Raw genomic sequence first — 224,809 nt, 5'->3', positions numbered from 1 at the left:
TCACCGTCATCTGCATGACCTTCTCGCCGCCCACCGGCACGACGAAGACGCCGGGCTTGTCGACGAACTCGCCGTCGAATCCTTCAGGGTCGGCGATGCCGTGCCAAGGTTCGACGCAGACATAGGCGGCGCCGGGCTTGGTCCAGATGCCCAGCTTGTCGGTGTCGGGGAAGGCGATGCGCAGCTGCGGCGCGCCGTCCGCGCCGTAGGTGACGTGGCGACTCTCGACCGGGTCCCAGACCAGCGCGTCGTTGGCGAACAGATCATCCGCCAGATGCAGCACGCGCCCGTCGAGCGGGCTGTCACGGAGCGGCTTGGCGATCAGGCCGTCGGGTGCGATTTCCCGCAGCCGGGCGGGCTCTTCCTTCTCGAAGACAATCCGGTGCTCGGCGCGTGCCTGGCCATAGGGCAGCGGCCAGGCGAAGGCGGGGTGGAAGCCGAAGCTGGCGGGCATCGCCACCTCGCCGCGATTGAGGACGCGGACCTCCATCACCAGCGTCGCCCCCTCCAGCCGGAACTCCGCCTCCAGCCGGAAGGCGAAGGGATAGGAGGCGCGGGTTTCCTCGCTGTCGCCCAGCGAGAAGACCGCGCGGGTGGCCTCGTGCGTCACCAGCTCGAACATCGAATGACGGGCGAAACCGTGCTTGGCCATCGGATAATGCTGGCCGTTCAGGCGGATGCCGTCGCGGGTCACGCCGATCACCGGGAACAGCAGGGGCGCGCGGCCGGTCCAGAAGGCCGGGTCCGCATTGGTCATCAGCTCGCGGCCCGCTGCGTCCTTCAGCGAGGACAGCTCCGCGCCGAACGGATTGATCGCCGCCGACAGATGGTCGTTGCCGATACGGACCCAGTTTTCCTCATTAGCCACGGAGTTGCGCTCCCTGCTTGGCGGCCGCCGCGACGATCTTGTCGGCGATGGCCTTCAGCTCCTCGTCGGTGAAGCTCTTCTGCGAGGGTTGCAGAAGCACCTCGACCGCGACCGACTTGTGCCCCTCGGGCACGCCTTGTCCGGCGAACACGTCGAAGACGCGCGCGGCGGTGATCGCCGCCTTTTCCGCGCCGCGCACCGCGCGGATCAGCTGGTCGGCCGCCAGATCGGTGGGCACCAGGAAGGCGAAGTCGCGCTTCACGGACTGCAACGCCGGGGGCGTGTAGGCCGGGCGCATGAAGCCGGTCGCGCGCTTGGGCGGGATCGCGTCGAGATAGAGTTCGACCGCCGCCACCGCGCCGTCGAGGTCGAACGCCTTGAGCACCGAGGGGTGGACCATGCCGAACGCCGCCAGCACCGTCTTCGGCCCCAGCCGCAGCGTGCCCGACTGGCCGGGATGCCAAGCCTCGCCCGCCTCGCCCATCACCTGCAAGTTATCCACAGGCGCACCGGCCTGCGCCAGCAGCGCGATCGCCTCGGCCTTGGCATCGTACGCATCGAACGCTTGCGCCTTGCCCGAGCGCCAGTTGCGGGGCGCCTTGTCGCCCGCCAGCACCACGCCCAGCGTCGGCCGCTCGGCCTCTTCCAGATAGCGGCGGCCGATCTCGAACAGCCGCACGCTGGTCGCGCCGCGCTTGATGTTCCGCTCGGTCGCGGCGAGCAGGCCGGGGAGGAGCGAGGGCCGCATGACCTTCAGATCCTCGCTGATCGGGTTGGCGAGCGTGAAGGCGCCGCCACCGAAGGGCGCGGCCTGCGCCTCGCTGATGAAGCTCCACGTCACCGCTTCGTCGAGCCCACGCGCGGCGGCGGCGCGGCGGGCGCGACGCTCCAGCTTCTGCTGCGGCGTGGCGGTGGGACGCGCGACGCCGGGGGCGCGGGGAAGTGCCACCGGGGGAACATGGTCGATCCCCTCGATGCGGATGACTTCCTCGACCAGATCGGCGGGGCCGTCCACGTCGCGACGCCAGCTGGGTGCCGTGACCTGCCAGTGGGCGGTGACGGTGAAGCCCAGCGACTCGAGGATCGCCTTTTGCCGGTCGGCCGCAATGGCGAGGCCGCCCAGCGTCTCGGCGAGATTGGGGTCGTAGGCGATCGTCTTCGCCACGACCGGCGGCTGGCCCGCGCGGGTCACGCCGCTGGCCGTGCCGCCGCAATATTCCAGGACCAGGAAGGTCGCGATGGCGAGGCCGTCGTCAAGGAAGGCCGGGTCCACCCCGCGCTCGAACCGCGTCCGCGCGTCGGAGGTCAGGCCGAGCTTCTGGCCGGTCCGTGCGATCGCCTCGGGCGCGAAATAGGCGCATTCGATGATGACGTCGGTGGTCGTCTCCGACACGCCCGAATGCGCGCCGCCCATGATGCCGCCGATGTCGTGGACACCCACGTCGTCGGCGATGACGGTCATGCCCTCGGACAGGGTATAGGTCTTGCCGTTCAGCGCCTCGACCGTCTCGCCCTCGCGGGCTTTCCGCGCGACCAGACCGCCCGACAGCTTGGCCTTGTCATAGACGTGCAAGGGTCGACCGAGATCGACCGTCATGTAGTTGGTGATGTCGACCAAGGCCGAGATCGGCTTCTGCCCGATCGCGGTCAGGCGCTGGCGCATCCATTCGGGGGCCTCGCCATTGGTCAGGCCCGACACGCCCTGCGCATAGAAGGCCGGGCAGCCTTCGGCATCCTCAATCCGCACATCGGGACCGGCGCCCTCGCCTGCGACCGACGGCACGGTCGGCGCGATCAGCGTGCCCAGCCCGGCGGCGGCCAGGTCGCGCGCGATGCCGTGCACGCCCATGCAATCCTGCCGGTTGGGCGTGATCGACACGTCGATGACCGGATCGTTCAGCCCCGCATAGTCGGGGAAGGACGTGCCGATGACCGCATCCTCGGGCAGTTCGATGATGCCGTCATGGCCCTCGCCGATCTGCAACTCGCGCGCCGAGCACATCATGCCGTTCGACTCGACACCGCGGATCGCCGCGACCTTCAGCGTGACGTCGAGGCCGGGGACATAGGCCCCCGGCGCGCCGAACACGCCGACCAGGCCCGCTCGCGCATTGGGCGCGCCGCACACGACCTGCATCGGGCCGTCACCGGCATCGACCGACAGGACCTGCAACTTGTCCGCCTGCGGATGCCGCTCGGCCGACAGGATGCGCGCGACGCGGAACGAGGACAGCGCCTCGCCCGGATTGTGCACCCCCTCGACCTCCAGGCCGATACGGGTCAGCCCCTCGACGATGGCGTCGAGCGAGGCGTCGGTGTCCAGATGGCTCTTCAGCCAGCCCAGGGTGAACTTCATGCGCCGACTCCTCCCGACAGCGTGGGTACGTCGAGGCTCGCGAACCCGTAATGCTTCAACCAGCGAATATCGCCGTCGAAGAAGGCGCGCAGATCGTCCATCCCGTATTTCAGCATGGCGAGACGGTCGATGCCGCAGCCAAAGGCGAAGCCCTGCCACTCATTGGGGTCCAGCCCGCACGCCTCGATGACCTTGGGATGGACCATGCCGGAGCCGAGCACCTCCATCCAGCCGCCGCCGGACCCTCCGATGACGCGCTTGCCCTTCTCGATGGTGTAGCCGACATCGACCTCCGCCGAAGGTTCGGTGAAGGGGAAATAGCTGGGGCGCAGGCGCAGGACGATGTCGTCGCGCTCGAAGAACGCCTTGAGGAAGGTCTCCAGCGTCCATTTCAGATGTCCGAGCGTAATGCCCTTGTCGATCACCAGCCCCTCGACCTGGTGGAACATCGGCGTGTGCGTCGCATCCGAGTCTGAGCGATAGGTGCGGCCGGGCGCGATGATGCGGATCGGCGGCTTCTGGTCCAGCATGGTGCGGATCTGCACCGGCGAGGTATGGGTGCGCAGCACGCGGCGCACCGTGCGCTCGTCGCCGCCCGCCTCGACTCCGGCCAGATAGAAGGTGTCGTGCATCGCGCGCGCCGGATGCGTCTCCGGGATATTGAGCGCGGTGAAGTTGTGCCAGTCGGTCTCGACCTCCGGCCCCGTCGCGACCGCGAAGCCCAGATCGGCGAAGATCTCCGCCAGTTCGTCCATCACCTGGCTGACCGGGTGGACGGTGCCGAAGCCGCTTCCCTCGACCGGCAGGGTCATGTCCAGCCGCTCCGAGGCGAGGCGCGCGTCGAGCGCGGCCTGCTCCAGCGCCGCCTTGCGGGTGCCGAGCGCCTCGGTCACCGCCTCGCGCAGCGAATGGATCTTGGGCCCTTCGACCTGGCGTTCCTCGGGGCTCATCTTGCCCAGCGTCTTCAACAGCTGGGTGATGCGACCCTGCTTGCCCAGCGCGTCGACGCGGATCGCCTCCAGCGCGTCGAGCGCGGGCGCATCGGCGATGGCGGCGAGCAGGGGCTCACGCATTTGTTCGAGTTCGTTGCTCACTCTTCACTCCGTCGGCCCCATCGGCCGCGCTGACGAGGCATCATCCGCCCCTTTGCGATATCGCGCCCGCCGTAGCGGCTGGGGGCGGCCGGGATCAATCCTTCGTGACGAATCGCGTGCGATCGGATCGTCCACGGCCCAAAAAATCCGATTCGGCCCCAATGGACCGAGGAGCGAAATGATTTTCTAAGCTCTGTCGTGCTAGGCCCCGGTCGCAACGGCCCGACATGTCGATCGCGCCAGCCATGAGATGGGAATGCTCGCGCTCGATATCGCCAGTCTGCAGGTCGTGGGGGCGTTCAGCAATCTGCTGTCCGGGGCGATCCATCTGATTCCCGGCGTGACCGGGTCCGAACGCCGCAAATGGGCGCTGTACTGGGGCAGCGGCAAGCTGCTGATCGGGGCGTCCAACGTGCTGATCCTGGCGATCGGCAACGGCAATACCACGTTCTTCGAGCGGCTTCTCAACATCGTGATGATGATCGGCCTGTGCCTGAGCCTGCACAGCGTCGCGGTGTTCGGCGAACGCGCCGTACCGCGCCTGCTGGTCGCGATACTCGCCGCGCTGATGCTGGGCGCGGTCGCGCTGACGATCGGCGATGCCCAGGAATTCCGCTGGACCTTCGTCACGCTCGGGCTGACGCGCGGCCTGAGCTATCTGGGGATCATGGCGCTGGCGATCGGCATCGCGCGGCGCGAGCGGTTGCGGACCGGATGGATCATGGCCGCCCTGTTCGCCGCGGTCGCACCGATCTTCCTGCTGCGCGCGGGCACGTTGATGGTCACGCTGATCCTGCCGTCCTGGTCGATCGAGGGCCAGTTGGTCGAGGAATGGATGATCGGCGTCGGGCTGATCCTGCTGACGCTTACCCATTTCTCGCTGCTGCTGATGGAATCGGAACGGACCCAGGCCCTGTTGCGCGAGCAGGCGAGCCGCGACAGCCTGACCGGCGCGCGCAACCGGTTCGCATTGGGCCGGATCGAGGCGGGGTTGCAGGGCCCCTGCGCGCTGGCGCTGATCGACATCGATCATTTCAAGGCGCTCAACGACGGACAGGGGCATGCCACGGGCGACGCGGTGCTGCGGCTGCTCGCCGATCTGGCGCAGCGCGAACTGGGCGAGCGGGGCATGGTGATCCGGCTCGGCGGGGACGAGTTCGCCTGTATCCTGCCGGGGGCTTCGCAGGCGGCGGCGCAATCCGTCGCCGCGCGGCTGTCGGCCCGGTTCGACCGGGCGGTGGCGGCGACGGTCGACGGGCCGCTCTACCCCTCGCTCAGCATCGGGGTGGTCGCAGGCATGGTGGACCGCGACCTGGACCGGCTGATGGCCGAAGCGGACCGCGCGATGTATGCCGTCAAGCGCGCCCGCCATCCTGCCCGCCAGACCGAATGCCGGCGGATGGCGGCGGCGGGCTGATCGATCCGCCGCCGCCAAGCATCACACCGCCTTGGCCGAACCCGGCGTGTTGACGCCCATGGATTGCAAATATCGCTTGATGTTGCGCGCCGCCTGGCGAAGCCGCTGCTCGTTCTCGACCATGGCGATACGCACGAAGCCCTCGCCATTCTCGCCATAACCGACGCCCGGCGCGACCGCGACCTTGGCCTCGGTCAGCAACTGCTTGGAAAATTCCAGGCTGCCCAGATGCGCGAGCGCCGGGGGCAGCGGGGCCCAGGCGAACATCGAGGCGCGGGGAGAAGGAATGTCCCACCCCGCGCGGCCGAAGCTCTCGACCATCACGTCGCGGCGCTTGTGATAGAGCTGGCGGTTCTTCTCGACGATATCCTGCGGCCCGTTGAGCGCCGCGCAGGCCGCCGCCTGGATCGGCGTGAAGGCGCCATAGTCGAGATAGGACTTCACCCGCGTCATCGCGGCGATCAGCTTGCGGTTGCCGACCGCGAAACCGATTCGCCAGCCCGCCATCGAATAGGTCTTGGACAGCGAGGTGAACTCGACCGCGACGTCCTTGCCGCCCTTGACCTGAAGGATCGAAGGCGTCGGATTGCCGTCATAGTAAAGCTCGGAATAGGCCAGGTCGCTCAGCACCCACAGCTCGTGCTTCTTCGCGAAGGCCACCAGCCGCTCGTAAAAGGCCAGGTCCACCGTCTCGGCGGTCGGGTTGGACGGGTAGTTCACGACCAGCACCGAGGGGCGCGGCACGGTGAAGTGCATCGCGCGCTCGAGGCTCTCGAAATAGGCTTCGTCGGGCGTGGTCGGCACCGCGCGGATCGTCGCGCCCGCGATGATGAAGCCGAAGGTGTGGATCGGATAGGAGGGATTGGGCGCCAGGATCACGTCGCCCGGCGCGGTGATCGCGGTCGCCAGCGACGCCAGCCCTTCCTTCGAGCCCATGGTGACGACCACCTCGGTCTCGGGATCGAGATCGACGCCGAATCGACGGCCATAATAGTTCGCCTGGGCACGGCGCAGGCCCGGAATCCCCTTGGACTGGGAATAGCCGTGCGCGTCGGGCTTCTTGGCGACTTCGACCAGCTTGTCGAGGACATGGTCGGGCGGCGGCAGGTCGGGATTGCCCATGCCCAGGTCGATGATGTCCTCGCCGCCCGCGCGCGCCGCGGCCCGCATCGCGTTGACTTCGGCGATGACATAGGGCGGCAGGCGCTTGATGCGGTAGAACTCTTCGGACATGGGTCCCTCTGTGTAACGATTTGGGACCCGGACCTTAGCGTCTTTCGTTTCCCGACGCGACCCGACATGATGGCGCAATATCCTGACGCCAATAGGGCGCATGACGAACAAGAGGATGCGATGACGGCCCGCCCCGCGACAGCCCCTACCCTGCCCACATTGGAAGAGTTGCAGCACTGGACCTGGGTGATGGGCCGGGCGCAGCAGATGATGATGGAGGCCGCGCTGTCGCCCCCGCCGCAGGGGGTGCCGGTGGTGCCGGGCTTCAACGACCCCGCGACGATCGACCGGGTGCGCGACTTCTGGTCCGATTCGATGAAGCTGTGGCAGCGATTCGTCGACCCCGCCGCCGAACCCAGCACCGCCCCCAAGCCCGACCGCCGGTTCAAGGCCGAGCAGTGGCAATCGCCGCTCTTCGACTGGATTCGGCAAAGCTATCAGGTCATCTCCGACCATATGCTGCGCGGCGTCGATGCGATCGAGGGCGTGGACCCGAAGCAGAAGGAGCAGATCCGCTTCGCCGCGCAAGGGTTCATCGACGCGATGAGCCCGACCAACTTCCCCGCGACCAATCCGGAGGTGCTCGACAAGATCGTCGAGACGCGTGGCGAGAATCTGCTGAAGGGCCTGCAGAACATGCTCGCCGATCTCGGGCGCGGGCAGCTGACCCATAGCGACGCGCGCGCGTTCGAGGTCGGGCGCAACCTCGCCGCGACGCCGGGCAAGGTGGTGAAGCGGACCCCGCTCTACGAACTGATCCAGTACACGCCCACCACCGACCGGGTGGCGGCGGTGCCGATCCTGATCTTCCCGCCCTGGATCAACCGCTTCTACATCCTCGATCTCGCGCCCGAGAAAAGCCTGATCAAATGGCTGGTCGACCAGGGGTTCAGCGTCTTCATGGTGTCGTGGAAATCGGCCGATGCGACGATGAAGGACGTGATCTGGGACGATTACGTCACCGCGCAGGTCGAGGCGGTCGACACGGTGCGCGACCTGCTGTCGGTCGAGTCGGTCCACACCGTCGGCTATTGCGTGGCGGGGACGACGCTGGCCGCGACGCTCGCCTGGCTCGCCGCCAGGGACGAAGCGGAGAAGGTCGCCAGCGCCACCTTCTTCACCGCGCAGGTGGATTTTTCCAAGGCGGGCGAGTTGCTCCACTTCGTCGATGACGAGCAGTTGAAGCTGATCGGCACGCTGTCGCCCGAGGGGTATCTGGACGGGCGCTATCTGGCGATGACGTTCAACCTGCTGCGCGGGCGTGACCTGATCTGGAACTACGTCACCAACAACTATCTGCTGGGGCGCGATTATGTGCCGTTCGACCTGCTCCACTGGAATGGCGACGTCACCAACCTGCCCGCCAAATGGCATCTCAGCTATCTGACCGACCTGTACCGCGACAATCTGCTGGTGAAGCCCGGCGCGATGGCGGTGGCGGGGGTGCCGCTCGACCTGAGCCGGGTCACGACCCCCGCCTATGTCCAGGCGGGGCGCGAGGACCATATCGCTCCGCCCGAAAGCGTGTGGAAGATCACCGACGCCTTTGCCGGCCCCTTGCGCTTCGTGCTCGCCGGGTCGGGGCATATCGCGGGGGTCGTCAACCCGCCAGCGGCGGGCAAATATCAATATTGGACCAACGACCAGCCCGCCGCGACGCTCGCCGAGTTCGTGGCCGGGGCCCGCGAGACCAAGGGGAGCTGGTGGCCGGACTGGGCCGAATGGCTGCGCGAGCGCGACTCGGCGACGGTCGATGCCACCGGCGCGCGCATACCCGGCCAAGGCCCCCTGCCCGCACTGGACGACGCACCGGGACGCTACGTCCGACAGCGCTAAAATCGATTGCTGCACTGCACAAAGGCTGTTGATAACTTCGGTCGAAACCATTATTGTGCAGCGCAGCAAATCGGGAGAGTGGTGTTGGATAAGAGCAAGCCGACCGTTCCCGCCGCCAAGGCGGCGGCAAAGCCGCGTCGCACGGCCAAGCCGGTCGCGGCCAAGACACTGCCTGGCCTTCCCTCCGACACCGCCATCGACGCCCCCGCCGCCAAGCCGGTGGTCGCCGCCCCCAAGGTCGCGGTTCGGGCACCCAAGGCTCCGACGGTCGCCCAGGCACCCGAGCCTGTTCCGGTGACGCCCGAGCCGACGCCTACGGCGGTCGCCCCCGAGGCTCCGGCCGAAGCGCCCGCGCCCGCCCCGGCGGAGCCCGCGCCCGACGCCGCGCCGACCGCTTCCGTTTCTTCCCCGACCGCCGCGGTTTCGGCGGACTCAAAGCCCAAGGAAATCATCATGGACGCCACGAGCACCATCGAAAACGCGACTGCCAAGACCCAGGCGATGTTCGGCGACGCCCAGGCCCGCACCCAGGCCACCGTGGAGAAGAGCGCCAAGCTGTTCGAGGACATGGTCGCCTTCAACAAGGGCAATCTGGAAGCGGTCGTCGAATCGTCGAAGATCGCCGCCAAGGGCGCCGAGACGCTGGGCCAGGGCGCGGCCGACTATGCCAAGCGCGCGTTCGAGACCGCGACCCAGACGCTGCAGACGCTGTCGTCGGTCAAGTCGCCGACCGAGTTCATGAAGCTCCAGTCGGACTTCGCCCGCTCGTCCTTCGACTCGCTGGTCGCCGAGACCTCGCGCTCGACCGAGCACATGATCAAGCTGGCCGGCGAGATCGCCCAGCCGCTGAGCAACCGCTTCGCGGTCGCCGCCGAGAAGATGAAGACCGTCGCGTAAACGCTGCGGTTTCCTTTGCGGAATGGAAGGGGGCGGTCGCTGCGGTGGCCGCCCTTTTTCGTGCTGTTCGAGGCGGCATGGCCTGGGGCCTTCCCTCCCCCACCCCCTCCCGCCTGCGGGAGGGGAGCGGCAAGATCAGACGATGCGGCCAATCCGCGAACGCCGTCCTTGGCACGCCCCTCCCGCAGGCGGGAGGGGATGGGGGAGGGCAAAGGGGTCTCACCGAGACCAACCCGTCCCCACTGGCGTCCCAAGCCCGCAACGCCTATCTTCCCCCGCATGTCGTTCTTCGGCCGCTTCTCGCCCGTCCGCGCCTACCGCGACCTGCGCCTGTTCCTGTCGCAACGGCATCCCTATGAACTCGTCTTCCTGATGATCGCGGTCGGCATCACCGGCTTCTTCATCTATGCCTTTGCGCGCGACGATTATGTGCCGGTGCCGTATAAGCCCGACATCATCTATGTCGAACAATGGCCCGCCGACCGCACCGATGTGCAGATCAAGGCGCAGCAAAAGATCGACTATGTGAAGAAGAAACAGCGGATCGCCGAGGAAAAGGCCGCCAGGGATCAGCGGCAGGCCGAGTTCAAGAAGGTCGACGACGCGCTGAACAAGTGGGGCATCTGACCGATCATCGCTGGATGGGGGCGGCGCTGGCACTGGCGGATCGCGGTGTCGGACGGACCGCGCCCAATCCCAATGTCGGCTGCGTGCTGGTTCGCGACGGGCGGGCCGTCGGGCGCGGCTGGACCCAGCCGGGCGGCCGCCCCCATGCCGAGGCGATGGCGCTGGCACAGGCGGGCGCGGCCGCACGGGGGGCGACGGCCTATGTCACGCTGGAGCCCTGCGCGCATGTCTCGACTCGCGGCCCCGCCTGCACCGACCTGCTGATCGCCGCCGGGGTCGCGCGGATCGTGGCGGCGATGGGCGATCCCGATCCGCGCACCGACGGCATCGGCTTTGCCCGCGCCCGCGCCGCCGGGATCACCGTCACGACGGGCGTGCGCGAGGCGGAGGCGCGGGGCATGATCGCGGGCTTCCTGACCCGCCGCGCGCAACGCCGCCCCTTCGTCACGCTGAAGCTCGCCACCTCGCTCGACGGCCGGATCGCCCGGCCCGATGGCGAGAGCCGCTGGATCACCGGGCCGCAGGCGCGGGCGCATACCCATTTGGAGCGCAGCCGCCACGAGGCGATCCTGGTCGGGCGCGGCACGCTGGAGGCCGATTCGCCCCGGCTCGACGTCCGCCTGCCCGGCCTGGAGCCGCGCAGCCCGCGCCGCATCCTGTTGTCGCGCACGCCCGCGCCGGGCTGGGAGACCATTGCCTCCCCCCATGGCATCGCCGATCTGGCGAGTGTCGACCGGCTGATGGTCGAGGGGGGTGCGCAGACCGCATCCGCCTTCCTCGCTGCCGATCTGGTCGACCGGCTGGTCCTGTACCGCGCACCGATCCTGATCGGCGAGGGCCGCGCGGCGATCGGCGCCATCGGGCTGGCCCGGCTGGCCGACGCGCATGGCCGCTGGCGCATGGCCGACTCGCGGATGCTTGGCAGCGACCGGTTGGAGGTCTACGAGCGCGACTGATATGTTTACCGGGATCGTCACCGACATCGGCTCCGTCACCGCCGTCGAGGCGCGCGGCGACACGCGAGTCGTCATCGCCACCGCCTATGATACGGCGACCATCGACCTGGGCGCGTCGATCGCCTGTTCGGGCGTCTGCCTGACCGTGGTCGAGAAGGGCCCCGACTGGTTCGCGGTCGACGTCTCGGCCGAGACGATCGGGCGCACCGCCGACCAGTGGACGACCGGCCAGCGCCTCAACCTCGAACGCGCGATGAAGCTGGGCGACGAGCTGGGCGGCCATATCGTCACCGGCCATGTCGATGGCGTCGGCACCGTGGTATCGGTCGTGGAGGAAGGCGGATCGCACCGCGTCTTCGTGACCGTTCCGTCCGACCTCGCCCCCTTCATGGCGACCAAGGGGTCGGTGACGGTCGACGGCGTCTCGCTGACCGTCAACAGCGTCGAGGACGGCTCCGACGGCACGGTCATCGGCCTGAACATCATCCCGCACACCGCCGCCGTCACCACCCTGGGCGGCATCGCCGAGGGCCAGCGCGTCAATATCGAGATCGACGTGCTCGCCCGTTACCTGCAGCGCATGGAGCATTATCGTGGCCGCTGATCCCGACGCCTTGGCCGGTCTGCGGCGTGGGTTCCTCTCCAGCCCGGAAGAGATCATCGACGAGGCGCGCAACGGCCGGATGTTCATCCTGGTCGATGACGAGGACCGCGAGAATGAGGGCGACTTGGTCATTCCCGCGCAGATGGCGACGCCCGAGAAGGTCAACTTCATGGCGCGGCACGGGCGTGGGCTGATCTGCCTGGCGATGACGCGCGAGCGGGTCGACACGCTCGGCCTGCCGCTGATGAGCCCGAAGAACGGGACGCGGCACGAAACCGCCTTCACCATCTCGATCGAGGCGAAGGAAGGCGTCACCACCGGCATCTCCGCCGCCGACCGCGCGCGGACCATCGCGGTGGCGATCGACGCCAGCCAAGGCCCGGAGTCGCTGGTGACGCCGGGCCATGTCTTCCCGCTGGTCGCGCGCGACGGCGGCGTGCTGGTCCGCGCCGGGCATACCGAGGCGGCGGTCGATGTCGCGCGGCTGGCGGGGCTGAACCCCTCGGGCGTGATCTGCGAGATCATGAACGAGGACGGGACGATGGCGCGGATGGACGACCTCGTCTCCTTCGCGCAGCTCCATAACCTGAAGATCGGCACGATCCGCGACCTGATCGCCTATCGCCGCCGCTACGACCATCTGGTCGAATTGCAGTCCGAAGCCACCTTCGAGAGCGAATGGGGCGGCACCTGGACCGCGCGCGCCTATCGCAACAAGGCGACGGGCACCGAACAGGTGGCGCTGGTCAAGGGCAAGCTCGACACCAACCAGCCCGTGCTGGTGCGGATGCATGCGCTGTCGCCCTTTGCCGATGTCTTCGGCGAAGCGGGCGCACGTGGCGCTTTGCTCGCCAAGTCGATGCGGATGATCGCCGAGGAAGGCTCGGGCGTGATCGTCGTCATCAACCGCCCGCGCACCGACGCCTTCACCACCGCCGTCCGGCTGAAGGCGGGCGAGGAGGTGCAGATCGACATGGAGGAACTGCGCGATTACGGCGTCGGCGCGATGATCTTGGCCGAAATGGGCGTGCAGGACATGGTGCTGCTGACCAACACCCATCACACGCTGATCGGGCTCGACGGCTATGGCCTGTCGATCGTCGGCGAACGTCGCATCGCAAATTTTGAGGGAGACGCCTGATGGCGAATGTGTTGATCGTCGAGGCGCGCTTCTACGAGCATCTGAACGACCTGCTCCTGTCGGGCGCGCGCGCCGCGATCGAGGAGGCGGGCCATAGCCATGAGACGATCACCGTCCCCGGCGCGCTGGAGATTCCCGGCGCGGTGGCGATGGCGGCGGACACCGGGCGCTTCGACGCCTTCGTCGCGATCGGCGTGGTGATCCGCGGCGAGACCTATCATTTCGAGATCGTGTCGAACGAGAGCGCGCGCGGCCTGATGGCGCTGACCATGGACGGGCTGCCCATCGGCAACGGCATCATCACCACCGAGAACGAGGCGCAGGCGCTGACCCGCGCCCGCCCGGACGAGAAGAACAAGGGCGGCGAGGCGGCCAAGGCGGCGCTCGCGATGCTGGCGCTGAAGGGTCGGTTCGGGTGACGTCGCCCGTCCTCCAGACCGAGCGGCTGACCCTGCGGCTCCCCTCGGCGGAGGATTTCGAGGCGTGGGCGGCCTTTCATGCCGAGGAGGACACGATGCGCTTCCTGGGCGGCGTGCAGGCGCGCGGCGCGGCGTGGCGGTCCTTGTGCACCATGGTCGGCGCGTGGAGCGTGCGCGGCTTCGCGATGTTCTCGGTGATCGAGCGCGACACCGGCCGCTGGGTCGGGCGGATCGGGCCATGGCAGCCCGAGGGCTGGCCGGGGCGCGAAGTGGCCTGGGGCGTGGCGCGGGAATTCGCCGGGCGCGGCTATGCCCATGAGGCGGCGGTCGCGGCGATCGACTATGCGGTCGACGTGCTGGGCTGGGGCCATGTGATCCACACCATCGACCCGGAGAATATGGGCTCGATCCGGTTGGCGCAGCGATTGGGCGCGGTGAATGAGGGGCCGGTCCGCCTGCCCGCACCGCTGGAGAGTTTCCGGGTGGACGCCTGGGGCCAGAGCGCCGACCAGTGGCGCGCCCGGCGGGGTACAGCCACCGCATGACCGACATGCCGCCCACCCGCTTTCGCGTCGTCGAGCGGGGCCGGCGGCTGGAGGTGATCGACACGCAAGGCGGCAAGCCGGTGCGCAGGACCGGAACGCCACGTCCGGCCACCATAACGGGAAAACCGCGATTCCGGCTGCCGCAGAAGTTGCGCTTCGATGGCGGGGGAAGCTGGGCGACCGATGACTTCTACGACGCAAAGGGGCCACGCACGCTGACCCTGGATTCGGGTGCCATGCAGAAGCTGCGCTATGCCGGGGCCGGGTTGGTGGCGCTGGTGGTCATCTGGGTGGGGCTGGCATTCGCCATTCCCATGGTCTGGGGAGCGCCGCTGCTGCTGTTCAATCCCAAGACCCGCGAGACGGTGCGCGATCAGGTGACCGTTTTTCTCGACGGGCTGGATTCGTCCGAATAGCCCCCACCTCCGTTCGCGCTGAGCGAAGCAGGGATGTCGCGGGGGCGGGAGGATTGCCCCCCGCCCCCGTCCATCACGCCGCCCGTGCGGTCTCTTCGAGCGTGGGGTAATCGATATACCCCTCCGGTCCCTGGCTGTACCAGGTCTTCATGTCGCTCTCGTTCAGCGGCGCATCGATGCGCAGCCGTTCGGGCAGGTCGGGATTGGCCAGGAAGGTACGGCCGAACGCGATCCCGTCCGCCACACCCGAATCGAGCGCGGCTTGCGCCTTTTCCCGGCTGTCGAAATCGCTGTTGAGGATCAGCGGACCGGTAAAGACCTCGCGGATCTGCGGCGACAGCTTGGGCACGTCGGTGCTGCCATAGGTGCCGTCCGGGCCGATCTCGCGCAGTTCGAGGAAGGCGATGCCGAGGTCCGACAGCATTTTCGCCGCAGGCACGAAGACCGAGGCCGGATCGCTGTCGTCCACGCCCTGGCTGTCGCCATTGGGCGACAGGCGGACGCCGACGCGCTCCTTGCCAGCAACCGCGATCACCCGCTCGGTGATCTCGCGGAGCAGGCGGATGCGGTTCTCCGGACTGCCGCCATATTCGTCCTCGCGATGGTTCGCACCGTCGCGCAGGAATTCGTCGATCAGATAGCCGTTGGCGGCATGGATCTGCACCCCGTCGAACCCGGCGGCCAGCGCGTTGCGGGTCGCATGTTCATAATCCTCGAGCAGACGCGGGATCTCGGACAGTTCGAGCGGCCGGGCGGTCTCGAAATCCTGCTTGCCCTCAAAGGTATGCGCCTGCCCCTCGGTCCGCGTCGCGGAGGACGAGACCGGCTGCATCCCCGTCACCGAGCTGTGCACCTGGCGGCCCATATGCCAGAGCTGCGCGACGATCCGGCCGCCCGCCTTGTGCACCGCCTCGGTCACCGGCTTCCAGGCCGCGACCTGCTCGTCGGTCCACAGGCCCGGCGCATAGGGCCAGCCCAGGCCTTCGCGGCTGATGCCGGTGGCTTCGGAGATGATGAGGCCCGCGCTGGCGCGCTGGGCGTAATATTGCGCCATGATCGGCGTCGGCACCGCCTGGCGGGTGGCACGCGCGCGGGTGAGCGGTGCCATCAGGATACGGTTGGGGGCGTGGATCGCCCCGAGATCTATGGGATCGAACAGCGTTGGCATCAAAATGCAATCCTTCTGCGGCCTTTCCGGCCTGACGCAACGCAGATAGGGCGTTAAGGGGGCCCATGCCCGTGTCCGCCCCCGCAAGAAAAAGTGAACAGACTGAAAGCGATCGTCTGTCGGACCGGTCCGGAACCAATGCGCCCGCGCCGCTGGCCTTCGCCGCCGTCATCCTGGCCAATGTCGCGCTCGCCTTCGGCCCGCTGCTGGTGCGGATGGCCGATACCGGGCCGGTCGCCTCCGCCTTCTGGCGCATCACCCTGGCCGCGCCGGTGCTGGCGCTGGTCGCGCTGATCGGCCCTGCCCGCCCCCGTATGCCGGGCAAGGCGCAGGCGGGGCTTTGGGGGCTGCTGCTGATCGGCGGCATCGCCTTTGCGGGCGATCTGGGCGCCTGGCATATCGGCATCCGCCAGACGACGATGGCCAACGCCACGCTGTTCGGCAATTCGGCGACCTTCATCTTCCCGCTCTATGGCTTCCTGGTCGCGCGCGCCTGGCCGTCGCGGAGCCAGGGGATCGCGCTGATCCTGGCGGCCGCGGGGGCGGGATTGCTGATGGGGCGCAGCTATCAGGTCGACCCGCGCCATCTGGTCGGCGACCTGCTGTGCGTGCTCGCGGGGGTGCTCTATGCGGTCTATTTCATCCTGATGTCGCGGGTGCGGGTCGCGATGCCACCGATGCCCGCGCTCGCCTGGTCGACCATGGCCAGCATCGTGCCGCTGTTCGTCTTCGCGGTCCTGCTGGGCGAGCGGGTGTGGCCCGATCATTGGAGCCCGCTGATCCTGCTGGCGCTGGGGAGCCAGATCATCGGCCAGGGGTTGATGATCTATGCGCTGGGGCTGCTGAGCCCGCTGGTCGTCGGCCTGGCGCTGCTGGTGCAGCCGATGGTGGCGACGGCGATCGGCTGGATCGTCTATGGCGAGACGCTGGCGCTGCCCGATCTGGCGGGTGTGGCGATGGTGGCGGCCGCTCTGGTATTGGTGCGGCGTGGATCGGCCAGGGCGGTTGCCCGGCCGGACGATAGGAACGACGGGAAACGCATATGACCGAGGCTGCCATGACCGATGTTCAGGACCTGACTCTCGACGAGGTGCGCGTCGCTCTGGCGGAGGGCATCGCGTCCAATGCCGCGTTCGACGGCTGGGGCGACGAGGCGCGCGACATGGCGGCGGATGTGGCGGGTATCGACCGCGACATCGCGCGACTCGCCTTCAAGGACGGCGCGGTCGCGATGATCGACGCCTGGTTCGCCCGGATCGACCAGGCGATGGTCGAGGCCATCCCCGCCGAACAGGCCGCCGCGATGAAGATCCGCCAGCGCATCACCGCGCTGGTCGAGGCGCGGCTGGCGGCGGTCGCCCCGAATCGCGAGGCGCTGCGCCGCGCGCTGACGATCCTCGCCATGCCGCAAAACGCCGCGAGCGGGGCGCGACTCGGCTGGCGGACGGTGGATGCCATCTGGGCGCAGGCGGGCGACACCGCCACCGACTATAACCATTATACCAAGCGCGCGACGCTGTTCGCGGTCTATGGATCGACCATCGCGGTGTTCCTGAACGACGATAGCGAGGATCATGCCGACACCCGCGCCTTCCTGGCCCGCCGGATCGAGGGGATCATGCGGTTCGAAAAATGGAAGGCGGGCGTCGCCAAGCGGGGCGAGAATATGCCCAGCCTGTCGCGCTTTATCGGGCGGTTGCGCTATCCGGCGGTGTGATGGGTCGGGGGGGGGGGATTCCCTTGGCCTTCGACTTCGCTCAGGCTGAACGGAGGTGGGGGGTGCCAAGCTTCCAAACCTCCGTTCACACTGAGCGAAGTCGAAGTGCACGCCCCGAACCCCGCCCCAAGCCTGCCTCCCAACCCAACACCCATTTCATCAACGGGTAATTGATAATCAATCGCATGGCGGTTATGTATCGTCCATGGCGATGCTCAGCAGTCTCGAAACCCTTCCCCGGCGGCAACCGGCGACCGTGGCCGCGATCGACTGGACCCAGCTGGCGCTGCCCGAGGCGCGCCGCCTGCGCGAACTGGGCTTTGACGAGGGCGTGGGGGTCGAGGTGCTGCACCGCGCCTCGCTGGGCGGTGGTCCCATCGCCTGCCGGATCGGCCGGATGACGGTGGCGCTGCGTCGCCGGGTCGCCGCCTCGATCCGTGTCGCGACCGGCGCCTGAATTTTTGAGGTTCGCCTGATCTGATGAACGCCGCACCGCTGGTCGCGCTCGTCGGCAATCCCAATGCCGGCAAAAGCGCCTTGTTCAACGCGCTCACCGGCGCGCGGCAAAAGGTCGGCAATTATCCCGGCGTCACCGTCGAGCGGCATTCGGGCCGCCTCGTCCTGGACGATGGCCGCCCGATCGAACTGGTCGACCTGCCCGGCGCCTATAGCCTGGACCCCGGCAGCCTGGACGAACAGGTCACGCGCAACGTCGTAATGGGGTCGCAGGCGGGCGAGCGGCGTCCCGATGCGCTGGTCGTGGTGGTCGATGCCGCCAATCTCGACAATCACCTGCGCTTCGCATTGCAGCTGATCGCGCTGGGCCTGCCGGTGGTGGTCGCGCTCAACATGGTCGACCTGGCCGAGCGCGACGGCCTGACGCTGGATGCCGACATACTGGCGCGCGAACTGGGCGTGACGGTGATCCCGACCGTGGCGGTGCGCCGCCGTGGGCTCGATACGCTGAAGGCCGAGATCGACCGGCTGGTAACGCAGAAACGCGCGCACGCCGTCGCCGCCCCCGACCGGATCGACGACATCGTCACGCTGCAACGCCGCGCGCGCCAGATCGCCGCGGCCGCGACCGTCGCGGAAACGCCGGTCCGCCGCTGGACGAACATACTCGACTCGGTCGCGCTGCATCCCATTATCGGACCGATCCTGCTGGTCGGCCTGCTCTTCATCATGTTCCAGGCGGTCTTCGCCTGGTCCGAGACGCCGGTCAGTTGGATCGAGCAGGGCTTTGTCTGGCTGGAGGCGCAGGTCGGCGCCGCCTTGCCGGAAGGCTGGTTCCGCAGCCTCATCACCGACGGCCTGATCGCCGGTGTCGGCGCGGTCATCGTCTTCCTGCCGCTGATCCTGATCCTGTTCCTGTTCATCCTGATGCTCGAGGCGAGCGGCTATATGGTCCGCGCCGCCTTCCTGATGGACCGGCTGATGGCGCAGGTGGGGCTGTCGGGCCGTGCCTTCATCCCGCTGCTGTCTTCCTTCGCCTGTGCGGTGCCGGGCATCATGGCGACGCGGACGATCGATGACGAGAAGGACAGGCTGACCACCATCCTGATCGCGCCGCTGATGACCTGCTCGGCGCGGCTGCCCGTCTATACCATCATCATCGGCGCGTTCATCCCGGACCGGCAGGTCCTGCCCTTTGTCGGGCTACAGGGGCTGGTGCTGCTGGGCCTGTATCTGATGGGCATCGTCGGCGCGTTCGTCGCCGCGCTGCTGCTGCGCCGCACCGTCACGAAGGGTGCGTCCTCGGGCTTCATGATGGAGATGCCCAAATATCAGTGGCCGCATGTCCGCGACGTGTTGCTGGGGCTGTGGAGCCGCGCGCTGATCTTCCTGAAGCGCGCGGGCACCACCATCGCGCTGACCACGGTCATCCTGTGGGCGCTGCTCTCCTTCCCCAAGCCGCCCGAGGGGTCGGGCATCTCGCCGGTCGACTATTCGATCGCGGGCCGCATCGCCAACGGCATCGAGGTGGCGGTCCGCCCGATCGGCTTCAACCGCGACATCGCGCTGGCCCTCGTCCCCGCCATGGCGGCGCGCGAGGTGGCGGTGGCCGCCATCGGCACCGTCTATGCCATCGACGATACCGAGCATGAGGGCGGGCAGAAGGCGATGACCGAGAAGCTGAAGCGCAACTGGTCGCTGCCCACCGCGCTCGCCTTCCTGATGTGGTTCGTCTTCGCGCCGCAGTGCATCTCGACCATCGCGGTGACGCGCAGGGAAACCAATGGCTGGAAGTGGCCCGCCTTCATGGTGGCGTACTTGTTCATCACCGCCTATGTGATGGCAGGCATCACATATTGGCTGGCCGTTTTCGCCGGCCTCTGAACCAAGCACGGGACTGAATACATGGCGGGCAGCGTCAACAAGGTGATTCTCGTCGGCAATCTGGGACGCGATCCCGAGAGCCGCTCCTTCCAGAATGGCGGCAAGGTGGTCGAACTGCGCATCGCCACGTCCGAATCGTGGAAGGACCGCAACAGCGGCGAGCGCAAGGAAAAGACCGAGTGGCACACGGTCAAGATCTTCAACGAGGGCCTCGCCAACGTCGCCGAGCGTTTCCTGCGCAAGGGTTCCAAGGTCTATATCGAAGGCGCGCTGACCACCCGCAAGTGGCAGGACCAGCAGGGGAACGACCGTTACTCGACCGAGGTGACGCTGCAGGGCTTCAACTCGGTGCTGACCATGCTCGACGGCCCCGGCGGCGGTCAGGGCGGCGGCGGCCGTGGCGGCAGCGACTTCGGCGGTGGCGACGATTTCGGCGGCGGCGACTTCGGTGGCGGGTCGAGCGGCTTTGGCGGCGGTTCGTCGGGCGGCGGCTATGGCGGCGGTTCGCGCGGCGGCGCCTCTGGCAATCAGGGCGGCGGGAACGGCGGCAATCGTGGTGGGTTCGGACAGGGCGGCGGCTTTGCCGACGATCTGGATGACGACGTGCCGTTCTGATCGGTCGCGTCCATGAGCCACGGTGCGAGGAATGGACGAACAGGAGTTTAGGACCAGCGCGTTCACGGCCCAGGAGGATGGCGAGACCCGAATGCTCCATCCCCTGGCCTGTACGGAGACGCAACGCACCGAAGTGATCGGGGCCTATGACCTTGCCGGCTATCGCGAAAGCGGTGGGCTGGACGATCTGGCCGCCTTCGCCGCCGAGCTGTGCGATACCCCCGTGGCGCTGGTCAGCCTGGTGGAGGCCGACCACCAGCAGTTTCTGGCGGCGGTCGGCTTCGACCAGCCGCAGACGGGCCGCGACACGTCCTTTTGCGCCCAGGCGATGATGGCAGCCGATCCGGTGACGGTGGTCCCCGACGCGCGCGAGGATGCGCGGTTCGCCGGTTTCTCGCTGGTCGTCGGCGCCCCCCATATCCGTTTCTATGCCGGTGCGCGGCTGCTGTCGCACGAAGGCGTGCCGCTGGGCGCGATCTGCGTCATCTCGCCCGAGCCACGTCCACAGGGCCTGACCGATTTCCAGCGGCGCGGGCTGGAAATACTCGCGACCGCCGTGATGGGCCGGTTGCAGGATCGCCGGGCGCAGCGCGAACATCTCCAGACGGTCGAGGAATCGGACGCGCGTATCGCCGACAGCGAGCGGCGCTTCCGCACCCTGGCCGACACCATGCCGCAAATGGTGTGGTCGACCCTGCCCGACGGCTATCACGATTATTACAATGCCCGCTGGTACGACTTCACCGGCATGCCCGACGGATCGACCGATGGCGCGGCATGGAGCGGCGTGTTCCATCCCGAGGATCAGGACCGGGCGCGGGCGCGGTGGCGGCACAGCCTGGCCACCGGCGAGCCCTATCAGATCGAATATCGGCTCCGGCACCGGGACGGCACCTATCGCTGGGTGCTGGGTCGCGCGCTGCCGATCCGCGACGCCCAGGGGCAGATCACCCGCTGGTTCGGCACCTGCACCGATATTCACGAACAGAAGCTGGCGCTCGAGGAACGCGAGATCGTCAGCCAGGAACTCAGCCACCGGATCAAGAACATCTTCGCGGTGATCTCCGGCCTGATCGGTTTCGCCGCGCGCAGCCATCCGGGCTTTGCGGGCATCGCCAGCGATCTGCGCGACCGGATCACGGCACTGGGCCGCGCGCATGACTTCGTCCGGCCGCACAGCGAACAGTCGCGCCCCCGGTCGCGGCAGGATTCGCTCCACGGCCTGCTGGACGATCTGTTCGAGCCCTATCGCGGCCGGAGCGAGACGCGCATCCGCGTGTCGGGCGACGATGTGCTGGTCGACGACCGGTCGGCGACGCCGCTGGCGCTGCTGTTCCACGAGCTGGCGACCAACGCCGCCAAATATGGCGCGCTGTCGGTGATGACGGGCATGGTCGACCTGGAGGTCCAGCGGCAGGGCGACATGGTGCAGCTCTGCTGGATCGAGCGCGACGGCCCGGTGCTGGAGGCCGCGCCGGTCCATGCGGGCTTCGGGTCGCAGTTGGTCGAGCTGTCGGCGGTGCGCCAGCTGGGTGGCGAGGTCGAACGCGACTGGAACCCGACCGGGCTGGTCGTCACGATCCGGGTGCCGCTGGCCTCCTTTCGCCGTCCGTAGGGGCCGGGGCCCTGCCGTTGACGGCAAAAGGGCTGCCGGACCCTGGTCGCGGCAGCCCCCCCTGATCGTCAGACCGGCCTGGTCAGCCGACCATCCCCAGCGGGATGACCTCCTCGCGCGCCTCGGCCTGTCCCCCGGTCGCCATGGCCGCCGCCGCCAGGATCGCGCGTTCGCTGAACGGCTTGCGGATATAGCCCAGCGCCTCGACACCGGCATCGATCTGCGAAGGGTTGGCGGTGACGAATACCACCTTCACCCCGTAATCGGCAGCGATCCGGCGCGCAATTTCGGGGCCGGTCGCGCCGTCGCGCAGGTTCACGTCGACAAAGGCGAAGGCGCAGCCGGGTGCGGTCTCCATGGCGGTGCGGCTATCTGCCGCTATGCCGGCCACCTGATAACCGGCGTCGGTCAGGATGCGCTCCAGATCAAGAGCCACGAATATCTCGTCTTCCACGATCAGCGCGGTTCGGCTCATGTCAAAATCCCGTCACTTTCCCGCACAACATCCTTGATCCAGATAAAGTTCCGAAATGGATACGATATTGTCGTCAGCGCCGTAACAGAAATACGGCATGCTCGGCGCGGAAGTTCGCCGCCGCCGCACTGGTCGGACGGCCGCCCGAGAGGAACCAGCTGCCCTCCACGGTGATCCGCCGTTCGCGGACGAAGGCGCGGAAATCGTCGATCGTCACATGGTGGATGTTGGGGGTGTCATACCATTGTTCGGGCAACAGCCCCGTCACCGGCATCCGCCCGCCCCACAGCAGCGACAGCCGCACCCGCCAATGCGCGAAATTGGGAAAGGAGACGAAGGCGCGCTTGCCGATCCGCAGCAGGTGGTCGAGCACCTGATCGGGGGCGCGCGCGGTCTGGAGCGTCTGGCTGAGGATCGCATAGTCGAAGCCCTTGTCGGGATAGCCCGCCAGATCGACATCGGCATCGCCCTGCACCACCGCCAGCCCGCGCGCGACGGCGGCGGCGACATTGGCGGGATCGATCTCCAGCCCGCGCCCGTCGACCGCCGCCCGGTCGCGCAGCGCCGCCATCAGCTGGCCGTCGCCGCATCCGACATCCAGCACGCGCGCGCCGCGCGCGACATGGTTCGCGATGATCGCCAGATCGGGGCGCAACGCCGTGTCGGTCATGGCTCGGCCCGCAGGAAGCCGTCGATCACCCGGTTCATCTCGGGCGCTTCGAGCAGGAAGGCGTCATGGCCATAGGGGCTGGACAGCTCGACGAAGCTCGCCGCCGCGCCCGCCGCGTTCAGCGCCTGGACCACGGCACGCGACTCGGCGGTGGGATAGAGCCAGTCGGTGTCGAAGCTGACGATGCAGAAGCGCGTCCTCGTCCCCCGGAAAGCGTTGGCGAGCAGCCCGCCATGCTCCTCGGCCAGATCGAAATAGTCGAGCGCGCGGGTGATGTAGAGATAGGAATTGGCATCGAACCGGTCGACGAACGCCAGCCCCTGGTGCCGCAAATAGCTTTCGACCTGGAAATCGGCGTCGAAGCCGAAGCTCTTGGCCCCGTCCGGCCGGTCGGGCCGCGCCTGGAGCCGCCGCCCGAACTTCTCGGTCAGCCCAGCTTCCGACAGATAGGTGATGTGCGCCGCCATCCGCGCCACCGCCAGGCCCGCCGCGGGGGGATCATTGGCCTCATAATAGGCGCCGCCGCGCCATTTCGGGTCGGCCATGATCGCCTGGCGCCCGACCTCGTGGAACGCGATATTCTGCGCCGAATGCCTGGCGGTCGAGGCGACCATGACGCAGGCGCGGACGCGGTCGGGGCAGGTCGCGGCCCAGCTGATCGCCTGCATCCCGCCCATCGACCCGCCGACCACCGCCTTCAGCTGGCCGACGCCCAGATGGTCGAGCAGCATGGCCTGCGCGCGCACCATGTCGCGGATGGTGAGGACCGGGAAGCGCATCCCCCAGGGCTCGGCGGTGGAAGGGTCGATCGTCGCGGGGCCCGACGACCCCATGCAGCTGCCGATGACGTTGGAACAGATGATGAAGTGCCGCGCCGGGTCGATCGGCTTGCCCTCGCCCACCAGCCGGGTCCACCAGCCGGGCTTGCCGGTGCGGGGATGGGGCGAGGCGACATGCTGGTCGCCGGTCAGCGCATGGCAGATCAGGATCGCGTTCGCCCCCTCGGCATTCAGCGTGCCATAGGTTTCATAGCCGATTTCGACCGGCGACAGCAGCCCGCCGCCGTCGAGCCGCAGCGGCCCCGGCAGCACGACATGGCGCGACAGACCGAAACGCCGGTCGTCGCTGGGGAGAGAAGCGGAAACGGAAGCGGCCATGGAGCCCTCTCCGCTAGGCCGCGATGCTTGGCAACGCAAGGCCATGGCCGCTATGGCGTTCGCCATGACCGAGCTTACCACCCCCGAACCGATCTCCTGGGTCAAGGCGATCGCGCCTTACGTCCCCGGCCGCGCGACGACCGATGACGGTCGCAAGGTCGTCAAACTGTCGTCCAACGAAAATCCGCTGGGCACCAGCGACAAGGCGCGCGCCGCCTTCGCCGCCGCCGCCAACCATCTGGAGCGTTACCCGGACGCGGGCGCGACCGCGCTGCGCCAGGCGATCGGCGAGGTCCATGGGCTCGATCCGGCGCGAATCATCTATGGCACCGGCTCGGACGAGATCCTGCATTTGGCGGCGGGCGCGTTCGCCGGGCCGGGGGACGAGGTCATCCATGTCCGCTACGGCTTTGCGGTCTATGAGATCGCGACCCGGCGGGTGGGCGCGGAGCCGGTGGTGGTCGCCGACCATGACTATGCCACCGATGTCGATGCGATCCTGGCGGCGGTGACCGAAAAGACCAAGGTGGTCTTCGTCGCCAATCCCAACAATCCGACCGGCACCTATGCGGGCGCGGACGAGATCGCGCGGCTCCATGCCGGGCTGCCCCCGCATGTCCTGCTGGTGCTCGACCAGGCCTATGCCGAATATCTGGCCGAGGGCGAGGACGATGGCGGGCTCGCGCTGGCCGAGCGCGCGCCGAACGTGCTGGTCTCGCGCACCTTTTCCAAGATCCACGGCCTGGCCGCCGAGCGGATCGGCTGGGGCTATGCCGCCGCCCCGATCATCGACGCGCTGCACCGCATCCGCGCGCCGTTCAACGTGACGATCGCCGGACAGAATGCCGCGATCGAGGCGATCCGCGACCGCGCCTTCGTCGAGTCGTCGCGCGCGCACAATGCGACGTGGCTGGCCTGGTTCGAGGCGCAGATCGCGGCGCTGGGCAATGCGGGGCTGCGCTGCGTGCCGTCGCACGCCAATTTCTCGCTGGTGCTGTTCGAAGGGCCGCTGACCGCCGAGCGCGCCTATCACGGGCTGATGGACGCCGGGTATATCGTCCGCTGGCTGCCGGGCCAGGGGCTGGGCCAGGCCCTGCGCATCACCATCGGCACCGAGGACGAGGTGAAGGGCGTCGTCGCCGCGCTGCGCCGGATGGTCGAGTCCGAGGCAAAGGGGGCCTGATGCTGCCCTTTGCGCGGATCACCATCATCGGGCTGGGCCTGATCGGCTCCTCGGTCGCGCGCGCGGTGCGCAAGGCGATGCCGACCACGCGGATCACCGCCTATGATGCCGACCCGCAGGTGCGCGAGACGGTGCGCGCGCTCGACCTGGCCGATGACGTCGCCGACACGGCGGGGGCGAGCGTGATCGACGCCGATCTGGTGATCCTGTGCGTGCCGGTCGGCGCGATGGGCGCGGTGGCGGCCGAGTTCGCCGACGACCTGCCCGCCGAGGCGATCGTCTCCGACGTGGGCAGCTGCAAGGCTTCGGTGCTGGCCGCGCTGAGCGAGGCGCTGCCCGGTGCCACCATCATCCCGGCGCACCCGGTCGCGGGCACCGAGCGCAGCGGGCCGGAGGCGGGCTTCGCCACCCTGTTCCAGAAACGCTGGTGCATCGTCACCCCGCCCGAGGGCGCGGACGCGCTGGCGGTCGAGCGGGTGGCCGAATTCTGGCGAAGGCTGGGCGCCGATGTCGAGCAGATGGCGCCCGACCATCACGATCGGGTGCTGGCCGTCACCAGCCATTTGCCGCACCTGATCGCCTATACGATCGTCGGCACCGCCAGCGATCTGGAGGAGGTGACCCAGTCCGAGGTCATCAAATATTCGGCCGGTGGCTTCCGCGACTTCACCCGCATCGCCGCATCGGACCCGACCATGTGGCGCGACGTGTTCCTGACCAATCGCGAAGCGGTGCTAGAAATGCTCCAGCGCTTCTCCGAGGATTTGAGCCAGCTTCAGCGCGCGATCCGCTGGGGCAAGGGCGACGAGCTGTTCGACCTGTTCAGCCGCACCCGCGCCATCCGCCGCTCGATCATCGACCAGGGCCAGGACGATGCGCGCGAGGATTTCGGGCGCAGCCACGAAGGCTGACGATCCTCCCCGGCACGGGGAGGGGGACCATGGCGATAGCCATGGTGGAGGGGGATCGCCACAGGGGACACACCTTGCGGAAGCCCCCCTCCGTCAGGGCTTACGCCCCGCCACCTCCCCGTGCCGGGGAGGATTCCAACGCATTCATCGCCGCATGGACCCGCGCCTCCGCCTCGGCGCGCGGCAGGCCCGGCGGGATCACCTCGCCGAAGCGCAGCGTCACCACCCCCGGCCGCTTCAGCCCCTTGCGCGGCCAGACCAGCCCCGAATCGGTCGCCACCGGCACCACCGGCAGGCCCAGCATCCGGTAAAGCCCCGCGAAACCAGGCTTGAGCGGCGGCATCTCGCCGGGCTTCACCCGCGTGCCTTCGGGAAAGATCATGATCGCGCGGCCCTGCTCCACCGCCACCTTGGCGTCGCGCATCATGCCGCGCATCGCCCTGGCCGAAGCATTGCGGTCGACCACGATCGCGCCGTATTTGCGCACCGCCCAGCCCCAGATGGGGATATTGGCCAGTTCGCGCTTCAGGACCATGGCGGGCGCGCCCAGGATGCGTTGCAGCTCCATCGTCTCGAACATCGCCTGATGCTTGGCCGGATAGAGCGCCGGCGTCGTCGGCCGCGTCCCCTCCACCACCACGCGGATGCCCAGCAGATAGCGGGTGCAGACGCGGTGGAGCCGGGTCCAGCTCGTCGCCCAGTGGATCACCGCGCGCCGCCCGCTCAGCGCGATGACCGGCGACAGCAGCGCCATCACCGCCGACAGCGGATAGAAGATCGCCACGAACACGATATTGCGAAGAAGAATCACGCCCCAATCCCCGTCCAAAGCGCGATCCGTCGCAGGATCAGCTTGTTATATTCATTGACCAGCGTGCCCAGCCGCGGCTCCGACGGCACGCCGTCGCCCAGCACCAGCACCTGTTTGCCCAGCGCCGCGGTCAGCTCCATCCGGGCGCGCGGCAAATGCCAGTCGGAGGTGACGAGCCGCACCGTGCGATAGCCATGGGCGCGCACCCAGTTCGCCGTTTCCTCGGCATTGGAGCGCGTGTCGACCGCCTCGCCCCCCAGATCGATGCAGCAGGCAAAGAGCGCGGGCGAGGTGCGATAGGTGCGCGCCAGGTCGATCGGCCGCACGCCGGGCGCGACCCCGGTGACCAGCATCCGCTTGGCCTGGTGCGCCTGGAGCAGCGCGATGCCGCGATCGATGCGCCCCGGCCCGCCGGTCGGCACCACGATCGCATCGGTGGTGTTGTGCGCCAGCGGGTGCGGCAGGGTCAGCATGAAGGCCGCGAAACCCAGGCACCAGCTCAGCGCCGCCAGTCCGATCAGTCGCACCATCACAGCATCCGCCGCATCTGCGCCAGCACCGCCGCGCGCGCCGCCACCACCGCCAGCAGGACGAAGGCGAAGGGCAGCATGACCAGCATCCCCATATCCCCCGCCCCCAGCCGCAAATTGCCGAGCAATTCGGATTCGAGCGCGCCGACCTGTCGCGCGATCAGCAGGATCGCCCCCGCCGCCGCGATGCCGCCCACGGCCGCGCCGATCCCCGCGTCCAGCGCGATCCGCCGCTGGAACAGCCGTGCGACCTGCCGGTCGGTCGCGCCGAGCATGTGGATGACCTCGATCGTACCGCGATGCGCCTCCAGCCCGGCGCGCGCCGCCAGCATGACGACCGCCGTGGTCGCCCCCAGCATCAGCAGGATGATCGCCCCGGCCAGCCAGGCGGCGGTGTCGAGCAACCGCCCGACCGGCCCCAGCCAGGTCGCATGCGCATCGACCCGCGCCGCCGGGCTGGCCCGCGTCACCGCCGCCCCGACGCGGGTGATCGCGCCCGATTCGTCGCTGGTCAGGTCGACATCGATCAGCGCGGGCACGGGCAGCCCCGCCGCCTCGGCATCGGTGCCCAGCCAGGGTTGCAGCATCCGCGCGAGTTCGGCCTGCGGCACCGGCGTCGCGCGCGCGACATCGGGCAGCCGGCGCAGCACCGCCAGCACGCGCGCGGCGGCGGCATCGCGGCGTCCGGCCTCGCCCTCGACGATCTGCACGGTCAGCCGCCCCGCCATCTGGCGGTCGAGCGACCCCGCCGCGCGCGCCGTCGCCAGCCCCGCCGCGCCCGCCAGCAGGGTCAGGAACAGCATGATCGCGATGACCCAGCTCATGACATGCGCGCCGCCGACATCGTCCAGCGCCCGCGCCTCCGCGCCGCCACGCCCCCGCGCCCGCGTCACAGCCCGCTCCGCACGATCGTCGAGCGGCGCGGCTCGGGCGGTGGGGGGGCGGGCTCGGGCGGAACGGTCGGGTCGACCAGCCGCCCGCGCTCCAGATGCATATGCTGCGCATCCGGCACCCGGTCCATCAGGTGCCAGTCATGCGTCGCCATCACCACCGTCGTCCCCAGCCGGTGGAGCGAGTGGAACAGATGGAGCAGCCGCTCGGCCATGACCGGATCGACATTGCCCGTGGGCTCGTCGGCGACCAGCAATTCGGGGCGCGCGATCACCGCGCGGGCGATCGCCACCCGCTGCTGCTCGCCGCCCGACAGCGTGGCGGGGCGGGCGCCCGCGCGTTCGGACAGCCCGATCCAGGCCAGCATCTCGCGCACCGCGCGCGCGATCTCCGATTCGGCCATGCCCGCGACGCGCAGGGGCAGCGCGATATTGTCGGCGGCGCTGAGATGCGCGATCAGCCGGAAGTCCTGGAACACCACCCCGATCCGCCGCCGAAAGCCGGGCAGCCGGTCGCGCGGCAGGATCACCGCATCCTCGCCGAACAGCCGGATGATGCCCCGGCTGGGCCGCTGCGACAGATACAGGAGGCGCAGCAGCGAGGTCTTGCCCGCGCCGCTCGCGCCGGTCAGGAAATAGAATTGCCCCGGTCGCAACGCGAAGCTGACGTCGCACAGGGTTTCCTCCCCGGCGCCGTAGCGCAAGCCGACATTCTCGAACTGGACGATGTTCGCCATGCCCGCATGGCCTTGGCATGGCCTGCCGCGCGCTTCAAGTTCCACGCTTCAAGCTTGCCACGGCCATGGGCGGCGTGCTTACTGGCCTTTCATGGGGACCTGAACCGGATGGTCCCGTCCACCGACCCTTTCCATCCGTTGAAGTGCCGTTCCGCATGATCCTCGAATGCCCTGAATGCCGCACCCGCTATCTGGTGCCCGACAGCGCGATCGGGCTGGAGGGGCGCACCGTGCGTTGTGCCAATTGCCGGCACAGCTGGTTCCAGTCGCCGCCCGATCCCGACGAGGTCGCCGCACCGGAGCCGGACGTCGCGGTGGAACGCGACAAAGCCGAGGAGCCGGTCGCCGAACCGCCGCCCCCGCCGCCGCCCGTCATCGCCCCGCCACCCGCGCCGCCGATCCTGAAGGCGGACGAGCCCGAATTCGATGCCTTCGCGCACCGCCCGCCCTTTCGCGCGCGGCGCAATCCGGTGCGTCGCTGGACGATCGGCGCGGTCGCCGCGTGCCTGGCGCTGCTGGCGGCGACGGCGGCGATCCTGTGGACCGGCATGCCGGGCATCGGCGGCTGGCTGGGGTTCGGCACCACCGAATCGCCGCTGGAGCTGCGCTCCAACCCGATCGAGCGGCGCGAGCTGGAGAACGGGTCGGAACTGTTCGCCATTTCGGGGCAGATCATCAACCCGTCCTCGGGCGCGCAGCGGGTTCCCGACCTGCGCGCCGAGCTGAAGGATGCGCAGGGTCGCGTCGTCTTTTCCTGGGCGATCGCGCCGCAGCAGCGGACGCTGGGCCCCGGCGCGTCGATGGACTTCAACTCGGCCAAGCTCGACGTGCCGCCCAGTTCCAAGCGGCTGGACCTGAGCTTTGCGGGCGAGGCCAACCCGGCGAACTGATTGCCGACGTGTCGGCGTGGCCTTCGACTTCGCTCCGTTCAGCCTGAGCGAAGAAGGCCACGCGAAGCCCGCAATCGCCGCGCGACGATCGCGAAGCGCGATCCGTGCAGGACGGCGGCGACCAGCATCCCCGCGCCCGACGCCCAGGCAAGCGCCGGGGCGCCCCATCCGGCGTCGACCAGCCACCAGCCGACCCCGCCGGTGACGATGAAATAGGCGATGATGCTGTTGATCCCCGCCGCCACCTGGTCGCCCAGCGAGCGCAGCGCATAGACCAGCACCACCTGCATCCCGTCGAACAGGATGAAGGGCGCCCAGATCACCAGCATCGCCACCGCCACCGCTTTCGCCTCGGGCAAGGCCGGGAACAGCCCGACGACCGCGCCGGGCCAGAGCGACAGCGCCAGGCCGCAGGCCCCCATGGCCAGCGCCGCGAGCCCGACCGCGACCAGCGTGCGCGGGACCGCGGCCCAGGCCGCCCCCTCGCCCACCGCATTGCCCGCGCGCACCCCCGCCGCCGATCCCAGCCCGAGCGCCAGCGCGAAGGTGACATTGTGGAGCGAGAAGACGATCTGGAAGCCATGCGCGGTCGCATCGCCCAGCCGGGTCGACAGCGCGATCAGGATGGCGAACCCCGCCAGCTCCAGCCCCGAGGCGATGGCGGGGACGAAGCCGAATCGCGCCAGTTCCACCGCCCCCGCCAGCGTGGGGGCCCAGGCGGCCCGGTCCAGCCGCCGCACGCCGCGCGCCGCACCGCGCGGCAGCGTCACCGCGCTCGCGACCATCGCGACCGCTCCCAATGCCGAGGCGATCACGGTGGCCAGCGCCGCCCCGACCGCCCCCAGCGCGGGCAGTCCCATCTCACCACCCGCCAACCCCCAGGCGAGCAGCGCGTTGATCGGCAGGATCGACAGATTGACCATCGTGACCCGGCGCGGACGGCTGATCCCCTCCAGAAAGAAGCTGGCGGCGATCAGCACCATCTGGAACGGATAGCCCAGCGCCATCACCGTCACGACGCGCGCGCCGGGCACGACCAGCCCCGGCGCCACGCCGATCCCGCGCAGCAGCGCCGCACCGCCCAGCCCCAGGATCAGCATCGCCGCGACGCCCAGCACGACACCCAGCACCAGCCCGTCGCGCAGCGCCTGGCCGGTCGCGGGCAGATCCCCCGCGCCATCGGCCCGCGACGCACGCACCAGCACGCCCGACAGCCAGGCCAGCCCGGTGACGATCGCGACATAGGTCAGCGACCGGCTGGCCGAGAGCGCCGCCACCTCATGCTCGCCGACCCGGCCGACGACGATCACGTCGGTGACGTGCAGGATCGTCCAGTTCAGGCTGGTCAGCATCACCGGCCAGGCCAGCGCCAGCAGGCGACGCACCTCGTCACGGTCGAGGATCGGGGCGTGGCGGGGGAAAAGCGTCATGGCCCTTCCCCTATTCGCGATGAATGACGCGCGATAGCGCCGCATCCCGCCAAAAAGGCCATTGCGCAGTCCCCGGCGCTTTGCTAGGGGCACCCGCCTACCAGCCCTCCGGCTTGCCGGTGGTGACTATCGAGTGCGGTCGTGGCGGAATTGGTAGACGCGCAACGTTGAGGTCGTTGTGGCCGAAAGGCCGTGGAAGTTCGAGTCTTCTCGACCGCACCAGATTTTCCCAGGCGTCCCGATCGGTCGACGCCCTCCCCCCATCCGAAATTCCCCAGGGTCGATCGCCACCCAGCGATCCCTTTCCTCCCCTCGCCCCTCGCAGAGGGGAGAGGGTTGCGCAGACTTGGCCTTTGCGAAAGCAAAGGCTTAGTCGGAGCTGGGTGAGAGGTGGGCGCTCGCTTGGCGGGCGCGCGAGCCTTTGGGCTCGCTCAAGCTGCGCTAGCCAGCAAGCTGGCAAGCTTCTTCCCCTGTCCAGGGCAGAGGGGAAGAAGAAGCAATACCGAATGTTGGCCAGCCCGAAGGCCCGACGCGGCTCAGCGCCGCGCAACGATCGCCGCGAGCGTGTCGATGGGCAGCGGCGAGACGAAGCGGAAGCCGAAGCGGCCGTCCTTCACCCAGCAGATCGTGCCGAAGATCGGCGTGCCCATCGGCCGCAGGATGATCTGCCCCGCCAGACCCGGCTGGACCGGATGCGCGGCGGCCAGCTTGGCGCCCCCCGCCGACACATCGACCATCTCGGCGGCGAACTTGCGGTCGCCCAACCGGACATCGGCGGCCAGCGTCACCGGAAAGCGCGGCGGGCGCGGGATCGTGCCGTCGGCATTTTCGGTCGAGAATATCTGCTCATAGGGCTGGGGCGAATCGAACTGGACGCCCGCCTTCTTGCCGCGCACCCAGCGGACCGTGCCGCGCGCCGGGGCCAGCCCGCGCACCTCGACACAGATCGAGTCGCCGACCTGCGGCGGATCGACGAACCGCGCCATCAGGCCATGGGCGGAGATGTTATGGACCAGGCACACGCCGGGCACGTCGCCGCACAGCTTGCCCAGGAGGAGGACGGCCGAATGCCGCTTGCCCACCCGCCGTTCGGCGGTCGCGCCCTGCTGCTGCTCGACCTGTTCCATCGTCGTCCTTTCCGCCACCTTCTCCCCCGAGGATGGCATCCCGCCTTACTACCGGAACCGGTATAAAAAATTAAGACCGGCATTTCAGGCCGAACCGCCTCGGCGCGGCGCCTTTGGCCGGAGCGTTCAGCGGCGCGCAAGCCGCCATCGGGCATCGGCGGCTTGTGGTCATGTTCAAAGCCCTGTAATTCGCGATCCGTCCCATGCCTCGCGCGTCGTCTTCCCGGTCCCCCCGGCCCCGCTCGTCCAAGCCCCGCTCTCCCTGGCGGCGCCGGATCGTCGTAACCCTGCAGATCCTGATCGGCCTGGCCGTGCTGGCGGTCGGCGCGCTGGCGATCGCGGTGTTCGTCGCCAAGTCGCAACTGCCCAGCTTCGACGAACTGAAATCCTCGCCCAACGGCCAGATGATCCGCGTCCATGCCGCCGACGGCACGGTGATCGTGTCGCTCGGGCCGAGCTATGGCGAATGGCTGCCCTATGACCGGATTCCCGAGGTCATGCGCGACGCGACGATCGCGGTCGAGGATCGCCGTTTCCGCCAGCATCCCGGCGTCGATCCGATCGGCATCGCCCGCTCGGTCGAGGTCCGGCTGGAAAAGGGTCGCTGGAAACAGGGCGGCTCGACCATCACCCAGCAGATCACGCGCACCATCTTCCTGAACAACCAGAAGAAGTTCGGTCGCAAGTTCCGCGAGGCGATCCTGGCGCTGGCGATGGAGCTGAAATTCTCGAAGGACCAGATCCTCGAGCTGTATCTGAACAAGGTCTATTATGGCGGCGGCGCCTATGGCATCGACGCGGCCAGCCGGAAATTCTTCGGGCATGGCGCGGACCATCTGAGCCTGTCCGAAGCAGCGGTGATCGCCGGGCTGGTCAAGGCGCCCTCCAACTATTCGCCGACCGCCGATGCCGCCGCTGCGGTGGGCCGCGCGGGCGTGGTGATCGACCAGATGAAGCGCAACGGCTTCATCACCGCCGACCAGGCCGCGAATGCCGATCCGCAGACGCTGAAGCTGGCGCCCGAGCCCAGGCAGAATTCGGTGCGCTATTTCACCGACTGGGCACTGCCCCAGCTCGACCTGCTGATCGACGAGCAGACCGCGCCGCTCGACGTGTGGACCACGCTCGACCTCAACATGCAGCGGGCGGCCGACGCGGCGATCCGCGCCAATGCGCCCGAGGGGACTCAGGGCGCGCTGGTCAGCCTGGATCGCGACGGCGCGGTGCGCGCGATGGTGGGGGGCAAGGATTATGTCTCCACCAACTATAACCGCGCGGTGACGGCGGTTCGCCAGCCGGGTTCGGCGTTCAAGCTGTTCGTCTATCTCGCCGCACTGGAGGCGGGTCACAAGCCCGAGGACCAGGTGGTCGACGAACCCGTCACCATCGACGGCTGGTCCCCGCGCAACGATTCGCGCCGCAATTCGGGCAGCGTCAGCCTGCGCACCGCCTTTGCCTATTCGCTCAACACCGTCGCGGCCAAGCTGGGGCAGGAAGTGGGCTTCCAGACGGTCGCCGACATGGCGCGCCGCTTCGGCATCACGACGCCGGTCAACACCCACCCCTCGATGGTGCTCGGCACCTCGGAAGTGCGGGTGATCGACATGACCAGCGCCTTTGCCAGCATCGCGAACAAGGGGGTGAAGGTGACGCCCTATGGCATCACCAAGGTCGTGGCCAATGGCCAGACCATCTATACCCATGAGGTCGACCGCAGCCATGTGCTGGTCGCCCCCTATATCGCCGCCGAGATGACCGACCTGCTCCAGACCACGGTCAACACCGGCACCGGCCGCGCCGCGCAGATCGGGCGGCCGGTCGCGGGCAAGACGGGCACGACGACCAGCCTGAAGGACGGCTGGTTCCTGGGCTTCTCCAGCGGGATCACCACCGGCGTGTGGATGGGCCGCGACAATGCCAAGCCGGTGGCGGGCCTGCATGGCGGTGCCGCGCCCGCCAAGGCCTTTGCCGACTATATGAAGGTCGCGGTCGCCGACCGCCCGATCGAACAGTTCGACACCCAGGTCACGCTGCCCGAATGGCAGCTGGAGCCCGACGAGGAGAGCTATTTCGGCCAGCCCGACAATGGCACGGCCGGGGTCGATGCCGACGGCAACCCGCTGCCCGCCCCCGTTCCGGGCGAGTCGCAGCCGGGCGACGAGACGATGGAGATCCCCACCCGCCGCGATCCCGCCACGCCGCCGCAGCCGCTCCAGCAACCCGTGCCCGGCACGACCACGCCACAGGCGCCCGCACCGGTGGTGCCGCAGCAGCGGCTGGATCAGGCGTGGATCGACCGGGTGACCGGACGCGGCGGCGCAGGCGCGGCGCGCGATCCCCGCGCTTCCGCTCCCCCGCCGCGTCCGTCAGCGCGCGACCGTCAGGACCGTCAGGACGACCGACCGTACCAGTGAAGCCCCGCGCCATGCTGCCGCAGCCAGGCGGTGGCGGGCGCGGGATCGGCCCCCAGCAGCTCGGCGACCAGCGCGTGGAAGGCGGGGGCGTGGTTCATATGGACCCGGTGCGCGACCTCATGCGCCACCGTCGCGCGGCGGACAAAGGCCGGGGCCAGGATCAGCCGCCAGCTATAGCGGATCGCCCCCGACGAGGCGCAGCTGCCCCAGCGCGCTTTCGGATCGGCGACGCTGACCCGCGATACCGCGACGCCCGCGGTCCGCGCGATCTCCGCCGTCTCGCGCGACAGGGTCTCCAGCGCCTGCCGCTTCAGCCAGGTCTCGACCCGGCGGTTCAGCGTCTCGATCGGGCCGGAGGCGGACAGGCGATCATGCTCGCACTGGATCACCCGGCGGCTGCCAGGCTCCCAGACCAATGTCAGCACCGTGTCGCCGAACGGGATCAGCGCGCCGGGGACGAAGGGACGCGGTTCGGGCAGGCGCGCACGCTGGTCCGCGATCCAGTCCTTCTTCTCCTCGGCCCAGGCCAGCGCGGTCTTCAGCGGCGCGCGCTTGGGCACCACCAGCCGTGCGGTGCCGGTGGCGGGATCGACGCTCAGCCGGATGCGCTTGGCAGTCGGGTGACGCACCACCTCGTCGATCACAATTCCCGCTCCACGATATGATTTTCGAAATCGCCCGCATCGTCCTCGCTGATCGTCCAGCCGCGGACCGATTGCCCGGCGCGGTGCACCGCTTCGCGGTCGCCGCAGACCAGATAATGCCATTCGGGCAGCGCCTCGCCCGCCGCGCGCAAGCGATAGGCGCAGGTCGAGGGCAGCCAGTCGATCGAGCGGACATTGCCCATGGTCAGCCGCACGCACTCGCTGACAAAGGCGCGGCGGTGGCGATAGTTGGAGCATTGCCCGCTGCGCCGGTCGAGCAGGCGGCAGGCGACGTTGGTCGGCACCAGCTCGCCCGTCTCCTCGTCCTCCAGCTTGTGGATGCAGCATTTGCCGCACCCGTCGCACAGCGCCTCCCACTGGGCGCGGTCGAGGCTTTCGATCGGCTTTTCCCAGAAACGCTCCATCAGCGCACCCACTGGTCGAGCGTCGCGGCGACCGCCTGCGGCCCCTGGTCCGACGGCAGCAGCGCCAGCGGCTTGCCGTCCGGGTCCATCAGATAGGCCTGGTTGCTATGGTTGACGAGATAGCCGCCGCCCGGCGACGGCGCGCCCTTCTGCGCCCAGACGGCATAGGCCTTGCGCGCCGCATCGACCTGCGCCGGGGTGCCGGTCAGCCCGACGAAGCGCGGGTGGAAGGTCGTGGCGAAGCGGCCGACGATGGCGGGCGTGTCCCGCTCGGGATCGACCGTGACGAAGATCGGCACGATCTTCGCGGCCTTGGCGGGGGCGCTCGCCTCCAGCGCCTTCAGTCCGGCGCCCAGCACCTGCATGTCGGTGGGGCAGACATCGGGGCAGAAGGTGTAGCCGAAATAGACGATGCGATAGCGCCCGGCGAAGTCGCGATCGGTGACGGTCTTGCCGGTGGCATCGACCAGCCGGAACGGGCCGCCGATCCGCGCCCCCGCCAGCGGGGGTTGCGCCTGGGGATCGGACGCGCCGCACCCGGCCAGCGCGACGGCCAGCGGAACCAGCAGGGACAGATATAATCGGGTCATGACGCCGACAGCCTTGCTGTGATAAATCGCCGGTTGCAAGCCATGCTCCATTGCTCAGGATCGATCCCCATGTCCCTTCGCCCCCTGCTCGCCGCCGCGCTTCTGGGCGCCATCGCCACGCCGGTCGCGGCGCAGATGATGCAGTCGGAAAGCTACAAGTTTCTCCAGGCGGTGCGCGAGGCCAAGGGCAATGACGTCACCAACATGCTCGACCGTCCGGGCGCCAGCATCATCAACACCCGCGACGTGACCAGCGGCGAGGGCGCGCTGCACATCGTCATCAAGCGCGGCGACGAGACGTATCTGCGCTTCCTGTTGCAGAAGGGTGCCGATCCGAACCTGCGCGACGGGCGCGGCAACACGCCGCTGCTGCTGGCGGTGGCGGGGGGACAGCCCGAGATGATCCGCATCCTGACGGCGGCCAAGGCCAATCCCAACCTGCCCAATGCGGCGGGCGAGACCCCGCTGATCCGCGCGGTGCAACGCCACGACATGGCGATGGTGCGCGAGCTGATGAATGCGGGCGCCGATCCCGACCAGCCCGACAATATCGCCGGCCTGTCGGCGCGCGACTATGCGACGCAGGACAGCCGCAACGTCGCGATCGCCAAGCTGTTCGCCGAAACCCCCAAAAAGGCGCGCGCGGCGGTGGCCGGGCCGAAACTCTAAGCACTGGACACGAATCCTCCCCTGCAAGGGGAGGAAGATCATGAGTGCCGCCCCCTAGATCAGCCCCAGCTCGACCAGCTTGCCGACCAGCACCGGCGGCATCGTCTCGATCCCCGTCGCGGCCCCGCTCAGGTCGGGCGGGGCATCCCCCGCCTCCAGATAGCGCCAGCCCTGATGCGCGCGGCGCGGCAGCGCCTGGACCAGCACCAGCGCGGGGTCGATATGGATGGCGCAGCGCCCGCCCTCCGCCTCGCCGAACGACAGGATCGGCGAGCGCGCGACCAGCTGGTGCTTCAGGATCCAGAACAGCGAGCCCTGCCCCGCCACCTCCTCGTGCCGCTTGGGCAGATAGCGGGTGGTGAGGAAGACCGGCCCGTCCTGCGCCCGCATCGCCAGTCGTTCGGCCAGGTGATCGATACTGGCCGCCCCGAACGCGACCTTGGTCAGATGAAGCGCCATGTCGGGGGCCCATGTGGGGGCGCGCGGGCGGCATGGCTAGGGCGGAGAGCCCCGAATTGCGCCGCGTCATCCATGGGCGAAGTTGCTGATCGAAAAAGCCTTTCCTGCTTTCGATACTGACTTGCAATAACAGACCGCCACTCCTAGGACGCGCCGCATAACAGGGAGTCCCCGAATGCCGTTCTTGATGACGCTGGTCGCCAATGCCGCCGCCATGGCCGCACCCTTGCCGTCCACCGTGCCGGTGGCGACCGATCCCCAGACCGCGCGCGACGATATCGTGGTCACCGGCCAGCGGACCGAGGGCTCCGACGACTATACGATCGTGGGCCAGACGACCGCGACGCGCATCCCGCTGACGCTGCGCGAGACGCCGCAGTCGGTCAGCATCGTCACCCGCCAGCAGATCCAGGATTTCCAGCTCAACGACGTCAACCAGCTGCTGACGACGGTGCCGGGCATCAACGTCCAGGCGAACGAGACCGACCGCGTCTATTATTCGGCGCGCGGCTTCGACATCCAGACCTTCCAGATCGACGGCATCGGCATTCCCTTCGCCTTCGGAATCCAGACCGGGTCGATCGACACCGCCATTTACGATCATATCGAGGTGGTGCGCGGCGCGCCCGGCCTGTTGTCGCCGACGGGCAATCCCTCGGCCGTCATCAACTTCGTCCGCAAGCGCCCGACCAAGGACCTTCAGGCGACCGCCAGCGCGCAATATGGCTCGTTCAACAGCCTGCGCCTGGATGCGGATGTCAGCACGCCGCTGACCAAGGACGGCCATGTCCGCGCCCGCGTCGTGGGCGTCCTTTCCGATGCCGACAGCTATCTCGACCGCTACAGCCTGCGCCGCTGGACCGGGTATGGCGTGGTCGAGGCCGATCTGGGCCCCGACACGGTGCTGAGCGGCGGCTATGGCCATCAGGATCACCAGAGCCACGGCGCGATGTGGGGCGCGCTGCCGCTGACCTATACCGACGGCACGCGTATCGACATGCCGCGATCGACCAATGTCGCGCCCGAATGGGCGGGCTGGAACGTGATCGACCGGCAGATCTTCGGCGACCTGACCCATCATTTCGGCGACTGGGTCGCGCGGATCAGCGCGGTGCGCCGCGCGACCAGCGAGGCGGACGAGCTGTTCTACGTCTATGACAATCCGGTGCGCGGCGCGCCCAACGGCATCGCCCCCGACCCCACCAAGCCCGGCCAGTTCCTGGGCATCAAGAGCTATCCCGGCGCGTTCCGCGCGCAGACGCGCAACCTGACCATGGAGGCCTATGCCACCGGTCCCTTCTCGCTGTTCGGGCGCGAGCATCAGCTGATGTTCGGCGTCAATCGCAGCGCGCAGGATTACAAGCAGCAATCCTCTTACGACTATTCGCAGATCGGCCTGGCCCTGCCCTTCCCGGATCTGTTCCAAGGGACCTTCCCCAAGGTCAATTTCCCGACGACCTTCTCGACCGACTATGCCTTGAGCCAGAATACCCAGACCCGGCGCGAAACCGCCTATGGCCTGGTCCGCTTCAGCCTGGCCGATCCGTTGAAGCTGATGCTGGGCGGCAACGTCACCCATGCGCGCAGCGTCGGCTTTTCCTACGGCGTCGACACCAATTTGGACAATACGCGCTTCTCGCCGTTTGCGGGCGTCACCTATGACCTGAACCGCGCGCTCAGCCTCTATGCCAGCTATACGACGATCTTCAATCCGCAGGACGCGATCGGCCAGGACGGGCGCATCCTGGCCCCCATCAGCGGCAAGAATATCGAGGCGGGGATCAAGGGCGACTGGTTCGGCGGACGGCTGAACGCCAGTGCCGCGATCTTCCGCGTCCATCAGAACAACACGGCCGAGAGCATCGGCTTCTTCAACGGCCGCACCCTCTATCGCGGGGTGAACGCCCAATCGGAGGGGATCGAGCTGGAGATCGGCGGACGCCTGGCCGAAGGGATGCAGGTGACCGGCGGCTATACGCTGATGCGGATCGAGGATCAGAAGGGCGACCCCGCGCGGCTGTTCGTGCCGCGCAACACCGGGCGGCTGAACATCGTCTATGCCCCGCCCGCCCTGCCCGCGCTGAAGCTGGGTATGTCGGCCCAGTATCAGAGCGTGATCTATACCCAGACCCGTTCGGTGCGGCAGGACGGCTATGCGCTGGTCGACCTGATGGCGAAATACGACATCACGCCGCGCGTCGCGGTGTCGGCGAATCTGCGCAACCTGACCAACGCGAAATATCTGACCGCGCTGACCTTCGACGGCGGCTATTATGGCGCGCCCCGCTCGATCCTGGGGACGATCAGCGTCCGGTATTGAGGTCTTTCTATTCCTCCCCTGCAAGGGGAGGGGGACCGCCGCGAAGCGGTGGTGGAGGGGTGTCACCCGCGGCGAGGTAAGCGAATCCTCGCCGACCGGGACACCCCTCCGTCAGGCCTTCGGCCTGCCACCTCCCCTTGCAGGGGAGGAATATTCCCAAAGGAAAAGGGCGCCGGTGGAACCCACCGACGCCCTTTCCTGATTTCCGGCGCTAGTCCGTCAGTCGCGAATTACGCGGCCTGCGGCAGAGCGGCCTTCGCCTGCGCGACGATCGCCGCAAAGGCTTCGCCCTCGTGCATCGCGATGTCGGCCAGGACCTTCCGGTCCAGTTCGACGCCCGCCAGCTTCAGGCCGTGCATGAACTGCGAATAGGTCAGGCCTTCGGCCCGGACGCCAGCGTTGATGCGCTGGATCCACAGACCACGGAAGGTCCGCTTCTTAACCTTACGGTCGCGATACGCATATTGACCGGCCTTTTCGACGGCCTGGCGTGCGATGCGGATGGTGTTCTTGCGACGGCCATAATAGCCCTTCGCCTGATCCAAAATCCGCTTATGCTTCGCCTTGGTGGTCGTGCCCCGCTTGACGCGTGCCATATCTCTCTATCCTTCCAGAAATCAGTTCAGGCCGTAAGGCGCCCAGGCCTTCACGGTCTTGGTGTCGGCATCGGACAGGACCGAGGTGCCGCGGTTCTGGCGGATATACTTGCCGTTATGGCTGATCAGGCGGTGGCGCTTGCCGGCGACGCCGTGCTTGAGCTTGCCGGTCGCGGTGAGCTTGAAGCGCTTCTTGACGCCGCTCTTGGTCTTGAGCTTGGGCATTTTGGTCCTTTCGCTGTGAGCAAGGCAGAAACGGCCGCGGCAGCCCTGATGGCCGGGCCGTTCGTGACACCTCGCTCGGGAAGCGGGCCGCTTAGACGAACCGGGCGCGGATTGCAACCGAAGAGGGCGGGCCGCCGCAAAGGAACAAGCGCCTCGCTCGGGCGATTGGGGATGCCATGGATCAGGCGCCAGCGGCCGACACCTCCGCCAGCCCGACCGCCGCCCGTGCGGGCTGGCGGCGATGGGCGTTGCGGGTCGCGATCGGGCTGCTGCTCGCCATCGCCGCGATCTGGCTGGTGCTGTTCGTCACCAAGGGGCGGTTCCTGCGCCACCCCTTCGAGTCGATCGCGGGCCGGCTGACCCACCGGACGGTGACGGTGGGCGGCGATTTCCAGCTCTATTTCGCGCCATGGCGGATCAAGTTCGTCGCCGAGCGGATCGCCATCTCCAACCCCGGCTGGGCCAGCCGTCCCTATCTGTTCACCGCCGACCGGATCGATTCGCGGATCGCGCCGCTGTCGCTGTTGTTCGGCAAGCGGCGCTTCACCTGGCTGGCGCTGACCAACGGCGCGGTCGATCTGGAATGGACGCCCGACCACCGTACGAACAGCTGGACCTTCAGCGAGGAGAAGGGCGGCAAGCCGCTGGAGTTCCCGCGAATCGACACGGCCGAGATCAACGGCACGACGCTGCGCTATCGCGATCCCCGGATGCGCGTGACCGCCGACCTGGCGCTGGAGGATTTCCGGTCGCAGGATGCCCGGATCGGCAAGGCGGTCGGGCTGCGCGGCAAGGGCGTGATCCGCGCGACGCCCTTCACCCTGACCGCGCAGTTGCTGTCGCCCGACGCCACCGCCAATCGGGGCAGGAACGAACTGATCGCGCGGATGCGCGCGGCGGGCAATGTGGTCGATGTCGCAGGCACCCTGCCCTCAATCGCCGATATCGAGGATGTGCCGCTGCGCACCCGCGCGCGGGGCAAGGACCTGTCGACGCTGCTCGAGGTCATCGGCGTCGTCATCCCGCGCACCCGCACCTATGACCTGCGCGCGCAGCTGGTGAAGGACGGCGACGTCTATCGCTTCACCCGCATGAAGGGGACGTTCGGCGACAGCGACCTGGCGGGGACGCTGACCGTCACCCATGGCGAGCGGCTGCACCTCGATTCGCAGCTGACCACCGGCAAGCTCGACATCGTCGATGCCGCCCCCTTTATCGGCTATAACCCCGACATCGTCGCGACCAGGGGCGCGCAGGCCGCCGCCGCCGCGACCGGGGCGGGGGCGCAAAGGCTGTTGCCCGATGCCGCGCTGCCGGTGGCGACGATGCAGCGGTTCGACGCCGACCTGAAATGGACGATCCGTACCGTCCGCTCGCGCCGCGTGCCCATCTCCGACGTCGACCTGACGCTGGCGCTGGATCGCGGCAAGCTGACCCTGTCGCCGCTCCGCTTCGCGATGGCGCGCGGCGACGTCGCGTCCGACCTGCTGTTCGACACGCGCCAGCGGCCCAGCCTCGTGCGCTACGACATCCGCCTGTCGCCGACGCCGCTCGGGCGGTTGCTGGCGGGATGGGGCGTGGCGGAGGCGGGGACGACCGGCACGGTCAAGGGCCGCATCCAGCTTCAGGGGCGCGGCGACACCATCCATGATTCGCTGGCCAGCGCGAACGGGCGGATGGCCTTCATCCTGCCCGCCGGCTCGCTATGGACCCGCAACGCGCAGCTGGCCGAGCTGGACCTCGGCACCTTCGTCCAGAAGATGTTCGAGGATCGCCTGAAAGAGCCGGTGCGGATCAATTGCGGGCTGATCGCCTTCACCGTGCGCGGCGGGATCGCGGCGGCGGACCCGATCCTGATCGACACGTCCAAGAACGTCATCGTCGGGCGCGGCGGCTTCAGCTTCCGCAACGAGGCCATCGACATGGCGATCCGCGCCGATGCCAAGAAGTTCAGCCTGTTTTCGGGCCAGTCCCCGGTCGGCCTGACCGGCAGCTTCGCCAGCCCCGGCATCGATCCGATCAGCGGCGACCTGCTGGCGCGCGCCGGGGCCGGGCTGGGCCTGGCGGTGGTGGCGACGCCGCTGGCGGGGGTGCTGGCCTTTGTCGATGTCGGCGATGCCAAGGCGGCGGCCTGCGGCCCGGTCCTGTCGGGCGCCCGTGCCAGCGCGCAGCGGACCACCAAGGGGCAGCCGCGCCAGGATGTCGGCAACGGCACCACCGCCAAGTCGAAGGACGGCCGCCAGAGCGAAGGCGAGGCCAAGAGCCAGCGCAAGAAGTTCCTGGGGATCTTCTAGGCCGTGCCGACCCAGCGCGCTTCCATGACTGGCCTGCGATCAGTGATCGTGATGGTCATGCCCGTGCGGCACGTTGCGCAGCGCCTCCAGCACCTCTTCGGTCCGCGCCGGATCGCCGATCGCCAGCACATGTCCGGCGCTGTCGGCGGTCAGCGGATCGCCGTTCCAGTCGCACATCCGGCCCCCGGCGCCCTCGACCACCGGCACCAGCGCCGCGAAGTCGTGGAGCTTCAGGCCCGATTCGCACACGATGTCGACATGACCGCTGGCGAGCAGACCGTAATTATAACAGTCCCCGCCATAGACCGGCCCCTGGCGCGGGCTGTCGCCGCTGATCGCCGCCACCAACGCCATGAAATGCGGCACGTCGTCATCCTCGAACAGATGCGGGCTGGTCGTCGCGATCGTCGCGCCCTCCAGCGCCGGACAGCGGCGCGTCCGCGCGGGCTGACCGTTGAACAGCGTCGGGCGGCCCATCATGCCCAGCCAGCGTTCCTTCGCAATCGGCTGGTCGATGATGCCCAGCACCGGCCAGCCATTGTCGACCAGCGCGATCAGCGTGCCGAAGATCGGCCGCCCCACGGTGAAGCTGCGCGTGCCGTCGATCGGGTCGAGCACCCATTGCCGCCCGGTGACGCCGTCCTTGACGCCATATTCCTCGCCGTGAATCCCGTCGCCCGAACGTTCCGCCTCCAGGATGCGACGCATCGCCGCCTCCGCCTCGCGATCGGCGAGCGTGACGGGGGAGCGATCCTCCTTGATCTCCAGCCCCATCTCGCGGCGAAAATAGGGTCGGATGGCGGCGCCGGCGGCGTCGGCCAGCTTCAACGCCAGATCGATATCGGCTGTATGAACGGACATGATGCAACCGATAGGATAGCGACGCACGATCAGCAATGGACGGCATCCCGGCGACAGGATAGGCGTTAACCATATTACCGGAAGGATTGGGGTGATGAAGGCAGTCTTGGGCGTTCTTCTTGCAATGGCGGCGTTTCCCGCCGCCGCGGCCTTGCGTCCCGGCGCCACCGCCCCCGATTTCACGACGCGCGGCGCGGTCGCGGGCAAGGTCTTCACGCTCAAGCTGAAGGATCAGCTGCGCCACGGCCCGGTCGTCCTGTATTTCTTCCCCGCCGCCTTCACCAGCGGATGCAGCGCCGAGGCGCGCGCCTTTGCCGAGAAGATCGACGCGTTCCGCGCGGCGGGTGCGCGGGTGATCGGCATGTCGGCCGATCCGGTGGACAAGCTCGCCGCCTTTTCCAAGGCCGAATGCGCGGGCAAGTTCCCGGTCGCCAGCGCGGGTCCCGCGATCGTCAAGGGCTATGACGTGGCGCTCGGCCGCCAGATGGAAGGCCGCGATATCACCTCGCGCACCAGCTATGTGATCGGTCGCGACGGGCGCATCCTGTTCGTCCATGACGACATGAACCCCGCCGAACATGTCGCCACGACGCTGGCGGCGGTCCGCGGTCTGGCGGCCAAGCGCTAAGGCGCCGGACATGACAGGGGGCATGCCAGCAAGGCGCAGGGCGATGACGGCACAGGGGTGCGCCGTCGATCGCCGTCTCGCGATGACGGAAAACGGGTCGGACGCGGAACGGACATGCGACAGGTCGGGAGGGGGCGGATGCCGATGAGCACCGACCTCTATCGACGGATCGGCCGGTTTCTCGACGATCATCGCCTGTCTCCCGATCCGTCGCATTATGCGTTCGTCCACGCCATCCTGACCGATCCGAACGGCGGCCTGGCGCGCGCCGCCGCGTCGCTGATCGATGGTGGCGTGCGGTTGCACCAGGACGATATCGTCCGGCTGGGAGGGGGCACTTCGGCGGCCCGTCCGGAACCGGTCGAGCCGAAGGTCGAGGCCCCGCCCGTGCGCGATCATGCGGTGCCCACGGTCGACAGCCAGTCCGACTCGCTGGCCGCGCAGACCCAGGGCCATGTCGAGACGTTCCTGGCCATCCTCCGCTCGGTCCAGGCCGACGCCACGGCCTTCGGCGCCGACCTGGCCCGCAGCGCCGCGAAGATGAACCGTGCCGAAGCGATCGGGCTGTCGGCGCTGGCCGCGCTGACCGGCGAGATGCTGGAGCGGATCCACGCCAGCGAACGGCGGCTGCAACAGGCCACCGCCGAGGCGGACGCGCTGCGCGAAAAGCTGGCGGAGGCGCGGGCGGCCGCCCGGCGCGATCCGCTGACCGGGCTGGCGAACCGGCTGGCGTTCAACGAGTCGCTCGGCCAGTGTTTCGAGGCGGTCGATCCCTGCCATCTGGCGCTGTGCGATATCGACCGGTTCAAGCGGATCAACGACGAACATGGCCATGCGGTCGGCGACCGGGTGCTGACCGCGATCGGCCAGATCCTGGCCGAGGAAGGGCAGGGCCATCTGGTGTGCCGCCATGGCGGCGAGGAATTCGCCATCCTGATGTCGGGCATTTCCAAGCGGGACGCCGCCGCCCTGGTCGAACGCGCCCGGCAGGCGGTGCGCGAGCGGCGGCTGCGCGTCCGCGAAACCGACCAGTCGATCGGCCAGATCACCATCTCGGCGGGGATCACGACCTTCCGTCCGGACGATACGCAGGAGACGCTGTTCGCGCGCGCCGACGAGCTTTTGTACCGGGCCAAGAATGATGGCCGCGATCTGGCCTATGCGGATTGACGGATTGCGCCATCCCGTGGCGGATTTTCCGTCACGGACTTGGCGCAATTTGCCAGATTTTCTCGGGTCGAATAATTATTCGTTGAATATCAACACGTTATAAAACTGGCACGCTCTCTGCAAAGCTCCCGGCATCGGTCGCCAAAGGGTTGGCGACCCGATCGAAAAGGGAGTTCCACCATGTTCCAGACCATCCAGGCCCGCCAGTTCCTCGTTTCCTGCATCGGCGCGCTGCTGTTCGCCGGACTGGCCATCACCTCGGCGACGCCGATCCTGCCGATCGCCTGAGGCGTGACGCGCGATCGCGTCGGGATCGACGCCGCCGCTCCTGTCATCCTCGTCCCGCGGCCGGACCGTCGCCTGTCGACGCCCGGCCGCCCGCTCTTCCCCGATCAGGCGGGCGCGACCGCCCCGACCGGCCCCACCGGCGCCTCCTCCTCGCGCGAATAGGTGCCGGTCAGCACCCCGGCAGCCAGCACATGCCCCGCCATCGCCTCGATCATCGCGCTGCGTCCGGGACTCTGCCCGCCGATATCGACCGCCGAGTCGAGCGCGAACAGCTGAAAGACATAGCGATGCTCGCCATGACCGCGCGGCGGGTCGGGCGGCAGCCAGCCTTCGCCCAGATAGGAATTGCGCCCGACATCGCCCTGTCCGGGTGAGCCCGGGCCGTCCGCGACGATCGCGCCCTCGGCCAGATCGCCCGCCCGGGGCGGCAGGTTCCAGACGATCGCATGGACCAGCGGCTGCGGCGTCGGTGCGTCGGCATCCTCGACCAGCAGCGCCAGCCGCGCGGTCCCCTCGGGCGGGTCGCCCCATACCAGAGGCGGCGACACGCCCGCGCCATCGGCGGTGAAACGCTCGGGCAGCCGCGCCTGGTCGGCAAAGGCCGGGCTGCTCAGCGCCAGACTGGCGGGCGGGGCCAGTTCGGGGCGGACGACCGCGACCGACTCGACCCCGGCGCGCCACCCGCTCATCGCCTTGCCCAGCCAGGCGGGCAGATGTTCCAGCATGATCCTGTCTCCCTCGGCCTATCGCGCGGACACAGGACGCGCCCGCCAGACGTGCAGCGTGTTGATCGCGCCGCGACATTCGGTCATGCTCGCCGCCTCGAGCAGCCGGAACCGGGTGCCGTCCCAGCCGAAGCTCTGGCGATCGCCGCAATCGCCCAGCCCCCGGCCCTTGCCCCAGCTCGACAGGCGACCCGTGGGCGACCATTGGGTGTTGACCAGCGTCACCGCGCCGCCCGGTTGCGGTTCGTCGGCAAAGGGAAAGGCATAGTCGAAGCGCGCGGGCGCCAGCCGCCCGTCGCGCCAGATCAGCGGCTTGACCAGATAATTATACGCCCCCGCCCCGCACGACAGCAGGACCAGAGTCGCGCGTCCGTCGAGCCGATAGGATTCGGCGCTGACCGGGCTGCCCAGGCTGTTCAGGCAGTCGAGCCGCCGCCGCATGTCGTTGATCGCGGCCGAGGGGATGGCGGGCGCGTCGCCCGGCGGCGGCGTCACCACCCGCACCAGGGGCAGTTCGGGCGGCTTGCCGCGATAGCGCGCCGCCCCCCTCGCAACGAAGGCGGTGGTGGTGCCCGCCCGTCGCTGCCGATCGTCCATATAGCGCAGCGTGGCGGCGACGCCGTTCAGCGAGACGGGCTTGGCATCGGGTGTCAGGATCGCCGCCCGCCGCCCCCGGACCAGCGCCGCGACCAGCCTGTCGGCCGCCGCCCCGCTCACCCGGCCCCGCGCTTCGCGGGCCAGCGGAACGGTGGCGGCGGGGCGGCCATCGACCCGGATCGTGGCGACCCGCGCCTTGCCCGTCATGTCGGCCAGCTCGACCGCGACCATGCCGTCGGCGGCGCGCCGGATCAGCAATCCGGCATCCTGCAACATGCCGTCCTGCGGCGACAGCGACGCCGCCTCGCACCCGCCGCCATTGTCGCAGGCGACGATCCAGTCGCGAAACAGCTTCGGCTTGGCCGGGACCGGCGTGTCCGGCGCGGCGGCGGCCACAGGCACGGCAAGCGCCAGGAAAGCCGTGAAGGCAGCGGTGCGAATCATGGGCGTATCAACCCCTTTGCTGGCGGTGACGTTCCGAAACGGATAGGGCAACGATCAAAGAACAAGGAGAGCAGAGCGATGAAGTCAGTGGGCGTGATCGGTGCCGGTCAGATGGGTGCGGGCATCGCGCAAGTGTCGGCGGCGGCGGGCCATGCGGTCAAGCTGGCCGATGTGTCGGCGGAACGCGCCGAGGCGGGCAAGGCGGGAATCGCCAAAGCGCTCGACCGGCTGGTGACGAAGGAAAAGATCGCCCGCGCCGATGCCGATGCGCTGCTCTCCCGCATCGCGCCGGTCGGCGACCTGTCCGCCATGGCGGATTGCGAACTGGTGATCGAGGCGGCGACCGAGCGCGAGGCCATCAAGCGCGCGATCTTCGAGGAGGTCGGCAAGGTGATGGCCGACACTGCGATCCTGGCGACCAACACCTCCTCCATCCCGATCACCCGGCTGGCGCAGGCCGCGCCCGATGCGGGCCGGTTCGTCGGCGTCCATTTCTTCAATCCCGTGCCCGTCATGGGGCTGATCGAGCTGATCCGCGGCCTCGCCACCTCGGACGAGACGGTCGCGCGGGTCGAGGCCTTCGCCCAGGCGCTGGGCAAGCGCGTCGTCCATGCCAATGACGCGCCGGGCTTCATCGTCAACCGCGTGCTGATGCCGATGATCAACGAGGCGATCTTCGCATTGGGCGAGGGCGTGGCGACGATCCCGGACATCGACGCGGCGTGTCAGCTGGGGCTCAACCACCCGATGGGGCCGCTGACGCTGGCGGATTTCATCGGGCTCGACACCTGCCTGGAGATCACCCGCGTGCTGTTCGAAGGGACGGGCGACCCCAAATTCCGCCCCGCCCCGCTGCTGATCAAATATGTCGAGGCGGGCTGGTATGGCCGCAAGACCAAGCGGGGCTTCTACGACTATTCGGGTGCGGAGCCCGTACCGACGCGCTAATCCCCCGATCCTCCCCATCGGAGATGGGGAGGTGGCAGGCCGCAGGCCTGACGGAGGGGCCTCGCCGCGGGCGAGGATGCCCCTCCACCACGCCCTTCGGGCGCGGTTCCCCTCCCCAAGCAGAGCTTGGGGAGGATCAGAATGCGCCGTGGACGCGCAGCGCGAAGACCTCCACAGGCCCGCGATCACGGTTATAGCCGGGATTGCCGACATATTGCGCATCCAGCGTCACCGCGAGCGCGCGGGTCAGCGCCACATCGTAATAGGCCTCGGCGATCTCCTCGGCGCCCGCATTGGGCAGTCGCCCGTCGCCGACCAGCACGCCCAGACCGCCCGCCGCCAGATAGCGGCGATGCTCGGCCGAAATGCCGTTGGCGACCAGCGCCAGTCCGACCCGGTCCTGCGCCCGGCCCCAGCCCTTGCCGTTTAGCGCCGCGCCGATCTGCGCCGTCCGGTCGATATCGGTGAAGTCATAGGGCTCGATCGACCCGTCGCTGACCCCGACCCGCGCGAACAGGCCCAGCGTGTCGGTCAGCGCCTGGTCCATGTTCATATAGCCGCCGATCCGCGTCAGCCGCCGCCGGGTGAAGGACGGATCGACCGCCTTGCCGGTCGCGGCGGCATAGGCCAGCGCCTCGTCGAAGCGGCTGAAATTGCCCCGGTTGCGGAAGAGGCCGAAGCGCACCGATCCCGGCCGCCCGGCCAGCCGGTAGCGATGCTCGACCTCGGCATCCAGCTGATACTGGCCGAATCCATACTCCAGCCGCTCGCCATTGGGGATGGTCGACAGGTTGAACAGCCCGGTGCGCAACGTCCAGTCGCCGCGATAGAGTTCCGCGGCGATGCCGGTGGTATAGCCCCAGGCATCGGCGGCGTAATCGAAGCTGCCGGTATCGACGACCGACCAGTTGAGGAAATCCCCGCGCGGGTCGTGCGCATAGGGGTTGGTGTCGAACACGTCGCCGACGCCGAACTTGCCGATGGTCAGCACGACCCGGTCGACGCTCCGCGATCCGCCGAGCTGGTTGGCGACCCCCGCCACCGCCTCGCGCGCGCTCCCCAGCCCCAGGGTCTGGCGGAAAAAGGCGCGTTGCAGCCGGAAGTAGGGTTCGGCCTTGCCGACCTTATAAGCCTCCGCGCTGGGAAAGCCCGCGACGCCCAGCGTATTGGACAGGCCGAAGCCCTGGTCGATCTCTGGATTCACCCAGATCTCGCCGCCGCCCCAGGGCCGCGCGCCGAGATAGGCGGTGACGTCGGCGGTTTCCTTCAACTGGTGCGGGGTCAGGCTGTTGGTCCCGGCATAGGGCGAGGCGAAACCGCCCACCCCCTGCGCGACGAGGGTCGCCTGGCCGTGGATGGCGAAATCCTGCGGCGTGCCGGTCGGCGGGGCAAGGTCCTGCGCGGCGGCGGCGCGCGCGAACAGCAACAGGCCGCACAGCGCGGCCCGCGAAACGATACGGGTCATCGGGGTTGTCCTTGAAAGCGGGGCGGTCAGGCCGAGGGGCGGGTCCGGCGGATCGCCTGGGGACGGCTGGACGCCACGGCGCGGAGCAACCGCGCGCGCTCAAGGGGAACGCTGGCCATGACGGTGGCGAGCGACTGGGCGCGGACATGCGCGCGGAACATCATGCGGGTCATGACAGACTTCCTTCGGGTTCGTGTGGTCGAGCCCGGCGGAAGGTCGGCGAGGAACGGCGTTAGCGGGCCGACATCGTCGACCCCGTCAGGCCCGTCAGACGGTCGGCAAGAACGTGGACGCCGAAGCGTCTACTGTCCTCGTCGCCGGACAAGGGACTAGATCGGGGCATTGTGATCCTGTGCAGTGAGTCGGCCACGAGCGCGACCGACCGGGCGCCCATAGCGCGCCCACCTGCAGGATCAACCCCGAAAGCGCCCTACCCGATCAGGAGGCCCGCCAGCGCCGCCGACATCAGGTTGGCGAGGCTCCCCGCGATCAGCGCGCGGATGCCGAGGCGCGCGATGGTCGGGCGCTGGTTCGGCGCCAGGCTGCCCGTCACCGCCATCTGGATCGCGATCGAGGAGAAATTGGCAAAGCCGCACAATGCGAAGGTGACGACCGCGACGGTGCGCGGCGACAGCTGCGCCGCCTGCTTGCCCAGGTCGATATAGGCGACGAACTCGTTGAGCACGATCTTCTCGCCGAACAGGCCGCCCGCGATCCCCGCTTCCTTCCACGGCACGTTGAGCAGCGCCATGATCGGCTGGAAGACATAGCCGAGCAGCGCCTGGAAGCTGAGCCCCGGTATCCCGACCAGATTGCCCAGCCCGCCCAGCAGTCCGTTCGCCAGCGCGACCAAGGCCACGAAGGCCAGCACCATCGCACCGACCGCCACCGCCAGCTTCACGCCGGTCTGCGCGCCTTGCGCGGCGGCCATGATGATGTTGGCGGGCTTTTCCTCGTCATGCGTCGCCTCGGCGAGCGAGATCTTCTCGTCCTCGATCACGTCGCCCAGCGGCAGCTGGCCGGCGGGCGGTTCGGGCCGGTCGGGCATGATGATCTTGGCCATCAGGATGCCGCCGGGCGCCGCCATGAAGCTGGCCGCGAGCAGATATTCGATCGAGATGCCCATCGAGGCATAGGCTGCCAGGATCGTGCCCGCCACGCCCGCCATGCCGCTGGTCATCACGGTGAACAGCTGTGCGGGGGTGAGGCTGGCCAGATAGGGCCGGATGACGAGCGGCGATTCGGACTGGCCGACGAAGACATTGGCGGCCGCGCAGAGCGATTCCACCTTGGACACGCCGATCACCTTCTCGATCGCGCCGCCCAGCCAGCGCACGACCAGCTGCATGATCCCCAGATAATAGAGGATCGAGACGAGCGCTGCGAAGAAGATGATGACCGGCAGTGCCTGGATCGCGAAATTGCGCCCCAGCGGATCGGAGGCGAGCGCGCCGAACAGGAACTTCGTCCCCTCATTGGCATAGCCGAGCAGCCCGGCGACCCCGGCGGACAGCGTCTGCAACACCTTCTTGCCCCAGGGGACATAGAGGACGAGCACCGCGATCCCCGCCTGCAACGCAAAGGCCGCGCCGACCACGCGCAGGCGGATGGCGCGACGATCGGTGGACAGGGCGACCGCGATCGCCAGGATGACAAGGATACCGGCGATACCGATGGCAAAACGATTCATGCGCGCTGCTTAACTATCCGCGTTGACGGGTGGTGACACGACGCGGCCCCCCGGCTGCGCGGGGGTGCATCATAAGCATGGTCCGGGGCGACCGCCATAGTTTTGATAGGAGGAGGTAATTCCTCCCCTATAAGGGGAGGTGGCAGGGCGAAGCCCTGACGGAAGGGGGGTCGGCCTATCGATAGCGGGACACCCCTCCGACGCGCTGCGCGCGCCACCTCCCCTTGCAGGGGAGGAATGTCACCCCGTCAGCCCGGCCGCCGTCGCCAGGCCCAGAAAGGCCAGGAACCCGATCGAATCGGTGGTCATCGTCACGAACACCGACGACGCCACCGCCGGGTCGGCGTCGAACCGGTCGAGCGTCACCGGCACCAGCACGCCCGCCAGCCCCGCGACCAGGATATTGGTCATCATCGCCGCCGCGATCACCATGCCCAGTGCCGGATTGGCGAAGACCAGGCTGACCCCCACCCCGATCACCGCCGCGACCGTCACGCCGTTCATCATCGCCACGCGAATCTCGCGCAGGATCGCGCGGGTCGTGTTGGAGCGGGTCAGCTGGTTGGTCGCCAGCGCGCGCACCGTCACCGCCAGCGTCTGCGTCCCCGCATTGCCGCCGACCCCCGCCACGATCGGCATCAGCGTCGCCAGCGCCACCATGCGCGCGATCGTCCCCTCGAACGCGGCGATCACCGAGGAGGCGACCATCGCGGTGACGAGGTTGGCGATCAGCCAGCGGACGCGGCTCTTGTAGCTGTCGAGGATCGGCTCGTTGATGTCGCCCTCGCCCGCCCCCGACAGGCGCAGCACGTCCTCGCCCGCTTCCTGCTGGATGATGTGGACGATGTCGTCGACGGTGATCATGCCGACCAGCCGCCCGCTGCCATCGACCACGGCGGCCGAGATCAGCGCATATTTCTGGAAGCGCAGCGCGACCTCTTCCTGGTCCATGTCGACCGGGATCAGCGTCTGTTCGCGCTTCATCACGTCGCCGATCGCGATCCCGCCCGGCGCGCGCAGTATCCAGGACAGCTGGCACGTCCCGATCGGGCGATGGCCGGGATCGACGACGAAGATTTCCCAGAAGTCGGTGGTCAGTTCCTCGTCGCCGCGCAGGAACTCGATCGTCTCGGCCACCGTCCAATGCTCGGGCACCGCGATCAGCTCGCGCTGCATCAGGCGGCCGGCGGACTCCTCGGGAAAGGACAGCGCCTCCTCGATCGCGGCGCGGTCGTCGGGGTCGAGCGCACGCAGCACCGCGCGCTGCTCGTCCTCGTCCATGTCCTCGATGATCGCCACCGCGTCGTCGGTGTCGAGCTCGGAGGCGATGTCGGCGACTTCATGCGGTTCGAGCGCCTGGATCAGCTGCTCGCGCACATAGTCGTTCATCTCGGCGAAGACGTCGCCGTTCAGCAGGTCCGCGACCGCGCGCGCCAGGCTGACCCGCTCTTCGTCGTCGACCAGCTCGAACAGGTCGGCGATATCGGCGGGGTGGAGCGGCTCGACCAGCGCCCGCGCGCCCTCGTCGTCGCCCGCCTTCAGCGCGTCGAGCACGGCGGTGACATATTCGGGCTTCAGCCGGTCGTCCTCGTCCAGCTGGGTTTCCGGCAACGGGGTCTCGGTTTCGAGGTCGGGGAGTTCGGTGTCGCTGATCTCGGCCTCCCTCGATGGAACATGAACGCGGCGTCATGCCTCTATCGCGCGGTGCCCGCATTTGCCAGCGGGCACAGGAATGCCTACCTGCGGCACATCAACCAAGGAAGACCCTTATGGCCGAGACTTTTTCCAAGCTGACCCTGACGCTCGAGAGCGGCGATGTCGTCATCACGCTGCGCCCCGACCTGGCGCCCGAGCATGTCGCGCGCATCGGCGGGCTCGCCAATGAAGGTTTCTACGACGGCGTCGTGTTCCACCGCGTGATCCCCGGCTTCATGGCGCAGGGCGGCGACCCCACCGGCACCGGCATGTCGGGTTCGGACAAGCCCAATTTGAAGCAGGAATTCAACGCCGAGCCGCATGTGCGCGGCACCTGCTCGATGGCGCGGACCAACGACCCGAACTCGGCCAATTCGCAGTTCTTCATCTGCTTCGACGATGCGCGCTTCCTCGACCGCCAGTACACCGTCTGGGGCCAGGTCGAGAGCGGCATGGAGCATGTCGACGCGCTCCCCAAGGGCGAGCCGCCCCGCAATCCGGGCAAGATCATCAAGGCGACCGCGGAGTAATTTTCGCGAGCGCTGAGAAAGGGGGGAGTCTCGAAAGAGGCTCCCCCCTTTTTTTGTAGGTCCTGCCACCTGCCAAGGAGCACGCCCCTCCCGCAGGCGGGAGGGGATGGGGGAGGGCATGGGGTCTCACAGAGGAGAACCCTTGCGGCCCTCGCCCCTCCCCAACCCCTCCCCCTGCCGGGAGAGGGGCTATCGTTGCGGGAGGGGGAGCAGCCCCTCTCGATCCCGAAACACCGGCCGCCGCCGCGCCATGTTCGCCGCAACCGCCTCGCGGTGGTTCGCGCCCCGCATCAGCGCCACCTGCTCGGCGCTCTCCATCGCGAGCATCTCCTCCGGCGCGCAGCCCGTCGCCCCGAACAGCCGTTTCGCACTCCGCACCGCATCGGGGCTGCGCTCGGCGATTCGGTGAGCGAGCGCCAACGCCTCGGCCCTGGGATCCTCGACCAGCCGCGTAACGAATCCCGCCGCCTGCGCCTCGGCCGCGTCGAACTCGCGCGCGGTATAGACCCATTCGCGCAGCACATCCTGCCGCACGCCCTGCCACAGCGCAAAGCCGCCCATGTCGGGCACGATCCCCCAATGCACCTCGCGAATCGCGAAGCGCGTCGCGGGATGCGCCAGCCGGATGTCGGCGCCCGCCATGATCTGCGTCCCCCCGCCGAACGCCACGCCGTGCACCGCCGCGATTACCGGCACGGGCAAGGTGCGCCAGCCCCACGCCACCTGCTGCACCCGATTGGCCGGGCCATGGCTCCGCGCCGACAGGTCCAGCCCCGCCAGATCGCCCCCCGCCATCGCCGCCATGTCGAGCCCCGAGCAGAAGCCATCCCCCTCGCCCGACAGCACCACCGCGCGCACATCCGCCCGCGTCGCCAGCGTCTCGATCGCCCCGGCCAGCGCGTCGAACATCGCGCGGTCGATCGCGTTCAGCTTTTCGCCGCGCGCCAGCCGGACATCGGCGACGCCCTCCGCCACCGCGATCGTCACCCGGTCGTTCATCCCACTCTCCTTTTGCGCATCGTTGATGTAGACCATCGGCCCATGGGGTTCGATATTGAACGCTTCACGGCGATGGGCGGCTTTGGCGGCCATGGACGGCATCTGGGGATGCAGTACCGGACGCATGGGGACGACTGGGCGGAGCTGGCTTTGCCCTATGGCGCGCGGCTGATCGGCGATCCGGCCAGCGGGGTCATCGCCTCGGGCCCGATCGTCGCGATGATGGACATGGCGACCAGCCTGTCGGTCTGGCTGAAGCGCGGCGCGTTCGAGGCGCATGTGACGGTCGACCTGCGCGTCGACTATCTGCGCCCCGCCGTGCCGGAGCGGACCGTGATCGGGCGCGGCGAATGCTATCGCATCACCCACAGCATCGCCTTCGTCCGGGGCATCGCGCATGACGGCGATCCCGACGATCCGGTGGCGCATGTCGCGGGGACCTTCATGCGGCTGAACGCGGGGGTGGAGGCATGACCCCGCCGCGTACCGCGATCGGCACGCAGATGGTGCTGCCGCCCTATGCCGAGTGGCTGGGCTGTTCGATCGAATGGGTCGAAGAGGTGCCGGAACTGGTGATGCCGTTCGGCGACCATGTGATGGGCTGGCCGGGGCTGCTTCAGGGCGGCGCGATCGCGGGGCTGCTGGAGGTGGCGGGGATCGCCGCGCTGACCCATCGCCTGTCCCTGGAGGGGGCGGCGCGGATCAAGCCGGTGACGGTGACGACCGATTATCTGCGCACGGGCCGCGACCATCCGACCCGCGCGGTCGGCACCATCCTGCGCCTGGGCCAGCGGATCGCCAATGTCGAGGCGACCGCCTGGCAGGAGGATCGCGACCGGCCGATCGCGACCGCGCGGCTGAACTACCGCATCCTGCGCGACTGAGGCTTGGCCAGCGCCTGCCGGATCGCGGCATCGGCGACCGGCGCCATCGCGGCATAGCCCGCCGCATTGGGATGCACTCCGTCGGTGCCATAAGCGGGGTTCAGCGCGTCGCCGACATGCAGCACCGACCAGTAATCGGCATAGGTCGCGCCGATGCGCGCGGCATAGGCCTTCAGCCAGCCGTTCATCGCGGCGATGCGCGGGGCCGGGTTCACCCCCGGCTTCCACTCGAAATGATCGGCGGGCGGGATCGAGGCCAGGATCACCCGAATGCCATGCGCCTGCGCCAGCTCGACCATCGACATGATGTTGCCCTGCACCTGTGCATCGGTCGTCGGGCCGGTATTGCCCGCAATGTCGTTGGTGCCCGCCATGATCTGCACGACCGAAGGCTTCAGGTCGATCACGTCCTGCCGAAAGCGCAGCAGCATCTGCGAGGTGGTCTGCCCGCTGATCCCGCGCCCGATCCGGCCGGGGGTGAAGAAGCCGGGCGCGCGATCGACCCAGTTCTGGGTGATCGAATCGCCCATGAAGACGATGCGCGGACGGCCCGGCACCGGTGCGGCGAGCGTCGCATTGTCGTCGCGGTAGCGCGCGAGATAGCCGAAGTCGTTGTGCAGCCGCTCCTCCCATTCGCGCGCCCAGCGCTGGCCGTCGGTCTCCTTCACCTGTGCGACGGCGGGCGCGGCCAGGGTCAGCGCGAGCAGCGCGGCCAGGGTGAGGCGGCTCACGGACGCAGGTCCGCGCCGGTGGCGGTGACGTTCCAGCCGCGCAGCGTGACGCTGGGCCTGTCCGCCTTGGCGGTGGGGTAGCGGACTTCGATCACGCGGCTTTCTCCCGGCAACAGGGTGACGTAATTGTCGCTGAAATAGGCGGGCAGGACCTGGGTCCCGTCGGCATTCATCACGGTCAGCTTGGTCTCGATCGCAGGGACCGTGCCGCTGTTGGTCAGGGTGACGTTGGCGAGCGTCTCCTCCCCCTGCCCCTGCAACGCCGTGCTGGCCGTGACCGTCGCCGCGCCCATCGTCGTCAGCGCGCGATAGCCCGCATCGTCCTGCGCCTGCCAATAGCTGTTGGTCGACAGCAACTGTCCGCCCGCATCGCTCGCCTCCAGCCGGACGAGCACCGGCCCGCGCTTCATCGCCGAGGCCAGGTCGAGGGTCAGGACCGGCGTCACCCCCTCGGCATTGGCGGCGAGCTTCGTCTCCTGGTCCGATTCGACCCGGCCATCGAGCCCGACGACCCGCGCGCGCACCTGCACGCCCTTCAGCGCATCGCGGGTGTTGTTGACCAGCACGACGCGGTGGTCGGGCAGGTTCATCTGGACATGGATCGGCTCGGCGGCCTTCTTCACGCCGTAGAAGGCGGCATGGGTGTCATAGTCGGACGAGAATATCTGCCACGCCGAGGACGGCCAGGCGGGTTGCGTCATCCACAGCATCCGGCCCGAATTCTCGGTCCAGAGCCCCGCATTCATCCCCTCGAAGATGGCGCGATAGGATTCATATTCCATCATCTGCGCCTTGCGCTCGAAATCCTCGAGCCCGGTGGCGGGGCCGAAGCGGCGTTCGAGCGCGGCGGTGAAGCTCTTGACCGCGCCGTTCCCGGTCTGGTGCCAGTCGTGATAGGCCCAGACATCGCCGATCGGCCAGCGATCCGCCTCGGCCGGGATGGCGCGCTTCCACGCCTCCAGCGTCGGCAGCGAGGGGGTGCCGACCTCGACCGAAAAGCCCTTGGCGAGCGTGGTGAAATAGTCGGCGGGCGGCCGCCAGTCATAGGGCCCCGACCCTTGCAGGTTCACCGCGTTGGACGAAGGCATATAGAGCCGCGTCCCGTCCTCGGCGCGCAGCAGCGTGTCCAGCCCGGTATTGAGGATGGGCTGCGGCACCCCCTCGTTCCGGCCGAACCAGGCGACGATCGAGGGATGGTTGCGATAGCGGCGCACCACGTCCGTCGCGTTGGCGAGGAACAGCTGCGGGTCTTCGGCCTCCATATTGTAATCCTGGGTCGACTCCCAGAAATCGGACAGGACCATCAGGCCATATTCGTCGGCCAGGTCGAAGAAGCTGTCCTCGGTATTCTGCCCCACCCAGTTGCGGACGATGTTGAGATGCGCGTCGCGGTGGAGGCGGAAGAAGGGCTCCAGATGCGCACGGTCGATACGCTTCATGAAGTCGTCCATGCCGATATTGCCGCCGCGCGCCGCGATCCGCACGCCATTGACCCGCAGGACGAGATAGGGGGCGAGGCGCGGATCGTCCTGCACCTTGGCGACCGCCGCCGACTGGGACGCCCCGGGGGTGAAGCTCATCGCCCAGCCATTGGCGGTCTTGCGGATGCCCGCATGGCTGGTGTCGACCACCCGCTGGCCGCCCCGCACCCGGTTGAGGTCCAGCGTCACCCGCTCCAGATCGCCGTCATCGTCGAACAGCGACAGGTCGTACGTCACCTGCCGCATCCCGAAGCGCAGGCCCTTGCTGTCCGACAGCGCGCCGTCGACCGCCGCGGTCAGCGCCAGATCGTGCAGCGCGGGGTCGCCGTAGCCGTTGGGCCACCACAGGCGCGGATTCTTGACCGACAGTTGCGGGAATTCGGACGGCGACAGGACGGCGCGGACCGTCTGGCCCGGCGCGACCGTCACCGGCTTTTCGACCACCACGTCATCGAACACCGCGCGGACGGTCGCCGTCACCGGCGCCTGGCCGTTATTGGTGACGGGCACCGCGATCTCGACATCGGCGACCGAATTGTCGGGCCTGGGCAAGGTCGTGACGACCTGGGGGTCGCCGATCACCGCCGGGCCGGTCGCGGCCAGCGTCACCCCCTGCCACAGCCCGGTATTGCGGTCGCGGACGCTCGGGATCCAGTCCCAGCCCTCGGTCGCGACGAAGGTCGGGCCGTCCATCATCTGGACGCCGCCATTCTCGCCCACGCCCGCCGTCATCGATTCCTCATGCGCCAGGCCGGGATGCGGCGGCGGCGAGACGCGCACCGCAATGGCGTTGCGCCCGGCGGCCAGCGTCACGGGGAAGCGGCCCCGGATGAACGCGCCCTTCATCGTGCCCGCCATCCGGCCGTTGACCCAGACCTCGGCCGAATAGTTCACGCCGTTGAAGGTCAGCCACATCTGCCGCCCGGCGGCTTGCGGAGGCGTGTCGAACTCGGTGCGATACCAATAATCCTGCCGCGCCAGCGTCTCGGGGATCGCCAGATTGTTCAGCCCCACCGCCGGATCGGGATAGACGCCGCGATCGACCAGCGTGGTCAGGACCGTGCCCGGCACGGTCGCGACATACCATTTGTCGGCATCGAAATTGCCCTGCGACAGGTCCGCGCCGCCGGGGCCGACCTTCGCCGCCTCGATCAGCCGCCAGCCATTGACCGCCCATTGCCCGGTCGCGGTGGAGACGAGGGCCGCCGCCTTGGGCTCGGGCTTCGCCGTGCCGCTGGTCGGGATCGGCGCCCTGGACTGGGGCAGGGTCCAGGCATCCTGCGGTGCGGTCTGGCCCTGCATCTGGCGGGTCTGAAAGGGCCAGCTCGGGCTGCCGGTCTGGAGCGCCAGCTTCGCCGGGTCGGGCGCACGCCGCGCGGCGACGCGGATGGCGAGCGGATCGACCGCCTCGCGCACCATGCGGAAATCGATGATCCGGCCCGCGAAGATCGGCTGATAGCTGCGCGGGGCCAGGGTCGCGACACCCGTAACGGGTTCGAGCGACAGGCCGCGCTGCACCACCTGCCGCCCGTTCACGAACAGCCGGACGACCTTGCCGTCATAGCTGGCGGCGATATGCGTCCATTTGTTGCGGTCGGCATCGCCGCCGCCCTGTACCACCCCCGCCTCGGTGACGAGCGCGGGCTGGCCGTCGACCAGCGCGAGATAGCGGCGGGGCCCCCTGGTCGGATCGCCGAAGCCGCCGATCAGCATCGTCGTGCCCTTGCCCGCGACGCTGCGCGGCTGGACCCAGGCGGACAGCGTCCAGGTGGCGGCGGCCACCGGCGTCGTCTCGATCGCGCGGGCGTAGGAATCGCCCCCCGGCGGCAGGTCCGCATTGATCGGGCCCAATGGCTGGGCGGGGGGAGACGCGGGAGCCGTCTGCGCGGATACGCCCAGGCTCCAGCATAGCGCCGTCATCGATGCCAGAGCCCCTATCGCCCTTGCCGCCGCCACGCTCATGCCTGCTCCCTTTTGAATTGCCGCCGGATAAAGCAAATGAAAAGCCGTAAAGTCAAAGGCTCCGGCGTTGCTCAACCCCCGAAGCGCGCAATCGCCGCATCGATGCCGTTCCAAACCTGTGCAAGCTGTTCCGGGGTGATCGAAAAAGGCGGCATGACATAGATGGTGTTGCCCATCGGCCGGACGAGCAGATCGGCCTCGCGGAAATGCGCGAGCAGCCGGGGGGCCAGGTCGGAGAGATAGTCCTGCCCCGCGCCCAGTTCGAACGCGGCGATGGTGCCCAGTTGGCGGGGGCTGTGGACCGCCGCCCGGTCCGCGATTCCCCCCAGATGCGCGGCCTGCGCCGCCGCCAGCGCATCGATGCGGTCCTGCACCGGCTCGTCGCGCCAGATCGCCAGATTGGCCGCCGCCGCCGCGCAGGCGATGGGGTTGGCGGTATAGCTGGAGGAGTGGAAGAACTGCTTCGACCGATCGCTCTCCGACCAATGCGCCTGGAAGATCGGCTCGGTCGCCAGCGTCACAGCCAGCGGCACCGCACCGCCGGTCAGCCCCTTGGACAGACACAGAATGTCGGGCACCACCCCCGCCTGGTCGCAGGCGAACAGCGTGCCGGTGCGGCCCCATCCGGTCATCACCTCATCGGCGATGAACAGCACGCCATGGGCCGCGCAGATCTCGCGCATCGCGGCCAGCGTTTCGGGGGCATAGAGCAGCATTCCGCCCGCCCCCAGCACCAGCGGCTCGACGATGAACGCCGCCGCGCCCGCCCGGCACTCCGCCTCCAGCGCGTCGAGCGTGGCCTGCACATCGCTGGGAAAGGGAATGGTGCCGACGTCGAAGAGCAGCGGCGCATAGGCGCGGTTGTACACGCCGCGCGCGCCGACCGACATCGCGCCGATCGTGTCGCCGTGATAGCTGTGCTCGAGGACCAGGATGCGGTGGCGCGGCGCGCCCCGGTTGAGCCAGTAACCCAGCGCCATCTTCAGCGCGACCTCGACCGCCGTCGAGCCCGAGTCGGAGAAGAAGACCCGCGTCAGCTCCGGCGGGGTGATCCGCACCAGCTCGGCGGCGACCGTCTCGGCGGGGTCATGGGTCCAGCCCGCGAAGATGATCTGGTCGAGCTTGCCAGCCTGCTCGGCGATGGCGGCGCTGATGCGCGGATGGTTGTGGCCGTGTGTCGTCACCCACCAGCTGGAGATGGCGTCGATCACCTGCCGCCCGTCGACCGTGGTCAGCACCGCGCCGGAAGCGGTGGCGACACGCGGAATCGGCTCGCCCAGCCCATGCTGGGTAAAGGGATGCCAGACGGGCGAGGTCATCGGAAATCCGCGACGTCGAAATTGGCAGCGAAAGCCTCTGCCAGCGTCTCGCGGGTCAGCTCGGCAAGGCGCGGCAGGCGGCCGAGCCGCTTCACCCCGCCGATCGCGGCGATGGTCGCCTCGCTATCCTCGACGCCCTCACCGACAAAGGCGATCCCCAGGATCGGCACGCCGCGCGACCGCAGCGCCTCGATCGACAACAGGCTGTGGTTGATCGTCCCCAGCCCGGTCCGCGCGACCAGCACCACCGGCCGCCCCCAATGCGCGAACAGGTCGGCGAACAGCAGCTGCCGGGTGACGGGCACCAGCACGCCCCCCGCCCCCTCGGCGACCAGCGGTCCGTCGACCTGCGGCAGCGCGAGGCGTGCGCGGTCGATCTCCACCCCGTCAATCTCGGCGGCGCGGTGCGGCGAGCACGGCGTCTTCAGCCGATAGGCGGAGGGCAGGACCGGACGGCCGCTGAGCCGTGCCACCGTCTCGGCATCGCCATGCCCGTCCTCGTCGGTGCCCGCCTGGACGGGTTTCCAATAGCTCGCCCCCAGCGCAGCCGTCAGCGCGGCGGAAAAGACGGTCTTGCCGATCTCGGTATCAGTGCCGGTGACGATGACGGTGCTCATGCCAGAACCTCCTGCAATGCCTGGTCGAGGGCGAGGATGTCCGCCGCCTCGACATTGAGGGTGATCGACAGCCGCAGCCGCGCCGCGCCCACCGGCACGGTCGGCGGGCGGATGCCGCGAATGTCGAAGCCGCGCGCCTGCAATGCCTGCGCCGCGCGCATCGTCCGGCCATTGTCGCCCAGGATCAGCGGCATGATCGGCGTGCCCCGTGCGGAGGCGCCATGCCTTGCCAGATGCTCGCCCGCCAGCGCGATCCGTGCGTGGAGCGCCGCCCGCCGCTCGGGCTCTTCGGCCAGGATGCGCAAGGACTCGCGCACCCCGCGTGCCATCAGCGGCGAGGGCGCGGTGGAGAAGATGAACCCCCGCCCGCGATTGACCAGATAGTCGCGCAGGATGGCGGGTCCGGCGACCAGCGCGCCCTCGCACCCCATCGCCTTGCCACAGGTATGCAGCGTCACCACCCGCTCGCCGGGCGACGAAAGCCCCTGTCCCCGTTCGCCGAAGACGCCGGTGGCATGCGCCTCGTCCACCACCAGCATCGCGTCGTGCCGCTCGGCGACCGCCATCAGGTCGGCCAGCGGGGCGGTGTCGCCGTCCATGCTGTAGAGGCTTTCGACCGCGATCCAGGGCGTGCCCTTGCCGCCCTGCGCGCGCCAGGTCCGAATCGCCTGCTCGAACGCGCCCGCGTCGTTATGCGCCGCCGCCACCGAGGTCGCGCGCGACAGCGTCATCCCCTCATGCATGCTGGCATGGACCAGCGCATCATGGACGATCAGGTCGCCGCGCTGCGGCAGCGTCGCCATGATCGCGACATTGGCGGTATAGCCCGAGGAGAAATAAAGGCTCGCCTCCGCACCGAAAAAGGCGGCGGCTTCGGTTTCCAGCGCCTCATGCTCGGGGTGGTTGCCACGCAGCAGCCGCGAGCCGCCCGAGCCGACGGGCACGCCCTGCTCGATCGCCCGCGCCATCGCGGCGGCGAGGCGGGGGCTGTTTGCGAGACCCAGATAATCGTTGGAAGCGAAGTCCTTGCCCGCCATCGGGGCCAGCACCCGCAATCGGTCCCGCGCGGCCAACCGGGCCAGATCGGCGCGATGAAAGTCCAGCATGGGGGCTCCGTATCGCGCTTGATGCGTGAGCGAAACCCGGAATGGTCGGGGATTCCCTTGGCCTTCGACTTCGCTCAGGCTGAACGGATGTTGGGAGGCTGGCCTTCAATACTCCAGCCGTTCAGCCTGAGCGAAGTCGAAGGCCACGCCCCTCCCGCGTCAAACAGGCTCCGCCAAAGTCACGATCGAAACCCCCGGCGTCATCGGCGCGCGGCCGACCAGATGTCGTTCCAGCCGGAAGATCGCCTCGAACGCCTTGTTGAGCGGCGCAGGGGGGGGCGAGTCGTCGCTGTCGTCGCGGCCCGTCAGCCGCCCGGCGATGCGTGCGGCGGCGGCGAGTGGGAAGAGCAGCGAGTTGAAATAGGTCAGCTTGCGGGGGCGCAGCCCCGCCTTCTCGATCGCCGACACCAGAGTCGCCTTGGAATAGCGGCGATGGTGGTGGTTCACCACGTCATGCGCCGACCACATCCATTGATGCGCGGGCACCGCGATCAGGATCTTGCCGCCCGGCTTCAGGCAGGACTTCATCGCGGCGAGCGCGGCGACATCGTCCTCGATATGCTCGACCACGTCGAGCACCGCGATCAGGTCATAGGCGCCCCGCTCGATCCCCGGCAGTTCGGGCAGGGGGGCGGCGCCCACCGGCTTGCCGAGTCGCTCCGATGCGATCTCACGCGCGGCGGGATCGATCTCGATCGCGTCGACCGTGCCGAAACCGGCCAGCATCGGCAGGTTGTGCCCGGTGCCGCAGCCGATCTCCAGGATGCGCGCCTCGCCCGGCAGCTTGCCATAGCGGGTCAGATAATCGGCCAGGATGTCGCGGCGCGCGCGATACCACCAATGGGTGGAATCATGCGCGGCCATGCGGTCGTAAACGATACGGTCCATGAACTTATCCGAAGACCCATTGGCGGTTGAGCGCGAAGGTCGCGATCGGCGTGATCGTGACCACCGGGATCAGCGCGACCCAGGGTTGTTGATGCAGAAGCCCGGTGGCGATCCACGTGAAGACCGCATTCAGCACAAGTCCAAAGCCTTGTACCACCAGGAATTTCAGATGCTGCCGCCCGCTGGAATCGCGGGTGCCGTGCCCGCGAAAGCTCCACGCGCTGTGCAGGAAGAAGCCGAAGATCACCGCGACCAGAAAGGCGGGCGGCACCGCCAGCACCGCCTTGTCATGCGGCAGGACCCAGGACGTCAGCGGTAGATAGACCGCCGAATAGACGACCGTCGACAGCCCGCCCGCAATGCCGAAGCGGATCAGCTGGCCCAGCATCCCGCTGTCCCGCCACCGCCCGATCCGCTGCTGAAGAGTCGCCACGCCGCCGTCTTGCCCTTTACGTCGCCCGCGATAGAGCGGAGCCCGAAGTCCTGCGCCTTAGGCCGCAGGCGGTTATGAGGGAAGCGTCTTTGGAACGTCTGAAGGGCGAGATCGACCGCAACTGGCGGCAATGGGTCATGGTCGCCTGGGTCGCGATCGCCGCCTGGTACGTCTATGACCGCTGGGGCCAAATCCGCTGGTGGTCGCTGGGCGACACCGACGACAATATGCGGCTGATGCAGGTGCGCGCCTGGATGGCGGGGCAGGGCTGGTACGATCTGCGCCAGTACCGGATGAACCCGCCGGTCGGATTCGACATCCATTGGAGCCGCATCGTCGACCTGCCCATCGCGGGGCTGATCCTGTTCTTTCGCCTGTTTACCACCCCCGCCTGGGCCGAGCGGCTGGCCTGCGGGATCGCGCCGACCATCCCCCTGTCGATCGCGATGCTGGGAATCGCGGCGACGATGCGCCGCTTGATCGCGCCCTATGCCTGGCCGCTGGGGATCGCGCTGCTCTATTGCGCGGGCTCGACCCAGTTGATGTTCATGCCGATGCGCATCGACCATCACGGATGGCAGCTGGCGATGCTGGCGGTCACGGTCGCCGGGCTGTGCGATCCGCAGGCGCGGCGCGGCGGCGCGCTGGTCGGCCTGGCCAGCGCGGTGTCGCTGTCGATCGGGCTGGAGATGCTGCCCTATGCCGCGATGGCGGGGACGATCCTGACGCTGCGCTGGGTCTGGGACCGGGACGAGGCGTCGCGGCTGGCGGTCTATGCGCTGACGCTCGGCGGGGGAAGCGCGGCGGGGTTCGCCGCCTTTGCCTCCAACGCCAATTACGCGATGCGCTGCGACGCGCTGACCCCGGTCTGGCTGTCGGTGACGGTGGTGGCGGGGGCATTGCTGTTCCTGCTGGCGCGGATCAACCCCGAGTCGCGCGCCGCGCGGCTGGGCCTTGCCGTGCTGGCGGGCGCGGTGATCGCGGGCGGCTTCGCCTGGCGCTTTCCGCAATGCCTGACCCGGCCCGAACAGGTCAGCCCCGAGTTGCAGCGCAACTGGCTGAACAATGTCCGCGAGGCCAAGCCGATCTACAAGCATCCGCTGCGTATCGCGCTGCCCATGGTCATCATGCCGATCATCGGGATGATCGGGGCGATCGTCGCGGCGGTGCGGCGGCGCACGATCGGGTGGACCGCGATCGCGCTGTTCACCACCTTCGCCTGCGCCATGCTGTTGTGGCAGGCGCGCGCGGCTCCGGCGGCGCAGATGCTGGCGGTGCCGGGCGTCGCGGCGCTGCTCTGGATCATCCTGCCCTGGATCAACCGCCTGCCCTCGCCGCTGCTGCGCGTGCCGGTGATGGTCGCGGCGATCCTGGTGCCGAGCGGCATCGCCACCGCGCTGATCTTCAACCACCTGCCGGTCGGGCAGGCCAATGCCTATGCCGCGCGGGTCAACCGCGCCACGGGGCAGTGCGTGCGCACCTCGGTGCTGGCGCGGCTCAACGCCTATCCGGCGGCGACGGTCTTCACCTTCGTCGATCTGGGGCCGCGACTGATCGTGACCACCCATCATGACGCGATCGCGGGCCCCTATCACCGCAACGGCGACGCGATCCTGGACGTGCAGCACGCCTTTCAGGGCGGGGAGGCGCAGGCGCGCGCGATCATGAAGCGGCACGGCGCGACGCTGTTGCTGCTATGCCCCGACATGTCCGAGTCGACCAACTACCGCGCGCGGGCGCCGGGGGGCTTTTACGACCGGATGGCGCATGGCTGGGTGCCGGACTGGCTGACCCCGCTGCCGCTGCCCAAGGGATCGCCGCTGCGGCTGTATCGGATCGATTGATCCGCTTGCGGGGCGGTGGCAGGCCGTCGGGCCTGACGGAAGGGGGCGGCCTCATGGGACACGCCCCCTCCACGGTCTTCCTCCCCTGGCCGGGGAGGAATGCCATCACTTCAGGCTGGCGGTGACCCCGTCGATCACGAACTGCACCGCCAGCGCTGCGAGCAGCACGCCCAGCACGCGGGTGATGACCGCCTCGATCTTGGCGCCCAGCAGCCGCATCAGCGGCCCCGCCGCCAGCAAGGCGACCAGCGTCAGGAGCAGGATCGTCACCATCGCGCCCAGCACGACCAGCGACGCCTCCAGCCCCTGATTGCGGCTCATCAGCAGCATGACGGTCGCGATCGACCCGGGACCTGCGATCATCGGCATCGCCATGGGGAAGATCGACACATCCTCCGCCTCGTGCGGATCGTCGGCGACCTTGGCCGCGCGGTCCTCGCGCCGTTGGGTACGCTTCTCGAACACCATCTCCAGCGCGATCAGGAACAGCATGATGCCGCCCGCGATGCGGAAGGCGGGCATCTCGATGCCGAGCCCGTGGAGCAGCGCCTCGCCGAACAGCGCGAAGACGAACAGGATGACCGAGGCGACCATGACCGCGCGGATCGCCATGGCGCGGCGGTGCTGCGGCGTCGCCCCCGCCGACAGGCCCGCATAGATCGGCGCGCAGCCCGGCGGATCGATCACCACGAAGAAGGTGATCAGCGACGAGATGAAGAGTTCGAGCACCGGCTCAGAGCGCCGTCTGGTCGATCGCGACGCCCTCGCGCCGTCCCGCCGACACCAGCGTGTTGCGCAGCAGGACCGCGATCGTCATCGGCCCGACGCCGCCCGGCACCGGGGTGATCGCGCCCGCCCGCGCGGCGGCGGCGTCATATTCGACATCGCCGACCAGGCCCGTCTCGGTCCGGTTGATGCCGACGTCGATGACGCTGGCGCCGGGCTTGATCCATTCGCCCTTGACCAGACCCGGCACGCCCACCGCCGCCACGACGATATCGGCGCGGCCGACCACCTCGGGCAGATTGCGGGTGCGGCTGTGCGCGACCGTCACGGTGCAGCTTTCGCCCAGCAGCAGCTGCGCCATCGGCTTGCCGACGATGTTCGAGCGGCCGACGACCACCGCGTCCATCCCCGACAGGCTGGGGTGGATGCTCTTGAGCAGCATCAGGCAGCCGAGCGGGGTGCAGGGCACGAAGCCCTCGACACCCGTCGCCAGCCGCCCGGCATTGACCGGGTGGAAGCCGTCGACATCCTTGTCGGGGTCGATCGCCTGGATCACCGCCTGCGCGTCGATCTGGCCGGGCAGCGGCAGCTGGACGAGGATGCCGTCGACGGTCGGGTCCTGATTGAGCTGTTCGACCAGCGTCAGCAGGGTCGCCTGGTCGGTATCGGCGGGCAGGCGATGCTCGAAGCTCTCCATCCCCGCCTCGCGCGTCGCCTTGCCCTTGGACCGGACATAGACGCTGGAGGCCGGGTCCTCGCCGACAAGGACGACGGCCAGCCCCGGCGCGCGGCCGGTGGCGTCGCGGAAGGTCGCGACCTGGGTGGCAATACGGGTGCGGAGGCCGGCGGCGAACGCCTTGCCGTCGATGATCGTGGCGCTGGTCATTGGGGTAATTGGGGTCATGGCGCACCGCCATAAAGCGCCTCGGCCAGACGCGCCAGTGCGTCCGGGTCCCCGGCGATGTGAAGGCGCTTCAATCGCGCCGTCTCGCCCGCCACGATCGTCACCGCGCGCTTGGCCACGCCGAAATGCTTGGCGACCAGCGGGACCAGCGCCGCATTGGCCGCGCCGTCGACCGGGGGGGCGGACAGCCGCGCGGCGAAATGCGCGTCGGTGCCGCTGGTCAGCGCATCACGCCCGCCGCGCGGGGTGACGCGCACCGCGATGCGGATACCGTCATCGCAGGGCGACCAGGCGGGCATCAGCCGACGACGACCGCGCCCCCGTACATCTGTTGCGCGATCGCGGCGTTCAGGATCTTGTCGAGGATGATCACCGCGAGCAGCACGACCATCGGCGACAGGTCGAGCGCGCCGAAATCGGGCAGGATGCGCCGGATCGGGCGATAGAGCGGATCGGTCATCTTCTGGAGCGCATACCAGACCGAACGGATGAAATCGTTCGAGGTGTTGATGACGTTGAAGGCGATCAGCCAGGACAGGATCGCCTGAACGATGATCACCCACCAGACGACGTTGAGGAGAATCTGCAAGATCTGAAGGATGAGGACCAACGGAGGGAGCTCCCGATTACAATGGCCCCATATCTAGGGCGGGCGGGGCGTCGGGGCAATCATCGCGCCGTCCGGTCCTGACGCAGGTGGAACGAACCGCCGGTCTGCGCGTCCCGTCGTCATGATTCAGGTGAAGAATCGCCCGGAGGGGCGGCGGCGCTGGGTGAGGATCGCGGTGGGGGTGCTGGTCGCGCTGCCGCTGGTGCTGGTGCTGGTCCTGGCGGTCTTTCCCTGGGGCGTGCTGCGCGGCGCGGTGACGCGCGAGGCGACCGAGCGATTCGGGCGGCCGGTGACGATCGGTTCGGTCCACCGGGTCGACGCGATCGGCTTTCACCCCGTCATCGCGGTCGAGGATCTGCGCATCCCGCAGGCCGACTGGGCGGGCCGCGGCGATTTCGTCCGCCTGTCGCGCGCCGAAATCCGTTTCTCGGTCTGGCCGCTGCTGACAGGCCGTTTCGTGCCTGAGGATATCCGCGTCTCGGGACTGCGGCTGGCGCTGGTCCGCGACAAGCAGGGCCGGACCAACTGGTCGCGCCCCGGCGAGCCCGAGGAGGGGGGCAGCTCCACCGATCTCCAGGGGCTGACCATCACCGACGGCGTGGTCGGATATCGCGACGCCAGGCAGGACCGGACCGCCACGCTGCGCATCGCCGCCGATCCCGACAAGGGCGTGCGGGCCGAGGGCGACGGCACGGTGCGCGGCGCGCCGATCCGCATCGCCTTTACCGGCGCGGCGGTGAAGCCGGGGCGCTGGCCCTTCCAGGCGAAGATCAGCGGCGCCCAATTGTCGATGAAGGCGACCGGCACGATGGCGCGGCCGCTGGATACCGATGCGATGACGCTCGACCTGACGGCCAGGGCCGACGATCTGAAGCGGATCGACGCGGTGATCGAGGCGGGGCTGTTCCAGACCGGCGCCGTCGAACTGGCCGCGCATGTCGAGCATCAACGCCCGCGCTGGACGATCACCGACCTCAAGGGGCGGATCGGGCGGTCCGACCTGAGCGGCCGGCTGACCGTCGACAAGCGGCAGGGGCGCACCATCTTGGACGGCGACGTCACCGCGCGGCAGCTGGATTTCGATGACCTGTCCTCGCCCGAGGGGCTGGCCGAGGCCGCCGCGCTCGAACGGCGGATCGGGCCGCGCCTGGTGCCCAACACCCGGATCGACATCGGCAAGATCGATACGACCGACGGCACCATTGCCTTCCACGTCGGTAGGGTGGTCAGCGCCAAGGGAGCCTCGCCGATCACCGGATTCACCGGGCGGATGGCGATGGACCATCAGCGGCTGACGATCGACCGGATACGCATGACTTTGCGCCAAGGGGTGGTGACCGGCCGCGCGGTGATCGACCAGCGCGGCGGGCGCAAGGTGCCGCAACTGACACTGGACCTGCGGCTGAGCGGGGCGAGCGTCCTGTCGCTGTCGGGCCAGACTGAGATCACCGGACAGGTCGCGGCGCGGGCGAAACTGGCGGGTGCGGGCGAGACGGTACGGGCCGCCATCGGCCGGTCGAACGGGCGGATCGGGCTGGTGGTGGCGAACGGCTCGCTGCCCGATCGCTATGCGGCGGCGCTGGGGTTCGATGCCGGGGCGGCGCTGATGGCGGGATCGTCGGAACGGGCCAATCTGCGCTGCCTGATCGTCGGGGTGGACATGCGGAACGGCACCGGCCGCGCCGATCCGCTGATCGTCGACACCTCGCGCAGCCGGCTGGACGGGACGGGCACCGTCACCTTCCCCGACGAGCGGCTGGCGCTACGGTTGACCGGCGCGCCCAAACAGGGCGGGGTGCTGCGCCTGGCGGGGGCCGCGACGGTAACGGGCACGTTGGAGAAACCCGACCTCGTCATCCCGAAGGAGGTGAAGTCGGTCGGCAATATCTTCAAGTCGATCGGCCGCGCGATCACCGGCGATTCGGGGCCCAAAGCACAGAATGCGGCATGCGGGGCGCTGGCGCGGCAGGTGCTGCGGTAATTTTGCCTCCCCTATCCGCTCCTCCCGCACTCCGTTCGGCCTGAGCGCAGTCGAAGGCCACGCCATCATGCCAGACAAAGGGTTTGCTGGCAGCGGATTCCCTTGGCCTTCGACTTCGCTCAGGCTGAACGGAGCTTGGGATCAGTGCCCCTCGGCCTTGAGCGGCCGGGCCAGCAGCATGCCGATGATGTCCTTCACCGCCGCCCCCTCCAGCAACCGGCACACCGCCGCGCAGACCGGCATGTCGACTCCCGCCTCCATCGCCGCCTGGCGCAGCACGGGGGCGGTGAAGGCGCCTTCCGCCACGGTCCGCCGGTCGGCCAGCAGCTCCGCCGCCGAGCGGCCCTGTCCCAGCCCGACCCCCAGCGAGAAATTGCGCGACGCGGTCGACGAACAGGTCAGCACCAGATCGCCCAGGCCCGACAGCCCGGCCAGCGTCTCGGCACGGCCGCCGCGCGCCAGCCCGAACCGCGTCATCTCGGCAAAGCCGCGCGCGATCAGCGCGGCACGCGCATTCTGGCCCAGCCCCGCCCCCTCCACCACGCCGCAGCCGATGGCGAGGACGTTCTTGATCGCGCCGCCGATCTCCGCCCCCGTCACGTCGTCGGTGGCATAGGGTCGAAAATGCGGCGCGGCGATGCGCGCGGATAGGCGTTCGCGCAGCGCGGGCTCTTCGCAGGCCAGCGTCACCGCGGTCGGCAGCCCCGCCGCCACCTCATGCGCGAAGGTCGGCCCCGACAGCACCGCGATGGGCGCGTCGGGATGGAGCGCGCGGGCGACCTCGCCGACCAGCCGCCGCGTCCCCGCCTCGATCCCCTTGGAGCACAGGACCAGCGGCGTCGCGCCGACCGGCATCGTCGCCAGCACCGCGCCCACCGCCTGGGCGGGCGTGACGACGAGCAGCGCATCCATATCGGCCATGGCCGCCGGATCGCTGACCGCCTCAATGCTCGGCGCCAAGGCGATGTTCGGCAGATAGAGCGGGTTGGCATGGGTGGTGTTGATCGCCTCGGCCACCGCCGGATCACGCGCCCAGATCCGCACCGGCCGGTCGCCATAGGCGGCGACCTGCGCCAGCGCGGTGCCCCAGGCCCCCGCCCCGATCACCCCGATCCTCATGCCTTCACCCCCGCGCCGCGCACCGCCTCGGCCGCCGGATCGAGCGGCCAGCGCGCCCGCGCCGGCGTGTCGAGCGGATCGGTCAGCCCTTCGCGGAACCGCTCGACTCCCGCCCAGGCGATCATCGCGGCATTGTCGGTGCACAGCCAGAGCGGCGGCGCGACGAAGCGCAGGCCATGCTCGGCGGCGAGCGACTCGAGCGCGCCCCGGATCACCCCGTTCGCCGCGACCCCGCCCGCCACGACCAGCGCGGTGACGGGGGGCACCTCGGCCAGCGCGCGGCGGGTGCGGTCGAGCAGGCAATCGACCACCGCCTGCTGGAAGGATGCGGCGATATCCTCCGGCCGGTGATGCCCGACCGCACGCGCGACCGCGCTCTTGAGGCCCGCAAAGGAGAAATGCGGCTCGGCCGCGCCCTTCAGCGGACGGGGCAGCGGCACCGCATAAGGATCGCCCTCGCGCGCCGCCGCCTCGACACGCGGACCGCCGGGATAGCCCAGGCCGAGCAGCTTGGCGGTCTTGTCGAACGCCTCGCCCGCCGCGTCGTCGATCGTCGTCGCCATCCGGCGATAGCGCCCGACGCCCCCGACCAGCAGCAGCTGGCAATGCCCGCCCGACACCAGCAGCAACAGATAGGGATAGGCCAGCTCGCGGTCCGACAGGCGCGGCGACAGGGCGTGGCCCTCCAGATGGTTGACCGCGATCAGCGGCTTGCCCGCCGCATGGGCCAGCGCCTTGCCGGTGACGAGGCCGACCATCACCCCGCCGATCAGCCCGGGTCCGGCGGTCGCGGCGATCGCGTCGACATCGGCCAGGGTCACGCCCGCATCGGCAAAGGCGGCGGCGACCAGCGGCTCCATCGCCTCGACATGCGCGCGCGCGGCGATTTCGGGGACGACGCCGCCGAACGGGGCATGCGCCGCCTCCTGCCCCAGCAGACGATGCGCCAGCACGCGCCCGTCATCGGTGACGAGTGCGGCGGCCGTCTCGTCGCACGAGGATTCCAGTCCCAGGATCAGCATGGCCCACCCCATACCCCCTCGCATCCTTATTGTCGAAGGGGGGCGTATTGCGGCAAAGGCCGGACCATGGTTCGTTTTCGGCTCGGTACGCGCGGTTCGCCGCTGGCCCTCACCCAGGCGCAGATGGTGCGCGCCGCGCTGGCGGAGGCGCAAGGGTGGGACGAGGACGCGGTCGAGATCGTGCCGATCAAGACCACCGGCGATAGGGTGCAGGACCGCGCGCTGGCCGAGATCGGCGGCAAGGCGCTGTGGACCAAGGAACTGGACCGCGCGCTGTTCGATGGCGAGATCGACGCCTCGGTCCATTCGATGAAGGATGTCGAGACGGTCCGCCCCGACTGGCTGCACATCGCCGCGATGCTGCCGCGCGCGGATGTCCGCGACCGGTTGATCGGCGCGGAGACGATTGCGGGCCTGCGCCCCGGCGCGGTCATCGGCACCAGCAGCCCGCGCCGCCGCGCCCAGCTGTTGTCGCACCGGCCCGACCTGACCATCACCCTGCTGCGCGGCAATGTCGATACGCGGCTTGCCAAGGTGGCCAGCGGCGAGATGGACGCCACCCTGCTCGCCGCCGCCGGGCTCGACCGGCTGGGGCGCGATGTCGGCCACGCCGTGCCGACCGACCAGATGCTCCCCGCCCCCTCGCAAGGCGCGGTCGGGATCGAGACGCGCGCCGACGATGCCGCCGCCACCATGTTGATCGGGTCGATCGACCATGCCGAAACCCATGCCTGCGTCATGGCCGAACGCGCGCTGCTCGCCGCGCTTCAGGCCGATTGCCACAGCCCGGTCGCGGCGCTCGCCTCGCTGTCGGGGGAGATGCTGACCCTGCGCGCCGAACTGCTGGCCGAAGACGGCTCGGCGCGGGTGAGCGGCTGGGTCGAGGGCGGGCTGGACGAGGCGCTGGGCGCGCGGCTGGCCACCGATCTGCTCGACCGCGCGCCGCCCGAGGTGCGCCGCTTGTTCGCGGGCGACTGAGGCGATGACGGTCGTCGTGGTCCGGCCGGAGCCCGGCAATGCCGCGACGATCGCCGAACTGCGCGCCCAGGGGCTGGCGGCGCGCGCGCTCCCCTTCTTCGCGGCGCAGGCGGTCGCCTGGACGCCGCCCGCGCCGGACGATGTGGGCGCGCTGCTCTTCACCAGCGCGCAGGCGGTGCGGCTGGCCGGGCCGGGTCTCGCCGCGTTGAGGGACAAGCCCGTCGTCGCGGTCGGGCCCGCCACCGCCGAGGCGGCACGCGCGGCGGGCCTGACGGTGGCGCTGACCGGCGAGCGCGATGCCGCCGCCGTGGTCGCACAGGCGCGCGCGGCGGGGCTGGCCCGGCTGCTCCATCTGGCGGGGCGCGACCGGGTGGAGACGGGGGCGATGGTCCGCACCGTCTATGCCGCCGAGCCGGTGGCGGTCGACCGGGACGCGGTCCGCGCGCTGGCGGGGACGGTCGTGCTGCTCCATTCGGCGCGCGCGGCGGCGCGGCTGGCCATGCTGGTCGACGACGCGGGGCTTTCGCGCGGGGCGGTGGCGATCGTCGCGATCAGCGCGAAGACGGCGGCGGCGGCGGGCGAGGGCTGGGCGGCCAGCCGGATCGCCGCCGCCCCGCGCGACGCCGCGATGGTCGCCGCCGCGCGGGCGTTGACCCGGACCGCCGCCACGGGGATAAGCGGGGCATGAACGAATTCGCGCCTTCCGACCGACCGCCGTCGCGCGGGCCCCGTACGGGCGCGACCATCGCGCTGGTCCTGCTCGCCTTTGCCGCCGGGTTGCTGCTGATGGCCTATGCGATGCGCCACCTGAGCTGGTTCGGCGGCACCACCGCCGCCGCACCGCACGCCACCGCCGCCAAGTCCGGCACCGCGACCGATACCGCCGCCACCGATGCGACGCATGCCGCCGCCGATCCGGTCGCGCTCGCCACCCGCGAGGCCGCGCTGGCCGCGCAACTCGCCACGCTGGAGGCGCGCGCCGCCGCGATCGCGACCGACTCGACGGCGGCGGGCACCCAGGCCGCCCGCGCCGAATCGATCCTGGTCGCCGCCGCCGCACGGCGCGCGATCGATCGGGGGCAGCCGCTGGGCTATCTGGAGGAACAGCTTCGCATCCGCTTCGGGGGCAGCGAGCCGCGCGCCGTGTCCGCGCTCATCATGGCCTCGCACCAGCCGGTGACGCTGGAGACGCTGCGCCAGGGGCTGGACACGCTGGGCCCCGACCTGATCGTCAACACCAGCAATGGCTGGTGGGAAGGGCTGCGGCAGGAGCTGGGTCGGCTGATCGTGATTCGCGAGGCGACGGCGCCCTCGACCAATCCCACCGAGCGGCTGGCGCGCGCGCAGCGGCTACTCGACGGCGGACAGGTCGAGGCCGCGCGGGCCGAGGTGACCCGGCTGCCCGGCGCCGCCACCGCCCAGACCTGGCAGCGCGCCGCGCGGCGCTATGTGCTGGCCCGCCATGCGCTCGACCTGATCGAGAATGCCGCGCTGGTCGCCTCGATCGCCACGCCGTCGCCGATCATCACCAGCCCGGTGACGGTGCCCGGCCCGGCGGCCGCGACGGGCAATCCCCCGCCCGCCGCCGAGGACACCACGCCCCCGCCAACCACCTCCGCGCCGAACACGCCGTCGATCTGAACGGAGCCCGATCGCGGCCGACGCGTTGGTCCGGGTCCACGCTCCGGAGATATGCGATGATCCGCTCCCCCTATTGGATCGCCCTTGGCATCGCCCTGCCGCTGGCGGGGTGCGGCGATGGCGGTGAGGCGGGGAGCCTGCGCAACAGCGCCGCGACCCAGGCCCCCGCGCCGACCGCCAGCCCGGCGGGCACGCTCCGCACCCTGCCCGCCCCGATCAAGACCGCCGCCGAGCCCGACCGGATCCTGGCCTGCTCGGCCGAGCGGGGTCGCGCCGCCGCCGACCGGCTGGTGAAGATCTGCACTTCGGTCAGCCCTGCCACCCATCCGCCGTGCAACGTGGCAAACAGCTGCGCGATGATCGAGGACGAGATCGCCCGCAGCTGCGCGCTGCTCGGCGACGATGCCGTGACCACGCCGGGCTGTTCGGTCGCCCCCAAGAGCGACGCGGCGGCGGCGGCGGTCGTGCGGCGTTACTATGCGGCGATCAATGCGCACGACTATGCCACCGCCTGGACCCAATGGGGCCCCGATGGCCGTCCGGGCCAGCGCTTCGCCGATTTCCAGAAGGGCTTCGCCCGGACCCGCGCGACCAGCGTGACGATCGGGCAGGTACCGCCCAGCGAAGGGGCGGCGGGATCGGTCTATGCGACCATTCCCGTCACCGTCGATGCGCAGCTGACCGATGGGCGGCAACAGCGTTTCGCGGGGCAATATGTGGTGCGACGGGTCAACGACGTGCCGGGCGCGAGCGCGGACCAGCTGCGCTGGCATATCGATTCGGCGACGTTGAAGCCGGTCGCGCCGTAATCCTTGGGTTCGGCCAGAGCATCGTCGAAGGCCCGGGGAATCCGTCAAGGCGAGCGGCGGGCGTGCCCTTCGACTTTGCTCCGTGCGAATGGAGGCTGGGGGTAATTGCCCGCCCCGCCCCTCAAAGAGAGGGGTCGCGTGAATTCAGCGCAACGTCATTGCCCCCCGAGGGCCGGTCGACATTCAGCGATGCCTGCCCTTCCCTCGCCCCTCGCAGAGGGGAGAGGGTTGCGCAGACTTGGCCTTTGCAAAAGCAAAGGCTTAGTCGGAGCTGGGTGAGGGGTGGGCGCTCGCTTGGCGAGCGCGCGAGCCTTTAGGCTCGCTCGACCCCTCACCCAAGCTGCGCTAGCCAGCACGCTGGCAAGCTCCGCTAACCCTCTCCCCTGTCCAGGGGAGAGGGGAAGAAGCAATTCTGAACGGCGATCCGCCCCTAGATCGGATGCCCCTCGGTATCGCGCAGCACTTCGCGGCGACCGACATGGTCCGGCCGGCCGACGATGCCGTCGGTCTCCATCCGCTCGATCAGCCGCGCCGCCGAGTTGTAGCCGATGCGCAACTGCCGCTGGAGCCAGGAGGTCGAGGCCTTCTGGCTTTCGCACACCAGCTGGATCGCGGCGCGATATTGCTGGTCCTCGGCCGAATCCTCGCCCGTGGGTGCGCCGTCTAGCGCGAAGCTCTCCGCCGGTTCCTCGGTGACCGAGGAGATATAGTCGGGCTGGCCCTGCGCGCGCCAATGGTCCGCGACGCGGTGCACCTCGTCGTCCGAGACGAAGGGGCCGTGGACGCGCACGATGCCTTTGCCGCCCGGCATGTAGAGCATGTCGCCGCGCCCCAGCAGCTGCTCGGCGCCCTGCTCGCCCAGGATGGTGCGCGAGTCGATCTTGGAGGTGACGTGGAAGCTGATCCGGGTCGGCAGGTTCGCCTTGATGACGCCGGTGATGACGTCCACCGACGGCCGCTGCGTCGCCATGATCAGGTGGATGCCCGCCGCGCGCGCCTTTTGCGCCAGCCGCTGGATCAGGAATTCGACTTCCTTGCCCGCCGTCATCATTAGGTCGGCCAGCTCGTCGACGATCACCACGATCTGCGGCAGCGGTTCGTATTCGAGCTTTTCCTCCTCATAGACCGGCTGGCCGGTCTCGGGATGATAGCCGGTCTGCACCTTGCGGCCGAGCGGCTGGCCCTTGGCCTTGGCCGCGCGCACCTTGTCGTTGAAGCTGGCGAGGCTCCGCACGCCGACCGAGGACATTTGGCGATAGCGGTCCTCCATCGTCTCGACCGCCCATTTCAGCGCGCGGACCGCCTTGGCCGGATCGGTCACGACCGGCGACAGCAGATGCGGAATGTCGTCATACATCGACAGTTCGAGCATCTTGGGATCGATCATGATCATCCGGCACTGCTCGGGCGTCAGGCGATAGAGCAGCGACAGGATCATGCCGTTGAGGCCGACCGACTTGCCCGAACCCGTCGTACCCGCGACCAGCAGGTGCGGCATGGGGGCAAGGTCGGCGACGACCGAATCGCCCGCGATATTCTTGCCCAGGATGATGGGAAGCTGCGCGGCCTGGTCGGCGAAGCTCTGCGACGCGACCAGTTCGTGCAGCGACACCATCTCGCGCTTGGCATTGGGCAGTTCGATGCCGATGACGTTGCGCCCCGGAATCACCGCGACGCGCGCCGAGATCGCCGACATGTTGCGCGCGATGTCGTCGGCCAGCGCGATGACGCGATTGGCCTTGATGCCGGGCGCGGGCTCCAGTTCGTACATGGTGACGACCGGGCCGGGGCGCACTTCGACGATCGAGCCCTGGACGCGGAAATCGTCGAGGACGTTTTCCAACAGCCGCGCATTGCGCTCCAGCGCCGCCTTGTCGATCGTCCCCGCCGCAGAGGGCGGCGCGGGGGTCAGCAGGTCGAGGCCGGGCAGCTGATAGGGCGCATCGCGATCCGCCGCCGCCTTGGGCCGCGCGGGCGCAGGCGCGACCTGCCGGTCGGCGATGACGGGGGCGGGGCGATCCTCGCGCACCGGCACCGCCTTGCGCGCCAGGGTCAGCGGCTCCTCGTCCTCCTCCTCGTCGTCATAGAGCGCCGCATCCTCATCGTCCCAGGCCACGCCCTCGCCATCCTCGCTCAAGGCGCGACGGCGGCGCAGGCGCGCCAGCCCGCGCTCGGCGATGTCGAGTTCCAGGCTGCGTCCCCAGATCAGCGCGCCGCCGACGCCCAGCGCCAGCCCGATCGCCGCCGATCCCCAGGTGACGACCGCCGCCTGTCCGCTGAACGCCAGCGCCCAGCGCACCAGGTTCGCCACCGACAGGCCGATCACCCCGCCCCATCCGGCGGGCAGCGCCAGCACCGCCGAGTCGGAGACGAAGGATAGCGCGCACGCCATCATCGCGGTGCCGATCACCGCCTGGCGCAGCATCCGCACCCAGCGCCCCGCCGGGCGGTCGCGCCACAGCCGGGTCGCGACGATCGGCCCGACCGGCAGGATCAGCGCGACGGCGGGCCCGAACAGGGTCAGCGCGATATCGGCGATCCACGCGCCGGGCAGCCCCATCCAGTTGGCGGGGGCCGCGCCCGACGCGGTGTTGAGCGCGGGATCGCTGGCGCGGTAGCTGGCCAGCGCCAGCACCAGCATCAGCGTGACGGCGAACAGCGCGATCGCGGCGACCAGCGCGCCGCTGCGCACCGCGCCCGCCTTCACCGTCTCGCGCCATAAAACCGGCTGCGCGCGGCTGGCCATGGGATGTGATCCTTCAGGAATGTCCGAAAATGCGGGAAAATTCATCGCCCCTGACGGTTCCTACGTCAAGGCGCGGGACGGTCTGCACATTGTTTGCCGCCGCATGAAGGTCTAGGAGCATGCGCATGGATAGCGACGTCATCATCCTCGGCGGCGGCCTGGTCGGCGCGACTCTGGGTGTCGGTCTGGCCGCGCATGGCCTGTCTTCGATCATCGTCGATCCGGCCGATCCGGCGGTCGTGCTGGCCCCCGGTTTCGACGGGCGCGCCTCGGCGGTCGCCTCGGCCAGCTGGCGGATGCTCGATGCGATCGGGATCGGCGCGAAGCTGGCGGGCAAGGGTTGCGAGATCCGGCACATCCGGGTCAGCGACGGGCTGGAGCCGGGTGCGCTCGACTTCATCCCCGATGCCGATGACGGCGCGCTGGGCACGATGTTCGAGAACAAGCTGCTGCGCCGCGCGATCCACGAGGCCGCCAACGAAGCCGAACGGGTCGACCTGCGGATGCAGACCCGCGCGATGTCGGTCGAGCGTGGCCCGGCGGGCGTCACCGCGATTCTCAGCGACGGCACCACCGTCCGCGCACCGCTGCTGGTTGCCGCCGAGGGTCGCCAGTCGCCGACGCGCGAGGCGGCGGGGATCAAGGTCGCGCGCTGGTCCTATGACCACAAGGCGATCATCAGCGCCTTCCACCATGAGGTGGCGCACGAGAATATCGCATTCGAGATCTTCTATCCCAGCGGCCCGTTCGCGCTGCTGCCCCTGCCCGATGACGAGATCGGGCATCGCTCGGCGATCGTCTGGTCGGTGCCGGGGCGCGACGGCGACGCGATGCTGAAACTGTCCGACCGCGCCTTCCTGGCCGAGGCGGAGAAGAGCATGGGCGGGTTCCTTGGTAAGCTCAGCCATGCGTCCCCGCGTTCGGCCTATCCGCTGGGCTTCCACCGCGCCGCGACGATGACGGGCGAGCGGCTGGTGCTGGTCGGCGACTCGGCGCACGGCATCCACCCGATTGCGGGGCAGGGCGTGAATCTGGGCTATCGCGACGTCGCCGCGCTGGTCGAGGTGCTGGTCGAGGGCAAGCGGACCGGCATGGACCTGGGGGATGCGGCGCTGCTCCAGCGTTACCAACAGTGGCGCGGGCTCGACACGCTGATGGTCTCGGTGGCGACCGACAGCTTCAACCGCATCTTCGGTGTCCCCGGCAAGACCGCCAGCGCGGTCCGGCGGCTGGGCATCACCGCGATCAACCATATCCCGCCGCTCAAGAACCGCTTCATGGCCGAGGCGCGTGGCGAGACCGGGCAGCTGCCCCGATTGCTGCAAGGCGTGATGGTGTAACCGATCGGGAGCGATTCGATGCGGCACGAGATCATCCCCTGCCTCCGGTACGAGGATGCCCCGCGCGCCATCGAATTTCTTTGCACCGCCTTCGGCTTCGTGCGGCAGGCGGTCTTTGCCGATCCCGACGATCCGACCATCATCCATCATGCCCAACTGGTGTGGCAGGAGCGGATGGTGATGGTGTCGAGCGCGCTGTTCACGCCTCATGCCGTCGCGGCGGGATCGAAGACACCGACCCAGGCGGGCGGGGTGACGATGGGCCTGTATCTGGTCGTCGCCGATGTCGATGCCCATGCCGACCAGGCACGCGCCGCGGGTGCGACGATTATCGCCCAGCCCGAGGACAAGCCCTATGGCGGCCGCGGCTATGCCGTGCGGGACCCGGAAGGCCATGTCTGGAGTTTCGGCAGCTATGATCCCTGGGCCTGATTATCCCACCCGACCCGTCCGCCATCCGATCCGCGACCGCCGCCAGACCGGCGTAGCCCGTGGCATGGCCGCCGCGCTGGCGGTCGTGCTGCTGACCTTGCTCGTCAGCTGGAGCCTGGGCCATTCCCTGTCCGCGACCGACCGGGTGCTGCGCGCGGTGGCGGCTTCGACGGTCGCGGCCCTGTGGCTGGCGGCGGCGATCGGCCATGTCGCGGCGCTCCGCTTCGAATCGCCCGCCGACATTGATGCGGCAGCGGGGGGCAGCGTGGATTCGCCGCGAGTCGCGATTGCCAATGCCGTGCTGCGCAACACCCTCGAACAGGTGGTGCTGGCGATCCCGGCCTATCTGGCGCTCGCCTGGGTGGTGGAGGGATCGGGGGCGATGGTGCCGATGCTGGCGGCGTTGTTCTCGGTCGGGCGAACGCTGTTCTGGGCGAATTACGCGCGGGGTGCGGCGGCACGGGCGTTTGGATTTGCGCTCACCTTTTATTCCAGCGTGGCGGCGCTGGTCATCGTGCTGGTGGCGTTGGTGGGCAGACTCATCTGACCAGCCCCACCCTCCGTTCAGCCTGAGCGAAGTCGAAGGCCACACCCCGCCTTATCCGCAAGCGTCTTCCCGTGCACTTCGACTTCGCTCAGCGCGAACGGGGAGTTGGGGTAGATCGACATTCAGGATTGCTTCTTCCCCTCTCCCCTGGACAGGGGAGAGGGTTAGCGAAGCTTGCCAGCCTGCTGGCTAGCGCAGCTTGGGTGAGGGGTACAGCGAGCCGAAAGGCTCGCGCGCTCGCAGAGCGAGCGCCCACCCCTCACCCAGCTCCGACTAAGCCTTTGCTCTCGCAAAGGCCAAGTCTGCGCAACCCTCTCCCCTCTGCGAGGGGCGAGGGAAGGAAAGGCATCGTTGAATGTCGATCGCCCCCTGGACGGACACGGAATCAGAGTTCCCGCGCTTCCTCGACCAGCATCACCGGCACGCCGTCGCGGATCGGATAGGCCAGCCCCGCCGCCTCCGACACCAATTCGCGCGCGGCCTCGTCATAGCGCAGCGGTGTCCGCGTCACCGGGCAGACCAGCCGTTCGAGCAGCCAGGGGTCCAGGCTCATTGCAGCGTCACCCGATCCTCGCCGTCATGGCGACCGAAAAATTGCATCAGCTGGATGATCAGCTCGGCGCGCTGCTCCAGATCGGGCGCCTCGAGCAGCGCCTGCTTGGCGGCGATGTCGAAGGGGGCGATCTGCGCGATGCCGTTGACCAGGCTTTCGTCATCCAGCCGCCCGACCGCATCCCAATCGACGGCATAGCCCTGAAGCTCGGCGAAGCGGCGCGATTCCTGCTCCAGCGAGGCGCGGCGGCCGAGCGACAACAGGTCCTCGTCCACCACCGGCAGCAGCTCCGCCTCGACTTGGCGGAAGGGCGTCGTCACCGTCAGCTCGCGGACGATGCGGAACAGCGACACCCCCTCCAGCACGAGGTTGTAGCGGCCATCCTCCATCGCCTCGACCTCGGCGATGCGGCCGACACAGCCCATCTGGTAGAGGCTGGGCGTGTCGCCGTCGCCCGAGGGCTGGACCATGCCGATCCGCCGGTCGCGCGCCATCGCGTCGGAGACGAGCGCCCGGTAGCGCGGCTCGAAGATGTGCAGCGGCAGCGGCATCCCCGGAAAGAGGATCGCACCCGCCAGCGGAAAGATCGAGAGCCGCGCCATGGGGCGTTATCCGAACAGGATGGCGGACAGCCGCCGCCGCTGCTGCGACACCCAAGGGTCGGTCATGCCGACCACCTCGAACAGCTTGAGCAGCTGCTGGCGCGCGGCATCCTCGTTCCAGCTGCGGTCGGCGGCGACGATGTGGAGCAGATTGTCCGCCGCGCCGTCACGGTCGCCCGCCGCCATCTGCGCGTTCGCCAGCGCGAACCGCTTCTCGTGATCGTCCGGATCGGCCGCGACCTCGGCCGCCAGACCGGCATAATCCGCCGCCGGCGGGGCCGAACGCGCCAGCGCGACGGCGGCCATCGCGCGGTGGATGGCGGGGTCTTTGGCGAGTTCCTGCGGCAGCGCCTCGGTCGCGGCCTCGGCCTCCTCGACCCGACCCGCGCCGAGCAGCGCGCGGATATGCCCCGACAGCACGGCGGGATGGTCGGGCGCCATGTCGAGCAGCTGCTGGAAGATCGACACCGCGCGCTCGGCGTCACCGGCCTCCAGCACTTCCTCGCCCATCGCGATCAGCGGTTCCAGCTCGGCCGCCGCGTCCGCCGCCTCCGACTGGATCGGCAACTGCTTGAGCAGCTGGTCCAGCGTCGCGCGCAGCGCGCTCTCGGTGCGCGCGCTGGTCAGGTCGGCGACCAGCTGCCCCTGGAACATCGCATAGACGGTCGGGATCGAGCGGATCTGGAATTGGTTGGCGATGAACTGGTTCTTGTCGGTGTCGATCTTGGCCAGCACCACGCCCTTGTCGGCATAGTCGGCGGCGACCTTTTCCAGCGTCGGGCCCAGCGCCTTGCACGGCCCGCACCATTCCGCCCAGAAATCGAGGATGACCAGTTTGGTCATCGACGGCTCTACGACATCGCGGCGGAAGGCGGTGACGGCCTCCTTCTCGGCAGGCGACATTCCCAACGTGGCCAAAAGACGCTCCTTTACGTGTTGCCCACCCTATGTGGGCGAGGGCGGTCGGTAATGAAAGGCCGAAGCCGCAATCAGCCGTTCAGCCGTGCGATCGTCCGGTCGCGCCCGATCAGCGGCAGGAGCGCGGCCATGTCCGGCCCCTGCGCGCGGCCGGTCAGCGCGAGGCGCAGCGGCAGGAACAGCGTCTTGCCCTTGCGCCCCGTGGCGTCCTTCAGCGCGGCGGTCAGCGCGTGCCAGGGGTCGTTCGCCCAGTCGATCCGCGCGGCGACCTCCGCCGCCTGCGCCAGATAGGCGCGGTCGTCCCCAGCGGGCTCCGGCGCATCGACCGGCCCCTCGATCACCTGCCACCAGTCCGCCGCCTCGGCGACGGTGGCGAGGTTCGGGCGCACCGCCTCCCATTCCGCCTCGCCCATGCCGGTGGGCAGCCGATCGGCGACCGCTTCGTAAGGCGTCTGGTGCAGGATACGCGCATTCAGCTGCGCCAGTTCGCCCTCGTCGAACCGCGCGGGCGCGCGGCCGAAGCGCGTGAAATCGAACCCGGCGATCAGCGGGGCCATGTCGGCGACCGGCTCGACCGGATCGCTGGTCCCGATCCGTGCGAGGAGCGCGCGTACCGCCTGCGGCTCGATACCGATTTCGCGAAAGTGATCGACGCCCAGCGAGCCGAGTCGCTTGGACAGCTTGCCCTCGTTGCCGGTCAGCAGCGCGGCATGGGCGAAGCGCGGCAGTTCGGCCCCCAGCGCCTGGAACATCTGGATCTGGAGCGCGGTGTTGGAGACATGGTCCTCGCCGCGGACCACCTGGGTCACGCCCATGTCGATATCGTCGATCACCGAGGGGAGCATGTAGAGCCATGTGCCGTCGGCGCGGCGGATCACCGGATCGCTCATCGTCGCGGGGTCGAAGCGCTGGGCCCCGCGCACCGCATCGTCCCATTCGATCGCCGCGCCGTGATCGAGCTTGAACCGCCAGTGCGGGCGAACGCCCTCGCCTTCCAGCTTCGCCCGATCCGCGTCGGTCAGGGCCAGCGCGGCGCGGTCATAGACCGGGGGCAGGCCGCGTCCGAGCTGAATCTTGCGCTTCAGGTCGAGTTCCTGCGCGCTTTCATAGGCCGGATAGACATGGCCGCTCGCGACCAGCTCGGCGAAGCGCGCCTCGTACAGCGCGAAACGCTGCGACTGGCGGACCTCCGCATCGGGGTTCAGCCCCAGCCACTGCAAATCCGCCCGGATCGCATCGACATAGCGTTCCTCGCTCCGCTCGGCATCGGTGTCGTCGATGCGCAGCAGGAAGCGCCCGCCGGCCTTTTGCGCGTACATCCAGTTGTGCAGCGCGGTGCGGATATTGCCGACATGCAGCCGCCCGGTGGGCGAGGGAGCGAAACGGGTCACGGTCATGCCTCGCGCCATAATCCGGGAATCGCCTTTGCGCTATTGTGACAGCGCGATTAAAGGGGCCGCGAGTAACGGGCTGTCTGCGGGGACGGGTGACACCATGAAATTGATGACCGGCAATTCGAACCTGCCGCTGGCGAAGGCGATCTCCTCCTATCTGGAGGTGCCGCTGACGGAAGCGCTGGTGCGCCGCTTCGCCGATGAGGAAATCTTCGTCGAGATCCAGGAGAATGTGCGCGGCGAGGACGTGTTCGTGATCCAGTCGACCGGCTATCCGGTCAACGACAACCTCATGGAACTCCTCATCATGATCGACGCGCTGAAGCGCGCGTCGGCCAGCCGCATCACGGCGGTGATCCCCTATTTCGGCTATGCCCGCCAGGACCGGAAGCCCGGGCCCCGCACGCCGATCTCGGCCAAGCTGGTGGCGAACCTGATCACCGTGGCGGGCGCCGACCGCGTCCTGTCGGTCGACCTGCACGCGGGGCAGATCCAGGGATTCTTCGATATCCCGACCGACAATCTCTATGCCGCGCCGGTCATGTCGGCGGACATTCTGGCGCGGTTCAAGAACGACAATCTGATGGTCGTGTCGCCCGACGTCGGCGGCGTGGTCCGCGCGCGCCAGCTCGCCAAGCGGCTGAACAACGCGCCGCTCGCCATCGTCGACAAGCGTCGCGAGCGCGCAGGCGAGTCGGAGGTGATGAACATCATCGGCGACGTCGAAGGGCGCTTCTGCATCCTGATCGACGATATCGTCGACTCGGCGGGCACGCTGTGCAACGCGGCGGCCGCTTTGCGCCAGGCGGGGGCGCAGGACGTCGTCGCCTATGTCACCCATGGCGTGCTGTCAGGCGGCGCGGTGGCGCGGGTCGATGGTTCGGAACTGCGCGAGCTGGTCATCACCGACTCGATCGGCAACCACGACTCGATCGGCACCACCGCCAAGATCCGGCACCTGCCCATCGCCCCGCTGCTGGGCGAGGCGATCAAGCGTATTGCGGACGAGACGAGCGTGTCGAGCCTGTTCGATTGAGTCTTTGACGGGCGCAAGTCGTAGGCGTTTCGTGCGCGGCTGGCCCCCACCCCAAACCCCTCCCCCCTACCGGGAGGAGGGGCTTAGAATACGCGCAAGCCGGTCGAACCAGGCACGCCCCTCCCGCAGGCGGGAGGGGATGGGGGAGGGTCGGGTCTAGGCGAGACGATCACGGCACTCGCTCTAGAAAAAGTCAGCGATTGCCCAGCGCGACGATATGATCGAACACCGCCGGGTGGAGCGGCTTGGAAAAGGCGCAGCCATAGTTGAACCGGTCGCGCCAGGCGATCACCGCCTCCAGCGGGGCGAGCCCCGGCAGAGTCAGCCAGACGATCGTGCCCGGCCACAGGGTGAAGCTGGTCTCGGCCCGGAAACCCTCTTGCGACAGGTCGACCACGTCGATCTCGAACCGGGTCTGCCCCTTGTCGCGCAGATGGGCCCGCATCCGCACCGCCTGCCGAAGCGAGCGGCGAAGTTCCTGGCCTTGGACGGGCTCGAAGGGCGGTGTGAAGACCGGTTTTTCCATGACGCTCCCGCTATGGCCAAACAAGGTTACTTTTCCGTCAACGCGGCATCCCGGACGTCCGCCGCACCAGCCGGTCGCCGCACCCCGGCATGCGCGCGGCGCTTCAACTCCGCCTTCAACGCGTCGGGGCGCGGCGCGACCAGGAAACCGAAACTGACCGTGCCCTGCTTGGTTTCCACGACATGGTGCAGCCGGTGCGCCTGGATGATCCGCTTCATATAATCGGACTTGGGCAGATAGCGGGTCGGCAGCCGCTTGTGCACGATCACGTCATGGAACCCGAAATAGATCGCGCCATAGGCCGCGATCCCCGCCCCGATCCAGGTGAAGCCGCTCCACCAGCCCAGCTGCGCGCCGCCCAGGATCATCACGAAGGACGGCACCGCGAAGATCGCCGCGTACAGGTCGTTCAGCTCCCAGTTGCCGGTGCGCGGGCGATGATGGCTTTCGTGCAGGAACCAGCCCGGCCCATGCATGATCCAGCGATGCGCCGCATAGGCGAATCCCTCCATGAAGATCACGGTGCCGAGGAACAGGAGAATGCCGAGAGCCCAGTGCATCGGACCGATATAGAACAGCCGCACGGAATTTGCTCGCATTTCCATACATCGCGCGGATCGAACGACATGACGCACCGCGTTTCGCACTTGCGATGCAATTGCAATAGAACGCTTTCGGGGTGGATTTGTGGCCCGGCCTGTGCTTTAGCGCGAAGCAATTTCCCTAGAACCACCCGAGAGGCGGAAGGCTAGCGCATGAACATCCACGAATATCAGGCCAAGGAATTGCTCGCCAAGTTCGGCGTGCCCGTCCCCGCCGGCTTCGCCGCGATGACCGTCGAGGAGGCCGTCGAGGCGTCGTCCAAGCTCCCAGGACCGCTCTACGTCGTCAAGGCGCAGATCCATGCGGGCGGCCGCGGCAAGGGCAAGTTCAAGGAACTCGGCCCCGACGCCAAGGGCGGTGTCCGCCTGGCCAAAACGCCTGAGGAAGTCCGTGCGCACGCCACCGACATGCTGGGCAACACGCTGGTCACCATCCAGACCGGCGAAGCGGGCAAGCAGGTCAACCGCCTGTACGTGACCGACGGCGTCGACATCGCCAAGGAATTCTACCTCGCGCTGCTCGTCAACCGCGCGACCGGCCGTGTCTCGATGGTCGCCTCGACCGAGGGCGGCATGGACATCGAGACCGTGGCGCATGACACGCCCGAGAAGATCCACTCGATCGACATCGACACCGCGACCGGCTTCATGCCGCATCACGGCCGCGCCGTCGCCGCCGCGCTGGAACTGACCGGCGACCTCGCCAAGCAGGCCGCGAACGTCGCGTCGAAGCTGTACGCCGCGTTCCTGGGCACCGATGCCGAGCAGATCGAGATCAACCCGCTCGCCGTCACCGAGGACGGCAAGCTGATGGTGCTCGACGCCAAGGTCGGCTTCGACGGCAACGCCATGTTCCGTCACAAGGACCTGATGGAACTGCGCGACACCACCGAAGAGGACGCGATGGAGCTGGAGGCGTCGAAGTACGACCTGGCGTACATCAAGCTCGACGGTGACATCGGCTGCATGGTCAACGGCGCCGGCCTCGCCATGGCGACGATGGACATCATCAAGCTGAACGGCATGTTCCCGGCCAACTTCCTCGACGTCGGCGGCGGCGCGAACAAGGAGAAGGTCACCGCGGCGTTCAAGATCATCCTGAGCGATCCCGCCGTGAAGGGCATCCTGGTCAACATCTTCGGCGGCATCATGCGCTGCGACATCATCGCCGACGGCATCGTCGCGGCGGCGAAGGAAGTGAACCTGCAGGTTCCGCTGGTCGTCCGCCTCGAGGGTACGAATGTCGAGAAGGGCAAGGAAATCCTCGCCAATTCGGGTCTCGCCATCGTCCCCGCCAACGATCTGGGCGACGCCGCCAAGAAGATCGTCGCCGAGGTTCAGAAGGTCGCCTAAACCGCACCTTCGGCCCCTGACGGACCGATATAAGGGGGCTCGGGCGGAAACGTCCGGGCCCCTTTCTCGTTGGTCGGGCGTAACTCTTGCGATGCGGTCGCAAGCCCGCCAAAGACGGCGGCATGATGGGCTATCCAGCCGGGAAGGAATCGCGATGAAGATCGTCGTGCCCGTGAAGCGGGTGTTGGATTATAACGTGAAGCCGCGTGTGAAGGCGGACGGGACGGGCGTCGATCTGGCGAACGTGAAGATGTCGATGAACCCGTTCGACGAGATCGCGGTGGAAGAGGCGATCCGGCTGAAGGAGAAGGGGGCGGCGACCGAAGTGGTCGTCGTCTCGATCGGCGAGCCCAAGGCGGCGGACACGCTGCGCACCGCGCTTGCCATGGGGGCGGACCGCGCGATCCTGATCACCGCCGACCAGGCACCCGAGCCGCTGGGCGTCGCCAAGCTGCTGGCGAAGGTGGTCGAGGAGGAACAGCCCGGCCTCGTGATCCTGGGCAAGCAGGCGATCGACGGCGACAACAACCAGACCGGCCAGATGCTGGCCGGGTTGCTCGGCTGGGCACAGGGGACGTTCGCGTCGAAGGTCGAGATCGAGGGACAGAGCGCCAACGTCACTCGCGAGGTCGATGGCGGTCTGGAGACGGTGGCGCTGACCCTGCCCGCGATCGTCACGACCGACCTGCGCCTGAACGAGCCGCGCTATGCGTCGCTCCCCAACATCATGAAGGCCAAGTCCAAGCCGATGGCGACCAAGACCGCCGCCGATTACGGCGTCGACATCGCGCCTCGACTGACGATCACCCATGTCGCCGAACCCGGCAAGCGCCAGGCGGGCGTCAAGGTCGGCTCGGTCGACGAACTGGTCGAGAAACTGAAAGCACTGGGAGTGGCCAAGTGAAGACGCTGGTATGGGTCGAGCATGACGGCGGGGCCGTCAAGGATGCCACGCTGGCAACCGTCACGGCGGCGGCCAAGCTGGGCGAGGTGCACCTGATCGTCGCCGGGCAGGGCGTCGACGGCGTGGCGCAGGCCGCCGCGAAGATCGCGGGCGTCGGCAAGGTCCATGTCGCCGACGATGCGGCCTATGCGAACGCGCTCGCCGAAAACGTCGCGCCGCTGATCGCCGAGCTGATGGGGCATCACGACGCCTTCCTCGCGCCCTCGACCACCACCGGCAAGAACATCGCGCCGCGCGTCGCAGCCCTCATCGACGTGATGCAGATTTCGGACATCCTGTCGGTCGAGGGGCCGGACAGCTTCACCCGGCCCATCTATGCGGGCAACGCCATCGCGACCGTCAAGACGACCGACGCCAAGCTGGTCCTGACCGTCCGCACCACCGCCTTCGAAAAGGCGGCGGCCGAGGGTGGTTCGGGCACTATCGAGGCGGTCGGCTCGACCGGCGATGCGGCCAAGTCCCGCTTCGTCGGCGCGGAGAAGGCCGAGAATGCCCGGCCGGAACTCACCAGCGCCAAGATCATCGTCTCGGGCGGCCGCGCGCTGGGCTCGGAGGAGCAGTTCCACGCGCTGATCGATCCGCTCGCCGACAAGCTGGGTGCCGCCGTCGGGGCATCCCGTGCGGCGGTCGATGCGGGCTATGCCCCCAACGACTATCAGGTCGGCCAGACCGGCAAGATCGTGGCACCCGAAGTCTATGTCGCGGTCGGCATCTCGGGCGCGATCCAGCATCTGGCGGGGATGAAGGACTCCAAGGTCATCGTCGCGATCAACAAGGACGAGGATGCGCCGATCTTCCAAGTGGCGGACATCGGCCTGGTCGGCGATCTGTTCACCGTCGTGCCGGAACTGACCGACAAGGTCTGAGAGTAGTTCGCGCGGAGGCGCGGAGGACGCGGAGAGGGTTTCTTCTCCGCGGAAACCAACATTCCTCCCCGGCAAGGGGAGGTGGCAGGCCGAAGGCCTGACGGAGGGGTGTCAGCGCCAACGAGAGTGCGACACCCCTCCACCCAGCTTCGCTGGTCCCCCTCCCCTTGCAGGGGAGGATTTGGAACTTCCCTTTCGTCTCCACCCGCGCGACACTCGCCGCCATGATCGGCCGTCATCTTCGCATCACCGGGCGCGTGCAGGGCGTCGGATATCGTTACTGGTTTCTGGGTCGTGCCGAAACGCTGGGGCTGAGCGGCTGGGTTCGCAACCGGGGCGACGGCTCGGTCGAAGCGGTGGTCCAGGGTCCCGAGGACAAGGTCGCGGCAATCGTCGCCGAGGCCCGGTCGGGACCGCCCGCCGCGCGGGTCGATCAGGTCGACACCGCCGAGCAACCGGTCGATGCCATGCTCACCCGATTCGAGCAGCGCCCGACATGCTGATCGCGCTCTTCCTCGCCCAGGCCGCCGATCCCGCCGTCACGCGCCGCGTCGACTCGGTCCTCGCCCGCGCGCCGATCGTCGACGGGCATAACGACCTGCCCTGGGAGCTGCGCGACACGAGCGTCACCCCCGAGTCACCCTCGCTCGCGACCGACACCGCCGCGCTGCCCCATCCGCTCCAGACCGATCTGCGCCGGCTGAAGCGCGGCGGGGTCGGCGGGCAATTCTGGTCGGTCTGGATTCCCGCCGACGTCACCGGCCCGCGCGCGGTCGAGATGACGCTGGAACAGATCGACCGCGTCCACCGCCTCGTCGCCGCGCATCCCGACCGGATGGCGATGGCGCGCACCGCCGGGGACGTCCGCCGGATCGCGCAGACGGGCCGCATCGCCTCGCTGATCGGGGTCGAGGGCGGGCACCAGATCGACGGGCGACTGTCAGTGCTGCGCCAGTATAAGGCGCTGGGCGTCGCCTATCTGACGCTGACCCATGGCCATAGCCTGGCCTGGGCCGATTCCTCGACCGATGCGCCGATCGCCAATGGGCTCAGCCCCTTTGGTCGGGCGGTGGTCGCCGAGATGAACCGGATCGGCATGATCGTCGATGTCGCGCATGTCTCGGACGCGACGATGGCGGCGGTGCTCGACATCAGCAAGGCGCCGGTCATCGCCTCGCATTCCGACGCGCGCGCGCTGGCCGATGCGCCGCGCAACATCCCCGACGATCTGCTCCGCCGGATCGGCGCGGGCGGCGGGGTGGTGATGGTGAATTGCTATCCCGCCTTTCTATCCAGCGCCTGGCGGGCCTGGGATGCGGCGCGCACCGCCTATGCCCGGTCGGTCGGCGTGCCCGCCAATGTGTATGGCGCGCGCAGTCCCGCGCCGCTGGTCGCCTGGGACGCCGCGAACCCCGCCCCGCGCGTGACCGCGACGATGGTCGCCGACCATATCGAGCATATCGCCCGGATCGCAGGGCGCGGCGCGGTGGGCTTTGGCGGCGATTATGACGGGATCAACGGCACCGGGCCGGAGGGGATGACCGGCGTCGACGGCTATCCGCTGGTGCTGGCCGAGCTGGTCCGGCGCGGGTGGAGCGATGCCGATCTGGCGGGTCTGACCAGCGGCAATATCCTGCGCGTGATGGCGCAGGTCGAGGCGGTGGCGAAAGGCCTCAGTGCGACAGCACCGGACGATTCGATCGATCCGCTGGCCCGTTGAGCGTGTCTCCGGCGAATCGCATCGCGACCAGCCAGATCGCAAAGCCGCCCAGCGCCAGCCCGCAGCCGACATAGCCGGTCGAGGTCCAGCCCAGCCCGTGCGCGATCGCCAGGCCGCCCGCCCAGGGGCCGATGGCATTGGCGGTGTTGAACGCCGAATGGTTGAGCGCGGCGGCCAGCCCCTGCCCCTCGCCCGCTACGTCCATCAGCCGCGTCTGGAGCACCGTGCCCAGCGCGCCGCCCAGCCCGATGGCAAAGACATTGGGCAGGATCGTCCACAGGCTTCCCGCCGCCAGCGGATAGAGCGCCAGCATCGCCGCCGACCAGAGCAGCAGCCCCCCGGCCGTCGGCATCAAGGCGCGGTCGGCGAAGCGCGGCACGACGATATTGCCGATCGTCATCCCCAGCCCGAAGACCGCCAGCACCAGCGGGATGGTCGCGGTGGACGTGCCCGTCACCTCGGTCAACGTCGCGGCCAGATAGGTATAGACCGCGAACATGCCGCCAAAGCCGATCGCGCCGATGGCGAGCGTCAGCCAGACCTGCCCGCGCCCCAGCGCCGCCAGTTCGCGCCGGATGGTCGCGCCCTCGTCCGGCCGGTCATGCGGCGCAGCGATCCAGACCAGGGTCGCGGTCAGCAGCGCGAGCCCCGCGACCACCCCGAACACCCAGCGCCAGTTGAGCCACTGCCCCAGCATCTGTGCCAGCGGCACGCCGATGACCGTCGCCACCGTCAGCCCCAGCATGATCCGCCCGACCGCGACCGTCCGTCGATCCTCGGGCACCAGCGAGGCGGCGACCAGCGCGGCGATCCCGAAATAGGCGCCGTGCGGCAGGCCGCTGAGGAAGCGGAAGAACAGCATCCAGTGATAATCGGGCGCCAGCGCGGACAGGCCGTTGCCGACCGCGAACATCAGCATCAGCGCGATCAGCAGCGTGCGCCGCGCCAGCCGGGCCGACAGCACCGCCAGCATCGGCGCCCCCACCACCACGCCCAGCGCATAGGCGCTGATGACATGGCCCGCGGTCGGCGCATCGATGCCCAGCCCGCGCGCCAGATCGGGCTCCAGGCTCATCGCAGCGAATTCGGTGGTGCCGATCGCAAAGCCGCCCACCGCCAGCGCGGTATGGACGATGCCGGGGGGAAATGTCCGCGCCATCATGCAGTCCTTTCGCGAACCCATATGTTGCACCGCAGCACAGGGTGCAACCGGGGAGAAGCTTCTTTCTGATTTTGAAGGGGATTTTTCGTTCCCCGGGGTCGCGATCCCGCTTCGCCCGGTACGGCCGCGATTTTGACGTTGAACCGGCCAAATCGGACAGGCAGTCTTCCGGTCGGCAAAGGGAGATTGCCGGGGGTGGACGGAATCATCGCGGGGATCGATGTCGTCACGCGTGAGCTGTTGCTCTTCGCGGGCGCTGGGCTGCTGATCGGGGGATTGGACGATCTGCTGGTCGACTTGCTGTATCTGGTGCGGCGGATCGGGTTCCGGGACGCGGCCCCGCTTTGCTGTGACGATCTGCCGCCGCCGACCGCGCCGGGGCGGATGATCGTCTTCATTCCCGCCTGGGACGAGGCCGAGGTGATCGGCGCGATGCTGACGACCGCACTCGCACGGTTCGACCATGCCGATTACCGGCTTTATGTCGGGCTCTATCCCAACGACCCCGCCACGATCGGCGCGGCGGCGGATGTGGCGGAGCGGGATGCGCGCGTCCGGCTGGTCATCGGTGGTCGCGACGGACCGACGACGAAGGCGGATTGCCTCAATAGCCTGTGGCACGCGCTCGAACGCGACCGCGACGTCGAAGCCTTTGCGGTCAAGGCGATCGTCCTACACGACGCCGAGGATGTCGTGCATCCCGCCGAGCTGTCGGTGTTCAACTCGCTGATCGAGGGCCGCGCGGTGGTGCAGTTGCCGGTGCTGCCGCTGGTGATGCCCGGATCGCGGCTGGTGTCGGGTCACTATGCCGACGAGTTTTCGGAGAGCCATCGCAAACAGCTGGTCGTCCGGACCTGGATCGGGGCGGGGATGCCGCTGGCGGGAACCGGATGCGCGATCGCGCCCGCGATGCTGGCGGAGATCGCCGCGCGGCGCGGCGGCGATCCGTTCGATTCGACCAGCCTGACCGAGGATTATGAACTGGGGCTGCGGATCGCGGAGCTGGGCGGCGAGGGACTGTTCGCGCGGGTGACGGATACAGATGGCGAGATCGTCGCCGTCCGCGCCTTCTTTCCCGCCGACCTGGTCGCCTCGGTCCGGCAAAAGGCACGGTGGATGACGGGCATCGCGCTGGTCGGTTGGGACCGGACCGGCTGGGGTCGACCGATGGCATTGGGCGATCACTGGTGGCGGCTGCGCGACCGGCGCGGACCGCTGGCCATGCTGGTGCTGGCGGCGGCCTATCTGGGGTTGTTCGCCGACGCGCTGGCGATCGTCCTGCACGCGGTCGAGAATGTCGCCCGGCCGCCGATCGATGCCGGACTGCGCTGGCTGTTCCTGGCCAACGGACTGCTGCTCTGGTGGCGACTGGCGGTGCGGATGCGCTTTACCGGGCGGACGTACGGGATCCGTGAGGCGTTCTGGTCGCTACCGCGGTTCATCGTCGGAAACTTCGTGGCGCTCGCCGCCGCGCCGCGTGCGATGATCCGCTATCTGCTGATCCTGCGCGGGCGGCCGGTGATGTGGGACAAGACCCGGCATGTCTTTCCGGACATGGCGACCCCGCCATGAGCGGGCGGCCGCTGCGCTTTCTGGGCGGTACGCTGGCGCTATGGACGCTGGGGCGGGTCGCCTTCCTCCTGCCGTCTGAGCAGGAGCTGGTCTTGGCCAGCCCGATCCCTCCTGCGAAAGCGACATCGCCGGGACAAAGGGCAAAGCCGGTTCGGCAGCCGGTCATCATGGCAGATCGAGAAGCGATCCCGAGGACGCGGCCCCACAGCCCTGCGCTCGCAGAGCCGTCCGCATCATCGACGGCAGCCCCGCATGCTTCGGAGCCGGAAATGACTCCGGAAGGCGAACTTCACCCCTTGCCCTCCTCTCCTATCCCGCCCTCTTCTGTCCTGCCGTCATGGCCCGCCCAACCCGCCCCGCCGGACCGATGGAGCGCCAGCCTGTGGGCGGTCGCGCGTCCGGGCAATGGTGCGCCCTTGCCCGGCGGTCAGCTGGGCGGGTCGCAGGCGGGACTGCGGCTGCTACGACGCCTGGACCACGCGGGACACCTCGCGGCGAGCCTTCGGGTTTCCGCACCGCTGGACGGGATCGGGTCGGAGATGGCGCTGGGGTTCGACTGGCGGCCAGCGCGCGCACTTCCGCTCCGCATCATCGTCGAACAGCGGCTGGCACTCGATTCGGGGAAGAACGGCACCGCAATGCTCGCCGTGACCGGCTTCGGCCCGCGTCCGGTGGCGCCGGGGATGATCGTTACCGCCTATGCGCAAGGCGGCGCGGTCGCGCGGGGAACGGTCGACCCCTTTGCCGACGGCGCGGCCCGGGTGACGACGCCGCTGGCGGTCGGCATCGACCTCGGGCTGGGCCTGTGGGGCGGGGCGCAGCGCGAGGTGCGGCGGCTGGATATCGGTCCCACATTGGGGGTGGGCGTGCCGCTCGCCGGGCGGTGGGTGCGCCTGTCGCTCGACTGGCGACAGAGGATCGCGGGGCGCGCCGCGCCGAACTCGGGCCCGGCCCTGTCGCTGGCGGGCGATTTCTGATCCGCCGATACTGTTCGGCAAGGCCTATCGGGCTATAACGCCGCCGTGGACCTGTATCTTCCGATCGCCAACCTGTCGGTCAACGCGCTCGTCATCGTCGCGCTGGGCGCGGGCGTGGGCCTGTTGTCGGGCATGCTGGGGGTCGGCGGCGGGTTCCTGACCACGCCGTTGCTGATCGTCTATGGCATTCCCCCCACCGTCGCCGCCGCCTCCGCCGCCAGCCAGGTGACGGGGGCCAGCGTCTCGGGCGTGTTCGCGCATTTCCGGCGCGGCGGGGTGGATGTGAAGATGGGCGGGGTGCTGGTCGCGGGCGGCATCATCGGGTCGTTCGCGGGGGCCTGGATCTTCCGCCTGCTCCAGGCGAGCGGACAGATCGATACGGTCATCGCCATCGTCTATGTCCTGATGCTCGGCTGGATCGGATCGGTCATGGCGCGCGAGGCGACGAACGCGATCATCGCGCAGCGGCGGGGCGTGGCCCAGCGCGCAGCGCGGCGACGGCATCACCCGATGGTCGCCGCCCTGCCCTTTCGCACGCGCTTCTATGCCTCGGGGCTCTATATCTCGCCGCTGGCACCGCTGCTGCTGGGCTTCTTCATCGGCATCCTGACCATATTGCTGGGCGTGGGCGGCGGGTTCATCCTTGTCCCTGCGATGATCTATATCCTGGGCATGGCGACCAATGTCGTGCTGGGCACCTCGCTGTTCCAGACGCTGTTCGTCACCGCCGCCGCGACCATGGTTCATGCGACCACGACCAAGGCGGTCGACATCGTGCTGGCCGCGCTGCTCCTGATCGGTTCGGTGACGGGCGCGCAGGTCGGGGCGAAGCTGGCGACCAACGTCAAACCCGAATATCTCCGCCTGGCGCTGGCGGTCATCGTCCTGCTCGTCGGGTTGCGCATCCTGCTGGGGCTGGTCTGGCGGCCCGAAGAAATCTTCACGGTCCAGCTGCTGTGAGGAAGGCCGCGCTCCTGACGCTGCTCGCGCCGCTGCTGATGGGGCAGGCCAAGCCGGTGCTGGTCCCCGACGTGTCGCAGCGCGATATCGAGATCGTGTACAGCTTCACCGGCGCCGAGCTGCTGCTGTTCGGCGCGATCCTCTATCCCGGCGGTCGCCCGCCCAGCGACGACCGGCCGACCGATATCGTCGTGGTGGTGAAGGGCCCGACCCAGTCGATCCTGATCCGCGAGAAGGAGAAGATCGCCGGGCTGTGGGTCAATGCCGGGCGGCTGCGCTATCAGTCGGCGCCGTCTTTCTACGCCATCGCCTCGTCCCGCCCGATCAACCGGATCGTCGACGACCGGACGCGCGCCATCTACGAACTGGGGCTGGACAGCCTGCAGCTTTCCCCCGCCTCCAACGCCCCCGCCAATGTGCAGGCGCGGTTCCAGGCCGGGCTGGTCGACCAGCGCCGCCGTGCGGGGCTATATGTCGAGGCGCCGCGCGCGGTCGAGATCACCGACAATGTCCTCTACCGCGCACGCGTGACCATCCCCGCGCGCGTGCCGGTGGGACGCTTCACCGCAGAGACGTTCCTGATCCGCGACGGCCGCGTGCTGGCCGCGGCGGTGCGCGATATCGACATCCGCAAATCGGGGTTCGAGCGGTTCGTCGCGCGCGCCGCCGACCGCGCCGCCATTCCCTATGGCCTGACCGTGGTCGCGCTCTCGGTCCTGCTCGGCTGGACCGCCGGGTGGATCGCGCGGCGGGTTTGAGGCGGGTCGATACGGCTTCTTAAGTCTTTGATCCCTAACGGTCGGGGCTGATTCCTCCCCCTGACCGGATATGTGCTGGCCGATGCACGCCCCCCTGCCCCGACCGTCCGAAACGCTTTCCCATGACACGCCCGCGATCGGCTGGCTGCTCGGCATCGCAGGCGCTGGCGGGCGCGTCCTGCTCGACCGCGAGGCACTGGCCCTGCTGTCCGGCCATGCCGATCCCGTGCTGGCGCAGGCCGGGCAGGTCGCGACCCCGGTCAAGCTGCGCCATGGCGAGCGCTGGATCGTGGGCAGCATCCGCTCGCTGACGCTCGACCCGGCACAAGACGCCGCCGCCATCGCCGCCGAGATCGAGCTGATGGGCGAGGCGATGCGCAACCCCGAGACCGGCGAGCTCTACGGCTTTCGACGCGGCGTCACCGCCTATCCGATGCCGGGCAGCACCGTCCATGCGGTCTCGGTGACCGAACTGGCGGCGATCCATGGCCAGCGCCATGCCACCACCGTCCGGATCGGCACCGTCCATCCGGGGCGCAGCGTGCCCGCGATGCTGGCGGTGGACGCGCTGCTGGGCCGCCATTTCGCGATGCTGGGATCGACCGGCACCGGCAAGTCGACCGCGACCGCGCTGATCCTGCACCGTATCTGCGCGCTCGCGCCGCTGGGCCATGTCGTGATGATCGATCCGCACGGCGAATATGCCCGCGCCTTTTCCGACCGGGGCGAGATCCACGATGTCGGCAATCTGCGCATGCCCTATTGGCTGATGACCTTCGAGGAACATGCCGAGATGCTGCTCTCCGCCGGTCCGGCCGAACGCCAGGCGGAGGTCGACATCCTGGCCCGCTGCCTGCTTGCCGCGCGGATGCGCAACCGGGCGGCGGCCGAGCTGCCCCGCGTCACCATCGACACGCCCATCCCCTATCTGCTGTCCGACCTGACCGCCGCGATCGCGCAGGAGATGGGCAAGCTGGACCGCGCGGGCGATACCGCGCCCTATCAGCGGCTGAAGGCGCGGATCGAGGAGGTGAAGGGCGATTCCCGCTATGCCTTCATGTTCTCCGGCATGTTGGTCGCGGACACCATGGCGGCCTTTCTGGGGCGCATCCTGCGCATGCCGGGCGGATCGCGGCCGATCTCGATCATCGACCTGTCGGGCGTCCCTTCCGAGGTGACGAGCGTGGTCGTCGCGATGCTGGCGCGGATGATCTTCGACCATGCGATCTGGTCGCGGCCCGAGGATCGCCGCCCCGTGCTGATGGTCTGCGAGGAGGCGCATCGCTATAGCCCCGCGCATGCCGAACGCCATTCGGCGGCGGGGCGCATCCTGTCGCGCATCGCCAAGGAGGGGCGCAAATATGGCGTCTCGCTGGGGCTGGTGACCCAGCGTCCCTCCGATCTGGCCGAGGGCGTGCTGTCGCAATGCGGCACGATCATCGCGATGCGGCTGAACAACGAACGCGATCAGGCGGTGGTCCGCGCGGCGATGCCCGAAGGCGGGCGCGGCCTGCTCGACACCATCTCGGCGCTGCGCAACCGCGAGGCGATCCTGTGCGGCGAGGGCGTCGCCCTGCCGATGCGCGCGAGCCTGGACACGCTGGACGAGGAGCTTTGCCCCGCCTCCGGCGACATGACGATCACCGAGCTATGGGCGCGTCCCGCCCGCGGGGATGCGATGCTGGCCGACACCGTCGCCCGCTGGCGCGGGGCGGGGAAATAACGGCTCAGCGACCCGGCTGAACCGCCAGCAGCGCGCGAACCTCCTGGCGGAAGGCGCGCAGCCTGGCGCCCGACAGCGCAGCCATGCTCGTCAGCTTCAGGCTGTAGGGATTGACGGTCACGCCGTTCTTCCACACCTCCCAATGCAGATGCGGCCCGGTCGACATGCCGGTCGAGCCGACATAGCCGATCACCTGCCCCTGGCGGACGCGCGCGCCCGAGCGGACCGTGAAGCGGCTCATATGGCCATAGCCGCTGGCGATCCCGCCCGCATGGGTCAGCTTCACGAAATTGCCATAGCCGCCCGATCGCCCGGCGAACTGGACGACGCCGTCCATGATCGCATGGATCGGCGCGCCATAAGGGGCGCCGATATCGGTCCCCTTGTGCATCCGCATGAAGCCCAGGATCGGGTGCATCCGCTTGCCGAAGGACGAGGTGATACGCCCCGCGACCGGCACCGCCATCGCGCCGCGCCGTTCGCTTTGGCCGTTGACGTCATACCAGGGGCTGTCCTCGTCCCCCGCCAGCCGCGCGAGCTGCATCTGTCGACCGCCATGGTTCAGCCCGACGAACAGCAGCTTGCCCAGCCGAGTCTCGCCGGTGGCGGCGCGTTCGCGTTCGATGATCAGGTCGAAACTGTCCGAGCGCCGGACATCGCGCCCGACCGACAGCCGCGCCGACAGCGCCTTGATATAGGCCTCGACCGCCTTGGCCGGGGCGCCCGCCGCGCGGACCGAACGGTACAGGCTGGATCCCACCAGTCCCTGGAGGCGCAGCGGGGTGCGGTCGATCGCGATCGGCTGCTTCGTCATCGCCAGCCCTTGCGCGGTGCGGGTCAGCGTGACCGCCAGGTCGAAGCGCGCCCGCAGCGTCATCGATTCCAGCGGCCGCGCGACCGTCCGGCTGGGCCGCCGCCCCAGCGTCAGCATGACGCGGGTGCCCGAGGCGATGTCCGCGCCGTCCGTCGCCTGCGCGACCAGATCGGCCGCCGCCTGCGCCTGGTCGCGCGCCACCCCGGCGCGTTGCAGCACGCGCGCCAGCCGGTCGCCCGACCCGACGGTGGCGGACAGCTCGACCACCGGCCGCTCGGGCGCTTCGGCCAGATTGGCCACCAGTTCGTTCGCGGCCATGTGCCGACCGCTATCGGCCCCCAGCGCCAGCGGCGCGATCGCCTGCGCCCGGGCGTTGCTCCGCGCCTCTCCGGTCCATGCGGCGGGCGAGGGGGACAGGATCGGGCGGTGAAAGCCCGGCGTCATCGCGATCGTCGCGGCGCACAGCCCGGTGCACGTCGCCAGTCCGCGCCACCAGGCACGGCTGCCGATCTGCGCGCCCAGATCGGGCACCCAGTCGATGCCGCGCAACCCCGCGCGCCAGCGCGCCAGCCGTCCGCCGGGAATCGGCGCCAGCGCGGTGCCCGGCAGCCGGACGGCCGTTCCGCCCGAGCCAAAGCCGCCCGAGGCCATCAATGTATCGTCGGTGGTCAGGAACATGGGTGGGCGATGCGTCCGTCTGTCGTCGATCAGCGTCGCCGATCCCCCCGGCGCACGAAAAGGGCCGTGCGAACCCGGGGCCGCAAAGTCAAACGCCCGCGCCGCCCCCCGCCCCGATGCTGCGACCGGGCGTGGCCGGTTCGGGCCGAAACCGGCCCGACATCCGCCATCTTGCTTCATGCCGTTGCAACCGGCCGCGCGAAGCCCGATGTAGGGATCATGACCAGCCGCGTATCGGGCACCGTGACGGCCGTTCTCGGGCCGACCAACACCGGCAAGACGCACCTCGCGATCGAGCGGATGTGCGCGCATAGCAGCGGCATCATCGGCTTTCCCCTCCGCCTGCTCGCGCGCGAGGTCTATGACCGCGTCGTCGCGCTGAAGGGGCCGGAAAAGGTCGCGCTGGTGACGGGCGAGGAAAAGATCGTTCCCCCCGACGCCCGCTGGTTCCTGTGCACCGCCGAATCCATGCCCGACCGCGACGTCGCCTTCGTCGCGCTGGACGAAGCGCAGCTGGGTGCCGACCCCGAGCGCGGTCATGTCTTTACCGATCGGTTGCTGCACGCGCGCGGCCGGGACGAGACGATGATCCTGGGCTCCGAGGCCCTGAAACCCATGATCCGCGCGCTGGTGCCCGAGGCGGAGATCGTCGCGCGACCGCGCTTCTCGACCCTGTCCTATGCGGGCGCCAAGAAGATCAGCCGCCTGCCCAAGCGCTCGGCCATCGTCGCCTTCTCAGCCGAAGAGGTCTATGCCGTCGCCGAGATGCTGCGCCGCCTGCGCGGGGGCGCGGCAGTGGTGATGGGGGCGCTGTCCCCGCGCACCCGCAATGCCCAGGTCCAGATGTTCCAGGCGGGCGAGGTCGATTATCTGGTCGCCACCGACGCCATCGGCATGGGCCTGAACATGGATGTCGCGCATGTCGCCTTTGCCGGGCTGCACAAATTCGATGGCCGCCGCCGCCGTCGCCTGACCGTCGCCGAGATGGCGCAGATTGCAGGCCGCGCCGGGCGGCATCACCGCGACGGCACCTTCGGCGCGCTGGCCGAGGAAGGCCCCGACGCCTTTCTTCCCGAAGAGATGCTGGCGATCGAGGAGCATCGCTTCCCCCGGCTCGACCATCTTTACTGGCGCGACGGCGATCCCGACCTGTCGAGCATCGACGCGCTGATCAGGAGCCTGGAGCGCAAGCCCGAACCCGGCGTGCTGCGCGCCGCGCCGCTCGCCACCGATTTGCAGGTGCTCAAGCGGCTGGCCGACGAGCCCTGGGTCCGCGACCGGGTACGGCGGCCCGCCATGGTCGCGCGGCTGTGGGCGGCGTGCGGGATTCCCGATTTCCGCAAGGTCGGCATCGATCCGCATGCCCGCTTCGTCTCGCGCGTGTTCGGCCATCTGTCCGAGGGGCTGGGCCATGTCCCGCACCAATGGTTCGCCGACGAGATCGCGCGGCTGGACAGCATGGCGGGCGATGTCGAGACGCTGGCGGGCCGCCTCTCCGCGATCCGCAGCTGGGCCTATATCGCGCAGCGCGCCGACTGGCTGGCCGACCCGAAACATTGGGCCGAGCGGACCCGCGAGATCGAGGAGCGGCTGTCCGACGGGCTCCATGCCAGCCTGACCCAGCGTTTCGTCGACAAGCGGACGACCGCGCTGATCCGCCGCATCGGCGCGGATGCGGGCGCGCTGCCCGTCACGATCGGGCCGGAGGGCGAGGTGCTCGTCGAGGATCACCCCATCGGGCGGCTGGAGGGGTTCCGCTTCACCGTCGAGGCGGGGGCGCGCGCCAATGACAAGAGGCTGTTGCTGGCGGCGGCCGAAAAGCGGCTCGGCACCGAGCGGTCGCGCCGGGCCGAGGCGTTGATCGCCGCCGAGCATGACGCGATTGCGATCGTCGAGGAGCGGCTGGTCTGGGAGGGGCACGGCGTCGCGCGGCTGGTGGCGGGCCCTTCGCTGGGGCGGCCGGTGGTGCGGCTGGAGCGCGATCTCGATTGCCTGAGCCAGCCGCTTCGCGAGCGGGTAAAGGCGCGCCTCGACGGCTGGGTGGCACGGGCGCTCGACCGGAACGTGCCCGCGCTCGTCCGGCTCGCCGCCCTGGCGCGCGAGGCCAAGGCGTCGCCCGCCTTGCGCGCCGTCGCCGCCGCGCTGGAGGATGCGGGCGGGATCGTCCCGCGCCAGCCGCTGCGGCTGATGATCGATGCGCTGTCGCCCGAGGAGCGGCGGCGGCTGCGCGGGCTGGGGATCACCATCGGGACGCTCGACATCTTCGATGCGCGGCTGCTCAAGCCCGCCGCGGCGGCGTGGCGGCGCACGCTGATGACGCTTTGGGGACAAAGCCCCGAACTGGCGCGGATCGGTGCGACCACCCTGCGCCGTGACGAGCCGGGGCGCAGCGTCGCCTCGGGCTTCCGCCCGCTGGGCGACCAGGCGGTGCGGATCGATCTGGTCGAACGCATCGCGCGGGCCACCCATGACGCGCGCGACGGGCGCGGGCCGTTCGCGCCCGACCCGGCGCTCGCCACATCGATCGGGCTCGAACCCGCGACGCTCGACCGGCTGATGGGCGATCTGGGTTTCCGCAAGGTCCGCCCCGCCGCCGAGGGCGATGCCCCCCGCTGGATCTGGCGCGGCCGTCCCCCTGCCCGCCCCGCTCCCCGGGTCGCGGCACGCCCCGGCAACGCCTTCGCCGCGCTCGCCGACTGGGGGCGCACGCCGTGACCTTTATTTCCCACCGAAAGGACCGCCTGACCCCATGACCACCCGCGCCCCTGCCCCCGAGTCGATGCGGCTCGACCGTTTCCTCTGGTGGGCGCGGATCGCCAAGTCGCGCGATACGGCGCAGGCGATGGCGTGCGACGGGCATTTCCGGATGGACGGGCGCGCCATCGACCGCGCCCATGCGCCGGTGCGGATCGGCAGCATCCTGACCTTCGCGCATCATGGCCAGGTGCGCGTGCTGCGCGTCGAATCGCTCCCCGTCCGGCGCGGACCGCCCGCCGAGGGGCGCGCCTGTTACTGCGATCTGGTCACTTCCCCGGTTTCAAGCCCTGTTATGGTTTCTGGCGTTGACGGATCGCCATACGCGGCATAGCAGCACGCGTTCGTACCTTGGGAGTTGTCATGACCTACGTCGTCACCGATGCCTGCATTCGCTGCAAGTATATGGACTGTGTCGAGGTGTGTCCCGTCGACTGCTTCTATGAGGGCGAGAACATGCTCGTCATCAACCCGTCCGAGTGCATCGACTGCGGCGTGTGCGAGCCGGAATGCCCGGCCGAGGCGATCCTGCCCGACACCGAGAGCGGTCTGGAACAATGGCTGGAGCTGAACAACACCTTCTCCGCCCAATGGCCCAACGTCACGCGCAAGCTGGATCAGACGCCGCCCGACGCCGATGCGATGAAGGGCGTCGAGAACAAATATGAGCAGTTCTTCAGCCCCGAACCCGGTAAGGGCGACTAAGCGGGGATAACGACCGGGAGTCGACCGATCCGCACCGGCGCCGTCTTGCGACGGGTAGCCATGCGGATATGCTGGTAATTTTGTTGCGACCATGCTATATGGTTCCGCGACGGGCCTAGCTTTTTCTCGCGACGGCCCGCCTTGATGTGTTCGACCCTTCCTTCCCGAGGCCGGCTTGATCAGTGGACCCATTTCCGCTCGTTCGGCGCTCGCGCGAAGGCCTTGATCCGGAAAGGCCCCCAATGGCTGCCAAGGCGCTCCACTTCGACGTCGGTGACTATGTCGTGTATCCCAAACATGGCGTGGGCCGCGTCATCGAGCTGCAAAAGCAGGAAATCGCAGGGATGCAGCTCGAACTCTATGTGCTGCGGTTCGAAAAGGAGCGCATGACGCTCCGCGTTCCCACCAACAAGGCCGAGTCGGTCGGCATGCGCAAGCTGTCCTCGGACAAGACCATGCGCGAGGCGATGGAAACGCTGAAGGGCAAGCCCAAGGTGAAGCGCACCATGTGGTCGCGCCGCGCGCAGGAATATGAAGCCAAGATCAACTCGGGCGACCTGGTGTCGATCGCCGAGGTGGTCCGCGACCTGTTCCGTGCCGACGACCAGCCCGAGCAGAGCTATTCCGAGCGGCAGATCTTCGAGGCCGCCACCAGCCGCCTCGCGCGCGAACTCGCCGCGATGGAAGAGATGGACGAGCCCCGCGCCCAGGAAAAGATCTTGGAAATCCTGCGCGCCGCCGCCGCCATCTATAACAAGGAAAAGCCTGCGGCCTGAGGCCGTTCGCCATTTCCGAACCGAAAAGGGCGGTCCCGATGGGGCCGCCCTTTTCATTTGCGCCCATGCCCCGACCGCGTGTATTGTCCATGCAATACACAGGAGGTCGCCCATGACGAAGTCCCTCGCCCTTCCCTCGCTCCTGGCCATCGTCGCGCTGGCCATCCCCACCGCCGCCTGTTCCTTCGAAAGCGACGCGCGGGGGCAGGACATCCCCGCTCAGGGATCGGGCGGTGCGCGCAGCTATGCCGCGACCGCCTTCACCAGCGTCGAATCGAGCGGCAGCGATCCGGTCGACATCCGGGTCGGCCGCGACTTCTCGGTCCGGGCCGAGGGGCCCAGCGCCGAACTCGACCAGCTGCGCGTCGCGCGCGACGGCGACAAATTGCTGATCGGGCTGAAAAAGGGCGTGCATTGGGGCAAGCGCTCCGGCGTCCGGGTGCTGGTCACCCTGCCCCGCCTGACCGGCGCCGGAGTCGGCGGATCGGGCCGGATGACGATCGACCGGGTCGAGGGCGCGCGCTTCAAGGGCGGTGTCGCGGGCTCGGGCGATCTCGCCATCGCCGCGATGCGGGTGGGCGATGCGGATCTGGGGATCGCCGGATCGGGTTCGATCAGCGCCGCCGGCACCGCCGATGCGCTGAAGATCGGCGTCGCCGGATCGGGCAGCCTCAACGCCGCCGGTCTGCATGCCCGAAAGGCCAAGGTCGGGATCAGCGGATCGGGCGATGTGACCGTCCGGGTCGATGGTCCCGCCCAGGTGGGTCTGACCGGGTCGGGCAGTGCCGATCTGGGCCCGAATTCGGTCTGCACAGTCGGCAAGGCGGGTTCGGGATCGGTACGCTGCGGACGGCAATAAGGACCGCCCGGCGGCGCTTGCCGAGCGGCGCGATCGGAACGAGAATAGGGCGATGCGTCACCTTTTGCCGTCCGCTCTGATCCTGGCCGCCCTGATCCCCGTCACCGGCGCCGGGGCGGCGGATCGGCGGGTCGATCTGAGCAGCTTCGACTCGCTGCGGGTCGAGGGGGCGTTCGTCGTCGCGCTGACCACCGCGCCCTCGCCGCGCGCTATGCTGTCGGGGGATGCGGAGACGCTGCGCCGGGTCGATGCGCATGTCGACGGGCATAGCCTGGTCGTCCGGATGATGCCGGGCGATCCCGCCATGCGACGCCCGGCGAGCCAGCCGGTGACGCTGACCCTCGCCGCGCCGCCGCTATCGGCGATCACCGTCATCGGCGGATCGCGGATCACCGCGCAGGCGCTGCGCGGCCCCGGCCTGAGCGTGTCGATCGCGGGGCCCTCCGATGTCCGGATCGACCGGGTGGAGGGCGAGCAGCTGGCCGCGTCGCTGATGGGATCGGGCAGGCTGGCGATCGGCGGGGGGCGGGTCGGCAAGGCGCGGCTGGCGGGCAACGGCACCGTGACCATCGCCGCCGAGGGGTTGGAGGTCGGCGACCTGGCCGTCACGCTGGAAGGGCCGGGCGAGGTGACGGCGCGGGCCCGCTATAGCGCGACCATCGCCAATAATGGGCTGGGCCGGGTGACGGTCGACGGCACGCCCAAGTGCCGTATCCTCGGCGGCGGCGGCACGACCCGCTGCGGCGCGCGATAGGATCAGCCGGGCACCCTCACCCGCCGCGCCAGAAAGGCATCGATCGCCGCCAGGGCGTTGGCACGGACCGGATCGGCCTCGCGCAATATCTCATGCGCGCATCCCTGGCCGAAACAGACCAAAGTGGCGTTCGGCATCCGCGCCGCCACGCGCCCGGCGGCGCGCGCATCGACCAGCCGATCGGCCTGCGCCACCAGCATCAGCACCGGCGTCTCGATCCGCGCCAACCCCGGATCGTCGCGAAGCGCCGCCGTCGCGCGGAAAGCCTCCGCCACCCAATGCCAGCTGGGCGAGCCGAGACAGAGTTCGGGCCGCATCCGCCGAAACGCCTGCTGGTCGGCGAAGCGCGAAAGGTCATGGGTCAGCCGCTTCTGCCGGGCGGTGGCGGCGGCAGGCGTCTCCAGCCGACGCCAGGCGGGGCGGAAGCGATCGCCCCGCCCCGCCTGCCAGCGTGCGAACCGCGCTCCCGCCCATTGCCCGATCGGCGAGCGCATCGCGATCATCGGCGCGACCAGCACCACCGCATCGGGCGCGATCCGCCCGGCCGCCAGCGCGGCGAGCGTGACGAATCCACCCATGGAATGGCCCAGCACGACATGCGGCCCCTCGCCCTGCGCCACCCAATCGGCATGGAAGGCGGCGAGATCGTCGATCAGCCGGTCGAACCCCTCGACATGCCCGGTGTCCCCTTCGGCCAGCCGCCCCGATCCGCCCTGCCCGCGCCAGTCGAACGCGGTCACATCCCACCCCAGGGCGCGGAAATGGTCGATCGCATCGCCATATTTCTCGATCATGTCGGCGCGCCCGGTCTGGAACAGCAACCGCCCGCGCCGCACGCTGCCCTCTGCGTGCGGACGATCATAGCGGCGATGGACCCAGCCGTCCGGGGCTTCCCAGGTGGACAGCCATTCGGCGGACCAGTGCGGTGATGGCGCCACGGACTTTCCCTTCACGGCGGAGGACGGAGTCCGGTCGCTACCGCCCTTCCCGCCGTTTTTTATGACAGGCGGATCAGAAGAGCGACCATTCCAGGATCGCGGGCTCCCTGGCCTGCACCGTCATGCGCAGGAAGCGCGCCGTGACCGGATGGCGCAGCACGATCGGCGACCCGCTCACCCCCTTCGTCGCCGCGACCTCGCGCCACTGGCGGCCGTCGGGCGATGCCTCGATCCGGATATCCTGCGGCTGGATCACGAAGGCCGGGCGGATCCGGCTTTCGCGGATCGCGCGCATCCGGCCCAGATCGGCGGTCAGCACCGGCGGCTGCCCCGCCTCGGGCCGCCAGGCGGTCGCATAATTGTCGTCCGCCGCCAGCGCCGCCGCCCCCTGCCCCGTCCAGCGCAGCCCGCGCGTCCGCTGCGCGGCGAAGGCGGGGATGACCGGGTCATGGCTGGGCGCGACCTGCGCCAGCGTTCCGTCGGCGCGCACGGTCAGCGGATCGACCGCCACCTGCCGCAACACCCGCTCGCTGCCCATCACGAAGGGCAACGCCTGCCGGTGATAGAGGATATAGGATCGCCCCTTGTCCGTGAAGATCGCGTGATGGCCGGGGCTGATGATCTGCCTGGCCGCATCGGTCTGCAGGATCGGGCTGTCTGCAGCCTCGGTGAACGGCCCCATCGGCGAGCGGCCGACCGCATAGCGGACCTTGTACGTGTCCTTGGTCGTGTTGCCGTCGCTATAGGTCAGCAGATAGCGGCCCTTCTCCTTCACCATGAAGGGGCCCTCGAAATAGTTGGCCGGGGTCACGTCGCGGGGTTCGCCGTCGAAATGCACCATGTCGGGCTTCAGCTTCACGACGAAGCAATGCCCGTTGACCCAGTTCAGCCCCGATCCCCAATAGAGATAGGCCTGGCCGTCATCGTCGACGAACGCCTCGGCGTCGATCATATGATATTGGGGCGCGAAATCCCGCGCGATCAGCGGCTTGCCGCCATTGGCATCGGCCCAGGGCCCTGCCGGCGACGGCGCGGAGCCGACCCACACTTCGCTGCCGACCGAGACATACATGTACCAGCGGCCGTTCGCCGCCTTGACCACCGAGGGCGCCCAGACCTTGGCATCGCCCGAGGTCGGGCTGGTCGCCGCCTGCTTGGTCGGCCAGTTCGGCTGAGAAAAGGTCCAGTCGCGGCCATTGTCCGAGGTCCAGAGCCCCAGCCGGTCGTCGCCCCAGGGATCGACCGTCGCGAAGATATACCAACGCCCCCCATCGCGCACGATGGAGGGGTCGGCGAAATAGCCGGGCAGCAGCGGATTGCCCGCTCCCGGACTGTTCCACGAAAGGTCGCGCCGGGGCGCGGCGGACCCCGCCGTCCCGACGAACGCCACAGGGGCGAGCAGGATGGCGGCGAGCAGCGCCCCGGCGCGGACCTTCATCAGCGCAGGTCCAGCATCACGACCGACTTGGCCGGGATCTGCACGCTCAGCAGGCCCCCCGACAGCGTCGCGCCGCTGAACGGCTGCGGCGCGACCTGGCTGGGCGCGTCGAACGTGTTGTGCGCGTCCATCGTCGCACCCGTCAGGATGCGGCCCGACACCTGCGCGGCGTTCAGGCCGTCCAGCTTGACGGTGACGGTCGCGGGCTGATTGGGATCGACATTGGTCAGGCCGACATGGACCACGCCCGCCTTGTCGCGCACCGCCGAGGCGCTGACCGCCTTCATCACCCACTGGTTCTTGCTGTACCAGCGCGACTGGACATCGACCGGCAGGACGGTGGCGTCCTGATAGTCCTTGTACATGTCGAACACCCAATAGGTCGGCGTCTTCACCATCCGCGCGCCGTCGGTCAGCAGCATCGCCTGGAGCACATTGACCATCTGCGCGATATTGGCGCCGCGCACCCGGTCGGCATGCTTGGCGAAGATGTCGAGGTTCAGGCTCGTCACCATCGCGTCGCGCAGGCTGTTCTGCTGGAACAGGAAGCCGGGATTGGTGCCGGGCTCTACGTCATACCAGGTGCCCCATTCGTCGACGAGCAACGCGACCCGCTTCCGGGGGTCGTATTTGTCCATGATCGCCGCGTGGCGGGTGATCAGCTCGTCCATCTTCAGCGTCTTGGACAGGGTGCGCGCCCAGGCCTCCTCGTCGAAGCCGGTCGCCGCGCCCTTCTTTTCCCAGGAACCGGGGATGGTGTAATAATGGACGCCGATGCCGTCGAAGTGGTTGCCCGCCTCGCGCATCATCACCTCGGTCCAGTTATAGTCGTCGCTGTTGGCGCCGCTGGCGATCTTCATCAGCTTCTCGCCCGCGGGCACCTTCAGGAAGGTGGAATAGCGGCGCGTCACGTCGGCGGCATATTCGGGGCGCATATTGCCGCCACAGCCCCACAGCTCGTTGCCGATGCCGAACATTGCCAGCTTCCATGGGCGGTCGCGGCCGTTCCGGCGGCGCTCCTCGGCATAGGTCGATTTGGACGGGAAGGTCATATATTCGACCCACTCGGCCATTTCGGACGGCGCGGACGAGCCGACATTGCCCGAGACATAGGCCTCGGCGCCGACCAGCTCGGTATAGTTCATGAATTCGTTGGTGCCGAAGCTGTTGTCCTCGGTCACGCCGCCCCAGTTGGTGTTGACCTTGGTCAGGCGCTTGGCCTGCGGACCGACGCCTTCGCGCCAGTGATATTCGTCGGCGAAGCAGCCACCCGGCCAGCGGATCACCGGCACGCGAATCGCCTTCAGCGCGTCGATCACGTCGCGGCGATAGCCATTGATGTTGGGGATCTTGCTGCCCTTGCCCACCCAGATGCCCGGATAGATGCCGGTGCCCAGATGCTCGGCGAACTGGCCGAAGATATGGCGGTCATAGACCGCGCCGGGACGGTCGCCATGCACCGCCACCTGATCGCTCGTCGGTGCCGTCTGCGCGGTTGCCGACGCTCCGTTCAGCGACAGGGTGGCGAGCGCCGCCGCGAACAGAAACTTGGTTGCCCTTTTCATGGATTCTCCTCTGCCTGATGCGGGCATGATGGATTATTGTCCGAGTAAAAAACAGCCCCCTTTCCACCATGGATTGACGCGATCATCCCCTCCTCCGCTAAGATGCCTGCGTAATCGGGTCAGGCGGGGAGCAGACGATGGGGTTTTGGGCGGATCGGGCAAGGCGCGGCGGTCGGGTCGCGGCCATGCTGGGGATGATTTTGTCGGCGTCGTCGGTGGGGGCGCAGTCGCCCGCGCCGGATCGGCCGGTGCCCGTCACGCTGCGCCCCGCCATCGATCGCCCCTCGACCGTGTTCGAGGGCTGGGGCACCGCGCTCGCCTGGTTCGCGCATGTCACCGGCGGCTGGCCCGAGGCGGAGCGGACGCGGCTGGCCGATCTCTTCTATGGGCCGGGCGGCCTGGGCTGGACGATCGCGCGCTACAATATCGGCGGGGGCAATGCCGCCGATACCAAGCCCTATATGAAGGTCGGCCGCGCGGTGTCGGGCTTCTGGCGACAACCCGCCGGTGTGACGGGCAAGGACTGGTGGCGGCCCGAGGACCCCGCCATGTGGGACTGGAACCAGGACGCCAACCAGCGCTGGTGGCTGGACGCGATCCGGGTGCGGGTGAAGCAGCCGATCTTCGAGGCCTTCTCCAACTCGCCGCCCTGGTTCATGACGGTCAGCGGCCGCGTGTCGGGCGCGGAAAAGGGCACCGACGACAATCTGCGCCCCGGCATGGAGGGCGCCTTCGCCACCTATCTGGTCCGCGCGACCCGCGAATTGCAGCAGCGCCACCATATCGCCTTTCGCACCCTGTCGCCGGTCAACGAGCCCAACACCGATTACTGGTTCGCCGCCAACACGCAGGAGGGCGCACACTGGTCGCCCCGGCGACAGGCGATGATGATCGACGCGACCGCCGCCGCGCTGAAGGCGCAGGGCCTGGCGACCGTGGTCGGCGCGCCCGACGAGACCGCCTCGCATCTGTTCGTCGAGGACTGGGCCGCCTATCCGCCCGCGACCCGCGCGGCGATCGGCCAGCTCAACGTCCACAGCTATGGCAGCATCCACCAGACGGCGGTGCGCGACATTGCGCGATCGTCGGGCATCCGGCTGTGGATGAGCGAGAACGACACCCCGCTGTCGCGCGATCCCGAGGACTTTACCGGGATGGCGACGCCCTTGGCCTTTGCCGAGCATGTCGTGGGCGACATCAAGCGGCTGGAACCCGCCGCCTGGGTCTTCTGGCAGGCGGTCGAGGATTTGAGCACCCGCGACGGGCAGAAGGGATCGAACTGGGGTATCGTCAAGGCCGACCTGCAAGGCGCGGCGGATCGCCCGCATGCGATTCACGTCACCGGCAAATATTGGGCGATGGCGCAGTTCAGCCGCTTCATCCGGCCGGGGGATCGACTGGTGCCGGTGGACGACATGGACTCGGTGGCGTCGCTGTCCCCCGACGGACGGCGGCTGGTGCTGGTCCATGTCAATCCGGGGCTATCCCCGCGCCCGCTGACCGTCGCGGTGCCGGGACGGTGGCAGCGGCGCGCGTTCCTGACCGATGCGGGGCATCATGCCGAGGCGGTCGATTCGACGGTGGCGCCGCCGCGGTCGATCGTGACGCTGGTTTTGACGCGGTAGTTCGGGGCGGTCGGGGCGTGGCCTTCGACTTCGCTCAGGCCGAACGCGGTTTGGGGGGCATTTCCACGCCCTCACGCCGTTCAGCCTGAGCGAAGTCGAAGGCCAAGGGAATCACATCCCCGCATCGGGATCGGTCAGCCCGATCATCCGCCGCCCCGCCCGCCTCGCGAAGTTCAGCGTCACCTTCTTGCGGATATGGGCGGGCAACGGCACGCTGTGCGCCTCCCGGACGATCGCGGCGTCATAGCGGTCGGCGACGATGATCCCGGTCCGCTCGGGCAGGAAGGCGGCGCCCTCCAGCGGCGACCAGTCGAAACCGGCGGGCACCGCCCAATAGAAGCGGTCGCAATGCGCCAGATAGTCGGGCCATTTGCCGTCGCCCAGCATGTCGGCGCGCGACACCTTGATCTCGACGATCACCGCCTGCCCGCGCGCGTCGAGCGCCATCAGGTCGGCGCGGCGGCCACCCTCCAGCGGAACCTCGGGGATGGTGATCAGGTCGTGGCGGAGCAGCATCCGCGTCACGCCTCGCGCGACATCGGCGGCGCAGAGCGGCGAGGCGGGATCGTCGACACACGAAGCGGGCGGCATGTCCAACATGCCACCCGCTTAGAACATTTGACGAACAAACGCAAAGCCCCGCCAGAGCGGGACCGGATCAGCGATAGAAGATGTGATTGCCGATCGCGGCGACCTTCTGCACCCGCACGCCCGGACGGTTGCCGGGGGTGTTGAAGTACAGCGCCTTGCCCGCGGTGCTGTCCCACGCCTGGGACAGCGCGACCTGCGCGACCGCGATGGCGGTGCGATAGGCGGCGCGCGACGGGCTGACCGAAGGAATTTCGCCACCGCGCACGAAGCTGAACTGCCCGCGCTGCTTGATGACGTCGCACACGCTGGTCGGGAAACGGCCCGACTTGGTGCGGTTCAGGATGACCTGGGCGACGGCGAGCTGACCGGCGAGCGGTTCGCCGCGACCCTCGAAATAAATCGCACCGGCAAGGCAGCGGAGCTCTTCGCTCGACGCCATCTCGTCCTGGGCGGCCACGGCCTCGGCCAGCGTTTCATATTCGCCGGCGTCATCCGCTTCAGAAACCTGGGAAAGATCGGGAAGCGCGGACATGGTGGCCCGGGCGCTCTGGGGAACCATCGCCAGATCGGCGGCGTTGATCCCGGAAACAGCCATCGCCGTGGCTGGTACGGCACCACCGGCAGCATTGGCGGCGACATTGGTTGCCAGGCTGGGGGTGCTGGTGGCGAGAAGTCCCGCCAGGGAAAGAGCCATGGCCGCAGTAGCCGCGACTCGCTTGAAAACCGTCATTCACTCGAACAGACATGCGGTTGGATCACGGACCCGAGCAGCCCAAAGGGCACTCGTCCGGGCTTCCCCCCGACTGCGTAACCGACCGGATCGCACCCAGCGCGGCACAACGCGACTTTAAGATGGGGGGCTCGTGGCCGATCCGGCCGCGTTCGTCAATGTTGCAGGATCGTTTCAGCGGTGAAGCGTTCCGCCGAAGCGCCATCCAGTTCGATCACCCACAGGTCGGGATCGCGCGACCGGCGGCGGCGCCAATAGCTTAAAATATCGTTTGCAGGCGTCGAATCGATCAGCGCGGTTCGGCCGTTGGAGCCGAGCCCCCGCTCCAGCACGCGCTCGCGGCGCTCGGCGGTGGCGGGGTCGGTATCGACGACGATCACCAATATGCCCCCCGCCTGCGGATCGCCCTTGGCCAGCACCATCCCCATGCCGCCGCTATCGTTCATCCGGCGGAGCAGCGCGGTGACCAGCATCCCGCTCGGCAGGCGACCGTCCATCGCCTCAACCCGCCCGATAGCCGGGCAGCCCCGCCAGCGCGATCTGCGAGCGCATGAAGGTGCCGGTGCCGCGCGCGACCTCTTCGCCATCGGCGTCGATCAACCGCGCATCCGCGACGAACACCCGGCGCCGTCCGCTGACCCAGCGCCCCTCGGCGACGACCGCCCCCGCCCGCATCGGCCGGGTGAGCAGCAGGTTGAACTGCGTCGTCAGCAGGAAGCGATCGGTGACCAGGCTGTTGCAGGCATAAAAGGCCGCATCGTCCAGCATCTTGAAATAGCTGGTGCCATGCGCCGCCCCCGCCGCGTGATAATGGCGTTCGTCGACCCGGAAGCGGATGCGCGCGACACCGGGTTCGGGAATCTCCAGCGTGGAGTCGAACAACCGGTTGATCGGTGCCTCGGCATAGAGCGCCTCCAGCGCCCGGAAATGCGCGGCCTCGCCTTCAGGCCGCGGCGTCACGCGCCTCGTCCTGGGTCAGCAGCGCCCAGATCGCATCGGGCGACCCGGCCCCGCGCAGCTTGGCGACGAAGCCCTTGTCGCGCAGCCGCCGCGAGACCCGCGCCAGCGCCTTGAGATGCGCGGAGCCCGCATCGGCGGGGGAGAACATCGCAAAGACCAGATCGACCGGCATGTCGTCGACCGCCTGGAAATCGACCGGCTGCGCCAGCCGCGCGAACACGCCGACGATCTGGTCCAGCCCGGCGACCTTGCCATGCGGAATGGCGATGCCGCCGCCGAAACCGGTGGAGCCCAGCTTCTCGCGCTCGACCAGCACGTCGGTCAGTATCTTGGCGCTCTGTCCGGCAGGACCGGACGCCGCCGTCGCCAGAACCGGAAACAGGCTTTTCTTGTTCGCGGCCGTAACACCGGCCAGCACGGTTTCGTGGCGCAACAGATCGCTAAAGTCGTTCATCGTTTTTTCCGGTGCGCCCCCGCGCGGCCCGGCTATTAGCGGGCCACGCGGAAGAACGATAGGGGCTTAAAGGTCAGCCACCCCGCTGCGGTTCGACCCAGCCAATGGTTCCGTCGCCACGGCGATACACCATGTTATACGATCCGGTGCCCGAATTCTTGAACAACAGCGCGGCTGTATTGCGCAGGTCGAGCATCATCACGGCATCGGACACGCTGGCATCGGGAATATCGACGCGGGTTTCGGCGATGATCAGGGGCGCATCGCCCGCCTCATCTTCATCGACCTGTTCGGCGAACAGAGTATAGCCCGCATCATAGGCCCCCGCCTCGGCCAGTTCGATCGCCTGGCCCGCATTGCGATCCTTCAGGCGGCGCGAGTAACGGCGCAGCTGCTTTTCGATCTTGGTGGCGGCACCGTCGAAGGACAGATGCGCGTCCTGTGCATCGTGGCGGCCCTTCAGGACGAGGCCGCGGGTCACATGCATGACGATATCGCATTTGAAGCCGATATCGTGCGGCCCCTTGCCGAACGTCACCTCCGACGACATGGCGCGGGCGAAATATTTCTCGGCGATACCCTGAAGCCGGTCCGTCACATGGGTCCGCAGCGCGTCGCCCGTTTCGACCTGATGACCAGAAATCCGGATATCCATCGTCTTCTCCTTGTCTTACACGACTGGGACGGTCCTTTTGGCCTGTCCCGTGGCGTCAACCGGACGCCTCGGCCCCCCAAATCGGATCGGTGATACCCTTTAGAAACGCGGCATGGGCGGCAAGTTCCCCCTCGCTGGGGCGGAAGATGCGCGGCGGCCGGACTTTGGCGGGCGCGCGGGCGACAACGACCGGCCCCGCCTCCACCATGGTGTCGGCCAGCAGGCCCAGCCCGATCTGGCGCCCGCCCATAAGCTCGACATAGACTTGCGCCAGCAGCTGCGCGTCGAGCAGCGCGCCGTGCAGCACGCGGTGCGACCGGTCGACGCCGTACCGCGAACACAGCGCGTCGAGCGTATGCTTGGCCCCCGGATGCTTGCTGCGCGCGATGGCCAGCGTATCGACCATCCGCGTCTTCTCGCAGACAGGCGGAAAGCCCAGCGCGCCCAGCTCGCCATTGATGAAGCCGAAGTCGAAGGTCGCATTGTGCGCGATCAGCGGCGCGTCGCCGATGAAGTCGAGAAACTCGGCCACGCCCTGGGCGAAGACCGGCTTGTCCTTCAGAAAGGCGTCGGACAGGCCGTGAATCGCCTGTGCCTCGGGGGGCATGGCGCGTTCGGGGTTGAAATAGGCGTGATAGGTCCGCCCCGTCTCGACCCGGTTGACCAGTTCGACACAGCCGATTTCGACCAGCCGGTCGCCTTCCGAAAATTTGAACCCTGTCGTTTCGGTGTCGAAAACGATCTCTCTCATGCCCCGACTATCGGACTTCGGAGTCCCGCATGCAAGTGATCAGCCGCTGCACCGCGCGCTTTGTGTCGGTGATGGGAATGTCGGTCGCGATGACGTGATCGGCGCGCGCGCGCTTGTCGGCATCGGGCAGCTGACGTGCGAGAATCGCGTCGAATTTCTCGCGCGTCATGCCGGGCCTTGCCAACACCCTGGCCTCCTGCACGGCGGGTTCCGCCGATACGACCAACACCTTATCCACAGCCTTATCCCCGCCCGTTTCGAACAGCAAAGGCACGTCGACGACGACCAGCGGCGCGTCGGCATGGCGGTGGAGAAAGGCGGCGCGCTCGGCCTGGACCGCCGGATGGACGATTCGCTCGAGCCGCCGCATCGCCGAATCATCGCCCAGCACCGCGCGACCCAGCGCCGTCCGATTCACGCCGTTCGCATCGGTGGTGCCGGGAAAGGCCGATTCGATCGCCGCGACCAGCCGCCCGCCCGGCCCCTGGAGCCTGTGGACACAGGCATCGGCGTCGAACACCGGCACGCCCTCGTCGCGGAACATCTGCGCGACGGTGGACTTGCCCATGCCGATCGAGCCGGTCAGCCCGAGGACGATCATCCGAGCAGAAGGCCGCGCAGTTCCTCGTCGCGGTCGCGGGGCGGCTCGGCGCCGAAGAACAGCTCGAACGCCACCGCCGCCTGGCCGATCAGCATCTCCAGCCCGTCGATCGTGTCGAGATCGCGCGCCCGCGCCGCCGCCAGCAGATCGGTGTCCAGCGGGGCATAGACGATGTCATAGACCACCGCCTCCTCGGGCAGTGCCGACAGGTCGAGGGTCAGCGGCGGCTGGCCGGTCATCCCCAGGCTGGTCGCGTTGACGACCAGGGCCGAGGGCGGCACCGCCGCCCCGATCGGCAGCGCCTGGCCCTTCAGGCCGAAGGAGGACAGCAGCGCCGCGCCCTTGAGCACGTTGCGGTTGAACAGCGTCACCGGGCCGACGCCCATGCGCGACAGCGCGAACAGGATGGCGCGCGCCGCCCCCCCTGCCCCGATCACCGTCACCGGCTGCCCCGCGAGGTCCAGCCCGCTCAGCGGCGCATAGAATCCCGCCGCATCGGTGTTGGTGCCGACCAGCGCGCCGTCCTCGGCCCGGATCACCGTGTTGATCGCGCCGATCGTGGTGCGGACATCGCCACGATCCTCGACATGCGCCAGCGCCTCGACCTTGTGCGGCACGGTGACGTTGCAGCCGCGCCAATCGGGATCGGCCTTGCGCTCGGCGAAATAGGCCGCCAGCCCCTCGGGCGCGACGTGGACCGCGCGATACTCCACGTCGAGGCCCAGCGCCTCGGCCCAGAAATTGTGGATGATCGGCGATTTGGAATGGCTGATCGGGTCGCCGATCACCTCTGCATAGGGCTTGTTCATCATGAATCCTGTCAGGCGGCCATCCAGCCGCGCTCGCGCAGATAGCCCAGCACGGGCAACAGCGGCATGCCGAGAATGGTGAAATGGCTCCCCTCGATCCGCGAGAAGAGCTGGACGCCCGGCCCCTCGATCCGGAAACAGCCGACACAGCCCGCGATTTCGGGCCATTCCTGATCCAGATAGCGATCGATAAAGGCGCCCGAAAGCGGGCGGACATGGAGTTTCGCACGCTCGACATGCCGCCAGACGGGGCGGCCATGTTCGGCGATGACGGCGGCGCTCCACAGTTCGTGGCTGCCGCCGCTCATCCGCGCGAGATGCTCGGCCGCTTCCTCGCGGCTCTCGGGCTTGTCGAGCAGCGTGCCGTCGGCCAGCGCGACGATCGAATCCGACCCCAGCACCGGGACCGGCCCGGCATTCGCCGACACCTTCACCGCCTTCATCTCGGCCAGCGCGTCGGACAGGTCGCGGGGGGAGGCGCCCGCCATCGCCGCCTTCACGCCCGCTTCGTCGACCCGCGCGGGCAACGCCTCATAGGCCACTCCGGCGGCGTCGAGCATCGCCCGGCGCGAGGCGCTTTGCGAGGCGAGGATGATCATGCTTCGGCCTTTCGTTGATTCACCAGCGAGATGATCGCCGCCGCCGTCTCCTCGATCGAGCGGCGGGTGACGTCGATCACCGGCCAGTCATTGTCGGCGAACATCCGCCGGGCAAAGGTCAGTTCGCGATTGACCGCTTCCTGCTCGACATAATCGGTGTCGGGCGCCTGGTTCAGCGAGAGCAGCCGGTTGCGACGGATCGCGATCAGCCGGTCGGCGCTGGTGGTCAATCCGACGACCAGCGGCTTTTTCAGCGTGAACAGAAAGGGGGGCGGGGGGCTTTCGACCACGATCGGGATGTTGGCGGTCTTGAACCCGCGATTGGCGAGATAGATGGAGGTCGGCGTCTTGGAAGACCGGCTGACGCCCGCCAGCACGATATCGGCCTCCTCCCATTCCTCCCACGCGATGCCGTCGTCATGCGCGATGGTGAACTGGATCGCATCGACCCGCGCGAAATAGGCGGCGTCGAGGACGTGCTGGCGACCGGGCCGCATCTTGGCCTGCACACCCAACAGCCCCGACAGCGCGGCATTGACCGGGTCGAGCGGCGCGACCGTGGGCAGGCCCAGCGCATGGCACCGGCTCTCCAGCACGCGCCGGGTCGTCGGGTTGACCAGCGTATAGATCACCAGCCCCGGATTCTGCGCGATCTCCTGCAGGATGCGCTCCAGATGGCTCTCGGTGCGGACCATCGGCCAGAAGTGCCGGACGGTTTCCACATCGTCATATTGGGCCAGCGCCGCCTTGGCGATGTTCTCCAGCGTCTCGCCCGTGGAATCGGACAAAAGGTGGAGGTGGAGCCGCGTCGTCATGACCGGCCTAATGACTCTGTGGATAACATGGGAAGAATCGGTAGCGTAACTTCGCCGACCGGCCAAGCGGCGGACCGGCGGTGGATAACGACCGATTCGTCCACAATGAATCTCACAGGCCCGATTCTTTTCCACAGCCTGTGAGTTACGGGGGTCACGAATCCGAATCCCGTTGAATCGGCGATTCCCCATGAGTCAACGTGTTGGCATATCGGGGAGAGCCGCATAATCCCGACAACCAACGTGCCAACCACTTCAACAATCCATTCTTAGAATCTTCTTATTTAGAAGAAGGGGGGTCTCCTGACCGACGTTGCGATTCAAAAGCCCTTGCTCGCCGTGCTGAACGGAGAGCGGCAGGCGACACCGCCCATGTGGCTCATGCGACAGGCCGGACGCTATCTGCCCGAGTATCGCGAGTTGCGGGCGCAGAAGGGCGGCTTCCTGGCCCTGGCCACCGATCCGGCGGCGGCGGCGGAGGTGACGGTACAGCCGATCCGGCGCTTCGGGTTCGACGGCGCAATCCTGTTCTCCGACATCCTGATGGTCCCCTGGGCGCTGGGCCAGGATCTGAGCTTCGGGGCGGGGGAGGGGCCGCGTCTGGCGCCCGCGCTGGTCGATCATGCGCTGAATGCCCTTCAGCGCGTCCCTGAGCGCCTCGACCCGGTCTATGCCACCGTGGCGGGGGTGAAGGCGCAATTGCCGTCCCAGACCACCTTCCTGGGCTTTGCTGGCTCTCCCTGGACGGTCGCGACCTATATGGTGGCGGGGCAGGGGTCGAAGGACCAGGGCGAGACGCGGCGCTTCGCCTATGCCGATCTGGCTGGGTTCGGCGCGATCATCGATGCGATCGTCGCGATGACCGTGGATTATCTGGCGGGGCAGGTCGAAAACGGCGTCGAGGCGGTGCAGCTGTTCGACAGCTGGGCGGGGTCGCTGTCCCCGGCGCAGTTCGAGCGCTGGGTAATCGCCCCCAATGCCGCGATCGTCGAGGGTTTCCGCCAGCGTTGCCCGGGCGTGCCGGTCATCGGTTTCCCCAAGGGGGCCGGGGGTAAACTGCCCGCTTATGCCCGTGAGACGGGGGTGGATGCGGTCGGGCTGGACGAGACGGTCGATCCGGTCTGGGCCGACACCTATCTGCCCAAGGAACTGCCGGTGCAGGGCAATCTCGACCCGCTGGCACTGATCGCGGGCGGTGAGGCGCTGGACGGCGCGGTCGACCGCATCCTGGCGGCGTTCACCGAGCGGCCGCATATCTTCAACCTGGGCCACGGCATTCTGCCCGACACGCCGATCGCGCATGTCGAGCGGCTGATCGCCCGTGTACGGAGCGCATCATGATCGGACTGCTCGGCGCCGCCTATGAATGGGTGAAGGCGGCGCATATCATCTTCGTGATCTTCTGGATGGCCGGGCTGTTCATGATGCCGCGCTATCTGGTCTATCACCAGGAGGCGCTGGTCGCGGGCGATGCGACCGACGCCGCGCGCTGGGTCGAGCGCGAGGGCAAGCTGCGCGCCATCATCCTGACGCCCGCGATGATCGCGGTGTGGGTGCTGGGGCTGTTGCTGGGGGCCTCGCTGGGGGTGTTTTCCGGTGTGCCGGGGCTGGGCTGGCTGCATGCCAAGCTGTTCTTCGTGCTGCTGCTCAGCGGCTATCATGGCTGGATGGTCGGCTATTCCAAAAAGCTGTCGCGGGGGCAGATGACGCTGACCGGCAAGCAGTTGCGCATGATCAACGAGGTGCCCGCGCTGGCGGCAGCGGTGATCGTCGTACTGGTGGTCATCAAGCCGTTCTGACCTTCTTGCTCCCCTCCCGTAAACGGGAGGGGTTGGGGGAGGGCAGGGAGTCTCACCGAGACCAACCCCTGCGGCCTTTCCCTCTCCCATCCCCTCCCGCCTGCGGGAGGGGCGTGAGTCTCATGGGGGGCGGGCCCTTTCCCCATTGACTTGGGGTTCCCCGAATCCTAACTCAAATCTTGTACGGCGCGGTCCTCGCGTCGCGTACGCTTCCTTATCGACAGCCTCGTTTCGCCGCGATCCTCGCCGACCGACGCCCTCCGACCATCCGGACCGATCCCCATGCATCTGAAAGACCTGAAGAAGAAGACCCCCGCCGACCTCGTGCAGCTGGCCGAGGAACTGGGGGTCGAGAGCGCGTCGACGCTGCGCAAGCAGGACCTGCTCTTCGCCATCCTGAAGGAGCAGGCGGAAAAGGGCGACCAGATCATGGGGCTGGGCACGATCGAGGTGCTGCCCGACGGTTTCGGCTTCCTGCGTTCGCCGGAAGCGAACTATCTCGCCGGGCCCGACGACATCTATGTCTCACCCAACCAGGTCCGCAAGCACGGCCTGCGCACCGGCGACACGGTGGAAGGCGAGATCCGCGCGCCCAAGGATGGCGAGCGCTATTTCGCGCTGACCAAGCTGACCAGCGTCAATTTCGACGATCCCGAGGCCGTCCGCCACCGCGTCAATTTCGACAATCTGACCCCGCTCTACCCCGAGCAAAAGCTGATCCTCGACCCCGCCGACCCGACCCAGAAGGACAAGTCGGCGCGCGTCATCGACATCGTCAGCCCCCAGGGCAAGGGCCAGCGCACGCTGATCGTCGCGCCGCCGCGCGTGGGTAAGACGGTGATGCTGCAGAACATCGCCAAGGCGATCACCGACAACCACCCCGAAGTCTTCCTGATTGTCCTCCTGATCGACGAGCGCCCGGAAGAAGTCACCGACATGCAGCGCTCGGTGCGCGGCGAGGTCGTTTCCTCGACCTTCGACGAACCGGCGCAGCGCCACGTCCAGGTCGCCGAGATGGTGATCGAAAAGGCCAAGCGCCTGGTCGAGCACAAGAAGGATGTCGTCATCCTGCTCGACTCGATCACCCGCCTGGGCCGCGCCTACAACACCGTCGTGCCGTCGTCGGGCAAGGTGCTGACCGGCGGTGTGGACGCCAACGCGCTCCAGCGGCCCAAGCGCTTCTTCGGTGCGGCGCGCAACATCGAGGAGGGCGGCTCGCTCTCGATCATCGCCACCGCGCTGATCGACACGGGCAGCCGCATGGACGAAGTGATCTTCGAAGAGTTCAAGGGCACCGGCAACTCGGAAATCGTCCTCGATCGCAAGGTGGCGGACAAGCGCATCTTCCCGGCGATGGATGTCGGCAAGTCGGGCACCCGCAAGGAAGAGCTGCTGGTCGAGAAGGACAAGCTGTCCAAGATGTGGGTGCTGCGCCGCATCCTCATGCAGATGGGCACGATCGATTCGATGGAGTTCCTGCTCGACAAGATGAAGAACTCGAAGACCAACGAGGATTTCTTCGACTCGATGAACCAGTAACCGGCGCTCGACGGGGTCATCCGGCCCCGCGACGCTACGGAAATAGGGGTTCGCCGGCGGAATTGGTCCCGCTTGCGAACCCATTTTCGTTTTGGGGCGTTAGCAGGCCCGATCCCACCCCCTTTCGGGATCGTGCCGGTCCAAGCACGGCACGGCCGCGTCGTTGCTTACCAGGCGACGCGGCCAAACGGGGGGTACCCCAACCTCCGTTCAGCCTGAGCGAAGTCGAAGGCCAAGTATATCCGTTGGCGAAACGCGGACCATGCGTTTCGACGTCGCTCCACGGGAACGGAAGGGTAGGTGAGAGGCGCTCCGGCCCTTACGGCCGGGTGCGTCCGCCGCCCATGCCACCGCCCTGACCGCCACCCGCGCCGGGTGCGCCCACCGCGCCGATATTGCCGAACAGGTCCTGGAAGAAGCCGCGCTTGCGGCCCAGCGTCGGGGTGGTCTTGCCATAGGGCGAGATGTCGGCGACCTGATCCACGCCCGAACGGCGGATCGTCGTCACGTTGCCCGCCTGGTCGAAGCTGATCTGAAGCGTGATCTGCGACGCCGGCTTGGGCAGGTTGAAGCCCAGATTGCGGCTGTCGCGCGCGACATAATACCAGTCGCCGCCGCCAAACTGGCTGGAGATGGTCGGCGTGCCCAGCGTCTGGAGCACCGACTGGCGGTTATCCACGCCCGGCTGGATCGAGTTGACGAGATCGGTGTCGACCACATAACCCTGATGCGACCGCAGCGGCGTGCAGGCCGACGCGGCCAAGGCCATCGCCAGGCCAAGCCCGAGGGCGCGGGTCGAAGAAACGCTCATCATCATCTCCGGGCCGGGGGATCGGCCGCACAGGCAAATATACAGGCGGTCGATCCGCTCGACCGTCACCCCCTCGATATGCCAAGGGAAAGACGCATACAAGCACTCGCGCGGGTGTGATCGCGCAAGGCGAGGGAGGGGCGGATGGCCGCGGGCTGGCTGAAGCGGATGGTGGCGCGCTATTTCGGGCGCGACGGGGACGAGGCGTTGCCGCTCTACAATGCGGTGGTGCTGCGCGCGCGCGCGAACCGCATTGGTATGTCGAGGGCGCGGTGCCCGACACGGTCGATGGCCGGTTCGACATGATCGCGGCGGTGCTGTCGCTGGTCCTGATCCGGCTGGAGCGGGAGTCCGAGGGGGCGGCGCTGGCCGCGCGGTTGACCGAACGCTTCGTCACCGACATGGACGGGCAGTTGCGCGAGCTGGGCATCGGCGACATCGTGGTCGGCAAGCATATCGGCCGGATGATGGCGATGCTTGGCGGCCGCCTGACCGCCTATCGCGACGGACTGGCGGGGGAGGGGGCGGCGCTGGATGCCGCGTTGCTCCGCAATCTGTATCGGGGGGACGCGCCCGCCGGTCCGGACGCCGTCGCCCATGTGCGCGATCGGATGCGCGATCTGTCTGAGCGGCTGGCGGCGATGTCGCTGGCCCGATTGAGAATGGGAGAATTGCCGTGACCCCCGAATGGAGCCGCCCCGAAAAGATCGACACGATCGGCGAGCGTGAAAAGCCCGTGACGATCCAGGCCTCGGAGGAGGAGCGCCGCGCGCTGGCCGGGCGGTTCGGACTGGTGTCGATCGACGCCCTTGCCGCCGATCTGGTCGTCCGGCGCGATGCGATGGGCATCCTCGTGACCGGCACGGTCCGCGCGAAGGTGGCCCAGCCCTGTTCGGTGACCGGTGACCCGGTGCCCGCCACGGTCGACGAGCCGGTGGCGTTGCGCTTCGTCGAACCTTCGGCCCATGGCGGCGACGAGGAGATCGAGCTGTCCGAGGATTCGCTCGACACGATCGAGATCGAGGGCGGCACGATCGATCTGGGCGAGGCTGCGGCCGAAACCATGGCGCTCTCGCTCGACCCGTTTCCACGCAGCCCCCATGCGGCGGCGGCCCTGAAGGAAGCGGGGGTTATCAGCGAGGACGAGGCCGGACCGTTCGGCGCGCTGGCGGGATTGAAGGCCAAGCTGGAGGGGAAGGAGTAACCTCCCGCACTTGCGCCACTTTTTCCCTATTATCCACAGGCTATCAACGGATGGCCAACAGGTCGCCAACGGTTTTTCGGGTCATTTTCCGACAAATTGGCCCACAGCCTATCAGGGGACAGGTCAGGGTGTGTCGGGCCCCAGCGTCGGGTCCAGGTCGCGCGGGCGGATAAAGGCGATCAGGGTCGCACTGTGAGAGGCGGCATCCGCCCACCGGGTAATCGGCAAGGTCAGCTGCGCGACGGTGGCGGTGGGATATTTCTCCTCGACCCGTTCGCGCAGTTCGCCGTCGCGGGTCAGGTCGAGGACCAGATCCTCCAGCCCGGGATTATGCCCGACCATCAGGACATGGTCGCAGGCATCGGGTAGCGCATGGACCTGATCGAGCAGGCTGGCCGAGGAGGCGAGGTAGAGCGCCTTGTCCCAGACCGGCGCCAGCTTGCGGCCATAACCGCTCCACACTTCGTCCAGCGTCTCGATCACGCGGACGGCGGGCGAGGCGAGGATATGGTCGAAGGCCATGCCGAGCGATTTCAGATGGCGTCCCATCATCGCCGCCGCACGCCGCCCCTTGGCGTTGAGCGGCCGGTCGAAGTCGCGTGCGACGGGATCGTCCCAGCTCGATTTGGCATGGCGAAGCAGCGTCAGCGTCTTCATCGGATCGGATTCTCCGTCGCGGCGGCCAGCGGGGTGTCGACCGATCCATGCCCGATCCCGGCGTCGGAGGAAAGCCGGGCCGCGACCCGCGCGACCGCCTCGTCGAGCGTGACGCGTGCAATCGCCACGCCCGGTGGAAAGGCGTCGAGCAGGCGCGAGGGCATGGCGGCGGACAGCAGCACGAAGGCGCCGCGATCGTCGGCGCGGCGGATCAACCGGCCGAACGCCTGGGCCAGTCGCGCGCGGACGATACGGTCGTCATAGGCGCTGCCGCCCCCCGCCAGCTTGCGCGCGGCATGGAGCACGGTCGGCTTGGGCCAAGGCACGCCCTCCATCACCACCAGCCGCAGCGAGGCGCCGGGCACATCCACCCCGTCGCGCAGCGCATCGGTGCCGAGCAGCGATGCCGACGGATCGTCGCGAAAGATATCCACCAGCGTCCCCGTGTCGATCGGATCGACATGCTGCGCGTGCAGCGCCAGCCCCTCGCGCGCCAGCCGGTCGGCGATCCGACCATGCACGCCGCGCAACCGGCGGATCGCGGTGAACAGCCCCAGCGTGCCCCCGCGAGACGCCGCGATCAGCCGGGCATAGGCATTGGCCAGTTGGGGAATGTCGCCGCGCTTGACGTCGGTGACGATCAGCACCTCGGCCCGGCTCGGATAATCGAACGGGCTGGGGGCGACGAAATGGGCGGGGCCACGCGCCAGATGCGGCGCGCCGGTCCGCGCCTCCGCCACGTCCCAGTCGCCGCCCGCACGCAGGGTCGCCGAGGTGACGAGCGCGCCATGCGCAGGCTTCAGCACGATTTCGGCAAAAGGGCGGGTGGGGTCGAGCCAGTGACGGTGCAGCCCGATATCATATTCGCGCCCCTCGACCCGGTCGACCGCCAGCCAGTCGACAAAGTCGGGATCGGCAGGGCCGCCGATCCGCGCCAGCAGCGACAACCAGGCGGCGACCGTCTCGGCGCGCCAGGCGATCGACGCGATCGCGCCTTCCACCCGCGCGCGCGCCTGACCGTCGAGCCAGTCGGGCGCTTCCTGCAACACCGCCTCCAGCCGCTGGCCGAGCGTTACCAGCGGGCGCAGCAGCGCGTCGAGCGCGTGCGCGGCGGGAGCGGCGGCATCGATCAGCTCGGGGGAGGGGTCGGCGAGTTCGGTCTCCAGGCCATAGCCCGCATCGCCGGTTTGCTCGGCACGTGCAAAGGCCAGCCCCCGCACCGCGGCCAACAGCGTCTCGATCGGACCGAAGGGCTGGCCTTCCGCCAGTCGGCCGAGCCAGCCTTCGCTCGCCAGCGCCTGCGCGGCCTGTACCGCATCGCCGATCGCGCGATTGCCGCCCTCGTCATAGCTGGCGACATCGGACAGCCGCGCCGCCAGACCACGCCGCCGCCCGCGCGACCCGGCCTCGGGGCCCAGGATCCAGCGGCGCAGCTCGATCGTCTCCGATCCGGTCAGCGCGGTGGCGAACATCGAGTCCGCCGCGTCGAACAGGTGATGGCCCTCGTCGAAGACATAGCGGGTCGGCCGCGTCTGGGTCTCGCGCCCGCGCGCGGCGTTGACCATCACCAGCGCATGGTTGGCGATGACGATATCCGCCTGCACCGAGGCGCGCGCCGCCCGCTCGATGAAGCATTTCCGATAATGCGGGCAGCCCGCATAGACGCACTCGCCACGCCGATCGGTCAGCGCGGCCGATCCGTTGCGCCGGAACAGGGTGGTCAGCCAGCCGGGCAGGTCGCCGCCGACCATATCGCCATCGCCGGTATAGGCCGCCCAGCGCGCGACCAGCTGCGCCAGCACCGCCGCACGTCCCGCGAACCCGCCCTGAAGCGCGTCCTCCAGATTGAGCAGGCAGAGATAATTCTCCCGCCCCTTGCGGGTGACGACCCGTTCCTTGCGCAGCACCGCGTCGGGGAAGATGCGCGCGGTCTCGCCGCTCAGCTGGCGTTGCAGTGCCTTGGTGTAGGTCGAGATCCACACCGCGCCGCCCGCCCGCTCGGCCCAGAGGCTGGCGGGGGCGAGATAGCCCAGCGTCTTGCCGATGCCGGTCCCCGCTTCGGCCAGGACCATGTTGGGCGTGTCTCGGACCGCGCGCGGTGCGAAGGCGGCGGTGATCGCGGCGGCATAGGCGCGCTGGCCCGGCCGTTCCTCGGCCCCGTCGCCGGTCAGCCGGACCAGCCGCTCCTCCGAATCCTGCGGCGGCAGGTCGATGGTGCGCGGGGCCGGGCGGGGGGCATCCTCTTCCCATTCGGGCAGCGCGCTGAACAGCCAGCGTTCGTTGCGCTCGGGCCGGGTCAGGCGCGGACCGATCAGCGGCGCCCAGGGCCAGCGGAGTCGCGCCAGGCTTTGCGCGGCGGTCCAGGCGCCCTCGCGTTCGGGCCAGGCGCCGTCGGGCATGGCGAGCAACGTCTCGGTCGCGCGGAGGAGGAAGGCCGCGACGTCGGCATCGCTTTCCGGCGGCGCGAGCCCGCAGGCACGGGCAAGGCCATGCGGGGTCGGAACCGCGAATTGGGCGGGGCGCAGGAATGCGAACAGCTCGAGGATGTCGAGCCCCGACAATTCGGCATAGCCCAGACGCTGCCCGATCAACGGCGCGTTGAGAAGGATCACCGGGGTTTCCGACGCTAGCCCGATCGCCTCGCCGCGCGAGACGGCGCGGGTCTGTCTGCCGGTGGAAATCCACACACCGCTATGGCTGGCGTGAAGAGCGGGGTGGGGAAGCGCGGTCACGATGATGATTTGGGGGAGTGGGAACAGGTTGGCAACGGGGAATGGGGTTGGAATCGTCCAGGCCAACGGGTTTGTGGCCCGACCCTCCCAGCAGGCCACCATTCATGGCGCGCATAACGCTTCAACAACGCACGCCCCTCCCGCAAGCGGGAGGGGATGGGGGAGGGAAGGCCAAACAAGACCACCCGATCTGTTCCACGTGAAACAACCCGTAATGTGGATAACTCTGTGAGTAAAGGGCGGATAGCCGGTGGAAATCGCAAAATACGTTGTGAATTGCCCCCCGGCTTGCCAGAGGCAAAATCATGACAGACGAACTTCGCTCCACCGCTCTCGAGTCCAAGGCCTGGCCCTATGAGGAGGCCCGCAAGCTCCTCAAACGCTATCCCGACGGCAAACCGGGCGGCGAGCCGATCCTGTTCGAAACCGGCTATGGCCCTTCGGGGCTCCCGCATATCGGGACGTTCAACGAAGTGTTGCGCACCACCATGGTCCGCAATGCCTTCCATGCGCTGTCGGACCAGAAGACCCGGCTGATCGCCTTTTCGGACGATATGGACGGGTTGCGCAAGGTGCCGGACAATGTCCCCAACCAGGCGATGCTGCGCGAGCATCTCGGCAAGCCGCTGACCCAGGTGCCCGATCCGTTCGAGACGTTCGACAGCTTTGCTGCGCACAACAATGCGATGCTGCGCCAGTTTCTCGACCGCTATGGCTTCGATTACGAGTTCGCCTCCTCGACCGACTATTACACCTCGGGCCGGTTCGACGATGCGCTGCGGCTGGTGCTCCGGCATTTCCAGGGCATCCAGGATGTGATGCTCCCGACCCTGCGCGCCGAGCGCCGCGCCACCTATTCGCCGGTCCTGCCGATCAGTCCCAAGTCGGGCATCGTCCTTCAGGTGCCGATCGAGGTCGTGGATGCCGAGGCGGGCCTGATCGCGTTCGAGGATGAGGGCGAGCGGATCGTCCAGTCGGCGCTGGGCGGCCTGTCCAAGCTGCAGTGGAAGGTCGACTGGGCGATGCGCTGGGTAGCGCTGGGCGTGGATTACGAGATGGCGGGCAAGGACCTGATCGACTCGGTCACCCAGTCGTCCAAGATCGCACGCGTGCTCGGCGGCCGCCCGCCCGAGGGCTTCAACTATGAGATGTTCCTCGACGAGCATGGCGAGAAGATCTCCAAGTCCAAGGGCAACGGCCTGAGCCTCGACCAGTGGCTGACCTATGGGCCGGAGGAGAGCCTGGCCTTCTTCGCTTACCGCGAACCCAAAAAGGCCAAGCAGCTGCACATGGGCGTCATCCCGCGCGCGGTGGACGAATATTGGCAGTTCCGGGTCAACTATCCCAACCAGTCGCTCAAGGAGCAGCTGGGCAATCCGGTGCATCACATCCATGACGGCAAGCTGCCGCAGGGTGAGCTGCCGGTGACGTTCGGCCTGCTGCTCAACCTGGTCGGGGTGATGGGCGAGGCGACCAAGGAGCAGGTCTGGGGCTATCTCGCCAATTATGTGCCGGAAGCCTCGGCCGCGAAATATCCCGAACTGGACCGGCTGATCGACCATGCGCTGGCCTATGCGCGGGACTTCGTCGCCCCGACGCTCCAGCGCCGCGCGCCCGAGCCGCACGAGGCCGAGGCGCTGCGCCAGCTCGACGCGCAGCTGGCCGCGCTTCCCGAGGGAGCGAGCGCCGAGGATATCCAGAACATCGTCTATGAGATCGGCAAGACCGACGCCTTCCCGTCGCTGCGCGACTGGTTCAAGGCGCTGTATGAGACGCTGCTAGGATCGGCGCAGGGGCCGCGCATGGGCAGCTTCATCGCGCTCTACGGTGTGGACAACAGCCGCAAACTGATCGCCGAGGCCCTCGCCAAGGCGGCGTAAAAGGGAAGGGGGGTGCCAACCGGCTCCCCCCTTTTTCGTATCAGCGGAGATGCTCCGCAAAGAACGCCATGGTGCGTTCGTCCGCCAGCCTGGCCGACTCCTCCGAGCGGCGCTGGCCGAATTCGGCGGCAAAGCCGTGATCCTCGCTGGGATAGTCGTACAGCGTCACCTTGGGGTGATCGTCCAGCCCCTCGTGCATCCGCTTCTGCGCGTCCTTGTCGACGAAATGATCCTCCTCCGGAATGTGGAGCAGCACCGGCTTGGCGATCGCATGCTTCTCGCCGAGCAGCCCGTCGATGCCGACGCCATAATAGCCGACACTGGCATCCACATCGGTCCGCGCCGCGGTCATGAAGGCCAGCCGTCCGCCCAGGCAATAGCCGACCACGCCGACCTTGAAGTCCGCGCCATGTTCGTCGCGGATCGCCTTGATCGTCGCCTCGATATCGCGAATGCCGCCGTCCTGGTCGAACTGGCCCATCAGGTCGAGCGCCTGCTGCATCTCGTCGGGGACGTCGGGATCGAGCTCGATGCCCGGCGCGATCTTGTGGAAGAGATCGGGCGCGACGGCCAGATAGCCCGCCTCGGCCAGCGTATCGCATTTGCGGCGGATGCCCGCATTGATGCCGAAGATTTCCTGGATGACGATGATCGCCGCGCCCGGCTGACCCTGCGGCTCGGCGTGATAGGCGTTGAACTGGCCGTCGCCGTGGTCGGCGGCGATGGTCTTGGTCCCGGTCATGTCTACTGGTCTCCTGTGGTCCATGCGATCATAACGCCTTATGCCCGGCTTGGTCGCGATGGAGAATGGCGCATGAAAGTGAATGTGGAAATCGACTGCACGCCCGAAGAAGCGCGGCGTGCGATGGGCCTGCCCGACCTGACGCCGATTCACGAGCGCTATGTCCAGATGATGCTCGACACGATGCAATCGGGGGTGAAGCCCGAAATGGTCGAGGCGATGATGCGCAGCTGGGCCCCGATGGGCGAGGCTGGCATGGCGATGTGGCGGCGCATGTTCGAGGGGCAGAAGGGCTGATCCGGTGAGTGACACGATCTTTGCCGTATCGAGCGGGCAGCCCCCGGCCGCCATCGCGGTGATCCGGGTCAGCGGCCCGGCGGCGTTCGCGACGGCCGAGCGGCTGGGCGGGCGTCTGCCCGCGCCGCGCCGGGCGGGGCTGCGGACCCTGCGCGACGGGGCAGGGGCGGTGCTGGACTCGGCGCTGATGCTTTGTTTCCCCGGCCCCGCGACGGCGACCGGCGAGGATCTGGTCGAGCTGCATTGCCATGGCGGCCGCGCGGTGGTGGCGGCGGTCGAGGCGGCGCTGGCGACGGCACCCGGCGTCCGCCGGGCCGAGCCGGGCGAATTTACCCGCCGCGCGTTGCTCAACGGCCGGATCGATCTGGCCGAGGCGGAGGGGCTGGCCGATCTGCTCGAAGCCCAGACCGAGCGACAGCGGCGGGCCGCGATCGGCGCGGTCGAGGGACGGGTGAGCCAGGCGCTGCGCGGCTGGATGGACCAACTCTCCGCTTTGTCCGCCGGGATAGAGGCGATGCTCGATTTCGCCGAGGAGGATGACGTCCCGCTCGACGCCGCCATGGTGGCGCGGATCAGGAGCGACATGACGGCGCTGGCCGCCACGATGCTGGCGGCGGTCGACCAGCCGCCGGTCGACCGGCTGCATGACGGTATTCGGGTGGTGCTGGCGGGGCCGCCCAATAGCGGCAAGTCGACCCTGCTCAACCTGCTGGTCGAGCGCGAGGCGGCGATCGTCTCGCCGATTGCGGGGACGACGCGCGACCGGATCGAGGCGAGCGTGCTGCGCGGCGGCATCGCCTATGTGCTGACCGACACGGCGGGGCTGGCCGAGGATACCGACGATGTGATCGAGGCGATCGGCGTCACGCGTGCGCAGGAGGCGATCGAACAGGCCGACATCCTGCTATGGATGGCCGATGCTCCGCCGCCGCGCGACGATGCGATCTGGCTGCACGCGCGCGCCGATCTGCCGGGGCGCGAGGCTTTGCCCGAGGGGAGGGCGCTGGCGGTGCGGCGGGACGATGCGGCGACGGTGGCCATGGTCTGGGACGCGATTGCGGCGCATGCGGCGACTCTGCTCCCGCGCGAGGATGCGTTGGGTTTCAAGCGGCACCAGCAGGATCAATGCCGCCGTGCGGCACAGGCGCTGCTCACTGCTCAGAGCGATGACGTGCTGCTGATCGCCGAGGAACTGCGCGTAGCGCGGCAGGCGCTGGCGGCGGTGCTGGGGGTTTAGCGCGACCGAGACGATGCTCGACGCCCTGTTTGGACGCTTCTGCCTGGGCAAGTGATGTTCCACGTGGAACGTTATGCCACGGATCGCTTTGACGCTGCGCACCGCTTGCGATAGGGCGGGGGCATGTTTGATGTCGTAGTGATCGGTGGCGGTCACGCGGGAACCGAGGCCGCCGCAGCGGCCGCGCGCCGGGGCGCGCAGACGGCCCTTTTGTCCTTCGATCGTCATGGCCTGGGCGCCATGTCCTGCAATCCGGCGATCGGCGGATTGGGGAAGGGCCATATCGTTCGCGAGGTCGACGCCTTTGACGGGCTGATCGGTCGCGCGGCGGATCAGGGCGCGATCCACTATCGGATGCTCAACCGGAGCAAGGGGACTGCGGTACAGGGCCCCCGCGTCCAGGCCGACCGGCGGCGCTATGCCGGGGCGATCCAGGCAATGCTCGCGGCGCAACCCGGCCTGACGATCGTCGAGGGCGAGGCCGAGGCGCTGGTGCTGGAGGGCGGTAGGGTGGCCGGCGTGCAGCTGGCGGACGGCTCGGTGCTGGCCTGTCGCGCGGTGGTGCTGGCGACCGGGACCTTCCTGGGCGGACGGTTGTTCCGAGGCGAGGAGCGGCATCTGGGCGGCCGTATCGGCGAGCGCGCGGCGACCCGCATGGCCGAGCAGTTGCGTGGCCTGGGCCTGCCGATGGCGCGGATGAAGACCGGCACGCCGCCGCGTCTGGATGGGCGCACCATCGATTGGGCCAGGCTGGACGAGCAGCCGTCCGACACCGATCCCTGGACCATGTCGCCGATGACGGCGGCACGGCCGCTGCCGCAGATCGCCTGCGCGATCACCCGGACGACCGAAGAGACCCATGCGATCATCGCGGCGGCCTTTCACCGCTCGCCGTTGTTCACCGGGGCGATCGAGGCGAACGGCCCGCGATACTGCCCGTCGATCGAGGACAAGATCAAGCGCTTCGCCGACCGCGACAGCCATCAGATCTTCCTGGAGCCGGAGGGGCTGGACGATCCGATCGTCTATCCCAACGGCCTGTCGACCTCGCTGCCGACCGATGTGCAGGCGGCGATGATCGCCTCCATGCCGGGGCTGGAGCGCGCGGTCATCACGCTGCCCGGCTATGCGGTGGAATATGACCATATCGACCCGCGCGCGCTCGACGCGCGGCTGGCGCTGGGCGCGCTTCCCGGCGTGTTCTGTGCGGGCCAGATCAACGGCACGACAGGGTATGAGGAAGCGGCGGGGCAGGGGCTGATCGCCGGGCTCAACGCGGCGGCACTCGCCTGTGGGCTGGACCCCGTCATCCTCGACCGCGCCTCCAGCTATCTGGGCGTGATGATCGATGATCTGGTGTTGCAGGGCGTGACCGAACCCTATCGCATGCTGACCGCGCGCGCCGAGTATCGGCTATCGCTGCGGGCCGACAATGCCGAGACGCGGTTGGGGGACATGGCCGAGGCGGCGGGATGCCTGTCGCCCGAGCGGCTGGCGCATCGGCGGCGGCGGCAGGCGCAGCAGGCGACCCTGCGCGACCGTTTGGCGGTCATCCGCACCGCCTCCGATCTGGCGCGCAGCGGAGCGGCGATCGCGCAGGACGGCGCCCGCCGGTCCGCCTATGAATGGCTGCGCTTCGATGGCGTCACGCTGGCGCATGTCGCGCCCGAGGCGGCCGAGGGGTGTGACCCGGCGGTCGTGGCCGAGACGCTGGAGGATGCGCGCTATGCGCCCTATGTCGAGCGCCAGGCCGAGGAGGTCGCGCGGTTGCGCGCCGACGAGCAGATCCTGTTGCCCGCCACGATCGACTATGCCGCCATCCCCGGTCTGTCGCAGGAGATGATCGACCGGCTGGGTCTGGCGCGTCCCACGACGCTGGCCGCCGCATCGCGCATTCGCGGCATCACTCCTGCCGCCTTGTCGGCGGTTCTTCTCCACGCACGAAAGATGGCGGCATGACCGAAGACCAGGCCCGCGACTGGGTCGTCGCGCGTTTCGGGGCGGAAGCCGCCGACCGGATCGACCATTTCCTCAATCTGGTGGTCGTGGAAAACGATCAGCAGAATCTGATCGCGCCTTCGACCATCTCCACCATCTGGTCGCGGCACGCGCTCGACTCGGTACAGCTCATCCCGCTGGCGGATCGGCCCGATGGCCAATGGGTCGATATCGGCACGGGGGGTGGCTTTCCCGGCATGGTCGTGGCGCTGGCCTGGCCAGGCAAGGTCGCACTGGTCGAGCCCCGCAAGCGTCGCGCTGATTTCCTGCGCGACTGTGCCGAGACGTTGGGAATTGCCGACCGGGTCAGTGTCCATGCCTCCAAGATCGAGGCGGTGGAGATCAAGGCGGATATTATTTCTGCTCGCGCCGTGGCGACAGTCGAAAATCTTTTGCGCGCAGCCGCCCATTGCGGCAAACAGGATACGCGGTGGCTGCTCCCGCGCGGCCGCCTGGACGAGCGCGAAATCAAGACCCTCAAGCGGCACTGGCGCTTCGTGTTTCACGTGGAACATAGCATCACCTCGGCGGACTCGTCGATCGTGATCCTCGACCGAGTAGGGGCCCGATGATCTGCGTTGCCATCGCGAACCAGAAGGGTGGGGTGGGCAAGACCACCAGCGCCATCAATTTAGCGACCGCGCTGGCCGCCACCGGGCTGCATGTCCTGCTGATCGACCTCGATCCGCAGGGCAATGCCTCGACGGGGCTGGGCATTCCCAACAGCCAGCGCATGTTCTCCAGCTATCACGTCCTGCTGGGGGAAGCGCGGATCGACGATGCGGTCGTCCATACCCAGGTGCCGCGCCTCGACGTCGTGCCTGCGACGGTCGACCTGTCGGGGGCCGAGCTGGAGCTGGTCGATTATGAGAATCGTACCCATCGGCTCGATCATGCGATGCGCCGCTCGCAGGGCAATTGGGACATTGTGCTGGTCGACTGCCCGCCCTCGCTGGGGCTGCTGACGATCAATGCGATGGTAGCGTCCGATTCGCTGTTCGTGCCGCTGCAATGCGAGTTCTTCGCGCTGGAGGGGCTGTCGCAGCTTTTGACCACGGTCGAGCGGATACGCGCGCGGTTCAATCCGGGGCTGGCGATTCTCGGCGTGGCTTTGACGATGTTTGACCGGCGCAACCGGCTGACCGATCAGGTGTCGGCGGATGTGCGCGCGGTTTTGGGAGGTGTGGTGTTCGATACGGTGATTCCGCGCAACGTCCGGCTGTCGGAGGCGCCCAGCCATGGACTTCCTGCGTTGATCTATGACCATCGCTGCGTCGGCAGCCAGGCCTATATTGCGCTGGCCCGCGAACTGATCGCGCGCCTGCCGCTGACCACCCAGCCGGGAGCGGCCGCGGCATGAGCACGGAAACGGCCAAGCGCCCGCGTCCCGGCCTCGGGCGTGGACTGGGGGCGTTGCTCGGTGACATTGCGCGCGAGACGCCGATCCAGCCGGGCGATCAGCAAATACCCGGTGGCGTGCGGATGCTGCCCGTAGGGGCCTTGTCGCCGCATCCCGACCAGCCGCGTCGCCATTTCGAGGAAGCCGCGCTCGACGAACTCGCCGCCTCGATCGCGGCGCGCGGGCTGATCCAGCCGATCGTCGTGCGTCCGCATGGCAAGGATTATCAGATCGTCGCGGGCGAGCGCCGCTGGCGCGCGGCGCAGCGTGCCCGGCTGCACGAGGTGCCCGTCGTCGTCCGTGACTTTGACGACGCCCAGACGCTCGAGATCGCGCTGATCGAGAATATCCAGCGCCAGGACCTCAATGCGATCGAAGAGGCGCAGGCCTATCAGCGGCTGGCAGGCGAGTTCGGCCATACCCAGGAGGCGCTGGCCAAGATCGTCCACAAGTCGCGCAGCCATGTCGCGAACCTGCTGCGCCTGCTCGAACTGCCCGAATCGGTGCAGAAGCAGGTCGTCACCGGCGCCCTGTCGATGGGCCATGCCCGCGCGCTGCTGGGGGCGGAGGATGTCGAGGCGCTGGCCGATCAGGTGATCGGACGCGCGCTGAGCGTGCGCGAGACCGAAAAGCTGACCCGCGAGGCCAAGGGCGGTGGGCGCAAGGCGGCGGCGGAGTCGGACAAATCGGGTCCGCGCGGCAACGGGATGGACGCGGCGGATGCCGATATCGCGGCGCTGGAGGGCCAGCTCGCCGATCTGCTGGGCCTGTCGGTGCGGATCGCGCATGGTGAGAAGGGCGGCACGCTGACCCTCAGCTATTCGACGCTCGATCAGCTCGACATGGTATGCCAGCGCCTGACCGGTGAGGGTATTTGAAAGGGGGACGCTGGTCTGTTCCGCAGACAGGCGCAACTCGCTTTTGATTTCTGAGTGGGGTGTGGGCCCCGCTTCGCTCAGCCTGAACGGGTGTTGGTAAAGATCCCCAAGCCCCGTTCAGGCTGAGCGAAGTAATCACCCCCGCCGGGCAATGCCCTGTGCGATGATCGTCGCTTCGGCCTCCGCCAGCACGGCACCGGCATTGCCCGGCGCCATCACCGCCCGCTCCGCCGCGCGAATCCGAGCCAGTGCGCGCGCCAGCATCGCCGGGGTCCAGCGGCGCAACGCCTTGGCGGTGCGGGCCTCGTCGCGAAAGAAGACACGGTGTCGCTTCATCACCGCGTCGACCGGCTCGCCCTTGTCGATATCGGCGCGCATTTCGGCCAGCGCGACCAAGCGGCGGGCCAGCGCGCGCAGCCAGGGGATGGGGGAGGCGCCACCTTCGTCCAGCAAGGCCAGTTCGCCACCCAGATCGGCGACGCGGCCCTCGACCACCGCTTCAACCGCATCGCCCATCTCGACCTCGCCCAGATCGGCGCCGATGGCATCGAGCGCGCCATGGTCGATCTCGCGCGTGCGATCGGGGGCGGCGTCGGCATAGAGGGCGAGTTTCTCCAGCTCGCGGGTCATGACCGAGCGATCGGCCGCGGCGGCATCGACAAGCCGCGCCGCCACGCCCGCCGCCAGCCGCAGCCCCATTTCGCCCGCCATCGTCGCCGCCAGCCGCTCGGCATCCGCCGCCGTGGGGGCGTAACAGCCAAAGGCCATGGCGCGCGGCGATTCCAGCGCCAGCTTGACGATCTTGGCGGTCGTCTTGACCGATGGGGCGATGGCGACGACCGGATTGCCCGCCGATTCCGCTTCGAGCAGCGCGGTGAACGCCGCCAGCCCTTCCTCGCCGACACTGGCGATGCGGATATGCCGGGGCCCGCCGAACAGCGACAGCGCGGCGGCTTCGTCGGTCAGGCGGGCGGGATCGCTCTTGAGCGTCGCCGAATCGAGATCGATCCGCTCGGCATCGCGCCCCATCGCATTGGCCAGCAACCGGGCCAGTTCGGCGGCCCCCGCCTCGTCCGGCCCGTGCAACAGATAGAGGCGGATGTCGGGCGAGGGGCGGCCCAGCGCCTGGCGAATCTGGTTGGCGCTGGCTTTCAAGAGAGGGGGGCCTTCACAGCGATCGCGCCGTCACGGCCGCGCGGGGGCCATCGCCTCGCCGGGGCGCGACCGGGCATAGGTGGCCAGCCGCGCGACGATTTCGTCCGCGACGATCACCGACAGCCGCTCCAGCGCGGTATTTTCCGCCGCGATGGTGGCATATTCGGACCGGACCACGTCGATCCCGGCATCCGAACCGGCGGTGGCGTCGACCAGCACCGCATTGCTCGTCTGGTCGACCAGTTGATAGCGCGCGCGCAGGATTCGCCGCTCGCGCACCACCGAGTCGTCGCGCCGCACGCCAAGCCCGCGAATCTGGTCGTCCAGCTTCACGTCGAGCCGATAGCGCGCATTCCCGGTCTTGCCGCCCAGCCGGTCGTTGAGTGCATTGGCCATCAGCCAGCCCGCCTTCCCCTGAATCGGTGCGACCTCGATCTGCGACAAGGCGGTCGCGACCGAGCCCGAGCCGCCCCCCGCATAAAGCGGATGCAGCCCGCAGCCCGACAGGCCCAGCGTCAGCGCCAGACCGGCGGCGATTTGACAGAAGAGGGGCAGGGGAAGGGGGCGGGTCATGCGACGATATTCACCAGACGGTCGGGCACCACGATCACCTTCCTGGGCGTTGCGCCGTCCAGCGCGCGGACGATCTTGTCCGACGCCAGCGCGGTCGCCTCCAATACGTCCTTGGGCAGCCCCTTGGCGACGGTCAGCGTGTCGCGCAGCTTGCCGTTGACCTGTACCGCGACGGTGACCTCGTCCTCGACCAGCAAGCTCTCATCGACCACCGGCCAGGCGGCGTCGGCGATCAGGCCGTCCTGGCCCATCCCGGCCCAGGCTTCCTCTGCCAGATGCGGCACCATCGGCGCGACCAGCAGCATGGTGGTGCGGATCGCTTCGTTGCGCGCGGCCGACGGCTTGGCCTTTTCGATGGCGTTGACCAGCTCGTACAGCTTGGCGACGGCCTTGTTGAAGGCTAGCGCCTCGATATCCGCCGCGACGCCCGCGATCGTCTGGTGCAATTTCCGGGAAAGCGCCTTGTCCTCGCCCTCGGCGGTTTCCGAGCCGTCGAACAGGCGCCACAGCCGCTGGACGAAGCGCCACGACCCCTCGATGCCTGATTCGGACCAGGGCAGATCGCGCTCGGGCGGGCTGTCGGACAGCATGAACCAGCGCACCGCGTCCGCGCCGTACTGATCCACAATGGGTTCGGGATCGACGGTGTTCTTCTTGGACTTGGACATCTTCTCGACGCGGCCGACGGTGATCGGCTGTCCAGTCGCGATCTCGATGCCGTCGCGAATCTCGCCTGGCGCGAGCCAGCGGCCGTCCGACGACTTGTAGCTTTCGTGCGTGACCATGCCCTGGGTGAACAGGCCCGCAAAGGGCTCCGCCACGTCGATCAGGCCGATATGCTTGAGCGCGCGCGTCCAGAAGCGGGCATAGAGCAGATGCAGGATCGCATGCTCGACGCCGCCGATATATTGCCCGACCGGCAGCCACTGTTTGACGACCTCGGGATCGAACGGGCGATCCTTGGGCTGGCTGGCGAAGCGGATGAAATACCAGGACGAATCGACGAAGGTGTCGAGCGTGTCGGTCTCGCGCCGGGCGGGCTTGCCGCAATTGGGACAGTCGACATTCTTCCACGTCGGATGCCGGTCGAGCGGGTTGCCGGGGACGTCGAAGGTGACGTCCTCGGGCAGCGTCACCGGCAACTGGTCCTTGGGGACCGGCACCGCGCCGCAATCCTCGCAATGGATGATCGGGATCGGCGTGCCCCAGTAACGCTGGCGACTGACGCCCCAGTCGCGCAGGCGGTACACGGTCTGGCCCTGGCCCCAGCCTTCGCTCTCGGCGCGGGCGATGACGGCGGCCTTGGCGGCCTCGACATCCAGCCCGTCGAGCGGGCCGGAATTCACCAACTGGCCGGTGCCGGTATAGGCGGTGTCGCCCTCGAACACCGGGGCGGTCGTGTCGCCATCGGCGACGACGCGGGTGACGGACAGGCCGTATTTGCGCGCGAAATCCAGGTCGCGCTGGTCATGCGCGGGCACGCCCATGACCGCGCCCGTGCCATAGTCCATCAACACAAAGTTCGCGATATAGACGGGCAGCGTCCAGCCGGAGTCGAACGGGTGCAGCACCTCGTACCCCGTGTTGAAACCGAGCTTTTCCTGGGTTTCCAGTTCCGCTGCCGTCGTGCCGCCAGCCTTGCAGCGTTCGATGAATGCAGCGGCGTCGGGATTCCATTGGGCTACTTCGCGCGCGATCGGGTGATCCGCCGCGATGGCGACAAAGCTCGCCCCGAAGATGGTGTCGGGGCGGGTCGAATAGACCTCAATGGCTTCGGCCAACGGCGTGAGCGGCGCAAAGCGGAACTGAAGGCCCTTGCTGCGGCCGATCCAGTTCTCCTGCATCAGCTTCACCTTGTCGGGCCAATGCTCGAGGGTGGTGAGGCCCTCCAGCAGCTCGTCGGCGAAGTCGGTGATCTTGAGGAACCACTGGTTCAGCTTGCGCTTCTCGACCAGCGCGCCTGAACGCCAGCCGCGTCCGTCGATCACCTGTTCGTTGGCGAGCACGGTCATGTCGACCGGGTCCCAATTGACCGCCGATTCCTTGCGATAGACCAGGCCGCCCGCATACAGGTCGAGGAACAGCGCCTGCTCATGCCCGTAATAATCGGGCTCGCAGGTCGCGATCTCGCGCGTCCAGTCGAGCGCAAAGCCCAGCCGCTTCAGCTGTGCCTTCATCGTCGCGATATTGTCGCGGGTCCAGCCGCCCGGATGGACGCCCTTTTCCATCGCGGCATTCTCGGCGGGCATGCCGAACGCATCCCAGCCCATCGGGTGGAGCACCTCATGCCCGATCATCCGCCGATAGCGCGCCAGCACGTCGCCCATCGTATAGTTGCGGACATGCCCCATATGGATGCGCCCCGAAGGATAGGGGAACATCTCAAGGACATAGCTACGCGGCTTGGGGCTGTGATCGTCGGCGGCGAAGGTGCGCCGCTCCTCCCAGATCCGCTGCCAGGTCGAATCCGATTTCAGGGCGTTGAAACGCGAGGCCATTCTTCTCGTCTTTTATCAGTTCGTGATCGACGCACGGCGCAGGTCGCGCGCCTTGGTCAGGATGATGTCTTCCAGCTTCTGGATGGTTGCGGCCTGGACGGGCGCCTCGACCCACTGGCCGCCGCGGTTCACCTCACGCAGTGCGGTGACACGCAGCGCGTCGGCGCGCAGATCCTGGTCGAGGATGGTGACGGTGACCTTCATCCGCTCGGTCGGGACCTGCGGGTTGATATACCAGTCGGTGACGATCACGCCGCCGTTCGAGTCGGTTTCGGCCAGCGGCATGAAGCTGAGCGTGTCGAGGCTGGCGCGCCACAGATAGGAATTGACGCCGATCGTCGTGACCTTCGACGCGGCCAGATCGGCCTGCGGGCGATCCTTCTTGCCGGCACAGGCGCCGAGCGACAGGGCGGCGATAACCGCGAACGCGGTGGCGGAACGGCGAAGCATCGGCATTGTCCTGACTGGGAATAAGGGTTGGCTATAGCCTCTACAGGGGCCCCGCCACCCCGGCAAGCGCCCGGACGATGGGCGGCGTTTCCCCGATTCTGTGGATCGTGCGCAACAGTCGGACAAGATTCGCCCATGGGGGCGTAACAATGGGATCGCTCACCTGCCTTTTCATGTTAGGACGATCCCTACAAAGGGGTTTCCATAAAGGGGTGGACCGTGTCGTTCGGGCGTGTGGTGATCGGAATTGCTATCGGGGCGCTCGCCGCCACGACGGCTCTGGTCGCGCCCGCCATCGGCGCGGTGGAGCAGGGGGGCAAGCCCATCAAGCGCAGCCTGTCGCTGCGCGCCAGCGGCGGCTTCACGCCGGCGGCGGCCGATCCCCGGCTGGCGGCGCTGTTCGCCAAGAGCGGGCTCGACGCGGGCGACCTGCGCTTCACCCCGGCGGAAAGCCAGCGCGGCGTCAGCCGTGCGGTGACCGTCGCGGTGCGTGCCCGGACCAGCCGCACCAATGACGAGCGGATCGCGGCCAACACCGCGCCGACGGTCGGCCTGGCGCCGATCTCCTACAATCTGGGCGTCGCGGTCGGCTGGAAGCGGCTGGCGGTGTCGGGTGACGTGACTCGCGTCGACCTGGCGGGCATGCCGGGCAGCCGCGAGAGCGCCGATGTCGCGGTCAGCTATACCGCGAATCGCTTCACCGGCCGGGTGAAGGCGTCGACCGATCGCCCGATCGACGCGACGGCCAAGCTGGTCGACATGCCGTCCAGCTATTCGCTCGACATGGGCGGGTCCTATTCGCTGACGCGCAATCTCGATGTGACGGCGGGTGTTCGTTATCGCTCGGATCGTGAGCGTCTGGCGCGACTCGACGACGATCGCCGCAACAGCCAGGCGGTGTATCTGGGTACTGCCTTCCGCTTCTAAGCGCGAACCGCTTGGTAGCGAGCAGTTCCGACGCGTCTCTCTAGGTCTGACCGGCTCGCCACTCGCTAAGCGAGCCCACCCCTCACCCAGCTCCGACTAAGCCTTTGCTGCGCAAAGGCCAAGTCTGCGCAACCCTCTCCCCTCTGCGAGGGGTGAGGGAAGAACAGGCAGCGCTGAATGGTGATCGGCCCCAGTTCGTCATCCCAGCGAAGGCTGGGATCTTCGGATTGGCTGTCCCGTCGACGCTTCGGACGACGCGTTATTCTCTGCCCTGCAAATGGGAATGAGAGGGATGCCCTTCTCTCCGCGTCCTCTGCGCCTCTGCGCGAACCAAATCTGAAAGCCACAATGGATCATCGCCAAAGATCCCAGCCTTCGCTGGGATGACGATCATGTGGTGAAGGGGCTCGCTGCGTTAAACCACAACCCAGGCGTCGATCGCGGCCCAACCCTCGAATCGCCCGCGCAACCGGCGGAAGCGTTTCGCCGTCATCCCGCCCAGCGCGATTCGGGGAAGATCCAGCCCCCGCCCGATCCGCGCGGCGCGTGGCAGACCCAGACTCGGCGCGCCGGGATGCGAGCGGGTGGGGAATAGCGGCGATACGAACAACAGGTCGGCCCCGGCCTTCCATCCCGCGACCGCCTCCGCCCGGTCATGCGCGGGCCAGCTCCGCAGACCCGGACCCCGGCCGCGCTTGTGCACTCCGTCGCCGGGCAGGCCACCGCCCGCCACCAGCAGGAGCAGCCCGCGCGCGCGCGCGATTCGGAACACCCGCCGATGAATTGCCCGCCGCGCGGCCGGGGGCGTGGCATGGTGGCGAAAGACCACCCCCGATCCCGGCGGTAGCCGCCGCAAGGCGGACCACAGCCCGTCCCCCAATCGCTCGTCGGTCATCAGCCATGTCTCGGGGTATCGGTCGGCCATTGCGGGCACTATAGCGCGGGGCATGACCGACGATAGCGTTTCCCGCCTCTCCACCGTCTCCACCCAGCTCCAGCGTGCCGCGAAGCTGGGCGATCACCCCAGCCCGACGCTGATCGCGGTGTCCAAGACGCATGATGCCGACACGATCCGCCCGCTGCTGGATGCCGGCCACCGTGTCTTCGGCGAGAATCGCGTGCAGGAGGCGGCGGCCAAATGGCCCGCGCTGCGCGACGATTATGCGGGCGTCGAACTCCATCTGATCGGCCAGCTCCAGTCGAACAAGGCCGGTGACGCGGTCGCGCTGTTCGATGCGATCCACACCGTCGACCGCCCCTCGCTGATCGCCGCGCTGGCCGAGGCGATGGAGAAGAGCGGGCGGCGGCCCGACTGTTTCCTTCAGGTCAATATCGGCGAGGAGGAGCAGAAGGGCGGCTGCACCATCGCGGAGGCCCCCGCCATGCTGGAGACGGCGCGCGCCGCCGGGCTGCCGATCGTCGGGTTGATGGCGATCCCGCCGCACGGGCTGGACGCCGCGCCCTATTTCGCGCTGCTCGCCAAGATGGCGCGCGAGCTGGGGCTGGCAAAGCTCAGCATGGGCATGTCCGAGGATTATGAGGTCGCCGCGATGCTGGGCGCCACCCATGTCCGGGTCGGCAGCGCGCTGTTCGGAGCACGCGGATGAGCCGCTTCGCCGCGCTGCTGTTCGATTTCGACGGCGTCCTGATCGACAGCGAATATGAGGGCAATCGCCACCTCGCCGAATGGCTGACCGCCAATGGCCACCCGCATACGCCCGAAGAGGCGATGCACCATTATATGGGGCTGGCGGGGAAGGACTTCGTCGCGACGATCGAGGCGCGGATCGGCCACACGCTGCCCGAGGCCTTTTACGAAGCGCGCCGCGTCGAGGATGTCCGTGCGATGGAAGAGGGTGTGGCGGCGATCGCGGGGGCGGTCGATTTCGTCCGCTCGCTGCCCGCCGATTTCCCACGCGCGGTGGTGTCGTCCAGCCCGACCGTCTGGCTCGACCGGCACTTGCGCCATCTGGGCCTGCGCGAAGCGTTCGGCGACCATGTCTATAGCGGGCGCGAGCATGTGACGCGCGGCAAGCCCGCGCCCGACCTGTATCTCTTTGCCGCCGACCGGCTGGGCGTGCGGATCGAGGATTGCGCGATCCTAGAGGACTCCCCCGTCGGCGCGACCGGCGCGGTGGCCAGCGGCGGCCATGTCATCGGCATGTGCATGGGGACGCATTGCGGTATCGGCCACGACCAGCGGCTGCGCGAGATCGGCGTCGCGGCGATCGCGCAGGATTATGCCGATGTGCGGCGCGAACTGGGGTTCTGAACCGGCCGTCCCGTTTTCCTGCCCTCCGTTCGCACTGAGCGAAGTCGAAGTGCACGCCCTGCACCGTGCCGTAAGGTCGGCCCATGGCCTTCGACTTCGCTCAGGCTGAACGGAGGCTGGTGACATCAGCCCCGCAAAAGCTGGGATCGTCCGCGCCCCGCACCCACCTTGCTCGAAAGGCCCCAGCCTGCGCCGGGGGGACACATATCAGAGCTGGTGCCCGGTCCGGTCGCGCTTGGTCGCCAGATAGCGTTCGTTGTGCGGATTGGGCGGCAGGCTGTGCGCGACGCGCTCGATCACGCGCACCCCCGCCGCTTCCAGCCCCGCGACCTTGGCCGGGTTGTTGGTCAGCAGCCGCACCTGGTCCTGCCCCATCAGGGTCAGCATCCGCGCCGCCACCCCGAAATCGCGCGCGTCGATCGCGAAGCCCAGCCGGGTATTGGCGTCGACCGTGTCGAAACCCTGATCCTGAAGCTGATAGGCGCGCAGCTTGTTGACCAGCCCGATCCCGCGCCCTTCCTGCCGCAGATAGAGCAGGATGCCCCAGCCTGCCTCGGCAATGGCCTGGATCGCGGCATGGAGCTGCGGCCCGCAATCGCATTTCAGGCTGCCCAGCACGTCGCCGGTCAGGCATTCGCTGTGCAGGCGCACCAAAGGCGGCTGTCCATTGGGCTGGCCGATCTGCAGGGCGACATGCTCGCCCGCCGCATGGGGCGAGCGGAAGGCGACGATCTCGGCATTCTCGGCGCCCGCGACGGGCAGCCGCGCGCGGGTGGCGATGGCCAGCGCCTCGGCATTCTCATGCGCGGCGATATCGGCGAGTGACAGCTCGGCCTCGACCCCGGTCCCGCCGACGAAGAAGGCGGGCAGCATCCCTGCGATGCGCGCGAATCGCACCGCCGCCGCCGCGACCGCCGGATCGGGCAGGGGCAGCGCGCGATAGGGGCCCTTGAGCGGGGTCGCGAGGTCGAACTGCGGATCGGCGAGCGCGGTGGCGGCGGCGAAGTCGATCCACGGCGCGCGCTCGACCAGCACCGCGGCGTCGGGATCGGCGGCGTCGAGCTGGTTGGTCAGCTTCAGCGTCGCGGCCCGCCCCGCCGAGATCAGCACCGGCGCGCGGGCCCCCGGATCAAAGGCGGCCAGCCGCAACGGATCGGCCGTCTCGACCGCGAGCAGCGGCTGGCCCGCAATCGCGATCGGCCAGCCCCGGCGCAGCGCGTCGATCGCGCGCGCGGCGGCCTTGGCATCAGCGCTCAAAAATCGAATTCCGTCATGATCGGGATATGGTCGGAGGGTTTCAGCCAGCTGCGGCACCCCTCGAACACCCGATGCGACACCGCCTTCTCGGCCACGTCGCGCGTCGCCCACATATGGTCCAGCCGCCGCCCGCGATCCGACGCCGCCCAGTCCTTCGCACGGTAGCTCCACCAGGTATAGAGCCGCTCGGGCGCGGGGACGAAGTGGCGGCCCAGATCGACCCAGTCGTTCGACGCCTGCAACCGCGCCAGCGTCTCGACCTCGATGGGGGTATGGCTGACCACGTCGAGCAGCTGCTTGTGGCTCCACACGTCCGATTCGAGCGGCGCGATGTTGAAGTCGCCGGTCAGGATGGTGGGACAGTCGAGCTTGCCCGACCAGTCGATCATGCGGCCGAGGAAATCGAGCTTCTGGCCGAATTTCGGATTCACTTCGCGGTCGGGCACGTCGCCGCCCGCCGGGATATAGACATTCTCCAGCCGCACGCCGTTCGGCAGGCGGATGCCGACATGCCGCGCCTCGGCATTGGCCTGCCAGTCGAGGCGGTCGTCCTCGGTGATGGGGACACGGGCCACGATCGCGACGCCGTGGTGCATCCGCTGGCCGTGGATGATGATGTGCTCATAGCCGAGCGAGCGGAACAGATCGAACGGGAAGTCGTCGTCGACGACCTTCGTCTCCTGAAGACACAGCACGTCGGGTGCGGCTTCCGTCAGGAATTGCTCGACGATGGCGGCGCGGAAGCGCACCGAATTGATGTTCCAGGAGGCGATCTTCACGAGCGCCGATGTAGCGGGGGCAGGGGGGGGAGACAAGATTACCCGATCCCCCATTCCCCCATTCCTCCCCTGCAAGGGGAGGTGGCGCGCATCGCGCGTCGGAGGGGTGTCCCGCTCTCGATAGGGTGACACCCCTCCGTCAGGCCTGCCGGCCTGCCACCTCCCCTTGCAGGGGAGGAATGGGGGGCGTCAAAAAGAAAGGCCCCCGCTCCGGGGGCATGGAGCGAGGGCCGACCTAGCGTTCGTCACGCAGGCGGGATGAGGGTGCCTGTCCGAGCAACAGGGGGGAATCTCGAACACCCCTCAACCGCAAGGCCCTGATAGGACAGGAAACCTGTCGCCTGGATGAATGAAATAGTCCGCGACCGTTCAGTTTCGCGCCGCCGCTCTCCGCGGGTCGTTGAATCGGAACGCCTTGTCGTCCACCGGCACGCCGAAGCGCTGGTTGGACAGGCGAATCGTGGTCCGGTTGTTCTGGCTGTCGAGCGCGACCCAGCCCTGCATCATCAGCCCGCCCGGCGCGGCGGCGTCGCGTGCGAAGACCAGGGTGATCTTGCCATATTCGGGATGCTTGGGGTCGTTCGCCTCGACCGAGAGCAGGCGGGGATCGGCGCTGGGGACCACCTTGGCATAACGGCCGATGTCGCGGCTGGGGTCGAGCAGCACACCCAGCGGGGAGTTCTTGATCGGCCAGCGCTGCACCTGCCTGACCGAATAATCGATGAAGGTCAGCGCGCCGCCATCGGCGACGATCAGCAGGGGCACGCCCTTTTCATACTGGAAACGAATCTTGCCCGGCTTCTTCATGGTCAGCGTGCCGGTCAGCACCTTGCCCGCGCGGTCGGTCTGGGTGAAGTCGGCGGTCATCGTCTGCACCGATTGCAGGTGGCGCTGCACCGCCGCCAGGTCGCCATTGGCCTGGGCCAGCGCGGGGACGGGGGCGGCGACCATCGCCATGGCGGTCGGCGCCAGCAGGGCGGACGCCACAATCGAACGGATCATCAAAACACTCCTTTGGGCACGCCTGTCCTTGCGCGCCGTCTATTGAACGGGTCGTGAATCGCGGGTGTTACAGCGTAAAGGCAGCCTTCAGCCCCAATATGGTGACGTCGTCGGCCTGCGAATAGCCGCCCGGATGGTGGACGAACTGGACGTTGGGCCGCATCTCCAGCCATTCGGCGGGGTGGATGCTATAATAGACCTCGGCGGCATATTCCGATCCCTGCACGGCGGGCCGGGTGGGATCGAGCCGCTGGCCGTCCGCCACCCGCCCGTTCACATGCGTCCGCGCCACGCCGAAGCCCAGCACGTCGCCCGGCACGGCGGGGACCAGCCCCTTGTAGAACAGGCCCGCCGCGACCTGATTGTCGGTGACGCTGGTTGCGCGGTCGGCCTGGGTCGCGTTGAGGAAGACGCTGAGGCCGTTGTCCGCCTTTCCGTCCTTGGTCGCGCCGGTCAGTTGCTGCTGGATGTTGATATAGACGCCGTAGCGGCTGCTCCGTTCCAGCGGGGCCAGGCCGGTGATCGCGATCGGACGACGGTCGATGTCCAGGAAGACGTCTGCCGCATCCGCCGTCGCGACCCAGCCGCCCAGCTTGTACGACCCGATCCGCCCGGCGGTCGGGTTGCGGATCCAGCCGATCTCGGCGGGGACCAGCACGCCGGTCGCGCCCTTGAAATGGCCGATGAAGAAGTCGGTATCCAGGTTGCGCGGATTGATCTCATAGACCGCGCCCTGGACATACAGATCGTCGCGCGGTTCGTAGCGCAGCCGCGCGCCCCACTGGCTGACCGGCCAGTTCTGCCAAGTGTCGCCGACCAGATTGCCCGGCTGTGCGCCGCAGAAGCTGAGATTCATGAAATGGCAGGAGAAGATGGCGAAATCCTCGCCCGGATTGGTGCGGCCCAGCTTCAGCTCGAACCGTTCGCCGATCCGCTGCTCGTACCAGAACTGGGTCAGGCGCAGCGTCTGGCCGCGACCATAGACCTCCTGCACCTGTTGCAGCGTGCCGAGATTGGCGTCGTCGCTCAGGTTGCGGCCGCGCCGATAGGTGAGGGTGGCCTGGAACGCCCCGCCCTTCAGCCCCATCACCTTTTCCAGATCGAACAGCGCGCCCGCATCGAACTGCCCGGTTTCGCGGAACAGCGTCTTGCGCCCGCCGGTCAGGTTCGCGGCACTTTCGGAGGCATAGCGCGCGGTGACGGTGATGCCGCGCTCGTTCAGCCGCGTGCGGATCTTGTGCCAATCGCCGATGATCCCCGGCGGCGGAGTGCGGCGCGTATCGGCGGTGATCGCGGAGGGCGCGCTGTCGGAGGGGCGGACCGCGCGGCGGCGGGTCGGGATTCGCTGCGTATCGCCGGTGGCGGCATCGGGCGTGATGCGCGCGGCGGTGGGGACGGGGTCGGTGGTCTGCTGCGGCGACAGCGGGGCCGCGAGCAGCAACGGCGCCCATCCCCAGATCATCGCCATCCTATAGCCCCCCGTTTTCCAAGACTTATCGTTGCGTGGGCCTAACGATCCGGGGGGCAAAAGGTGCCGTAAACGTCAATCCTCCCCGTTCCGGGGAGGATCGGGTCAGCCCTGCTCCGCCGCGCGGACCTGGTCGACATAGTCGCCATACCCCTGCGCCTCCATCTCGCCGAGCGGCACGAAGCGCAGCGAGGCCGAGTTGATGCAGTAGCGCAGGCCGCCGCGATCGCGCGGACCATCGGGGAAGACATGGCCCAGATGGCTGTCGCCATGCGCCGAGCGGACCTCGGTGCGGATCATGCCGTGCGTGGTGTCGCGCAGCTCGTTGACATGGGCGGGCTCGATCGGCCGGGTGAAGCTGGGCCAGCCGCAATGCGAATTGAACTTGTCGGCGGAGGCGAACAGCGGCTCGCCCGAAACGATGTCGACATACAGGCCCGGCTCGCGGGTGTGGAGATATTCGCCGGTGCCGGGGCGCTCGGTGCCGCTCTGCTGGGTCACATAATATTGCTCGGGCGTCAGCCTGGCCAGGGCTTCCTCGGTCTTGGCGTAACGGGTGTCGGTCATGGCGTGTCCTTTCCCAAAAATTCAGGCGTCGGCAGGTTCGGCGGCCAGGATCTGGCGCAGCGCCTGCTCGAAGGATTCGGGCGGCTGTCCGCCCGAGATGAGATAGCGGTTGTCGATCACGATGGCGGGCACCGACTGGATGCCGCGCCCCTGCCACAACCGCTCCGCCTCGCGCACCTCGGCGGCATAGCGGTCGGAGGCCAGGATCGCGCGCGCCTCGTCCTCGGACAGACCGGCACGGACGGCGGCGGCGGCCAGGATCTCGTGATCCGAAATATCCTGTCCCTGCGTGAAATAGCTGTCGAACAGCGCGTGCTTCAGCGCGGCCTGTCGCCCTTCGATCCCCGCCCAGTGGAGCAGGCGGTGCGCATCGAAGCTGTTATAGATTCGCGACGTGTCGCCCATCGCCATGGTGAAGCCCACCGCCGCCGCGCGCTCGCGGATCGTCGCGCGGTTGGCCGCCGACTGTTCGGGGGTGGCGCCATATTTGCGGCCGATATGCTCGACGATATTCTCGCCCTCGGGCGCCATGGCGGGATTCAGCTCGAACGGCTGGAAGTGCAGATCGACCTCGACCGCCGCGCCCGACGAGTCCGCCAGCCGCTCCAGTGCGATCTCCAGCCCGCGCAGGCCGATGATGCACCAGGGGCAGGAGATGTCGGAGACGAAATCGATCCGGAGGGGGCGGGGCATGGGCGGTCCTGATGGCGGGCGGGAAGGGCCCTTATGTGGGGATGCCATCCGGCTTCGAAAGGGGGGCGGAACGCAAAGCCCCTGGCGGGTCTTTGCCATCGACGGGTCGCAGCCGCTACGACACCGGCCTGCTCCAAGGAGATGACTGCATGACCAAGACAGCCCTTATCACCGGCGCCACCGCCGGAATCGGCGCCAGCGCCGCGCGTGCGTTCGTCGCGAGCGGCTGGCGGGTGATCGGCACCGGGCGCCGGGCGGACCGGCTCCAGGCGCTGGCGGAGGAACTGGGCGGGGCCTTCCATCCGCTCGCCTTCGACATCACCGACGAGGCGGCGCTCGACGCCGCGCTGGGCGACCTGCCGCCTGACTTTGCCGGGATCGACCTGCTGATCAACAATGCCGGGCTGGCGCTGGGCACGAAGCCCGCCCAGGACAGCGACCTGGCCCAGTGGCGGACGATGATCGCGACCAATATCGACGGGCTGATCACCATCACCCACCGGCTGCTGCCCCGGCTGATCGAACGGCGCGGGGGGATCATCAACCTGTCCTCGGTGGCGGCGAACTATCCCTATACGGGCGGCAACGTCTATGGCGGGACCAAGGCGTTCGTGAAGCAATTCTCGCTCAACCTGCGCGCCGACCTGCACGGCAAGGGGGTGCGCGTCACCTCGATCGAGCCGGGCATGGTCGAGACCGAGTTCACCACGGTCCGCACCGGCGGCGACCAGGCGGCGTCGGACGCGCTCTATGCCGGGTCCAACCCGATGACGGGCGAGGATATCGCCGCGACATTGCTCTGGGTCGCCGAATTGCCGCCGCATCTCAACATCAACCGGCTGGAACTGATGCCGGTCAGCCAGTCCTTTGCGGGCTTCCAGGTCGCGCGCGAGAGCTGATTATAACGGCCGGTGCATGACCAGCGCCTCCACCGGCCCCAGCGCCGGGTGCCGGAACGCCCCCGGCACCCGGCCGACCGTGGCAAAGCCCAGCGCGGTCCACAGATGCACGGCGGCGGCGTTGCTGGCGACCACGAAGTTGAACTGCATCGCGGTGAAGCCGCGCGCGCGGGCTTCGTCAAAGGAATGGAGCGCCATCGCCCGCGCGACGCCTTTGCCGCGCGCGGCCGGGGCGGTCATATAGCCCGCATTGGCGACATGATCCCCGCCGCCCGCCTGATTGGCGCGCAGATAATAGGTGCCGAGGATCGCACCATCCTCCTCCGCGACGAAGACCGTCTTGTCCTCGCCGAACCAGTAAGCGAGCGCGGCCTCCTCGGACATGGCGGGGTCGAGCGCATAGGTCTCGCCCGCGCGGATCACCGGCAGGATGATCGCGGCGATGGCGGAGGCGTCGGTGCGGGTGGCGGGGCGAATCGGCATGGGGCGGATCTAAGGCCGAATGACGATCAGGTCGCGCGATATGGCGGCCATGGTCCCCGAGCGAGGGAAGAAGCCGCTTTCGACCGCTGAACGTCGCGGCAGATTGGCGCTTTCATACAAGGCGCGACATGCAGATGATGTGAGATTTTATGGGACCGTCGCTGACGACGAAGGCGATCTCTTCCGAGAGATCGCTGGAGCGGGCGAAGGGATTCGAACCCTCGACCCCAACCTTGGCAAGGTTGTGCTCTACCCCTGAGCTACGCCCGCTCTGGCGTTCCGAACCGGCTGACCGGCTGGGGTGAGGCGGGCTATTAGATGTGGGTTTCGAATCCGGCAAGCACTTTTTTCAATTTTTTTACGGCTGGCGACTCCGCCAACAGAACATTACAAGAACATATATGGAGGAGTCCTTTGCCCTGATCGATCGTCTGCGCCGCGCGGCCGCGCTGGTGGAGCAGGCGCGTGACGGCGAAGAGGGGAAAGGAAAAGGCGTGCCACCCCGGCTGGCGCGGGCGCAACTCCATGAGGTTCATGCGCTTTCCCAGGAATCGGCGGCCAGCGGCGCAGGGTTCGCGATCGGATGCGTGCTGGCCGGCGCGGCGCGGCCGACCCTGTGGCTGCGCACCGAGGCGGCGGAGCGGCAGGGCGGGCGACTCCATGGGCCGGGGCTGATCGCGATGGGGCTCGACCCCGCCGAACTGGTCGTGGTGGTGGTCGCCGACGATGCCGCGCTGCTCCGCGCCGCCGCCGATGGCGCACGCTGTCCGGGGCTGGGCAGTGTCATCGCCGAGGGCTGGGGGGCGATGCGCGGGCTCGACCTCACCGCTTCGCGCCGGTTGATGCTGGCCGCCGAAGCCTCGGGCGTGATGATGATCCTGTTGCGGGTGGGCGGGCAGGTCGTGCCCAGCGCGGCCGCGACCCGCTGGTCGGTCGCGCCCGCCCCGTCGCGCGCGCTCGCCGCCGATGCGCCGGGGGCGCCCGCCTATGATCTGGAATTGCTGCGCCGACGGGGAGGGCCCGCGGGCGCCCGGTGGCGTGTGGAGTGGAACCGTGACACGCAGAGCTTCGATCCCGCGCCGCTATCTGGCCCTCGTCTTCCCCTGGTTGCCGATCGAGCGGTTGCGGGCACGCCGCCCGCACCTGTTCGTGGCGCGGGGTGACGCGCCGATCGCCTTTGCCGAATCGGTGGGCGGGGCGATGCGCCTGGCCGCGCTCGACCCGGCGGCGGTGGCGGCGGGGCTGTCGGTCGGGCTGACGCTGGCCGATGCGCGCGCGCGGGTGCCCGAGGTCGAGGTGTATCCCTATGATCCGGCGGCGGACGCCGACTGGCTGGAACGGCTGGCCGAGGGCGCGCGGCGGTACAGCCCGGCGGTGGCGCTCGACCCGCCACAGGGGCTGGTGCTCGATTCGGGCGGAGCGGACCACCTGTTCGGCGGCGAGCGCGGGCTGGCCGAGGATATCGAGACGCGGATGGCCAGGCGCGGCATCACCGTGCGGCTGGCTTATGGCGACACGCCCGAGGCGGCGCGTGCGCTGGCGCGGCATGCGGGGGCGCCCGCCCCGGACGAGATGGGCGCGATCCGCCGCCTGCCCGTCGCCGCGCTGGAACTGGACGAGGATGGCTGTGCGGCGCTGGTCGCGGCGGGGCTGAAGTCGGTCGGCGATGTGCTGGCGCGGCCGATGGCGACGATCGCCGCGCGATTCGGGCGCGAGGCGGCCACCGCGCTCCGACGGCTGACCGGTGAGGAAGACAGCCCGCTGACCCCGCGCGTCGTCGCGACCCCGATCGCGGTGGAGCGCCGCTTTGCCGAGCCGGTGGCGCGGACCGAGCATATGCTGGCGGTGCTGGAGGAACTGGCGGGAGAGGCGGCGCGCGCGCTGGAAGAGCGGCATGAGGGCGGCCGCCGCTGGGACGCGCGGCTGTTCCGTGCCGATGGCGAGGTGCAGGCCTTACGCGTCGAGACCGGGCAGCCGACGCGCGACCCGGCGGTGCTGCTGCGGCTGTTCCGCGAGCGGATCGAGGCGCTGGCCGATCCGCTCGACCCCGGTTTCGGCTATGACCTGATCCGGCTGGATGTGGGGCTGGCCGAGAAGCTGGACGCGGTGCAGCTGCGGCTGGAGGGGGGCGAGGCCAGGACCGAGGCGGTCGCCGCGCTGATCGACCGGCTGGGCACAAGGCTTGGGCGCGAGCGGGTGCGGCGAATCCATCCGCGCGACAGCCATATGCCCGAACAGGCCGAATTGCTGCTCCCCGCGACCGACCCGACACCCAGGGCCGAATGGACCCGGCCCGAGCCGGGCGAGCCGCCGTCGCGCCCCATCCACCTGTTCGATCCGCCCCAGCCGATCGAGTCGCTCGCCGCCGAAACGCCCGACGGCCCGCCCGCGCGCTTTCGCTGGCGGCGCAAGCTGCACGATGTGGCGCGCGCGGAAGGGCCCGAGCGGATCGCGGGCGAATGGTGGCGCCGCGCCGACATGGCGCCGCCGACCCGCGACTATTACCGGGTGGAGGATGTGCGCGGGCGGCGCTTCTGGATCTTCCGCCACGGCCTCTACAGCGAGACCGAGCGGCCGCGCTGGTATGTGCACGGGCTGTTCGCGTGAGGAGCCCCATTCCAATTCCTCCCCTGCAAGGGGAGGTGGCAGCGCATAGCGCTGACGGAGGGGTGTCCCCGGTGGTGAGCTTCCCCCGCCTCGTTGGCGGCGACACCCCTCCACCATGCTGCGCATGGTCCCCCTCCCCTTGCAGGGGAGGAAAAGGATAAATGCCCGACTTCGCCGAACTGGTCGCGGCGACGCATTATTCCTTTCTCGACGGGGCGAGTCCGGCCGAGGATATGGTGGCCCGAGCCTATGAGTTGGGCCTCAACGGCATCGGCATCGTCGATCGCAACACCGTCGCTGGAGTCGTGCGCGCCCTCAAAGCTTGGCGAAAGGCCTGCGCGTCAGCGGCGGAGATCGGCGCACCCCCGCCGCCGACCCTGGTCGTCGGCGCGCGGCTGGTCTTTGCGGACGGCACGCCCGACATCGTCGCCTATCCGGTCGACCGTACCGGCTGGGGGCGGCTGACCCGGTTGCTCACCCTGGGCAACAAGCGCGCGAGGAAAGGCGGCTGCATCCTGGGGCTGGGCGATCTGGTCCGCCATGCCCAGGATCTGCTGCTGATCGCGCTGCCGGAATCCTCCGCGCGCGCCTGCGAGCCGATGCCGGATGCGATGCTGCCGCCCCGGCGTGCCGATCCAGGGCTGGCGGCGACGCTCGACCGGCTTGTCGCGGCGGCGCCGGGGCGGGTGTGGCTGGGCGTGACCATGCCGAGAGGGGGCGCGGACCGGCGGCGGCTGATGGCACAGGCGGCGCTGGCCGAGGCGCGGGGCGTGCCCCTGCTCGCGACCGCCGATGCGCTGTTCGCCGAACCCGCCGACCGTCCGGTACAGGATATACTGACCTGTATCCGCGAGGGGCTGACTATCCGTGGCGCTGGGCGACGGCTCGCGGCCAATGCCGAGCGACACCTGAAGCCCGCCGCCGAAATGGCACGGCTCTTCGCCGATCGTCCGGGGGCGGTGGACGAGAGTATCGCGATCCTCGACCGGATCACATTCCGGCTGGAGCACATCTCCTACCAATATCCCGATGAGCCGGTGCCAAAGGGATGGGAGGCGCAGGACTGGCTGGACCATCTGGTCTGGACCGAGGCGGCGGATCGATTCCCGGAGGGTATCCCGGCCAAGTTGCAGGCTTCCTTGACCGAGGAACTCAGGTTGATCCGCGACTGCCAATACGCCCATTATTTCCTGACCGTCCATGACGTGGTGCGCCATGCGCGCAGCCTGACGCCGCCCATCCTTTGTCAGGGGCGGGGGTCGGCGGCGAATTCGGCGGTCTGCTGGATCCTGGGGGTGACCTCGGTCGATCCGACCAAGCACGACCTGCTCTTTTCCCGCTTCGTGTCGACCGAGCGCAAGGAGCCGCCCGATATCGACATCGATTTCGAACATGAGCGGCGCGAGGAGGTGATCGAGTATATCTACAACCGCTATGGCCGTCACCGCGCCGCCATCGCCGCGACCGTCATCCATTACCGCCCGCGCAGCACGGTGCGCGAGGTCGGCCGCGCGCTGGGCCTGACCGAGGATGTGACGCAAAGGCTGACCAGCACCGTCTGGGGCAGCTTTTCCAGACAGTTCGAGGAAAAGCGGTTCCATGAAACCGGCTTTTCCCCCGACAATCCGGAGATCGCCCGGCTGCGCACCCTGGTCGACCGGCTGCTGGGCGCGCCGCGCCATTTGTCGCAGCATGTCGGCGGCTTCGTGCTGACGCAAGGAAGGCTCGACGAAACGGTGCCGATCCATAACGGCGCGATGGAGGGGCGGACCTTCATCGAATGGGACAAGGACGATATCGACGAGCTGAAGATCATGAAGGTCGACATATTGGCGCTGGGCATGCTGACCTGCATCCGCAAGGCGTTCGACCTGATGGAGGCCAATGGGATGCCTCGCCCCGACCTCACCGATCTGGCGCAGGAGGAGGATGATCGCGTCTACGCGATGCTGCAAAAGGGGGACAGCATCGGCGTGTTCCAGGTGGAGAGCCGCGCCCAGATCAACATGCTGCCCCGGTTGAAGCCGAAGGAATTCTACGACCTGGTGGTACAGGTCGCGATCGTCCGGCCGGGGCCGATCGAGGGGGACATGGTCCATCCCTATCTGCGCCGCCGCGCGGGCAAGGAGCCGGTCAGCTATCCGTCCCCGACCAAAGGCCCGGCGGACGAATTGCGGACGCTGCTCGGCAAGACCTATGGCGTGCCGCTGTTCCAGGAACAGGCGATGAAGCTGGCCATCACGGCGGCGGGATTCACGCCGGACGAGGCCAATGGCCTGCGCCGCGCCATGGCCACGTTCCGCAATGTCGGGACCATCAAGGGCTTCCGCGAAAAGATGATCGGCGGCATGGTCCGGCGCGGATACGAACCCGACTTTGCCGAGCGGTGTTTCAAGCAGATCGAGGGATTCGGCTCCTATGGCTTTCCCGAGAGCCATGCGCTGTCCTTCGCGCGGCTGGTCTATGTCTCGGCCTGGCTGAAATGCCATCAGCCCGCGATCTTCACCTGCGCGCTGCTCAACGCCCAGCCCATGGGATTCTATGCCCCCGCGCAGCTGGTCCGCGACGCGCGCGAGAATGGCGGGGTCGAGGTGCGGCCGGTCGATGTGAATCACAGCGGCTGGGACAATCGGCTGGAGCGGCGCGCGGACGGTCGTTTCGCGCTGCGGCTGGGGTTCCGGCAGGTCGACGGGTTTCGCGAAGCCTGGGGCGACGCCATCGCCGACCATGCCCCTTACGAATCCATCGAATCGGTCGCGATCCGCGCACAGCTTCCCCGCCGTGCGCTCGACCTGCTGGCACAGGGGGACGCCTATCGCTCGCTGGGGCAGGGGCGGCGCGAGGGGCAGTGGGAGGCGCGGCGGATGAAGGCGGCGCAACTGCCGCTGTTCGCCGCGATGCAGGCCCCCGAAATGGCCGCCGAACCGGAGGTGACGCTGCCCCCCATGACGCTGTCCGAACAGGTCAGCGCCGATTACCGCGCGACCCGGCTGTCACTGAAGGGGCATCCGATGGCGTTCCTGCGCGCCGAACTGGCGGCGGAGGGGGTGCTGTCCGCCGCCGACCTCCGCAATCTGCGCGACGGGCGGCGGGCGAAGGTGGCGGGGGTGGTGCTGGTCCGCCAGCGGCCCGGCAAGGGCCATGCGATCTTCGTCACGATCGAGGACGAGACGGGAATCGTCAACGCGCTGCTCTGGGCGCGTGATTTCGAGGCGAATCGGCGCGCGGTGATGGCCTCGCGGTTGATGCTGCTTCACGGCGTGGTCCAGCGCAGCGAGGAGGGCGTCGTCCATCTGATGACCGCCGGTGTCGAAGATCGCAGCGCGATGCTCGCCCGGCTGGAGGATGTGCCCGCTGCGCCGACCCGCTCGCCCGATCCGCGCGGGCCGGTCGCGCCGCGCGGGGTGCATCCGCGCGACGTCCGCCTGCTCCCCCGCTCACGCGATTTTCATTGAAGGCGGCAATTTCTGCGACGGCGACCCGCCGAAGGACTTGTGCCCACCCCCCGCCATGCCATATTTTACCTCATCATGGCCCTGAACAACGATCTCCTCACCCCGCCTTCGGGGATGACCGGCAATGGGCCGGGGCGCGGGCCCGGCCAGGGCCCCGATCATGGCGACGATGACGGTTCCGGCCTGGGCGTCGCGACCCGCACCCGCGCGCGGACCAAGCAGCCGACGCCCTACCGGGTGCTGATGCTCAACGACGACTATACCCCGATGGAATTCGTCGTGCTGTGCCTTCAGCGGTTTTTCCGGATGAGCATGGACGATGCGACCCGCGTGATGCTGCACGTGCACCAGCGCGGGGTCGGGGTGTGCGGTGTCTTCTCCTACGAAGTCGCCGAGACGAAGGTGGCGCAGGTCATCGACTTCGCGCGCGCCAACCAGCATCCGCTTCAGTGCACGCTCGAAAAGGCGTGACCATTCGCGGGTGAGGGGGATGCCCCCCGCTCGCTATCCCGACGACAGACCGTCCGCCGCCTGCCGACCGGACATCCAGGCGCTCTCCACGCGCGGCGCGATCAGCCAGTCGCCGCACGCCGCCAGCGCGATATCGGGCCGGACATGCGCGCCCGTCCCGCCCTTGGCCGAACGGGCATAGCGCCAGCGATGCGCCGCGGCATGGACCGGCGGCGGCAATGATCCCGTCTGCTCCTCGAAAGCGCGCAACAGCGACGCGGTAACCGAGGCGGCATCACGCTCCAGATGGCGTCGCGACCAGTCCTCGGTCGCGTGGATCGTCCAGGCCTCGCCGCCGCCATGCCCCGGCTTGGCGGGGTTGCGCGCCGCCCAGTCGATCGGCTCGCGAAGGGCGGGCACGTCCGCCACCGACAGCCGCGTGTCGAACCCCAGCATCACCGTCCAGCAGGGCGCCGAAGGGCAGGCGGCCGCGCGCTGCGCCAGTCCGGGGTCGTGCGCGGCGATCAGCGGGCCGACCTGTTCGGCCGGGATCGCCAGCACCAGCGCGTCGAACGGTCCTTCGCAGCCTTCGTCATGGACCAGCGTCCAGCCCGCCGCGTCGCGCGCGACCGATCGGATATGGGTCGACCAGCGGACCGGATGCGCCCCGGCCATATGCGCCGGGATCGTCGCCATGGCGGGCGTGCCGACCCAGGCATCCGCCCCGGCGGCGGGCCAGCGCGCCACGATTCCCGCTTTTTCCCAGTCGGCGACCTGGGCCGTGAAAAGCGGATCGCGCGCGGTCAGATATTGCGCGCCGTAATCGAAGGCGAAGTCGAGCCCTGGGGCGAAAACCGTCTTGCTCGACAGGCGGCCGCCGGGGCGGCGTCCCTTGTCGAACAGCCGGACGTCGCATCCCGCCTCTGCGGCCCGCGCGGCGCAGGACAGCCCGGCCATGCCCGCCCCGATGATCGCCATCGATCGCATCGTCGCCATTCTCCATCGCAGCCTGCCCGCTCGCACGGACTCCATGCGGTTACGCATCGCGACCGCAAATGATCCGCATCAGCGGCGCAAGCAACAGACTTGATCCATGATGATTTTTTTAAACGCCACCGCCCGCACGAAAGGATCGACCGCTCCATCGCGACGTTGTTGCGCGCGAAGATCGGCGGGCTCGTCCGCCGGTCGGGGACGACATGCCGCCGGCGCCATCGCATGGCGGGGATGGGGACTGACCTTCATCTTGCCAGCATGTCGCTGTGTTTCAGTGATTTTCTTTCCCGCTCCGACACGCATGAGGCCAAGGCATGGAAGACTATAAGACGGTTCTCGAAGGCAAGTGCCCCTTTGGCGGGGACCGGATCGGCGGTGCCTTCACCACCCCGCCGATGCTGGCGGACTGGTATCCCAATCGCCTGCGCGTCGAGCAGCTTCACCGCCATGGCCCGCGTGCCAATCCGCTGGGCGAGGCGTTCGACTATCGCGCCGCCTTTGCCCGGATCGATTTCGAGGCGCTGAAGGCCGAGATCAAGCAGTTCCTGACCAGCTCGGTCGCCTGGTGGCCGTCCGATTATGGCAATTACGGACCGCAGATGATCCGCATGTCCTGGCACTCGGCGGGCAGCTATCGCATCGCCGACGGACGCGGCGGCGCGGGTGAGGCGATGCAGCGTTTCGCGCCGATCAACAGCTGGTGGGACAATGGCAATGTCGACAAGTCGCGTCGCCTGCTCTGGCCGATCAAGCAGAAATATGGCGCGGCGCTGTCCTGGGCCGATCTGATCGTCCTGACCGGCAATTGCGCGCTCGAGATCATGGGGCTGCCCACCTATGGCTTCGGCGGCGGGCGCGAGGATGCGTGGGAGGCCGACGATGCGGCCTATTGGGGGCCGGAGGTCTTCGACATGACCCAGGTCGATTCGTTCGACGAGATGGTCAATCGCGACAAGCGGTGGCGCGGGCAGAATGGCGACGCCGATTACGACCTGGAACAGCCGCTGGCCGCCTCGCACCAGTCGCTCATCTATGTGAACCCCGAAGGCCCCTATGCGAACGGCGATCCGATGGCTTCGGCGCGCGACATCCGCATCACCTTCACCCGGATGGCGATGAACGACGAGGAGACGGTGGCGCTGATCGCGGGCGGCCATGCCTTTGGCAAGAGCCATGGCATGGTGAAGGCCGACCGGATCGGCGCGCCGCCCGAAATCGCCCCGATCGAGGAGATGGGGCTGGGCTGGCACAATCCCGAAGGCACCGGCAATGCCGAGTTCACGATGACCAACGGCATCGAGGGCAGCTGGACCCAGAACCCGACCCAGTGGGACAACAGCTATCTGGAAAATCTGCTGGGCCTGGAATGGGAACAGACGCGCAGTCCGGCGGGCGCGCTGCAATGGACGCCGGTCGACGGTGACGCGCCGCGCACCCCCGATGCGCACATCGAGGGCAAGACCCATAAGCTGATGATGATGACCAGCGACATCGCGCTGAAGGTCGACCCCGTCTATCGCCCGATCTGCGAGCGGTTCCTGGCCGATTTCGACTATTTCACCGAGCAATTCTCCAAGGCCTGGTACAAGCTGACCCACCGCGACATGGGCCCGCGCGAACGCTATGTCGGGCCCGAGGTGACGATCGAGCCCGACCTGCTGTGGCAGGACCCGATTCCGGTCCGCGACCATCCGCTGATCGACGGGGCCGAGATCGCGCAGCTCAAGCAGCAGATCCTGGATTCGGGCCTGTCGGTGTCGGACCTGGTCTTCACCGCCTTTTCCGCGGCCGTCACCTATCGCGACAGCGACAAGCGGGGCGGCGCCAATGGCGCGCGAATCGCGCTGGCCCCGCAAAAGGACTGGGCGGTCAATCGCCGCACCGTGCCCGTGATCGCCAAACTCCGGGAGTTGATGGCGGCGTTCAACGAGGCGGCGATGGACGGCAAGCGCGTGTCGCTGGCCGACCTGATCGTGCTGGGCGGTTGCGCGGCGGTCGAAAAGGCGGCGGCCGATGCCGGCTTCGCCGAGGCGGTGCCGTTCGGCGCGGGACGGCGCGACACCACCGACGAACTGACCGACGCGGACAGCTTCGAATGGCTCAAGCCCGTGGTCGACGGCTTCCGCAACTATGTCGACGATCAGTTCGCGACGATCACCCGGGGCCGTGTGTCGCCCGAGCAACTGTTCCTCGACAAGGCGGCGCTGCTGACGCTCAGCGCCCCCGAATGGGTCGTGCTGGCGGGTGGCCTGCGGGTGCTGGGGGCCAATTGGGACGGGTCGCAGGACGGGCTGTTCACCGACCGGGTGGGCGTGCTGACCAATGACTTTTTCCGCGTCCTGACCAGCATGGACTATGTCTGGACCCGGCGCGACGATGCCGGGCTGCGCTTCACGCTCGACGACCGCGACAGTGGCGAGACGCGATTCACCGCGACGCGCAACGACCTGATCTTCGGCGCCAATTCGCAGCTGCGCAACATCGCCGAGGTCTATGCCGCCGAGGACGGCCAGCGCCGTTTCGTCCGCGACTTCATCGCGGTGTGGAACAAGGTGATGACCGCCGATCTTTTCTGATGGCAGGCGGCGGCTCCGGACAGGTCGGGGCCGCCGCCGTCCACCGAGGCGAGGATCGCATGAGCCTGACCGTCTGGTACGACGCCGCCTGTCCGCTGTGCCGTCGCGAGATCGCGATGATGCGGCGGCTCGACCGGCGCGGGCGGATCGCGTTCGTCGCGATCGACGAAGATTCGTCCTGTCCGATCGACCGCGAGGCATTGCTCGCCCGTTTTCATGCGCGCGAGGATGGGCGGATGCTGTCGGGCGCGGCGGCCTTTGCCGCGATGTGGCGGGCCATCCCGTTGCTGCGCCCGCTGGGGCTCGCCGCGCGCAATCGGGTCGCGCTGGGGGTGCTGGAGGCGGCCTATCTGCGCTTCCTGAAGGTCCGCCCGCGTCTGCAACGGCTGGCGGGCGGGCGCGGCTGATCTATCGGCCGGGGGGCAGCCAGCTCAGGTCCAGCCCCTCGAACCGGTCGACATAGCCCGCCTCGCGCACCAGCCGCTGCTCGGCGAGCAGGAACACCCGGCCGCCCTCGCGCCTGATCAGCCCCTCATCCTCCAGCTGCCGCAGCATCCGGTTGACGTGCACGGCGGTCAGCCCGATCGCATCGCCCATCTCCTCCTGGGTCAGCCCCAGCGTGAAGGAGGTGGAGACATCGATCCCCGCCTGGCGCATCTGCGCGCGCAGCGACAGGAGCAGCGTCGCGACCCGCGCGCGCGCCGTGGTGCGGCCCAGCCCCGCCAGCCGGTCGGTGGTGATGACCCGCTCGATCTGGTTGAGGACCAGGAACAGGCTGAGCAGCCGGGGATGCTCGGCGGCGATGGAGGTGACCAGCGTCCGGTCGAACGAACAGACGACCGCGTTCGACACCGCCACGATCGTATCGGGCGACCGGCCATAGACCAGGGTCGACAGCGCGAAGAGGTCGCCGGGAAACAGGAAGCGCACGATCTGGCGACTGCCGTCGTCGAGCAGGACATAGCACATCAGCATGCCCTGCTGGACGATGTACAATTCTTCGCTGCGCGCCTGTTCGTCCATCAGCACGCCGCCGCGCTTGATCGACCGGGGCCGCTCTTCCAGACGCGCCAGGGTCTGGCGTTCCGCCGGGGTCAACGTAACCCAACGATTGAGGCGATCAGCAAGGCCGCTTTTTGACACTGACACTCCATCCCCCCAAGCGGTGGAATGCCTTAGCCATCAAGGTCGATCCCTCGCATTAATATCGATCAACCGGCCCTATTCTTGCTTGTCGGGGGTTTCGACGGTCCGGACGCGCGCGACCCTTGGCGGTGGCGCGCGGGTCCGCTAGGAGGGCGGGTCTATGGACCGTATCCTCATTCGCGGCGGCAACCGGCTGTCGGGCCGCCTGAAAATCTCGGGCGCGAAGAACGCCGCGCTCACCCTGATGCCCTGCGCGATCCTGACCGACGAGCCGGTGACGCTGCGCAACCTGCCGCGGCTGGCCGATGTCGACGGGTTCGGCCATCTGCTGAACCAGATTGGCGCGTCGACGCGGGTCGAGGGGACGCGGCCCGAGGATTTCGGCCGGGTCATGACGATCCGGGCGGGCCAGCTTTTCTCGACCGAGGCGCCCTATGACATCGTGCGCAAGATGCGCGCGTCGATCTTGGTGCTGGGCCCGATCCTGGCACGCGCGGGCGAGGCGCGGGTATCGCTGCCAGGCGGCTGCGCGATCGGCAACCGTCCGATCGACCTGCACCTGAAGGCGCTGGAGGCGATCGGCGCGGAGATCGAACTGACCGCCGGCTATGTGAAGGCCAGCGCGCCGGGCGGTCGCCTGTCGGGCGGTCGCTATACCTTCCCGGTGGTGTCGGTCGGCGCGACCGAGAATGCGCTGATGGCCGCCGTGACCGCCAAGGGCACCTCGGTGCTGGGCAATGCCGCGCGTGAGCCCGAGATCGTCGACCTGTGCCGGTTGCTGATCGCGATGGGCGCGCGAATCGACGGCGTCGGCACCGAGACGTTGACCATCGAGGGTGTCGACCGGCTGCACGGTGCCACCTATTCGGTCATGCCCGACCGGATCGAGGCGGGCTCCTATGCCTGTGCCGCGGCGATCACCGGCGGCGACCTGGAGCTGGTGGGCGCCTGTGCCGACGACATGCGCGCGACGCTCTCGGCGCTGACCGAGGCGGGGGTGACGGTCGAGGAAGGCCGCGATTCGATTCGTGTCGCCGCCAACGGCCCGCTCCAGCCGCTGACCCTGTCGACCGCGCCCTATCCGGGCTTCGCCACCGACATGCAGGCGCAGTTCATGGCGATGCTGTGCAAGGCCGAGGGCACCAGCACGCTGACCGAGACGATCTTCGAGAATCGCTACATGCACGTGCCCGAGCTGGCGCGGATGGGCGCGGACATCCAGGTGCATGGCCGCACCGCGATGGTGAAGGGCGTCGAGAAGCTGACCGGCGCGCCGGTGATGGCGACCGACCTGCGCGCCTCGATGAGCCTGATCCTGGCGGGTCTGGCCGCCGAGGGCGAGACGGCGGTGTCGCGCGTCTATCACCTCGACCGGGGTTACGAGCGCCTCGAAGAGAAGCTGTCGGCGGTCGGCGCGGATATCGAGCGCGTCGGCGACTAACAACTTGTTCCTCCCCTGCAAGGGGAGGGGGACCGCCGCGAAGCGGTGGTGGAGGGGTGTCAGCAGCAGCGTTGACACCCCTCCGTCAGTCCTACGGACTGCCACCTCCCCTTGCAGGGGAGGAATTTAAAGCCGCTACCACCAGCCCTCGGCCTCCAGCACCGGCACCATCGCGCGCGAGACTCGCGCCTCGACCCCGCCGGTCAGGACCAGTCGCACGCCGCGACCTTCGCGATGCGCCTCGCGGACGGCCGCGCGCGCCACCCACCAGCTGCGATGCACCTGCGCGCCGACCAGGGGTGCGACCTCCTGCACCGCGTCGCGCATCCTCAGCAGGATCAGTTCCGACCCATGGGCGCCGTGGACGCGCAGATAATGGTCCTCCATTTCCAGCGCGACGATGTCGGGGCCGAATCCCGGAGGCAGGCGACCCAGCAGCGCGGGGCGGGGATCGGCAACGGATAGCGCGGGTTCGGACGCGGGTTCGGGCGTGGGGGGCTCCGGCGCGACACGCCGCCGTTGGCCGTACCACAGCAACAGGCTGGCCAGTCCCCCGATCACCAGCACATTGCCATAGAGCAGCAGCGCCTGATCCCCGTCGGGCCAGCGCGGCGGCAGGCCCAGCCGCCCGACCCACCAGACGATGACGCTCATCGGCCCGCTGGCGAGGATCGCGGCGGCGGCCCAGCCCGCCATTTCGGGCAGATGCAGCCGCGCCGCCATGACCAGCGCGCCCGTCATCATCGGCTTGTACAGCGCATAGCCCGCCAGCATCAGCGCGACCCAATAGATCAGCCGATGGGCGAAATGCGCATCGAAGGTCCCGAACGGTCCCAGCACCGCCAGCAGCAGCCCCACGCCGATCATCAGCGCGATATCGATCACTAGGCGGCGCGAACGGGGCATCACGGCCTTGTGCCTATGGCCAATTGGCGCTTCGCGAAATGGCAAATCGGCCGCTCCACGAAGCGGAACCGCCGATCCGCGCAAGACCGCTGGCGAAGCGGCGGCGCGACGGCAGGAAGGGACGAACCCGTTTCCGATCAGGATATCGACCGATGACCAGCCTTTCGATCGCCGCCCCGAACCACCGCCGTTCCGCCCCATCCCCCGCGCTGCGCCTCGCGATCCTGGTCGCGGGCGGCACGCTGTCGCTGATGGCGATGGCCGCCATGGCGCGGGGGGCGCTCGGCCTGTCACCGACGTTGGCGCGGGCGCATGACGTGGCGGTGTGGATTCACCTCGGTTCCGTACTGCCCGCGCTGCCGCTGGGGCTGTATGTGCTGCTGGCGCGCAAGGGCGATGCGCGGCACCGGATGCTGGGCAAGCTGTGGGCGGGGCTGATGGCGGTCGCGGCGTTGTCGGCGCTGGCGTTGCGCGACCTGAATCACGGGCAGTTCAGCGTCATCCACCTCTTCGTGCCGGTTACGCTGATCGGGCTGTGGCGCGCGATCACGGCCGCCCGCGCGGGGCGGATCGATACGCATCGCAAGGTCATGGTCGGCCTGTATCTGGCTGGGCTGATCGGCGCGGGTTCCTTCGCCTTCCTGCCCGGTCGTGTCATGGGGACGTGGCTGTTCGGCTAGGTCGGATCGACATCCAGCCATGCCTTTCCGTCCCTCGCCCCTCGCAGAGGGGAGAGGGTTGCGCAGACTTCGTCTTTGCGAAAGCAAAGGCTTAGTCGGAGCTGGGTGAGGGGTGGGCGCTCGCGAAGCGAGCGCGCGAGCCTTTGGGCTCGCTCAACCCCTCACCCAAGCTACGCTAGCCAGCAAGCTGGCAAGCTTCGCTAACCCTCTCCCCTGTCCAGGGGAGAGGGAAGAAGACGCAATCGTGAATGGCGATCGGCCCTAGGTCACCAGCCGCTTGAGCGTGTCCACCCGGTCGGCCTCTGCGGCGGGCTTGTCGGTGCGGATGCGGGCGATTCGGGGGAAGCGCATCGCGACGCCGGATTTGTGCCGCTTGGACTCGTGGATCGAATCGAATGCGATCTCCAGCACCAGCGTCTTCTCGACCTCGCGCACGGGGCCGAAGCGCTGCACCGTATGCGCCCGCACGAAACGGTCGAGCTGCCGCAACTCCTCGTCGGTGATCCCCGAATAGGCCTTGCCGACGGGGAGCAGCTCGCCCTCCTCGGTCCAGCAGCCGAAGGTATAGTCGCTATAATAGCTCGACCGGCGGCCATTGCCGCGCTGGGCATACATCATCACGCAATCGGCGGTCAGCGGATCGCGTTTCCATTTGTACCACAGGCCGACCCGCCGCCCGCCGCTATAAGGCGAATCGCGACGCTTGAGCATCACCCCCTCGATCGCGGCATCGCGCGCGGTGGCGCGCAGGGCCTCCAGCGCGGTGAAGTCCTCCGCCTCTATCACCGCGCTGACGTCGAATCGGTCGGGGTCGAGTTTCGCCGCGAATGCCTCCAGCCGCTGGCGGCGCTCGGTCCAGGGGAGGGCGCGGACATCCTCGGTTCCGTCGACCAATATGTCATAGAGCCGGACGAAGGCGGGATAGTCGGCCAGCATCTTCGCCGACACCGTCTTGCGCCCCAGCCGCTGTTGCAGCGCGTTGAAGCTGGCCGCGCCCCCGCCATCCTCCAGCGTACCGCCCTGATGCTCGCCCTTGACCAGCAGCTCGCCATCGACCGCGCCCACCGCGTCGAAGGCGCTCGCCACATCGGGAAAGGCGTGGGTCACATCGTCGCCGGTCCGGCTGTAGAGCCGGGTCTGGCCCGCGACATGGACGATCTGCACCCGGATGCCGTCCCATTTCCACTCGGCGGCATAGTCGGTCAGGTCGACCCGTAGATCCTCCAGCGGATGCGCCAGCATGAAGGGGCGGAAGACCGGCACGTCGGCGGGCGTCGGCTGCGCGCCCTTGCCCTCGCCCCAGGCGAACAGTTCGGCATAGGGCGGCGACAGGCCGTGCCAGACCTCCTCCACCGCGTCGACGTCCAGCCCGAAATGCAGCGCAAAGGCGGTCTTGGCGAGTCGGGCGGACAGGCCGATGCGCAGGCCGCCGGTCGCCATCTTGAGGAGCGCGAACCGTTCCTCCGCACTCGACCGGTCGAGCATGTTGGCCAGCACGGCGGGGGCGTCCGAGCGGGAGAGGTGGCGCAACCGCTCGACCACCGCGCTGACCGAGAGGGGTTCGGGGTCCAGCGGCCGGTCGGGCGCGGGCCAGAGCAGCGCGACCGTTTCCGCCGTGTCGCCGACATAGTCGCGGCTCATGCGGAACAGCACCGGGTCGACCCGCTGCTCGATCAGCGCGCGGATCAGCGCGGGCTTGACGCCGGGCAGGTCGAGATCGCCGGTCAACGCCGCCATCGCCCAGCCCCGGTCGGGGTCGGGCGTGGCGGCGAGGTAATCCGCGACCAGCTTCAGCTTGGCGTTGCGCGACCGGGTATAGATCAACGCATCGAGCAACGCCGCGAATTCGCGCATCGGCGGATCAGTCGATGGCGTTCTTCACCGACTTGCCCGCGACCAGTCCCAGCACGAGGAAGATCACGAACAGTGCGATCGCGATGAAGAACAGGATCTTGGCGATGCCGACAAAGGCGCCCCCGATTCCCCCGAACCCCAGTGCGCCGAGAATCAGTCCGACGACGAGAAAAGTGATGGCGAGCTTGAGCATGGGACGATTCTCCTGACCTGATAAGGGGTCAACCGGCCAGGACGGTTGGTGTTCCGATTACGGATAGGCGAAACCGAAAGGGGCGGGCGCGCCCGCTAAATGCAAGGACCGGTTGGCAAAAGGGGTGGGGAAATGGAACAAGGCGATCCTATGCCTTATCCGACCCACCGCTATCGTGCCTTGTGCGACCTGACCCCGGCCGAAGAGAATGCGTTGATCAACCTGGGCGATGCCGAGGTGGTGCGCCGTCGCGGCCAGACGTTCCAGCGCGAAGGCGACGTCATCAGCGGCTTCTACCTGCATATCCGGGGGTGGATCAGTTCCTCGATCGTGCTGCGCAACGGCGATCGGCTGATCCAGAAGGTCCATCTGCCCGGCGATATGCTGGCCACGCCCAGCATGGTCCTGCCGCATGCCGCCGATACGCTGACCGCGATTACCGAGGCTGTGACGGCGTTCGTACCCTATGAACGGATCGGTCAACTGTTGACCGAGATGCCGCGTCTCGGCGCGCTGTTCACCACGGCGGCGCAGATGGAGCGGCTGGCGCTGATGGACATGCTGGCGATCACGGGCAACGCCTCGGCCAAGGAGCAACTGGCGCGTCTGCTGGTCGATCTGCACGCGCGGCTGACCCCGATCGACATGGTGCAGGACGACAGCTTCCACCTGCCGCTGACCCAGGAGATCATCGGCGATCTGGTCGGCCTGACCGCCGTTCACGTCAACCGGACGATCCGGGCGATGGAGGCCGAGGGGCTGATCTCGCGACAGGGCCATCGCTTCCGCCTGCTCGACCTGCCCGCGTTGCGCCAGCTCTCCCCGCTGCCCCCCCGGCGGCCGCGGTTCGAGGCCCCTTGGCTGCCCGCCGCCGCAGGCTGACACCCAGACAAAAGGCCCCGGCTTTCGCCGAGGCCCTTTGCATCATGGGGTGGGGGGATCAGCCCTTGCGACCGGCCTCGAACAGGAACCAGGCGCGTTCCTCGGCCTGGTCGGTCCATTCGTCGACGATGCCGCTGGTGGCATTGTCCTTGGCCTCTTCGGCGGCGTCCTTGACGGTGCGGAACCGCTCGACCAGCTTCAGATTGTCGTCGCGCAGCTCGACCAGCATGTCGGCGGCCGACACGAATTCGCGGTCATTGTCGACGATGGTCTGGCGCCGCGCGATATCGCCGATCGACCGCAGCGTGACATTGCCCGTCTTGCGCACCCGCTCGGCAATCGCGTCGGTCACGCCCAGGATCTGCGTCGCCTGGTCGTCGAGCATCAGGTGATAGTCGCGGAAATGCGGGCCCGAGACGTGCCAGTGGAAATTCTTGGTCTTCAGGTACAGCGCATAGCAGTCCGCCAGGGCGCCGTTGAGTGCGTCGGCGACGCTGGCGGTCGCGTTGCGGCTAAGGTCGGTCGGCGTATCGAGCGCCGGATTGATATCGGACATGACATGCTCCCGCTATCTGTCGTTGCTGTCTGGATCGTTGCGTAAACGATCCGATGGCGCAAATGCTCCCCGCCTGTCCATGTACAAAGACCGTGCAGTCTGATCGATCCCCTAGATCAGTCCCCGGATCGACAGGGCGATGGTGATTCCGGCCAGGATCATCACGCAACCGATGCCGATCCGTATCGCCCGCAGTGGCAGGCGGCGCCACTCCCGCTCGCCCAGCAGCAGCGCGGGCAGGATCGCCCCTGCCAGGCCCAGCATCGCGCCGGGCAGCGCGGCCCAGGGCAGGGGCGACCGCGCCGCCGCCGCCGCGATGACCAGCGTCGTCGAATCGGAGAGCTGGATCGCGCCGCTGCCGATCACCGCTGCGACCAGCGGGCTCCAGCGCGGCGGCATGGCGCGCGGCGCGGTCATCCGCCCGAACAGCCCGATCCCCAGGACGAGCAGCGCCAGCGCCAGCAACAAGGTGCGGGTGTCGGGCGTCACCTCGGGCGCCAGCGTTTGGCCGAACGCGATCGCCAGGCCCGCCATGACCGCCTGGACCAGCATCGCCCCCAGGACGACCTGGCCGGGCTGTCGGCTATGTTCGGCCAGATGGACCACGAAGCCGCTCCATCGCCCCGCCGCCTGTGCGCTCAGCACCGCGACCAGCACGATCATCAGTGCATCCATTCAGCCCGCCAGCCGCGCCGAACAGACCGTGGCGAAGTGATTCGCCGTCTCGAAATCCTGCCGCTCGCTCGCCACCGCGTCGGTCAGCATGGTCAGCCAGCCATGCACGGTCGCCATGCCGCCGCTGCGCGACAGGGCGCGGTCGATGAAATGGGTGACGGTGACCGCCGGGGCCAGGCCATGGGCATGGGCGATTCGGCGAATCGCCTCGACGCCCCCCGCCAGATCCGCGACGGGGGCATAGGGCGCGCGGACGTCGAGCGCGGCGATGCGCGCCCAGAGCTGATCGCGAATCGCGCCGTCCATGCCCTTGTCGCGGGGCGAATCGCCTATACCCATGGCCTTGCGCCTGTTCCTTCCACCCGTCCCTGTCCGGCGGCCCGCCGGGATCGGGGGGTGTAAGCATAGTCGCGGGCGCGTAAAGAGGGGCTTAAATGGCCCGCAATACTTGACTCGGGCGGGCCCATGGGCCATGGGCGGCGCTTATATAGCGGCGGCTCCGGCTGCCGCTTTCGCTTTTTCACGCATACAGGAACCAGGTCATGGCCAAGCCGACCACCGTCAAGATCAAGCTCGTCAGCTCGGCTGATACCGGCTTCTTTTACGTCACGAAGAAGAACCCGCGCACCAAGACCGAGAAGCTGAGCTTCAACAAGTACGACCCGGTCGTGCGCAAGCATGTCGAGTTCAAGGAAGCCAAGATCAAGTAATTTGCGGGCGGCGACCCCCAGGGTCGCCCCGTAATGGCTTGAAGGCGTGAAGCCGCCGTCCTGACGGACGCGCGGCTTTTTGTCGTTGGCGTGACGCTCCCCCTCCCGCAGGCGGGAGGGGGTCGGGGGGAGGGAACGGTTCTAGGCACCGGTCTCGGTGAGACTCCCTGCCCTCCCCCCAGCCCCCTCCCGCCTGCGGGAGGGGGAGAGGTCTTTACGCCGCTTCCGGATACAGCGTGCGGATCAGCCAGTCGTGGAACAGCCGCACCGACTTCTGCTGGAGCGCGCGGGGGCGGCAGACGAACCAGTGGCTGTACGGGCTGTCCACCTCGATATCGAACAGCCGGACGAGGCGCGGGTCCTGCGCATGTTCGAAATGGCTGGCATGCATGAAGGCGATGCCCAGACCCTGCGCCGCCGCCTCCAGCATCAGCCCGCCCGAATCGAAATAGTCGATCGCCTTGGGCTTGATGTTGGTCAGCCCCGCCACCTGGCACCAGGCGGTGAAGGCATCGGGCATTTCGCGGTGGAGCAGCGCGGTCATGCCGTTCATCTGCGACGGGCGGACCAGCGGGTTGGGGCCCTCGACCAGCCGCTTCGACCCGATGACATAGACCTTGTTGCGATCCAGCCGCTTGGCATAGAGCGAGGGATCGATGTCGCGGCCCAGCGCGATCACCGCGTCCAGCCCTTCGCCCAGTCGCGCGATGCCGTGCCCGGCGGTGTCGATGTCGAGATGCAGTTCGGGATGCGCCGCGCGCAGCATCCCCATATGCGGGAACAGCCGCTGCGCCGCATAGAGCGGCAGCACCCCGAGCCGCAGGCGCAGCACCTCGTGCCCGCTGGTCATCGCCTCCACCGCGTCGCTCAACTGGTCGAGCAGCGGCGCGATCTGCTCCATCAGCGTCTGGCCGTCCTCATTGGGCACCATCGCCTGATGCCGCCGCGCGAACAGCGGCTTGCCGACGAACCGCTCCAGCGTCTGGACCCGGCGGCTGAGCGCAGGGGCGGACAGCGCCAGTTCCTCGGCGGCGGCCTTGATGGAGCCCAGGCGGACGACCTGGACGAATGCTTCGATCGCACCCAGCGGGGGAAGCCTGCGCATCTCGCACCTGTTGTTGTGACATCCTCTCGATCAGAGGATTGCATAAACTGCAACCTTAACCAAGCTTTTCGCACTTGCAACATAGCGTGCTGCGGCGCAAAAGGAACGGGCCTTTCAGGCATCCTCTCCTAAAAACTTTTACGGGCTGGTCGTTTCGATCGGCCCTTTTTTTTGTCTCGCTCCGTCGGGCGGCCCTTTCGCGACCCGGAACCCGCCCCCAAGTCCCGCGCTTTCGTGTTGAACACTCAAGCCAAGGGATCATCATGGCCGACAGCGACGCGCCGACCCGCAAGATACAGGTGGCCAATAGCCGTCCCGAGGATTCGGGGCGCGGGCTGGCGCATATGCCGCGCGCGCTGATGGCGGCGCTGGGCATCACCGAGGGCGATGTCGTCGAGATCGTGGGCAAGCAGGCGACCCCGGCGCGCGCCGTCGCCCCCTATCAGGAGGATGAGGGCCTGGACCTGCTGCGCATCGACGGGCTGCAGCGGGCCAATGCCGGCGTCGGCTCGGGCGATTTCGTCGAGGTGCGCAAGGTTGAATCGAAACCCGCGACCCGCGTCGTCTTTGCCCCGGCCCAGGAGAATCTGCGGCTCCAGGGCTCGGCGCAGGCGCTCAAGCGCACCTTCTTCAACCGGCCGCTCTGCCAGGGCGATGTGGTGGCGACGGCGGGGCAGCAGCGTGTGACCAACATGCCGCCGGGCGTCGCGCAGTTCATGAATGCGCCCGCCTATGCGCTTCAGGAAATCCGCCTCGCGGTCGTCGCGGCCAGCCCCAAGGGTGTCGTCCATATCGACGAGAATACCGAGGTCGAGCTGCGCCCCGAATATGAGGAGCCGCGCGAGGCTCGCCGCGCCGATGTCACCTATGACGATATCGGCGGCATGGCCTCGACCATCGACCAGCTGCGCGAGATGGTCGAACTGCCGCTGCGCTATCCCGAACTGTTCGAGCGGCTGGGCGTCGAGCCGCCCAAGGGCGTGCTGCTCCATGGCCCGCCCGGCACCGGCAAGACGCGGCTCGCCCGCGCCGTCGCCAATGAATCGGACGCGCAATTCTTCCTCATCAACGGGCCCGAAATCATGGGCTCGGCCTATGGCGAGTCGGAGCAGCGCCTGCGCGAGATTTTCGAGGAGGCGACCAAGTCCGCCCCCTCGATCGTCTTCATCGACGAGATCGACTCGATCGCCCCCAAGCGCGACCGGGTGCAGGGCGAGGCGGAGAAGCGGCTCGTCGCGCAGCTCCTGACCCTGATGGACGGGCTGGAGGCGCGCGCGAACCTCGTCATCATCGCCGCGACCAACCGGCCTGAGGCGATCGACGAGGCGCTGCGGCGGCCGGGTCGTTTCGACCGTGAGATCGTGGTGGGCGTCCCCGACGAGCGCGGGCGGCGCGAGATTCTGGGCATCCACACGCGCGGGATGCCGCTGGGCGACAAGGTCGACCTGGCCGAGCTGGCGCGCACGACCTTCGGGTTCGTCGGGGCCGACCTGGCCGCGCTGACCCGCGAGGCGGCGATCGAGGCGGTGCGGCGGATCATGCCGCGCTTGAACCTCGAGGAGCGGACGATCCCGGCCGAGGTGCTCGACACGCTATCGGTGACGCGCGAGGACTTCATGGAGGCGCTCAAGCGCGTCCAGCCCTCGGCGATGCGCGAGGTGATGGTGCAGGCGCCGACCGTCCGCTGGGAGGATGTCGGCGGGCTCGACACCGCGCAGATGAAGTTGAAGGAAGGCGTCGAGCTGCCGCTGAAGGACCCGGACGCCTTTCGGCGGCTGGGTATCCGGCCGGCCAAGGGCTTTCTGCTCTATGGCCCGCCCGGCACCGGCAAGACGCTGCTGGCCAAGGCGGTGGCGCGCGAGGCGCAGGCCAATTTCATCGCCACCAAGTCGAGCGACCTCCTCTCCAAATGGTATGGCGAGAGCGAACAGCAGATCACCCGGCTGTTCGCCCGCGCGCGACAGGTGGCGCCGACGGTCATCTTCATCGACGAGCTCGATTCGCTGGTCCCCGCGCGCGGCGGCGGCCTGGGCGAGCCGCAGGTGACCGAGCGAGTGGTCAACACCATCCTGGCGGAGATGGACGGGCTGGAGGAATTGCAGTCGGTCGTCGTGATCGGTGCGACCAACCGGCCCAATCTGGTCGACCCCGCGCTGTTGCGGCCGGGCCGGTTCGACGAACTGATCTATGTCGGCGTGCCCGACAAGGTGGGGCGTCGGCGGATCCTGGGCATCCAGACCGCGAAGATGCCGCTCGCACCCGATGTCGACCTGGACGATGTGGCGGCGCGGACCGATCGCTTCACCGGCGCGGACCTGGGCGACGTGGTCCGCCGCGCGGGCCTGATCGCGCTACGCAAGTCGCTGGGCGCGCAGGAGGTTGACATGGCGGCGTTCGACGAGGCGCTGACCGAAGCGCGGGCCAGCGTGACCCCCGAAATGGAGCGTGATTACGAACAGATCGCCGCCCGGCTGAAGCAGGATGCGGCGGCGATCCAGCCGATCGGCTTCATCACGCCGGGAATGCTGACGCCGAGGGGCGACAAGCAGCCTTGAGGGAAAGCCCCTCCTCCCGGCGGGGAGGGGGGCTATGGCGATCTACATTCAGTATTGCTTCTTCTTTCCCTCTCCCCTGGACAGGGGAGAGGGTTAGCGAAGCTTGCCAGCCTGCTGGCTAGCGCAGCTTGGGTGAGGGGTTGAGCGAGCCCAGAGGCTCGCGCGCTCGCTTCGCGAGCGCCCACCCCTCACCCAGCTCCGACTAAGCCTTTGCTTTTGCAAAGACCAAGTCTGCGCAACCCTCTCCCCTCTACGAGGGGCGAGGGACGGAAAGGTGTCGCTGAATGTTGATCGGCCCTAGGCCACGGGCCATGGTCTCGGTGAGACTCCTTGCCCTCCCCCATCCCAGTTTGCGGAAGGGGAGCGGCAAGATCAGCGCTTTGGGGCGGAAGAGTCGCTATCCCACCCACAACTCCGCCCCACCTCGGCCACGGCGACCTCGTATCGCGAATACCATTCCGCCCGCCCATATTCCCGGATCGCCGCATGTTCCGGATGCGCCCGCCATGCCAGCGCGCTCGCCTCGTCCGCCCACCAGCTGATGGTGATCCCCAGCCCGTCCGCTCCGCGCACGCTGTCGACGCCGCAATAACCCGGCTGCTCCGCCGCAAGCGCATCCATCGCCTCCGCCGCGGCCGAATAGCCCGCCGCGTCATTCTCGGTCCGCTGCGACACGAAGATCACCGCTATCTGCCCCGTCCGATCCATCGCCGCTGCTCCTTTCGCCCCATCGCATTGCGGTGGAATGCACCGCCCCGGCGCAACCCAATAGCTTGAAAGTCGTTCGGCACCTGTGCGACGAGGGGGTTTCCCTCGCGTCTCCTCCTCGCGGGGATCACGAACGACAGGAACTCGATGCCCAGCTCGACCACCGCCGCGCGCAAGTCCCGCACCGAAGCCACGGGTTATCCGTCGCCCGGCCAGATGTTTTTTCAGCAGTTTCTGAAGCATCCGGTGATGGTGGGCTCGATCATCCCCTCGTCGGGCAAGCTGATCCGCAAGATGCTGGCCCCCGTCGACTGGGCCAATACCAAGCTGTTCGTCGAATATGGCCCCGGCGTCGGCACCTTCTGCCGCCCGGTGCTGGACCGGATGGCGCCCGATGCGAAGCTGATCGCGATCGATACCAATGCCGATTTCTGCGATTATCTGCGCCACACCATCATCGACCCGCGCTTCACGGCGGTGAACGGCTCGGCGGCGGACGTGCAGAAGATCGTGCGCGACCATGGCTTCGACCATGCCGATTATGTCCTGTCGGGCCTGCCCTTCTCGACCCTGCCGCCCGGCGTCGGCCCCGCCATCGCCCAGGGCACGCACGACGTGCTGCGGCCCGGCGGCGCGTTCCTGGTCTATCAGTTCAGCCCCAAGGTGAAGGACTTCCTGACTCCGCATTGGGACAATATCGACCACGACATGGAATGGTGGAACGTGCCCCCGGCGCAGCTTTACTGGGCCTGGAAGGACTGATCGGCCGAGGGGTCGCCCCGGCGCAGGCCGGGGCCTTTCGGGCGACGGGGCGACGGTCGCCCATATTCCCGCCCTTGCCGGAATGACGTCCTAATCCCCGTCGGGCGACTCGATCCCGAAGTTCAGTCCGCGCGATACCGACGGATCGATCACCGCGATCAGCAGATAGGCCGCGAACTGGCGCAGCCGCTGGAACCAGCCGGTGTTCCGCTTGTACCATTCGGGCGTGATCGCCTCCGACCGGGCGATTTCGGCATCGACATAGGCGCGGACATGGTCGGCAAAGGCGCGGTCCTCGATCCGGAGCATCAGCTCCAGATTCACGAACAGGCTGCGCATGTCGAAATTGGCGGAACCGATATGCACCGCATCGTCGATCGCATATAATTTGGTGTGCAGCTTGGTGAGCTGATATTCATAGATGCGCACGCCCTTGCGCAGCAGACCCGCATAGGTGAAGCGCGCCGCCGCGATCGTCGCCTCATTGTCCGACTGGCCCGCCGTCACGATCCGCACCTCGGCATCGCGACGCCCGGCCCGGTCCAGCCGCCGTAATATGGTCGGGCTAGGGGTGAAATAGGCCGCGATCACGTCGATCCGCCGCCCCCGCCGCATATCGTCGCGCACCGTCCGCGCCCAGGGCGACAGCTGCCGTGTCGGCCCGCCGATCAGCCAGCGCAGCGCCCCCGTCGACTCGCTCCAATCGGCCAGCGCGCGGTTCAGGTCGCGCAGCCGCCCCTTGGCATCCTGCGTCCAGGCGAACAGCGCATCGAAATAGCCCGCCATCCGCGTCGCCGCCGGTCCCTCGACCAACAGCCCCAGATCGCGCCAGCTCTGCTCGGCGGGGGTGCCGAAATAATCGTCCTCGATATTGAAGCCGCCGATGATGATGGAGGGCGAGGGGCCCTCGGCATCCGCCAGCGCCAGCTTCTGGTGGTTGCGCAGCAGGTAGCGGCGGCCGAAGCGCGGCTCGAAGCGGGACAGCCGCGCGCCGGTTGCGACCAGCGGCCGGAAGAACGCCTCGTCCGCGCCCGCGCCGAATCCGTCGACGACGACCGACACCGCCACCCCGCGTTGCGCCGCCGCGATCATCGCATCGCGCACCCGGCGCCCGGTCGCGTCGTCGGCATAGATATAATAGAGGATGCGCAGGCTGGTCCGTGCGCCCTCGATCAGCGCCAGCAACGCCGCCAACCGTCGCGGGCCGGTGTCGAGCAGGGTCAGCCGGTGGCCATCGACCGGAAAGACGGGCTGTTCGGGCGGGGTGGGTGACGAAATGGCGAACTCCTGAAAGGCCCGGTGATCCTGACGAAAGCGTAACGAGCCAAGCGACATATGCGTTGCACGCGCGGCGGCTTTTGACTTGTGCGCCCGTTGCTGCTAGGTGGCCCGCTTTCATCCCAGCATTATTTGCGAAGGACACACGCATGGCGCGCGTCACCGTCGAAGATTGCGTCGACAAGATTCCCAACCGTTTCGATCTGGTGCTGTTCGCGGCGCAGCGGGCCCGTCAGATTTCGGGCGGGGCGGATCTGACCGTCGACCGCGATCGCGACAAAAACCCGGTCGTCGCGCTGCGCGAGATCGCCGAGGAAACGGTTCGCCCGACCCATCTGGAGGAAGCCGTGGTCAACAGCCTGCAGCGCGTCCAGATCGATGACGAGGACGAGGCGGATGACGTCGGCAGCCTGCAGGCTTCGGCCGAGGCGCTGCGCCTGACCGCCGCCGCGCCGCCGCGCAACCAGAATCTGGGTGCCGATTACGACGGCTGATCGCGCCCGCGATCATGCGAAAAGGGGCCGGTGCGAACCCTCGCACCGGCCCCTTTCGTTTGCGCGGCGGGATCAATAGCCCCAGCCGCCGCCATGCCAGTAATCCCAACGCGCGGCATGCCGCTCATGCCGGGCAAAGCGTGCATCGCGCCACGCCTCCGACCGGCGTACGGCGGCGGCATGGGCATAGGCGTCCGCCGCGCGATAATCGCCATAATAGGCCGCCTCATCGGCCGCCCGCTGGTCCCGCCCGGCCTGATACGCATGCACCTCGGCCCCGCGTCCCGCACGATGCGCCATATAATCATCATAGCGCCAGTCTTGCGCACTGGCGGCCCCGGCGGCCAGCATGGCCCCACCGGCCAGTGCGAACAACAATCCCGTTCTGAGCATCTTCATTGCAACACCCTCACATCCATTCGCTCCCGGATGGACGGGACGTTGCCCTTCCCATCCTGAACCGGGCGTGGCAGCGGCGTTCAGCGGGTTGGCAGATAGAGCGAGGAGCGAGGGCCGATCGCCATTCAGCGATGCCTTTCCGTCCCTCGCCCCTCGCAGAGGGGAGAGGGTTGCGCAGACTTGGTCTTTGCGAAAGCAAAGGCTTAGTCGGAGCTGGGTGAGGGGTGCATGCGCGTAGCGCGCGAGCCTTTGGGCTCGCTCAACCCCTCACCCAAGCTGGGCTAGCCAGCAGGCTGGCAAGCTTCGCTAACCCTCTCCCCTATCCAGGGGAGAGGGGAAGAAGAAGCAATACTGAATGTCGATCCGCCCTGGGTGGCGGGTCCGTCCGGACGAACCGGTAAGGCGGACCATCACCCGCCCCGCGAGACCGGCTCCGACAGAATCTTGGCAAAGCAGACAGCCTCGGGTCGCCCGGCATATTTCCCGAAATTGGCGATGCGTCGATAGCCGTTCTTCTCGTAGAATCGCACGGCCCTTTCATTGACTCGTCGTGTCTCCAGCCAAAGCTGGCGATATCCATCGGCCCGCGCGCGGGTTTCGAGACAGGCGAGGATAGCCGCGCCGACACCCTTGGTTCCGGGCAGGGCGAACATCCGCTTGAGCTCCGCCACGCCCTCCGCCAGCGGCCGATACGCACCACAGCCGAGCGGCCTTCCCTCCTCGTCATACGCCAGCACGAACGACGCGCCGTCACCCTGTACGTCCAGGGGATCGAAGGACGCTCGGCCGCTGTCCCCGGTTATCGTTTCCAGCGCGTCGGAAAGCCGGTCGAGCAGCCGGGACGATGACGGATCGGTGGGGTCGGCGGGTTCGATACGCATTCGAGGAACGGCTCCTTCGAGGGCAAGGATCATCGCGCCCACCCGTCTGGCGCCCGCTCGCGGGCTTGTCGAGTGTGTATTGACAGAATAATACACATGAGCGATCCTCTCCGCTTCTCAATGGGGAGAAGGTCCATGTACAGCGAAAGCGACATCGACGGTGCGGTGGCGGCGGGGGCGATTTCGTCCGATGCGGCGGCGGCGCTGCGGCGGCACGTCGCGACGGTCCATGCCGCACCGGCCGTCGACGAGGAGCATTTCCGGCTGCTCACCGGGTTCAACGACATCTTCGTGTCGATCGCGATCGCGCTGCTGCTCGCCGCGCTCGGGCAGATCGGCTTCAGCCTGAGCCATGGGCTGGGCGGTGCCTTCGTCGCGGCGGCGGCGTGGATGCTGGCCTTCTACTTCACCGGCAAGCGGCGGATGGCGCTGCCCAGCATCCTGTTGCTACTCGCCTTTGTCGGCGGTGTGGCGGGGGGGCTGATCGGGTTCATCGAGACCCTCTGGTCGAACATCAACGGCACGGCTGGCGCCTTGGCGATGTCCGGGGTGGGGCTGGTCTCGGCCGGAGCGGCATGGCTGCACTGGCGCCGGTTCATGGTGCCGATCACCGTGGCGGCGGGGGCGGCGGCGCTGGTCGCGGTCGTGATCGGGCTGTTGATGGCGGCGTTCCCCGATATCAAGCAGGGGATGTGGCCGATCCTGCTGGTCTGCGGGATCGGCGTGTTCGCGCTGGCGATGCGCTGGGACATGTCGGACCCCAGGCGCGAGACGCGCCGCGCGGACGTCGCCTTCTGGTTGCACCTGGCCGCCGCGCCGATGATCGCGCATCCGATCTTCCAGATGCTGGGCGTGTTCGACGGAGAGATCGGCGCGGGCGTCGCGGTGATCGTGCTGGCGCTCTACCTGCTGTTCGCGGGAATCGCGCTGGCGGTCGACCGGCGGGCGCTGCTGGTCTCCAGCCTCGTCTATGTGCTCTACGCGCTCTACTCGCTGTTCCGCAGCGCGGGCGCGGTCGAACTGGGCGCGGCGTTCACCGCCTTCGTCATCGGCTCGGCGCTGCTGACCCTGTCCGCCTTCTGGCAGCCGATGCGGCGGATGGTCGTCGGCGCCCTGTCGCAGCCGATGCGCCTGCGCCTGCCGCCGGTGCACCAGCCCGCCTGATGGGGGACGGGCCGGTGCCGCTAAAACGGGCCTGAAGCCTCGCCGCCCGCCGGAGACGGGCGGCGATGTCGCGTTCAATAGGCATATGCCCGGACCAGATCGTACAGATAATCCCGCCCGTCATAGAGCGACGTGACCCGGATCCGCTCGTTCAGGCCGTGAATGCCCGACATGTCCTTCTCGATGAAGATGCCCGGCGCGCCGTAGACGGGGATGCCGATCGTCTGGAAGAAGATGCCGTCGGTCGCCCCCGTCGACATCATCGGGACCAGCGGCACGCCGGGAAAGTGCTTGGCGGCCAGCGTCTTCATCGGGCCGATGATCTTGGGGTCCAGCTTGGGCGGGATGGCGGTCGGGCGCACCGGCTGGTTGGCGGTGACGGTGATCTTTGGTCCCGCCAGGTCCTTCAGCTTGGCCAGCGTGCCCTCGACCGTCTCGCCGGGGAAGATGCGGCAGTTGATATTGGCGGTCGCGCGCTGGGGCAGCGCATTTTCGGCATGGCCCGCCTGAAGGAGCGTCGCGACGCAGGTGGTGCGCAGCGTCGAATGCAGCGCCTTGTCCTGGCTGACGACGGCGTCGGCAGCCTTGTCGTTCGGATCGGCGAGCAGCCGGGTGATCGCATCGCCGAGCGGCCCGCCGACCTTCTGCGCGGTCGCGGTCAGGAAGGCGCGGGTGGTGTCGGTCAGCTGGATCGGAAACTCGTAACCCTGCACCGCCTTCACCGCGTCGGCGAGTTCGTAGATCGCGTTTTCGGGCGTCGGCTGCGAGCTGTGACCGCCCGGATTGGTGGCCAGGAAGGTATAGTTCTGCGCCGCCTTCTCGCCGACCTGCACCGCCAGCAGCTCGCGCTTGCCATCCGAATCGAGCCGCCCGCCGCCGCCCTCGTTCAGCACGAACTCGGCCGCGACCAGATCGGGCTTGTTCTTCGCCAGCCACTCCGCGCCGTTGAACGCGAAGGTCGTTTCCTCGCCACAGGTCAGCGCCATCTTGATCGTGCGCTTGGGCGGGGTCTTTTTCAGGCGGATCAGCGTGTCGGCCCAGATCGCGCTCATCGCCTTGTCGTCGACGGTGCCGCGACCATAGAGGAAGCCGTCCTCCTCGATCAGCTTGAACGGATCGCGGGTCCAGTCCTCGCGCTTGGCCTCGACCACGTCGAGATGGCCGAGCAGCAGCATCGGCTTCAGCCGCTTGTCGGTGCCGGGCAGCACCGCGACGATGCCGCCGTCCTTGGGATGCTCGGGCACCGAGAACAGGGTGATGTCGGCGTCCTTGTAGCCGGCGGCCTTCAGCCGGTCGGCGATCTGGGCGGAGGCCTGGGTACAGCTGCCGACCGACAGGCTGGTGTTGGTCTCGACCAGCTGCTTGTACAGGTCGAAGAACGCCTTCTGGTCGGGACGGGTCTGCGCCGCCGCGAGCCCGGGCATCATCGCCAGCGTCGCGGCAACCCCGCCAAGCCATTTCGCCAACCGCATATCTGATCCCCCTGATTATCGTTTCGGTGGGGAATAGAGCGTGTTGCGGAAGGCGGCGCAAGCGACGGAATGTTCCTCCCCTGCAAGGGGAGGTCGCGCGCGTAGCGCGTCGGAGGGGTGTCCCCCTCTCGATAGCGCCACACCTCTCCGTCAGGCCCGACGGCCTGCCACCTCCTCTTGCAGGGGAGGAAAGGGGTTCGCCTAATCCTTTGCCCCGGCGCGATTTCGCGCTAGCAGTCGCCGATGGACCATCCCGACGCCGTTTCCCGCTCGCGCCTGATCTCTCCCTCGCTGTTCGCGCTGTCGATCTTCTACGGCGGCATGGTGTGCATCGCTGGCGTGCTGGGCAACAAGCAGGTCGCGCTGGGGCCGCTGGCGGTCGAGGCGGGGATCTTCGCGTTCCTGCTGCTGGTCGTGACGTCGAGCGCGGTGGCCGAGCTGCACGGGCCGCAGGTCGCCGGGCGGCTGGTGCGGGTGGGTTTCGTGCCGCTGCTGGTGTCGCTGGCGCTGTCGTGGATCGTCTGGATGCTGCCGCCCTCGCCGGAGATGATCCCGGCCAATCGCGACGCGATCCAGCTGGTGCTGGGTTCGACCTGGCGGATCTGGCTGGGCGGGATCGTGGCATACGGCGTGTCGCAGACGCTGAACGTCACCATCTTCGCCGCGCTCAAGGGGCAGGAGGGCAGCAAGCTGCTCTGGCTGCGCGCGGCGGTGGCCAGCATGCTCAGCCAGGTGGTTGACACGCTGCTGTTCGTCACCATCGCCTTTTACGGCGCCTTCCCCATCGGCCAGCTGATCGTGGGACAGATGATCGCCAAGGTCACGCTGTCGGCCGTTCTCGTCCCGCCGCTGATCTATCTGTTCGTGGGCCTGGGGCGGCGGCTCGATCGCGCCTGATCCATATTGCCGGTTTTCCCCGTTCCCGACCCGCGATAAAGGGCCGCTCATGACCAACCACGATCCCGACGCCGCCCTGCTCGCCAAGGCCGAGACGCTGACCGAGGCGCTGCCCTATCTCCAGCGTTATGCGGGCAAGACCTTCGTGGTGAAATATGGCGGCCACGCCATGGGCGACCCCGAGCGTCAGCGCGATTTCGCCGAGGACATGGTCCTGCTGAAGGCGGTCGGGATCAACCCGGTGGTGGTGCATGGCGGTGGTCCGCAGATCGGCGCGATGCTCAAGCGCCTCGGCGTCGAGTCGCAGTTCGTCAATGGGCTGCGCGTGACCGACAAGGAAACCGCGCAGATCGCCGAAATGGTGCTGGCGGGATCGATCAACAAGGAAATCGTCAGCTGGATCTCCGCCGCCGGGGGCCGTGCGGTCGGCATCTCGGGCAAGGATGCGGGCCTCGTCATCGCCGAGAAGGTGCAGGGGCGCGAGGCCGATCCGCTGAAGGGGATCGAGCGGCATGTCGATCTGGGCTTTGTCGGGGAGCCGGTCGCGGTCGATCCGCGCCTGATCGAAAGCCTGTGCGCCGACGGGATCATCCCGGTCATCGCGCCGGTCGGTATCGGGCTGGACGGCCATACCTATAACATCAACGCCGACACCATGGCGGGCGCGATCGCCGCGCGGCTGGGCGCGTCGCGCTTCTTCCTGCTGACCGATGTCGCGGGCGTGCTCGACAAGCAGGGCGAGCTGATGACCGACCTGAACCCGGCACGGATCGCCGAGCTGCGTAGCGACGGGACGATTTCGGGGGGGATGATCCCCAAGCTGGAGACCTGCGTCTCGGCGGTCGAGGCCGGGGTGGATGCCGCAGTGATCCTGGACGGTCGCGTGCCGCACGGGATGCTGCTGGAGATCTTCACAAAGCAGGGTGCGGGGACGTTAGTTCGCCGGTGATTTTGTGGGTGAGGTCGGGGGCGTAGCCTTCGACTTCGCTCAGGCTGAACGGTGGTTGGTGCAAGACTTTCCCAGCTTCTTGCCGATCCCCTCCCGCCTGCAGGAGGGGATGGGGGAGGGAAAGGTGTCTCACCGAGACCGTCGCCTGTGGCCTAACCCCCACCCCAAACCCCTCCCCCCTGCCGGGAGGAGGAGCTTAAGAAGGGTAGGGGCTTAAAATGGCGGTCAAAAATCGACCGCCACCCCCTTCAATTCCCAATCCCCGTAGCGCACCGGGTTCTTCCCCAATGGGTCGTCCTGCGGCTCGGGCTTGGCCTCGGGCTGCGGCACCGGAGTATTTTGCGACAGATAGGCGGGCGGCTTCACATGGTCGGGGCGCTGGCCCATGGGCGGTCCTTTCGACTAAGGGGCAATGATTGCAGCCCATGTCGGGGCTGACAGGAGTTTTGCCAAGTGACACGCCCCCCCCAATCGCCTTCGCGCCCCGGCCGTCCCGATCGTCGCGGGCCGCCCAAGGGCGGTGACCGGCGCGGGGGACCGCAGCGCCCCTCCGAGCCGCTGGGCACCGCCACCCGTCGCGCCGCCATCCGCCTGCTCGACGCGGTGCTGCGCCGGGGCGAACCGCTGGAGGCGGCGCTCGCCTCGGCCACCCGTGCGCTGGCGGGTGGGCCGGATCGGGGGCTGGCGCATGCCATCGCGGCGGAGACGCTGCGTCGCCTGCCCGATCTGGACGCGCTGATCGACTCGGCGACCAAGCAGCGGCTGCCCGACGATGCCAAGGCGCGTTTCGCGCTGCGTATCGCGCTGGTCCAGGTGCTGGCGCTGGGCACGCCGCCGCACGCCGCGATCGCGACCGTGCTGCCGCTGGTCGATGGCGGCCCGCGCAAGCTGGTCCACGGCGTCTTCAGCACCATCACCAAGAGCGGCGTGCTGCTCCCCGAAATCCCCGCGCTGCCGCCCGCGACCGAGGAACGCTGGGAGGCGAATTGGGGCGAGGACATGGTGGAGGCCGCCGCCCACGCCATCGCCGCCCCGCCGCCGCTCGACCTGACGCTGGCTGATCCGTCCGCGACCGCGCAGTGGGCGGAAACGCTGGGCGGTGTCAGCCTGCTCCCCGGCCATGTCCGGCTGCCCTCCGGCAATTCGGTGATGGAGTTGCAGGGCTTCGACGAAGGCGCCTGGTGGGTACAGGACCTCGCCGCCTCGATCCCTGCGCGACTATTGGGGCAGGGGCCGGGCCATGTGCTCGACCTGTGCGCCGCGCCGGGGGGCAAGACGTTGCAGCTTGCGAGCGCGGGCTGGACCGTTACCGCGATCGACCAGTCCGAATCGCGACTCGCCCGCCTGGCCGAGAATCTCGAGCGCACCGGCCAGTCGGCCGAGGTCGTCACCGCCGACCTGCGCGAATGGAGCCCGAAGGGGCAGGTCGATGCGATCCTGGTCGATGCGCCGTGCAGCGCCAGCGGCATCTTCCGCCGTCACCCCGACGTCCTCTACCGCGTCCGCCCCGCGATCATCGCCGAGATGGCGGAGTTGCAGCGGGTGATCCTGGCCCGCGCCGCCGACTGGCTGAAACCCGGCGGGACGATGGTCTATGCCACCTGCTCGCTGGAGCCCGAAGAGGGCGAGCGGCAGGTCGCGGCGTTCCTGGCCGAGCGGCCCGATTACGCGCTGTCGCCGATCGCGGGCGAATGGCCGGGGATCACCGACCAGGGCACGATCCGCACCCTGCCGACGATGCTCGCAAGGGAAGGGCGGCTCGACGGGTTCTTCATCGCGCGGCTGCAACGCAAAGGCTGACTTGGGCGCGATAGGACGTTAAGGACAAATGCCATGCTCCCCGTCCGTATCGCACCCTCCATCCTGTCCGCCGATTTCGCCAAATTGGGCGAAGAAGTCCGGGCCATCGACGCCGCGGGCGCCGACTGGATCCATATCGATGTGATGGACGGGCATTTCGTGCCCAACATCACCATCGGCCCGGCGGTGGTGAAGGCGCTGCGCCCGCATACGGACAAGCCGTTCGACGTGCATCTGATGATCTCGCCGATCGACGCCTATCTGGACGCCTTTGCCGAGGCGGGGGCGGACACCATCACCGTCCACCCGGAGGCGGGGCCGCACATCCACCGCACGATCCAGCATATCAAGGGGCTGGGCAAGCGCGCCGGGGTCGTGCTGAACCCCGCCACGCCTGCCAAGATGCTGGATTATCTGATCGACATGGTCGACCTGGTCCTGGTCATGAGCGTGAACCCCGGTTTCGGCGGGCAGAGCTTCATCGAGAGCCAGCTCAAGAAGATCGCGGCGATCCGCAAGATGATCGACCATAGCGGCCGCGCCATCGATCTGGAGGTCGATGGCGGCGTCGACCCGGCCTGGGCGAAACGCTGTATCGAGGCGGGGGCCGACGCGCTGGTCGCCGGCACGGCGGCCTTCCGGGGCGGGCCGGACCACTACGCCGCCAACATCGCCGCCCTGCGCGGCTGAGCGCGATGCGGAGCGGGATCGAGGGCGGGTCCACCCCGCAGGCTGCCGACAGCATCGAGGAAGGCAAGCGGCTGGTCCGCGTCGGCACCGGCGGGCTGTCGCTCGCCGACCGGCTGAGCGAGCATCTCCACCGGCTGACCTGGCGCACGCCGCTGCATTCGCTGCGGCTGAAGGGGCGGCATCCGCTCAAGCTGATGGCGGTGCCCGAAGACCCGATCCTGGGCGATATCGAGCGCGGCCATGCCCTCCTCGGCGGGGTGCTCGACTGGCGCGGCGAGGAACGCGGGGTCGAATCGATCGATTTCGCGCATCCCGACTGGTCGAGCGGCTTTGCCGACCATCTGCACGGCTTTGCCTGGCTGCGCGACCTGTCCAGCGTCGCGACGCGGGCGCAGGGGGCGCCGATCGCCGAATATCTGATGGGCCGCTGGCTCGACGCGTTCGGGGACAAGGTCGATCCGGTGGCGTGGCGGCCCGATCTGTGGGGCCGCCGTATCCTGTTCTGGACCGCGCATGCGCCGCTGATCCTGTCGTCGACCGATCTCGTCTATCGCTCGCGCGTGCTCAACACGCTGGCGCGCGGCGCGCGGCATCTGGATCGCGGTGCGGACAAGGCGCCTGCCGGGGTCGCGCGGATCGCGGCCTGGTGCGGCGTCGTCGCGGCGGGATTGCTGCTGGCGGGGGGCGATCCGCGCCAGGCGTTCGGCGAGGCGGGGCTGAACCGCGCGCTCGACACCGGCCTGTTCGCCGATGGCGGCGTCATCGCGCGCAGCCCGGCGGTGCAGCTCGACGCGGTCATGCTGCTGACCATGATGCGCGAGGTCTATGACGCGCGCGGGCTGGCCTTTCCGGAGGCGTTCCAGGCGCGGTTGCAGAAGATGATCTCGGCGCTGCTCGGCGTGGTGCATGGCGACCGCGCGCTGTCGAGCTGGCAGGGGGCAGGCCCCGAGACGCCCGAGAAGATCGCCGCCGTCATCGAGGCATCGGGCGTGCGCACCCGGCCGCTGCGCCAGGCGGGCGACTGGGGTTATCAGCGGCTGGCGGCGGCGCAGACCGTGCTGGTCATGGACGCCGCGCCCCCGCCCATCGCGCGCGCGATCGAGGGGGGCTGCGCCTCGACGCTGGCCTTCGAGTTTTCGGACGGGGCGCAGCGGATCGTCGTCAATTGCGGCGGCGCGGGCGCGACCGTGGCACAGGTTCCCGCCAGCCTCGCGCATGGCCTGCGCACCACGGCGGCGCATTCGACGCTGGTGCTGGGCGATTCCAACTCCACCGCGATCCATGCCGACGGCACGCTGGGGCGCGGCGTCGCCGAGGTCGAACTCAGCCGCCAGGAATCGGACGCGGCCAGCCGGATCGAGGCGAGCCATGACGGCTATGTCCGCCGCTATGGCTTTCTCCACCGCCGCCAGCTCCTGCTGACCGGTGACGGACGCGAGTTGCGCGGCGAGGATGCGCTGTTGCCGCAGGGGCGCAAGCGCCAGGCCGGATCGACCCATTTCGCGCTGCGCTTCCATCTGGGCGACGGGGTCGAGGCGGTCATCACCGCCGAGAGCGGCCAGGCGATCCTGCGGCTGGACGACGGCGCGCTGTGGCAGTTCCGCTGTCGCGGCGGCACGCTGGCGATCGAGGAGTCGCTGTGGATCGACGGCACCGGCCGCCCGGTCGCGACGCAGCAGCTGGTCGTGACGGGCGAAACCCCGGCGGGCGGCGCGCATGTCAGCTGGGCGTTCAAGCGGGCGCTCTGAGCGCATCAGCGCGAAGAGCACCCGCCCCGGCGAAGGCCGGGGCCCAGTCGAACCATCAAATTCCTCCCCTTGCAGGGGAGGAATCACGCTTCCCCGAATCACATTTTGCGCTTCGGCGAATCGGAGTCTATCGGGGCCGCAAACTCCCTTTCAGCATGTAGGACCCGCAGCCCGATGGCCGTTTCGCTCCCCTCCGCTCCCTCCGTCGACACCGTGCCGGTCCGCCGCGCGCTGCTGTCGGTGTCCGACAAGACCGGCGTCATCGATCTGGCGCGCGCGCTGGCCGAGCGGGGGGTCGATCTCGTCTCGACCGGCGGCACCGCCAAGGCGATCCGCGATGCGGGCCTGCCGGTCCGCGACATCTCCGAGGTGACGAACTTCCCCGAGATGATGGACGGCCGGGTCAAGACGCTGCACCCGATGGTCCATGGCGGCCTGCTCGCGGTGCGCGACGACCCCGCGCACGCCGCCGCGATGACCGAGCATGGCATCGGCGCGATCGATCTGGTCGTGGTCAACCTCTACCCCTTCCAGCAGACGGTCGCGAAGGGGGCCGAGCGGCCCGAGATCATCGAGAATATCGATATCGGCGGCCCGTCGATGGTGCGCTCGGCGGCCAAGAACCATGGCTATGTCTCGATCCTGACCGATCCGGCGGACTATGCCGACTTCCTGGCCGAACTCGCCGCGAATGACGGCGCCTCGACGCTGAAGACCCGCCAGCGCCTCGCCGCCAAGGCCTTTGCCGCCACCGCCGCCTACGACTCGGCGATCGCCCAGTGGTTCGCCTTCGCCGACCAGGGCGAGGCGTTCCCGGCGACCCTGCCGCTCGCCTTCACCAAGCACCCCGAAACGCTGCGCTATGGCGAGAACCCGCATCAGGTCGCCGCGCTCTATCTGCCGCAAAAGGGCGGGCAGGGCATCGCCCAGGCCGAGCAGCTTCAGGGCAAGGCGCTGAGCTACAACAACCTGAACGACGCCGATGCCGCGCTGGAGCTGGTCAGCGAATTCATCGACGGCCCGCCGACCGTGGTGATCGTCAAGCACGCCAACCCCTGCGGCGTGGCGAGCGGCGAGACGCTGCTCGAGGCGTATCAGGCGGCCTTCGCCTGCGATACGGTGTCGGCGTTCGGCGGCATCATCGCCTGCAACCGCCCGCTCGACGCCGAGACGGCGGAAGCGATCTCGGGCATCTTCACCGAGGTGGTGGTGGCGCCCGACGCGAGCGCGGAGGCGCGCGCCATCTTCGCCAAGAAGAAGAACCTGCGCCTGCTGCTGTCGGGCGAGCTGCCCAACCCGTCGCGCCCCGGCCTGATGATGAAGTCGATCGCGGGCGGCCTGCTGGTCCAGAGCCGCGACAATGGCCGCCTGACCGACGACATGCTGAAGGTCGTGACCAAGCGCGCGCCGACGGCGCAGGAACTGGCCGATTGCCGCTTTGCCTGGACGGTCGCCAAGCATGTGAAGTCGAACGCGATCGTCTATGCCAAGGGCGGCTCGACCGCCGGTGTCGGCGCGGGCCAGATGAACCGTCTGGAATCGGCGCGCATCGCCGCATGGAAGGCCAAGGACGCCGCCGACAAGGCGGGCTGGGCCGAGCCGCGCACCATCGGTTCGGCGGTCGCCTCTGACGCCTTCTTCCCCTTCGCCGACGGCCTGCTGGCGGCGGTCGAGGCGGGCGCGACGGCGGTGATCCAGCCGGGCGGCTCGATCCGCGACGACGAGGTCATTGCGGCGGCGGACGAAGCGGGCCTCGCGATGGTGTTCACCGGCATGCGCCACTTCCGGCATTGATCCGAAAAGGCCCCTTCCGAAGCGTTCGGAAGGGGCCTTCTTATGCCCGACCCATAGCCCAACCGTTCACGCTGAGCCTAGTCGAAGCGTCATCCCATGGCCTTCGACTTCGCTCAGGCTGAACGGGCGTTGGGGCGTTACCGCGTGATCCCGCCCGCATGGGGCAAGGTGGCTTCCTCCGCGCTCGGCGCCTTGCCGAACAGCGCGCGGTCCGCCGGACCGAAGGCCCAGCGCCACAGCACCAGCAGATAGGTCGCCGCGATGGCGGGCTCGCCGAACAGCAGCTCGGCCCATTCCAGTCGCTTGGGCAGCAGCGTGAAGGCCCCGCCCACGACGATCGCCGCCCCCGCCGCCCAGAGCAGCGGCCAGCGGAAGGGCGAGACGGGCGCCTTCAGGATGCCCGACAGCACCCGCGCCTTGATGACCGAGGTCATCGTCACGCTCATCGCCAGCGCCACCGCCGGGCCCGCCGCCGCCCAGGTCTGCGGCCAGCCGAGCGCGCGCATCCCCAGGATCAGCGCGAAGCTGAGGCCGATCTGCACCCCCAGCATCGCGATCGAGATCATCAGGTTGCGATGCCGCGCGGTATAGACCAGCGCCGATTCGCACACCGCGCCGGTCGAGGCCAGCACCTCGGCGAACAGCAGGAAGGCCAGCGCGGCGGTGCCCGACACGAATTGCGGGCCGACCACACCCATCACGCCCTCGCCTGGGATCGAGCCCATCAGCGCCAGGCAGCCCTGCGCGGCCATGATCCAGAACGCCACCTGCCGCACCTGTCGCGCGATCGCGCCCATGTCGCCATTGGCCAGGCTCTGGGTGATGACGGGGCCCAGGATCGGGTCGAAGCTGGTCTTCAGCTTTTGCGGCAGCGAGGCGACCTGCTGCGCCATATAATAGATGCCGACGATGCGCGGCTCGAACATCACGCCCAGGATGAAGCGGTCGACATTGCGCGTCCCCCATTCCAGCGCGTCCGCCCCCGCCAGCGGCGCATTGGCGCGGGCGAGCGCGAAGACGCGGGCGAGGCGCGGGCTCCAGCCATGCGGCAGGCCATAGCTGCGCAGGAACGGCACCAGGCTGGCGATCAGCGCCGCCGTCATCGACGCGACATAGGACAGGACCAGGCCGTCGCGGATCGTGAAGAAGGAAAAGACCCAGGCCGCGATCGAGATGGTCCAGGGCTCGACCACCGCGCGCGCGGTGACCGTCGCCTTGACGTTCAGGCGATAGGCGAGCGCGGCGAGACTGACGTCCGACCAGGCGATGGCGACGATGATGCAGGGCAGCCACCGGTCCAGCCCGGTGATCGCGCTGTTGGGATAGAGCAGCTCGGGAAAGGTCCACAGCACCGCGCTCGCCAGGACCGAGGCCAGGAAGGCGAGCGCCATCGCGTCCCACACGACATGGACATGCGGCCGCTCGGTCGAGGACAGCGCCTGCGCCAGCCCGCGCTTCATGCCCAGCGTCGCGATCAACGCCGCCAGCTCGACCACGACCACCGCGATCGCGAAGCGGCCGACCAGATCGGGGCCGTACATGCGCCCCGCGATGAACAGAAAGGGGATGCGCGCCGCCAGCCGCAGCGCGAAGCCCGCGATATTGGTCCGCCCGCCCTTGGCGAGCGTATCGATGTCCTTGCTCTCGGCCATCAGCCGCGACGATTTCGGGCGAGGGGGCGCGGACAGGTCAATGCGCCGCGCCCCAGCTCTTGCCGAACCCGATCTCGACGCCCAGCGGCACCGACAGCGACACCGCCGGTTCGGCCGCGCCCGCCATCACTGTGCGGATGACCGCCCCGGCCGCCTCGGCATCGGCCTCGGGCGCCTCGAACACCAGTTCGTCATGCACTTGGAGCAGCATCCGCACATGGCCGAGCCCGGCGGCGGCGAGCGCTGGTTCCATGCGGACCATCGCGCGCTTGATGATGTCGGCGCTGGTCCCCTGGATCGGCGCGTTGATCGCGGCGCGTTCCGCCCCCTGGCGCTCGCCCTGGTTGCGAGAGGCGATGCGCGGGAAATGCGTCTTGCGGCCGAACAGCGTGCTCGTGAAGCCCTTCTCGCGGACGCTCGACAGCGTCTCGGCGATATAGCGGTTGATGCCGGGGAAACGCTCGAAATAGCGGTCGATCATCGCCTGCGCCTCGTCCGCCGACACGTCGAGGCGACCCGCCAGCCCCCAGCGCGAAATGCCGTAGAGGATGGCGAAGTTGATCGTCTTTGCCCGGCCGCGCGTGTCGCGATTGACCTCGCCGAACAGTTCCTTGGCGGTCAGGCTGTGGATGTCGTCGCCGTTCGCAAAGGCATCGCGCAGCGCCGGCACATCGGCCATATGCGCGGCGAGGCGCAATTCGATCTGCGAATAGTCGGCGGCGATCAGGACATGGCCATCCTCGGCGATGAACGCCTCGCGCAGCTGCCGCCCGACCTCGGTGCGGATCGGGATGTTCTGGAGATTGGGCTCGGTCGAGGACAGGCGGCCGGTCTGTGCGCCGGTCAGGCTGTAGCTGGTGTGGACGCGGCCGGTCTTCGGGTTGATCTGCGCCTGGAGCGCGTCGGTATAAGTGCTCTTCAGCTTGGACAGCTGGCGCCATTCCAGAATCTTGCGCACGATCTCCGCCGCCTCGCCGCCGTCGCGGGCAAGGCGTTCGAGTTCGGTCACGTCGGTCGAATAGACGCCCGACTTGCCCTTGCGCCCGCCCTTCAGACCCAGCCGGTCGAACAGGATCTCGCCCAGCTGCTTGGGGCTGCCGATGGTGAAGGGGGTGCCCGCCATCGCATGGATCTCTCCCTCCAGCGCGGCGATCTGTCTGGCGAATTCGGTCGAGAGCTGCGACAGGCGCTCGCGATCGACCTTGATGCCGCGCCGCTCCATGCCCGCAATGACGGGAACGAGCGGGCGGTCGACCATCTCGTACACACGCGTCGCCTGCTCCATGGGGAGCCGCGCCTTGAACCGCTTCCACAGCCGCAGCGTGACGTCGGCGTCCTCGGCGGCGTAGCGGGTGGCGGTCTTGAGATCGACCTCGTGGAAGCCGAGCTGCTTCTTGCCGGTGCCGACCACCTCCTTGAAGGCGAGGCAGGTGTGCGACAGATGCGTCGCGGCCAGCTCGTCCATGCCGTGGCCGTGAAGCCCGGCGTCGAGGTCGAAGCTCAGCACGATCGTATCGTCATGCGGCGCGATGGCGATGCCGCGCTCGCCCAGCACGATCATGTCGAATTTCAGATTCTGGCCGATCTTCAGGACCGACGGGTCCTCGCACAGCGCCTTGATCCGCTCGAGCGCCGCCGCGACCGGAATCTGCACCGGCACTTCGGCCAGCAGGTCGGTGCCGCCATGCCCCAGCGGGATGTAGCACGCCTTGTTGGGCGCCAGGCACAGGCTGACCCCGACCAGTTCGGCCTGGGTCGCGTCGGTCGAGCTGGTCTCGGTATCGATCGCGACGAAACCCTGGGCCTGCGCCTCGGCCACCCATTGGTCGAGCGTGGCGAGGTCCTGCACCGTGGTATAGCCGTCGAGATTGCACGGCTCGTCATCGTCCATCGGCGCGGCGGGCGCGGCCTCTCCGGCGGCGGGCGCGGGCGCGGCGTCGTCGGTGATCTGCCCCATCTTGGCGATCAGGGAGCGGAAGCCGTGATGCTCCAGAAAGGCGCGCAGCGGCGCATCCGGGATGGTCGGATGCAGCGCCAGTTCCTCCAGCGGCTGGGGCAGCGGTGCATTGCATTCCAGCGTGACCAGCCGCTTCGATAGCCGCGCATTCTCGGCATGTTCGATGAGGTTGTCGCGAAGCTTGCCCTTCTTCATCTCGGGCGCGGCGGCGAGGACGGATTCGAGGTCGCCATGCTCGACGATCAGCTTGGACGCGGTCTTGGGGCCGACGCCCGGCACGCCCGGCACGTTGTCGACGCTGTCGCCCATCAGCGCGAGCACATCGCCCAGCTGCTTGGGGCCCACGCCGAACTTCTCCTGGACGTACGCCTCGCCCAGCCGCCGGTTGTTCATCGTGTCGAGCATGTCGAGGCTGCCATCCTCGACCAGCTGCATCAGGTCCTTGTCGCCCGAGACGATCGTGACCTGCCACCCCTCGGCCATGGCGGCGCGGGCGTAGCAGGCGATCAGGTCGTCGGCCTCCAGCCCCGCTTCCTCGATGCAGGGCAGCGAGAAGGCGCGGGTGGCGTCGCGGATCATCGGGAATTGGGGGACCAGATCGGGCGGGGGCGGGGGCCGGTGCGCCTTATACTGGTCGTACATATCGTTGCGGAAGGTCTTGGACGACTTGTCGAGCACCACCGCCATATGGGTCGGCCCATCGGCGGCATTGATCTCGTCCACCAGCTTCCACAGCATGGTGGTATAGCCATAGACCGCCCCGACCGGCTCGCCATGCTTGTTCGTCAGCGGCGGCAGACGGTGATAGGCGCGGAAGATATAGCCGGAGCCGTCGACGAGATAGAGATGGGGCATGATCCGCGCGGTTTAGCGGAACAGAGAGAGGGTAAACAGCCCCTGTTATGAGTGGTTTTTGGGCTGTGTGGCGGATGGGCCACGGCGGTGGCCGATGCTGTCATGGCTCAACTGACTTATGTGACTTGGTTCACGCCATGTCACGAGCATGCGTATTAATCCCGGCACATCCTCTCCTGAAGCCGTCCCCCTACTACCGTTGCACGACAGCCGAATGCTTCTGATGACCACTGGCATTTGCCGACCACCTTCGACCCGATGGGGGGCATTTTATCCCATTGATGGAGCAACGCTTCCATCTGTCGCCGACTTACGGTGTTAGGTGGCGGCAGAGGGCGGGTATCGTCAGAAAAACGGCATTCTCCGGTGCAGTCGGCAGGTCCGGTGCACTGCTTTCCTCTATCAGGAAACAAGCGAATGCATGCCTCGTTTTGAGCCAAACCGACCCGCTTCACGATGCCGCCGCCTTTGGAGCACGCTTTCGCCTCGGCTTGCGTCAGTCTAGTTGATTTTGCTTCAAGAATACTGCCGCTGCCCAGCAACGTTATGCTGCAGGCAATTACGCCGAGGGTTTGGGCAACGCGTTTCATGTCTCTATCCTGTCCGACAGGCAAGACTTCTGCAAGAAGGCGGAACCGATCCGTCGCTTATAAGGCTCTACTCAATTAGCCACCGCCACCGGCCCGCGTGGCGGCCCCGCCGCATCGGCCACCGCCGCCGCGACATTTTGGATCAGCAGTTGCCGCTTGCGAATATCCTCGGTCGTGTCGCCGATCATAACGGCAATCGCAAAGCGGCGGCCATCGGGGGCGGTCAGCAGGCCGACATCGTTGAAGCCCGCATTGCGGCGGCCCAGGTCCTGCCCCGTCCCGGTCTTGTGCGCGATCGTCCAGCCGCTCGGCACGGCGGCGCGCAGGCGGGCATGGCCGGTGCGCGAGGCCTCCATCGTGTCGATCAGGATGCGGGTCGAGGTTTCGGACAACAGCTCGCCGCGCGCCAGCCGGGCCAGCGCATCGGCGATGGCGATTGGCGCCGCGCCATCGGGCGGATCGCTGACATAGGCATCGAGCGCCGCCGTCCGCGCCGCGGGGTCGAGCCGGTTGCGCGCCGCCTGGAACGCCCCCGCCATCGCGAAGGCGGGTTGCCAGGTCAGGCCCGCCGTCTTCGCCTGGAGCAGCCGCTCGCCGGGGCCGAAGCGGATATCGCCCAGCCGCTTGTTGGCGATCATCGCGCGCACCGCCTGCGGCCCGCCGACATAGGTGAGCAGCCGGTCATTGGCGGTATTATCGCTCTGGGTCAGCGCGCGGGTCAGCAGTTCGCCGACCGTGGTATGGTATCCGTCGCCTTTGACCAGCATCGCGATCGGCTGGTGGAACAGGGTCAGGTCCTCGCGCCGGACGACGATCGGCTCGTCCAGCCGTGCACGGCCCCTGTCGCGCAGGTCGAGCAGCGTGATCGCGACCCACAGCTTGGACACCGATTGCTGGGGCAGGCGCTGGCGGCCGCCGACCTCGACCGTCCAGCCGTCATCGACCGCGCGTACCGCAATGCCCTTCTTGCCCGAAAAACCGGCGGACAGCCGATCGATCGTGCTGACCAGCCCGGCGGGCGCGGCGGGGGCGCGGCTGGGGCGGGGCGGGGGGAGCGGCATCGACACCGAAACCTGGGGGTCGGGCACGCTGGGGGCATGGGACGTCGCGCCGGGGCGTGAATCCGCTCCACAGCCTGCGAGCCCCAAGAGAAGAAACCCGGCAGGCCATGAACGCAGCCCGCCGCTCGATACTCGCTTCGTCACCGCAATACCCCGCAACACAGGGGTATCCTTACGTCTTGACCGGATGGGGGAAATCCCCGTGTCCGGGCCTTGCGACGAAAGGCCGCAACCACACGATAAGATGTGAAACATTCTAATTCCTCCCCTGCAAGGGGAGGTGGCGCGCGAAGCGCGTCGGAGGGGTGTCCCCCTCTCGATAGCGCGACACCCCTCCGTCAGGCTTGCGCCTGCCACCTCCCCTTGCAGGGGAAGAATCAGGGCTTGCTTCACGGAATCAGGATCGTGTCGACCGCTTCGGGCAAGGTCTCGGGATAATCGAGCGTATAGTGAAGTCCCCGGCTCTCCTTGCGATGCAGCGCGCAGCGGACGATCAGCTCGGCGGTCTGGAGCAGGTTGCGCAGCTCGATCAGGTCGGGCGTGACGCGGAAATGGCCGTAATAGTCGTTGATCTCGTCGGTCAGCATGCGGATGCGGTGCTGCGCACGCTCCAGCCGCTTGGTGGTGCGAACGATGCCGACATAATTCCACATGAAGCGGCGGATTTCGGTCCAGTTCTGCTTGATGACCACCTCTTCGTCCGAATCGGTGACGCGACTTTCGTCCCAGGGGCGGATGGCGGGGGCGGGGGGCAGTTCGTCCCAATGCGCCGTGATATGGTTCGCGCACGCCTCGCCATAGACGAAGCATTCGAGCAGCGAATTGGAAGCCAGCCGGTTGGCGCCGTGCAGCCCCGACTGGGTCACCTCGCCCGCGGCATAGAGGCCGGGCAGGTCGGTGCGCCCGTCGCGGTCCACGATGACGCCGCCACAGGTATAATGCTGCGCGGGCACGACCGGAATCGGCTGCACGGTCATGTCGATGCCGAGGCTCAGCAGCTTTTCGTGGATGTTGGGGAAATGCTCGCGGACGAAGGCGGGCGGCTGGTGGCTGATGTCGAGATGGACATAGTCCAGGCCCAGCCGCTTGATCTCATGGTCGATCGCGCGCGCCACGATGTCGCGCGGCGCCAGTTCGGCGCGCGGGTCGAGGTGGGGCATGAAGCGGTGCCCGGTCTCGGGGATCTTCAGATGCCCGCCCTCGCCGCGAACCGCCTCGGTAATCAGGAAATTCTTGACCTGGGTGTTGTAGAGGCAGGTCGGGTGGAACTGCATGAATTCCATGTTCGACACGCGCGCGCCCGCGCGCCACGCCATCGCGATGCCGTCGCCGGTCGCGCCCTTGGGCGCGGTGGAGAATTGATAGGTGCGCCCCGCGCCCCCGGTCGCTAGGATCGTCGCACGCGCCTTGTGCACCACGACGCGGCCCGTCCGCCGGTCGACGGCATAGATGCCCCAGACATGACCCGCCCCCGAATAGCGTATCTCGTGGCGGCTGGTCGCCAGGTCGATCGCGACCTGATCGGGGACCATGGTGATGTTGGGATGCGCGTCCGCCGCCTTCAGCAGCGCGTCGAGCACCGCCCAGCCGGTCGCGTCGGCGACATGGACGATGCGCCGGTGCGAATGCCCGCCCTCGCGCGTCAGGTGGAGCATATTGCCCTCGGTCGCGAAGGGGACGCCCAGTTTCTGGAGGCGCTCGATCGCGGCGGGGGCGTTCTCGACCACGAATTCGACGGTGGCGCGGTCGTTCAGCCCCGCGCCCGCGACCATCGTATCCTCGATATGGCTGTCGAAGGTGTCGCCGGGTTCCAGTACGGCGGCGATGCCCCCCTGCGCCCAGGCGGTCGAGCCCTCGTTCAGCTTGCCCTTGGCCAGCACCGTCACCTTGAACCGGTCGGCCAGGTTCAGCGCCGCGGTCAGCCCGGCCGCGCCCGATCCGACGATCAGGATATCGGAATCGGTCATGCGCGGTCTCCTTCGGGCGCGGGGGCAGGGGTCATGGCGCACCCTGTGGCACGGACGCGGGGCGGGGGACAGGGGGTAACGCCTTGCCTTGGTGCGCGCGCCTTCCCACTTGCCCGTCATGGCGTTGGTCCGATCCGATTGGCGCGACCGTCTGCGCGCGGCGATCCCCACGGGGGTGATCGTGGGCGGCCTGGGCTATGCATTGGTCCTGGGGCTGGGCTTCACGCCGGTCCAGCCCCTGGTTTCACCGGCGCTCGACAGTTTCGACGTCACGCCGCCCAAGCCGCCGCCCCCGCCGCCGGTCCAGCCCAAAAGGATCGAGAGCCACCGGCCGCGCGGTGCCGCCGCGCCTCCCAATATCCGGTCGCAGGCCACCCCGGTCGTCGCACCGCCGCCGCTGGTCGTGCTGCCCCCGGTGTCGCCCGTCATCGCGGCGCCGGTCGCGGGCACGGGCGCGGACCCGAGCCAGGGCGCCTCCGACAAGCCCGGCCCCGGCACCGGGGCGGGCGGCATCGGCAATGGTACGGGCAGCGGCGGGTCGGGGGATGGAGACGGCTATGGCGAGGAAACCCCGCCGCGCCGGATCAAGGGGCGGATCAAGGATTCGGACTATCCCGAGGCCGCCGCCGATGCGGGTGCCAGCGGCACGGTGCAGGTCCGCTATTTCGTCAATGTCGATGGCCGGGTCAGCGGGTGCGTGGTGACCAGGAGCAGCGGTAATGCCGCACTGGACGAGACGACTTGCCGGCTGATCGAGCAGCGATACCGTTACGACCCGTCCCGCGATGCCGATGGGCGGCCGGTGCGGTCGATCATCGTGGTGAATCAGGATTGGGTGTTGGAGCGTTTGCCTGCGGAGCGGTGAGGCGGGACGTGGGCTTCGACTTCGCTCAGCCTGAACGGAGGTCGGGATATTTCGGTTCGCGCAGAGGCGCGGAGGACGCGGAGATGTTCGGTGCGCGGATAGCGCATCCCTTACCTATCATGGCCTGTTGGGGCGGACTGTAGAATGAGTGGAGTGGTACAGCTCCGCGTCCTCTGCGCCTCCGCGCGAACCCAAAATTTCTCCCCAGAACCCCGTTCAGCCTGAGCGAAGTCGAAGGCCAAGCGAATCCCTCAAGCCCCAACACTCCGCGTCAACGACAGGAACACGTCTTCCAGATCGGCTTCCTTGGTCGAGACGTCGACGATCCCGTATCCGTCCGCCTGCACCGCCGCCAGGACCTGGCCCGCATTCACCTTGTCCTTGGCATAGGTGATCTCCAGCGTGCGGCTGCCCTTCAGCACGATCTTGCCGAAGCTGGCATGGTCGGGCACCGCCGCGACATCGCGGTCCACCGTCACCGCGACGATCTTTTCCTGCGCCTTGCCGACCAGTTCGCGGGTCGGCTCATTGGCAACCAGGCGACCATGGTTGATGATCGCGATCCGGTCGCACAGCTCCTCGGCCTCTTCGAGATAATGGGTGGTCAGCACCACCGTCACGCCCTGCTCGTTCAACTGGCGGACATAGGCCCAGAGCTGCTGGCGAAGCTCGATATCGACGCCCGCCGTCGGTTCATCGAGGACGAGGACGGGCGGCGAATGCACCATCGCCTTGGCGACCATCAGGCGGCGCTTCATGCCACCCGACAGGGTGCGCGAATAGGCGTTGGCCTTGTCCTCCAGATGAACCGCGCGCAGCAATTCCATCGAGCGCCGCTGGCCCTTGGGCACGCCGTACAGCCCGCCCTGGATCTCCAGCGTCTCCAGCGGCGTGAAGAAGGGATCGAACAGGATTTCCTGGTTGACGATGCCGATCGACGCCTTGGCGTTGCGCGGATGCCGGTCGATGTCGAAACCCCAGATCGACGCCGATCCTTCGGTCTTCATGACGAGACCCGCCAGGATGTTGATCAGCGTCGACTTGCCCGCACCGTTCGGCCCCAGCAGCCCGAAGATCTGCCCCCTCGGCACGTCGAAACTGACCCCGTCGAGCGCGCGCTTGCCGCCCTGATAGGTCTTGGCGATGCCCTGGATCGAGATGGCGGCTTCGGTGCTGGCGGTCATGGCGCCCGAGATAGGCGTGTGGGGCGGACAGGCCAAGCCGGTTTTCGGGAATTGCACGGGGCTCCATGCCTTGCTATCGCGCGAGCCTATGTTGCCGCCGCCCGAAACCACCCGCGTCACCCAGACCCGCGTCGCTTGCGACGGTGCCACCGACATTCCCGGCGGCGCTGCGCTCGGTCATCCGCGCGTGTGGCTGCAGATCGACGAGACCGGCTATGTCGATTGCGGCTATTGCGATCGCCGCTTCGTGCTGATCGGTGGCCCGGCGGATGGCGCGGACCAGGCGGCGCTGCCGGATCATGGCGACGGCGCCGGGCGCTAAACCCCAACACGAATGAGACTCACGCCCCTCCCGCAAGCGGGAGGGGATGGGGGAGAGAAAAGCCGCGAGCGTAGGTTTCGGTGAGACTCATTGCCCTCCCCAAACCAGTTTCAGGTAAACGATGCCCCGCATCGTTTAGGTCATGCCGGGGGCATGACCGACCTGAAACTCGCTTGCGGGAGGGGCTTAAGAGAGAGCTGCGGCATGCGGCCGGGGCTTAACAAGGTTGGAATCCCGCCGACGGGAGATTTCAAACCTCGGCGGGGCGTCCTATATCCTCGTGATGACCGTCACCGATCCCCGCTCGTTCCTCTACCGCGACACGCTGGACCCCGAGGCGGCGTTGCGCCTCACCGCCAACGCCCTGTCCCGCGCCGACGATGGCGAGCTGTACCTCCAATATAAGCGGTCCGAAGCCTTCGGATTCGATGACGGGCGGTTGAAGACGGCCAGCTACGACACGCATTCGGGCTTCGGCCTGCGCGCGGCGTCGGGCGAGATGACCGCCTTCGCCCATGCCAATGAGCTGTCCGAGGCCGCGATCCGGCGCGCCGCGCAGACCATGGCGCTGATCGACCCCGCCAAGGGCGCCGCCGCCCCGCCGCCGCAGGGGACCAACCGGCACCTCTATACCGCGACCGATCCGCTCGACCTGATCCCCTTTGCCGAGAAGGTGTCGCTCTGCCAGACGATCGACGCCGCCGCCCGCGCGCGCGACCCGCGCGTCGTGCAGGTGTCGGTCGGCCTGTCGGGCAGCTGGAGCGTGGTCGAGATCGTGCGTGCCGACGGCTTCGTCGCAACCGATGTCCGGCCGCTGGTGCGGCTTAACATCTCGGTCGTGGTCGAACAGAATGGGCGGCGCGAGACGGGCAGCTTCGGGATTGGCGGCCGCTATCTGTACGACCGTCTGGTCGCGCGTGAGACGTGGGAGCGCGGCATCGACGTCGCACTGACCCAGGCGCTGGTCAATCTGGACTCGGTCGCCGCTCCGGCGGGCGAGATGACCGTGCTGCTCGGGCCGGGCTGGCCGGGCGTGCTGCTGCACGAGGCGATCGGGCACGGGCTGGAGGGCGACTTCAACCGCAAGGGCACCTCGGCCTTTTCGGGGCGGATCGGCGAGCGGGTCGCGGCGTCCGGCGTCACCGTGGTCGATGACGGCAGCCTGGCCGACCGGCGCGGGTCGCTGTCGATCGATGACGAGGGCACGCCGACGCGTGAGGTCGTTCTGATCGAGGACGGCATCCTGAAGGGTTACATGCAGGACCGGCTCAACGCGCGGCTGATGGGCGTCGCGCCGACCGGCAATGGCCGCCGCGAGAGCTTTGCCCATGCGCCGATGCCGCGCATGACCAACACCTTCATGAAGGGCGGGCAGGACGACCCGGCCGAGCTGCTGTCGCGGGTGAAGAACGGCATTTTCGCCAAGTCCTTCGGCGGCGGGCAGGTCGATATCGTGTCGGGCAAGTTCGTCTTTTCCTGCACCGAGGCGTATCGGATCGAGAATGGCCGCCTGGGCGCGCCTATCAAGGGCGCGACGCTGATCGGCGACGGGCCGAGCGTGCTGACCAAGGTGAAGGGCATCGGCAACGACTTCGCGCTGGACGAAGGCGTGGGGGTCTGCGGCAAGGGCGGGCAGAGCGTGCCTGCGGGCGTCGGCCAGCCGAGCCTGCTGGTCGAAGGGCTGACCGTCGGCGGAACCGCGCTGGCGGCGTAGCCTATATTCCTCCCCTAAAAGGGGAGGTGGCAGGCCATAGGCCTGACGGAGGGGGGTCACCCTCTCGATAGCGGGTCCCCCCTCCCCTTGCAGGTGAGGAAGAGCTGCCCAAAATTTGGGCATATCCTTACCAATGCCTAAAAATTGATGCCGCCCGGCAGGCCAAACGGATCGCGCCGCATCATCATAGCGCGCAAAAGTCACGAAAACGTAACTGGCACACCCTTTGCAACGCTTGTCGGCGGGAAACGCAAAGGGGGCGCAGGTGAAGCTGATCATCGCTATCATCAAGCCGTTCAAGCTCGACGAGGTGCGCGAGGCGCTCACCACTTTGGGCGTGGCGGGCATGACGGTGACCGAGGTGAAGGGTTTCGGGCGGCAGAAGGGCCAGACCGAAATCTATCGCGGGGCCGAATACAGCACCAACATGGTGCCCAAGATCAAGATCGAGGTCGTCTGCGCGTCCGAGATCGCCGACCGCGTCGTCGAATCGATCCAGGCCGCCGCCAACACCGGCGCGATCGGCGACGGCAAGATCTTCATGCTCGATGTCGGCCAGGCCGTGCGCATCCGCACCGGCGAAACCGACGAATCGGCACTCTGAGCAAGGGGGGATTTCGATGAAGCATGTCACCAAATTGGCGACCGGCGCGGCGGGCCTCGGCCTGACGCTGTTCGTCGCGCTGCCCGCCTGGGCCCAGGATGCCGCCGCGCTCCAGTCGCCCGCCGCCGCCGCGCCGGCCGCGACCGTGAACAAGGGCGACACCGCCTGGATGCTCACCTCGACCGTGCTGGTCATGATGATGATCCTGCCGGGCCTGGCGCTGTTCTATGGCGGTCTGACCCGCGCGAAGAACATGCTGTCCACCATGACGCAGATCGGCGCGGCCGCCTGCCTCGCGATGCTGATCTGGGTGATGTACGGCTATAGCCTGGCCTTCGGGCCGGACGTGTCGGGGGGCGCGTCCAACTTCATCTCCGGGCTGGGCAAGGCGTTCCTGAAGGGCGTCACGCCCGCCAGCCAGGCGGCGACTTTCACCGCGGGCGTCGAAATCCCCGAATATGTCTTCATCTGCTTCCAGATGACCTTCGCCGCGATCACCGCCGCGCTGGTGCTGGGCTCGGTCGTCGAGCGGATGAAGTTCTCGGCGGTCATGGCGTTCACCGCCGTGTGGCTGACCATCGTCTATTTCCCGATCGCGCACATGGTGTGGGCATCGTCGGGCCTGTTCTTCAAGGCGGGCGCGCTCGACTTCGCGGGCGGCACGGTGGTGCACATCAACGCCGGCGTCTCGGCGCTGGTCGCCTCGCTGATCCTGGGCAAGCGCATGGGCTATCCGACGACCCCGATGCCCCCGCACTCGCTGACGCTGACCGGCGTGGGCACCGGCCTGCTGTGGGTCGGTTGGTTCGGGTTCAACGCGGGCTCCGCGCTGGAGGCCAATGGCTCGGCGGGTCTGGCGATGATCAACACCTTCGTCGCGACGGCGTCGGGCGGCCTGTTCTGGATGCTCGCCGAGCGTCTGGCGGGGCATAAGGGTTCGGCGCTGGGCTTCTGCTCGGGTATCGTCGCCGGTCTGGTCGCGGTGACCCCGGCGGCGGGCAATTCGGGCCCGTTCGGCGCGATCGTGCTGGGCGCCATCGCCAGCGTGGTCTGCTTCTACGCGGTGTCGGTCCTGAAGCCCAAGCTCGGCTATGACGATGCGCTCGACGCCTTCGGCGTGCACGGCATCGGCGGCATGATCGGCGCGATCGGCACGGCCGTGGTCTACGCCCCCTCGCTGGGCGGTCCGGGTGCGGCGGATTACGTCATGAGCTCGAAGCTGCTGGTCCAGCTCGGCGCGGTCGCCACGACCATCGTCTGGGCCACCATCGGCACCGTCATCGCCATGTACGTCGCCAAGGCGGTCACCGGCCTGCGCGTCTCGAAGGAAGTCGAGCAGGAAGGCCTCGACCTCGGCGAGCACGGCGAGCGCGCCTACAACTGATCGGGAGCGGGGGCGACAGACCCCCGCACCCCACGACGTTCCTCCTGCGGACGACCTAAGCCCGGTGCGGCAACGCACCGGGCCTTTTTTTGTGTTGGCGGGGACGAGGGGGCGCTGCTCCCGCCTCTGCCGGGACGTAACGGGATCGTATCATCCTCCGTTCGCACTGAGCGAAGTCGAAGTGCACGGGGTGACGCTCGCGGCCGGGGCGGGGCGTGGCCTTCGACTTCGCTCAGGCTGAACGGAGGTGGGGCTGGGGAGATAGAGGGGGAAGGGGCGACCCTTACCGCCCCTTCGGCCCCGCCGCCGGCCCCGCCTGCTGCGCCCGCGTCGCCTTGGCCGCCTCATATTCATCGAAGGTGCGCGACAGCAGCGCCTGCGCCTCCGCCTCGGTCACCTTGCCGTCCTTGTTGGCATCGGCCTTGCCGAACCACAGTTCGGCGAGGCGTCCAGCATGGACGTCGTCGATCTTCTTCTGGCCGTTGCCCATCTTCATGATCGCGGCCTTGACCTCGGCCTTGGTCAGCGCGCCGTCGTGATTGGTATCGCGCGCCTTGAACTCGCGCGAGAATTTCGCGGCGGCGGACGCGCGGGTGTCCTGCGCCAGGGCGGGCACGGCAAGGGTCGCGGCGATCAGGCCGGTGACGAGGAAACGGGTCATGCGGGAACTCCTGAACGGAACATCATGGCCGCTCCTGACCGGCTTTGGCTGTCGCCGCAATGAACAAGCGGGGGAACGGGCCCAACCGAAGGTTGCGTGAGGCCGCCACAGCGCATAGGGGCCGGGGCAAATCCATCTCCTATCCTCGAAGGACTTTGCCGTGAGCGAAGATATCAAGCGCGTCGTCCTCGCCTATTCGGGCGGCCTCGACACCAGCGTCATCCTCAAGTGGCTGCAGCAGCATTATGGCTGCGAGGTCGTGACCTTCACCGCCGATCTGGGCCAGGGCGAGGAGCTGGAGCCCGCGCGCAAGAAGGCGGAGATGGCGGGCGTGAAGCCCGAGCATATCTTCATCGACGATCTGCGCGAGGAGTTCGTCAAGGATTACGTGTTCCCGATGATGCGCGCCAACGCGCTCTACGAGGGGCTGTACCTGCTCGGCACCTCGATCGCGCGGCCGCTGATCGCCAAGCGCCAGATCGAGATCGCCAAGATGGTCAACGCCGACGCGGTCAGCCACGGCGCGACCGGCAAGGGCAACGACCAGGTCCGCTTCGAGCTGGGCTATTATGCGCTGAACCCCGACATCAAGGTCATCGCACCGTGGCGCGAATGGGACCTGACCAGCCGCACCAAGCTGATCGAATTCGCCGAGGCGCACCAGATCCCGGTGTCGAAGGACAAGCGCGGCGAGGCGCCCTTCTCGACCGACGCGAACCTGCTGCACACCTCGTCCGAGGGCAAGGTGCTGGAGGACCCGTGGGATGAGGTCCCCGATTACGTCTATTCGCGCACCGTCAATCCGGAGGACGCGCCCGACGTCCCCGAGACGATCACCATCGATTTCGAGCGTGGCGACGGCGTCGCGCTGAACGGCGAGGCGTGTTCGCCCGCGACCCTGCTGACCAAGCTGAACGAGCTGGGCCGCAAGCACGGCATCGGCCGCCTCGACCTGGTCGAGAACCGCTTCGTCGGCATGAAGAGCCGCGGCATGTACGAGACGCCGGGCGGCACCATCTATGCGTTGGCGCATCGCGGCATCGAGCAGATCACGCTCGACCGGGGCGCCGCGCATCTGAAGGACGAACTGGCGCCGCGCTATGCCGAGCTGGTCTATAATGGCTTCTGGTTCTCGCCCGAGCGCGAGATGCTCCAGGCCGCCGTCAACTACAGCCAGGAGAAGGTGACCGGCACCGTCCGCCTGAAGCTGTACAAGGGCCAGGCGATCGTGACGGGGCGCAAGTCGCCCTACAGCCTGTATTCGGAGAAGGTCGTGACCTTCGAGGACGATCAGGGCGCCTATGACCAGCGCGACGCGGCGGGCTTCATCAAGCTCAACGCGCTGCGCCTGCGCCTGCTGGGCCGCCGCGACCGCGACTGACCCTGAGTCGGAGCTGAATGCCGAAAGGGCGGACGGGGCAACCCGTCCGCCCTTTTTCATGGGGCCTCGCCGCAGGTGGAGCGAAGCCTATTTCAGTTTCACGCCGTGCAGGCTGCTGGTGGTGGCGATGATCAGATAGCCGTCCGGCGTCACGGTCAGCGGTCCGGCGAACCCGGTCTTCCAGACGACCGGATAGCCTGCCTTTGTCAGGTCGACCGCATAGGTGGTCGAGGTGCCGGCGACGAACATATGGCTGTCCGAGATTACGACATTGCCTGCCAGATTCTCGGTCCCGCCGACATCGATCGATCCCGCCAGCAATCCGGTCGACGTATCGATCAGGTCGACGATCGTGCTCGCCGAGCGAATGGCATAGAGGCGGCTTCCTCGAACGGCGGGCTGGCCGGTATAGCTATAGCCCGTCCGCCAAAGTGCCTTTTCGCTGGCGAAGGAGAAAGCCGCGATCGGCAGCGAATTTCCGTCTGAATAATTATCCGTGTAGGTAAAGACATGGCCATTGGCGTCCAGCATCGGTGCGCCGACATATTCACCCGAATAGCTGATGCCGTTTTTCGAGAAGAACGGGTTCTGGATGGATCTCACCACCGCCCCGGCTCTTGTCATTACTACCAGCGAGCCGGCCTTGAAATAATAGACATAGCTCTGGTCGACGGCGACGCTTTCGCCCTGCATGACGTAACCGCCATATTGACCGACGGCCTCGGTCCGCCAGAGCCGGTCGCCGGTCGGAGCGTTGGCGTCATAGACGACATTGCCATAATATCCCGCCGCATAGAACAGTTCGTTGCCGACGGGGGTCGGCACGCTGCCGTCGCTGAACTGTGCGTCATAGGTCGGCGTGCTGACATACCCGCCCGTGGATGCGTTGATGACCTGCATCGGGGATGCCGTGGACGTCGTATTCGGCGTGATCGACGCGACCATGTTGTTGGAATAGGATGGGCCATAGGGGCGCCGTCCCCGCCCCAGGCTGGCCGCGCCCAGATCGAAGCCCCAGACGGACGCGCCGTTCGCGCTCGATACCGCCTGGGTGTAGATGTGGCCGTCCCCGCGCACGACATTGTAGAATATGGTGCCCGCGCGCGCCGCGACCGTGCTGGGAGGATTGGGCGTACCAATGGTCCACGCATCGGCAAAGCTCGCTGTCGCAAAGCTGGCCGGGACATAGCCGGTGTGTCCGGGGTCGCGTTGCAGCGTCGACCAGTTGCCGTCGTCTGCGAGCGGGGTCGGCGTCGGCAGGATGAAGGGAGCCGGTGTTGGCGTCGGCGTGGCGATGGGCGTTGGTGTGGGTGTTGGCGTCGGAGCCGGCGTCGGCGTTGGCGTCACGACGACATTCCCGGTCCCCCCAGATCCGCCGCCCTCACCGCCGCAGGCCCCTAGAAAAAGCAAAAATGCAATTGTCGACCAAGTCGATCGCTTCATGATGTCCCCCACCCCGGTATCTGTAATAGATTGCCGATGAGAAGTTCGTAATATGAAAAGAAGACTGGCGGCAAGCGTATCGCGATTGGTTCATGCCTTGCGCGAAAGCGCATCGACATTTTCCCATATCGTGATTTTCGCGCCAGCCCGCCGAGCAAGTTCAATGGCGGCGAAACGATCACCCGTTCCCGTCTGACGAGAGCCCTTTCTGATTTCAACAACTCGCCGCACCGCAGCAAGGGGGATGCTTGTCCTCGCCCCCTTCGATCCGCTAGGCCGGATGGCATGAATGGGGGAAAGCTCAACTGGTGGCAGACGCGGTGGTTCGTGGCGGCGATGGCGCTGCTCGCGGCCGTGCCGCTGCTCTGGCCGACGGTGCCGCCGCTGGTCGACCTGCCGGGCCATATGGGCCGTTACCGGGTCCAGCTCGATTATGCCGCGCAGCCCTGGCTGGCCAACTGGTATCATTTCGAATGGCAGATGATCGGCAATCTGGGCATCGACCTGCTGATCGAGCCGCTGGCGCCGATCTTCGGGCTGGAGCTGGCGGTCAAGCTGATCGTCATCGCCATCCCCGTGCTGACCGTCACCGGCCTGCTCTGGATCGCGCGCGAGGTGCAGGGGCGGATTCCCGCCACCGCGCTGTTCGCGCTGCCGCTGGCCTATAGCTATCCCTTCCAGTTCGGGTTCGTGAACTTCGCGCTGGCGATGGCGCTGGCGCTGAACCTGTTCGCGCTGTGGCTGCGCATGGGGCGGCTGGGCGCGGTGCGGTTGCGCGGCATCGTCTTCGTGCCGCTGTCCTGCCTGCTCTGGGTGGCGCACACCTTCGGCTGGGGCGTGCTGGGCGTGCTGGCCTTCTCCGCCGAGCTGATCCGCCAGCACGACATCCGCCGTGCCAGGGGCGCGCATGGGGTGAAGGGGTGGATCGAATCCGCCATCCATGCCGGGATCGGCTGTATCCCGCTCGCGCTGCCGATGGTGCTGATGGTGCTGTGGCGTTCTGGCGAGCATGTCACCGGGCAGACCACCGACTGGTTCAACTGGCGGTGGAAGATCAACTGGGTGACGATGGTCCTGCGTGATCGCTGGATGGCGTTCGACCTGGCCTCGGTCACGGTGCTGTTCCTCGTGCTGCTCAAGGGCGTGCGCGACGAGCGGGTGGAATATTCGCGCAATCTGGTGCTGACGGCGGCGTTCCTGGCGGTCGTCTATCTGCTGTTGCCGCGCATCGTGTTCGGTTCGGCCTATGCCGATATGCGGCTGGCGCCCTATGTCCTGGCGATCGCGCTGATCGCGCTGAGGCCCCGGCGCGGGCTGTCGCTGCGCGGCGCGTCGACGCTGGCGGTGATCGGGCTGGTGTTCTTCGTCGTGCGGATCGGCGCCACCACGGTCAGCTATGTGATGTACAGCAACGATTACGACCGGGTGCTGACCGCGCTCGATCATGTCCCGCCGCGCGCGCGGCTGCTGACCTTTGTGGGCCGTCAATATTGCGCCGATGTCTGGCCGTCGAGCCGGCTGGAGCATGTCGCGGGCCTCGCGCTGGAGCGCAAGCTGGCCTATGCCAACGACCAATGGTCGATGGCGGGCGGCCAGCTGCTGACCGTGCGCTATGCCCCCGCCAAGCGTTTCGCGCACGACCCGTCCGAGATCGTGACCGCGCGCCGCTGTCGCGGGCAATGGTGGCGGCCGATCGACACCGCGCTCAAGTTGCTGCCGCGCGATGCGTTCGACTATGTCTGGCTGGTCCATCCACCGCGCTATGACGAGCGGCTGACCCGCGGGCTGACGCCGATCTGGCGGTCGGGACGCGACGTGCTGTACCGGATCGACGATCGCCGTCCGATCATCGATCCGGCGGCCTATGAGCTGCTCAGCCGTCCTTCGCCCGAAGAGGAAAAGCGCGTCCCCGCCCGGCGCAAGGCAACCGCCGATCAGGACGACCGATAGGGGCTAGCCCCGGCGGAACGGGGTCAGCTCGCCCAGATATTCGCTCTCCGCCGCCATCGCCTCGCGCTCGCGGGTCACGAACTCGGCGACGGCGCGGCGAAAGGCGGGGTGGGGGATGTAATGCGCCGAGTAGGTCGGCACCGGGGCATAGCCGCGCGCCAGCTTGTGCTCGCCCTGCGCACCCGCCTCCACGGTCGACAGCCCGCGCGCGATGGCGGCGTCGATCGCCTGATAATAGCATAGCTCGAAATGGAGGAAGGGCACCTCCTCGGTCGCGCCCCAATAGCGGCCATAGAGCGTGTCCGCGCCGATCAGGTTCAGCGCCCCCGCGATCGGTTGCCCCTCGCGCATCGCGAGGATCAGCAGCACCTTGCCGCCCAGCCGCTCGCCGATCCGGTCGAAGGCGGCGCGGGTCAGATAGGGCTGGCCCCATTTGCGGCTGCCCGTATCCTGATAGAAGGTCCAGAAGGCGTCCCAATGCTCCGGCCGGATGTCGGCGCCGGTCAGGTGGCGGATGGTCAGCCCCGCGACGGCGGCGGCGCGCTCCTTGCGGATCGCCTTGCGCTTCCGGCTGGCCAGCGCATCCAGGAAATCGTCGAACGTGGCATAGCCGTCATTGCGCCAGTGGAACTGCACGCCCTCGCGGATCAGCCAGCCCGCCGCCTCGAAATGCGGCACCTGGTCGGGCGCGACGAAACTGGCATGCGCCGAGGACAGTGCGTTCTGGTCGGTCACCGCCTCGATTGCGGCGATCAGCGCGGGCGCAAGCGCCGGGTCGCGCAGCAGCAGGCGAGGGCCGGGCACGGGCGAGAAGGGCGCGGCGATCTGGAGCTTGGGGTAATAGCGTCCCCCGGCGCGCTCCCACGCATCGGCCCAGCCATGGTCGAAGACATATTCGCCCTGGCTATGCGCCTTCAGATAGGCAGGCGCGATCGCGGCGGGCTGTCCGTCTGGGCCGTCGATCACGATGGGCGCGGGGGTCCATCCCGATCGGCCGCCGACGCTGTGCGAGGTTTCGAGCGCGCTCAGGAAGGCGTGGCTGACAAAGGGATTGGCGGTGCCCGCACAGGCGTCCCACTGGTCGGGGGACAGGGCGGCGACGCCGGAGAGGATACGCGCGACGGCGGTGGTCATCGCGGTGGGATATGCGGTTTGGGGCGGGGCGGGACAAGGGCTGGCGGTTCGCTTGTGGCTTTCCCTCCCCCATCCCCTCCCGCTTGCGGGAGGGGCGTGCGATGGGGCGAGTTATAGGATTCCTCGCTAACCTCTGGCCGCTCCCCTCCCGCAGGCGGGAGGGGATGGGGGAGGGCGGGGGCCACAGGCGACCCCGCCCGAAAGGATCAGGCCAGCGCCACGATCGCGTCCACCTCGACCGCCGCGCCCAGCGGTAGGACCGGCACGCCGACGGCCGAGCGCGCATGGCGGCCCGCCTCGCCGAACAGCGACACCATCAGCTCCGACGCGCCATTGGCGACCTTGGGCTGGTCGGTGAAGTCGCCCGCCGAATTGACGAACACGCCCAGCTTCACGATCCGCTTCACGCGGGCAAGGTCGCCGCCCAGATATTTCTTGATCTGCGCCACCAGCATCAGGCCGCACGCCTGCGCCGCCTTCTGCCCGTCTTCCAGCGAGACGCCCTCGCCCAGCCGCCCGGTGACGAGCTGGCCGTCGATGAAGGGCAGCTGGCCCGAGATATGGAGGAGCCCGCCCGCCTCGACGACGGGGACATAGGCGGCGACGGGGGCGGCGGCCTCCGGCAGGGTGAGGCCGAGCTGCTCGAGCGCGCGATCGATATGGGTGGTCATGGCGCGAGACATGGCGCGGTGCGCCCCCGCCGGTCAAGTATCCCGTCAGCCCGGCGCGGGGCGCCCCTCGGCGAATCGCGCGGCGATCCAGGTCTCGGCGCGCCGCCAGTCGTCGATCCGGGCATGCGCGGCGGGCGCGGGCGGGACATGCGGCGCCATTTCCGGCTCTGACACCATGTGCAGCCGGTGGACCTGCGGCGCATGCTCCGCAACCGAGGCATGGTGTTGCGCCAGATCGTCGACGAAGACGGTGACGGGATGGCCATGCTCGGCGACGAGCCTCGCCACCGGCACGCCCTTGGGGCCCGAATTGCACTGGACGCGGTGGGTGATGCCGAATCGCGCCAGCTGCTCGATCCGGGGCTGGCGGCATTCCTCGACCAGATTGGTCAGGATGACGATGTCGGCCTGTTTCGCCAGCGCGGCCAGCGCCTCGGCGGCGTGGGGCACCAGGGTCTGGCGCTCCATCTGGCCGGGAAAGAAGCCGTGCAGCAGCTCCCAGGCCTCGTCATGGGTAGGGGCGGGGCCGCCGCCGCGCCGGGACAGCGATCCGAAAAAGTCGTGCCGGTCCAGCGCGAACTCCATGTCGTGCGCTTCGTCCAGCCAGTCGCGAAAGTGCCGCACCATATGGACCAGCACCTCGTCGCAGTCGCAGATCAGCAGCGGCTTCATGCGGCCTCCAGCGTCCGCCGCGCGGCGACCAGTGCCTCGGGACGCACGCCCAGCGAATCGGCGCATTCGATCAGGTCGGCCTCATGCCCCTCCAGAAAGGACAGGATGGCGGCCAGCACGCCGGGCTCGCCCGCCCCGCCGCGCAGTTCCTCGACCGACAGGCCGGTCAGCGCCAGCAGCCGTTCGGCGCGGCTCTGGCTTTGCAGCGTCCAGACGAGCGCCTGCAACGCCAGCGCCCCGGCCGTCTCGATGCGTGCGGGTTCGATTGTATCCGGTCCGGGCATTGCCTATCGTCACTCATGGTCAATGGTGGAACGGGCGTGACAAGAAAGGTGCTCGTTGTCGAGGACAACGAACTCAACCTCAAACTCTTCTGCGACCTCCTGCGCGCGCACGGCTTCATCGCGGAGCCGGTCCGCGACGGGCGCGAGGCGGTCGCGCGCGCGCGCGAGGTCGAACCCGACCTGATCATCATGGACATCCAGATGCCGCATGTGACCGGCTATGAGCTGATCCTGGAGCTGAAGGCGGACGAGGAACTGCGCCGCATCCCGGTGATGGCGGTCACCGCCTATGCGGGCCGCGAGGACGAGGACCGGATCCGCGCGGCGGGGGCGGATTCCTATGTCTCCAAACCGATCAGCCTGATGCGATTCATGGAGGCGGTGAACGCGTTGCTGTGAGGGGGGGGGGCCCACCTCTGTTCGCCCCGCTCCCCACCCTCCGTCCGCACGGAGCGAAGTCGAAGTGCACGCCCCGAACCCCTGCCGCGAGCGTCATCCCGTGGCCTTCGACTTCGCTCAGGCTGAACGGAGAAAGGGGCGAGCAAGATGTCTATTTTGGGTGGCTAGCTGTCATGTGGCTTGAACCACCGACGGAAGAACGCCTGCCGCCCAGCCACTCGCTTCCGACGCTCCGCCGCTGCCTGCTCTTGGAACTGGGAACTGCTGTAACCGACCGCCCAGCGGTAAAGAGATACGAGCATCATGGCGAACATTGCCGCCCCACCAAGCGCAAAAACGCCGAGGGCAACCGGACCGTCACGCGAGAAGCCCAAAACCTCAAGTGCGCTGATCGCCGCTAGACTCAAGAAGACCGGCACACCCCAAACAAGCCGCTGCGCAAACGCGAATACCGGATTGTATCTTCGACTCGCCCAGTCCCGATCCATCCAGTTGATCAGCGCACGAAACATGGCGGCTCGCTCCCTCGTCACCGCCTTATCGCCTATTGCCGACGTCCGCTATTGGGCGAAGGCGAAAGCGCCCCCCGACGCTCCGGGCTCAATCCTCCGAATCGTCCCCGACCGGCGCGGCCTTGCGCCCCTTGAACCCCTGCGCCACGACGAACCATTCCACCGATCCCTTGCGGCTCGACGGCGGCTTGGCGTGCTTCACGGTGGCGAAGTGGCGCTTCATCTCGGCGACCAGCTGCGAATCGGCGCCGCCCGCGAAGACCTTCGACACGAACACCCCGCCGGGCGACAGCACGTCGCAGGCAAAGGCGAACGCCGTCTCGACCAGCGCCATGGTGCGCAGCGCGTCGGTCTGCGGATGGCCGACCGTGTTGGCCGCCATGTCCGACATGACGAGGTCGGGCGCGCCGCCCAGCGCCTCCATCAGCCTGTCGGGGGCCGCATCGTCCATGAAGTCCATCTCGAAGATGGTGACGCCGTCGATCGGGTCGACGGGCAACAGGTCGATACCGACCACGCTGGCGTTCGGCACCTTGCGTCGCACCACCTGGCTCCAGCCGCCCGGCGCGATGCCGAGGTCGATGATCCGCTTCTTGCCGCGCAGGAAGCCGAACCGCTCGTCCAGCTCGATCAGCTTATAGGCCGCGCGGCTGCGATACCCCTCCGCCTTGGCACGGCGGACATAGGGGTCGTTCAGCTGGCGCTCCAGCCAGCGGGTCGATTGCGCGGTGCGGTTCCGGGCGGTGCGCACGCGCTGGTGCAGCCCCGAATTTCCTCTGCTCACGGTCTGGTGATTCCCATCAAACGCCGCAAAATCCCCTCGCGGATTCCACGGTCGGCGATCCCTAGCCGCTCGGCGGGCCAGAGGTCCAATATCGTCTCGAGGATGGCGCAGCCCGCGACCACCAGGTCGGCGCGCTCGGGGCCGATGCACGCGACCTTGCCGCGCGCGGCCAGGCTCTTGCGCGACAGGCTGGTACTGATCTCGCGCATCGCCGCCGTCGGCACGATCAGCCCGTCGACCGCGGCGCGGTCATATTGGCTGAGCCCCAGATGGACGCTCCCCAGCGTCGTCACCGTGCCGCTGGTGCCCAGCAGCCGGGGCCGCTTCAGGTCGCGCGGCAGGCGTGCGGCGAAACCGGCAAAGCTGTCCGCGACGATCTGGCGCATCCGCGCATAGGCCGCCAGCCGCCCCGCCTCGCCCTCGCCGCCGCCCGCGCTTTCGGTGAGCGACACGACGCCCCAGGGGGCCGAATGCCAGTCGAGGATGCGGGGGCTGGGGCCGCGCGTGTCGACCAGCACCAGTTCGGTCGAACCGCCGCCGATGTCGAAGACCAGAGCGGGGTCCTCGCCCGGCTCGATCAGCGCGTGACAGCCGAGAACGGCGAGCCGCGCCTCTTCCTCGGCCGAGATGATGTCCAGATGGATGCCCGTCTCCGCCAGCGCGCGCGCGATGAAGGCGGGGCCGTTGGCCGCCCGCCGGCAGGCCTCGGTCGCGACCGCGCGCGACAGGGTGACGTTGCGGCGCCGCAGCTTGTCGGCGCAGACGCGCAGCGCCGCGATGGTGCGGTCGATCGCGGCGTCGGACAGGCGGCCGGTGGTCGCCAGCCCCTCGCCCAGCCGGACGATGCGCGAAAAGGCGTCGACCACGGCAAAGCCGCCGCCCTGCGGCCGCGCGATCAGCAGCCGACAATTGTTGGTGCCAAGGTCGAGCGCGGCATAAGCCTGCGCATCGGACCACCGGCCACGCTGGGGCCGGGGCGGTGCCGGACGGGCAGGGGGCTTGGCCTGCCGGTACGGCCGTCGGGTGGGTTGATCCCCCATCGCCGTATCTCGCTTTATTCTGTTCTATCCGTCACGGACATGAGCGTCCGCCGGTGCTTGGTCCCCAAGGTAGCGGGTCGGTGCCCGTGCGACAAGACGCACCGCATCAAAGCCTGTTGACAAGCCCCGCCAGCCCGCCTAGAGGCACGCCCCTGTTCGGTGCCCCGTCGTCTAAAGGTAAGACCACGGACTCTGACTCCGTTAATTGAGGTTCGAATCCTCACGGGGCATCCAGACATTTGCCGGGATCAGGCGATCTGATCCGCAGGCCGGGCAAGCCGCCCGCCCCATATCCCCTGCCATAAAATGTCACGCTGATGATCGGCGTCGCCTGCCGTCGGCTCCGCGCGGCTGTGGATGATGACTTAGGTCGGATCGACATTCAGAATTGCTTCTCCTCTCCCCTGGACAGGGGGGAGGGTTAGCGAAGCTTGCCAGCCTGCTGGCTAGCGCAGCTTGGGTGAGGGGGCGAGCGAGCCCAAAGGCTCGCGCGCTGCTCGCATGCACCCCTCACCCAGCTCCGACTAGGCCTTTGCTTTCGCAAAGACCAAGTCTGCGCAACCCTCTCCCCTCTGCGAGGGGCGAGGGAAAGAAAGGCATCGCTGAATGCCGATCGGCCCTAGGCGAGCATGTCGGCCGTCTCGGCCTGTTTCGTGGCGAATCTTTCTACCCCGCCATCGAATCGGGTCGCGCGCGAATTTTGGACGATGCCGTGCTCTTCCCGTCGTCAGCCATTTGCCGGGGTGGCCTTCGCAAATCCGTTCGTACGCCCGGCGTGGGTGCCGTCGCGTATCGTCGGGATGCGTGATGGCGGCAGGGGGCTGCCGTTCGACGGCGCTTCCTCCGAGATAATCGTCCCCAAGGGGCGAATATCGGCAAGCAAAGCCTCGGCGGCATCGTCGTGGTGGCCGGGATCGAAAAAGACGGCGCGATGATTCCGCGCGTTGTGCCAAAGCATCGGGACAAACACGTGTCGGCGGCTGTCTTTCGACAGCCGCCTCACATTTTCCACCAATGTTGGAAAGTGGTGCCCAGAAGAGGAGTGAGCGGGGGCGAGCGGGTGGCCTCCACCTCGACCGGGGAGTTTCCTCCTGCTTTTACAATGAGGGGCGGTTCGAGTGCCAGAAGAGGCCCCGAACCATCGGCATTCACCGTCACGAGATCATTCGTAGCATCGGCGCACGCCACAGGTGTTGAGGGAGCGTTGTCAGGCATGCTCATCTCCATGATGTTTGGGCGGTGCAGTTCGATGGTGGGTAGCAAGGTCTGGCCCGACGAATGAGGTAACACCGCCCTCGGGCCATAAAATCCAGCGTTTCAAACCGTCCCGGCGAATTGCTTCTCGAATGTTCTTGGTCATCCATGCTCGAAGCGCTGGATCAGGGTCGCGTGGGTCAGCATGGGGGAAGCAGAAGGTGGAACGGTTGGCGCTCACCTCGGCCATAGGGACTCCCGCTTGAATAGTCGGAATATGCCAAGCGATGGCCGAAGGTGCGGCACGGACTGATATCCGGATAGGCTGCACGCTCGATCTCCATATCGACGGACGGCCTTGACCGTCTCGGGTGATGTTGACCGTGGGTGCACGCTGGCGGATCAAGCAGCCTGCACCGTCATCCTCGTTTTGATGCGATGAACGGTGGCGACCCCAATCTTCAAAGCCCTCGCCGTCGCGTTGATACTGGTCCCGGCGTTGAGGAGCTTGCGGGCGCGCTGCTCGATATAAGCGTCTAGCGAGGGTCGACCCGCCTTTTTCGTAGATCGGGCGAGGCCCGCCATGATGCGGTCGCGGAGGATGGCACGCTCGAATTCCGAGAAGACGCTGAGCATGCTGAACATCGCCCGGCCTGCCGGGGTCGAGGTGTCGAGCCCCTGCGTATGAAGGTAGAGGTCGACGCCCCGGCTGTTGATCTCGCCAAGGAAGGTCACGAGATGCTGAAGGCTGCGGCCTAACCGGTCGACGGACCAGCACGCGATAAGGTCGATCTCTTTCCTCGCCACCATCGTCATAAGACGGTCGTAGGCGGGACGCTTTTCCCGACCCTTGGCTCCCGAGATGCCCTCATCTGCTAGCCGCTCAACAATGGTCCAGCCCATGCGTTCGGCAACACCGTCAAGTTCACGAAGCTGGTTCTCGACCGTCTGCTGGTCCGTGCTCACCCTCGTATAGATCGCGACCCGCTTGCTCATAGCAGGATTATACCAGAGCTTATGGAATATTTCAGTTCATTCTGAAGGGTTTGGCATTGTTTTACTTGGGCCTAACAACCAACCTCCACCGCATCTCGGCGGTGCAAGGTCTGCCCATACCCGACAATCGCGTAATTACGACACCATAGCCATCATGGCCGAGGTCATGACGAATGTTGTCTTCCATTAAAGAGAGCGCGTTCTCGTCCCACCGGTCCCACTTCGCGCTCTCGGTAGTAAGTGCAAGTTCAACGGTGCGCTGGCTGTGGGGCCAATCCATTTGAATAATGGTGTCCGCTAGATCGATTCCCCGCGCATGGGTGACGGGGAATAATTTTCTTCCCCGCGAGTATACGTGCAAACTGCTGCGTGGGGGCCATCCGGTCCAAGTCGGCATCATTCTCCCCAATGCGACCGGAGTTTACTGACCCGTGCGTCAGATCGGACCTTTTTACCCTTCGGCGTGACGAAACGAACGCTTCCAGCAGGAAGGCCCATCAGGCTCTCAATCGTCTTTTGAACCCCGCCGAGCCGTGCTGTGGATTTCACCTTCTTAAAGCGCAGTCCGACAGACTTCCGCTTGACGGCAATCTTGCCCTCGATCTCGCTCATATTGATCCCCTCTGTCTGAGCACATCCTAACGTTCATCATCGAACCGTCACCATCTGCTGTTCCCCAACCATTCGATTTCGGAACAGGCAGAGTGAGCGCGCAGGATCGGCAGAAAAGCATGGGTCTGACAGATGGCAATTCGGGGAGGGTTGCGGAATGGCTGCGGACAAGATGATGTTGTGACGATGAAGGTGACTGGAGCGGCACGCTCCAGGCGCTCCGCGCCTATCGCAGCCGGTTTTATAGCGTTGGTCTATGTTCCTGCGTCTACTCTCGAATTCGGATCGAACTAACCCCAACGGATAGCGCGCTGCCGAGCGCGGCGCTGTTCAGACGTTATTGTTCGCGATCGCACAAGCGCCGCCTATCGATGTAAACATCTCGCACCGGATCAAGCCCCGGCGAGCGCGTCGTGGAGTGTCAGTCAAGCGAGATGCAATAACGACGGGAAAGACCCCCTGTCAGCGCCCCAGCTTGAGGTAATGGACGCTCCGGATTCAAGTAGCGTTTTCGGTTTCTGGAAACGTCAGATGTGCTACCTCTCCGCGCTGTATAGGGGTGAATTGTGAATCATCAGGCACTTGCGTCGTTTATTTGGTCCGTAGCGGACCTGTTGAGAGGAGACTACAAGCAGTCGGAATATGGCAGGGTCATATTGCCGTTCACCGTGCTGCGCCGTCTCGATTGCGTGCTTGGACCCACTAAAGCGGCGGTGCTCACTGAGCTTCAGGCCAAGACGGCGCTGGACCTGAACCCCGAGCCATTCCTCCTGCGTGCCGCCAAGCAGGGCTTCTACAACACCGATCCGCTCGACCTCAGCAAGCTGATGGGCGATCAAGACAATATCCGCGCCAACCTCGTCCGCTACCTTGAGGGTTTCTCGCCCGCTGTGCGGGATATCTTCGAGCAGTTCGAGTTCCACGCCCAGATCGACCGACTTGCCAAGACCGGGCTGCTCTATCAGGTCACTGAGCGCTTCACCCGCATCGACCTCCACCCCGACAAGGTGAACAACGCGGCGATGGGCCTCGCCTTTGAGGAGTTGATCCGCAAGTTCGCTGAAATCTCGAACGAGACGGCTGGTGAGCATTTCACCCCGCGTGAGGTCATCCGCCTCATGGTCAACCTGCTGTTCGTCGAGGACGACGACGCGCTGACCAAACCGGGGATCGTGCGCACCATCTACGATCCCACGGCGGGCACGGGCGGCATGCTGTCAGTCGCGGGTGAGTATCTTGATGAGCACAACCCGCAGGGGCACCTGACCATGTTCGGTCAGGAACTGAACCCAGAGAGCTACGCCATCTGCAAGGCGGACATGCTCATCAAGGGGCAGCCGATCGAGAATATCGTTCAGGGCAACACTTTGTCCGACGACAGCCACCACGGTCGCACCTTCGACTATATGCTGTCGAACCCGCCGTTCGGCGTCGAGTGGAAGAAGGTTGAGAAGCAGGTTCGCGCCGAGCACGAGCAGAAGGGCTATGACGGGCGCTTTGGCCCCGGACTGCCCCGCGTGTCGGACGGATCGCTCCTGTTCCTCATGCACCTGCTGTCGAAGATGCGCCCGCTCAATGAGGGGGGCTGTCGCTTCGGGATCGTCCTCAACGGCTCGCCCCTGTTCACGGGCGGCGCGGGCAGCGGCGAGAGCGAAATCCGCCGCTATGTGCTGGAGAACGACCTCGTTGAGGCGATCGTCGCGCTGCCGACCGACATGTTCTACAACACGGGGATCAGCACCTACGTCTGGATCATTAGCAACCGGAAGCCGGAGGCTCGCCGGGGCAAGGTCCAGTTGATCGACGCCTCCTCCATGTGGCGCAAGATGCGCAAATCCTTGGGCTCGAAGCGCAAGGAAATGTCGGACGCGCAGATCGAGACCGTCACCAAGCTGTTCGGCGGGTTCACTGAGGCGCGGCTTGCCACCAGCTTCGATGCAGACGGCCGGGAGGTTGTGCGCGACGTGGTGGTCGAGGGCGAGCCGGTGCCCTCAGCGCCGGAGGGTGGCAAGGTGAAGCTCGCGCCGCTGTCGCGCATCTTCCCGAACAGCGCCTTCGGCTATCGCACCATCACCGTCGAGCGACCGCTGCGCGACGAGGCGGGCGAGATCGTGCTGGGCCAGCGTGGCAAGGCGAAGGGTAAAAAGCAGCCAGATAGCGCCCTTCGAGATACCGAGAACGTGCCGCTCAGTGATGATGTCGAGACCTACTTTGAGCGGGAGGTGCTGCCCCACGCGGAGGATGCGTGGATCGACCACGACAAGACCAAGGTCGGCTACGAAATCCCGTTCACCCGGCACTTCTACGTGTTCGAGCCGCCGCGTCCACTCGCTGAGATCGACGCCGATCTCGAAGCCGTCACTGACCGGATCAAGGGCATGCTGGAAGGGCTCGCTGCGTGAGCTTTCCAGCGTATCCAAGTTATGGAGACAGCGGCGTGCAATGGGTTGGCGACGTGCCCAGCCATTGGGCCGTGGTTCCACTAAAGCATGTGGCAGCGCTCATTGCAGGTCAGTCGCCAAACTCAGCGGACTGCAATGAGGAAGGTGCCGGTCTGCCTTTTCTTCAGGGCTGTGCGGAGTTTGGGGAGCAACACCCTACGCCACGGCAATATTGTGAACTGCCGCCCAAACAGGCCATTGAGGGCGACCTCCTTCTTTCCGTTCGCGCGCCGGTTGGCGAGCTAAATATTGCGGACCAGCGATACGGGATTGGCCGGGGCCTCTGCGCGATCCGTCCAGTATCGGGCGAGTTCTCCTTTTTACGACACGTTATTGCCGCATCCATAAAGCCGTTACAAAGCGTGGCGACCGGCAGCACCTATCAAGCCGTCTCTTCCGAGCAGATCGGCTCGCTGCGAACTCCTAAGCCTCCGGCAGACGAGCAGATCATCATAGCCGCCTTCCTCGACCGCGAAACGAGCAAGATTGACGCGCTCATTGAGGAGCAGCGGCGCTTGATCGTGCTGCTGAAGGAGAAGCGGCAAGCCGTCATCTCCCACGCCGTCACCAAGGGCCTCGATCCAAACGCCCCGATGAAGGACAGCGGCATCGAATGGCTCGGCGAGGTGCCCGCGCATTGGCAGATACTGCCATTGCGTCGCGTAGTTCGGCAGTTCGTCGATTATCGAGGGGCGACTCCTAACAAGGTCAGTGAGGGCGTTCCTCTCATCACCGCCACCCAGATAAAGCATGGCCGCATCGACCACAGTCTCGATCCCGTGTTCATTAGCGAGGAGGAATATGCCGAGCGCATGACGCGCGGCTTCCCCGCTGTAGGAGACCTACTTCTTACAACAGAAGCGCCCCTCGGCGAGGTGGCACTCGTGGATGAGGAGCGTGTCGCACCCGGTCAACGCATCATCCTAATGAAAATGGCTGATCACCTGATGACCAGCGGCTACCTGCATGCTCACTTCCGATCTGATTTCGGCCAGAGCGAGTTGTGGACTCGAGCGAGCGGCTCAACGGCGAGCGGTATCCGTGCTGACCGGCTTAGGGGAAGCGCCGTGCTCGTGCCGCCACTGGATGAGCAACTGCGGATCGTGAGCCACATCCAGCAACAGACCAGCGCTTTCGATAACGTGTTTGCGGTAGTTACTCGCGGCATCCAGCTTCTCAATGAACGTCGCGCGGCCCTCATTTCCGCAGCCGTCACCGGCAAGATTGACGTGCGCGAATCCGCGAAGGTGCTGCCGTTTCCGCTCCATCGCGCCCAAGCGCGCGGGCTCATCGCCACGGAGATTATCGAGCGGTCGGCGCATCAATCCACCTTCGGCCGCGTCAAGCTTCAGAAGATCGCCTTCCTCGCTGAGGCGCATATCGGCATCAGCGAGCTTGCCGGTTCCTACACCCGCGAGGCCGCTGGTCCGCTCGACCGGGCGCTGATTGAAGAGATGGAAAGCGGCGCACAGAGCATCGCTGGCATTGAGTGGGAGCAACCGGGCGGCGCTGGCACCACGGTCAGCTATCGGCTCGGACAGCAGCGAGGCGCGCATCGCCACGAACTGGCGCAGTGGCTCGGTGAGGATCGCACGGCCAAGTTCGACAAGCTGATTGGAGATTTTGCGGCGCTCAGCACCAAGGAGGCCGAGGCCGTCGCGACGCTCTATGGCGTGTGGAACGACGCCCTCAGTGAGGGTGCATCGCCCACCGACAACGAGATCATCAGCGGTTTCCTCAATGACTGGCACCCGGAGAAGCGTGCCAAGTTCCGCGCCAGCGAACTTCCCGAATGGCTGGGCTGGATGCGTCGCCACGGCATCGTGCCGACCGGCTCCGGCCCAAAGACTACGACCGGGAGGCTGTTCGTATGAGCCCAGCGGTCGGCCGCTCCTTGGAGCTTTACTATATCGACGGTCGCCCGGACGGCATGGTTACCGCCGAGTTGTTTAACTGGACCGGCCACGTCCTGTTGTTCCCGCGCACCCAGTTGAGCGAAGCGCTCGTGCGTAGTGAAGCCAGCTATGCAGGCGTCTACCTGCTGCTCGGCGACCAGAATGGCGAGCCCTTCGCCTACATCGGTGAAGGCGAAGATATCGGCGCGCGTATTCGTCAGCATGACGTGCGCAAGGAATGGTGGACCAGCGCCGTGCTCGTCACGGCCTCCGCCAACAAGCTCAACAAGGCGCACGTCCGCTACCTCGAAGCGCGGCTGATCGCGCACGCCAAGGTGATCGGTCACACGCCGCTCGACAATCTGACCGCGCCAGTGCTGCCGATCCTTAGCGAAGCCGATATCGCCAAGATGGAGGCGTTCCTCGAAAACCTGCTGATCGTGCTCCCGGCTGTGCGCGTGGACATGTTTATCCAGCGTGCTCGTGCCCATCGGCCCAACGCTCCGGCGATGCAGGGTCGAACGATTGCCGAACCGCAAACAACTGGCGTAGGCGGCACACGCTTTGTGCTGGAATCACGGAAACACGGTCTGCGCGCGTCGGCGGTTCTCACTGACGGTGAGTTCGTCGTTGAGGCCGGATCAACGGGCAGACGCGAATGGACCGGCCTCGACCATCATACCTATGCGTCACTCTACGCAGAGCTTCGCCGGTCGGGCGTTCTTGCCGAGCAGGGCGCGCATTGCGTGTTCACGCAGGATTACGCCTTCCGCAGCCCGAGCGCCGCAGCCGCAGTCGTCAACGGTAGGGCATCGAACGGCCAGATCGACTGGCGCACGGCTGACGGTGGCCTGACCTACAAGGACTGGGAAGCGCGTCAGGTCTCAGTGCCCGAGGGGACAGCCTGATGCCGGTCTACGAGGTCAATGACGGCACGCTCGTCGCCGCGAACCCAACCCGCTTCTATGTCGAGGGGCTGCGCGAGCGTCCGGACATACAGCGGATGCTGCGGGATCAGATTGCGGTGTTGGGTGAAGACCTGCTGGTGCTGTCAGACGAATATGGCGGGTGGATCGACAGCAACAGGCGTATCGACCTGCTCTGCCTCGACCCTGAGGCCAATCTTGTCGTCGTGGAACTCAAGCGCGATGATGCGGGCCATATGGAGCTTCAGGCGATCCGCTACGCGGCGATGATCGCACGCATGACCTTCGCTGAAGCAGTCGAAGCGCACGCGCAATACCTTCGTCGTTGCGGCCAGAGCGGCGAGGACGCTGAGGCCAATCTGCTCGCCTACCTGAACTGGCAAGAGGCCGAGCAAGAGGAGTTCGGCGGTAGCGTCAGGATCATCCTCGCCTCGGCAGCATTCAGCAAGGAACTGACGACGACGGTGCTGTGGCTCCGCGAGCAAAATCTCGACATAAGTTGCATCCGGCTGAGCCCCTACAAACTGGGCGACGGTCGCCTGCTGCTGGACGTGCAGCCGATCATCCCGTTGCCGGAAGCGACCCAGTTCCAGACGCAGATCGGCCTAAAGCGGCAGGCTGAGCAGAAGGCCAAAATCGAGCGGTATGAACTTCGCCAACAGTTTTGGGCATCGCTGATTGAGCGATCAAAAAATAAGACTGACCTGTATATCAACCACATTGCTCCAACCGCGAACTACATGCAGCTCAGGATTGGCAGGAGTGGCTATCATTTTGATTTCAATGTCACGCAATCTGAAGTCAGGGCGTATCTCTATATCGCCAACGATGAAGCGGGGTATGATCAGTTGAACGCTCAGCGGGCTGACATTGAGGCCAGTTTTGGAAAGCCACTTGAGTGGGACGCTACTAACGGTCGAGCGAGCCGATCAATCGGTATTACCCAGACTGGTGGTTATCGATCCGACAAAGCAGATTGGGCTGAGATACACGACCGTATTTTGGTGGAGATGATCCGGTTGGTGGAAGTGCTCCGTCCAAAAGTTTTGGCACTCCCCCGATGAGCATTCACAAGGAAATCCGCTTCGAAGACGAAATCTGCGCTCACCTCGGCGCGCATGGCTGGCTCGACGAACCCGGTAGCGCCGCGCTTTACGACCGCAAGCGGGCGCTGTTCGCGCCTGATCTGGTCGCGTGGGTGCAGAAGACGCAGCCGAAGGTATGGGAGTCACTAAGCCGTAGCCACGGCTCGGCCGCTGAAAGCGCGCTGCTCGATCGTGTGCGAAAGCAGATCAATGATCGCGGCACGCTGGATGTCATCCGACATGGCGTCGAGATGGTCGGCGTTCGGGGCGTGATCTCGCTGGCCCAGTTCAAGCCCGCCATGGGCATGAATCCCGACATTATCGCAGCATATCAGGCTAACCGGCTGCGCGTAGCGCGTCAGCTTCGCTACTCGGTGGCGAATGAGAACTGCTTTGATCTGGCGCTATTCCTCAACGGCGTGCCCGTCGCGACCGCTGAGTTGAAGACGGACTTTACCCAGTCGATCACTGACGCCATCGACCAGTATCGGTTCGACCGCCTGCCCCGTCCGAAGGGCGGCAACTCCGAACCGCTGCTGACATTCCCCAGCGGGGCGCTCGTTCACTTCGCCGTGAGCAATAGCGAAGTCCACATGACTACAAAGCTCGCGGGACAAGCAACGCACTTCCTACCTTTCAACAAGGGCGATGCTGGCGGTGCAGGCAACCCGCTCAATGAGCATGGGCATCGCACTGCATATCTGTGGGAGGAAATCTGGGAGCGGGAAAGCTGGCTCGAAATCATCGGCCGCTATCTGGTCGCTCAGCGTGACACAAAGCGGACCATCACCGGCCTCATCTTCCCGCGCTATCATCAACTTGATGCGACCAGAAAACTGCGCGCGGCGGTGCGCACAGAGGGCGCTGGCGGCAAATACCTGATTCAGCACTCAGCAGGCAGCGGTAAGACAAACTCGATCGCATGGGCGGCGCACTTCCTCGCTGACCTACACACAGATGCCGACGAAAAGCTGTTTTCTACCGTCATCGTCGTATCGGATCGGAACGTCATCGACGCCCAGCTTCAGGATGCGTTGTTTGGGTTTGAACGAACCACGGGCGTGGTGGCGACGATCCGCAGTGAAGGTGGTGCTAAAAGTGGTCAGCTTGCCGAGGCGCTGGCTCAGGGCAAAAAGATTATCGTCTGCACCATCCAGACCTTTCCCTTTGCGCTTGAGGCCGTCCGCGACCTTGCCGCCACGCAGGGCAAGCGGTTCGCCGTCATCGCGGACGAGGCGCATAGTTCGCAGACCGGCGAGGCCGCGAAGAAGCTGAAACAGCTTCTCTCCCCGGAGGAGATCGCTGAGCTACAGGACGGCGGTGAGGCCAGTGCCGAAGATATCCTGACCGCGCAGATGGCAGCGCGCGCAGGCGAGAGCGGCGTCACCTACGTTGCGTTCACCGCAACGCCGAAGGGCAAAACGCTCGAACTGTTCGGCCGAAAGCCGGAGCCCGATCAGCCATCCGGCCCCGGCAATCTGCCGTCCGCTTTCCATGTTTACTCAATGAGGCAGGCGATCGAGGAAG

Annotated in this window: 218 protein-coding genes, 3 tRNA genes and 1 pseudogene (2 of these 222 running past the window's edge); 108 read left to right on the top strand and 114 right to left on the bottom strand. The window is 67.9% G+C overall.

The annotated features are described in order from the left end of the window. The 3 genes in view from QE360_RS06580 to pheS are tightly spaced (each overlapping or abutting the next) and all read right to left on the bottom strand, a layout consistent with a single transcriptional unit that may run on beyond the window. A protein-coding gene (locus QE360_RS06580) for an aldose 1-epimerase family protein (RefSeq protein WP_309700201.1) crosses the window boundary here: on the bottom strand, window positions 1-868 show its 5' portion. Its footprint begins 14 nt before the window's first position; only the first 868 of its 882 coding nucleotides appear in the window; the start codon lies at window positions 866-868; its stop codon lies beyond the left edge, outside the window. Continuing rightward, the gene (gene pheT, locus QE360_RS06575) at window positions 861-3,224 is read right to left on the bottom strand and encodes a phenylalanine--tRNA ligase subunit beta (RefSeq protein WP_309700199.1); all 2,364 of its coding nucleotides are present in this window, start codon (window positions 3,222-3,224) and stop codon (window positions 861-863) included. Before pheT ends, QE360_RS06580 begins: the two co-directional genes overlap by 8 nt. Then, on the bottom strand, window positions 3,221-4,297 hold the full coding sequence (gene pheS, locus QE360_RS06570) for a phenylalanine--tRNA ligase subunit alpha (protein ID WP_309691045.1): 1,077 nt from the start codon (window positions 4,295-4,297) through the stop codon (window positions 3,221-3,223). The genes pheT and pheS overlap by 4 nt, the downstream gene beginning before the upstream one ends. A 277-nt stretch (window positions 4,298-4,574) precedes the next feature. On the opposite strand from pheS, the gene QE360_RS06565 reads away from it, so the two are divergent. Next, window positions 4,575-5,735, top strand: a complete 1,161-nt coding sequence (locus QE360_RS06565; protein ID WP_309700196.1) for a GGDEF domain-containing protein — start codon at window positions 4,575-4,577, stop codon at window positions 5,733-5,735. A 21-nt stretch (window positions 5,736-5,756) separates the two neighbouring features. Here QE360_RS06565 and QE360_RS06560 read toward each other — a convergent pair whose 3' ends face one another. Next, window positions 5,757-6,968: an LL-diaminopimelate aminotransferase gene (locus QE360_RS06560; RefSeq protein WP_307101582.1), complete on the bottom strand. Its 1,212-nt coding sequence runs from the start codon at window positions 6,966-6,968 to the stop codon at window positions 5,757-5,759. 120 nt (window positions 6,969-7,088) lie between these two features. Here QE360_RS06560 and QE360_RS06555 point away from each other — a divergent pair, with 120 nt between their 5' ends. The 9 genes from QE360_RS06555 to QE360_RS06515 all read left to right on the top strand — a co-directional run bounded on the left by QE360_RS06555 (window position 7,089) and on the right by QE360_RS06515 (window position 14,409). Next, window positions 7,089-8,804: a class I poly(R)-hydroxyalkanoic acid synthase gene (locus QE360_RS06555; RefSeq protein ID WP_309700193.1), complete on the top strand. Its 1,716-nt coding sequence runs from the start codon at window positions 7,089-7,091 to the stop codon at window positions 8,802-8,804. An 84-nt stretch (window positions 8,805-8,888) separates the two neighbouring features. Further along, a complete protein-coding gene (locus QE360_RS06550) occupies window positions 8,889-9,701 on the top strand; it encodes a phasin family protein (RefSeq protein ID WP_309700192.1) in 813 nt (270 codons plus the stop codon). Between the two features lie 279 nt (window positions 9,702-9,980). Next, window positions 9,981-10,328: a hypothetical protein gene (locus QE360_RS06545; RefSeq protein ID WP_309700190.1), complete on the top strand. Its 348-nt coding sequence runs from the start codon at window positions 9,981-9,983 to the stop codon at window positions 10,326-10,328. A gap of 14 nt (window positions 10,329-10,342) precedes the next feature. Continuing rightward, the gene (gene ribD, locus QE360_RS06540) at window positions 10,343-11,284 is read left to right on the top strand and encodes a bifunctional diaminohydroxyphosphoribosylaminopyrimidine deaminase/5-amino-6-(5-phosphoribosylamino)uracil reductase RibD (protein ID WP_309704089.1); all 942 of its coding nucleotides are present in this window, start codon (window positions 10,343-10,345) and stop codon (window positions 11,282-11,284) included. 1 nt (window position 11,285) lies between these two features. Further along, window positions 11,286-11,888 carry a riboflavin synthase gene (locus tag QE360_RS06535; protein WP_309700188.1) on the top strand — a complete coding sequence of 201 codons (603 nt, stop codon included), beginning with the start codon at window positions 11,286-11,288 and terminating at the stop codon, window positions 11,886-11,888. Then, the gene (ribB, locus tag QE360_RS06530; protein WP_309700186.1) at window positions 11,878-13,029 is read left to right on the top strand and encodes a 3,4-dihydroxy-2-butanone-4-phosphate synthase; all 1,152 of its coding nucleotides are present in this window, start codon (window positions 11,878-11,880) and stop codon (window positions 13,027-13,029) included. The genes QE360_RS06535 and ribB overlap by 11 nt, the downstream gene beginning before the upstream one ends. Further along, on the top strand, window positions 13,029-13,448 hold the full coding sequence (gene ribH / locus QE360_RS06525) for a 6,7-dimethyl-8-ribityllumazine synthase (protein WP_309700184.1): 420 nt from the start codon (window positions 13,029-13,031) through the stop codon (window positions 13,446-13,448). The genes ribB and ribH overlap by 1 nt, the downstream gene beginning before the upstream one ends. Beyond that, the gene (locus QE360_RS06520) at window positions 13,445-13,993 is read left to right on the top strand and encodes a GNAT family N-acetyltransferase (RefSeq protein WP_309700182.1); all 549 of its coding nucleotides are present in this window, start codon (window positions 13,445-13,447) and stop codon (window positions 13,991-13,993) included. The genes ribH and QE360_RS06520 overlap by 4 nt, the downstream gene beginning before the upstream one ends. Next, entirely contained in the window at window positions 13,990-14,409 is a 420-nt protein-coding gene (locus QE360_RS06515; protein WP_309700180.1) for a hypothetical protein, read from the top strand. Before QE360_RS06520 ends, QE360_RS06515 begins: the two co-directional genes overlap by 4 nt. 73 nt (window positions 14,410-14,482) lie before the next feature. Here the strand turns inward: QE360_RS06515 and QE360_RS06510 are convergent, their stop codons facing one another. Then, window positions 14,483-15,577 (bottom strand): alkene reductase, encoded by a 1,095-nt coding sequence (locus QE360_RS06510; protein ID WP_309700178.1) that lies wholly within the window; start codon window positions 15,575-15,577, stop codon window positions 14,483-14,485. A 65-nt stretch (window positions 15,578-15,642) separates the two neighbouring features. On the opposite strand from QE360_RS06510, the gene QE360_RS06505 reads away from it, so the two are divergent. From QE360_RS06505 to QE360_RS06480, 6 genes are all read left to right on the top strand, one after another. Then, window positions 15,643-16,623, top strand: coding sequence for a DMT family transporter (locus tag QE360_RS06505; protein WP_309691081.1), 981 nt, complete (start codon window positions 15,643-15,645; stop codon window positions 16,621-16,623). Then, window positions 16,620-17,294, top strand: a complete 675-nt coding sequence (locus QE360_RS06500; RefSeq protein ID WP_309700176.1) for a COQ9 family protein — start codon at window positions 16,620-16,622, stop codon at window positions 17,292-17,294. The genes QE360_RS06505 and QE360_RS06500 overlap by 4 nt, the downstream gene beginning before the upstream one ends. A 205-nt stretch (window positions 17,295-17,499) precedes the next feature. Then, entirely contained in the window at window positions 17,500-17,751 is a 252-nt protein-coding gene (locus tag QE360_RS06495) for a ferrous iron transport protein A (RefSeq protein ID WP_373424655.1), read from the top strand. A gap of 23 nt (window positions 17,752-17,774) precedes the next feature. Beyond that, the gene (locus QE360_RS06490; protein ID WP_309700174.1) at window positions 17,775-19,634 is read left to right on the top strand and encodes a ferrous iron transporter B; all 1,860 of its coding nucleotides are present in this window, start codon (window positions 17,775-17,777) and stop codon (window positions 19,632-19,634) included. Window positions 19,635-19,655: 21 nt separating this feature from the next. After that, on the top strand, window positions 19,656-20,249 hold the full coding sequence (gene ssb / locus QE360_RS06485; protein ID WP_309700172.1) for a single-stranded DNA-binding protein: 594 nt from the start codon (window positions 19,656-19,658) through the stop codon (window positions 20,247-20,249). Between the two features lie 91 nt (window positions 20,250-20,340). Further along, window positions 20,341-21,864: a PAS domain-containing protein gene (locus QE360_RS06480; RefSeq protein ID WP_309700170.1), complete on the top strand. Its 1,524-nt coding sequence runs from the start codon at window positions 20,341-20,343 to the stop codon at window positions 21,862-21,864. 82 nt (window positions 21,865-21,946) lie between these two features. Here the strand turns inward: QE360_RS06480 and QE360_RS06475 are convergent, their stop codons facing one another. The 3 genes from QE360_RS06475 to QE360_RS06465 form a co-directional block, all read right to left on the bottom strand. Further along, on the bottom strand, window positions 21,947-22,339 hold the full coding sequence (locus QE360_RS06475) for a response regulator (RefSeq protein ID WP_309691094.1): 393 nt from the start codon (window positions 22,337-22,339) through the stop codon (window positions 21,947-21,949). A gap of 73 nt (window positions 22,340-22,412) precedes the next feature. Further along, complete coding sequence (gene metW / locus QE360_RS06470; RefSeq protein WP_309700168.1) at window positions 22,413-23,009, bottom strand: methionine biosynthesis protein MetW; 597 nt, start codon at window positions 23,007-23,009, stop codon at window positions 22,413-22,415. Beyond that, window positions 23,006-24,166 carry a homoserine O-acetyltransferase gene (locus tag QE360_RS06465; protein WP_309700166.1) on the bottom strand — a complete coding sequence of 387 codons (1,161 nt, stop codon included), beginning with the start codon at window positions 24,164-24,166 and terminating at the stop codon, window positions 23,006-23,008. The genes metW and QE360_RS06465 overlap by 4 nt, the downstream gene beginning before the upstream one ends. A 64-nt stretch (window positions 24,167-24,230) precedes the next feature. Here QE360_RS06465 and hisC point away from each other — a divergent pair, with 64 nt between their 5' ends. After that, window positions 24,231-25,349, top strand: a complete 1,119-nt coding sequence (gene hisC, locus QE360_RS06460) for a histidinol-phosphate transaminase (RefSeq protein ID WP_309700164.1) — start codon at window positions 24,231-24,233, stop codon at window positions 25,347-25,349. Next, window positions 25,349-26,260, top strand: a complete 912-nt coding sequence (locus tag QE360_RS06455) for a prephenate/arogenate dehydrogenase family protein (RefSeq protein ID WP_309700162.1) — start codon at window positions 25,349-25,351, stop codon at window positions 26,258-26,260. Before hisC ends, QE360_RS06455 begins: the two co-directional genes overlap by 1 nt. A 100-nt stretch (window positions 26,261-26,360) precedes the next feature. On the opposite strand, the gene QE360_RS06450 is transcribed toward QE360_RS06455, so the two are convergent. The 4 genes from QE360_RS06450 to ftsE are packed head-to-tail and all read right to left on the bottom strand — an operon-like array spanning window position 26,361 to window position 29,228. After that, a complete protein-coding gene (locus QE360_RS06450; protein WP_309700160.1) occupies window positions 26,361-27,071 on the bottom strand; it encodes a lysophospholipid acyltransferase family protein in 711 nt (236 codons plus the stop codon). Then, on the bottom strand, window positions 27,068-27,604 hold the full coding sequence (locus tag QE360_RS06445; RefSeq protein ID WP_307101622.1) for a YdcF family protein: 537 nt from the start codon (window positions 27,602-27,604) through the stop codon (window positions 27,068-27,070). The genes QE360_RS06450 and QE360_RS06445 overlap by 4 nt, the downstream gene beginning before the upstream one ends. Then, window positions 27,601-28,494, bottom strand: coding sequence for an FtsX-like permease family protein (locus tag QE360_RS06440; protein ID WP_309700158.1), 894 nt, complete (start codon window positions 28,492-28,494; stop codon window positions 27,601-27,603). Before QE360_RS06440 ends, QE360_RS06445 begins: the two co-directional genes overlap by 4 nt. Beyond that, complete coding sequence (ftsE, locus tag QE360_RS06435) at window positions 28,491-29,228, bottom strand: cell division ATP-binding protein FtsE (RefSeq protein WP_309691113.1); 738 nt, start codon at window positions 29,226-29,228, stop codon at window positions 28,491-28,493. The genes QE360_RS06440 and ftsE overlap by 4 nt, the downstream gene beginning before the upstream one ends. Window positions 29,229-29,383: 155 nt before the next feature. On the opposite strand from ftsE, the gene QE360_RS06430 reads away from it, so the two are divergent. Beyond that, window positions 29,384-30,118, top strand: coding sequence for an MJ0042-type zinc finger domain-containing protein (locus QE360_RS06430; RefSeq protein WP_309700156.1), 735 nt, complete (start codon window positions 29,384-29,386; stop codon window positions 30,116-30,118). 38 nt (window positions 30,119-30,156) lie between these two features. Here QE360_RS06430 and QE360_RS06425 read toward each other — a convergent pair whose 3' ends face one another. Beyond that, window positions 30,157-31,548, bottom strand: coding sequence for an MATE family efflux transporter (locus QE360_RS06425; RefSeq protein ID WP_309700154.1), 1,392 nt, complete (start codon window positions 31,546-31,548; stop codon window positions 30,157-30,159). A 135-nt stretch (window positions 31,549-31,683) separates the two neighbouring features. On the opposite strand from QE360_RS06425, the gene QE360_RS06420 reads away from it, so the two are divergent. After that, window positions 31,684-31,770: transfer RNA gene (locus QE360_RS06420), tRNA-Leu, on the top strand. 314 nt (window positions 31,771-32,084) lie between these two features. On the opposite strand, the gene QE360_RS06415 is transcribed toward QE360_RS06420, so the two are convergent. After that, a complete protein-coding gene (locus tag QE360_RS06415) occupies window positions 32,085-32,675 on the bottom strand; it encodes a PilZ domain-containing protein (RefSeq protein ID WP_309700152.1) in 591 nt (196 codons plus the stop codon). Window positions 32,676-32,878: 203 nt separating this feature from the next. Here QE360_RS06415 and QE360_RS06410 point away from each other — a divergent pair, with 203 nt between their 5' ends. Next, window positions 32,879-35,089 (top strand): PBP1A family penicillin-binding protein, encoded by a 2,211-nt coding sequence (locus QE360_RS06410; RefSeq protein WP_309700149.1) that lies wholly within the window; start codon window positions 32,879-32,881, stop codon window positions 35,087-35,089. Here QE360_RS06410 and QE360_RS06405 read toward each other — a convergent pair. The 3 genes from QE360_RS06405 to QE360_RS06395 are packed head-to-tail and all read right to left on the bottom strand — an operon-like array spanning window position 35,065 to window position 36,748. Beyond that, window positions 35,065-35,733 (bottom strand): SprT family zinc-dependent metalloprotease, encoded by a 669-nt coding sequence (locus QE360_RS06405; protein WP_309700147.1) that lies wholly within the window; start codon window positions 35,731-35,733, stop codon window positions 35,065-35,067. The genes QE360_RS06410 and QE360_RS06405 overlap by 25 nt on opposite strands. Further along, window positions 35,730-36,158 carry a YcgN family cysteine cluster protein gene (locus QE360_RS06400; protein WP_309691131.1) on the bottom strand — a complete coding sequence of 143 codons (429 nt, stop codon included), beginning with the start codon at window positions 36,156-36,158 and terminating at the stop codon, window positions 35,730-35,732. Before QE360_RS06400 ends, QE360_RS06405 begins: the two co-directional genes overlap by 4 nt. Then, on the bottom strand, window positions 36,158-36,748 hold the full coding sequence (locus QE360_RS06395) for an SCO family protein (RefSeq protein WP_309700145.1): 591 nt from the start codon (window positions 36,746-36,748) through the stop codon (window positions 36,158-36,160). Before QE360_RS06395 ends, QE360_RS06400 begins: the two co-directional genes overlap by 1 nt. A gap of 69 nt (window positions 36,749-36,817) precedes the next feature. Between QE360_RS06395 and QE360_RS06390 the strand changes: the two genes are divergently transcribed. After that, the gene (locus QE360_RS06390; protein ID WP_307101643.1) at window positions 36,818-37,417 is read left to right on the top strand and encodes an ankyrin repeat domain-containing protein; all 600 of its coding nucleotides are present in this window, start codon (window positions 36,818-36,820) and stop codon (window positions 37,415-37,417) included. A 54-nt stretch (window positions 37,418-37,471) separates the two neighbouring features. Here the strand turns inward: QE360_RS06390 and QE360_RS06385 are convergent, their stop codons facing one another. Further along, window positions 37,472-37,876, bottom strand: a complete 405-nt coding sequence (locus QE360_RS06385) for a DUF1489 domain-containing protein (RefSeq protein ID WP_309691140.1) — start codon at window positions 37,874-37,876, stop codon at window positions 37,472-37,474. Window positions 37,877-38,051: 175 nt separating this feature from the next. Here QE360_RS06385 and QE360_RS06380 point away from each other — a divergent pair, with 175 nt between their 5' ends. Beyond that, entirely contained in the window at window positions 38,052-40,196 is a 2,145-nt protein-coding gene (locus QE360_RS06380; protein ID WP_309700143.1) for a TonB-dependent siderophore receptor, read from the top strand. Between the two features lie 230 nt (window positions 40,197-40,426). Here the strand turns inward: QE360_RS06380 and rplT are convergent, their stop codons facing one another. Both rplT and rpmI read right to left on the bottom strand, forming a co-directional pair. Then, window positions 40,427-40,792 carry a 50S ribosomal protein L20 gene (gene rplT / locus QE360_RS06375; RefSeq protein WP_307101652.1) on the bottom strand — a complete coding sequence of 122 codons (366 nt, stop codon included), beginning with the start codon at window positions 40,790-40,792 and terminating at the stop codon, window positions 40,427-40,429. 21 nt (window positions 40,793-40,813) lie between these two features. Continuing rightward, a complete protein-coding gene (rpmI, locus tag QE360_RS06370) occupies window positions 40,814-41,017 on the bottom strand; it encodes a 50S ribosomal protein L35 (RefSeq protein WP_007406658.1) in 204 nt (67 codons plus the stop codon). Window positions 41,018-41,193: 176 nt separating this feature from the next. Here rpmI and QE360_RS06365 point away from each other — a divergent pair, with 176 nt between their 5' ends. Next, window positions 41,194-43,311: an AsmA family protein gene (locus tag QE360_RS06365; RefSeq protein WP_309700141.1), complete on the top strand. Its 2,118-nt coding sequence runs from the start codon at window positions 41,194-41,196 to the stop codon at window positions 43,309-43,311. A 39-nt stretch (window positions 43,312-43,350) separates the two neighbouring features. Here the strand turns inward: QE360_RS06365 and QE360_RS06360 are convergent, their stop codons facing one another. Next, window positions 43,351-44,172 carry an inositol monophosphatase family protein gene (locus QE360_RS06360; RefSeq protein ID WP_309700140.1) on the bottom strand — a complete coding sequence of 274 codons (822 nt, stop codon included), beginning with the start codon at window positions 44,170-44,172 and terminating at the stop codon, window positions 43,351-43,353. Window positions 44,173-44,266: 94 nt separating this feature from the next. Here QE360_RS06360 and QE360_RS06355 point away from each other — a divergent pair, with 94 nt between their 5' ends. Next, window positions 44,267-44,800 carry a peroxiredoxin gene (locus tag QE360_RS06355; RefSeq protein WP_307101657.1) on the top strand — a complete coding sequence of 178 codons (534 nt, stop codon included), beginning with the start codon at window positions 44,267-44,269 and terminating at the stop codon, window positions 44,798-44,800. 144 nt (window positions 44,801-44,944) lie between these two features. After that, window positions 44,945-45,970 (top strand): GGDEF domain-containing protein, encoded by a 1,026-nt coding sequence (locus QE360_RS06350; protein WP_309700138.1) that lies wholly within the window; start codon window positions 44,945-44,947, stop codon window positions 45,968-45,970. Window positions 45,971-46,362: 392 nt separating this feature from the next. On the opposite strand, the gene QE360_RS06345 is transcribed toward QE360_RS06350, so the two are convergent. Then, window positions 46,363-46,983, bottom strand: a complete 621-nt coding sequence (locus QE360_RS06345) for a YbhB/YbcL family Raf kinase inhibitor-like protein (RefSeq protein WP_309700136.1) — start codon at window positions 46,981-46,983, stop codon at window positions 46,363-46,365. Between the two features lie 18 nt (window positions 46,984-47,001). After that, entirely contained in the window at window positions 47,002-48,024 is a 1,023-nt protein-coding gene (locus QE360_RS06340) for a DUF1176 domain-containing protein (RefSeq protein ID WP_309700134.1), read from the bottom strand. Window positions 48,025-48,102: 78 nt separating this feature from the next. Here QE360_RS06340 and QE360_RS06335 point away from each other — a divergent pair, with 78 nt between their 5' ends. Continuing rightward, entirely contained in the window at window positions 48,103-48,972 is an 870-nt protein-coding gene (locus QE360_RS06335; protein ID WP_309700132.1) for a 3-hydroxybutyryl-CoA dehydrogenase, read from the top strand. A 136-nt stretch (window positions 48,973-49,108) separates the two neighbouring features. Here QE360_RS06335 and QE360_RS06330 read toward each other — a convergent pair whose 3' ends face one another. From QE360_RS06330 to mgtE, 4 genes are all read right to left on the bottom strand, one after another. Next, window positions 49,109-50,437: a carbohydrate porin gene (locus QE360_RS06330; protein ID WP_309700130.1), complete on the bottom strand. Its 1,329-nt coding sequence runs from the start codon at window positions 50,435-50,437 to the stop codon at window positions 49,109-49,111. 26 nt (window positions 50,438-50,463) lie between these two features. Beyond that, window positions 50,464-50,610: a hypothetical protein gene (locus QE360_RS06325; protein WP_307101670.1), complete on the bottom strand. Its 147-nt coding sequence runs from the start codon at window positions 50,608-50,610 to the stop codon at window positions 50,464-50,466. Between the two features lie 257 nt (window positions 50,611-50,867). Next, window positions 50,868-52,127, bottom strand: a complete 1,260-nt coding sequence (locus QE360_RS06320) for a NupC/NupG family nucleoside CNT transporter (protein WP_309700128.1) — start codon at window positions 52,125-52,127, stop codon at window positions 50,868-50,870. Window positions 52,128-52,367: 240 nt separating this feature from the next. Then, window positions 52,368-53,780, bottom strand: coding sequence for a magnesium transporter (mgtE, locus tag QE360_RS06315; RefSeq protein ID WP_307104678.1), 1,413 nt, complete (start codon window positions 53,778-53,780; stop codon window positions 52,368-52,370). 116 nt (window positions 53,781-53,896) lie between these two features. On the opposite strand from mgtE, the gene QE360_RS06310 reads away from it, so the two are divergent. Beyond that, window positions 53,897-54,352 (top strand): peptidylprolyl isomerase, encoded by a 456-nt coding sequence (locus tag QE360_RS06310; protein ID WP_042488118.1) that lies wholly within the window; start codon window positions 53,897-53,899, stop codon window positions 54,350-54,352. 189 nt (window positions 54,353-54,541) lie between these two features. Here QE360_RS06310 and QE360_RS06305 read toward each other — a convergent pair whose 3' ends face one another. Beyond that, the gene (locus QE360_RS06305) at window positions 54,542-55,351 is read right to left on the bottom strand and encodes a crotonase/enoyl-CoA hydratase family protein (protein ID WP_309700125.1); all 810 of its coding nucleotides are present in this window, start codon (window positions 55,349-55,351) and stop codon (window positions 54,542-54,544) included. A 42-nt stretch (window positions 55,352-55,393) separates the two neighbouring features. Between QE360_RS06305 and QE360_RS06300 the strand changes: the two genes are divergently transcribed. Together QE360_RS06300 and QE360_RS06295 are read left to right on the top strand one after the other, a co-directional pair. After that, the gene (locus QE360_RS06300) at window positions 55,394-55,825 is read left to right on the top strand and encodes a PaaI family thioesterase (RefSeq protein WP_309700122.1); all 432 of its coding nucleotides are present in this window, start codon (window positions 55,394-55,396) and stop codon (window positions 55,823-55,825) included. Further along, window positions 55,822-56,235 carry a PaaI family thioesterase gene (locus tag QE360_RS06295; RefSeq protein ID WP_307101677.1) on the top strand — a complete coding sequence of 138 codons (414 nt, stop codon included), beginning with the start codon at window positions 55,822-55,824 and terminating at the stop codon, window positions 56,233-56,235. Before QE360_RS06300 ends, QE360_RS06295 begins: the two co-directional genes overlap by 4 nt. On the opposite strand, the gene QE360_RS06290 is transcribed toward QE360_RS06295, so the two are convergent. From QE360_RS06290 to QE360_RS06260, 7 genes are all read right to left on the bottom strand, one after another. After that, window positions 56,214-56,966, bottom strand: a complete 753-nt coding sequence (locus QE360_RS06290) for a GDSL-type esterase/lipase family protein (RefSeq protein ID WP_309700120.1) — start codon at window positions 56,964-56,966, stop codon at window positions 56,214-56,216. The genes QE360_RS06295 and QE360_RS06290 overlap by 22 nt on opposite strands. After that, window positions 56,963-60,409: a glycosyl hydrolase 2 galactose-binding domain-containing protein gene (locus tag QE360_RS06285; RefSeq protein ID WP_309700118.1), complete on the bottom strand. Its 3,447-nt coding sequence runs from the start codon at window positions 60,407-60,409 to the stop codon at window positions 56,963-56,965. Before QE360_RS06285 ends, QE360_RS06290 begins: the two co-directional genes overlap by 4 nt. A gap of 71 nt (window positions 60,410-60,480) precedes the next feature. Then, window positions 60,481-61,728, bottom strand: a complete 1,248-nt coding sequence (locus tag QE360_RS06280) for an adenosylmethionine--8-amino-7-oxononanoate transaminase (protein WP_309700116.1) — start codon at window positions 61,726-61,728, stop codon at window positions 60,481-60,483. Beyond that, the gene (bioD, locus tag QE360_RS06275) at window positions 61,725-62,345 is read right to left on the bottom strand and encodes a dethiobiotin synthase (protein ID WP_309700114.1); all 621 of its coding nucleotides are present in this window, start codon (window positions 62,343-62,345) and stop codon (window positions 61,725-61,727) included. Before bioD ends, QE360_RS06280 begins: the two co-directional genes overlap by 4 nt. Continuing rightward, entirely contained in the window at window positions 62,342-63,451 is a 1,110-nt protein-coding gene (locus tag QE360_RS06270; protein ID WP_309700112.1) for an 8-amino-7-oxononanoate synthase, read from the bottom strand. The genes bioD and QE360_RS06270 overlap by 4 nt, the downstream gene beginning before the upstream one ends. A gap of 159 nt (window positions 63,452-63,610) precedes the next feature. Continuing rightward, window positions 63,611-64,339: a class I SAM-dependent methyltransferase gene (locus QE360_RS06265; protein WP_309691219.1), complete on the bottom strand. Its 729-nt coding sequence runs from the start codon at window positions 64,337-64,339 to the stop codon at window positions 63,611-63,613. Window positions 64,340-64,343: 4 nt separating this feature from the next. Next, window positions 64,344-64,727, bottom strand: coding sequence for a GtrA family protein (locus QE360_RS06260; RefSeq protein ID WP_307104683.1), 384 nt, complete (start codon window positions 64,725-64,727; stop codon window positions 64,344-64,346). A gap of 119 nt (window positions 64,728-64,846) precedes the next feature. On the opposite strand from QE360_RS06260, the gene QE360_RS06255 reads away from it, so the two are divergent. Further along, window positions 64,847-66,616, top strand: a complete 1,770-nt coding sequence (locus QE360_RS06255) for an AcrB/AcrD/AcrF family protein (protein ID WP_309700109.1) — start codon at window positions 64,847-64,849, stop codon at window positions 66,614-66,616. A 105-nt stretch (window positions 66,617-66,721) separates the two neighbouring features. Here the strand turns inward: QE360_RS06255 and QE360_RS06250 are convergent, their stop codons facing one another. Genes QE360_RS06250 through QE360_RS06235 form a run of 4 tightly spaced genes read right to left on the bottom strand, consistent with a single transcriptional unit; the run spans window position 66,722 to window position 68,856 of the window. Next, a complete protein-coding gene (locus QE360_RS06250; protein ID WP_307101691.1) occupies window positions 66,722-67,345 on the bottom strand; it encodes a MarC family protein in 624 nt (207 codons plus the stop codon). A 4-nt stretch (window positions 67,346-67,349) separates the two neighbouring features. Further along, window positions 67,350-68,246, bottom strand: a complete 897-nt coding sequence (gene folD, locus QE360_RS06245; protein WP_307101694.1) for a bifunctional methylenetetrahydrofolate dehydrogenase/methenyltetrahydrofolate cyclohydrolase FolD — start codon at window positions 68,244-68,246, stop codon at window positions 67,350-67,352. Then, window positions 68,243-68,545 carry a DUF167 family protein gene (locus tag QE360_RS06240; RefSeq protein ID WP_309691228.1) on the bottom strand — a complete coding sequence of 101 codons (303 nt, stop codon included), beginning with the start codon at window positions 68,543-68,545 and terminating at the stop codon, window positions 68,243-68,245. The genes folD and QE360_RS06240 overlap by 4 nt, the downstream gene beginning before the upstream one ends. After that, a complete protein-coding gene (locus tag QE360_RS06235) occupies window positions 68,545-68,856 on the bottom strand; it encodes a YggT family protein (RefSeq protein ID WP_309700106.1) in 312 nt (103 codons plus the stop codon). Before QE360_RS06235 ends, QE360_RS06240 begins: the two co-directional genes overlap by 1 nt. Before the next feature lie 121 nt (window positions 68,857-68,977). Between QE360_RS06235 and QE360_RS06230 the strand changes: the two genes are divergently transcribed. Further along, the gene (locus tag QE360_RS06230; RefSeq protein WP_309700104.1) at window positions 68,978-70,837 is read left to right on the top strand and encodes an AsmA family protein; all 1,860 of its coding nucleotides are present in this window, start codon (window positions 68,978-68,980) and stop codon (window positions 70,835-70,837) included. A 141-nt stretch (window positions 70,838-70,978) separates the two neighbouring features. Here QE360_RS06230 and QE360_RS06225 read toward each other — a convergent pair whose 3' ends face one another. Continuing rightward, the gene (locus QE360_RS06225) at window positions 70,979-71,956 is read right to left on the bottom strand and encodes an NAD(P)H-dependent glycerol-3-phosphate dehydrogenase (protein ID WP_309700102.1); all 978 of its coding nucleotides are present in this window, start codon (window positions 71,954-71,956) and stop codon (window positions 70,979-70,981) included. After that, window positions 71,953-72,978: a tRNA (adenosine(37)-N6)-threonylcarbamoyltransferase complex transferase subunit TsaD gene (gene tsaD / locus QE360_RS06220; RefSeq protein WP_309700100.1), complete on the bottom strand. Its 1,026-nt coding sequence runs from the start codon at window positions 72,976-72,978 to the stop codon at window positions 71,953-71,955. Before tsaD ends, QE360_RS06225 begins: the two co-directional genes overlap by 4 nt. 66 nt (window positions 72,979-73,044) lie before the next feature. Here tsaD and hemC point away from each other — a divergent pair, with 66 nt between their 5' ends. From hemC to QE360_RS06200, 4 genes are read left to right on the top strand one after another with little or no spacing between them, the layout of a single operon-like run. Then, window positions 73,045-73,956: a hydroxymethylbilane synthase gene (gene hemC / locus QE360_RS06215; RefSeq protein ID WP_309700097.1), complete on the top strand. Its 912-nt coding sequence runs from the start codon at window positions 73,045-73,047 to the stop codon at window positions 73,954-73,956. A gap of 4 nt (window positions 73,957-73,960) precedes the next feature. Further along, window positions 73,961-74,644, top strand: coding sequence for a uroporphyrinogen-III synthase (locus tag QE360_RS06210; RefSeq protein ID WP_309700095.1), 684 nt, complete (start codon window positions 73,961-73,963; stop codon window positions 74,642-74,644). Further along, the gene (locus QE360_RS06205; RefSeq protein ID WP_309700093.1) at window positions 74,641-75,597 is read left to right on the top strand and encodes a hypothetical protein; all 957 of its coding nucleotides are present in this window, start codon (window positions 74,641-74,643) and stop codon (window positions 75,595-75,597) included. The genes QE360_RS06210 and QE360_RS06205 overlap by 4 nt, the downstream gene beginning before the upstream one ends. Before the next feature lie 56 nt (window positions 75,598-75,653). Next, window positions 75,654-76,406 (top strand): hypothetical protein, encoded by a 753-nt coding sequence (locus QE360_RS06200; protein WP_309700091.1) that lies wholly within the window; start codon window positions 75,654-75,656, stop codon window positions 76,404-76,406. Window positions 76,407-76,836: 430 nt separating this feature from the next. Here QE360_RS06200 and QE360_RS06195 read toward each other — a convergent pair whose 3' ends face one another. After that, window positions 76,837-79,152 (bottom strand): DNA translocase FtsK 4TM domain-containing protein, encoded by a 2,316-nt coding sequence (locus tag QE360_RS06195; protein WP_309700089.1) that lies wholly within the window; start codon window positions 79,150-79,152, stop codon window positions 76,837-76,839. A 125-nt stretch (window positions 79,153-79,277) separates the two neighbouring features. On the opposite strand from QE360_RS06195, the gene QE360_RS06190 reads away from it, so the two are divergent. The 3 genes from QE360_RS06190 to QE360_RS06180 are packed head-to-tail and all read left to right on the top strand — an operon-like array spanning window position 79,278 to window position 81,471. Continuing rightward, window positions 79,278-80,492: a UbiH/UbiF/VisC/COQ6 family ubiquinone biosynthesis hydroxylase gene (locus tag QE360_RS06190; protein WP_309700087.1), complete on the top strand. Its 1,215-nt coding sequence runs from the start codon at window positions 79,278-79,280 to the stop codon at window positions 80,490-80,492. 18 nt (window positions 80,493-80,510) lie between these two features. Continuing rightward, the gene (locus QE360_RS06185) at window positions 80,511-80,924 is read left to right on the top strand and encodes a VOC family protein (RefSeq protein WP_309700085.1); all 414 of its coding nucleotides are present in this window, start codon (window positions 80,511-80,513) and stop codon (window positions 80,922-80,924) included. Continuing rightward, window positions 80,908-81,471 (top strand): MAPEG family protein, encoded by a 564-nt coding sequence (locus QE360_RS06180; protein WP_309700083.1) that lies wholly within the window; start codon window positions 80,908-80,910, stop codon window positions 81,469-81,471. Before QE360_RS06185 ends, QE360_RS06180 begins: the two co-directional genes overlap by 17 nt. A 385-nt stretch (window positions 81,472-81,856) precedes the next feature. Here QE360_RS06180 and QE360_RS06175 read toward each other — a convergent pair whose 3' ends face one another. The 4 genes from QE360_RS06175 to gltX form a co-directional block, all read right to left on the bottom strand. Beyond that, on the bottom strand, window positions 81,857-82,024 hold the full coding sequence (locus tag QE360_RS06175) for a Trm112 family protein (RefSeq protein WP_309691260.1): 168 nt from the start codon (window positions 82,022-82,024) through the stop codon (window positions 81,857-81,859). Continuing rightward, window positions 82,021-82,626: an LON peptidase substrate-binding domain-containing protein gene (locus QE360_RS06170; protein WP_307101727.1), complete on the bottom strand. Its 606-nt coding sequence runs from the start codon at window positions 82,624-82,626 to the stop codon at window positions 82,021-82,023. The genes QE360_RS06175 and QE360_RS06170 overlap by 4 nt, the downstream gene beginning before the upstream one ends. 6 nt (window positions 82,627-82,632) lie before the next feature. Continuing rightward, a complete protein-coding gene (locus QE360_RS06165; protein WP_307104684.1) occupies window positions 82,633-83,529 on the bottom strand; it encodes a tetratricopeptide repeat protein in 897 nt (298 codons plus the stop codon). Window positions 83,530-83,615: 86 nt separating this feature from the next. Further along, window positions 83,616-84,941, bottom strand: coding sequence for a glutamate--tRNA ligase (gene gltX, locus QE360_RS06160; protein ID WP_309700081.1), 1,326 nt, complete (start codon window positions 84,939-84,941; stop codon window positions 83,616-83,618). Window positions 84,942-85,038: 97 nt separating this feature from the next. On the opposite strand from gltX, the gene QE360_RS06155 reads away from it, so the two are divergent. Further along, window positions 85,039-85,974: a ribose-phosphate pyrophosphokinase gene (locus QE360_RS06155; protein ID WP_309691267.1), complete on the top strand. Its 936-nt coding sequence runs from the start codon at window positions 85,039-85,041 to the stop codon at window positions 85,972-85,974. Between the two features lie 193 nt (window positions 85,975-86,167). Here QE360_RS06155 and QE360_RS06150 read toward each other — a convergent pair whose 3' ends face one another. Continuing rightward, on the bottom strand, window positions 86,168-86,500 hold the full coding sequence (locus tag QE360_RS06150; RefSeq protein ID WP_309700079.1) for a pilus assembly protein PilZ: 333 nt from the start codon (window positions 86,498-86,500) through the stop codon (window positions 86,168-86,170). Between the two features lie 26 nt (window positions 86,501-86,526). Continuing rightward, window positions 86,527-87,060 carry a sterol desaturase family protein gene (locus QE360_RS06145; RefSeq protein WP_309704085.1) on the bottom strand — a complete coding sequence of 178 codons (534 nt, stop codon included), beginning with the start codon at window positions 87,058-87,060 and terminating at the stop codon, window positions 86,527-86,529. A 195-nt stretch (window positions 87,061-87,255) separates the two neighbouring features. Here QE360_RS06145 and sucC point away from each other — a divergent pair, with 195 nt between their 5' ends. The 5 genes from sucC to QE360_RS06120 all read left to right on the top strand — a co-directional run bounded on the left by sucC (window position 87,256) and on the right by QE360_RS06120 (window position 92,005). Continuing rightward, window positions 87,256-88,455, top strand: coding sequence for an ADP-forming succinate--CoA ligase subunit beta (gene sucC, locus QE360_RS06140; RefSeq protein WP_309700077.1), 1,200 nt, complete (start codon window positions 87,256-87,258; stop codon window positions 88,453-88,455). 154 nt (window positions 88,456-88,609) lie between these two features. Then, entirely contained in the window at window positions 88,610-89,359 is a 750-nt protein-coding gene (locus QE360_RS06135) for an electron transfer flavoprotein subunit beta/FixA family protein (protein ID WP_309700075.1), read from the top strand. Further along, window positions 89,356-90,285, top strand: a complete 930-nt coding sequence (locus QE360_RS06130; protein ID WP_309700073.1) for an electron transfer flavoprotein subunit alpha/FixB family protein — start codon at window positions 89,356-89,358, stop codon at window positions 90,283-90,285. The genes QE360_RS06135 and QE360_RS06130 overlap by 4 nt, the downstream gene beginning before the upstream one ends. A 224-nt stretch (window positions 90,286-90,509) precedes the next feature. Beyond that, window positions 90,510-90,788, top strand: coding sequence for an acylphosphatase (locus QE360_RS06125; protein ID WP_309700071.1), 279 nt, complete (start codon window positions 90,510-90,512; stop codon window positions 90,786-90,788). After that, window positions 90,782-92,005 carry a dipeptidase gene (locus tag QE360_RS06120; protein WP_309700069.1) on the top strand — a complete coding sequence of 408 codons (1,224 nt, stop codon included), beginning with the start codon at window positions 90,782-90,784 and terminating at the stop codon, window positions 92,003-92,005. The genes QE360_RS06125 and QE360_RS06120 overlap by 7 nt, the downstream gene beginning before the upstream one ends. Here QE360_RS06120 and QE360_RS06115 read toward each other — a convergent pair. Next, window positions 91,959-93,164 (bottom strand): MFS transporter, encoded by a 1,206-nt coding sequence (locus QE360_RS06115; RefSeq protein WP_309704083.1) that lies wholly within the window; start codon window positions 93,162-93,164, stop codon window positions 91,959-91,961. The genes QE360_RS06120 and QE360_RS06115 overlap by 47 nt on opposite strands. A 198-nt stretch (window positions 93,165-93,362) precedes the next feature. Here QE360_RS06115 and QE360_RS06110 point away from each other — a divergent pair, with 198 nt between their 5' ends. From QE360_RS06110 to QE360_RS06090, 5 genes are all read left to right on the top strand, one after another. Then, window positions 93,363-94,739: a glycosyl transferase family protein gene (locus QE360_RS06110; protein WP_309700067.1), complete on the top strand. Its 1,377-nt coding sequence runs from the start codon at window positions 93,363-93,365 to the stop codon at window positions 94,737-94,739. 416 nt (window positions 94,740-95,155) lie between these two features. After that, the gene (locus QE360_RS06105) at window positions 95,156-95,716 is read left to right on the top strand and encodes a hypothetical protein (RefSeq protein WP_309700066.1); all 561 of its coding nucleotides are present in this window, start codon (window positions 95,156-95,158) and stop codon (window positions 95,714-95,716) included. 45 nt (window positions 95,717-95,761) lie between these two features. Then, window positions 95,762-96,676: a sulfite exporter TauE/SafE family protein gene (locus QE360_RS06100; protein ID WP_309700064.1), complete on the top strand. Its 915-nt coding sequence runs from the start codon at window positions 95,762-95,764 to the stop codon at window positions 96,674-96,676. Between the two features lie 38 nt (window positions 96,677-96,714). Beyond that, entirely contained in the window at window positions 96,715-97,434 is a 720-nt protein-coding gene (locus QE360_RS06095; RefSeq protein ID WP_373424719.1) for a TIGR02186 family protein, read from the top strand. A gap of 82 nt (window positions 97,435-97,516) precedes the next feature. Then, window positions 97,517-99,157: a helicase HerA domain-containing protein gene (locus tag QE360_RS06090; protein WP_309700060.1), complete on the top strand. Its 1,641-nt coding sequence runs from the start codon at window positions 97,517-97,519 to the stop codon at window positions 99,155-99,157. 4 nt (window positions 99,158-99,161) lie between these two features. Here QE360_RS06090 and QE360_RS06085 read toward each other — a convergent pair whose 3' ends face one another. Further along, window positions 99,162-100,649 (bottom strand): M23 family metallopeptidase, encoded by a 1,488-nt coding sequence (locus QE360_RS06085; RefSeq protein WP_309700058.1) that lies wholly within the window; start codon window positions 100,647-100,649, stop codon window positions 99,162-99,164. 219 nt (window positions 100,650-100,868) lie between these two features. On the opposite strand from QE360_RS06085, the gene QE360_RS19125 reads away from it, so the two are divergent. From QE360_RS19125 to QE360_RS06050, 6 genes are all read left to right on the top strand, one after another. Continuing rightward, complete coding sequence (locus QE360_RS19125) at window positions 100,869-103,364, top strand: helicase-related protein (RefSeq protein WP_405052575.1); 2,496 nt, start codon at window positions 100,869-100,871, stop codon at window positions 103,362-103,364. Between the two features lie 34 nt (window positions 103,365-103,398). Next, window positions 103,399-103,737 (top strand): S4 domain-containing protein, encoded by a 339-nt coding sequence (locus tag QE360_RS06070; protein ID WP_309700056.1) that lies wholly within the window; start codon window positions 103,399-103,401, stop codon window positions 103,735-103,737. Window positions 103,738-103,766: 29 nt separating this feature from the next. Further along, window positions 103,767-104,108 carry a ferredoxin FdxA gene (fdxA, locus tag QE360_RS06065; protein ID WP_125959090.1) on the top strand — a complete coding sequence of 114 codons (342 nt, stop codon included), beginning with the start codon at window positions 103,767-103,769 and terminating at the stop codon, window positions 104,106-104,108. Between the two features lie 242 nt (window positions 104,109-104,350). After that, complete coding sequence (locus QE360_RS06060) at window positions 104,351-104,884, top strand: CarD family transcriptional regulator (protein WP_309700054.1); 534 nt, start codon at window positions 104,351-104,353, stop codon at window positions 104,882-104,884. A gap of 112 nt (window positions 104,885-104,996) precedes the next feature. Next, complete coding sequence (locus tag QE360_RS06055) at window positions 104,997-105,743, top strand: head GIN domain-containing protein (RefSeq protein ID WP_309700051.1); 747 nt, start codon at window positions 104,997-104,999, stop codon at window positions 105,741-105,743. 52 nt (window positions 105,744-105,795) lie between these two features. Further along, on the top strand, window positions 105,796-106,497 hold the full coding sequence (locus QE360_RS06050) for a GIN domain-containing protein (RefSeq protein ID WP_309700049.1): 702 nt from the start codon (window positions 105,796-105,798) through the stop codon (window positions 106,495-106,497). A 2-nt stretch (window positions 106,498-106,499) separates the two neighbouring features. On the opposite strand, the gene QE360_RS06045 is transcribed toward QE360_RS06050, so the two are convergent. From QE360_RS06045 to QE360_RS06035, 3 genes are all read right to left on the bottom strand, one after another. Continuing rightward, on the bottom strand, window positions 106,500-107,435 hold the full coding sequence (locus QE360_RS06045; RefSeq protein ID WP_309700047.1) for an alpha/beta hydrolase: 936 nt from the start codon (window positions 107,433-107,435) through the stop codon (window positions 106,500-106,502). Window positions 107,436-107,508: 73 nt separating this feature from the next. Next, window positions 107,509-108,873: a family 43 glycosylhydrolase gene (locus QE360_RS06040; protein ID WP_309700045.1), complete on the bottom strand. Its 1,365-nt coding sequence runs from the start codon at window positions 108,871-108,873 to the stop codon at window positions 107,509-107,511. Beyond that, window positions 108,873-110,438, bottom strand: coding sequence for an alpha-L-arabinofuranosidase C-terminal domain-containing protein (locus tag QE360_RS06035; protein ID WP_309700043.1), 1,566 nt, complete (start codon window positions 110,436-110,438; stop codon window positions 108,873-108,875). The genes QE360_RS06040 and QE360_RS06035 overlap by 1 nt, the downstream gene beginning before the upstream one ends. Window positions 110,439-110,623: 185 nt before the next feature. Here QE360_RS06035 and QE360_RS06030 point away from each other — a divergent pair, with 185 nt between their 5' ends. Then, on the top strand, window positions 110,624-112,063 hold the full coding sequence (locus QE360_RS06030) for a glycoside hydrolase (protein WP_309700041.1): 1,440 nt from the start codon (window positions 110,624-110,626) through the stop codon (window positions 112,061-112,063). A gap of 111 nt (window positions 112,064-112,174) precedes the next feature. Here the strand turns inward: QE360_RS06030 and QE360_RS06025 are convergent, their stop codons facing one another. The 11 genes from QE360_RS06025 to QE360_RS05975 form a co-directional block, all read right to left on the bottom strand. After that, window positions 112,175-112,663, bottom strand: coding sequence for an MmcB family DNA repair protein (locus tag QE360_RS06025; protein ID WP_309691323.1), 489 nt, complete (start codon window positions 112,661-112,663; stop codon window positions 112,175-112,177). Between the two features lie 58 nt (window positions 112,664-112,721). Beyond that, entirely contained in the window at window positions 112,722-113,348 is a 627-nt protein-coding gene (locus QE360_RS06020; RefSeq protein WP_307101780.1) for a cell wall hydrolase, read from the bottom strand. 191 nt (window positions 113,349-113,539) lie between these two features. Next, window positions 113,540-113,881: a DUF1491 family protein gene (locus QE360_RS06015; protein ID WP_309700038.1), complete on the bottom strand. Its 342-nt coding sequence runs from the start codon at window positions 113,879-113,881 to the stop codon at window positions 113,540-113,542. A 4-nt stretch (window positions 113,882-113,885) separates the two neighbouring features. After that, window positions 113,886-114,344 (bottom strand): PaaI family thioesterase, encoded by a 459-nt coding sequence (locus QE360_RS06010; RefSeq protein WP_307101784.1) that lies wholly within the window; start codon window positions 114,342-114,344, stop codon window positions 113,886-113,888. Further along, window positions 114,328-114,798, bottom strand: a complete 471-nt coding sequence (locus QE360_RS06005; RefSeq protein WP_307101786.1) for a PTS sugar transporter subunit IIA — start codon at window positions 114,796-114,798, stop codon at window positions 114,328-114,330. Before QE360_RS06005 ends, QE360_RS06010 begins: the two co-directional genes overlap by 17 nt. Before the next feature lie 73 nt (window positions 114,799-114,871). Further along, window positions 114,872-115,453 (bottom strand): ribosome hibernation-promoting factor, HPF/YfiA family, encoded by a 582-nt coding sequence (gene hpf / locus QE360_RS06000; protein ID WP_307101788.1) that lies wholly within the window; start codon window positions 115,451-115,453, stop codon window positions 114,872-114,874. A 55-nt stretch (window positions 115,454-115,508) separates the two neighbouring features. Next, window positions 115,509-116,204, bottom strand: a complete 696-nt coding sequence (dnaQ, locus tag QE360_RS05995) for a DNA polymerase III subunit epsilon (RefSeq protein ID WP_309700035.1) — start codon at window positions 116,202-116,204, stop codon at window positions 115,509-115,511. A gap of 7 nt (window positions 116,205-116,211) precedes the next feature. After that, on the bottom strand, window positions 116,212-116,805 hold the full coding sequence (gene coaE, locus QE360_RS05990) for a dephospho-CoA kinase (RefSeq protein ID WP_309700033.1): 594 nt from the start codon (window positions 116,803-116,805) through the stop codon (window positions 116,212-116,214). Next, window positions 116,802-117,614: a shikimate dehydrogenase gene (aroE, locus tag QE360_RS05985; RefSeq protein WP_309704081.1), complete on the bottom strand. Its 813-nt coding sequence runs from the start codon at window positions 117,612-117,614 to the stop codon at window positions 116,802-116,804. The genes coaE and aroE overlap by 4 nt, the downstream gene beginning before the upstream one ends. Before the next feature lie 11 nt (window positions 117,615-117,625). After that, a complete protein-coding gene (locus tag QE360_RS05980; protein ID WP_309700031.1) occupies window positions 117,626-118,213 on the bottom strand; it encodes a nucleoside triphosphate pyrophosphatase in 588 nt (195 codons plus the stop codon). Next, a complete protein-coding gene (locus QE360_RS05975) occupies window positions 118,210-119,028 on the bottom strand; it encodes a pyruvate, water dikinase regulatory protein (protein ID WP_307101798.1) in 819 nt (272 codons plus the stop codon). Before QE360_RS05975 ends, QE360_RS05980 begins: the two co-directional genes overlap by 4 nt. A gap of 318 nt (window positions 119,029-119,346) precedes the next feature. On the opposite strand from QE360_RS05975, the gene hemE reads away from it, so the two are divergent. The 3 genes from hemE (at window position 119,347) to rho (ending at window position 122,366) form a co-directional block, all read left to right on the top strand. After that, the gene (hemE, locus tag QE360_RS05970; RefSeq protein WP_309704079.1) at window positions 119,347-120,369 is read left to right on the top strand and encodes a uroporphyrinogen decarboxylase; all 1,023 of its coding nucleotides are present in this window, start codon (window positions 119,347-119,349) and stop codon (window positions 120,367-120,369) included. Beyond that, window positions 120,366-120,827 carry a CopD family protein gene (locus QE360_RS05965; protein ID WP_309700029.1) on the top strand — a complete coding sequence of 154 codons (462 nt, stop codon included), beginning with the start codon at window positions 120,366-120,368 and terminating at the stop codon, window positions 120,825-120,827. The genes hemE and QE360_RS05965 overlap by 4 nt, the downstream gene beginning before the upstream one ends. Before the next feature lie 282 nt (window positions 120,828-121,109). Next, the gene (gene rho, locus QE360_RS05960; protein ID WP_042486922.1) at window positions 121,110-122,366 is read left to right on the top strand and encodes a transcription termination factor Rho; all 1,257 of its coding nucleotides are present in this window, start codon (window positions 121,110-121,112) and stop codon (window positions 122,364-122,366) included. A 319-nt stretch (window positions 122,367-122,685) separates the two neighbouring features. Here rho and QE360_RS05955 read toward each other — a convergent pair whose 3' ends face one another. Continuing rightward, window positions 122,686-123,135 carry an outer membrane protein assembly factor BamE gene (locus QE360_RS05955; RefSeq protein ID WP_309700026.1) on the bottom strand — a complete coding sequence of 150 codons (450 nt, stop codon included), beginning with the start codon at window positions 123,133-123,135 and terminating at the stop codon, window positions 122,686-122,688. Window positions 123,136-123,321: 186 nt separating this feature from the next. On the opposite strand from QE360_RS05955, the gene QE360_RS19120 reads away from it, so the two are divergent. From QE360_RS19120 to QE360_RS05945, 3 genes are read left to right on the top strand one after another with little or no spacing between them, the layout of a single operon-like run. After that, window positions 123,322-123,483 (top strand): hypothetical protein, encoded by a 162-nt coding sequence (locus tag QE360_RS19120; protein WP_405052574.1) that lies wholly within the window; start codon window positions 123,322-123,324, stop codon window positions 123,481-123,483. Next, the gene (locus QE360_RS05950; protein WP_405052573.1) at window positions 123,450-123,857 is read left to right on the top strand and encodes a ubiquinol-cytochrome C chaperone family protein; all 408 of its coding nucleotides are present in this window, start codon (window positions 123,450-123,452) and stop codon (window positions 123,855-123,857) included. Before QE360_RS19120 ends, QE360_RS05950 begins: the two co-directional genes overlap by 34 nt. Continuing rightward, window positions 123,854-124,381, top strand: coding sequence for a DUF177 domain-containing protein (locus QE360_RS05945; RefSeq protein ID WP_309700024.1), 528 nt, complete (start codon window positions 123,854-123,856; stop codon window positions 124,379-124,381). Before QE360_RS05950 ends, QE360_RS05945 begins: the two co-directional genes overlap by 4 nt. A 123-nt stretch (window positions 124,382-124,504) precedes the next feature. On the opposite strand, the gene QE360_RS05940 is transcribed toward QE360_RS05945, so the two are convergent. Both QE360_RS05940 and QE360_RS05935 read right to left on the bottom strand, forming a co-directional pair. Continuing rightward, window positions 124,505-125,038 (bottom strand): histidine phosphatase family protein, encoded by a 534-nt coding sequence (locus tag QE360_RS05940; protein WP_309700022.1) that lies wholly within the window; start codon window positions 125,036-125,038, stop codon window positions 124,505-124,507. Further along, a complete protein-coding gene (locus QE360_RS05935) occupies window positions 125,035-127,770 on the bottom strand; it encodes an ATP-dependent DNA helicase (RefSeq protein WP_309700020.1) in 2,736 nt (911 codons plus the stop codon). The genes QE360_RS05940 and QE360_RS05935 overlap by 4 nt, the downstream gene beginning before the upstream one ends. Window positions 127,771-128,075: 305 nt before the next feature. On the opposite strand from QE360_RS05935, the gene QE360_RS05930 reads away from it, so the two are divergent. Beyond that, a complete protein-coding gene (locus tag QE360_RS05930; RefSeq protein ID WP_309700018.1) occupies window positions 128,076-129,650 on the top strand; it encodes a lysine--tRNA ligase in 1,575 nt (524 codons plus the stop codon). 40 nt (window positions 129,651-129,690) lie between these two features. On the opposite strand, the gene QE360_RS05925 is transcribed toward QE360_RS05930, so the two are convergent. After that, the gene (locus QE360_RS05925; RefSeq protein ID WP_309700016.1) at window positions 129,691-130,392 is read right to left on the bottom strand and encodes a dienelactone hydrolase family protein; all 702 of its coding nucleotides are present in this window, start codon (window positions 130,390-130,392) and stop codon (window positions 129,691-129,693) included. 72 nt (window positions 130,393-130,464) lie between these two features. Between QE360_RS05925 and QE360_RS05920 the strand changes: the two genes are divergently transcribed. The 6 genes and pseudogenes from QE360_RS05920 (at window position 130,465) to QE360_RS05895 (ending at window position 136,201) form a co-directional block, all read left to right on the top strand. Beyond that, window positions 130,465-130,689, top strand: coding sequence for a DUF6489 family protein (locus tag QE360_RS05920; RefSeq protein ID WP_306997208.1), 225 nt, complete (start codon window positions 130,465-130,467; stop codon window positions 130,687-130,689). Between the two features lie 4 nt (window positions 130,690-130,693). Beyond that, window positions 130,694-131,981, top strand: a pseudogene (gene mnmE / locus QE360_RS05915) (tRNA uridine-5-carboxymethylaminomethyl(34) synthesis GTPase MnmE). A 68-nt stretch (window positions 131,982-132,049) separates the two neighbouring features. Continuing rightward, window positions 132,050-133,885 (top strand): tRNA uridine-5-carboxymethylaminomethyl(34) synthesis enzyme MnmG, encoded by a 1,836-nt coding sequence (gene mnmG, locus QE360_RS05910; RefSeq protein WP_309700014.1) that lies wholly within the window; start codon window positions 132,050-132,052, stop codon window positions 133,883-133,885. After that, window positions 133,882-134,496, top strand: a complete 615-nt coding sequence (gene rsmG / locus QE360_RS05905; RefSeq protein WP_309700011.1) for a 16S rRNA (guanine(527)-N(7))-methyltransferase RsmG — start codon at window positions 133,882-133,884, stop codon at window positions 134,494-134,496. The genes mnmG and rsmG overlap by 4 nt, the downstream gene beginning before the upstream one ends. After that, window positions 134,493-135,284 (top strand): ParA family protein, encoded by a 792-nt coding sequence (locus QE360_RS05900; protein ID WP_307101824.1) that lies wholly within the window; start codon window positions 134,493-134,495, stop codon window positions 135,282-135,284. The genes rsmG and QE360_RS05900 overlap by 4 nt, the downstream gene beginning before the upstream one ends. Continuing rightward, the gene (locus QE360_RS05895; protein ID WP_309700009.1) at window positions 135,281-136,201 is read left to right on the top strand and encodes a ParB/RepB/Spo0J family partition protein; all 921 of its coding nucleotides are present in this window, start codon (window positions 135,281-135,283) and stop codon (window positions 136,199-136,201) included. Before QE360_RS05900 ends, QE360_RS05895 begins: the two co-directional genes overlap by 4 nt. Before the next feature lie 135 nt (window positions 136,202-136,336). On the opposite strand, the gene holA is transcribed toward QE360_RS05895, so the two are convergent. Genes holA through QE360_RS05875 form a run of 4 tightly spaced genes read right to left on the bottom strand, consistent with a single transcriptional unit; the run spans window position 136,337 to window position 140,877 of the window. Then, on the bottom strand, window positions 136,337-137,356 hold the full coding sequence (holA, locus tag QE360_RS05890) for a DNA polymerase III subunit delta (protein ID WP_309700007.1): 1,020 nt from the start codon (window positions 137,354-137,356) through the stop codon (window positions 136,337-136,339). A gap of 30 nt (window positions 137,357-137,386) precedes the next feature. After that, entirely contained in the window at window positions 137,387-137,929 is a 543-nt protein-coding gene (gene lptE, locus QE360_RS05885; protein WP_307101829.1) for an LPS assembly lipoprotein LptE, read from the bottom strand. Beyond that, the gene (gene leuS, locus QE360_RS05880) at window positions 137,926-140,427 is read right to left on the bottom strand and encodes a leucine--tRNA ligase (protein WP_309700004.1); all 2,502 of its coding nucleotides are present in this window, start codon (window positions 140,425-140,427) and stop codon (window positions 137,926-137,928) included. Before leuS ends, lptE begins: the two co-directional genes overlap by 4 nt. Before the next feature lie 15 nt (window positions 140,428-140,442). Then, complete coding sequence (locus QE360_RS05875; RefSeq protein WP_307101833.1) at window positions 140,443-140,877, bottom strand: DUF3576 domain-containing protein; 435 nt, start codon at window positions 140,875-140,877, stop codon at window positions 140,443-140,445. Window positions 140,878-141,096: 219 nt separating this feature from the next. On the opposite strand from QE360_RS05875, the gene QE360_RS05870 reads away from it, so the two are divergent. After that, window positions 141,097-141,804: a hypothetical protein gene (locus tag QE360_RS05870; RefSeq protein WP_307101835.1), complete on the top strand. Its 708-nt coding sequence runs from the start codon at window positions 141,097-141,099 to the stop codon at window positions 141,802-141,804. 415 nt (window positions 141,805-142,219) lie between these two features. Here QE360_RS05870 and QE360_RS05865 read toward each other — a convergent pair whose 3' ends face one another. Beyond that, entirely contained in the window at window positions 142,220-142,729 is a 510-nt protein-coding gene (locus QE360_RS05865; RefSeq protein ID WP_309700001.1) for a thiamine phosphate synthase, read from the bottom strand. 22 nt (window positions 142,730-142,751) lie between these two features. On the opposite strand from QE360_RS05865, the gene QE360_RS05860 reads away from it, so the two are divergent. Then, on the top strand, window positions 142,752-143,411 hold the full coding sequence (locus tag QE360_RS05860; protein WP_309699999.1) for a YggS family pyridoxal phosphate-dependent enzyme: 660 nt from the start codon (window positions 142,752-142,754) through the stop codon (window positions 143,409-143,411). Beyond that, a complete protein-coding gene (locus QE360_RS05855) occupies window positions 143,408-144,076 on the top strand; it encodes an HAD family phosphatase (RefSeq protein WP_309691373.1) in 669 nt (222 codons plus the stop codon). Before QE360_RS05860 ends, QE360_RS05855 begins: the two co-directional genes overlap by 4 nt. A gap of 207 nt (window positions 144,077-144,283) precedes the next feature. Here QE360_RS05855 and ribA read toward each other — a convergent pair whose 3' ends face one another. The 6 genes from ribA to QE360_RS05825 all read right to left on the bottom strand — a co-directional run bounded on the left by ribA (window position 144,284) and on the right by QE360_RS05825 (window position 149,842). Next, on the bottom strand, window positions 144,284-145,333 hold the full coding sequence (gene ribA / locus QE360_RS05850) for a GTP cyclohydrolase II (protein WP_309699997.1): 1,050 nt from the start codon (window positions 145,331-145,333) through the stop codon (window positions 144,284-144,286). Further along, window positions 145,330-146,166, bottom strand: a complete 837-nt coding sequence (locus QE360_RS05845) for an exodeoxyribonuclease III (RefSeq protein WP_309699995.1) — start codon at window positions 146,164-146,166, stop codon at window positions 145,330-145,332. The genes ribA and QE360_RS05845 overlap by 4 nt, the downstream gene beginning before the upstream one ends. Before the next feature lie 315 nt (window positions 146,167-146,481). Then, window positions 146,482-147,114, bottom strand: a complete 633-nt coding sequence (locus QE360_RS05840) for an outer membrane lipoprotein carrier protein LolA (protein WP_309699993.1) — start codon at window positions 147,112-147,114, stop codon at window positions 146,482-146,484. 67 nt (window positions 147,115-147,181) lie between these two features. After that, window positions 147,182-148,576: a carbohydrate porin gene (locus QE360_RS05835; RefSeq protein WP_309699991.1), complete on the bottom strand. Its 1,395-nt coding sequence runs from the start codon at window positions 148,574-148,576 to the stop codon at window positions 147,182-147,184. A 111-nt stretch (window positions 148,577-148,687) separates the two neighbouring features. After that, entirely contained in the window at window positions 148,688-149,149 is a 462-nt protein-coding gene (gene msrB / locus QE360_RS05830) for a peptide-methionine (R)-S-oxide reductase MsrB (RefSeq protein WP_309699989.1), read from the bottom strand. Between the two features lie 21 nt (window positions 149,150-149,170). Next, window positions 149,171-149,842 carry a DsbA family oxidoreductase gene (locus QE360_RS05825; protein ID WP_309699987.1) on the bottom strand — a complete coding sequence of 224 codons (672 nt, stop codon included), beginning with the start codon at window positions 149,840-149,842 and terminating at the stop codon, window positions 149,171-149,173. A 149-nt stretch (window positions 149,843-149,991) separates the two neighbouring features. Here QE360_RS05825 and QE360_RS05820 point away from each other — a divergent pair, with 149 nt between their 5' ends. Beyond that, entirely contained in the window at window positions 149,992-150,741 is a 750-nt protein-coding gene (locus tag QE360_RS05820) for an SDR family NAD(P)-dependent oxidoreductase (RefSeq protein ID WP_309699985.1), read from the top strand. Here the strand turns inward: QE360_RS05820 and QE360_RS05815 are convergent, their stop codons facing one another. After that, the gene (locus tag QE360_RS05815; protein WP_309699982.1) at window positions 150,742-151,224 is read right to left on the bottom strand and encodes a GNAT family N-acetyltransferase; all 483 of its coding nucleotides are present in this window, start codon (window positions 151,222-151,224) and stop codon (window positions 150,742-150,744) included. A 195-nt stretch (window positions 151,225-151,419) separates the two neighbouring features. Beyond that, window positions 151,420-151,494 (bottom strand) — tRNA-Gly (locus QE360_RS05810). Between the two features lie 131 nt (window positions 151,495-151,625). On the opposite strand from QE360_RS05810, the gene QE360_RS05805 reads away from it, so the two are divergent. From QE360_RS05805 to clpS, 4 genes are all read left to right on the top strand, one after another. Continuing rightward, window positions 151,626-152,387: a hypothetical protein gene (locus tag QE360_RS05805; RefSeq protein WP_309699981.1), complete on the top strand. Its 762-nt coding sequence runs from the start codon at window positions 151,626-151,628 to the stop codon at window positions 152,385-152,387. After that, on the top strand, window positions 152,278-153,831 hold the full coding sequence (locus QE360_RS05800) for a DNA polymerase Y family protein (protein ID WP_309699979.1): 1,554 nt from the start codon (window positions 152,278-152,280) through the stop codon (window positions 153,829-153,831). The genes QE360_RS05805 and QE360_RS05800 overlap by 110 nt, the downstream gene beginning before the upstream one ends. 161 nt (window positions 153,832-153,992) lie before the next feature. Then, on the top strand, window positions 153,993-157,286 hold the full coding sequence (locus QE360_RS05795; protein WP_309699977.1) for an error-prone DNA polymerase: 3,294 nt from the start codon (window positions 153,993-153,995) through the stop codon (window positions 157,284-157,286). A 114-nt stretch (window positions 157,287-157,400) separates the two neighbouring features. Then, on the top strand, window positions 157,401-157,757 hold the full coding sequence (gene clpS / locus QE360_RS05790) for an ATP-dependent Clp protease adapter ClpS (protein ID WP_307104689.1): 357 nt from the start codon (window positions 157,401-157,403) through the stop codon (window positions 157,755-157,757). A gap of 33 nt (window positions 157,758-157,790) precedes the next feature. On the opposite strand, the gene QE360_RS05785 is transcribed toward clpS, so the two are convergent. Continuing rightward, a complete protein-coding gene (locus QE360_RS05785) occupies window positions 157,791-158,732 on the bottom strand; it encodes an FAD-dependent oxidoreductase (protein ID WP_309699975.1) in 942 nt (313 codons plus the stop codon). Between the two features lie 314 nt (window positions 158,733-159,046). Between QE360_RS05785 and katG the strand changes: the two genes are divergently transcribed. Together katG and QE360_RS05775 are read left to right on the top strand one after the other, a co-directional pair. Further along, a complete protein-coding gene (gene katG / locus QE360_RS05780; RefSeq protein ID WP_309699973.1) occupies window positions 159,047-161,308 on the top strand; it encodes a catalase/peroxidase HPI in 2,262 nt (753 codons plus the stop codon). Between the two features lie 59 nt (window positions 161,309-161,367). After that, window positions 161,368-161,715, top strand: a complete 348-nt coding sequence (locus QE360_RS05775) for a DUF393 domain-containing protein (RefSeq protein WP_309699971.1) — start codon at window positions 161,368-161,370, stop codon at window positions 161,713-161,715. Window position 161,716: 1 nt separating this feature from the next. Here QE360_RS05775 and QE360_RS05770 read toward each other — a convergent pair whose 3' ends face one another. Further along, window positions 161,717-162,406, bottom strand: coding sequence for a Crp/Fnr family transcriptional regulator (locus tag QE360_RS05770; RefSeq protein WP_307101871.1), 690 nt, complete (start codon window positions 162,404-162,406; stop codon window positions 161,717-161,719). A gap of 208 nt (window positions 162,407-162,614) precedes the next feature. Between QE360_RS05770 and murA the strand changes: the two genes are divergently transcribed. Next, complete coding sequence (murA, locus tag QE360_RS05765; protein WP_307101873.1) at window positions 162,615-163,895, top strand: UDP-N-acetylglucosamine 1-carboxyvinyltransferase; 1,281 nt, start codon at window positions 162,615-162,617, stop codon at window positions 163,893-163,895. Between the two features lie 135 nt (window positions 163,896-164,030). On the opposite strand, the gene QE360_RS05760 is transcribed toward murA, so the two are convergent. Next, complete coding sequence (locus QE360_RS05760) at window positions 164,031-164,801, bottom strand: LytTR family DNA-binding domain-containing protein (RefSeq protein WP_309699969.1); 771 nt, start codon at window positions 164,799-164,801, stop codon at window positions 164,031-164,033. Window positions 164,802-164,953: 152 nt separating this feature from the next. On the opposite strand from QE360_RS05760, the gene QE360_RS05755 reads away from it, so the two are divergent. Beyond that, window positions 164,954-165,481, top strand: a complete 528-nt coding sequence (locus QE360_RS05755; RefSeq protein ID WP_309699967.1) for a DUF2306 domain-containing protein — start codon at window positions 164,954-164,956, stop codon at window positions 165,479-165,481. 261 nt (window positions 165,482-165,742) lie between these two features. On the opposite strand, the gene QE360_RS05750 is transcribed toward QE360_RS05755, so the two are convergent. Next, entirely contained in the window at window positions 165,743-167,335 is a 1,593-nt protein-coding gene (locus QE360_RS05750) for a cisplatin damage response ATP-dependent DNA ligase (protein ID WP_309699965.1), read from the bottom strand. Window positions 167,336-167,342: 7 nt separating this feature from the next. Then, complete coding sequence (locus tag QE360_RS05745) at window positions 167,343-167,528, bottom strand: DUF1328 domain-containing protein (protein WP_007407044.1); 186 nt, start codon at window positions 167,526-167,528, stop codon at window positions 167,343-167,345. Between the two features lie 150 nt (window positions 167,529-167,678). Here QE360_RS05745 and QE360_RS05740 point away from each other — a divergent pair, with 150 nt between their 5' ends. Next, window positions 167,679-168,410 carry a Crp/Fnr family transcriptional regulator gene (locus QE360_RS05740; protein WP_309699963.1) on the top strand — a complete coding sequence of 244 codons (732 nt, stop codon included), beginning with the start codon at window positions 167,679-167,681 and terminating at the stop codon, window positions 168,408-168,410. A 58-nt stretch (window positions 168,411-168,468) separates the two neighbouring features. On the opposite strand, the gene QE360_RS05735 is transcribed toward QE360_RS05740, so the two are convergent. From QE360_RS05735 to QE360_RS05725, 3 genes are all read right to left on the bottom strand, one after another. After that, the gene (locus QE360_RS05735; protein WP_307101883.1) at window positions 168,469-168,966 is read right to left on the bottom strand and encodes a Dps family protein; all 498 of its coding nucleotides are present in this window, start codon (window positions 168,964-168,966) and stop codon (window positions 168,469-168,471) included. Window positions 168,967-169,077: 111 nt separating this feature from the next. Further along, the gene (locus QE360_RS05730; RefSeq protein WP_309699961.1) at window positions 169,078-169,641 is read right to left on the bottom strand and encodes a TMEM165/GDT1 family protein; all 564 of its coding nucleotides are present in this window, start codon (window positions 169,639-169,641) and stop codon (window positions 169,078-169,080) included. Further along, window positions 169,642-169,980: a hypothetical protein gene (locus tag QE360_RS05725; protein ID WP_309699959.1), complete on the bottom strand. Its 339-nt coding sequence runs from the start codon at window positions 169,978-169,980 to the stop codon at window positions 169,642-169,644. It abuts the gene before it with no gap. A 203-nt stretch (window positions 169,981-170,183) separates the two neighbouring features. On the opposite strand from QE360_RS05725, the gene rpmG reads away from it, so the two are divergent. Beyond that, entirely contained in the window at window positions 170,184-170,351 is a 168-nt protein-coding gene (rpmG, locus tag QE360_RS05720; protein ID WP_007407030.1) for a 50S ribosomal protein L33, read from the top strand. Window positions 170,352-170,565: 214 nt separating this feature from the next. Here the strand turns inward: rpmG and QE360_RS05715 are convergent, their stop codons facing one another. Continuing rightward, a complete protein-coding gene (locus QE360_RS05715) occupies window positions 170,566-171,456 on the bottom strand; it encodes a LysR substrate-binding domain-containing protein (RefSeq protein ID WP_309691437.1) in 891 nt (296 codons plus the stop codon). 263 nt (window positions 171,457-171,719) lie between these two features. Here QE360_RS05715 and QE360_RS05710 point away from each other — a divergent pair, with 263 nt between their 5' ends. Beyond that, window positions 171,720-174,011 carry a CDC48 family AAA ATPase gene (locus tag QE360_RS05710; RefSeq protein WP_309699957.1) on the top strand — a complete coding sequence of 764 codons (2,292 nt, stop codon included), beginning with the start codon at window positions 171,720-171,722 and terminating at the stop codon, window positions 174,009-174,011. Between the two features lie 372 nt (window positions 174,012-174,383). Here QE360_RS05710 and QE360_RS05705 read toward each other — a convergent pair whose 3' ends face one another. Further along, on the bottom strand, window positions 174,384-174,719 hold the full coding sequence (locus QE360_RS05705; protein WP_309699955.1) for an antibiotic biosynthesis monooxygenase: 336 nt from the start codon (window positions 174,717-174,719) through the stop codon (window positions 174,384-174,386). A gap of 147 nt (window positions 174,720-174,866) precedes the next feature. Between QE360_RS05705 and QE360_RS05700 the strand changes: the two genes are divergently transcribed. Further along, window positions 174,867-175,481, top strand: a complete 615-nt coding sequence (locus QE360_RS05700; protein ID WP_307101897.1) for a class I SAM-dependent methyltransferase — start codon at window positions 174,867-174,869, stop codon at window positions 175,479-175,481. 90 nt (window positions 175,482-175,571) lie between these two features. Here QE360_RS05700 and QE360_RS05695 read toward each other — a convergent pair whose 3' ends face one another. Further along, entirely contained in the window at window positions 175,572-176,816 is a 1,245-nt protein-coding gene (locus QE360_RS05695; RefSeq protein WP_405052572.1) for a phospholipase D-like domain-containing protein, read from the bottom strand. 92 nt (window positions 176,817-176,908) lie between these two features. Here QE360_RS05695 and rpoZ point away from each other — a divergent pair, with 92 nt between their 5' ends. Further along, window positions 176,909-177,253 carry a DNA-directed RNA polymerase subunit omega gene (gene rpoZ / locus QE360_RS05690; RefSeq protein WP_042486773.1) on the top strand — a complete coding sequence of 115 codons (345 nt, stop codon included), beginning with the start codon at window positions 176,909-176,911 and terminating at the stop codon, window positions 177,251-177,253. Window positions 177,254-177,325: 72 nt separating this feature from the next. Here the strand turns inward: rpoZ and QE360_RS05685 are convergent, their stop codons facing one another. Together QE360_RS05685 and QE360_RS05680 are read right to left on the bottom strand one after the other, a co-directional pair. Then, the gene (locus tag QE360_RS05685) at window positions 177,326-177,652 is read right to left on the bottom strand and encodes a hypothetical protein (protein ID WP_309699952.1); all 327 of its coding nucleotides are present in this window, start codon (window positions 177,650-177,652) and stop codon (window positions 177,326-177,328) included. 410 nt (window positions 177,653-178,062) lie between these two features. Then, on the bottom strand, window positions 178,063-178,533 hold the full coding sequence (locus QE360_RS05680) for a GNAT family N-acetyltransferase (protein WP_309699950.1): 471 nt from the start codon (window positions 178,531-178,533) through the stop codon (window positions 178,063-178,065). A gap of 135 nt (window positions 178,534-178,668) precedes the next feature. Between QE360_RS05680 and QE360_RS05675 the strand changes: the two genes are divergently transcribed. Beyond that, complete coding sequence (locus tag QE360_RS05675; RefSeq protein WP_309699948.1) at window positions 178,669-179,697, top strand: hypothetical protein; 1,029 nt, start codon at window positions 178,669-178,671, stop codon at window positions 179,695-179,697. Window positions 179,698-179,771: 74 nt separating this feature from the next. Here QE360_RS05675 and QE360_RS05670 read toward each other — a convergent pair whose 3' ends face one another. Continuing rightward, window positions 179,772-181,169, bottom strand: a complete 1,398-nt coding sequence (locus QE360_RS05670; protein WP_309699946.1) for a M20/M25/M40 family metallo-hydrolase — start codon at window positions 181,167-181,169, stop codon at window positions 179,772-179,774. Between the two features lie 243 nt (window positions 181,170-181,412). Between QE360_RS05670 and QE360_RS05665 the strand changes: the two genes are divergently transcribed. Together QE360_RS05665 and argB are read left to right on the top strand one after the other, a co-directional pair. Then, a complete protein-coding gene (locus tag QE360_RS05665) occupies window positions 181,413-182,066 on the top strand; it encodes a queuosine precursor transporter (RefSeq protein ID WP_309699944.1) in 654 nt (217 codons plus the stop codon). Window positions 182,067-182,115: 49 nt separating this feature from the next. Further along, complete coding sequence (argB, locus tag QE360_RS05660) at window positions 182,116-183,015, top strand: acetylglutamate kinase (protein ID WP_307101911.1); 900 nt, start codon at window positions 182,116-182,118, stop codon at window positions 183,013-183,015. Between the two features lie 225 nt (window positions 183,016-183,240). On the opposite strand, the gene QE360_RS05655 is transcribed toward argB, so the two are convergent. After that, the gene (locus tag QE360_RS05655; protein ID WP_307101913.1) at window positions 183,241-183,402 is read right to left on the bottom strand and encodes a DUF1674 domain-containing protein; all 162 of its coding nucleotides are present in this window, start codon (window positions 183,400-183,402) and stop codon (window positions 183,241-183,243) included. Between the two features lie 66 nt (window positions 183,403-183,468). On the opposite strand from QE360_RS05655, the gene QE360_RS05650 reads away from it, so the two are divergent. The 4 genes from QE360_RS05650 (at window position 183,469) to purH (ending at window position 189,047) form a co-directional block, all read left to right on the top strand. Next, window positions 183,469-184,815: an RsmB/NOP family class I SAM-dependent RNA methyltransferase gene (locus QE360_RS05650; protein ID WP_405052571.1), complete on the top strand. Its 1,347-nt coding sequence runs from the start codon at window positions 183,469-183,471 to the stop codon at window positions 184,813-184,815. A gap of 33 nt (window positions 184,816-184,848) precedes the next feature. After that, complete coding sequence (gene rpe, locus QE360_RS05645; protein WP_309699942.1) at window positions 184,849-185,505, top strand: ribulose-phosphate 3-epimerase; 657 nt, start codon at window positions 184,849-184,851, stop codon at window positions 185,503-185,505. A 5-nt stretch (window positions 185,506-185,510) separates the two neighbouring features. After that, on the top strand, window positions 185,511-187,253 hold the full coding sequence (locus tag QE360_RS05640) for a heparinase II/III family protein (protein WP_309699939.1): 1,743 nt from the start codon (window positions 185,511-185,513) through the stop codon (window positions 187,251-187,253). A 174-nt stretch (window positions 187,254-187,427) separates the two neighbouring features. Further along, window positions 187,428-189,047 (top strand): bifunctional phosphoribosylaminoimidazolecarboxamide formyltransferase/IMP cyclohydrolase, encoded by a 1,620-nt coding sequence (gene purH, locus QE360_RS05635; protein ID WP_309699937.1) that lies wholly within the window; start codon window positions 187,428-187,430, stop codon window positions 189,045-189,047. A 137-nt stretch (window positions 189,048-189,184) separates the two neighbouring features. Here purH and QE360_RS05630 read toward each other — a convergent pair whose 3' ends face one another. The 5 genes from QE360_RS05630 to nadB form a co-directional block, all read right to left on the bottom strand. Further along, window positions 189,185-190,699 carry an oligosaccharide flippase family protein gene (locus QE360_RS05630; RefSeq protein ID WP_309699936.1) on the bottom strand — a complete coding sequence of 505 codons (1,515 nt, stop codon included), beginning with the start codon at window positions 190,697-190,699 and terminating at the stop codon, window positions 189,185-189,187. Window positions 190,700-190,736: 37 nt separating this feature from the next. Further along, window positions 190,737-193,511 carry a DNA polymerase I gene (gene polA, locus QE360_RS05625; protein ID WP_309699935.1) on the bottom strand — a complete coding sequence of 925 codons (2,775 nt, stop codon included), beginning with the start codon at window positions 193,509-193,511 and terminating at the stop codon, window positions 190,737-190,739. Between the two features lie 155 nt (window positions 193,512-193,666). After that, window positions 193,667-194,101, bottom strand: coding sequence for a hypothetical protein (locus QE360_RS05620; RefSeq protein WP_309699933.1), 435 nt, complete (start codon window positions 194,099-194,101; stop codon window positions 193,667-193,669). Between the two features lie 71 nt (window positions 194,102-194,172). Beyond that, window positions 194,173-195,312: a serine hydrolase gene (locus QE360_RS05615; RefSeq protein WP_405052671.1), complete on the bottom strand. Its 1,140-nt coding sequence runs from the start codon at window positions 195,310-195,312 to the stop codon at window positions 194,173-194,175. A gap of 239 nt (window positions 195,313-195,551) precedes the next feature. After that, window positions 195,552-197,129: an L-aspartate oxidase gene (gene nadB, locus QE360_RS05610; RefSeq protein WP_309699929.1), complete on the bottom strand. Its 1,578-nt coding sequence runs from the start codon at window positions 197,127-197,129 to the stop codon at window positions 195,552-195,554. Between the two features lie 118 nt (window positions 197,130-197,247). On the opposite strand from nadB, the gene QE360_RS05605 reads away from it, so the two are divergent. Then, complete coding sequence (locus tag QE360_RS05605; RefSeq protein ID WP_309699927.1) at window positions 197,248-197,994, top strand: energy transducer TonB; 747 nt, start codon at window positions 197,248-197,250, stop codon at window positions 197,992-197,994. Window positions 197,995-198,245: 251 nt separating this feature from the next. On the opposite strand, the gene QE360_RS05600 is transcribed toward QE360_RS05605, so the two are convergent. After that, window positions 198,246-199,178: an ABC transporter ATP-binding protein gene (locus QE360_RS05600; protein ID WP_307101930.1), complete on the bottom strand. Its 933-nt coding sequence runs from the start codon at window positions 199,176-199,178 to the stop codon at window positions 198,246-198,248. Between the two features lie 88 nt (window positions 199,179-199,266). Here QE360_RS05600 and QE360_RS05595 point away from each other — a divergent pair, with 88 nt between their 5' ends. The 4 genes from QE360_RS05595 to QE360_RS05580 all read left to right on the top strand — a co-directional run bounded on the left by QE360_RS05595 (window position 199,267) and on the right by QE360_RS05580 (window position 203,202). Continuing rightward, window positions 199,267-199,500 carry a zinc-finger domain-containing protein gene (locus QE360_RS05595; protein WP_307104697.1) on the top strand — a complete coding sequence of 78 codons (234 nt, stop codon included), beginning with the start codon at window positions 199,267-199,269 and terminating at the stop codon, window positions 199,498-199,500. Window positions 199,501-199,783: 283 nt separating this feature from the next. Next, the gene (gene tldD, locus QE360_RS05590) at window positions 199,784-201,214 is read left to right on the top strand and encodes a metalloprotease TldD (RefSeq protein ID WP_309699923.1); all 1,431 of its coding nucleotides are present in this window, start codon (window positions 199,784-199,786) and stop codon (window positions 201,212-201,214) included. 265 nt (window positions 201,215-201,479) lie between these two features. Next, window positions 201,480-201,818, top strand: coding sequence for a P-II family nitrogen regulator (locus tag QE360_RS05585; RefSeq protein ID WP_042488306.1), 339 nt, complete (start codon window positions 201,480-201,482; stop codon window positions 201,816-201,818). A 16-nt stretch (window positions 201,819-201,834) separates the two neighbouring features. Continuing rightward, complete coding sequence (locus QE360_RS05580) at window positions 201,835-203,202, top strand: ammonium transporter (protein WP_309699921.1); 1,368 nt, start codon at window positions 201,835-201,837, stop codon at window positions 203,200-203,202. A gap of 283 nt (window positions 203,203-203,485) precedes the next feature. Here QE360_RS05580 and QE360_RS05575 read toward each other — a convergent pair whose 3' ends face one another. Further along, window positions 203,486-203,863, bottom strand: coding sequence for an EF-hand domain-containing protein (locus QE360_RS05575; RefSeq protein ID WP_309699919.1), 378 nt, complete (start codon window positions 203,861-203,863; stop codon window positions 203,486-203,488). A gap of 160 nt (window positions 203,864-204,023) precedes the next feature. Here QE360_RS05575 and QE360_RS05570 point away from each other — a divergent pair, with 160 nt between their 5' ends. Further along, the gene (locus tag QE360_RS05570) at window positions 204,024-205,244 is read left to right on the top strand and encodes an argininosuccinate synthase (protein WP_309699918.1); all 1,221 of its coding nucleotides are present in this window, start codon (window positions 204,024-204,026) and stop codon (window positions 205,242-205,244) included. 87 nt (window positions 205,245-205,331) lie between these two features. Here QE360_RS05570 and QE360_RS05565 read toward each other — a convergent pair whose 3' ends face one another. Then, window positions 205,332-206,591, bottom strand: a complete 1,260-nt coding sequence (locus tag QE360_RS05565; RefSeq protein WP_309699916.1) for a PQQ-binding-like beta-propeller repeat protein — start codon at window positions 206,589-206,591, stop codon at window positions 205,332-205,334. Between the two features lie 381 nt (window positions 206,592-206,972). On the opposite strand from QE360_RS05565, the gene QE360_RS05560 reads away from it, so the two are divergent. Then, window positions 206,973-208,637, top strand: a complete 1,665-nt coding sequence (locus QE360_RS05560; RefSeq protein ID WP_309699914.1) for a hypothetical protein — start codon at window positions 206,973-206,975, stop codon at window positions 208,635-208,637. Between the two features lie 3 nt (window positions 208,638-208,640). On the opposite strand, the gene QE360_RS05555 is transcribed toward QE360_RS05560, so the two are convergent. The 4 genes from QE360_RS05555 to QE360_RS05540 form a co-directional block, all read right to left on the bottom strand. Beyond that, complete coding sequence (locus QE360_RS05555; RefSeq protein WP_309699913.1) at window positions 208,641-209,771, bottom strand: GNAT family N-acetyltransferase; 1,131 nt, start codon at window positions 209,769-209,771, stop codon at window positions 208,641-208,643. 206 nt (window positions 209,772-209,977) lie between these two features. Further along, the gene (locus tag QE360_RS05550; protein WP_309699911.1) at window positions 209,978-210,442 is read right to left on the bottom strand and encodes a RidA family protein; all 465 of its coding nucleotides are present in this window, start codon (window positions 210,440-210,442) and stop codon (window positions 209,978-209,980) included. 45 nt (window positions 210,443-210,487) lie between these two features. Further along, window positions 210,488-211,114, bottom strand: coding sequence for an HAD family hydrolase (locus QE360_RS05545; RefSeq protein WP_309699910.1), 627 nt, complete (start codon window positions 211,112-211,114; stop codon window positions 210,488-210,490). Then, on the bottom strand, window positions 211,111-211,398 hold the full coding sequence (locus tag QE360_RS05540) for a DUF3572 family protein (protein ID WP_307101950.1): 288 nt from the start codon (window positions 211,396-211,398) through the stop codon (window positions 211,111-211,113). The genes QE360_RS05545 and QE360_RS05540 overlap by 4 nt, the downstream gene beginning before the upstream one ends. Before the next feature lie 36 nt (window positions 211,399-211,434). Between QE360_RS05540 and QE360_RS05535 the strand changes: the two genes are divergently transcribed. Then, window positions 211,435-211,797 (top strand): response regulator, encoded by a 363-nt coding sequence (locus tag QE360_RS05535; protein ID WP_307101952.1) that lies wholly within the window; start codon window positions 211,435-211,437, stop codon window positions 211,795-211,797. Between the two features lie 164 nt (window positions 211,798-211,961). Here QE360_RS05535 and QE360_RS05530 read toward each other — a convergent pair whose 3' ends face one another. From QE360_RS05530 to QE360_RS05520, 3 genes are all read right to left on the bottom strand, one after another. After that, window positions 211,962-212,309, bottom strand: a complete 348-nt coding sequence (locus QE360_RS05530) for a hypothetical protein (RefSeq protein WP_309699908.1) — start codon at window positions 212,307-212,309, stop codon at window positions 211,962-211,964. 88 nt (window positions 212,310-212,397) lie between these two features. After that, the gene (locus QE360_RS05525) at window positions 212,398-213,093 is read right to left on the bottom strand and encodes an RlmE family RNA methyltransferase (protein ID WP_307101954.1); all 696 of its coding nucleotides are present in this window, start codon (window positions 213,091-213,093) and stop codon (window positions 212,398-212,400) included. After that, the gene (locus tag QE360_RS05520; RefSeq protein WP_307101956.1) at window positions 213,090-214,133 is read right to left on the bottom strand and encodes a Ppx/GppA phosphatase family protein; all 1,044 of its coding nucleotides are present in this window, start codon (window positions 214,131-214,133) and stop codon (window positions 213,090-213,092) included. The genes QE360_RS05525 and QE360_RS05520 overlap by 4 nt, the downstream gene beginning before the upstream one ends. 160 nt (window positions 214,134-214,293) lie before the next feature. On the opposite strand from QE360_RS05520, the gene QE360_RS05515 reads away from it, so the two are divergent. Then, window positions 214,294-214,367: transfer RNA gene (locus QE360_RS05515), tRNA-Gln, on the top strand. 493 nt (window positions 214,368-214,860) lie between these two features. Here the strand turns inward: QE360_RS05515 and QE360_RS05510 are convergent. The 3 genes from QE360_RS05510 to QE360_RS05500 form a co-directional block, all read right to left on the bottom strand. Continuing rightward, a complete protein-coding gene (locus tag QE360_RS05510) occupies window positions 214,861-215,136 on the bottom strand; it encodes a hypothetical protein (RefSeq protein ID WP_309699906.1) in 276 nt (91 codons plus the stop codon). A 593-nt stretch (window positions 215,137-215,729) separates the two neighbouring features. Then, window positions 215,730-216,323, bottom strand: coding sequence for a recombinase family protein (locus tag QE360_RS05505; RefSeq protein ID WP_309699883.1), 594 nt, complete (start codon window positions 216,321-216,323; stop codon window positions 215,730-215,732). 396 nt (window positions 216,324-216,719) lie between these two features. Beyond that, window positions 216,720-216,935, bottom strand: coding sequence for a hypothetical protein (locus QE360_RS05500; protein WP_309699885.1), 216 nt, complete (start codon window positions 216,933-216,935; stop codon window positions 216,720-216,722). Window positions 216,936-217,501: 566 nt separating this feature from the next. Here QE360_RS05500 and QE360_RS05495 point away from each other — a divergent pair. The 5 genes in view from QE360_RS05495 to QE360_RS05475 are tightly spaced (at most 35 nt apart) and all read left to right on the top strand, a layout consistent with a single transcriptional unit that may run on beyond the window. Then, window positions 217,502-219,337: a class I SAM-dependent DNA methyltransferase gene (locus QE360_RS05495; RefSeq protein ID WP_309699905.1), complete on the top strand. Its 1,836-nt coding sequence runs from the start codon at window positions 217,502-217,504 to the stop codon at window positions 219,335-219,337. 35 nt (window positions 219,338-219,372) lie between these two features. Then, window positions 219,373-221,250, top strand: coding sequence for a restriction endonuclease subunit S (locus QE360_RS05490; protein WP_309699903.1), 1,878 nt, complete (start codon window positions 219,373-219,375; stop codon window positions 221,248-221,250). Then, window positions 221,247-222,179 (top strand): GIY-YIG nuclease family protein, encoded by a 933-nt coding sequence (locus QE360_RS05485; RefSeq protein ID WP_309699899.1) that lies wholly within the window; start codon window positions 221,247-221,249, stop codon window positions 222,177-222,179. The genes QE360_RS05490 and QE360_RS05485 overlap by 4 nt, the downstream gene beginning before the upstream one ends. Next, window positions 222,179-223,261, top strand: coding sequence for a DUF4268 domain-containing protein (locus QE360_RS05480; protein WP_309699897.1), 1,083 nt, complete (start codon window positions 222,179-222,181; stop codon window positions 223,259-223,261). Before QE360_RS05485 ends, QE360_RS05480 begins: the two co-directional genes overlap by 1 nt. Then, window positions 223,258-224,809 carry the 5' portion of a DEAD/DEAH box helicase family protein gene (locus tag QE360_RS05475; protein ID WP_309699895.1) on the top strand. Its footprint extends 1,574 nt past the window's final position, so only the first 1,552 of its 3,126 coding nucleotides appear in the window; the start codon lies at window positions 223,258-223,260; the stop codon falls past the right edge of the window. The genes QE360_RS05480 and QE360_RS05475 overlap by 4 nt, the downstream gene beginning before the upstream one ends.

Origin of the sequence: Sphingomonas sp. SORGH_AS_0789, assembly GCF_031453055.1 — a bacterium.
Taxonomy (GTDB): Bacteria; Pseudomonadota; Alphaproteobacteria; order Sphingomonadales; family Sphingomonadaceae; genus Sphingomonas.
Note: the sequence above shows the minus strand (reverse complement) of the source record. Positions and strands in the feature narration are given on the sequence as shown.

Coding starts and splice junctions, on each gene's coding strand:
- pheT (WP_309700199.1), bottom strand. CDS start 3,224: ATGAAGTTCACCCTGGGCTGGCTGAAGAGCCATCTGGACACCGACGCC.
- pheS (WP_309691045.1), bottom strand. CDS start 4,297: ATGCGTGAGCCCCTGCTCGCCGCCATCGCCGATGCGCCCGCGCTCGAC.
- QE360_RS06565 (WP_309700196.1), top strand. CDS start 4,575: ATGCTCGCGCTCGATATCGCCAGTCTGCAGGTCGTGGGGGCGTTCAGC.
- QE360_RS06560 (WP_307101582.1), bottom strand. CDS start 6,968: ATGTCCGAAGAGTTCTACCGCATCAAGCGCCTGCCGCCCTATGTCATC.
- QE360_RS06555 (WP_309700193.1), top strand. CDS start 7,089: ATGACGGCCCGCCCCGCGACAGCCCCTACCCTGCCCACATTGGAAGAG.
- QE360_RS06545 (WP_309700190.1), top strand. CDS start 9,981: ATGTCGTTCTTCGGCCGCTTCTCGCCCGTCCGCGCCTACCGCGACCTG.
- ribD (WP_309704089.1), top strand. CDS start 10,343: ATGGGGGCGGCGCTGGCACTGGCGGATCGCGGTGTCGGACGGACCGCG.
- QE360_RS06535 (WP_309700188.1), top strand. CDS start 11,286: ATGTTTACCGGGATCGTCACCGACATCGGCTCCGTCACCGCCGTCGAG.
- ribH (WP_309700184.1), top strand. CDS start 13,029: ATGGCGAATGTGTTGATCGTCGAGGCGCGCTTCTACGAGCATCTGAAC.
- QE360_RS06515 (WP_309700180.1), top strand. CDS start 13,990: ATGACCGACATGCCGCCCACCCGCTTTCGCGTCGTCGAGCGGGGCCGG.
- QE360_RS06510 (WP_309700178.1), bottom strand. CDS start 15,577: ATGCCAACGCTGTTCGATCCCATAGATCTCGGGGCGATCCACGCCCCC.
- QE360_RS06505 (WP_309691081.1), top strand. CDS start 15,643: ATGCCCGTGTCCGCCCCCGCAAGAAAAAGTGAACAGACTGAAAGCGAT.
- QE360_RS06500 (WP_309700176.1), top strand. CDS start 16,620: ATGACCGAGGCTGCCATGACCGATGTTCAGGACCTGACTCTCGACGAG.
- QE360_RS06495 (WP_373424655.1), top strand. CDS start 17,500: ATGGCGATGCTCAGCAGTCTCGAAACCCTTCCCCGGCGGCAACCGGCG.
- QE360_RS06490 (WP_309700174.1), top strand. CDS start 17,775: ATGAACGCCGCACCGCTGGTCGCGCTCGTCGGCAATCCCAATGCCGGC.
- ssb (WP_309700172.1), top strand. CDS start 19,656: ATGGCGGGCAGCGTCAACAAGGTGATTCTCGTCGGCAATCTGGGACGC.
- QE360_RS06480 (WP_309700170.1), top strand. CDS start 20,341: ATGCTCCATCCCCTGGCCTGTACGGAGACGCAACGCACCGAAGTGATC.
- QE360_RS06475 (WP_309691094.1), bottom strand. CDS start 22,339: ATGAGCCGAACCGCGCTGATCGTGGAAGACGAGATATTCGTGGCTCTT.
- metW (WP_309700168.1), bottom strand. CDS start 23,009: ATGACCGACACGGCGTTGCGCCCCGATCTGGCGATCATCGCGAACCAT.
- QE360_RS06465 (WP_309700166.1), bottom strand. CDS start 24,166: ATGGCCGCTTCCGTTTCCGCTTCTCTCCCCAGCGACGACCGGCGTTTC.
- hisC (WP_309700164.1), top strand. CDS start 24,231: ATGACCGAGCTTACCACCCCCGAACCGATCTCCTGGGTCAAGGCGATC.
- QE360_RS06455 (WP_309700162.1), top strand. CDS start 25,349: ATGCTGCCCTTTGCGCGGATCACCATCATCGGGCTGGGCCTGATCGGC.
- ftsE (WP_309691113.1), bottom strand. CDS start 29,228: ATGGCGAACATCGTCCAGTTCGAGAATGTCGGCTTGCGCTACGGCGCC.
- QE360_RS06430 (WP_309700156.1), top strand. CDS start 29,384: ATGATCCTCGAATGCCCTGAATGCCGCACCCGCTATCTGGTGCCCGAC.
- QE360_RS06425 (WP_309700154.1), bottom strand. CDS start 31,548: ATGACGCTTTTCCCCCGCCACGCCCCGATCCTCGACCGTGACGAGGTG.
- QE360_RS06415 (WP_309700152.1), bottom strand. CDS start 32,675: ATGGAACAGGTCGAGCAGCAGCAGGGCGCGACCGCCGAACGGCGGGTG.
- QE360_RS06410 (WP_309700149.1), top strand. CDS start 32,879: ATGCCTCGCGCGTCGTCTTCCCGGTCCCCCCGGCCCCGCTCGTCCAAG.
- QE360_RS06400 (WP_309691131.1), bottom strand. CDS start 36,158: ATGGAGCGTTTCTGGGAAAAGCCGATCGAAAGCCTCGACCGCGCCCAG.
- QE360_RS06395 (WP_309700145.1), bottom strand. CDS start 36,748: ATGACCCGATTATATCTGTCCCTGCTGGTTCCGCTGGCCGTCGCGCTG.
- QE360_RS06390 (WP_307101643.1), top strand. CDS start 36,818: ATGTCCCTTCGCCCCCTGCTCGCCGCCGCGCTTCTGGGCGCCATCGCC.
- QE360_RS06385 (WP_309691140.1), bottom strand. CDS start 37,876: ATGGCGCTTCATCTGACCAAGGTCGCGTTCGGGGCGGCCAGTATCGAT.
- QE360_RS06380 (WP_309700143.1), top strand. CDS start 38,052: ATGCCGTTCTTGATGACGCTGGTCGCCAATGCCGCCGCCATGGCCGCA.
- rplT (WP_307101652.1), bottom strand. CDS start 40,792: ATGGCACGCGTCAAGCGGGGCACGACCACCAAGGCGAAGCATAAGCGG.
- rpmI (WP_007406658.1), bottom strand. CDS start 41,017: ATGCCCAAGCTCAAGACCAAGAGCGGCGTCAAGAAGCGCTTCAAGCTC.
- QE360_RS06365 (WP_309700141.1), top strand. CDS start 41,194: ATGGATCAGGCGCCAGCGGCCGACACCTCCGCCAGCCCGACCGCCGCC.
- QE360_RS06360 (WP_309700140.1), bottom strand. CDS start 44,172: ATGTCCGTTCATACAGCCGATATCGATCTGGCGTTGAAGCTGGCCGAC.
- QE360_RS06355 (WP_307101657.1), top strand. CDS start 44,267: ATGAAGGCAGTCTTGGGCGTTCTTCTTGCAATGGCGGCGTTTCCCGCC.
- QE360_RS06350 (WP_309700138.1), top strand. CDS start 44,945: ATGAGCACCGACCTCTATCGACGGATCGGCCGGTTTCTCGACGATCAT.
- QE360_RS06345 (WP_309700136.1), bottom strand. CDS start 46,983: ATGCTGGAACATCTGCCCGCCTGGCTGGGCAAGGCGATGAGCGGGTGG.
- QE360_RS06340 (WP_309700134.1), bottom strand. CDS start 48,024: ATGATTCGCACCGCTGCCTTCACGGCTTTCCTGGCGCTTGCCGTGCCT.
- QE360_RS06335 (WP_309700132.1), top strand. CDS start 48,103: ATGAAGTCAGTGGGCGTGATCGGTGCCGGTCAGATGGGTGCGGGCATC.
- QE360_RS06330 (WP_309700130.1), bottom strand. CDS start 50,437: ATGACCCGTATCGTTTCGCGGGCCGCGCTGTGCGGCCTGTTGCTGTTC.
- QE360_RS06325 (WP_307101670.1), bottom strand. CDS start 50,610: ATGACCCGCATGATGTTCCGCGCGCATGTCCGCGCCCAGTCGCTCGCC.
- QE360_RS06320 (WP_309700128.1), bottom strand. CDS start 52,127: ATGAATCGTTTTGCCATCGGTATCGCCGGTATCCTTGTCATCCTGGCG.
- QE360_RS06310 (WP_042488118.1), top strand. CDS start 53,897: ATGGCCGAGACTTTTTCCAAGCTGACCCTGACGCTCGAGAGCGGCGAT.
- QE360_RS06305 (WP_309700125.1), bottom strand. CDS start 55,351: ATGAACGACCGGGTGACGATCGCGGTGGCGGAGGGCGTCGCCGATGTC.
- QE360_RS06300 (WP_309700122.1), top strand. CDS start 55,394: ATGGGGTTCGATATTGAACGCTTCACGGCGATGGGCGGCTTTGGCGGC.
- QE360_RS06295 (WP_307101677.1), top strand. CDS start 55,822: ATGACCCCGCCGCGTACCGCGATCGGCACGCAGATGGTGCTGCCGCCC.
- QE360_RS06285 (WP_309700118.1), bottom strand. CDS start 60,409: ATGAGCGTGGCGGCGGCAAGGGCGATAGGGGCTCTGGCATCGATGACG.
- QE360_RS06280 (WP_309700116.1), bottom strand. CDS start 61,728: ATGACCTCGCCCGTCTGGCATCCCTTTACCCAGCATGGGCTGGGCGAG.
- bioD (WP_309700114.1), bottom strand. CDS start 62,345: ATGAGCACCGTCATCGTCACCGGCACTGATACCGAGATCGGCAAGACC.
- QE360_RS06270 (WP_309700112.1), bottom strand. CDS start 63,451: ATGCTGGACTTTCATCGCGCCGATCTGGCCCGGTTGGCCGCGCGGGAC.
- QE360_RS06265 (WP_309691219.1), bottom strand. CDS start 64,339: ATGGACCGTATCGTTTACGACCGCATGGCCGCGCATGATTCCACCCAT.
- QE360_RS06260 (WP_307104683.1), bottom strand. CDS start 64,727: ATGCTGGGCCAGCTGATCCGCTTCGGCATTGCGGGCGGGCTGTCGACG.
- QE360_RS06255 (WP_309700109.1), top strand. CDS start 64,847: ATGAGGGAAGCGTCTTTGGAACGTCTGAAGGGCGAGATCGACCGCAAC.
- folD (WP_307101694.1), bottom strand. CDS start 68,246: ATGACCCCAATTACCCCAATGACCAGCGCCACGATCATCGACGGCAAG.
- QE360_RS06240 (WP_309691228.1), bottom strand. CDS start 68,545: ATGCCCGCCTGGTCGCCCTGCGATGACGGTATCCGCATCGCGGTGCGC.
- QE360_RS06230 (WP_309700104.1), top strand. CDS start 68,978: ATGATTCAGGTGAAGAATCGCCCGGAGGGGCGGCGGCGCTGGGTGAGG.
- QE360_RS06225 (WP_309700102.1), bottom strand. CDS start 71,956: ATGAGGATCGGGGTGATCGGGGCGGGGGCCTGGGGCACCGCGCTGGCG.
- tsaD (WP_309700100.1), bottom strand. CDS start 72,978: ATGCTGATCCTGGGACTGGAATCCTCGTGCGACGAGACGGCCGCCGCA.
- hemC (WP_309700097.1), top strand. CDS start 73,045: ATGGTTCGTTTTCGGCTCGGTACGCGCGGTTCGCCGCTGGCCCTCACC.
- QE360_RS06210 (WP_309700095.1), top strand. CDS start 73,961: ATGACGGTCGTCGTGGTCCGGCCGGAGCCCGGCAATGCCGCGACGATC.
- QE360_RS06205 (WP_309700093.1), top strand. CDS start 74,641: ATGAACGAATTCGCGCCTTCCGACCGACCGCCGTCGCGCGGGCCCCGT.
- QE360_RS06200 (WP_309700091.1), top strand. CDS start 75,654: ATGATCCGCTCCCCCTATTGGATCGCCCTTGGCATCGCCCTGCCGCTG.
- QE360_RS06195 (WP_309700089.1), bottom strand. CDS start 79,152: ATGGCCAGCCGCGCGCAGCCGGTTTTATGGCGCGAGACGGTGAAGGCG.
- QE360_RS06190 (WP_309700087.1), top strand. CDS start 79,278: ATGGATAGCGACGTCATCATCCTCGGCGGCGGCCTGGTCGGCGCGACT.
- QE360_RS06185 (WP_309700085.1), top strand. CDS start 80,511: ATGCGGCACGAGATCATCCCCTGCCTCCGGTACGAGGATGCCCCGCGC.
- QE360_RS06180 (WP_309700083.1), top strand. CDS start 80,908: ATGATCCCTGGGCCTGATTATCCCACCCGACCCGTCCGCCATCCGATC.
- QE360_RS06175 (WP_309691260.1), bottom strand. CDS start 82,024: ATGAGCCTGGACCCCTGGCTGCTCGAACGGCTGGTCTGCCCGGTGACG.
- QE360_RS06170 (WP_307101727.1), bottom strand. CDS start 82,626: ATGGCGCGGCTCTCGATCTTTCCGCTGGCGGGTGCGATCCTCTTTCCG.
- QE360_RS06165 (WP_307104684.1), bottom strand. CDS start 83,529: ATGTCGCCTGCCGAGAAGGAGGCCGTCACCGCCTTCCGCCGCGATGTC.
- gltX (WP_309700081.1), bottom strand. CDS start 84,941: ATGACCGTGACCCGTTTCGCTCCCTCGCCCACCGGGCGGCTGCATGTC.
- QE360_RS06155 (WP_309691267.1), top strand. CDS start 85,039: ATGAAATTGATGACCGGCAATTCGAACCTGCCGCTGGCGAAGGCGATC.
- QE360_RS06150 (WP_309700079.1), bottom strand. CDS start 86,500: ATGGAAAAACCGGTCTTCACACCGCCCTTCGAGCCCGTCCAAGGCCAG.
- QE360_RS06145 (WP_309704085.1), bottom strand. CDS start 87,060: ATGCACTGGGCTCTCGGCATTCTCCTGTTCCTCGGCACCGTGATCTTC.
- sucC (WP_309700077.1), top strand. CDS start 87,256: ATGAACATCCACGAATATCAGGCCAAGGAATTGCTCGCCAAGTTCGGC.
- QE360_RS06135 (WP_309700075.1), top strand. CDS start 88,610: ATGAAGATCGTCGTGCCCGTGAAGCGGGTGTTGGATTATAACGTGAAG.
- QE360_RS06125 (WP_309700071.1), top strand. CDS start 90,510: ATGATCGGCCGTCATCTTCGCATCACCGGGCGCGTGCAGGGCGTCGGA.
- QE360_RS06120 (WP_309700069.1), top strand. CDS start 90,782: ATGCTGATCGCGCTCTTCCTCGCCCAGGCCGCCGATCCCGCCGTCACG.
- QE360_RS06115 (WP_309704083.1), bottom strand. CDS start 93,164: ATGGCGCGGACATTTCCCCCCGGCATCGTCCATACCGCGCTGGCGGTG.
- QE360_RS06095 (WP_373424719.1), top strand. CDS start 96,715: ATGGGGCAGGCCAAGCCGGTGCTGGTCCCCGACGTGTCGCAGCGCGAT.
- QE360_RS06090 (WP_309700060.1), top strand. CDS start 97,517: ATGCACGCCCCCCTGCCCCGACCGTCCGAAACGCTTTCCCATGACACG.
- QE360_RS06085 (WP_309700058.1), bottom strand. CDS start 100,649: ATGTTCCTGACCACCGACGATACATTGATGGCCTCGGGCGGCTTTGGC.
- QE360_RS19125 (WP_405052575.1), top strand. CDS start 100,869: ATGACCAGCCGCGTATCGGGCACCGTGACGGCCGTTCTCGGGCCGACC.
- QE360_RS06070 (WP_309700056.1), top strand. CDS start 103,399: ATGACCACCCGCGCCCCTGCCCCCGAGTCGATGCGGCTCGACCGTTTC.
- fdxA (WP_125959090.1), top strand. CDS start 103,767: ATGACCTACGTCGTCACCGATGCCTGCATTCGCTGCAAGTATATGGAC.
- QE360_RS06060 (WP_309700054.1), top strand. CDS start 104,351: ATGGCTGCCAAGGCGCTCCACTTCGACGTCGGTGACTATGTCGTGTAT.
- QE360_RS06055 (WP_309700051.1), top strand. CDS start 104,997: ATGACGAAGTCCCTCGCCCTTCCCTCGCTCCTGGCCATCGTCGCGCTG.
- QE360_RS06050 (WP_309700049.1), top strand. CDS start 105,796: ATGCGTCACCTTTTGCCGTCCGCTCTGATCCTGGCCGCCCTGATCCCC.
- QE360_RS06040 (WP_309700045.1), bottom strand. CDS start 108,873: ATGAAGGTCCGCGCCGGGGCGCTGCTCGCCGCCATCCTGCTCGCCCCT.
- QE360_RS06035 (WP_309700043.1), bottom strand. CDS start 110,438: ATGAAAAGGGCAACCAAGTTTCTGTTCGCGGCGGCGCTCGCCACCCTG.
- QE360_RS06030 (WP_309700041.1), top strand. CDS start 110,624: ATGCTGGGGATGATTTTGTCGGCGTCGTCGGTGGGGGCGCAGTCGCCC.
- QE360_RS06025 (WP_309691323.1), bottom strand. CDS start 112,663: ATGTTGGACATGCCGCCCGCTTCGTGTGTCGACGATCCCGCCTCGCCG.
- QE360_RS06020 (WP_307101780.1), bottom strand. CDS start 113,348: ATGGCTCTTTCCCTGGCGGGACTTCTCGCCACCAGCACCCCCAGCCTG.
- QE360_RS06015 (WP_309700038.1), bottom strand. CDS start 113,881: ATGGACGGTCGCCTGCCGAGCGGGATGCTGGTCACCGCGCTGCTCCGC.
- QE360_RS06005 (WP_307101786.1), bottom strand. CDS start 114,798: ATGAACGACTTTAGCGATCTGTTGCGCCACGAAACCGTGCTGGCCGGT.
- hpf (WP_307101788.1), bottom strand. CDS start 115,453: ATGGATATCCGGATTTCTGGTCATCAGGTCGAAACGGGCGACGCGCTG.
- dnaQ (WP_309700035.1), bottom strand. CDS start 116,204: ATGAGAGAGATCGTTTTCGACACCGAAACGACAGGGTTCAAATTTTCG.
- coaE (WP_309700033.1), bottom strand. CDS start 116,805: ATGATCGTCCTCGGGCTGACCGGCTCGATCGGCATGGGCAAGTCCACC.
- aroE (WP_309704081.1), bottom strand. CDS start 117,614: ATGAACAAGCCCTATGCAGAGGTGATCGGCGACCCGATCAGCCATTCC.
- QE360_RS05980 (WP_309700031.1), bottom strand. CDS start 118,213: ATGATCATCCTCGCCTCGCAAAGCGCCTCGCGCCGGGCGATGCTCGAC.
- QE360_RS05975 (WP_307101798.1), bottom strand. CDS start 119,028: ATGACGACGCGGCTCCACCTCCACCTTTTGTCCGATTCCACGGGCGAG.
- QE360_RS05965 (WP_309700029.1), top strand. CDS start 120,366: ATGATCGGACTGCTCGGCGCCGCCTATGAATGGGTGAAGGCGGCGCAT.
- rho (WP_042486922.1), top strand. CDS start 121,110: ATGCATCTGAAAGACCTGAAGAAGAAGACCCCCGCCGACCTCGTGCAG.
- QE360_RS05955 (WP_309700026.1), bottom strand. CDS start 123,135: ATGGCCTTGGCCGCGTCGGCCTGCACGCCGCTGCGGTCGCATCAGGGT.
- QE360_RS19120 (WP_405052574.1), top strand. CDS start 123,322: ATGGCCGCGGGCTGGCTGAAGCGGATGGTGGCGCGCTATTTCGGGCGC.
- QE360_RS05940 (WP_309700022.1), bottom strand. CDS start 125,038: ATGAAGACGCTGACGCTGCTTCGCCATGCCAAATCGAGCTGGGACGAT.
- QE360_RS05930 (WP_309700018.1), top strand. CDS start 128,076: ATGACAGACGAACTTCGCTCCACCGCTCTCGAGTCCAAGGCCTGGCCC.
- QE360_RS05925 (WP_309700016.1), bottom strand. CDS start 130,392: ATGACCGGGACCAAGACCATCGCCGCCGACCACGGCGACGGCCAGTTC.
- QE360_RS05920 (WP_306997208.1), top strand. CDS start 130,465: ATGAAAGTGAATGTGGAAATCGACTGCACGCCCGAAGAAGCGCGGCGT.
- mnmG (WP_309700014.1), top strand. CDS start 132,050: ATGTTTGATGTCGTAGTGATCGGTGGCGGTCACGCGGGAACCGAGGCC.
- rsmG (WP_309700011.1), top strand. CDS start 133,882: ATGACCGAAGACCAGGCCCGCGACTGGGTCGTCGCGCGTTTCGGGGCG.
- QE360_RS05900 (WP_307101824.1), top strand. CDS start 134,493: ATGATCTGCGTTGCCATCGCGAACCAGAAGGGTGGGGTGGGCAAGACC.
- QE360_RS05895 (WP_309700009.1), top strand. CDS start 135,281: ATGAGCACGGAAACGGCCAAGCGCCCGCGTCCCGGCCTCGGGCGTGGA.
- lptE (WP_307101829.1), bottom strand. CDS start 137,929: ATGACCCGCCCCCTTCCCCTGCCCCTCTTCTGTCAAATCGCCGCCGGT.
- leuS (WP_309700004.1), bottom strand. CDS start 140,427: ATGGCCTCGCGTTTCAACGCCCTGAAATCGGATTCGACCTGGCAGCGG.
- QE360_RS05875 (WP_307101833.1), bottom strand. CDS start 140,877: ATGCTTCGCCGTTCCGCCACCGCGTTCGCGGTTATCGCCGCCCTGTCG.
- QE360_RS05865 (WP_309700001.1), bottom strand. CDS start 142,729: ATGGCCGACCGATACCCCGAGACATGGCTGATGACCGACGAGCGATTG.
- QE360_RS05860 (WP_309699999.1), top strand. CDS start 142,752: ATGACCGACGATAGCGTTTCCCGCCTCTCCACCGTCTCCACCCAGCTC.
- QE360_RS05855 (WP_309691373.1), top strand. CDS start 143,408: ATGAGCCGCTTCGCCGCGCTGCTGTTCGATTTCGACGGCGTCCTGATC.
- QE360_RS05845 (WP_309699995.1), bottom strand. CDS start 146,166: ATGGGGGATCGGGTAATCTTGTCTCCCCCCCCTGCCCCCGCTACATCG.
- QE360_RS05840 (WP_309699993.1), bottom strand. CDS start 147,114: ATGATCCGTTCGATTGTGGCGTCCGCCCTGCTGGCGCCGACCGCCATG.
- QE360_RS05835 (WP_309699991.1), bottom strand. CDS start 148,576: ATGATCTGGGGATGGGCGCCGTTGCTGCTCGCGGCCCCGCTGTCGCCG.
- msrB (WP_309699989.1), bottom strand. CDS start 149,149: ATGACCGACACCCGTTACGCCAAGACCGAGGAAGCCCTGGCCAGGCTG.
- QE360_RS05825 (WP_309699987.1), bottom strand. CDS start 149,842: ATGCCCCGCCCCCTCCGGATCGATTTCGTCTCCGACATCTCCTGCCCC.
- QE360_RS05820 (WP_309699985.1), top strand. CDS start 149,992: ATGACCAAGACAGCCCTTATCACCGGCGCCACCGCCGGAATCGGCGCC.
- QE360_RS05815 (WP_309699982.1), bottom strand. CDS start 151,224: ATGCCGATTCGCCCCGCCACCCGCACCGACGCCTCCGCCATCGCCGCG.
- QE360_RS05805 (WP_309699981.1), top strand. CDS start 151,626: ATGGAGGAGTCCTTTGCCCTGATCGATCGTCTGCGCCGCGCGGCCGCG.
- QE360_RS05795 (WP_309699977.1), top strand. CDS start 153,993: ATGCCCGACTTCGCCGAACTGGTCGCGGCGACGCATTATTCCTTTCTC.
- clpS (WP_307104689.1), top strand. CDS start 157,401: ATGACCGGCAATGGGCCGGGGCGCGGGCCCGGCCAGGGCCCCGATCAT.
- QE360_RS05785 (WP_309699975.1), bottom strand. CDS start 158,732: ATGGCGACGATGCGATCGATGGCGATCATCGGGGCGGGCATGGCCGGG.
- katG (WP_309699973.1), top strand. CDS start 159,047: ATGGAAGACTATAAGACGGTTCTCGAAGGCAAGTGCCCCTTTGGCGGG.
- QE360_RS05775 (WP_309699971.1), top strand. CDS start 161,368: ATGAGCCTGACCGTCTGGTACGACGCCGCCTGTCCGCTGTGCCGTCGC.
- murA (WP_307101873.1), top strand. CDS start 162,615: ATGGACCGTATCCTCATTCGCGGCGGCAACCGGCTGTCGGGCCGCCTG.
- QE360_RS05760 (WP_309699969.1), bottom strand. CDS start 164,801: ATGCCCCGTTCGCGCCGCCTAGTGATCGATATCGCGCTGATGATCGGC.
- QE360_RS05755 (WP_309699967.1), top strand. CDS start 164,954: ATGACCAGCCTTTCGATCGCCGCCCCGAACCACCGCCGTTCCGCCCCA.
- QE360_RS05750 (WP_309699965.1), bottom strand. CDS start 167,335: ATGCGCGAATTCGCGGCGTTGCTCGATGCGTTGATCTATACCCGGTCG.
- QE360_RS05745 (WP_007407044.1), bottom strand. CDS start 167,528: ATGCTCAAGCTCGCCATCACTTTTCTCGTCGTCGGACTGATTCTCGGC.
- QE360_RS05740 (WP_309699963.1), top strand. CDS start 167,679: ATGCCTTATCCGACCCACCGCTATCGTGCCTTGTGCGACCTGACCCCG.
- QE360_RS05735 (WP_307101883.1), bottom strand. CDS start 168,966: ATGTCCGATATCAATCCGGCGCTCGATACGCCGACCGACCTTAGCCGC.
- QE360_RS05730 (WP_309699961.1), bottom strand. CDS start 169,641: ATGGATGCACTGATGATCGTGCTGGTCGCGGTGCTGAGCGCACAGGCG.
- QE360_RS05725 (WP_309699959.1), bottom strand. CDS start 169,980: ATGGGTATAGGCGATTCGCCCCGCGACAAGGGCATGGACGGCGCGATT.
- rpmG (WP_007407030.1), top strand. CDS start 170,184: ATGGCCAAGCCGACCACCGTCAAGATCAAGCTCGTCAGCTCGGCTGAT.
- QE360_RS05715 (WP_309691437.1), bottom strand. CDS start 171,456: ATGCGCAGGCTTCCCCCGCTGGGTGCGATCGAAGCATTCGTCCAGGTC.
- QE360_RS05710 (WP_309699957.1), top strand. CDS start 171,720: ATGGCCGACAGCGACGCGCCGACCCGCAAGATACAGGTGGCCAATAGC.
- QE360_RS05705 (WP_309699955.1), bottom strand. CDS start 174,719: ATGGATCGGACGGGGCAGATAGCGGTGATCTTCGTGTCGCAGCGGACC.
- QE360_RS05700 (WP_307101897.1), top strand. CDS start 174,867: ATGCCCAGCTCGACCACCGCCGCGCGCAAGTCCCGCACCGAAGCCACG.
- QE360_RS05695 (WP_405052572.1), bottom strand. CDS start 176,816: ATGTCGCTTGGCTCGTTACGCTTTCGTCAGGATCACCGGGCCTTTCAG.
- rpoZ (WP_042486773.1), top strand. CDS start 176,909: ATGGCGCGCGTCACCGTCGAAGATTGCGTCGACAAGATTCCCAACCGT.
- QE360_RS05685 (WP_309699952.1), bottom strand. CDS start 177,652: ATGAAGATGCTCAGAACGGGATTGTTGTTCGCACTGGCCGGTGGGGCC.
- QE360_RS05680 (WP_309699950.1), bottom strand. CDS start 178,533: ATGCGTATCGAACCCGCCGACCCCACCGATCCGTCATCGTCCCGGCTG.
- QE360_RS05675 (WP_309699948.1), top strand. CDS start 178,669: ATGTACAGCGAAAGCGACATCGACGGTGCGGTGGCGGCGGGGGCGATT.
- QE360_RS05670 (WP_309699946.1), bottom strand. CDS start 181,169: ATGCGGTTGGCGAAATGGCTTGGCGGGGTTGCCGCGACGCTGGCGATG.
- QE360_RS05665 (WP_309699944.1), top strand. CDS start 181,413: ATGGACCATCCCGACGCCGTTTCCCGCTCGCGCCTGATCTCTCCCTCG.
- argB (WP_307101911.1), top strand. CDS start 182,116: ATGACCAACCACGATCCCGACGCCGCCCTGCTCGCCAAGGCCGAGACG.
- QE360_RS05655 (WP_307101913.1), bottom strand. CDS start 183,402: ATGGGCCAGCGCCCCGACCATGTGAAGCCGCCCGCCTATCTGTCGCAA.
- rpe (WP_309699942.1), top strand. CDS start 184,849: ATGCTCCCCGTCCGTATCGCACCCTCCATCCTGTCCGCCGATTTCGCC.
- QE360_RS05640 (WP_309699939.1), top strand. CDS start 185,511: ATGCGGAGCGGGATCGAGGGCGGGTCCACCCCGCAGGCTGCCGACAGC.
- purH (WP_309699937.1), top strand. CDS start 187,428: ATGGCCGTTTCGCTCCCCTCCGCTCCCTCCGTCGACACCGTGCCGGTC.
- QE360_RS05630 (WP_309699936.1), bottom strand. CDS start 190,699: ATGGCCGAGAGCAAGGACATCGATACGCTCGCCAAGGGCGGGCGGACC.
- polA (WP_309699935.1), bottom strand. CDS start 193,511: ATGCCCCATCTCTATCTCGTCGACGGCTCCGGCTATATCTTCCGCGCC.
- QE360_RS05620 (WP_309699933.1), bottom strand. CDS start 194,101: ATGAAACGCGTTGCCCAAACCCTCGGCGTAATTGCCTGCAGCATAACG.
- nadB (WP_309699929.1), bottom strand. CDS start 197,129: ATGACCGATTCCGATATCCTGATCGTCGGATCGGGCGCGGCCGGGCTG.
- QE360_RS05605 (WP_309699927.1), top strand. CDS start 197,248: ATGGCGTTGGTCCGATCCGATTGGCGCGACCGTCTGCGCGCGGCGATC.
- QE360_RS05600 (WP_307101930.1), bottom strand. CDS start 199,178: ATGACCGCCAGCACCGAAGCCGCCATCTCGATCCAGGGCATCGCCAAG.
- QE360_RS05595 (WP_307104697.1), top strand. CDS start 199,267: ATGTTGCCGCCGCCCGAAACCACCCGCGTCACCCAGACCCGCGTCGCT.
- tldD (WP_309699923.1), top strand. CDS start 199,784: ATGACCGTCACCGATCCCCGCTCGTTCCTCTACCGCGACACGCTGGAC.
- QE360_RS05580 (WP_309699921.1), top strand. CDS start 201,835: ATGAAGCATGTCACCAAATTGGCGACCGGCGCGGCGGGCCTCGGCCTG.
- QE360_RS05575 (WP_309699919.1), bottom strand. CDS start 203,863: ATGACCCGTTTCCTCGTCACCGGCCTGATCGCCGCGACCCTTGCCGTG.
- QE360_RS05560 (WP_309699914.1), top strand. CDS start 206,973: ATGAATGGGGGAAAGCTCAACTGGTGGCAGACGCGGTGGTTCGTGGCG.
- QE360_RS05555 (WP_309699913.1), bottom strand. CDS start 209,771: ATGACCACCGCCGTCGCGCGTATCCTCTCCGGCGTCGCCGCCCTGTCC.
- QE360_RS05550 (WP_309699911.1), bottom strand. CDS start 210,442: ATGACCACCCATATCGATCGCGCGCTCGAGCAGCTCGGCCTCACCCTG.
- QE360_RS05545 (WP_309699910.1), bottom strand. CDS start 211,114: ATGAAGCCGCTGCTGATCTGCGACTGCGACGAGGTGCTGGTCCATATG.
- QE360_RS05540 (WP_307101950.1), bottom strand. CDS start 211,398: ATGCCCGGACCGGATACAATCGAACCCGCACGCATCGAGACGGCCGGG.
- QE360_RS05530 (WP_309699908.1), bottom strand. CDS start 212,309: ATGTTTCGTGCGCTGATCAACTGGATGGATCGGGACTGGGCGAGTCGA.
- QE360_RS05520 (WP_307101956.1), bottom strand. CDS start 214,133: ATGGGGGATCAACCCACCCGACGGCCGTACCGGCAGGCCAAGCCCCCT.
- QE360_RS05505 (WP_309699883.1), bottom strand. CDS start 216,323: ATGAGCAAGCGGGTCGCGATCTATACGAGGGTGAGCACGGACCAGCAG.
- QE360_RS05500 (WP_309699885.1), bottom strand. CDS start 216,935: ATGAGCGAGATCGAGGGCAAGATTGCCGTCAAGCGGAAGTCTGTCGGA.
- QE360_RS05485 (WP_309699899.1), top strand. CDS start 221,247: ATGAGCCCAGCGGTCGGCCGCTCCTTGGAGCTTTACTATATCGACGGT.
- QE360_RS05480 (WP_309699897.1), top strand. CDS start 222,179: ATGCCGGTCTACGAGGTCAATGACGGCACGCTCGTCGCCGCGAACCCA.